The 230,686-nt window shown below is 47.1% G+C and carries 230 protein-coding genes, 2 tRNA genes and 4 pseudogenes (1 of these 236 cut by a window edge); 137 read left to right on the top strand and 99 right to left on the bottom strand.

Features of this window, described 5'->3' with window-relative positions:
• The 5 genes from BMW65_RS05150 to BMW65_RS05130 all read right to left on the bottom strand — a co-directional run.
• Positions 1–840 carry the 5' portion of a hypothetical protein gene (locus BMW65_RS05150; RefSeq protein ID WP_177181007.1) on the bottom strand. 657 nt of this gene lie to the left of the window's left edge, so only the first 840 of its 1,497 coding nucleotides appear in the window; it begins with the start codon at positions 838–840; its stop codon lies off the left edge, out of view.
• Between the two features lie 277 nt (positions 841–1,117).
• The gene (locus tag BMW65_RS05145; protein ID WP_090603324.1) at positions 1,118–2,011 is read right to left on the bottom strand and encodes a glycosyltransferase family 8 protein; all 894 of its coding nucleotides are present in this window, start codon (positions 2,009–2,011) and stop codon (positions 1,118–1,120) included.
• 18 nt (positions 2,012–2,029) lie between these two features.
• Entirely contained in the window at positions 2,030–2,860 is an 831-nt protein-coding gene (locus BMW65_RS05140) for a glycosyltransferase family 2 protein (RefSeq protein WP_245747507.1), read from the bottom strand.
• A complete protein-coding gene (locus tag BMW65_RS05135; RefSeq protein ID WP_090603323.1) occupies positions 2,832–4,166 on the bottom strand; it encodes a glycosyltransferase family 87 protein in 1,335 nt (444 codons plus the stop codon). The genes BMW65_RS05140 and BMW65_RS05135 overlap by 29 nt, the downstream gene beginning before the upstream one ends.
• A 21-nt stretch (positions 4,167–4,187) precedes the next feature.
• Positions 4,188–5,552, bottom strand: coding sequence for a hypothetical protein (locus tag BMW65_RS05130; RefSeq protein ID WP_143053812.1), 1,365 nt, complete (start codon positions 5,550–5,552; stop codon positions 4,188–4,190).
• 326 nt (positions 5,553–5,878) lie between these two features.
• On the opposite strand from BMW65_RS05130, the gene BMW65_RS05125 reads away from it, so the two are divergent.
• Entirely contained in the window at positions 5,879–6,718 is an 840-nt protein-coding gene (locus BMW65_RS05125; RefSeq protein WP_090603320.1) for a beta-1,6-N-acetylglucosaminyltransferase, read from the top strand.
• Between the two features lie 8 nt (positions 6,719–6,726).
• On the opposite strand, the gene BMW65_RS05120 is transcribed toward BMW65_RS05125, so the two are convergent.
• Positions 6,727–7,593: a glycosyltransferase family 2 protein gene (locus tag BMW65_RS05120; RefSeq protein WP_143053811.1), complete on the bottom strand. Its 867-nt coding sequence runs from the start codon at positions 7,591–7,593 to the stop codon at positions 6,727–6,729.
• Positions 7,594–7,718: 125 nt separating this feature from the next.
• Between BMW65_RS05120 and BMW65_RS05115 the strand changes: the two genes are divergently transcribed.
• The gene (locus tag BMW65_RS05115; RefSeq protein ID WP_090603317.1) at positions 7,719–8,639 is read left to right on the top strand and encodes a glycosyltransferase family 2 protein; all 921 of its coding nucleotides are present in this window, start codon (positions 7,719–7,721) and stop codon (positions 8,637–8,639) included.
• Position 8,640: 1 nt separating this feature from the next.
• On the opposite strand, the gene dapA is transcribed toward BMW65_RS05115, so the two are convergent.
• The 5 genes from dapA to BMW65_RS05090 form a co-directional block, all read right to left on the bottom strand.
• Entirely contained in the window at positions 8,641–9,525 is an 885-nt protein-coding gene (gene dapA, locus BMW65_RS05110; protein ID WP_090603316.1) for a 4-hydroxy-tetrahydrodipicolinate synthase, read from the bottom strand.
• 55 nt (positions 9,526–9,580) lie between these two features.
• Positions 9,581–11,599 (bottom strand): NAD-dependent DNA ligase LigA, encoded by a 2,019-nt coding sequence (gene ligA / locus BMW65_RS05105; RefSeq protein ID WP_090603315.1) that lies wholly within the window; start codon positions 11,597–11,599, stop codon positions 9,581–9,583.
• 39 nt (positions 11,600–11,638) lie between these two features.
• Positions 11,639–12,370 carry a hypothetical protein gene (locus BMW65_RS05100; protein ID WP_090603314.1) on the bottom strand — a complete coding sequence of 244 codons (732 nt, stop codon included), beginning with the start codon at positions 12,368–12,370 and terminating at the stop codon, positions 11,639–11,641.
• Between the two features lie 82 nt (positions 12,371–12,452).
• Positions 12,453–13,505, bottom strand: coding sequence for a glycosyltransferase family 2 protein (locus BMW65_RS05095; protein WP_245747505.1), 1,053 nt, complete (start codon positions 13,503–13,505; stop codon positions 12,453–12,455).
• Positions 13,481–14,347, bottom strand: a complete 867-nt coding sequence (locus tag BMW65_RS05090; RefSeq protein ID WP_090604242.1) for a lysophospholipid acyltransferase family protein — start codon at positions 14,345–14,347, stop codon at positions 13,481–13,483. Before BMW65_RS05090 ends, BMW65_RS05095 begins: the two co-directional genes overlap by 25 nt.
• An 82-nt stretch (positions 14,348–14,429) precedes the next feature.
• Here BMW65_RS05090 and BMW65_RS05085 point away from each other — a divergent pair, with 82 nt between their 5' ends.
• On the top strand, positions 14,430–15,041 hold the full coding sequence (locus tag BMW65_RS05085; protein WP_090603313.1) for a WbqC family protein: 612 nt from the start codon (positions 14,430–14,432) through the stop codon (positions 15,039–15,041).
• 63 nt (positions 15,042–15,104) lie between these two features.
• Positions 15,105–15,755: a hypothetical protein gene (locus tag BMW65_RS05080; RefSeq protein ID WP_090603311.1), complete on the top strand. Its 651-nt coding sequence runs from the start codon at positions 15,105–15,107 to the stop codon at positions 15,753–15,755.
• Between the two features lie 26 nt (positions 15,756–15,781).
• Here the strand turns inward: BMW65_RS05080 and BMW65_RS05075 are convergent, their stop codons facing one another.
• Both BMW65_RS05075 and BMW65_RS05070 read right to left on the bottom strand, forming a co-directional pair.
• Complete coding sequence (locus BMW65_RS05075; protein ID WP_090603309.1) at positions 15,782–16,432, bottom strand: hypothetical protein; 651 nt, start codon at positions 16,430–16,432, stop codon at positions 15,782–15,784.
• A gap of 66 nt (positions 16,433–16,498) precedes the next feature.
• Positions 16,499–19,123, bottom strand: a complete 2,625-nt coding sequence (locus BMW65_RS05070) for a valine--tRNA ligase (protein WP_090603308.1) — start codon at positions 19,121–19,123, stop codon at positions 16,499–16,501.
• 139 nt (positions 19,124–19,262) lie between these two features.
• Here BMW65_RS05070 and BMW65_RS05065 point away from each other — a divergent pair, with 139 nt between their 5' ends.
• Positions 19,263–20,126 (top strand): transporter, encoded by an 864-nt coding sequence (locus tag BMW65_RS05065; RefSeq protein ID WP_090603306.1) that lies wholly within the window; start codon positions 19,263–19,265, stop codon positions 20,124–20,126.
• On the top strand, positions 20,123–20,740 hold the full coding sequence (locus BMW65_RS05060) for an IMPACT family protein (protein WP_090603304.1): 618 nt from the start codon (positions 20,123–20,125) through the stop codon (positions 20,738–20,740). The genes BMW65_RS05065 and BMW65_RS05060 overlap by 4 nt, the downstream gene beginning before the upstream one ends.
• Before the next feature lie 6 nt (positions 20,741–20,746).
• On the opposite strand, the gene BMW65_RS05055 is transcribed toward BMW65_RS05060, so the two are convergent.
• On the bottom strand, positions 20,747–23,047 hold the full coding sequence (locus tag BMW65_RS05055) for a GH92 family glycosyl hydrolase (RefSeq protein WP_090603303.1): 2,301 nt from the start codon (positions 23,045–23,047) through the stop codon (positions 20,747–20,749).
• Between the two features lie 178 nt (positions 23,048–23,225).
• Between BMW65_RS05055 and BMW65_RS05050 the strand changes: the two genes are divergently transcribed.
• The 3 genes from BMW65_RS05050 to BMW65_RS05040 are packed head-to-tail and all read left to right on the top strand — an operon-like array spanning position 23,226 to position 25,954.
• Entirely contained in the window at positions 23,226–24,164 is a 939-nt protein-coding gene (locus BMW65_RS05050) for a carbon-nitrogen hydrolase family protein (protein ID WP_090604241.1), read from the top strand.
• Positions 24,164–24,946, top strand: a complete 783-nt coding sequence (locus BMW65_RS05045) for a metallophosphoesterase family protein (protein WP_245747504.1) — start codon at positions 24,164–24,166, stop codon at positions 24,944–24,946. Before BMW65_RS05050 ends, BMW65_RS05045 begins: the two co-directional genes overlap by 1 nt.
• Before the next feature lie 12 nt (positions 24,947–24,958).
• Positions 24,959–25,954, top strand: a complete 996-nt coding sequence (locus tag BMW65_RS05040) for a hypothetical protein (protein ID WP_218145348.1) — start codon at positions 24,959–24,961, stop codon at positions 25,952–25,954.
• A 108-nt stretch (positions 25,955–26,062) separates the two neighbouring features.
• Here BMW65_RS05040 and BMW65_RS05035 read toward each other — a convergent pair whose 3' ends face one another.
• Positions 26,063–27,040 carry a GlxA family transcriptional regulator gene (locus BMW65_RS05035; RefSeq protein WP_090603301.1) on the bottom strand — a complete coding sequence of 326 codons (978 nt, stop codon included), beginning with the start codon at positions 27,038–27,040 and terminating at the stop codon, positions 26,063–26,065.
• Positions 27,041–27,176: 136 nt separating this feature from the next.
• On the opposite strand from BMW65_RS05035, the gene BMW65_RS05030 reads away from it, so the two are divergent.
• Genes BMW65_RS05030 through BMW65_RS05010 form a run of 5 tightly spaced genes read left to right on the top strand, consistent with a single transcriptional unit; the run spans position 27,177 to position 29,053 of the window.
• Entirely contained in the window at positions 27,177–27,386 is a 210-nt protein-coding gene (locus BMW65_RS05030; RefSeq protein WP_245747503.1) for an SRPBCC domain-containing protein, read from the top strand.
• Between the two features lie 27 nt (positions 27,387–27,413).
• A complete protein-coding gene (locus BMW65_RS05025) occupies positions 27,414–27,788 on the top strand; it encodes a DoxX family protein (protein ID WP_090603299.1) in 375 nt (124 codons plus the stop codon).
• Entirely contained in the window at positions 27,781–28,161 is a 381-nt protein-coding gene (locus BMW65_RS05020) for an iron chaperone (protein WP_090603298.1), read from the top strand. Before BMW65_RS05025 ends, BMW65_RS05020 begins: the two co-directional genes overlap by 8 nt.
• Before the next feature lie 30 nt (positions 28,162–28,191).
• The gene (locus tag BMW65_RS05015; RefSeq protein ID WP_090603296.1) at positions 28,192–28,641 is read left to right on the top strand and encodes an SRPBCC family protein; all 450 of its coding nucleotides are present in this window, start codon (positions 28,192–28,194) and stop codon (positions 28,639–28,641) included.
• Complete coding sequence (locus BMW65_RS05010; protein WP_090603294.1) at positions 28,634–29,053, top strand: VOC family protein; 420 nt, start codon at positions 28,634–28,636, stop codon at positions 29,051–29,053. The genes BMW65_RS05015 and BMW65_RS05010 overlap by 8 nt, the downstream gene beginning before the upstream one ends.
• 82 nt (positions 29,054–29,135) lie before the next feature.
• Here BMW65_RS05010 and BMW65_RS05005 read toward each other — a convergent pair whose 3' ends face one another.
• The 6 genes from BMW65_RS05005 to BMW65_RS04980 form a co-directional block, all read right to left on the bottom strand.
• Positions 29,136–30,005: an SDR family NAD(P)-dependent oxidoreductase gene (locus BMW65_RS05005; RefSeq protein ID WP_090603293.1), complete on the bottom strand. Its 870-nt coding sequence runs from the start codon at positions 30,003–30,005 to the stop codon at positions 29,136–29,138.
• A 59-nt stretch (positions 30,006–30,064) separates the two neighbouring features.
• Positions 30,065–30,817: an SDR family oxidoreductase gene (locus BMW65_RS05000; RefSeq protein WP_090603291.1), complete on the bottom strand. Its 753-nt coding sequence runs from the start codon at positions 30,815–30,817 to the stop codon at positions 30,065–30,067.
• Between the two features lie 145 nt (positions 30,818–30,962).
• Positions 30,963–31,541 carry a TetR/AcrR family transcriptional regulator gene (locus tag BMW65_RS04995; protein ID WP_090603289.1) on the bottom strand — a complete coding sequence of 193 codons (579 nt, stop codon included), beginning with the start codon at positions 31,539–31,541 and terminating at the stop codon, positions 30,963–30,965.
• Positions 31,542–31,605: 64 nt separating this feature from the next.
• A complete protein-coding gene (locus BMW65_RS04990; RefSeq protein ID WP_090603288.1) occupies positions 31,606–31,818 on the bottom strand; it encodes a DUF3526 domain-containing protein in 213 nt (70 codons plus the stop codon).
• Positions 31,819–31,904: 86 nt separating this feature from the next.
• Positions 31,905–34,241 (bottom strand): 5-methyltetrahydropteroyltriglutamate--homocysteine S-methyltransferase, encoded by a 2,337-nt coding sequence (gene metE / locus BMW65_RS04985; protein WP_090603286.1) that lies wholly within the window; start codon positions 34,239–34,241, stop codon positions 31,905–31,907.
• Positions 34,242–34,252: 11 nt separating this feature from the next.
• Positions 34,253–34,768, bottom strand: a complete 516-nt coding sequence (locus tag BMW65_RS04980; RefSeq protein WP_177181005.1) for a hypothetical protein — start codon at positions 34,766–34,768, stop codon at positions 34,253–34,255.
• Positions 34,769–34,894: 126 nt separating this feature from the next.
• Here BMW65_RS04980 and BMW65_RS04975 point away from each other — a divergent pair, with 126 nt between their 5' ends.
• The 9 genes from BMW65_RS04975 (at position 34,895) to BMW65_RS04935 (ending at position 42,686) form a co-directional block, all read left to right on the top strand.
• On the top strand, positions 34,895–35,104 hold the full coding sequence (locus tag BMW65_RS04975) for a hypothetical protein (RefSeq protein ID WP_090603283.1): 210 nt from the start codon (positions 34,895–34,897) through the stop codon (positions 35,102–35,104).
• Between the two features lie 56 nt (positions 35,105–35,160).
• Complete coding sequence (locus tag BMW65_RS04970) at positions 35,161–36,360, top strand: GTP-binding protein (RefSeq protein ID WP_090603281.1); 1,200 nt, start codon at positions 35,161–35,163, stop codon at positions 36,358–36,360.
• Between the two features lie 36 nt (positions 36,361–36,396).
• Positions 36,397–37,806: an alkaline phosphatase gene (locus BMW65_RS04965; protein ID WP_090603279.1), complete on the top strand. Its 1,410-nt coding sequence runs from the start codon at positions 36,397–36,399 to the stop codon at positions 37,804–37,806.
• Positions 37,807–37,810: 4 nt separating this feature from the next.
• The gene (yidD, locus tag BMW65_RS04960) at positions 37,811–38,452 is read left to right on the top strand and encodes a membrane protein insertion efficiency factor YidD (RefSeq protein WP_218145347.1); all 642 of its coding nucleotides are present in this window, start codon (positions 37,811–37,813) and stop codon (positions 38,450–38,452) included.
• A 20-nt stretch (positions 38,453–38,472) separates the two neighbouring features.
• A complete protein-coding gene (folE, locus tag BMW65_RS04955) occupies positions 38,473–39,132 on the top strand; it encodes a GTP cyclohydrolase I FolE (protein ID WP_090604234.1) in 660 nt (219 codons plus the stop codon).
• Positions 39,133–39,143: 11 nt separating this feature from the next.
• Positions 39,144–39,575: a Fur family transcriptional regulator gene (locus BMW65_RS04950; protein WP_090603278.1), complete on the top strand. Its 432-nt coding sequence runs from the start codon at positions 39,144–39,146 to the stop codon at positions 39,573–39,575.
• A gap of 108 nt (positions 39,576–39,683) precedes the next feature.
• Positions 39,684–41,207, top strand: a complete 1,524-nt coding sequence (gene cysS / locus BMW65_RS04945; protein WP_090603276.1) for a cysteine--tRNA ligase — start codon at positions 39,684–39,686, stop codon at positions 41,205–41,207.
• Positions 41,200–42,273 carry a CobW family GTP-binding protein gene (locus BMW65_RS04940; RefSeq protein WP_090603274.1) on the top strand — a complete coding sequence of 358 codons (1,074 nt, stop codon included), beginning with the start codon at positions 41,200–41,202 and terminating at the stop codon, positions 42,271–42,273. Before cysS ends, BMW65_RS04940 begins: the two co-directional genes overlap by 8 nt.
• Positions 42,270–42,686: a 6-pyruvoyl trahydropterin synthase family protein gene (locus tag BMW65_RS04935; RefSeq protein WP_090603273.1), complete on the top strand. Its 417-nt coding sequence runs from the start codon at positions 42,270–42,272 to the stop codon at positions 42,684–42,686. Before BMW65_RS04940 ends, BMW65_RS04935 begins: the two co-directional genes overlap by 4 nt.
• A 110-nt stretch (positions 42,687–42,796) precedes the next feature.
• Here BMW65_RS04935 and BMW65_RS04930 read toward each other — a convergent pair whose 3' ends face one another.
• From BMW65_RS04930 to BMW65_RS04920, 3 genes are all read right to left on the bottom strand, one after another.
• Positions 42,797–43,741 (bottom strand): arsenic resistance protein, encoded by a 945-nt coding sequence (locus tag BMW65_RS04930; protein WP_090603271.1) that lies wholly within the window; start codon positions 43,739–43,741, stop codon positions 42,797–42,799.
• Between the two features lie 74 nt (positions 43,742–43,815).
• Positions 43,816–44,181: a hypothetical protein gene (locus tag BMW65_RS04925; RefSeq protein WP_090603270.1), complete on the bottom strand. Its 366-nt coding sequence runs from the start codon at positions 44,179–44,181 to the stop codon at positions 43,816–43,818.
• Between the two features lie 12 nt (positions 44,182–44,193).
• Positions 44,194–45,339, bottom strand: a complete 1,146-nt coding sequence (locus tag BMW65_RS04920) for an NAD(P)/FAD-dependent oxidoreductase (RefSeq protein ID WP_090603268.1) — start codon at positions 45,337–45,339, stop codon at positions 44,194–44,196.
• A 218-nt stretch (positions 45,340–45,557) separates the two neighbouring features.
• Here BMW65_RS04920 and BMW65_RS04915 point away from each other — a divergent pair, with 218 nt between their 5' ends.
• From BMW65_RS04915 to BMW65_RS04885, 5 genes are all read left to right on the top strand, one after another.
• Positions 45,558–45,920 (top strand): hypothetical protein, encoded by a 363-nt coding sequence (locus tag BMW65_RS04915; protein WP_090603267.1) that lies wholly within the window; start codon positions 45,558–45,560, stop codon positions 45,918–45,920.
• Positions 45,921–46,754: 834 nt separating this feature from the next.
• Positions 46,755–47,480 (top strand): RteC domain-containing protein, encoded by a 726-nt coding sequence (locus tag BMW65_RS04905; protein WP_449406341.1) that lies wholly within the window; start codon positions 46,755–46,757, stop codon positions 47,478–47,480.
• A gap of 263 nt (positions 47,481–47,743) precedes the next feature.
• Positions 47,744–48,052 carry a helix-turn-helix domain-containing protein gene (locus BMW65_RS04895; RefSeq protein WP_090603262.1) on the top strand — a complete coding sequence of 103 codons (309 nt, stop codon included), beginning with the start codon at positions 47,744–47,746 and terminating at the stop codon, positions 48,050–48,052.
• Between the two features lie 87 nt (positions 48,053–48,139).
• The gene (locus BMW65_RS04890; protein WP_090603261.1) at positions 48,140–49,582 is read left to right on the top strand and encodes a DUF3945 domain-containing protein; all 1,443 of its coding nucleotides are present in this window, start codon (positions 48,140–48,142) and stop codon (positions 49,580–49,582) included.
• Positions 49,583–49,686: 104 nt separating this feature from the next.
• Positions 49,687–51,771, top strand: a complete 2,085-nt coding sequence (locus BMW65_RS04885; protein ID WP_090603259.1) for a type IA DNA topoisomerase — start codon at positions 49,687–49,689, stop codon at positions 51,769–51,771.
• A 160-nt stretch (positions 51,772–51,931) separates the two neighbouring features.
• Here the strand turns inward: BMW65_RS04885 and BMW65_RS04880 are convergent, their stop codons facing one another.
• The 13 genes and pseudogenes from BMW65_RS04880 to BMW65_RS23835 form a co-directional block, all read right to left on the bottom strand.
• Complete coding sequence (locus BMW65_RS04880; protein WP_090603258.1) at positions 51,932–52,759, bottom strand: RteC domain-containing protein; 828 nt, start codon at positions 52,757–52,759, stop codon at positions 51,932–51,934.
• 137 nt (positions 52,760–52,896) lie between these two features.
• Positions 52,897–54,144 carry a metallophosphoesterase gene (locus BMW65_RS04875; protein WP_079718345.1) on the bottom strand — a complete coding sequence of 416 codons (1,248 nt, stop codon included), beginning with the start codon at positions 54,142–54,144 and terminating at the stop codon, positions 52,897–52,899.
• A 9-nt stretch (positions 54,145–54,153) separates the two neighbouring features.
• Complete coding sequence (locus tag BMW65_RS04870; protein WP_013407623.1) at positions 54,154–55,125, bottom strand: aldo/keto reductase; 972 nt, start codon at positions 55,123–55,125, stop codon at positions 54,154–54,156.
• Between the two features lie 80 nt (positions 55,126–55,205).
• Positions 55,206–55,775, bottom strand: a complete 570-nt coding sequence (locus tag BMW65_RS04865; RefSeq protein ID WP_079718344.1) for a Crp/Fnr family transcriptional regulator — start codon at positions 55,773–55,775, stop codon at positions 55,206–55,208.
• Positions 55,776–55,885: 110 nt separating this feature from the next.
• A pseudogene (locus tag BMW65_RS24820) lies at positions 55,886–56,077 on the bottom strand (hypothetical protein); the annotation flags it as partial.
• Between the two features lie 11 nt (positions 56,078–56,088).
• Entirely contained in the window at positions 56,089–56,916 is an 828-nt protein-coding gene (locus BMW65_RS04860) for an RteC domain-containing protein (protein WP_090604232.1), read from the bottom strand.
• 299 nt (positions 56,917–57,215) lie between these two features.
• Positions 57,216–57,668, bottom strand: coding sequence for a carboxymuconolactone decarboxylase family protein (locus tag BMW65_RS04855; protein WP_090603256.1), 453 nt, complete (start codon positions 57,666–57,668; stop codon positions 57,216–57,218).
• Positions 57,669–57,736: 68 nt separating this feature from the next.
• Entirely contained in the window at positions 57,737–58,312 is a 576-nt protein-coding gene (locus BMW65_RS04850) for a Crp/Fnr family transcriptional regulator (RefSeq protein WP_090603254.1), read from the bottom strand.
• 223 nt (positions 58,313–58,535) lie between these two features.
• Entirely contained in the window at positions 58,536–58,844 is a 309-nt protein-coding gene (locus BMW65_RS04845) for an ArsR/SmtB family transcription factor (protein WP_143053808.1), read from the bottom strand.
• A gap of 76 nt (positions 58,845–58,920) precedes the next feature.
• Complete coding sequence (gene mobC, locus BMW65_RS04840; protein WP_090603253.1) at positions 58,921–60,918, bottom strand: conjugal transfer protein MobC; 1,998 nt, start codon at positions 60,916–60,918, stop codon at positions 58,921–58,923.
• A gap of 151 nt (positions 60,919–61,069) precedes the next feature.
• A complete protein-coding gene (gene mobB, locus BMW65_RS04835) occupies positions 61,070–62,356 on the bottom strand; it encodes a conjugal transfer protein MobB (RefSeq protein ID WP_090603251.1) in 1,287 nt (428 codons plus the stop codon).
• Between the two features lies 1 nt (position 62,357).
• Complete coding sequence (gene mobA, locus BMW65_RS04830) at positions 62,358–62,795, bottom strand: conjugal transfer protein MobA (RefSeq protein WP_090604231.1); 438 nt, start codon at positions 62,793–62,795, stop codon at positions 62,358–62,360.
• 44 nt (positions 62,796–62,839) lie between these two features.
• Positions 62,840–63,061: a hypothetical protein gene (locus BMW65_RS23835; protein WP_143053807.1), complete on the bottom strand. Its 222-nt coding sequence runs from the start codon at positions 63,059–63,061 to the stop codon at positions 62,840–62,842.
• 86 nt (positions 63,062–63,147) lie between these two features.
• Here BMW65_RS23835 and BMW65_RS23830 point away from each other — a divergent pair, with 86 nt between their 5' ends.
• The 5 genes from BMW65_RS23830 to BMW65_RS04810 all read left to right on the top strand — a co-directional run bounded on the left by BMW65_RS23830 (position 63,148) and on the right by BMW65_RS04810 (position 65,682).
• Positions 63,148–63,390 carry a hypothetical protein gene (locus BMW65_RS23830; protein ID WP_143053806.1) on the top strand — a complete coding sequence of 81 codons (243 nt, stop codon included), beginning with the start codon at positions 63,148–63,150 and terminating at the stop codon, positions 63,388–63,390.
• Between the two features lie 156 nt (positions 63,391–63,546).
• Positions 63,547–64,314 carry a ParA family protein gene (locus BMW65_RS04825; protein WP_090603249.1) on the top strand — a complete coding sequence of 256 codons (768 nt, stop codon included), beginning with the start codon at positions 63,547–63,549 and terminating at the stop codon, positions 64,312–64,314.
• Between the two features lie 5 nt (positions 64,315–64,319).
• Positions 64,320–64,754 carry a DUF3408 domain-containing protein gene (locus BMW65_RS04820; protein ID WP_090603248.1) on the top strand — a complete coding sequence of 145 codons (435 nt, stop codon included), beginning with the start codon at positions 64,320–64,322 and terminating at the stop codon, positions 64,752–64,754.
• 11 nt (positions 64,755–64,765) lie between these two features.
• On the top strand, positions 64,766–65,041 hold the full coding sequence (locus BMW65_RS04815; protein WP_045756031.1) for a DUF3408 domain-containing protein: 276 nt from the start codon (positions 64,766–64,768) through the stop codon (positions 65,039–65,041).
• 2 nt (positions 65,042–65,043) lie between these two features.
• Positions 65,044–65,682, top strand: coding sequence for a conjugal transfer protein TraD (locus BMW65_RS04810; protein ID WP_090603246.1), 639 nt, complete (start codon positions 65,044–65,046; stop codon positions 65,680–65,682).
• A 35-nt stretch (positions 65,683–65,717) separates the two neighbouring features.
• Here BMW65_RS04810 and BMW65_RS04805 read toward each other — a convergent pair whose 3' ends face one another.
• Entirely contained in the window at positions 65,718–68,876 is a 3,159-nt protein-coding gene (locus BMW65_RS04805) for an SIR2 family protein (RefSeq protein ID WP_090603244.1), read from the bottom strand.
• A gap of 286 nt (positions 68,877–69,162) precedes the next feature.
• Between BMW65_RS04805 and BMW65_RS04800 the strand changes: the two genes are divergently transcribed.
• The 13 genes from BMW65_RS04800 to BMW65_RS04740 all read left to right on the top strand — a co-directional run bounded on the left by BMW65_RS04800 (position 69,163) and on the right by BMW65_RS04740 (position 79,453).
• On the top strand, positions 69,163–69,468 hold the full coding sequence (locus tag BMW65_RS04800) for a DUF4134 domain-containing protein (protein ID WP_045756338.1): 306 nt from the start codon (positions 69,163–69,165) through the stop codon (positions 69,466–69,468).
• 11 nt (positions 69,469–69,479) lie between these two features.
• Positions 69,480–69,812 (top strand): DUF4133 domain-containing protein, encoded by a 333-nt coding sequence (locus BMW65_RS04795; RefSeq protein WP_090603242.1) that lies wholly within the window; start codon positions 69,480–69,482, stop codon positions 69,810–69,812.
• Entirely contained in the window at positions 69,809–72,316 is a 2,508-nt protein-coding gene (locus BMW65_RS04790; protein WP_090603240.1) for a TraG family conjugative transposon ATPase, read from the top strand. Before BMW65_RS04795 ends, BMW65_RS04790 begins: the two co-directional genes overlap by 4 nt.
• 22 nt (positions 72,317–72,338) lie before the next feature.
• Positions 72,339–72,971, top strand: coding sequence for a DUF4141 domain-containing protein (locus tag BMW65_RS04785; RefSeq protein WP_090603239.1), 633 nt, complete (start codon positions 72,339–72,341; stop codon positions 72,969–72,971).
• A gap of 3 nt (positions 72,972–72,974) precedes the next feature.
• Positions 72,975–73,970, top strand: a complete 996-nt coding sequence (traJ, locus tag BMW65_RS04780) for a conjugative transposon protein TraJ (RefSeq protein WP_090603238.1) — start codon at positions 72,975–72,977, stop codon at positions 73,968–73,970.
• Between the two features lie 13 nt (positions 73,971–73,983).
• Positions 73,984–74,607, top strand: a complete 624-nt coding sequence (gene traK / locus BMW65_RS04775) for a conjugative transposon protein TraK (protein WP_090603237.1) — start codon at positions 73,984–73,986, stop codon at positions 74,605–74,607.
• Between the two features lie 10 nt (positions 74,608–74,617).
• Positions 74,618–75,037 carry a hypothetical protein gene (locus BMW65_RS04770; RefSeq protein ID WP_090603235.1) on the top strand — a complete coding sequence of 140 codons (420 nt, stop codon included), beginning with the start codon at positions 74,618–74,620 and terminating at the stop codon, positions 75,035–75,037.
• Between the two features lie 13 nt (positions 75,038–75,050).
• A complete protein-coding gene (locus tag BMW65_RS04765; protein WP_090603233.1) occupies positions 75,051–75,338 on the top strand; it encodes a nitrogen regulatory IIA protein in 288 nt (95 codons plus the stop codon).
• Positions 75,325–76,650: a conjugative transposon protein TraM gene (traM, locus tag BMW65_RS04760; RefSeq protein WP_090603232.1), complete on the top strand. Its 1,326-nt coding sequence runs from the start codon at positions 75,325–75,327 to the stop codon at positions 76,648–76,650. The genes BMW65_RS04765 and traM overlap by 14 nt, the downstream gene beginning before the upstream one ends.
• A gap of 101 nt (positions 76,651–76,751) precedes the next feature.
• A complete protein-coding gene (gene traN, locus BMW65_RS04755; RefSeq protein WP_177181004.1) occupies positions 76,752–77,654 on the top strand; it encodes a conjugative transposon protein TraN in 903 nt (300 codons plus the stop codon).
• A gap of 17 nt (positions 77,655–77,671) precedes the next feature.
• Positions 77,672–78,229, top strand: coding sequence for a conjugal transfer protein TraO (locus tag BMW65_RS04750; protein ID WP_090603230.1), 558 nt, complete (start codon positions 77,672–77,674; stop codon positions 78,227–78,229).
• Between the two features lie 54 nt (positions 78,230–78,283).
• A complete protein-coding gene (locus BMW65_RS04745; protein ID WP_394332208.1) occupies positions 78,284–78,688 on the top strand; it encodes a DUF3872 domain-containing protein in 405 nt (134 codons plus the stop codon).
• 333 nt (positions 78,689–79,021) lie between these two features.
• The gene (locus BMW65_RS04740; protein ID WP_090603226.1) at positions 79,022–79,453 is read left to right on the top strand and encodes a response regulator; all 432 of its coding nucleotides are present in this window, start codon (positions 79,022–79,024) and stop codon (positions 79,451–79,453) included.
• 27 nt (positions 79,454–79,480) lie between these two features.
• Here BMW65_RS04740 and BMW65_RS04735 read toward each other — a convergent pair whose 3' ends face one another.
• The 3 genes from BMW65_RS04735 to BMW65_RS04725 form a co-directional block, all read right to left on the bottom strand.
• Complete coding sequence (locus tag BMW65_RS04735; RefSeq protein ID WP_090603225.1) at positions 79,481–80,725, bottom strand: Shedu immune nuclease family protein; 1,245 nt, start codon at positions 80,723–80,725, stop codon at positions 79,481–79,483.
• A gap of 27 nt (positions 80,726–80,752) precedes the next feature.
• On the bottom strand, positions 80,753–82,186 hold the full coding sequence (gene drt2, locus BMW65_RS04730; protein ID WP_090603223.1) for an antiviral reverse transcriptase Drt2: 1,434 nt from the start codon (positions 82,184–82,186) through the stop codon (positions 80,753–80,755).
• Positions 82,187–82,777: 591 nt separating this feature from the next.
• A complete protein-coding gene (locus BMW65_RS04725) occupies positions 82,778–83,311 on the bottom strand; it encodes an antirestriction protein ArdA (RefSeq protein ID WP_177181003.1) in 534 nt (177 codons plus the stop codon).
• A 662-nt stretch (positions 83,312–83,973) separates the two neighbouring features.
• Here BMW65_RS04725 and BMW65_RS24085 point away from each other — a divergent pair.
• Positions 83,974–84,135, top strand: coding sequence for a hypothetical protein (locus BMW65_RS24085; RefSeq protein ID WP_177181002.1), 162 nt, complete (start codon positions 83,974–83,976; stop codon positions 84,133–84,135).
• Between the two features lie 26 nt (positions 84,136–84,161).
• Positions 84,162–85,727, top strand: a complete 1,566-nt coding sequence (locus BMW65_RS04720; RefSeq protein ID WP_090604227.1) for a recombinase family protein — start codon at positions 84,162–84,164, stop codon at positions 85,725–85,727.
• Here BMW65_RS04720 and BMW65_RS04715 read toward each other — a convergent pair.
• Together BMW65_RS04715 and BMW65_RS04710 are read right to left on the bottom strand one after the other, a co-directional pair.
• Positions 85,693–85,765: transfer RNA gene (locus tag BMW65_RS04715), tRNA-Lys, on the bottom strand. The two genes, BMW65_RS04720 and BMW65_RS04715, sit on opposite strands and share 35 nt — an antisense overlap.
• A gap of 96 nt (positions 85,766–85,861) precedes the next feature.
• Positions 85,862–86,242 carry a winged helix-turn-helix transcriptional regulator gene (locus BMW65_RS04710; protein ID WP_090603219.1) on the bottom strand — a complete coding sequence of 127 codons (381 nt, stop codon included), beginning with the start codon at positions 86,240–86,242 and terminating at the stop codon, positions 85,862–85,864.
• A 143-nt stretch (positions 86,243–86,385) separates the two neighbouring features.
• Here BMW65_RS04710 and BMW65_RS04705 point away from each other — a divergent pair, with 143 nt between their 5' ends.
• Positions 86,386–86,766, top strand: coding sequence for a DoxX family protein (locus tag BMW65_RS04705; RefSeq protein WP_090603218.1), 381 nt, complete (start codon positions 86,386–86,388; stop codon positions 86,764–86,766).
• A gap of 135 nt (positions 86,767–86,901) precedes the next feature.
• A tRNA-Ser gene (locus tag BMW65_RS04700) sits at positions 86,902–86,991 on the top strand.
• Between the two features lie 107 nt (positions 86,992–87,098).
• On the opposite strand, the gene BMW65_RS04695 is transcribed toward BMW65_RS04700, so the two are convergent.
• Positions 87,099–88,745, bottom strand: a complete 1,647-nt coding sequence (locus BMW65_RS04695) for an ArnT family glycosyltransferase (protein WP_090603216.1) — start codon at positions 88,743–88,745, stop codon at positions 87,099–87,101.
• Between the two features lie 82 nt (positions 88,746–88,827).
• On the bottom strand, positions 88,828–90,900 hold the full coding sequence (locus tag BMW65_RS04690; RefSeq protein WP_177181043.1) for an HD family phosphohydrolase: 2,073 nt from the start codon (positions 90,898–90,900) through the stop codon (positions 88,828–88,830).
• 364 nt (positions 90,901–91,264) lie between these two features.
• Here BMW65_RS04690 and BMW65_RS04685 point away from each other — a divergent pair, with 364 nt between their 5' ends.
• The 3 genes from BMW65_RS04685 (at position 91,265) to BMW65_RS04675 (ending at position 94,663) form a co-directional block, all read left to right on the top strand.
• Positions 91,265–91,474, top strand: a complete 210-nt coding sequence (locus tag BMW65_RS04685) for a hypothetical protein (protein ID WP_143053805.1) — start codon at positions 91,265–91,267, stop codon at positions 91,472–91,474.
• 58 nt (positions 91,475–91,532) lie between these two features.
• Positions 91,533–92,213 carry a ribulose-phosphate 3-epimerase gene (rpe, locus tag BMW65_RS04680; RefSeq protein ID WP_090603211.1) on the top strand — a complete coding sequence of 227 codons (681 nt, stop codon included), beginning with the start codon at positions 91,533–91,535 and terminating at the stop codon, positions 92,211–92,213.
• Positions 92,214–92,392: 179 nt separating this feature from the next.
• A complete protein-coding gene (locus BMW65_RS04675; RefSeq protein ID WP_090603209.1) occupies positions 92,393–94,663 on the top strand; it encodes an aconitate hydratase in 2,271 nt (756 codons plus the stop codon).
• Between the two features lie 63 nt (positions 94,664–94,726).
• Here the strand turns inward: BMW65_RS04675 and BMW65_RS04670 are convergent, their stop codons facing one another.
• Entirely contained in the window at positions 94,727–95,569 is an 843-nt protein-coding gene (locus BMW65_RS04670) for an MBL fold metallo-hydrolase (RefSeq protein WP_090603207.1), read from the bottom strand.
• Positions 95,570–95,846: 277 nt separating this feature from the next.
• Between BMW65_RS04670 and pckA the strand changes: the two genes are divergently transcribed.
• From pckA to BMW65_RS04625, 9 genes are all read left to right on the top strand, one after another.
• Entirely contained in the window at positions 95,847–97,463 is a 1,617-nt protein-coding gene (gene pckA / locus BMW65_RS04665) for a phosphoenolpyruvate carboxykinase (ATP) (RefSeq protein ID WP_090603206.1), read from the top strand.
• A gap of 167 nt (positions 97,464–97,630) precedes the next feature.
• Positions 97,631–98,755, top strand: coding sequence for a phosphotransferase enzyme family protein (locus tag BMW65_RS04660; protein WP_090603204.1), 1,125 nt, complete (start codon positions 97,631–97,633; stop codon positions 98,753–98,755).
• The gene (locus BMW65_RS04655; protein ID WP_090603202.1) at positions 98,752–99,396 is read left to right on the top strand and encodes a carbohydrate-binding family 9-like protein; all 645 of its coding nucleotides are present in this window, start codon (positions 98,752–98,754) and stop codon (positions 99,394–99,396) included. The genes BMW65_RS04660 and BMW65_RS04655 overlap by 4 nt, the downstream gene beginning before the upstream one ends.
• A 72-nt stretch (positions 99,397–99,468) precedes the next feature.
• On the top strand, positions 99,469–99,717 hold the full coding sequence (locus BMW65_RS04650; RefSeq protein WP_090603201.1) for a type B 50S ribosomal protein L31: 249 nt from the start codon (positions 99,469–99,471) through the stop codon (positions 99,715–99,717).
• A gap of 79 nt (positions 99,718–99,796) precedes the next feature.
• A complete protein-coding gene (locus BMW65_RS04645; protein WP_090603199.1) occupies positions 99,797–100,987 on the top strand; it encodes a putative sugar nucleotidyl transferase in 1,191 nt (396 codons plus the stop codon).
• Between the two features lie 42 nt (positions 100,988–101,029).
• Entirely contained in the window at positions 101,030–101,797 is a 768-nt protein-coding gene (gene tpiA, locus BMW65_RS04640; RefSeq protein ID WP_090603198.1) for a triose-phosphate isomerase, read from the top strand.
• A gap of 20 nt (positions 101,798–101,817) precedes the next feature.
• Positions 101,818–102,660, top strand: a complete 843-nt coding sequence (gene prmA / locus BMW65_RS04635; protein WP_090603196.1) for a 50S ribosomal protein L11 methyltransferase — start codon at positions 101,818–101,820, stop codon at positions 102,658–102,660.
• A 2-nt stretch (positions 102,661–102,662) separates the two neighbouring features.
• Complete coding sequence (locus BMW65_RS04630) at positions 102,663–104,021, top strand: UDP-N-acetylmuramate--L-alanine ligase (protein WP_090603195.1); 1,359 nt, start codon at positions 102,663–102,665, stop codon at positions 104,019–104,021.
• Positions 104,022–104,097: 76 nt separating this feature from the next.
• Positions 104,098–104,436: a helix-turn-helix domain-containing protein gene (locus BMW65_RS04625; protein WP_090603193.1), complete on the top strand. Its 339-nt coding sequence runs from the start codon at positions 104,098–104,100 to the stop codon at positions 104,434–104,436.
• Positions 104,437–104,635: 199 nt separating this feature from the next.
• Here BMW65_RS04625 and BMW65_RS04620 read toward each other — a convergent pair whose 3' ends face one another.
• From BMW65_RS04620 to BMW65_RS04605, 4 genes are all read right to left on the bottom strand, one after another.
• Positions 104,636–104,824, bottom strand: coding sequence for a hypothetical protein (locus BMW65_RS04620; RefSeq protein WP_143053804.1), 189 nt, complete (start codon positions 104,822–104,824; stop codon positions 104,636–104,638).
• A 112-nt stretch (positions 104,825–104,936) separates the two neighbouring features.
• Positions 104,937–105,485, bottom strand: coding sequence for an SMC-Scp complex subunit ScpB (gene scpB / locus BMW65_RS04615; protein WP_317040405.1), 549 nt, complete (start codon positions 105,483–105,485; stop codon positions 104,937–104,939).
• Positions 105,486–105,509: 24 nt separating this feature from the next.
• Positions 105,510–106,634 (bottom strand): cyclic dehypoxanthinyl futalosine synthase, encoded by a 1,125-nt coding sequence (gene mqnC, locus BMW65_RS04610; RefSeq protein WP_090603188.1) that lies wholly within the window; start codon positions 106,632–106,634, stop codon positions 105,510–105,512.
• A gap of 58 nt (positions 106,635–106,692) precedes the next feature.
• Positions 106,693–107,841, bottom strand: coding sequence for a PQQ-dependent sugar dehydrogenase (locus BMW65_RS04605; RefSeq protein WP_177181001.1), 1,149 nt, complete (start codon positions 107,839–107,841; stop codon positions 106,693–106,695).
• A 188-nt stretch (positions 107,842–108,029) separates the two neighbouring features.
• Between BMW65_RS04605 and BMW65_RS04600 the strand changes: the two genes are divergently transcribed.
• From BMW65_RS04600 to BMW65_RS04565, 8 genes are all read left to right on the top strand, one after another.
• Positions 108,030–108,614: an RNA polymerase sigma factor gene (locus tag BMW65_RS04600; protein ID WP_177181000.1), complete on the top strand. Its 585-nt coding sequence runs from the start codon at positions 108,030–108,032 to the stop codon at positions 108,612–108,614.
• A 67-nt stretch (positions 108,615–108,681) separates the two neighbouring features.
• Positions 108,682–109,722 (top strand): FecR family protein, encoded by a 1,041-nt coding sequence (locus BMW65_RS04595; protein ID WP_090603183.1) that lies wholly within the window; start codon positions 108,682–108,684, stop codon positions 109,720–109,722.
• A 419-nt stretch (positions 109,723–110,141) separates the two neighbouring features.
• Positions 110,142–113,642 (top strand): SusC/RagA family TonB-linked outer membrane protein, encoded by a 3,501-nt coding sequence (locus BMW65_RS04590; RefSeq protein WP_245747502.1) that lies wholly within the window; start codon positions 110,142–110,144, stop codon positions 113,640–113,642.
• A 19-nt stretch (positions 113,643–113,661) separates the two neighbouring features.
• Positions 113,662–115,377 (top strand): RagB/SusD family nutrient uptake outer membrane protein, encoded by a 1,716-nt coding sequence (locus tag BMW65_RS04585; protein ID WP_090604226.1) that lies wholly within the window; start codon positions 113,662–113,664, stop codon positions 115,375–115,377.
• A 9-nt stretch (positions 115,378–115,386) separates the two neighbouring features.
• Positions 115,387–116,376 (top strand): sugar phosphate isomerase/epimerase family protein, encoded by a 990-nt coding sequence (locus BMW65_RS04580; protein ID WP_090603180.1) that lies wholly within the window; start codon positions 115,387–115,389, stop codon positions 116,374–116,376.
• Between the two features lie 137 nt (positions 116,377–116,513).
• Positions 116,514–117,824, top strand: a complete 1,311-nt coding sequence (locus tag BMW65_RS04575) for an MFS transporter (protein WP_090603178.1) — start codon at positions 116,514–116,516, stop codon at positions 117,822–117,824.
• Entirely contained in the window at positions 117,814–118,542 is a 729-nt protein-coding gene (locus tag BMW65_RS04570) for a (Fe-S)-binding protein (RefSeq protein WP_090603176.1), read from the top strand. Before BMW65_RS04575 ends, BMW65_RS04570 begins: the two co-directional genes overlap by 11 nt.
• 42 nt (positions 118,543–118,584) lie before the next feature.
• Positions 118,585–119,487, top strand: a complete 903-nt coding sequence (locus tag BMW65_RS04565) for a sugar phosphate isomerase/epimerase family protein (protein ID WP_090603175.1) — start codon at positions 118,585–118,587, stop codon at positions 119,485–119,487.
• Here the strand turns inward: BMW65_RS04565 and gldG are convergent.
• The 7 genes from gldG to BMW65_RS04530 all read right to left on the bottom strand — a co-directional run bounded on the left by gldG (position 119,479) and on the right by BMW65_RS04530 (position 126,679).
• Entirely contained in the window at positions 119,479–121,893 is a 2,415-nt protein-coding gene (gene gldG, locus BMW65_RS04560) for a gliding motility-associated ABC transporter substrate-binding protein GldG (protein ID WP_090604224.1), read from the bottom strand. The genes BMW65_RS04565 and gldG overlap by 9 nt on opposite strands.
• A gap of 105 nt (positions 121,894–121,998) precedes the next feature.
• A complete protein-coding gene (locus BMW65_RS04555; protein ID WP_090604222.1) occupies positions 121,999–122,574 on the bottom strand; it encodes a hypothetical protein in 576 nt (191 codons plus the stop codon).
• Between the two features lie 91 nt (positions 122,575–122,665).
• Positions 122,666–123,379 (bottom strand): ATP-binding cassette domain-containing protein, encoded by a 714-nt coding sequence (locus BMW65_RS04550; RefSeq protein WP_090603173.1) that lies wholly within the window; start codon positions 123,377–123,379, stop codon positions 122,666–122,668.
• Positions 123,380–123,386: 7 nt separating this feature from the next.
• Positions 123,387–124,331, bottom strand: coding sequence for a glycerophosphodiester phosphodiesterase family protein (locus BMW65_RS04545; RefSeq protein ID WP_090603171.1), 945 nt, complete (start codon positions 124,329–124,331; stop codon positions 123,387–123,389).
• Positions 124,332–124,390: 59 nt separating this feature from the next.
• Positions 124,391–124,903: a shikimate kinase gene (locus tag BMW65_RS04540; RefSeq protein WP_090604221.1), complete on the bottom strand. Its 513-nt coding sequence runs from the start codon at positions 124,901–124,903 to the stop codon at positions 124,391–124,393.
• A 30-nt stretch (positions 124,904–124,933) separates the two neighbouring features.
• Positions 124,934–126,118: a BT_3928 family protein gene (locus BMW65_RS04535; protein WP_090603170.1), complete on the bottom strand. Its 1,185-nt coding sequence runs from the start codon at positions 126,116–126,118 to the stop codon at positions 124,934–124,936.
• Positions 126,119–126,130: 12 nt separating this feature from the next.
• Entirely contained in the window at positions 126,131–126,679 is a 549-nt protein-coding gene (locus BMW65_RS04530; protein ID WP_090603168.1) for a DUF1599 domain-containing protein, read from the bottom strand.
• A gap of 102 nt (positions 126,680–126,781) precedes the next feature.
• Here BMW65_RS04530 and BMW65_RS04525 point away from each other — a divergent pair, with 102 nt between their 5' ends.
• Positions 126,782–127,576 carry a HipA family kinase gene (locus tag BMW65_RS04525; protein WP_177180999.1) on the top strand — a complete coding sequence of 265 codons (795 nt, stop codon included), beginning with the start codon at positions 126,782–126,784 and terminating at the stop codon, positions 127,574–127,576.
• The gene (locus BMW65_RS04520) at positions 127,554–127,937 is read left to right on the top strand and encodes a DUF3037 domain-containing protein (protein WP_090603167.1); all 384 of its coding nucleotides are present in this window, start codon (positions 127,554–127,556) and stop codon (positions 127,935–127,937) included. The genes BMW65_RS04525 and BMW65_RS04520 overlap by 23 nt, the downstream gene beginning before the upstream one ends.
• A gap of 9 nt (positions 127,938–127,946) precedes the next feature.
• Here BMW65_RS04520 and BMW65_RS04515 read toward each other — a convergent pair whose 3' ends face one another.
• From BMW65_RS04515 to BMW65_RS04500, 4 genes are all read right to left on the bottom strand, one after another.
• Entirely contained in the window at positions 127,947–128,375 is a 429-nt protein-coding gene (locus tag BMW65_RS04515; protein WP_090603165.1) for a c-type cytochrome, read from the bottom strand.
• A complete protein-coding gene (locus tag BMW65_RS04510; RefSeq protein ID WP_218145346.1) occupies positions 128,372–129,010 on the bottom strand; it encodes an SCO family protein in 639 nt (212 codons plus the stop codon). The genes BMW65_RS04515 and BMW65_RS04510 overlap by 4 nt, the downstream gene beginning before the upstream one ends.
• 9 nt (positions 129,011–129,019) lie before the next feature.
• On the bottom strand, positions 129,020–129,463 hold the full coding sequence (locus tag BMW65_RS04505) for a transposase (protein ID WP_143053803.1): 444 nt from the start codon (positions 129,461–129,463) through the stop codon (positions 129,020–129,022).
• Positions 129,464–129,528: 65 nt separating this feature from the next.
• Complete coding sequence (locus BMW65_RS04500) at positions 129,529–130,152, bottom strand: AlbA family DNA-binding domain-containing protein (protein ID WP_090603162.1); 624 nt, start codon at positions 130,150–130,152, stop codon at positions 129,529–129,531.
• A gap of 342 nt (positions 130,153–130,494) precedes the next feature.
• Between BMW65_RS04500 and BMW65_RS04495 the strand changes: the two genes are divergently transcribed.
• The 4 genes from BMW65_RS04495 (at position 130,495) to BMW65_RS04485 (ending at position 133,230) form a co-directional block, all read left to right on the top strand.
• On the top strand, positions 130,495–131,133 hold the full coding sequence (locus BMW65_RS04495) for a BON domain-containing protein (protein WP_262497307.1): 639 nt from the start codon (positions 130,495–130,497) through the stop codon (positions 131,131–131,133).
• 182 nt (positions 131,134–131,315) lie between these two features.
• On the top strand, positions 131,316–131,450 hold the full coding sequence (locus BMW65_RS23825; protein WP_143053802.1) for a YtxH domain-containing protein: 135 nt from the start codon (positions 131,316–131,318) through the stop codon (positions 131,448–131,450).
• Between the two features lie 3 nt (positions 131,451–131,453).
• On the top strand, positions 131,454–132,290 hold the full coding sequence (locus tag BMW65_RS04490) for a universal stress protein (protein ID WP_090603159.1): 837 nt from the start codon (positions 131,454–131,456) through the stop codon (positions 132,288–132,290).
• Between the two features lie 94 nt (positions 132,291–132,384).
• Positions 132,385–133,230: a universal stress protein gene (locus BMW65_RS04485; RefSeq protein ID WP_090603158.1), complete on the top strand. Its 846-nt coding sequence runs from the start codon at positions 132,385–132,387 to the stop codon at positions 133,228–133,230.
• A 12-nt stretch (positions 133,231–133,242) separates the two neighbouring features.
• Here BMW65_RS04485 and BMW65_RS04480 read toward each other — a convergent pair whose 3' ends face one another.
• The gene (locus BMW65_RS04480; RefSeq protein WP_143053801.1) at positions 133,243–133,659 is read right to left on the bottom strand and encodes a TerB family tellurite resistance protein; all 417 of its coding nucleotides are present in this window, start codon (positions 133,657–133,659) and stop codon (positions 133,243–133,245) included.
• Between the two features lie 187 nt (positions 133,660–133,846).
• On the opposite strand from BMW65_RS04480, the gene BMW65_RS04475 reads away from it, so the two are divergent.
• The 3 genes from BMW65_RS04475 (at position 133,847) to BMW65_RS04465 (ending at position 136,793) form a co-directional block, all read left to right on the top strand.
• Positions 133,847–135,085 carry an MFS transporter gene (locus BMW65_RS04475; RefSeq protein WP_090604215.1) on the top strand — a complete coding sequence of 413 codons (1,239 nt, stop codon included), beginning with the start codon at positions 133,847–133,849 and terminating at the stop codon, positions 135,083–135,085.
• Between the two features lie 321 nt (positions 135,086–135,406).
• A complete protein-coding gene (locus BMW65_RS04470; RefSeq protein WP_090603155.1) occupies positions 135,407–136,144 on the top strand; it encodes a CoA transferase subunit A in 738 nt (245 codons plus the stop codon).
• Positions 136,134–136,793, top strand: a complete 660-nt coding sequence (locus tag BMW65_RS04465; protein ID WP_090603154.1) for a 3-oxoacid CoA-transferase subunit B — start codon at positions 136,134–136,136, stop codon at positions 136,791–136,793. The genes BMW65_RS04470 and BMW65_RS04465 overlap by 11 nt, the downstream gene beginning before the upstream one ends.
• Here BMW65_RS04465 and BMW65_RS04460 read toward each other — a convergent pair.
• From BMW65_RS04460 to BMW65_RS04450, 3 genes are read right to left on the bottom strand one after another with little or no spacing between them, the layout of a single operon-like run.
• Positions 136,790–137,431 carry a uridine kinase family protein gene (locus tag BMW65_RS04460; RefSeq protein WP_090603152.1) on the bottom strand — a complete coding sequence of 214 codons (642 nt, stop codon included), beginning with the start codon at positions 137,429–137,431 and terminating at the stop codon, positions 136,790–136,792. The two genes, BMW65_RS04465 and BMW65_RS04460, sit on opposite strands and share 4 nt — an antisense overlap.
• A complete protein-coding gene (locus tag BMW65_RS04455; protein WP_090603151.1) occupies positions 137,415–138,347 on the bottom strand; it encodes a DPBB and LysM peptidoglycan-binding domain-containing protein in 933 nt (310 codons plus the stop codon). The genes BMW65_RS04460 and BMW65_RS04455 overlap by 17 nt, the downstream gene beginning before the upstream one ends.
• 18 nt (positions 138,348–138,365) lie before the next feature.
• Positions 138,366–139,118 carry a DUF4905 domain-containing protein gene (locus BMW65_RS04450; RefSeq protein ID WP_177180998.1) on the bottom strand — a complete coding sequence of 251 codons (753 nt, stop codon included), beginning with the start codon at positions 139,116–139,118 and terminating at the stop codon, positions 138,366–138,368.
• Positions 139,119–139,167: 49 nt separating this feature from the next.
• Here BMW65_RS04450 and BMW65_RS04445 point away from each other — a divergent pair, with 49 nt between their 5' ends.
• Positions 139,168–140,514, top strand: coding sequence for an NfeD family protein (locus BMW65_RS04445; RefSeq protein ID WP_090604213.1), 1,347 nt, complete (start codon positions 139,168–139,170; stop codon positions 140,512–140,514).
• Positions 140,515–140,573: 59 nt separating this feature from the next.
• Positions 140,574–141,053, top strand: a complete 480-nt coding sequence (locus BMW65_RS04440) for a Dps family protein (RefSeq protein WP_090603147.1) — start codon at positions 140,574–140,576, stop codon at positions 141,051–141,053.
• Between the two features lie 60 nt (positions 141,054–141,113).
• Here the strand turns inward: BMW65_RS04440 and BMW65_RS04435 are convergent, their stop codons facing one another.
• Both BMW65_RS04435 and BMW65_RS04430 read right to left on the bottom strand, forming a co-directional pair.
• A complete protein-coding gene (locus tag BMW65_RS04435) occupies positions 141,114–142,655 on the bottom strand; it encodes an OmpP1/FadL family transporter (RefSeq protein ID WP_090603146.1) in 1,542 nt (513 codons plus the stop codon).
• Between the two features lie 111 nt (positions 142,656–142,766).
• Complete coding sequence (locus BMW65_RS04430) at positions 142,767–143,927, bottom strand: hypothetical protein (RefSeq protein ID WP_143053800.1); 1,161 nt, start codon at positions 143,925–143,927, stop codon at positions 142,767–142,769.
• A gap of 183 nt (positions 143,928–144,110) precedes the next feature.
• Here BMW65_RS04430 and proS point away from each other — a divergent pair, with 183 nt between their 5' ends.
• Genes proS through BMW65_RS04405 form a run of 5 tightly spaced genes read left to right on the top strand, consistent with a single transcriptional unit; the run spans position 144,111 to position 149,074 of the window.
• The gene (proS, locus tag BMW65_RS04425) at positions 144,111–145,583 is read left to right on the top strand and encodes a proline--tRNA ligase (RefSeq protein WP_090603142.1); all 1,473 of its coding nucleotides are present in this window, start codon (positions 144,111–144,113) and stop codon (positions 145,581–145,583) included.
• A gap of 17 nt (positions 145,584–145,600) precedes the next feature.
• Positions 145,601–146,389 (top strand): Rossmann-fold NAD(P)-binding domain-containing protein, encoded by a 789-nt coding sequence (locus tag BMW65_RS04420; protein ID WP_090603141.1) that lies wholly within the window; start codon positions 145,601–145,603, stop codon positions 146,387–146,389.
• A 23-nt stretch (positions 146,390–146,412) separates the two neighbouring features.
• The gene (locus BMW65_RS04415; RefSeq protein WP_090603139.1) at positions 146,413–147,558 is read left to right on the top strand and encodes a cystathionine gamma-synthase; all 1,146 of its coding nucleotides are present in this window, start codon (positions 146,413–146,415) and stop codon (positions 147,556–147,558) included.
• The gene (locus tag BMW65_RS04410; RefSeq protein ID WP_090603138.1) at positions 147,558–148,424 is read left to right on the top strand and encodes a TIGR02757 family protein; all 867 of its coding nucleotides are present in this window, start codon (positions 147,558–147,560) and stop codon (positions 148,422–148,424) included. The genes BMW65_RS04415 and BMW65_RS04410 overlap by 1 nt, the downstream gene beginning before the upstream one ends.
• 50 nt (positions 148,425–148,474) lie before the next feature.
• Complete coding sequence (locus tag BMW65_RS04405) at positions 148,475–149,074, top strand: TlpA family protein disulfide reductase (protein ID WP_090603136.1); 600 nt, start codon at positions 148,475–148,477, stop codon at positions 149,072–149,074.
• Positions 149,075–149,095: 21 nt separating this feature from the next.
• On the opposite strand, the gene BMW65_RS04400 is transcribed toward BMW65_RS04405, so the two are convergent.
• The gene (locus BMW65_RS04400) at positions 149,096–150,073 is read right to left on the bottom strand and encodes a 2-hydroxyacid dehydrogenase (protein WP_245747499.1); all 978 of its coding nucleotides are present in this window, start codon (positions 150,071–150,073) and stop codon (positions 149,096–149,098) included.
• 81 nt (positions 150,074–150,154) lie between these two features.
• On the opposite strand from BMW65_RS04400, the gene pyrF reads away from it, so the two are divergent.
• On the top strand, positions 150,155–150,988 hold the full coding sequence (gene pyrF / locus BMW65_RS04395) for an orotidine-5'-phosphate decarboxylase (RefSeq protein ID WP_090603133.1): 834 nt from the start codon (positions 150,155–150,157) through the stop codon (positions 150,986–150,988).
• A 16-nt stretch (positions 150,989–151,004) separates the two neighbouring features.
• On the opposite strand, the gene BMW65_RS04390 is transcribed toward pyrF, so the two are convergent.
• Genes BMW65_RS04390 through lon form a run of 3 tightly spaced genes read right to left on the bottom strand, consistent with a single transcriptional unit; the run spans position 151,005 to position 155,420 of the window.
• Complete coding sequence (locus BMW65_RS04390) at positions 151,005–151,562, bottom strand: NADPH-dependent FMN reductase (RefSeq protein WP_218145344.1); 558 nt, start codon at positions 151,560–151,562, stop codon at positions 151,005–151,007.
• Positions 151,563–151,616: 54 nt separating this feature from the next.
• Complete coding sequence (locus BMW65_RS04385; RefSeq protein WP_090603131.1) at positions 151,617–152,906, bottom strand: hemolysin family protein; 1,290 nt, start codon at positions 152,904–152,906, stop codon at positions 151,617–151,619.
• A gap of 54 nt (positions 152,907–152,960) precedes the next feature.
• Complete coding sequence (gene lon, locus BMW65_RS04380; protein WP_090603130.1) at positions 152,961–155,420, bottom strand: endopeptidase La; 2,460 nt, start codon at positions 155,418–155,420, stop codon at positions 152,961–152,963.
• A gap of 430 nt (positions 155,421–155,850) precedes the next feature.
• Between lon and BMW65_RS04375 the strand changes: the two genes are divergently transcribed.
• Positions 155,851–156,513 carry a tetratricopeptide repeat protein gene (locus BMW65_RS04375; protein ID WP_143053799.1) on the top strand — a complete coding sequence of 221 codons (663 nt, stop codon included), beginning with the start codon at positions 155,851–155,853 and terminating at the stop codon, positions 156,511–156,513.
• A gap of 65 nt (positions 156,514–156,578) precedes the next feature.
• Here the strand turns inward: BMW65_RS04375 and BMW65_RS04370 are convergent, their stop codons facing one another.
• Together BMW65_RS04370 and gpmI are read right to left on the bottom strand one after the other, a co-directional pair.
• Positions 156,579–157,091 (bottom strand): hypothetical protein, encoded by a 513-nt coding sequence (locus BMW65_RS04370; protein WP_090603126.1) that lies wholly within the window; start codon positions 157,089–157,091, stop codon positions 156,579–156,581.
• Between the two features lie 46 nt (positions 157,092–157,137).
• Positions 157,138–158,664, bottom strand: a complete 1,527-nt coding sequence (gene gpmI, locus BMW65_RS04365; RefSeq protein WP_143053798.1) for a 2,3-bisphosphoglycerate-independent phosphoglycerate mutase — start codon at positions 158,662–158,664, stop codon at positions 157,138–157,140.
• Positions 158,665–158,956: 292 nt separating this feature from the next.
• Between gpmI and BMW65_RS04360 the strand changes: the two genes are divergently transcribed.
• The 7 genes from BMW65_RS04360 (at position 158,957) to BMW65_RS04330 (ending at position 164,376) form a co-directional block, all read left to right on the top strand.
• Positions 158,957–159,310: a DUF4783 domain-containing protein gene (locus tag BMW65_RS04360; RefSeq protein ID WP_090603123.1), complete on the top strand. Its 354-nt coding sequence runs from the start codon at positions 158,957–158,959 to the stop codon at positions 159,308–159,310.
• A 144-nt stretch (positions 159,311–159,454) separates the two neighbouring features.
• Entirely contained in the window at positions 159,455–160,315 is an 861-nt protein-coding gene (gene nadC / locus BMW65_RS04355; protein WP_090603122.1) for a carboxylating nicotinate-nucleotide diphosphorylase, read from the top strand.
• Between the two features lie 46 nt (positions 160,316–160,361).
• The gene (gene plsY / locus BMW65_RS04350; RefSeq protein ID WP_090603120.1) at positions 160,362–161,006 is read left to right on the top strand and encodes a glycerol-3-phosphate 1-O-acyltransferase PlsY; all 645 of its coding nucleotides are present in this window, start codon (positions 160,362–160,364) and stop codon (positions 161,004–161,006) included.
• Positions 161,007–161,087: 81 nt separating this feature from the next.
• Positions 161,088–161,900 carry a M48 family metallopeptidase gene (locus BMW65_RS04345; protein ID WP_090603118.1) on the top strand — a complete coding sequence of 271 codons (813 nt, stop codon included), beginning with the start codon at positions 161,088–161,090 and terminating at the stop codon, positions 161,898–161,900.
• 50 nt (positions 161,901–161,950) lie between these two features.
• Complete coding sequence (pdxH, locus tag BMW65_RS04340; protein WP_090603117.1) at positions 161,951–162,604, top strand: pyridoxamine 5'-phosphate oxidase; 654 nt, start codon at positions 161,951–161,953, stop codon at positions 162,602–162,604.
• Positions 162,605–162,616: 12 nt separating this feature from the next.
• On the top strand, positions 162,617–163,117 hold the full coding sequence (locus BMW65_RS04335) for an NADH-quinone oxidoreductase subunit C (protein ID WP_090603115.1): 501 nt from the start codon (positions 162,617–162,619) through the stop codon (positions 163,115–163,117).
• A gap of 47 nt (positions 163,118–163,164) precedes the next feature.
• Complete coding sequence (locus BMW65_RS04330; protein WP_090603113.1) at positions 163,165–164,376, top strand: NADH-quinone oxidoreductase subunit D; 1,212 nt, start codon at positions 163,165–163,167, stop codon at positions 164,374–164,376.
• A 279-nt stretch (positions 164,377–164,655) separates the two neighbouring features.
• On the opposite strand, the gene BMW65_RS04325 is transcribed toward BMW65_RS04330, so the two are convergent.
• The 6 genes from BMW65_RS04325 to BMW65_RS04300 all read right to left on the bottom strand — a co-directional run bounded on the left by BMW65_RS04325 (position 164,656) and on the right by BMW65_RS04300 (position 169,446).
• The gene (locus BMW65_RS04325) at positions 164,656–165,252 is read right to left on the bottom strand and encodes an outer membrane beta-barrel protein (protein ID WP_090603112.1); all 597 of its coding nucleotides are present in this window, start codon (positions 165,250–165,252) and stop codon (positions 164,656–164,658) included.
• Between the two features lie 400 nt (positions 165,253–165,652).
• A complete protein-coding gene (dnaJ, locus tag BMW65_RS04320) occupies positions 165,653–166,798 on the bottom strand; it encodes a molecular chaperone DnaJ (protein WP_090603110.1) in 1,146 nt (381 codons plus the stop codon).
• A 13-nt stretch (positions 166,799–166,811) separates the two neighbouring features.
• Positions 166,812–167,402, bottom strand: a complete 591-nt coding sequence (locus BMW65_RS04315) for a nucleotide exchange factor GrpE (RefSeq protein ID WP_090603108.1) — start codon at positions 167,400–167,402, stop codon at positions 166,812–166,814.
• Positions 167,403–167,498: 96 nt separating this feature from the next.
• The gene (locus BMW65_RS04310; RefSeq protein ID WP_090603107.1) at positions 167,499–168,179 is read right to left on the bottom strand and encodes a cell division ATP-binding protein FtsE; all 681 of its coding nucleotides are present in this window, start codon (positions 168,177–168,179) and stop codon (positions 167,499–167,501) included.
• A 4-nt stretch (positions 168,180–168,183) separates the two neighbouring features.
• Positions 168,184–168,387: a fructose-6-phosphate aldolase gene (locus BMW65_RS04305; protein ID WP_079715721.1), complete on the bottom strand. Its 204-nt coding sequence runs from the start codon at positions 168,385–168,387 to the stop codon at positions 168,184–168,186.
• 42 nt (positions 168,388–168,429) lie between these two features.
• Positions 168,430–169,446, bottom strand: a complete 1,017-nt coding sequence (locus BMW65_RS04300) for an aldehyde dehydrogenase family protein (RefSeq protein ID WP_090604209.1) — start codon at positions 169,444–169,446, stop codon at positions 168,430–168,432.
• A gap of 170 nt (positions 169,447–169,616) precedes the next feature.
• Between BMW65_RS04300 and BMW65_RS04295 the strand changes: the two genes are divergently transcribed.
• Positions 169,617–169,967: a 4Fe-4S dicluster domain-containing protein gene (locus tag BMW65_RS04295; protein WP_090603105.1), complete on the top strand. Its 351-nt coding sequence runs from the start codon at positions 169,617–169,619 to the stop codon at positions 169,965–169,967.
• 88 nt (positions 169,968–170,055) lie between these two features.
• On the opposite strand, the gene BMW65_RS04290 is transcribed toward BMW65_RS04295, so the two are convergent.
• Both BMW65_RS04290 and BMW65_RS04285 read right to left on the bottom strand, forming a co-directional pair.
• Entirely contained in the window at positions 170,056–170,526 is a 471-nt protein-coding gene (locus tag BMW65_RS04290) for a universal stress protein (protein ID WP_090603104.1), read from the bottom strand.
• Between the two features lie 93 nt (positions 170,527–170,619).
• Positions 170,620–171,267: a YceH family protein gene (locus tag BMW65_RS04285; RefSeq protein WP_090603103.1), complete on the bottom strand. Its 648-nt coding sequence runs from the start codon at positions 171,265–171,267 to the stop codon at positions 170,620–170,622.
• A gap of 74 nt (positions 171,268–171,341) precedes the next feature.
• Between BMW65_RS04285 and BMW65_RS04280 the strand changes: the two genes are divergently transcribed.
• The 4 genes from BMW65_RS04280 (at position 171,342) to BMW65_RS04265 (ending at position 174,917) form a co-directional block, all read left to right on the top strand.
• Entirely contained in the window at positions 171,342–172,292 is a 951-nt protein-coding gene (locus BMW65_RS04280; RefSeq protein ID WP_245747497.1) for a histone deacetylase family protein, read from the top strand.
• A gap of 30 nt (positions 172,293–172,322) precedes the next feature.
• Entirely contained in the window at positions 172,323–173,378 is a 1,056-nt protein-coding gene (locus tag BMW65_RS04275) for a nucleoid-associated protein (protein WP_090603101.1), read from the top strand.
• Between the two features lie 77 nt (positions 173,379–173,455).
• Positions 173,456–174,190: a carboxy-S-adenosyl-L-methionine synthase CmoA gene (gene cmoA, locus BMW65_RS04270; RefSeq protein ID WP_090603099.1), complete on the top strand. Its 735-nt coding sequence runs from the start codon at positions 173,456–173,458 to the stop codon at positions 174,188–174,190.
• Positions 174,191–174,194: 4 nt separating this feature from the next.
• A complete protein-coding gene (locus tag BMW65_RS04265) occupies positions 174,195–174,917 on the top strand; it encodes a methyltransferase family protein (RefSeq protein WP_090603098.1) in 723 nt (240 codons plus the stop codon).
• On the opposite strand, the gene BMW65_RS04260 is transcribed toward BMW65_RS04265, so the two are convergent.
• The 10 genes from BMW65_RS04260 to BMW65_RS04215 form a co-directional block, all read right to left on the bottom strand.
• Complete coding sequence (locus tag BMW65_RS04260; protein ID WP_090603096.1) at positions 174,914–176,491, bottom strand: DHA2 family efflux MFS transporter permease subunit; 1,578 nt, start codon at positions 176,489–176,491, stop codon at positions 174,914–174,916. The genes BMW65_RS04265 and BMW65_RS04260 overlap by 4 nt on opposite strands.
• A gap of 2 nt (positions 176,492–176,493) precedes the next feature.
• Positions 176,494–177,576, bottom strand: coding sequence for an HlyD family secretion protein (locus tag BMW65_RS04255; RefSeq protein ID WP_245747495.1), 1,083 nt, complete (start codon positions 177,574–177,576; stop codon positions 176,494–176,496).
• 48 nt (positions 177,577–177,624) lie between these two features.
• Positions 177,625–179,010 (bottom strand): TolC family protein, encoded by a 1,386-nt coding sequence (locus tag BMW65_RS04250; protein WP_090603093.1) that lies wholly within the window; start codon positions 179,008–179,010, stop codon positions 177,625–177,627.
• Between the two features lie 38 nt (positions 179,011–179,048).
• The gene (locus tag BMW65_RS04245; protein WP_090603091.1) at positions 179,049–179,696 is read right to left on the bottom strand and encodes a TetR/AcrR family transcriptional regulator; all 648 of its coding nucleotides are present in this window, start codon (positions 179,694–179,696) and stop codon (positions 179,049–179,051) included.
• 147 nt (positions 179,697–179,843) lie between these two features.
• The gene (locus BMW65_RS04240) at positions 179,844–180,962 is read right to left on the bottom strand and encodes a Gfo/Idh/MocA family protein (RefSeq protein ID WP_090603090.1); all 1,119 of its coding nucleotides are present in this window, start codon (positions 180,960–180,962) and stop codon (positions 179,844–179,846) included.
• A 280-nt stretch (positions 180,963–181,242) separates the two neighbouring features.
• The gene (locus tag BMW65_RS04235) at positions 181,243–181,638 is read right to left on the bottom strand and encodes a group III truncated hemoglobin (RefSeq protein ID WP_090603088.1); all 396 of its coding nucleotides are present in this window, start codon (positions 181,636–181,638) and stop codon (positions 181,243–181,245) included.
• A 193-nt stretch (positions 181,639–181,831) separates the two neighbouring features.
• Positions 181,832–182,995, bottom strand: coding sequence for a type II secretion system F family protein (locus BMW65_RS04230; RefSeq protein ID WP_090603087.1), 1,164 nt, complete (start codon positions 182,993–182,995; stop codon positions 181,832–181,834).
• On the bottom strand, positions 182,992–183,489 hold the full coding sequence (locus BMW65_RS04225) for a PulJ/GspJ family protein (protein ID WP_090603085.1): 498 nt from the start codon (positions 183,487–183,489) through the stop codon (positions 182,992–182,994). Before BMW65_RS04225 ends, BMW65_RS04230 begins: the two co-directional genes overlap by 4 nt.
• A complete protein-coding gene (locus BMW65_RS04220) occupies positions 183,486–183,845 on the bottom strand; it encodes a type II secretion system protein (protein WP_090603083.1) in 360 nt (119 codons plus the stop codon). The genes BMW65_RS04225 and BMW65_RS04220 overlap by 4 nt, the downstream gene beginning before the upstream one ends.
• Before the next feature lie 15 nt (positions 183,846–183,860).
• Positions 183,861–185,177, bottom strand: coding sequence for a hypothetical protein (locus tag BMW65_RS04215; RefSeq protein ID WP_090603082.1), 1,317 nt, complete (start codon positions 185,175–185,177; stop codon positions 183,861–183,863).
• A 273-nt stretch (positions 185,178–185,450) separates the two neighbouring features.
• Here BMW65_RS04215 and BMW65_RS04210 point away from each other — a divergent pair, with 273 nt between their 5' ends.
• From BMW65_RS04210 to BMW65_RS04170, 9 genes are all read left to right on the top strand, one after another.
• Positions 185,451–185,873, top strand: a complete 423-nt coding sequence (locus BMW65_RS04210) for a prepilin-type N-terminal cleavage/methylation domain-containing protein (RefSeq protein WP_090604206.1) — start codon at positions 185,451–185,453, stop codon at positions 185,871–185,873.
• 4 nt (positions 185,874–185,877) lie between these two features.
• Entirely contained in the window at positions 185,878–186,384 is a 507-nt protein-coding gene (locus tag BMW65_RS04205; RefSeq protein WP_143053797.1) for a hypothetical protein, read from the top strand.
• A gap of 11 nt (positions 186,385–186,395) precedes the next feature.
• Entirely contained in the window at positions 186,396–187,817 is a 1,422-nt protein-coding gene (locus BMW65_RS04200) for a GspE/PulE family protein (protein WP_090603079.1), read from the top strand.
• 281 nt (positions 187,818–188,098) lie between these two features.
• Positions 188,099–188,503 carry a helix-turn-helix domain-containing protein gene (locus tag BMW65_RS04195; RefSeq protein WP_090603077.1) on the top strand — a complete coding sequence of 135 codons (405 nt, stop codon included), beginning with the start codon at positions 188,099–188,101 and terminating at the stop codon, positions 188,501–188,503.
• 144 nt (positions 188,504–188,647) lie between these two features.
• On the top strand, positions 188,648–191,761 hold the full coding sequence (locus BMW65_RS04190) for an RHS repeat domain-containing protein (protein ID WP_177180997.1): 3,114 nt from the start codon (positions 188,648–188,650) through the stop codon (positions 191,759–191,761).
• A gap of 11 nt (positions 191,762–191,772) precedes the next feature.
• On the top strand, positions 191,773–195,297 hold the full coding sequence (locus BMW65_RS24530) for a DUF6443 domain-containing protein (protein WP_177180996.1): 3,525 nt from the start codon (positions 191,773–191,775) through the stop codon (positions 195,295–195,297).
• Between the two features lie 10 nt (positions 195,298–195,307).
• Positions 195,308–195,673: a hypothetical protein gene (locus tag BMW65_RS04180; RefSeq protein ID WP_090603072.1), complete on the top strand. Its 366-nt coding sequence runs from the start codon at positions 195,308–195,310 to the stop codon at positions 195,671–195,673.
• Between the two features lie 56 nt (positions 195,674–195,729).
• Positions 195,730–196,428: a hypothetical protein gene (locus BMW65_RS04175; protein ID WP_143053795.1), complete on the top strand. Its 699-nt coding sequence runs from the start codon at positions 195,730–195,732 to the stop codon at positions 196,426–196,428.
• Position 196,429: 1 nt separating this feature from the next.
• The gene (locus BMW65_RS04170; protein ID WP_090603069.1) at positions 196,430–196,960 is read left to right on the top strand and encodes a PH domain-containing protein; all 531 of its coding nucleotides are present in this window, start codon (positions 196,430–196,432) and stop codon (positions 196,958–196,960) included.
• A 245-nt stretch (positions 196,961–197,205) separates the two neighbouring features.
• Here BMW65_RS04170 and BMW65_RS04165 read toward each other — a convergent pair whose 3' ends face one another.
• Positions 197,206–197,442, bottom strand: coding sequence for a DUF433 domain-containing protein (locus BMW65_RS04165; protein WP_090603067.1), 237 nt, complete (start codon positions 197,440–197,442; stop codon positions 197,206–197,208).
• Positions 197,443–197,669: 227 nt separating this feature from the next.
• Here BMW65_RS04165 and BMW65_RS04160 point away from each other — a divergent pair, with 227 nt between their 5' ends.
• The 6 genes from BMW65_RS04160 to BMW65_RS04135 all read left to right on the top strand — a co-directional run bounded on the left by BMW65_RS04160 (position 197,670) and on the right by BMW65_RS04135 (position 201,859).
• On the top strand, positions 197,670–198,644 hold the full coding sequence (locus BMW65_RS04160; protein WP_143053794.1) for a hypothetical protein: 975 nt from the start codon (positions 197,670–197,672) through the stop codon (positions 198,642–198,644).
• Positions 198,645–198,699: 55 nt separating this feature from the next.
• Positions 198,700–199,551: a hypothetical protein gene (locus BMW65_RS04155; protein WP_143053793.1), complete on the top strand. Its 852-nt coding sequence runs from the start codon at positions 198,700–198,702 to the stop codon at positions 199,549–199,551.
• Between the two features lie 236 nt (positions 199,552–199,787).
• A complete protein-coding gene (locus tag BMW65_RS24080; protein WP_177180995.1) occupies positions 199,788–199,985 on the top strand; it encodes a hypothetical protein in 198 nt (65 codons plus the stop codon).
• 141 nt (positions 199,986–200,126) lie between these two features.
• Positions 200,127–200,345, top strand: a complete 219-nt coding sequence (locus tag BMW65_RS04145; protein ID WP_090603061.1) for a hypothetical protein — start codon at positions 200,127–200,129, stop codon at positions 200,343–200,345.
• Positions 200,339–200,713: a type II toxin-antitoxin system VapC family toxin gene (locus BMW65_RS04140; RefSeq protein WP_090603059.1), complete on the top strand. Its 375-nt coding sequence runs from the start codon at positions 200,339–200,341 to the stop codon at positions 200,711–200,713. Before BMW65_RS04145 ends, BMW65_RS04140 begins: the two co-directional genes overlap by 7 nt.
• Positions 200,714–200,761: 48 nt before the next feature.
• Positions 200,762–201,859: a hypothetical protein gene (locus tag BMW65_RS04135; protein WP_090603058.1), complete on the top strand. Its 1,098-nt coding sequence runs from the start codon at positions 200,762–200,764 to the stop codon at positions 201,857–201,859.
• A 66-nt stretch (positions 201,860–201,925) separates the two neighbouring features.
• Here the strand turns inward: BMW65_RS04135 and BMW65_RS04130 are convergent, their stop codons facing one another.
• Together BMW65_RS04130 and BMW65_RS04125 are read right to left on the bottom strand one after the other, a co-directional pair.
• Positions 201,926–202,981 carry a hypothetical protein gene (locus BMW65_RS04130; protein ID WP_090603056.1) on the bottom strand — a complete coding sequence of 352 codons (1,056 nt, stop codon included), beginning with the start codon at positions 202,979–202,981 and terminating at the stop codon, positions 201,926–201,928.
• A gap of 396 nt (positions 202,982–203,377) precedes the next feature.
• A complete protein-coding gene (locus BMW65_RS04125; RefSeq protein ID WP_090603054.1) occupies positions 203,378–204,019 on the bottom strand; it encodes a hypothetical protein in 642 nt (213 codons plus the stop codon).
• A 348-nt stretch (positions 204,020–204,367) separates the two neighbouring features.
• Between BMW65_RS04125 and BMW65_RS04120 the strand changes: the two genes are divergently transcribed.
• Complete coding sequence (locus tag BMW65_RS04120) at positions 204,368–205,261, top strand: Rpn family recombination-promoting nuclease/putative transposase (protein ID WP_090603053.1); 894 nt, start codon at positions 204,368–204,370, stop codon at positions 205,259–205,261.
• Between the two features lie 102 nt (positions 205,262–205,363).
• Here BMW65_RS04120 and BMW65_RS04115 read toward each other — a convergent pair whose 3' ends face one another.
• Complete coding sequence (locus tag BMW65_RS04115) at positions 205,364–205,636, bottom strand: helix-turn-helix domain-containing protein (protein ID WP_090603051.1); 273 nt, start codon at positions 205,634–205,636, stop codon at positions 205,364–205,366.
• Between the two features lie 603 nt (positions 205,637–206,239).
• Between BMW65_RS04115 and BMW65_RS04110 the strand changes: the two genes are divergently transcribed.
• The 3 genes from BMW65_RS04110 to BMW65_RS04100 are packed head-to-tail and all read left to right on the top strand — an operon-like array spanning position 206,240 to position 212,286.
• Positions 206,240–207,667 carry a TlpA family protein disulfide reductase gene (locus BMW65_RS04110; protein WP_090603049.1) on the top strand — a complete coding sequence of 476 codons (1,428 nt, stop codon included), beginning with the start codon at positions 206,240–206,242 and terminating at the stop codon, positions 207,665–207,667.
• Positions 207,668–207,700: 33 nt separating this feature from the next.
• The gene (locus tag BMW65_RS04105; protein WP_090603048.1) at positions 207,701–210,910 is read left to right on the top strand and encodes a SusC/RagA family TonB-linked outer membrane protein; all 3,210 of its coding nucleotides are present in this window, start codon (positions 207,701–207,703) and stop codon (positions 210,908–210,910) included.
• 23 nt (positions 210,911–210,933) lie between these two features.
• A complete protein-coding gene (locus tag BMW65_RS04100; RefSeq protein ID WP_090603046.1) occupies positions 210,934–212,286 on the top strand; it encodes a RagB/SusD family nutrient uptake outer membrane protein in 1,353 nt (450 codons plus the stop codon).
• Between the two features lie 55 nt (positions 212,287–212,341).
• Here the strand turns inward: BMW65_RS04100 and BMW65_RS04095 are convergent, their stop codons facing one another.
• The 3 genes from BMW65_RS04095 to BMW65_RS24075 all read right to left on the bottom strand — a co-directional run bounded on the left by BMW65_RS04095 (position 212,342) and on the right by BMW65_RS24075 (position 213,578).
• A complete protein-coding gene (locus BMW65_RS04095) occupies positions 212,342–212,713 on the bottom strand; it encodes a hypothetical protein (RefSeq protein ID WP_090603045.1) in 372 nt (123 codons plus the stop codon).
• 94 nt (positions 212,714–212,807) lie between these two features.
• Complete coding sequence (locus BMW65_RS04090) at positions 212,808–213,380, bottom strand: Crp/Fnr family transcriptional regulator (protein ID WP_090603043.1); 573 nt, start codon at positions 213,378–213,380, stop codon at positions 212,808–212,810.
• Between the two features lie 24 nt (positions 213,381–213,404).
• Complete coding sequence (locus tag BMW65_RS24075) at positions 213,405–213,578, bottom strand: hypothetical protein (RefSeq protein ID WP_177180994.1); 174 nt, start codon at positions 213,576–213,578, stop codon at positions 213,405–213,407.
• A 164-nt stretch (positions 213,579–213,742) separates the two neighbouring features.
• Between BMW65_RS24075 and BMW65_RS24070 the strand changes: the two genes are divergently transcribed.
• The 6 genes from BMW65_RS24070 to BMW65_RS04065 all read left to right on the top strand — a co-directional run bounded on the left by BMW65_RS24070 (position 213,743) and on the right by BMW65_RS04065 (position 217,818).
• Positions 213,743–213,883 carry a hypothetical protein gene (locus tag BMW65_RS24070; protein WP_177180993.1) on the top strand — a complete coding sequence of 47 codons (141 nt, stop codon included), beginning with the start codon at positions 213,743–213,745 and terminating at the stop codon, positions 213,881–213,883.
• A gap of 10 nt (positions 213,884–213,893) precedes the next feature.
• Positions 213,894–214,970, top strand: a complete 1,077-nt coding sequence (locus BMW65_RS04085) for a lysophospholipid acyltransferase family protein (protein WP_090603041.1) — start codon at positions 213,894–213,896, stop codon at positions 214,968–214,970.
• Positions 214,971–215,025: 55 nt separating this feature from the next.
• Positions 215,026–216,102 carry a sensor histidine kinase gene (locus BMW65_RS04080; protein ID WP_090603039.1) on the top strand — a complete coding sequence of 359 codons (1,077 nt, stop codon included), beginning with the start codon at positions 215,026–215,028 and terminating at the stop codon, positions 216,100–216,102.
• Positions 216,103–216,105: 3 nt separating this feature from the next.
• Positions 216,106–216,858: a LytR/AlgR family response regulator transcription factor gene (locus BMW65_RS04075; protein ID WP_090603037.1), complete on the top strand. Its 753-nt coding sequence runs from the start codon at positions 216,106–216,108 to the stop codon at positions 216,856–216,858.
• The gene (locus BMW65_RS04070; protein ID WP_090603036.1) at positions 216,851–217,447 is read left to right on the top strand and encodes a hypothetical protein; all 597 of its coding nucleotides are present in this window, start codon (positions 216,851–216,853) and stop codon (positions 217,445–217,447) included. Before BMW65_RS04075 ends, BMW65_RS04070 begins: the two co-directional genes overlap by 8 nt.
• Before the next feature lie 68 nt (positions 217,448–217,515).
• A complete protein-coding gene (locus tag BMW65_RS04065) occupies positions 217,516–217,818 on the top strand; it encodes a helix-turn-helix domain-containing protein (RefSeq protein ID WP_090603034.1) in 303 nt (100 codons plus the stop codon).
• A 180-nt stretch (positions 217,819–217,998) separates the two neighbouring features.
• On the opposite strand, the gene BMW65_RS04060 is transcribed toward BMW65_RS04065, so the two are convergent.
• Entirely contained in the window at positions 217,999–218,256 is a 258-nt protein-coding gene (locus tag BMW65_RS04060; protein ID WP_090603033.1) for a hypothetical protein, read from the bottom strand.
• Between BMW65_RS04060 and BMW65_RS04055 the strand changes: the two genes are divergently transcribed.
• From BMW65_RS04055 to BMW65_RS04010, 12 genes and pseudogenes are all read left to right on the top strand, one after another.
• Positions 218,255–218,965: a DUF6266 family protein gene (locus BMW65_RS04055; protein WP_090603031.1), complete on the top strand. Its 711-nt coding sequence runs from the start codon at positions 218,255–218,257 to the stop codon at positions 218,963–218,965. The two genes, BMW65_RS04060 and BMW65_RS04055, sit on opposite strands and share 2 nt — an antisense overlap.
• 109 nt (positions 218,966–219,074) lie before the next feature.
• Positions 219,075–219,551: a DUF5675 family protein gene (locus BMW65_RS04050; RefSeq protein ID WP_090603029.1), complete on the top strand. Its 477-nt coding sequence runs from the start codon at positions 219,075–219,077 to the stop codon at positions 219,549–219,551.
• Positions 219,552–219,658: 107 nt separating this feature from the next.
• Complete coding sequence (locus tag BMW65_RS04045) at positions 219,659–219,895, top strand: hypothetical protein (RefSeq protein WP_143053792.1); 237 nt, start codon at positions 219,659–219,661, stop codon at positions 219,893–219,895.
• A complete protein-coding gene (locus BMW65_RS24065; RefSeq protein ID WP_177180992.1) occupies positions 219,879–220,055 on the top strand; it encodes a hypothetical protein in 177 nt (58 codons plus the stop codon). The genes BMW65_RS04045 and BMW65_RS24065 overlap by 17 nt, the downstream gene beginning before the upstream one ends.
• A gap of 201 nt (positions 220,056–220,256) precedes the next feature.
• Entirely contained in the window at positions 220,257–220,925 is a 669-nt protein-coding gene (locus BMW65_RS04040; protein ID WP_143053791.1) for a hypothetical protein, read from the top strand.
• Positions 220,926–220,930: 5 nt separating this feature from the next.
• Positions 220,931–221,899, top strand: a complete 969-nt coding sequence (locus BMW65_RS04035) for a hypothetical protein (protein ID WP_143053790.1) — start codon at positions 220,931–220,933, stop codon at positions 221,897–221,899.
• 11 nt (positions 221,900–221,910) lie between these two features.
• Positions 221,911–225,276: an RHS repeat domain-containing protein gene (locus BMW65_RS04030; protein WP_090603023.1), complete on the top strand. Its 3,366-nt coding sequence runs from the start codon at positions 221,911–221,913 to the stop codon at positions 225,274–225,276.
• A 12-nt stretch (positions 225,277–225,288) separates the two neighbouring features.
• A pseudogene (locus tag BMW65_RS24815) lies at positions 225,289–225,975 on the top strand (DUF6443 domain-containing protein); the annotation flags it as partial.
• A gap of 297 nt (positions 225,976–226,272) precedes the next feature.
• Complete coding sequence (locus BMW65_RS04025; RefSeq protein WP_143053789.1) at positions 226,273–228,819, top strand: RHS repeat-associated core domain-containing protein; 2,547 nt, start codon at positions 226,273–226,275, stop codon at positions 228,817–228,819.
• A gap of 2 nt (positions 228,820–228,821) precedes the next feature.
• Positions 228,822–229,286, top strand: coding sequence for a hypothetical protein (locus tag BMW65_RS04020; protein ID WP_090603019.1), 465 nt, complete (start codon positions 228,822–228,824; stop codon positions 229,284–229,286).
• A gap of 142 nt (positions 229,287–229,428) precedes the next feature.
• A pseudogene (locus BMW65_RS24810) lies at positions 229,429–229,683 on the top strand (DUF5958 family protein); the annotation flags it as partial.
• Between the two features lie 323 nt (positions 229,684–230,006).
• Positions 230,007–230,686, top strand: a pseudogene (locus BMW65_RS04010) (hypothetical protein); the annotation flags it as partial.

Raw genomic sequence — 230,686 nt, 5'->3', positions numbered from 1 at the left:
TGGAATGCCTTTTTCTTCCGACGAAGGGAAGAGGTTATTTGTATGCGCAAAAGTCGATAGCAAGAAACGTTCAAGCCCCGACTTACCATTAAACCCGGCGGGCGTATTTAGATCTTTCATGATGTCTACGCGGGCGCTGCCCATTAAGGGATGCAGCGGATGGTGGTATTTTATCGAATTGGTAACGTATGGATTATACCCCACGACAATTGCGGCAAAACCAGCAATAACAGACACCAGTAATAACTTCTTTAGAGCAGGAAAAGATTTTTTGACAAGCAGCCAAAGTAAAAAACCGCCCAGTGATAGGCACACATATAATATCCCCGTGAATTTGATATTTATCAATAGGATGATGATCAATGACAACAAAAGCAAATGAAAAGTAGTTGCTTTTTTGATGATATAAACACATAATACCGACAGTATCAATAACGAAGATGCCAGTGCGCCGTCTACATAATAGGTGAGCAATTGATTCAGCACGGTTGGGCTGCTTGCCAGCAATCCACTGATCAATATTCCTTTTTTTAACCCGATAGACTCGATTTGAGAAAGGAAAGACAAGGTCAGGAAAAAACTCCCTATCCAAAGCACCATGTTCGTCGCCTTTCCCACTTCGATGTCATGAAACGTGCAATAGATTGCCGCTTGGATGGTTTCCATGCCTTTGGCGTAATGATTTACCCATATCGCCTGGTTGACACTGTCCGGCAAATATTGCCAGTAAGGATTCCAGCCTTGCTTTAGTTGAATGAGCGCTTCCTGGTGATAGGCTTGGCCATCGACGGAAACGTCGTAAAAATAGCTCGAGATAAGGAGGGCCAGTATTAAGGGCAAAAGCAGGAGAAGAACATAAAACAAAACACTGCGGAGTGTAGCTGTTCCAATATAGTTGACAAAAAAACCATAACTTAAACCCAATGAGATTAGGACAGCAAGCGGGAATAACCAACCGTTTATCGTTCCCCCGAGGAAAAAGGTGATTGAAGCACCTAAAAGTGTAATGACCAAGGAGCTAACTAAAAAAAAGCCGATTGAAAAGAAGAATAACGGGAGCTTGGGCATGTACATCATATTGAATTTAGCAGGGTGAAATTTCTGAAGACACAAGTGATTACTTACGCGGAATTAAATTGCGGGCTTTCTGCAAGATATTCGTGAATTTTTTAAGGTATCTCCTGGTTTCGCCAATGGGCTTGTAGGTAGTCCAAGCCGTTTGACGTAAGTATGATAAGAATATCTCCCGATAGTCTTCGCTGAAATTGTACGTTTCGTAGATGGGTTTTCTGCCGGTAAAGTGTATAAGGTAAGGGTTTTTATCTTCAGAATATGCAAAACGGTTCCATAATGGATCAAGCTCCAGCCAATGGTGGCCCAGTATAGCGTTTAAGCCGTATTGATCTTGGAACTGGGCATGCTCTTTATTTTCTGCCAGGCATTTAAGCACCTTATTCGAAATATCGTTTGCCTGCCATTTTTTTATGTCCATAAGCATTAAACCCGCATTGAAATATTTGCTATCCTTCGTGTAGCCGAATTGCTCATAATTGCTTATTCCCCCCCAGCGGCTGACGATTTGTATAAACTGGTCTTGGACCGCTCCCACAATATTTGTTTGCAGATCGGTATACCACAATTTGCTGATGTCTTCGAGCATGATCATGTCTACGTCCAAAAAAATGACCCTTTCGGTTCCGGGCGAAACAAAAAATGGGATGAAAAGCCGAACATAGATATTGAGCGGTGAACTGCTCTTGTCGGTAGGCAACACCGTGCCTTTAGGAATGCAGTCGCGCATTGGTTTCCAGTGAATGGTCGTTGTATCTGCATTAATGGAGGCCGATAGTTTTAGCCGGTTTTTCTTCGAGATATTATCATCAACGATATAAAATTCAAGTTTTTCCGGAGTATGGTGGTTTGCTTCAATGGATTTAATCAAAGCGGCTAACAGCATCGCATAATGATTATCGCATACACAGACAATGGTAATGGTAGCTGATTGATTCATGGGTGTTTTATTAAAGGCTCATTTTCTGAGCGTGATAAGCTGAATATTAAGTTTTATGAATTTGAAACAAAGATAGGCTCTTCTCAATAGCAGGATTGCCGGTGTCTGGCTTTGTTTCCAATCTTTTCTGAAATCGGCGGTACTGGGTTCTACGGTGGTATTCTTTTGTTCAAGCAATGCGTTTAGCTGATCATAAAGCAACGCCCTGCCGTTATGTTTAATGAACGAAAGGGCCATGGACATTTCGGCATTGTCGCCATTGCCGCCTTCCTGGTACCGCCCGAATTTTTCGAGGAAGGAGCTTCTGCGCAGATGGGGGTGATCACCGTAGACATAAAACTTCAATAGGTTGGTATACCAAGGTTGGGGCCTGAATTTTTTCTCCGAGAACCCCATTTTATAGGGCACCAGATAAGGGTAGGGGATGTACGAATAGAACGTAACCAAATCCCACTGCTCCTCATCGTGCATGATTTGAAGCGCATCTTTGAAACTGGCTATAAAAGCCGGTTTTGGAATAAAGTCTTCCTGGATATACAGCGTGTAAGCTGTTTTGACGGCGTCCTGGCCTTTATTGATATTATTTCCCAATCCTTTGTTTGATGCCGTGGTGATGAGCGAGAAATTATATGTTGCCCTCAACTTATTGATGTAGCTGAGGTGATCGCTGCTACTCCCGTCATCTGATACGACGATTTCCTGGAATGAACAGTTTAGTGCAACGAAAGCGCTTAGCAGCCTTTCCAGGGATTGGCTCCGGTTATAATGGGTTATAAGGAGCGTCACCTCATCAAAATGATGAACCAGCATAGCAATATCCTTAGTATGTCTCAATATGTTGTAATCCATTCGTTTTCAATTTCTTTGATATCACCAATGAATACATCAGTATAATTAGCGCCGCGAAAAAAAGATAAGACTGAAGGATGTTAAAGCGGGTATCGGCCAGCTTCTTGGCAATTTCAAGGTATTGTGATGCAATGACAAACGCCAGGGAAAACAACAGCAGTTTCCATTTCTTTTGGCGATAGAAATGACACGCAAATGGTGTCAATAAAATAAAAATTGGCAGCAGAATACCGTAGTGATGTTCCCAAGCAATGGGCGATGCGATGGTTGTACAGAGCATCATGATAGCCAAATCAATCGCATCCGGTTCGCTTTTCTTACGATTCCACAACAACCCTAAAAACGTGAGGATAAGCGTGGAAATCATCGTGGATATATAAACAACTGGCGAATACGGTGGAAATTCGTTTTCCTGAAAGAATACATTTTCGCCGTTGAAGAGCAAACGGTGAACCAATCCATTAACCGATTGGTTTGCATATTGCGCCTCGCCGTGCCTGGATAAAAAGGATAGTGCTGATAAATAATCCAGGTGATTATGAAATCCATACAGCGCAATGGATACCGCAAGCACAGCGACGACCGTGATGCCACCAGCGATGATCATGGTCCATTGCCGGCGAATGAGTGCCCACACGAATAGCAATCCAAGCTGCGGTTTTACAAGGCACACCAACCCGATAAAAAGCCCACTTAAGCCCTTTTTATTCGCCAGCCAAAAATAGATTGACATCGTCGCAAAAAGCGTCAATAGGGTTTGTATTTGCCCAAGTTGGTATGACCGTATCAGCGGGTAAAACAATACGGTAATGGCAAGTACGAGGATATATTGTTGAAAAGCGTTAGCCGTGGAGGATATATTAAGTTCGCTGAACCTATACGTTGCCAGTGTGAGGGATAAAATCTTCGACGCAAAAAACGCTATTAGAAATACGGAAAAAAAGGAAAGGACATCCCATAGACGGGCAATCTCCGTATAATCCAATCCCGTGATCCTTTGCGGTATATCAAACAGCAATAAGCTGCTTGGTGGATATTGGAATTTGATGCCCTTTTCCATCAATAAGGTTTGATAGGCATTGGAATCAGGGAATTGCTTCATGTACATCAATGCATTGGTCATTGCTTTCCAGGAGTCATTTTGATAGGGTTTGCTATAGAACAACCATTTTACTTGACTGAACGCATTGGGTTTGCTATGGATAAGGGTCAATACAAAAGCATACAGGAGATTAAGCGAGATGATAAATAAAAATAGACGTGCAACTTTTCCGGTTTGTTTGAAATCGTGTGTTAAAGAACGCATGATAGTTAGATTAGTTTGCAGCTATTCTACAGCACCCACAGATGGTGTGCCGGCGCGTTTGTGGCCATAAAAATCTTCAGTTACCGGAGCTGGCCTGCCCGCCTGTTTGGCTTTTGAATCGGCAGACAATTTAAATTCCTTTTCATCGACAATGCCCGCTTCCTGGGGCGTATTGAAATACAAATTATGCGAAGCCGTGGGAATGAGATCAGCTTGTTGATTCCAAACATCTTCGGCGTTTACCAGTTCAAAAGCGAGGTTATTGTAGACATCGCAGCTTCCGCCTTGTAAGCTGTATACGTCTACGACAGCGCCAACCCAGTCTTGGCTGGTATTCATTTTGCCGCACGTGTTATTAAAGACCTGGGCATTTGCGTAGGTGGTCTTCCCGGGGTGGATATAATAGTCAAATGATTGCACTTCAAAGGCCGAATATTTGAACGAATTGTAGACGATGTTATTGTAAATCTGGATATCCTTGGGGGTCGATCCTACGGTGTAGCCCCATGCCCTTAATACATTGCCTTGGTGATTCGTGACCATGTTGTTGTGGAATTTTCCATTGCCCATTAGTACAAAAATGCCATTGTGGAGCTTGCTTGATGAATTTACGTCGGTAATCGTATTGTGGTGCACATTGTAATCCTCCAGATTGGACATCCAGACGATCGAACCTACATAAGGCGAATTGCGGTAGTCTACATAAGCAATTTCCAGGTTCTTAATCATCCCCATCACCTTGCCGCCATCTACACCTGCATCGCCATTCAAAAGGACACCGACCCGATCACAGGTTATATGGGAAAACGTCACCTTGTTGGAATACGAGCCTTCCCGCCCATTGTATTCCTCCTCGTGTTCGCAGATGATGGCTTTGCCATCTAACATATCTTTAAATGAAAAGTACGATAACTTGAAATCGTTGAGCACGCCGTATAGCTGGACGGCGGCTTGTCGTGTCTTCCCGAAAATAAATCCCTTGTCTATCGTCGGTACACCATTTCCGGTAACTACGACGTGGCTTAGGTCCATCATGCGCATTGCCTTGTCGCCTCCAGTCATATCGACCAAACCCTCGTTTTCAATGATTATGGGACATCCTTCGCGTCCTTCTAAATTTAGGATGTCTATCATGGCGTAAGTACCCCCCTTAATTTTGATAAGCGTGTCGCACGAGAAGTGCCGTTCTGCACCATCGATGACCAAATGCTCGCCTTCTCCCGTTCCCAATACGATAAATTTCCCGGCTTCTTCTTTATCTGCGGCTAGTTCACTGTCCGAGCGGTGTTCATTTATCGAATCGGATCCAGTGGATTGCTGCTGGATGTCCCCGTCTCCCGTACATGTGGCCAGCGTAGCCAGTATGCTTATTAAAATTGAAGTCATTTTTGAATGATTAATAATAAACTTGATCATGTTTATGCTGACTAAACGAATGAAGCGATGAAAAAACAATGAAAATTAAGACATTACTTTTACAAGGAACAGCTATCAGGAGTTGATGAATTTTTTCAATCAAAATTTTTCATATTTCCACCGCAATAATAGAAATATCTTCGGACACTTAACTGGCGATCAAGGCATTTTGGCCGGAAATAAAGGATTCTGTAGTTATTGTACTACAGCAAGGCATTATCAATCATATCGCTAAGGGAATACGCAAAAAATTGACCTACTTTTGAAGCGTTAGGAAAGGCAATTTTTACGGATATATGCGGACAGCACATCTTATACTTACCCATGCAAATCCCGGGCAAACCGAGCGGCTCATCAAGCGGATGTCACATCCCGATTTTGATTTTTATATCCACTTGGATAAAAAAACGGACATGGCTACTCACCGCCACTTGGGTAGATTGCCTAATGTTTTTTTTGTCAAGAAACGTGAGGATGTAAAATGGGCGGGTTACAGCATCGTAAAAGCCACCTTCAACGGCATCCGTGAAATCTGTGAAAGTAAGACGGATTATAACTTTATCAATTTCCTCAGTGGACAGGATTACGCGTTGAAACCGGCGCCGGTGCTGGCCGATTTTTTTAAAAAAAATTCAGGCAAGGAATTCATGTCCTATCTCGATATTGAAAGCGAATGGCAGGAAGGGCGGCTAAGGTACCAAAAGTACTATTTGGCTGATTATACGTTCAAGGGGCGCTACTTATTGGAACGCATCATTAATAGCCTGACACCTATGCGGAGGCTTCCGTATGGTTTCCATCCTTATGGCGGCTCCATGTTTTGGATGCTTAGTCCAGCAGCCGCTTTATACGTAGCGGATAAGGTGGAGCTGGATCCGAAGCTACGCCGTTTCTTTTTCCTTTCTTGGGCAAGTGACGAGTTTGTATTTCAAACGATATTGATGAATTCGCCTTATCGGGAGCAGCTTGTCAATGACAACCACCGTTACATCGATTGGTCCGGGGGTGGTCCGCATCCTAAATTGCTTCGTGCAGAAGATTTTGACGATATAAAGCGCAGCGGAATGCTGTTTGGCAGAAAATTCGATCTGGCGAAGGATGCCCGTATTTTCGATTTAATAGACGCTGAAGGGTAAAACCAGCGTTAAAAAATATTGACATCGTCCACTTTTCCTTTTTTCACCAACTTAGATAAATATCCCGGGAAATAAATCCGGAGGAACAGTTTTATCCACAATCTTTTGCTTCGTTTCATAAACAAGACCAAGTGGTTATTGAGGTGATCCCGGCTCAGGTAGGTCCGGTGTTTCTGGTGGATATAATCCTGCATTTGTTTGTATTTGCTTCCGGTGAAGCTTCGCACCATGGAGTTGGGGCTGATTCGGTAAGCAAATAATGATTTTTTGAGGTAATAGAATTTTCCCCCTGTAAATGCAATGGACAACCATAAATCCCAATCTTCAAAACCCAACCGATTGAGGTTCATGTCGTAGCCCCCTACTTTCTGCCAAGCTTCACGACGGAATACGGCACTGACATGCATGTAATTCCAAAGCATCAGCCGCTGCAAATTAAATTCACCAATGATCCATGGCCCCGTCTTGGCATTGAAATATTCCCCGTCGCAATAAACTACCGTATATTCCGGTTGGTTTTCCAAGATTTCAATCGCTTCGTAGATGTACTGAATGGACACCTTGTCATCGCTATCCAACGGAAGGATGTATTTGCCGGCAGAGGCGTTTATGCCGTTATTCCTTGCGCTGCACAACCCTTGGTTTTGCTGATGGATGACGCGGTATCCCTGCCGTGCCAGCTCCTGTAAGGTCTCCAGCGTGTGGGTTTCAGTGGAGCCATCATTGATAATGACTATTTCATATTTTTCTTGGTGCCAATAGTCCGGAAAACAATTGATTGCTTCCATCAAATATTGGCCATGGTTGTAGCACGGAATAATAATCGATAGCAGTACATTGCCCATGCAGCAGGTATTGGTATAGTAATTAGACAATTATTTAAGCGTCCAAATATATAATATTTTTGTTTAGTGCCGTTTTCTTTTTAGTTTGTACGCTTTTCTTTTTATATAAATCGTATTGTGTTATTTTTGGAGGCATGGGAGCACCGTCACACGCAATGAAATTGACATCCATCATTACTGTCAACTATAACCAGCCGCAGCTTACTTGCCTTTTTTTACGTTCGATATTGGATCATGACCCTTTGGAGACTATTGAGGTCATTGTCGTAGACAACGGTAGCCGCGAAGACCATGGATTGATGTTCAAAGCGGTATACCCGCAGCTGATTTATATCCGATCCGAGAAGAATCTTGGGTTTGCCGGTGGAAATAATCTTGGAATTGGCCACGCACGGGGGGAGTACCTCTTGTTCCTCAATAATGATACTGAAATCACCCAGAATTTTGTGAGAGCACTGCGCGATGAATTAGATCACCATGCGGAAATCGGTTTGATTTCGCCACTCATCCTATTCTTTGAGGATAAGCATAAAATCCAATATGCGGGTTATACGCCAATGAATTACTTGACGGGACGGAATAAAAGCATCGGGGCATTGGAGGATGACCACGGGCAATACGATGCGATGACCACGGTGACCGGCTATTGCCATGGGGCGGCCATGATGTGCCGTAAGGCGGACTTAGCCAGGGTAGGGCTGATGGCGGAGCATTTTTTCCTGTATTATGAAGAATTGGATTGGTGTGAAAAATTTAAACGTGCGGGATTTAGCATGGGATTCACCGGAAAAGCCAAAATTTACCACAAGGAATCGATGAGTGTGGGCAAAGCAAGCGCTTTAAAGACTTATTTCATGGCCCGTAACCGGTGGTTATTCATCCGGCGCAATGCGCCGTGGCCAGCTACGCTCTTCTTCGCTTGTTATTACCTGCTTATCCCTATGCCTTACCTAATCATCAAGCACCTGGCCCGCGGGAGGTTTGATTTGGCAAAAGCCGTTTTAAGGGGGATGGTATGGAACACCACGCATTCCACCACGAGTGGCGATTTGGGGATTGAACTTCCTGCGAACTAAACTACAAGGTGCCGGTTTTTGCCAGCTCTGCACGAATGGCCTCTTTCAGCCGATCACTGGCACCTACCAGTGGCAGCCTCACCGCAGCACCGCAGATACCCAGCTCTTCGAGGATAGCTTTCACCCCTGCAGGATTCCCTTCGGCAAAACAAAGCTCGGTGATGCGAATCAATTGGTTGTGTATTTTCCGCGCTTCGGCATATTGGTTTTCAAGGCATAGCTTGGCAAGCCTCGCTACCGCGGCGGGGAATGCATTGCCGATCACGGAAATGATCCCGGCTGCGCCCAGCGCTATCATGGGCAATGTCACCGGATCATCGCCCGAAATCAACAAGAAGCCATCAGGCTTGTCGCGCATGATTTTGCTGAATTGATCGAAACTGCCCGAAGCCTCCTTCGTACCCACGATGCGTCCGAATTCGTTGGCCAGCCGTACGGTGGTTTCCGGGCTTATTTGGCTGCCTGTGCGCCCGGGTACATTGTACAAGATGAGTGGTAGGGGAGAAGCGGCCACTATCGCTTTATAGTGCTGGTAAATGCCTTCCTGCGTGGGCTTATTGTAGTAGGGGCTCACGGACAGGATGGCTGTATATCCTTCATGATCGAAGGTTTCCAGCTGACGTGCAACTTCGGCGGTGTTATTGCCGCCTATGCCTGCTACGAGCGGTATACGTCCGGCTGCTTTTGTTGCGGTAAATTTCCATACGGCCTTTCGTTCATCGGCAGTGAGGGTAGCTGCTTCACCGGTAGTGCCCAATGAAACCAGGTAATCCATGCCACCGCTGATTTGGTGCTCAATGAGCTTTTCCAAACCCGGGTAATCAATTGTTCCGTCCGAATGAAATGGGGTAACCAATGCCACCCCAGCGCCGTAAAGCTCGTCCATGTTGTTACGTTTTATAAGCGGCCAAAATTAAGGTAAATAAATGATTTTACGATAATCAATTAATCATGCCAAGCAGCTCTTGCTCAGAAATGATGGGGACTTTTAGTTTTTCGGCCTTGGCAAGCTTCGATGGGCCCATCTTGTCGCCGGCAACCAGGTAATCCAGTTTTCCGGATATGCTGCTCAGCAGCTTGCCACCGTGGCTTTCGATAAGGGCGGTCAGTTCTTCCCTGCTGAAATGCGCAAACACGCCGGAAATAACGAACGTTTTGCCTGATAAGGCATCGCCGAGCCGTTCATGCTCTTTTTCTACGGTAGCCAGTTGCAGCCCATGCTGCTTTAGCCGTTCGATTTGTTCCCTGTGGATTTCCTTGGCAAAATACTCGGTCACGCTTTCGGCGATCCGTTCGCCAATTTCGTAGACCGACTCAATCTCTTCCTTCGAAGCAGCGGCCAGGGCATCAATGGTCTTGAAGTGAGCAGCAAGTTTTTTGGCTATCGTTTCGCCCACATAGCGGATACCGAGGGCAAAGAGCACCTTTTCAAATGGTTTCTCCTTGGATTTCTCAATGCCTGCCAGCATGTTTTCAATGGACTTCTGGCCAAAGCGATCCAGTTGTATGAGGCCTTCTTGCTTTTCATTAAGCGTATAGATATCCGTGATGTTGTGGAGTAGGCCCTGCTTGAAAAAGGTCTCGATGGTCTCATCGCCCATGCCCTCGATGTCCATGGCCTTGCGGCCGATGAAGTGCTGCATGCGTCCCACGATCTGCGGTGGGCAGCCTTCTTCATTCGGACAGTAATGCACCGCCTCTCCCGCTTTGCGTACCAGCGGCGTCCCACATTCCGGGCAGGTAAAAGGATATACGATGGGCTGGGATTCGCGCATCCGTTTCTGGAGGTTTACGGCCACGATTTTGGGGATGATTTCGCCGCCTTTCTCGACGAATACCATATCGCCTTCCCGCAAATCCAGCCGGGCAATCTCATTGGCATTATGCAGGCTTGCCCGTTTTACTGTCGTTCCAGCCAACAATACGGGACTGAGGTTGGCTACTGGCGTTACTGCCCCTGTACGGCCGACCTGGTAGCTTACGGAAAGGAATTTGGTCTCGGCTTGCTCGGCTTTATATTTGTAGGAGATGGCCCAGCGGGGTGATTTGGCAGTGAATCCCAGTTCTTCTTGCTGCCCATAATCGTTTACCTTGATCACGATGCCATCAATATCATAGCTCAGGTCGTAGCGCCCCTGCTCCCATTTGGCAATAAAAGCAAGCACATCATCGATCGATGTGCACAGTGCCATCTGCTCAGAGACATGGAATCCCCATGATTTCACGGCTTGGAGGCTGTCCCAATGGTTGTTGAACAACCGATTGCGGTCGTCGCTGTACAAGAAATAAAGGAAGCAGTCCAGTGGGCGGCGGGCCACCTCTGCGGAGTCTTGCAGCTTGATGGTACCTGCGGCGAAGTTGCGCGGATTGGCATATGCCATCTCCCCGTTTTCGATGCGTTCATTGTTGAGCCGTAGGAATGCCGCCCGGTGCATGAAGATTTCACCCCGGATTTCGAATAGGTCAGGATATCCATTCGGTTTCAGCTTGTTGGGGATGGATTTGATGGTGCGCACATTCGTGGTCACATCGTCGCCCTGTACGCCGTCTCCACGGGTCACGGCACGTTTCAGCACGCCATGCTCATACGTGATACTGATGGATAGGCCGTCGAATTTTAGTTCGCATACATATCCAAAATCATCGCCGATGGCTTTGCGTACCCGATTGTCAAAATCGCGCAGCTCCTGCTCACTATAGGTATTGCTAAGCGAAAGCATGGGCCACCGATGCTGCACGGTGTCAAAGCGCTGTGTAATATCGCCCCCCACTTTTTGGGTAGGCGAGTCGGGATCGAGGAGCTGCGGGAATTGTTGCTCCAAGGCATCCAATTCTTTGAGTTTCTGGTCAAAGTCGTAATCCGAAATCGTCGGATTGGCCAATACGTAATATTGGTAATTGTACTCATTAAGCTCCCGGGTTAGCTCCTCAATCCGGATAGCTGCTTCTGCTGGTGACATGGCAGCGAAAATACAAATTTTATGGTTTTCGGCAATCGGTTATTCCTTCAGCCTGCTCCACACTTCATGCATCGGGTCTCCTGCGGAGCTTTTCCCAGTATGGTGCCATTGGCCGTCAATGATTTGGTCATCAAATGGAAGGGACATGCCCACACGATCACCGCCCCTGGAGAAAAAATCGATGTTTTCCGTGTATTTGCCATTTCCAAAGGTATAGGTGCCGCCACCAGTGCCCGAGAACTGGCCCGTCTTGATGTTGATGGCTACCCACTGGAAGCGTTTCCCCGACAAGATTTTAAGCGTCCGCCGATCTTGAAGCGTCCGCTGGGCGATCTCATCCCCTTGCATGCGTCCGGACATGTACCACACCCCCGCCATGGGCCCTTCATTGCCGTCAATACGTTGCCAGGCAGCATTGGAGCCTGACAAATCGGTGGTCAGGGTGGTGCCCGCTTGGTATGCAAATGTGCTGGACTGACCCAACCACGTATTGATGGGCGTCTCATTGGCAGCCTTTTCCGTGTCATACTGCCAAGTGATCGTGAGTTTGCCGCCCGTAGCTGAATAGGTGCCGCCTCTTGTGGCGACGAATGTTTTGTTTTTGACATCATACGTACTGTGTGATACGTATCCATCTACGAACACAGCCGTTTGCTCAATGTCGCCTTGTTGGGTGTGCCAAGCTCCGGCCAGTGCATCCGCCTGATAAGCTTGGATACGCAGGCTTGTTGCACAAATGGTGAGTAATGAAAGAATCAGATATCTTTTCATGATTTTGTTGTTTGTTGTTTTTGGCTTACAAAGTCCTAAAATAACAAGCTATCGGATAAAAAGTTGTCGTGTAGCTGGTATTTTACAAAAAATTTCTTGGGTTGAGCTGACTGAAATAGGCCTTTCCATGCACATAGAAAGCCCAGATGAAGCTCCCGTGATAGATGCCCTTGGTGCCAAATTTTTGATTGTGCCGCTTTCTTTTCTTTGCGGTTTTAAAAAAATCAAGAAAGAAACGCTGGTGTGACCGGCTGATGGCCCAGGCATCCTTCGGTTTTCCGGCGATGAGGAAATGGGCAAGTGCGATGAAATCTATCCACATGCGCGCAAATATCACCCATACGGCCTGTAGGAAGGGCAAATTCTTTTGCATCATAAACAGGCTATTGCGGAAATTAAGGTACGTTTTCTTTGGGTTGCTGGCAGCCAATGTGCCGCCGCCTACATGGTATACCACGGATTGCGGGCAATACCCGATACGGTAGCCCGCGAGCTTGAGGCGCCAGCACAAGTCTACCTCCTCCATGTGTGCAAAAAAGTCGGCATCAAACCCGCCCGACAATTCCCAGCAGTGGCGTTTGATGAAAAACGCGGCCCCACTAGCCCAGAATACCTCACAAGCGTCATCGTACTGCCCATTGTCCTTTTCGATGACATGCAGCATCCGCCCGCGGCAAAACGGGAAACCATAGTGGTCAATGAACCCGCCCGCCGCACCGGCGTGCTCAAAATGATCACGCTGGTAATAGGAGCGGATCTTGGGCTGGGCAGCAGCCATGTCCGGATGGTTTTCCAATAATTCGATGACCGGAGCTATCCAATTTGGCGTCACCTCCACGTCTGAGTTGAGCAATACATAGTAGTCCGCATCCACCGCTTTCAGCACCTCATTATACCCCCCTGCAAAACCAAGGTTGCTCGTATTTCGGACGATGCGGACTGTGGGGAAATGTGTGGTGACAAATTGAATGGAATCATCCGAGGAAGCATTGTCGCCCACCACAAATTCCACATTCGGATAATTACTGTTATACACAGCGGGGAGGAATTTCTCTAAAAAAAACCTTCCGTTCCAATTCAAGATGACAACGGCTACTCTCGGATACTGCTTCATGGTTTGGGCTTTCTTTTCCATCGCCGATGGGACCACAGCCACCATTCAGGCTTTCGGCGGATGATATCTTCCGTAAATTTATTGTGAATATCCGTAATGCCGTGCCCTGGCACTTCCGCAGGGTTTTCTACCAATGTTGTAAACGTACACGAATAGTAGCCACGTTTGATACGGTCGATGTGGCAAAATACCACCGGAAAGTTAGTCATTTTAGCAATCTTCTCGGCCCCTGTATATACCAGGGTATCTTGGTTGAGGAAGGGGATAAAATAGTCGGAATCCCTGTACATCGGTGTTTGGTCGGCCACAAAGATGCTGATATGCGGTTGCTGCCGATGGGCAATAATCTGGCGCAAGGTTTGTTTCATGGGCACCATGGTGGCACCGAAACGGCTCCTTATCGCATTGTAAATGAAGTTCACCGTCTGGTTATGCAGGGGTTTGTAGATGATAAGCACCGGATTTTTCGTGAGCAAGCTCAATCGATGGATACCCAATTCCCAATTGGCATAATGTGCAGTGACGCCTATCACGCCTTTGCCTGCCTTAAAGTGGCGTTCCACTTCTTCTAATTGATGGATGACTATACGCTTTTCAACCTCGTCAGCCGCGATACTACGCATTTTGATGGCTTCCACGATCAAATCAGGTAGAAAGCGGTAGAATTTTCGGGCAATTTGCTTGTGTTCTTCGTTGGTTTTTTCCGGAAATGCATTCCGTAGATTTTCATACACCACAGCTTTTCGGTAGCCAATAAGGTGATACAGCAAGAGATACAGCAGATCAGAAAGCACATAAAGCGCCCAAAAAGGCAGCAGGGAAATCAGGTAAACAAAGAAAGATACGATGGAAGATTTTCGCATTACGGCCATTCAAGTGCGTAAAGCTGCAAATATCCTTAATTTAAGTTATTTTTACAGCACAAACTTATATTTCTTGTAATACATGGACAATCAGCTCATCTTACCTGCGTTTTACTTACCTCCGGTTTCCTATTTCAGTGTGATCCAGGTTTCGTCGCTGCCGATTTTGCTGGAGCAATACGAGCATTACCCCAAGCAGACTTACCGCACGCGGGCGTCGGTCTACTCGGCCAATGGAAAATTGGATCTGATTGTACCGGTACAACGGGGAAACCATGGCCACACGCAGATGAAAGACGTACGGATCAGCTATGAATCGGATTGGCAGCGGCTGCATTGGATGAGTCTACAGACGGCCTACCGCAGTTCGGCTTATTTCGAATATTATGAAGATGATTTCGCTCCTTTTTACCAGCAGCGGCATGAGTGGCTATTTGATTATAATGAGCTTCAGCTACAACTGTTGCTTCGCCTGCTGAAAATAACGCGGACGGTTGGGCGTACCGAAAGCTACCGCGAAGACTATGTGCCTGCCCTGGATTTCAGGGAAACCATCCATCCTAAGATGGACTATGCAGGGGACGACCCCAAACCCTACTACCAGGTATTCGAAAATAAACATGGTTTTATCCCCGGTCTTAGCATCGTGGATCTCCTGTTTAACCATGGACCCCAAAGCCGGATGTATCTCTGACGCTTGAAAACTTTTTGGGCCAATCCCTGTTTTAGTGTCATTACCTATTAATTAAAGGAAATTATGCTGAAACAATATTTGCTCATTTCGTCCCTCATCGCAGTGATAGATGCGACGGCGCAGTCCAATACGGATACAACACAACGGAAGGTGTTTGTCACCAGCGGCATGGGATGGGGATTCGCGATGGGTGAAACCAAAGATGTTTTGCAGGCAAAATTTTCCAACAGCCTGGGCTTGGACATTTCACTGGCCAACAACCGGTATTTTGTTTACCCATCGCTTGATTTTCTCACGTTTAGGTATGACCAGCAAGTGCCCGATCCGGATTACCCTTATAACCTGGAAAAGGGGAGGAGCAATTTCTATATCCTTAACCTTGCCGGGGGAATGCGGAAGCGATTTGGTAAGCTAAATACACATGCATACGCCGGCCCGGGAGCTGGTGTAGTAATACAACCACGGGCAATGGTTTCTTCCAGTGAAGATAAGGTCACAATTGAAAGCGCTTCGCATATCACGCCTACGTTAAGGGCGGGGGTGGGAGCCGACTACCGAATCGGTGGTTTTTTCCTATTTGTAGAAGCGGGATGGCTGCACAATTTCCGGCAGATACAGCAGCGATCGGTCAATGTGATATCGTTATATGGCGGATTGAAGACGGACGTGACCAAGCTGAAAGACAACGTAGCACGTGTGATAGGGATAGAGTAGGGGCATGCCGCCCCTACGCTGTATCTTTATTTCGCTGAAATACTCAGTTCTACCACCTCCACATCAATGGAGTTGAATAGTTTATGGGAGGATTGCAGCTCGTTTTCAGGCTTTATTTCATCCAAGGTGCGGACATCCACGCCACGTTGTTTCGTGATATCGAGTTTGCCGCCCAGGCAGGGATACTTCACTTCAATGTCACCGCCATTGAACCCCAAAATGGTAGCAAATCCATCCAAGCTGTTGTAGAAGTTGGTCATGGTGACGGGCATGAAATTGTTGTATTGTTTGATTTCATTCAGCGTGGAGCCCACGCGGAGCCCTTCCGCGGTTTGGTATGGCCCAAAGTTATTGGCTATGGTGATCTTCGTGATGGTGGTATAAGGCTCTTGGCTTTCCGCCCAGTATACGGTGATTTCTTCTGCTTCATTGGGGAATACCTTGGTGATGTGTACAGTGCTGCCCCCTTCCTCTACCGTTCCGTTTTCCAGCTTATCGGCGCCGACGGCGCTATCCAGTGCCGCGTAAGAATACGTAAGTTTGACGGGCCCGATGCCTTCGCAGGTGATGGCGTTCGGATCTGCGGCAGGCGTTGTTTCTTCTTGTTGCTGTTGTCCTTGTTGGCAGGCTGACGCCACCAAACCGATCAATGCAATACGGTGCAATTTATTCATCATCGTTTATGTTTTTCAATTTACGCTCGCTAAAATAAAAAAACCTGCCCGGTTTCAAAACCCGTTGGCCTAAAGATTCGCGAGATGCTCTTCCAATCGTTTTATTTTTGCCTCAGCATCCGCTTTCTTGTTCCGTTCGTTGGCTACAATTTCCGGCTTGGCGTTCTGCACAAAGCGTTCGTTGGCGAGCTTGGCATTCACAGCTTTCAGGAACCCATTAAGGTAGTCAATTTCTTTGGTAATACGTTCCCGTTCGGCATCGGCATCGATGCTTTGGGCGAGGCTTACATAAAATTCGTCTTTGCCCACCAAAAAGCTGGTGGATCCGGCCTGCTTGCCATCGGCAAAACTAACGGCTGACACGTTTGCCATTTTCTGGATGCTTTCGGCATAGCGCTTGAAATCGATACCGGATGAAGCATGGATCGCCAGCGGCAAGGGGGTTTTTGGCGAGATTTGTTTCGCATTGCGGAGGTTGCGGATTTCGGATATAACCTGTTGCAATACCGCGAAGTCGCTTAACGTTGGCTCGTCAAAAACGCCTGCTGTGGGATATTCCGCTATCATGCAGCAGTCTTGTTCGGAGCGTTCGCCAAAAAGTTCGTCGTGCCACAATTCTTCGCTGATGAATGGCATGAACGGATGGATAAGCTTCAGCACAGCTTCAAAGAATCCTTTGGTCGCCTCGAAGGTTTCCTTGGCGATGGGCTGCTGGTATGCCGGTTTCACCAATTCGAGGTACCACGAGCAGAAATCATCCCATACGAACTTATAGGTGGCCATGAGCGCATCGGATATGCGATAGCTGGTAAAGTGGTCTTCAATTTCGGCGATAGCTTGGTTGAAGCGGTGACCAAACCAACTGGCCGCTTCGTGCTGCGCAGAAGAAGCGGGGATGGCTGCGACTTCCCAACCTTTTACCAACCGGAATGCATTCCAGATTTTGTTAGCAAAGTTACGGCCCTGCTCGCAATACGCCACGTCAAACATCAGGTCATTACCCGCAGGAGAGGAGAGCAGCATGCCCACGCGTACCCCATCGGTACCATATTGGGCCATTAACTCGATGGGATCCGGCGAATTGCCCAGCGACTTGGACATTTTGCGGCCCAGCTTATCGCGGACAATACCTGTAAGGTATACATTTTTAAAAGGCGGCTGACCCCTATATTCATGGCCAAAGATGATCATGCGGGCCACCCAGAAAAACAGGATTTCGGGAGCCGTCACCAAGTCGCTGGTCGGGTAGTAATAGCGGATGTCTGCATTGTCCGGATGGCGTGTGCCATCGAATACCGACATTGGCCAGAGGCCTGAAGAAAACCACGTATCCAGCACATCTTCTTCCTGCCGGATACCTTCGGTAGATTTGCCTTCTGCCTCGAAAAGCGCCCGGGCTTCTGCCTCGGTCTTGGCTACGACCCACTCGTTCTGGGTGTTGTACCATGCCGGAATGCGTTGGCCCCACCACAGCTGGCGGCTGATGGTCCAGTCCTTGATGTTTTCCATCCAGTGGCGGTAGGTGCTGATGAATTTGTCGGGGATGAGCTTCACTTCGCCATTAACCACGTAGTCAAGCGCCGGTTTGGCCAGTTCCTGCATCCGGCAAAACCACTGCATCGAAAGCTTCGGCTCAATGGCTGCATCGGTGCGCTCGGAAAAGCCTACTTGCGACTTATAAGGTTCTGTCTTTTCGAGCTGCCCGGCTTCTTCCAGCAACTTGGCCACCGATTTGCGGGCTTTGAAGCGATCTTCGCCCACCAGCAGTTGTGCTTTATCGTTGAGTGTGCCATCGTCATTCAGGATGTCGATGACCTCCAGGTTGTGCTTCTGGCCAAGTTCGTAATCATTCAAATCATGGGCTGGCGTTACTTTGAGGCAACCGGTACCAAACTCCATGTCTACATACTCATCTTCGATGATGGGTATTTCGCGGTTGATGAGTGGCACCAATGCCGTCTTGCCTTTGAGATGGGCATACCTTGGGTCGTTGGGATTGATGCATACGGCGGTGTCGGCCATGATGGTTTCCGGACGCGTGGTAGCAATGGTGAGGTAAGAGGGGGTATCCCCGGTGCCCTTCACGGCATAGCGCACGTAGTAAAGCGTTTGGTTGACCTCCTTTCGGATGACCTCCTCATCGGAGAGTGCAGTGCGCCCCTGTGGATCCCAGTTGACCATCCGCACACCCCGGTAGATGTAGCCCTTCCGGTATAGCCGGATAAACGTGTCAATGACGGCATCTGACAGATCGGGTTCCATGGTGAATTTCGTGCGCTCCCAATCACATGATGCGCCGAGTTTTTCCAATTGCTTGAGGATGATGCCACCGTATTTTTCCTTCCACTCCCAAGCATGTTCAAGGAATTGTTCGCGGGTAAGGTCTTTCTTGTTGATACCTTGTTCTTTAAGCATGGCCACGACCTTGGCTTCCGTGGCGATAGAAGCATGGTCCGTACCCGGTACCCAGCACGCGTTTTTGCCCTGCATGCGAGCACGCCGGATGAGCACATCCTGTATGGTATTGTTGAGCATATGCCCCATATGGAGCACGCCGGTGACATTAGGAGGGGGCATCACGATGGTGTACGGCTCGCGATCGTCCGGGATGGAGCGGAAAAAACCTTTTTCCATCCAATAGGTATACCATTTATCTTCGGCTTCCTTCGGGTTGTATGTCTTCGATATGCTCATGGAATCGTCTGCATTTTTAAGGGACGCAAACTTAGCCAAAGTTAAGGTTTAAAGCAAATACTATGATTGCGGGCTTGCCCTTTTTGGTTGGCCGTTATACGAGAAGTATTATTAATTTTGCCACGCAAAATATCAATAGATGGGATACGTATTGCTTAGCGTCATTTGCAGTGTCACGGTTTCTGTCATCCTAAAGCTGGCGAGGCGTTACCAGGTGGATACGGTTCAGATCATTGTTTGGAATTATCCCGTTGCCGTGTTGTGTGCCTGGTTTTTTCTCCGGCCGGAGTGGTCGCTTGCCCTGCTTGCCGACGCCCCTTTTGTGTTGTATGGCACATTGGCTGTATTGCTGCCGGGGATTTTCGTTGCCTTGGGTGCTTCCATTCGCTATGCAGGCATTGTGCGTACCGAAATAGCCCAGCGCCTTTCCTTATTCATCGCATTAATGGCCGCTTTTCTGCTGTTTGGCGAGCGCACGCAGCCTACAAAGCTCATCGGCGTGGCCATCGGTATCGGGGGAATATTATGCAGCATCGGGTGGCATAAGGGCAGAAACCAATTTGGGCTCAATCACCGGGTATGGCTATATCCCGTACTTGTATTCTTAGGTTATGGGGTTGTTGATATTTTATTCAAGCAGGTTGCCCAGCATGCTGAAGTGCCTTATACGGCATCCATGCTCCTTGTTTTTACGCTTGCGATGGTGGTGGCACTTGTATACCTGGCCTATCACATCTTGGGCAAAAGAAAACCGTTTTCCGCCCATGCCGTGTTTTGGGGGATGGTGCTGGGCGGGTTCAACTTTGCGAATATCTTGTTTTACATGAAAGCACATCGGGCATTGCCCGAGAATCCGTCCATCGTGTTTACGGGCATGAATGTGGGAGTCATCGCCCTGGGTGCACTCATCGGTATTTTCCTTTTCAATGAAAAATTATCATTTATTAATAAAATTGGGATAATTTTGGCCGTTATATCCGTTTTTATCATTGCCTATTCGTGAATCTGTTTGACGATACGTACAAGACCATTGCCAATCCGGCGGAGGGGATGTTCAAAGACAAGGGCAGCAAGTTTATCGCTTATGCCTACCCGTTGCGCAGCGAGGCTTCGGTGAAGGAGTTGGTTGCTTCCCTGAAATCCCAGCATCCCAAGGCACGTCACCACTGTTGGGCTTATCGCCTCACACCTGATCGTTCGGTATACCGCATTAACGATGATGGTGAGCCGTCAGGTACCGCTGGCCGTCCCATGCTCAATACGCTGCTCTCTTATGACGTGACCAACGTCCTTGTGGTGGTGGTGCGCTATTTTGGCGGTACGCTGCTCGGTGTGCCGGGATTGATAAACGCGTATAAGACCGCTACGCAGGTAGCCTTGGATGCCGCTGCAATCGTGGAGCAGATGGTTAAGGACATCTACCGCGTATCGTTTGGCTATGAGCAGATGAACGAGGTGATGCGCATCGTGAAGGAAGAAGATATCGGCGTGTTACGGCAGGACTTCGACAACCGTTGCACGATGGAACTAGAAATTCGGCAACGGCTGGTGGAAAAGGTACTGGGCCGGCTGGAAAAGATAGACCATGCAACTGCCGTATACCTTGCAACGGTGTAAATGCCATTAACGCATTCCCCAACGGGTATTCGGCTCACTACCCATCACCAATTCCAGCTGGCCACCTGCAATGATATCCTGGTGTGAGATCCAGCATCTTTCATATGGAAGGCCATTGAGCTTGGCCGATTGGATGTACCGGTTGGCGGGAGAATTGCCTTGCGCGATGATCTCAAATTTCCGGGGATTGGCACTATCACCCACAGTAAAAGAAACCCGGTCAAATAATGGCGCGGTGATCTCGTAGCGATTATCCCCTGGACATACCATGTGGATGCCACTAGATGCCAGCACATACCAGGCAGACATCTGGCCGACGTCTTCGTTGCCCACCAGGCCTTCCACCGAATTGCGGTAGGCGTTTTCACAAATAATGCGCGACCATTGTTGGGTCAGCCACGGTGCTCCCAGCCGGTTGAATAGGAAAGGTACCTGATGTACGGGCTCATTGGCGTGGTTGTAATAATCATTCCAGCCGAAGTCCTGCGGCGTACGCTCAAAAAAGTCGACCAAATCGGCGACCACCTTGTCCCGTCCGCCCAAAAGTTGCACCAGGCCATCGATATCATGTGGGACAAACCATCCCTGTTGGTAGGAATTGCCCTCTACGGTGGGTTGCGCGATGCGGCCACCGTCGGGCCAATCTTGCCAGCTGCCATCTTCGGTTCTGTTCCTGAACCATCCCATATCTGGATCAAAGTTATTCCGGTAGCTTTGGGCCCGCCGTGCGTAGCGATCGGCATCATCCGGATGCCCCAGGCTATTGGCCAGTTGGGCGAGGCACCATTCGGAATATGCATGCTCTAATGTATAGGAGATGCCACCCGAGTGGCCACGCTCACCGTTTCCGAATTTTTCTACCGTATTGCGGGCGTAGCGATATGCACGCTGCACATCAAAATCCCTTATTCCCTTGTTGTACGCGTCTACCACTACAGACACGGCAGGGTTCCCGAGCATGCATCCGCTGTAGGCATTCAAAAATTCCCAGCGTTCCAGGTATTCGCTGCCATTTTCGTCAGCGAGCGTAACAAGCGAATTAATCATGTCGCTGACTACCTTAGGATTGATGATGCTCTGGAGCGGAAATTGGCTTCGGAATACATCCCAGCCACTGAAAATCGTCCGTTTGGTAAAATGGTTGTTCTGGTGGATATTCCCGTCTCCTCCGGGATAAGCCCCGTCTACGTCAGCCATTTCCCTTGGATCGATCAACGTATGGTAGAGCGCGGTATAAAAAACCGTGCGCTGCTCTTCCGTACCTCCCGTGATGTGTACCTTGCTCAACGCAGCATTCCAAAGGCGTAGGGCATTTTGCCTGGTGCGGTCGAAATCCCAATCCGGTATTTCCTGCTGTAGGTTTTGCTTTGCACCATCCATGCTTACAAACGAAATGCCTACTTTCATCAGCACCGACTCCCGATCTTCCGTTTCAAATTCAGTATAGAAGCCCAGGTGCTTACCCTGTATTTCATTCCGATATGGCAACCGTTCGGCTTGGAGAATCAAGCTGTCGTAGGCGGCACGTTCAATATCCTGCAGTTTTCTCCTGCGGTCTTCCGGTATTGGAGCACTCCATACGCCATATTGACGCAACGGCTTGCTGAACTGCGCGTAGAAGTAGACGGTATAGTCGGCTTTTCCATCCCCGTTGCCCCATCCGCCACCGTCGGGCGTGCATTTCATCCATCCCGTGATGCTATGCCCGTCCACTACGCGGACATACTGGGACGTCGCAGTACCACCTACGCGGCGGGCCAGATCAATCTGTATGCGTGACGTATCCTGTTTGGGGAAGGTGAAGCGTAGGATACCGCTATGGGCGGCGGCGGTGGCCTCTACCCGGGTGTCGTAGTCGGTGAGCGTTGCTGCGTAGTAGCCTGCCTCAGCTTTTTCAGTGGCCTTGTCATAGCGTGATCGGTAGCCGCTGCCAAGCTTGGGGTGCCGCCCGGCGACAATGTGCAGCGGTCCGGTAGTGGGCGTCACCAGGAAATTACCCAAATCGCCATACCAGCCCACCCCGCTCATCTGCGTAAATGCAAATCCTTCGATGAAGGAATGTTCATCACTGTAGCCGCTGCCATTGTCGCCGCCGGTGATGGTATTGGGGCTGAGCTGTACCAAGCCGAATGGCGTAGTAGCTCCGGGGAATGTTTTTCCCAACCCGTGGTATATGCCGGCCGCATCAGCACTGGTGCTTGCCCCGATAAAAGGATTGACATAAGCTGCAGGCGATTTCTGCCCGTAGCTAATCGGCAAGGGAAATCCCAATAACCAACAGATGACAAATCGGAAAATGCGATGCATGGGTATATATTTGATTTTTTGACCTGGACAAGGTAGGTAATATTTATATTGACACCAAATGGAAGCATGCAGAAGAAGCATAGTTGAAATTTGTAAAGCGTGTGTTCATTCGATACCTTTGAAAACGGATAGCCTGATATACCGATGCGGGCTGTTCGGAAATATAAAGTATGTAAGCATGTTCACAAGAAGCGCCAAAGTCGGTGTCGTTCAAGCCACCCCCATATTATTCAATATTGAGCAAAGCGTATCGTTGGTGGTCCAATGGATTGAATCTGCAAAAAAAGAAGGCTGTGAGCTACTGCTGTTCCCCGAATCGTTCATACCCGCTTATCCCCGGGGCATTTCCTATGATGCGGTTGTAGGCAGGCGTACAGAAAGAGGCCGGGCACTTTGGTTGGACTATTGGAAAAATAGTATGGAGGGCTCGTCCGACTATGTAAAGCAAATCGGCGAAGCAGCAAAAGCTGCAGCGATGTTTGTCGCTTTGGGTGTCACCGAAAGGGAATCGATTGGGGGAAGCCTCTATTGCAGCCTATTTTATTTTGGCCCTGATGGAACTTTTTTGGGCAAGCACCGCAAGCTCAAGCCCACGGGGCTGGAACGTTTTGTGTGGGCGGAGGGAGACGGCACCACATTGGCAACGTATGACACGGGAATTGGTCGCGTTGGGGGATTGATATGCTGGGAGAACTACATGCCTTTGGCACGGATGGCTATGTATAGCAAAGGAGTGGATATATACCTGGCACCAACAGCGGATGCCAGGCCATCCTGGCAATCTACGCTTCAGCATATCGCTTTAGAAGGCCGCTGTTTTGTGCTGGCCAGCAACCAATATGTGAGAAAATCGGACTATCCGGATCGATACCAGGAATTCTTGGCTGATGAGCCGGAAATTATGAGCGCTGGCGGAAGTGTAATCATAGCGCCTTCAGGAGAAATACTCAATGGACCATTGTGGAATGCAGAAGGATTGCTGACAGCTGATCTCGATTTCGATTTACTGGCCAAAATGAAATTGGATTTTGATGTCGTGGGCCATTATGCAAGAAATGACGTGTTTTCATTTGGAGCGACGGGACAGCCGGATACGAAGAATATTAAAGCCTTATAATGGATAATACGGCTTTCGAGAAAAATAGGCAATGTAAGGCAGAACGGATGCAAACAATTGAAATAGCGATAATAAGTGATATTCACGCAAATATTATAGCACTTGAGGAAGCCTTTGATGACATTCGTAAAAAAGGAATCACACAGGTTTACTGTTTGGGTGATTTGGTCGATTTTGCACCGTGGGGCAATGAGGTCATTGCACGTATTCGGGATCGGGGAATACCTTGCATCCTCGGTAACCATGATGAACGTATCGCATATGATCAGCCTATCATTCCGCTTGCGCATCACGATTCCATAGAAACTGCGCATCGGGAGCTTGCTATTAGATTTTCCAAAAACACGATTACCGACGACAATAAAAAATGGCTGGCGGAACTTCCTTTTCAACTCGAATTGACATTTAAGTTGGGGGAACAGCTGAAGCGTATTTTGCTGGTACACGCGAGCCCAAGGAGTAATGACGAATATGTTTTTGAATCGGATCCGAAAGAGGGTCTGCTGGATATGTTGGGTGGTAACAAGGTAGACGCCATTGTGATGGGGCATACGCATTTTTCCTATGTCCAGCATTATGCAGGAGTGCTTTTTGTAAATTGTGGCTCTGTTGGCCGAAGTAAAGAAAAGGACCGTAAAGCAGCATACGCCATGCTTACCATATCGGCTGATGGCATAAGCGCTGAAATCTGCAAGGTGGATTATCCAATTACTGAGGTTGCCAATGCCATTTACGAAAGTAACATTCCAGACTTCTATGGAGACTTTTTATTGCTGAAATGAATTTGGCGCGTTTTGAACAACGTTGCAAATATGTACTATGCCTTAATTTGGCTGGTGATAAAAGCTGAAGGAACAGGCAACAAGAAAAACATTTATATGGCTACTAAATCCTTATTGATCGTACTCCTCGCTGCCTTCTTTTCAACCAGCATACTAGCACAAGAAGCGGGCGATATACCAAATGGTGTGCTTGCAAATCGGGTTTCAATTGCTCCGAGGAATGTTTTAAGCATGTTTCGCCAAGCTGGAATGGATCCCGTAAACCATGAACTCACGGAAAGCGAAAAAGAAAAAGTTGAAAAAGCCTTTGCTACCTTACCCCCCTTGCATCAAAAAATCCTAAAAGAGCATTTGCTGAGCATCAGTTTTATGGATAACATGCCCAATACAGCACTTACTTCCCCAGTAGCAACTACAAGCGCGACAAAAATGTTTAACATTACTTTTCGCGCCGGAATTCTTAGTGAGACCATTTCGGAATGGGCTACCTGGAAAGAAAATACTTGTTTTGAACGTTCTACAGATCCTGAATTTGAAATTAGCATAGACGCGGGTGAATTAGACGCTATTCAATATGTCCTGCTTCATGAGGCTACACACGTAGTGGATGCTGTTTTAACGATTACGCCGCATCCCAATGATAGTGAGGAACTGGTTGACCCTACTCCGTTTACCAAAAATATTTGGTATACGATGAATGTGCCGACTGAAGCGTTCATTAATCCGTTATTGGAAAAAACACGCTTCCGCAGTGGCAACACGGTCGCTATATCGTCAGCACCGGAAATATATGGCGCGCTCCAAGAAACACCCTTTGTCTCACTGTACGGAATGGCATCTTGGTTTGAAGATATTGCCGAACTGGTGACAATCTACCACCTCACGGATAAATTGGACCAGCCCTTCCGCATTTCGGTTAGAAAGCATAATAGGGAAGTGGCAAGTTTTGAGCCGATGAAAAATAAACTGGTAAAGAAAAGGCTAAAACAAATCAAAACCTTTTATTAGGTGAAAATGTCCGAATCGGGCAAGTGACTGCTCGTTTCCGAACAGTAACGAAAGCCGGATGGATTGGAGATAATATGCAATCATTTGTTTCATGCGTAAGACAAGATATCACACCTCATTTGCCACCTTTGCAAACTTATTCCTGTACTCGATTGGTGTAAGCCCTGTAATCTTTTTGAAGGTATCCCGAAAGGCTTTCGTATCCGTATAACCTACATCAAACATGATTTCCGTTACATTCCTTCTTGATGCTTCAAAAAATTTTTTGGCGGCTTCTATCCGTACCCGTTGTATATATTCTATGGGGGTATTGTTGGTCGCCTCTTTGAATTTCCGTTCAAAAGTTCTACGGCCTGTATTAATCAACGTGGCTAACGTTTCTATGGATAGTTTATCACCATAGTGTTCTTCAATGTAGTCCTGTACTTTTTGAATATCATCATCACCATGATTCCGTTGACCTTTGAATATCGCGAACTGGGATTGGCTGTCTCTCCCGATATCCAATGCAAAGTATTTTGAAATCATTACAGCTGTTTCTCTATCCGCAAACTTTTCGACCAGGTATAATATTAAATTCCACAAACTGCTTGCCCCACCGCTGCTGTAGATATTATCGTGTTCGGTTATTATCGCTCCATCTTCCACTTCCACATCCGGGTATCTTTCTCTAAACTCATTGATGTGCGCCCAATGTGTCGAGCATTTTTTGCCATTGAGCAAACCCGTTTCAGCTAAAAGAAAAGCGCCGACACACAAGCTGGCAAGACTTGAACCTTTTTCGTGCAATTTTTTAAAATAAGGTATCGCTTCGGCATTGGCCTGAATCCCTTTGGCCGTATCGCCAAACGTAGGCGGTATGATCAGTAAGTCCGTTTCAGTAACATCTTTGAGCAACCTATCGGTCTTTATGATATACTCGCCATTGTTAGCGGGTACATAGGCTTGCAGGCCCACATACTCAACCTTGAAAATGGGCTTTTTACCAAATGTGGTTAAAAACTCGTTGGCGGTATGAAAGGTTCTGAATGGCGGTGTAACGGCCTCAATGACACCATACTCAGGTACAAAGACAGAAATCTGCATATCAATTATTGGTTATTAGACCGCAAGGTAAAAATAGTTTGTCATAATTTACCCCTAAGATTGTCATTTTCACAACCGCCGTAAGCCGGTACCTCATCGTAATTTTGAATTGTAAAATTCATAGACAGCACGAACAATGGCACAAGTAACAAGAATTACGGTAGAAGCAACGGTGAATGCGCCCGTGACAAACGTTTGGAAGGCTTGGAATACACCAAGCGATATTATTCATTGGAACACGCCTGATCCCAGCTGGCACACCCCAAGCAGTGCAAACGATCTGCGCATAGGCGGTAAGTTTAAGAACAGGATGGAAGCCAAAGATGGCAGTTTCGGAATCAACTAATTCATAAACCATTTAACAATTAATAACATGAAGAAGAATAAAATTATCTTTTGGGTGGCAACAACCATCATTATCCTTTGGGAAGGTGTCATGCCGCTTAGCACCCTATTGTTTTCGCCAGCGTATGCGACTGTAGGTACAGAACCGTTGGGCTATCCCGATTACTTTGCTTATGCGCTTATTATCGCTAAAGTGCTCGGCGTAATAGCGATATCCATTCCAAAAATATCAACTAAGCTAACCGAATGGGCATATGCAGGGCTCACCTTTAGTTTAATCTTTGCATTCATCAGTCATGCCTGTGTAGATCAAAACATCGGGTATATGCTGCTGCCACTGGTGGTGTTGGGCATTCTGGCCGTTTCTTACGTGTATAACCGTAAAATCCAGACAAATGGCTAAGACGGATTATCAAAGCATTGATCAGTATCACCAGGCATTTAGCGGTGAATCGTTAGCGCGGATGCAAATCATCCGAAAAATCATTCACGAAGTGGTACCGGATGCCGAGGAAAGCATCAGCTATCAGATCCCTTGCTTTAAGTACAAAGGCTATTTGATATACTACTGCGCATTTCCGAGGCACATCTCCTTGTCGCATCCCTATAGCGATGCATTTTGGGAACACTTCAAAGCTGATTTAGCGGGATATAAAACCAGCAAATCGGTTATCCAGGTTCCAACCGACGAACCGCTGCCGGAAGGGCTCATTAAAAAAATCATCACCTTCAGGAAAAAGGAGAATGAGGAAAAGGCTAACAGTAGCAGAAAATAAACGAATTAATCACAAGTAAATTTTAATCTCATGGAAAGTAATTCAGTTTCATTGCACCGGGTGATCAAAGCAAGTCCGGAAAAGGTATTCCGGGCATTTGCGGATCCTTTAGCCCAATCAACCTGGCTGCCGCCTTACGGCTTTATCTGCACCGTCCAGCAAATGGATTTTAAGGTAGGGGGTAAGTACCACATGAAGTTTATTAATTTCAGTACCGGTAATGGGCATTCTTTTGGTGGATCGTACCTGGATATAAAACCCAATGAATTGATCACATACACCGATACGTTTGACGATCCTAATTTACCCGGGGAAATGACAACAACCATCCGGTTGAAGGGGGTTTCATGCGGCACCGAACTTACCGTGGTACAGGAGGGGATTCCTGTAGTAATACCGGCAGAAATGTGTTATTTAGGCTGGCAGGAGTCGCTGGAGAAGTTGATAAAGCTGGTAGAGCCTGAAATTCCTGATGCGTAATTTAGCTGCGATGAATGATCCTGGTCGTGGTAAATTTGTGAGTGCGATCTTCATTACATTTCCCGGCAATTGCAGGAAAGCACTCACCTATTACCAAACCTGCTTTGGCGGTACATTGCACTTTGAAACGTTTGAAAAGGAATTAGCAGGTTATACGGAAACGCCTGTTGTCAGTGGGTCGCTTGTTTCCGATAGCATAACTATCCACGGTTCGGATCTCGTACACGACGAAGGGAGAACACTTGGGAATTACCTGGCTATTTTTCTTCATTGTAAAAATACGGATGATCGGCAAACGCTTATTAAAAAACTGGGACTTAATAAACAGCATCTTTTTGTCAAGCATGGCGATGACCAAAAACTGGTTGAGTTGACCGATGCTTTTGATGTGAGGTGGGTGTTGGGTGTTTAGCAACAGTTGCTGGTCAACGAACCATTTGCTGGCCGTTGAATTAAACGACAAGGGCCCCGACGCAAGTCAGGGCCTTTGTCGCTCACTTTGGGTTTTTAACACCATAATGGGTTAGCCATTTAGCTTTTATTTCTGCACGGGCATTGATGAATTCCAGGTCTGTGCCCCCTGCAATTGCATCAAGCGGATAACGCAACGGACGTGTTCCATCAGGCATTTGTATCAGTTTCAAAATACCGTCTGCTATGGTTTGCGGATTCATGTTAAATTCCTGCATTTTTGCGAGCAAACCACCGCCAAATTGCGCGTTAAGCTGTTCGGAAGCTATTGGGTCATAGGCTTTGATGATTTCTTCTTTGTCAGCGTGAAGCCCGGGTTTACTTCCATCACTCATTTCTGTGGGGTAAACTCCCGGCTGAATGGACACGTTTTCAATACTGAATTGTTTTAATTCATCTTGTAAGCCTTCAGTAATGCTTTCAACGCTAAATTTTGTTGCCAAGTAGGGAATCATAAAAGGAAGCGTGTGCCCGCTTGCGCCTGACGTTACATTGATAACCAAACCGCTTTTTTGCTGCCGCATACTTGGTAAAACGGCTTGATAGGTGCGCAATACACTATAGAAATTGACTTCAAATAACTGACGGATGCGGTCAATGGAAAATGCTTCCAATAATCCGAAGCCTATTACGCCTGCATTATTGACAAGTACATCTATTTTACCATGTTTTTTAAGCGCCTGTTCAATTGCAGTAGAAACCGAAACATCATCGGCTACATCCATATCAACAACTTCTACATGAGGCAATGCGGCCAATTCTTTTGCAACTTTTTCGTTTGTGCCTTTCGTGTTGCGCATACCCGCTATTACAGTATATCCTGCTTTGGATAAAGTGATAGCTGTTAATTTCCCAAATCCGGTACTTGTTCCGGTAATAAAAACTACTTTCATCTTCTTTTAATTTATTATTTTGAACCAATCAGTTCATTTTTGTTTAAAATTTTTTGCCATTACCACGGAAGCACTTCATCTTTAAAATAAAATCCTCCCGTTGGACCGTCATCACCTAATAGTGCGTATTGAATACTTGTTTCGCTACCTTGCTGTAAATCTAAGTTCGCATTTGCGCCACCCATATCACTTCTTACCCAGCCAGGGTGTATAGAATTGACCTTGACCTGCGTATCTCTTAACGCGTATGCCAAATGGGTTGTGAACATATTTAAGGCCGCCTTGCTGCTGTCATAAGCCAATACTTTCCCATCATACACCGCATTGCCGGGCGTTGCGTTGAGTGAAAGAGAACCCCTAACGCTCGACACATTAACAATCCGGCCAGCAGGAGATTTTTTTACAAGCGGAAGCAAGGTTTGGGTTAGCGAAACCGTGCCAAAAAAATTAATAGCAAACGTATCTTTAAGAATTTTTGCATCAAGTGATGCGACATTGTTGCTCACTGATGAGGAAGAACTCGTGCTTTCTAACCATACTGCGGCATTATTGATCAGCATATCGAGTTTGCCAAACTTTTGCAAGATGTAATGATATGCCTTTTGGTGGTCTTCGGTTTTAGATAAATCAAATACCAACAAATCAGCAGAAATACCCTCGCTTCGGAGTATATCCAGAGCGGTTTTGCCTTGCGATTGTTTCCGTACGCCAAGAACTACGTGAACTCCCTTTTTCCCCAATCCTTTGGCTGTTTCCAATCCTATTCCTTTTCCTGCCCCTGTAATAAAGGCGACTTTTTGTGTGGTTGTCATCGTCAAAAAATTTTATTGTTTATATTTCTGCTTTTATCAATTTCTTGGCAATGAGTTCGCCATTTTTTCCTGTTTCAATTCTTGCTGTCTGCATATTCGTTATTTATTTTTATGAACCGATTGGTTCAATTTTAATTAAAAAAATTTACTGCCTCAAAAAACCCTTCAATTCATTCGCCAAACCTTTAACCAATTTCTTGTTACCATAGATAATATAAGATTGACGAAAACCCGGAAAGGAATTAAATATAAAATGGGACATTGTTTCCGCATCTCTTTCCTTTCTGATTTGTCCCAATGTTTGTGCTTCTATAATTAATGATTTTATCAGGCCTATTGTTTTACTATTGCCCGCTTTAATAACAGCATGTGCCTCTTTGTCCTGTGCTGCCACTTCAAAAGTAGTTTTTATACCTAAACAAGAATTTTCTCGTTCTATGCTTACCATTGCTATCTTGTCAATAATACTGTCTATTTTTTCAAGCGGGGTATCTTTTTTATTTAAAGCTGAGGCATAATCGTTTTCTACAATTTTGCCATAGGCTTTGAGCGATGCTATAAAAAGAGAATGTTTGTCTTTGAAGCTATTATATAGGCTGCTTTTATTGAGTTTCATAGCTTCCGTTAAATCAGATAAGGAAGCGCCGGTATAGCCCTTATTCCAAAACACATTCATTGCTTTGGTGACTTTTTCTTCTGGTATGAATTCAATGTTTCTTGCCATACTATTTGCAAAGATAAGGATATTCTGAACTTTTCGGTTCAATTTTTTTTATAATCAAAAATAATCACATTGATACCTTGAATAAACTATCAAAATGCACTTTTAAAGAATGCAGATGGGCGAATGGCAAATGATGATTCCAGACCAGCAATCCTTCGTGGCGGAAATGCAGGTGGTGCAGAAAGTCTGTGCCTGCAAAAGCCATTGACAATTGCTTAATGCTCACCGAAGGATCAAGGAAGCCGAAGATATCTTGCAATTGGATCTCACCATCCAACGAGCAAACCAGTAAAAAGTGAAACTAAGTAGTTTTCTAAAGTATCCTATGCGGGTAGAATGGGCCCGCCCGCATAGGGTACTGATTTATGACGCTTCAACGGTATCTTTTTCTTTTACAGAGCGCAGGATCCGGGCAGCTTCCACCATATTTTCAAGAGCCGCTGTGGCTTCTCCCCAGGTTCGTGTCTTCAACCCGCAGTCAGGGTTCACCCATAGCTGTTCCGCGGGGATGACCGCCTTCGCCTTTTCCAGCAGGAAAAGGATTTCCTCCACCGGGGGTATCCTGGGCGAATGGATGTCGTACACACCGGGGCCGATGTCGTTGGGGTATTTGAAGTCCGCGAAGACATCAAGCAATTCCATCTGGGAGCGGGACGTCTCGATGGTGATGACGTCTGCGTCCATCCGGGCAATGTCCCCGATGATATCATTGAACTCGGAGTAGCACATGTGGGTATGGATCTGCGTCTCGTCCCGCACGCCGCTCGACGATAGTTTGAAAGCCTGCACCGCACGGTCGAGGTACAGCTGCTGGTCCGCTTTGCGCAGCGGCAATCCCTCACGGAAAGCGGGCTCGTCGATCTGGATGATTTTTATCCCTGCCCGCTCCAGCGCCACCACTTCATCGCGTATGGCCAGCGCAATCTGGAAAAGCGTGTCATGCCGGGGCTGGTCGTTGCGGACGAACGACCATTGCAGCATGGTGACCGGCCCGGTGAGCATGCCCTTGACGGGCCGGGGGGTGAGCGACTGTGAATAGGACGACCAATAGACGGACATATCCTCCGGCCGGCTTACGTCGCCATACAGGATAGGCGGTTTGACGCAGCGCGACCCGTAGCTCTGCACCCATCCGTATCCAGTGAATGCATAGCCCCTTAGCTGCTCACCGAAATACTCCACCATGTCGTTGCGCTCGAATTCTCCGTGTACAGGCACGTCGATTCCCGTCTGTTCCTGCCACCGGATGGTTTTTTCGATCTCCTGTTTGATAAGCGTATCGTATTCCGCCCCGCTGAGTTCCCCTTTTTTTAGCCGTGCCCGCCAGCTGCGCACTTCCCCGGTCTGCGGAAAAGAGCCGATGGTCGTGGTCGGGAAGTCGGGCAGGCCAAGGTTGACCTGCTGTTTCGGTTTCCGCCCGGTGAATGGAGTCGGGCGCGTGCTGTCCGCCTCGGTGATCCCCTGTACGCGCTGCTTGACCGCATGGCGGTGGATGAGCCGGGAACCTGCCCGTGCCTGCTGCGAACGCCGGTTGGCAGCTAGCCGGGCATCTATGTCCGTATCCCCACTTCCGTCGGCCAGCTTGCCCAAGTCGGATACTTCCGCCAGTTTCTGCTTGGCAAACGCCAGCCAATCCTTGATTCCGGGCGGAAGGGTTTTTTCGTCCGTTTCCAGATCGAGATCGCACGGCACATGCAGCAGCGAGCAGGAGGGGGCTATCCATACGCGGTCTTTCCCAAGGACATTAAGGGCATCCCGGATGATCAGCAGCGATTTTTCATAGTCATTTTTCCAGATGTTGCGGCCATCCACCACGCCTAATGACAGGATGAGGTCGTGCGGTACCTTGGGCAGTAGTTGGTACAGCTCGCCTTCGCCCCTCACCAGGTCGATGTGCAGCGCTTGCACCGGCAGGTTGAGCGCGGTATTGGCGTTGTCGCCAAGCCCTTCGAAATAGGTGGCCACGATGAGTTTCAGTCCAGCCGCCTGTTCGGCCAGCGCGCGGTAAGCCTTGCGGTAAGCCTGTCTGGAGCGCTTATCGAGATCCAGCGCCAGGCACGGCTCGTCCAACTGCACGTATTCCGCTCCCAGCTTCTTCAGCCGCTGCAGTACCTCACCGTATACGGGGAGTAGGCTGTCAAGCAGGTCGAGCCGGTGGAACCCGCCTTCCTTCTCCTTGCCCAGCAGCAGGAAACTGAGCGGTCCCAGCAGTACGGGTTTGGTCTGGATGCCCAGTTGCTTCGCCTCGTAAAACTCGTCCATCACCTTTTCGGAAAACAGGCCGAACTGCTGGCCTTTGGTGAACTCCGGAACAAGGTAGTGGTAGTTGGTGTCAAACCATTTGGTCATCTCCATAGCAGTGATGTCCTTGCCATCCCGTTGGTATCCGCGGGCCATGGCAAAATACAGGTCGAGTTCCCGTTCCGGCCCCTTGCCCTCCACTAACTGATGGTAGCGAGGCGGGATTGCCCCGACCATCAGCGAAGTATCCAGCACCTGATCATAAAACGAAAAATCGCCGGATGGGATCAGGTCAATGCCGGCATCCCGTTGCAGGAGCCAGTTTTCCCTCCTGATTCCCTTCCCCGCCGCGATTAATTCCTCCCGGCTGATTTTTCCGGCCCAGTAGGCTTCGTTGCTCTTCTTGAGCTGTCTCAGGTTCCCGATGCGCGGGTAACCCAGGTTGTTTGTACGCAACATATCCGATATATTTAATTGTCATTTGTCTCCTGCAGTTTTATGGCCCCGTGTAATTGTATTTCCGCGCGGTTTTCATCTTTGCCGTTCAGGAAGACGGTTCCCTTTATGGTAATCGGCTCCTCGCCGAACGTGAGTTTTGTGTTATCGGCCATGGTGATTTCAGCCATCGGGGGGATGCCATTCTGTCCGCAGAACATGCACTGGTAAACAGGCAATACGGATAGCAGGAAGACATTGTGGCGGCGCCTCGGTTCGATGGGCACCATATAACCCTTTAACGTAACGGTCTTTCCGTCGAGCCGCTTCAGCGACTCGGGAAAATGCGGTGTATAGATGGTCTGGCCATCTTTGTGTGTTACCTTATACATCAATTCATCAAATGTTTCCCATACCGCATTCATCAAAGGTTTATGGTCGACCAGATGGTTCGGATCCGCCTCCTGCGCGCGGACGGTCAATGATGACAGTATCACGACGCACGCCGGAAACAGCATATTACGGAATCTATACACAAAACTTAAAACCATCTGATCTGATTTTCCTCATTCAACCTGAATGCAATACGGCAAAGGTAATGCATAGTTTTTTCAATTGCAACTTTGTTGCTTTTGTTATTTTATATGTATAACTTTGACTGACTAAAACGTGATGATATGATACCACAGGATTTTGAAAGCTGGAAAGATTGCATCGAGCGGCATTGCCGGATACCGCTGACCGCCGCTTTCGCGCGGCAACGGCTGGCGGTTTACAATAACTGCGAGCTGCCCGAAACACGTGAATTCGTCAGGCTCTACGGAGAGGAACACCGCTCGCGCATGGTCGATTGGTTCAGCCGGATTGCCCTCGAACGGATACGCTGAACAATTAGGATGCACGGAAATTAAATAACGAAACAACTGTAAAAACAAGAAAATCTATGGGAGCAAAAAAACTGCCTGTAACCGTATTGAGTGGGTTCCTCGGAGCAGGGAAGACCACACTTTTAAACCATGTACTGCACAATAAGGAAAACCTCAAGGTCGCCGTCATCGTCAACGACATGAGCGAGGTGAACATCGACGCGCAGCTGGTGGAACGGGAGAACACGCTGTCGCGCACGGACGAAAAGCTGGTAGAAATGAGCAACGGCTGCATCTGCTGTACGCTGCGGGAAGACCTCATGGTAGAGGTGGAGCGGCTGGCAAAGGAAGGCCGATTTGATTACCTGTTGATCGAAAGCACGGGGATCTCCGAACCGGTACCCGTGGCGCAGACCTTCAGTTACATCGATGAAAATAACGGTATCGACTTGTCGCGTTTCAGTTACATCGACACGATGGTGACCGTTGTGGACTGCTACAATTTCTTCCGGGATTTCGGCACGGACGAGACGCTGGTAGATCGGTCGCTTACGGACGATGAGTACGATACCCGTACGATCGTGAACCTGCTGACCGACCAGATTGAGTTCGCCAATGTGATTGTGCTGAACAAGACGGATCTGGTATCTGATGAGACGGCGGGCACGCTGGAAGCGACCATCCGGAAACTGAACCCCGATGCAAAAATCATCCGTTCCCATTTCGGGAAGGTGGATACGAAAGCGATCATGGGTACAGAACTTTTCGATTTCGAAAAGGCGTCATCTTCCGCCGGTTGGATCAGGGAACTGGAGAACGAACACACGCCTGAGACTGAGGAATACGGCATATCATCGTTTGTATTCCGTACACAGCGACCCTTCCATCCGCAGCGTTGGTACCGGTATCTCAACGAGTATTACCCAATCGGGGTGATACGCGCTAAGGGTTTATTTTGGATGGCGTCCAGGCCGACTATGGCAATCAGTTTCAGCCAGGCGGGAGGTAGCCTGCGCATCGAGAGCGCGGGGGCATGGTGGTGCAGCATCCCCGAAGCGGAGCGTTTCCGCTATGCCGACTACCTCGAACACCGGGATTCCATCGAAAGCCGTTGGCATCCGCAGTGGGCCGACCGGAAGACGGAACTGGTCTTTATTGGCCAGAACCTCGACAAGGAAAAACACCTGCGCGATTTGGAAAAATGCCTACTGACGGAAGAAGAGGCGGAGGACTGGCGCTATACGCTGTGGAAGGATGAGTTCCCGGAAAACATATAATTACGATATCATATAAAATAGGAAACACAGGAAAATATGAAACGCAGGGATTTTTTCAGGAATTCAGCTTTGGCGGCGGGCACGGCGCTGGCCGGCCCCATGGATCTGTTCGGTAAACCGATCGTCGGCCCAAGACAGGCAGATAGGGCCAAAAACATTATCTTCATGGTCAGCGACGGAATGAGCCTCGGGACGCTGACGATGGCGGACGAATTAAGGTTCCGTAAAGAGGGGTTCCAAAGCCACTGGATGTCCCTGTACAGGGGCGGGTTGGCAAAACGGGCGGTGATGGAAACAGCCTCGGCCAGCTCGCTGGTCACCGATTCGGCGGCGGCGAGCTCCTCCTGGGGTGGGGGGCGGCGTGTAGCCAACGGGTCGCTCAACGTCAATGCCGACGGTTCGTTCAACAAACCCATCTGGCAGAAATTCAAGGCTGCAGGTAAAGCTGTCGGCTGCGTGACCACCGTACCGATTACCCATGCGACGCCGGCCGGGTTCTGCGTGAACAGCAACAGCCGCGATGACCAGCCCCGGATCGCAGAAACGTACCTCGACCTGCGGTTCGACGTGATGATGGGCGGCGGAACGGAATTCTTCGATGGAGGCCAGCGCAAGGATAAAACCGACCTTTTTGGGAAGTTCATCGAGCGTGGTTTCGATGTGGTGCGTGACCGGGATGGGCTGCTTTCGGCCGACCCGGCCGGGATTGCACCGCTGCTGGGCGTTTTCCACGGGGATGGGTTACCTTTTGCCCTTGACCGGGACAGCGACCCGGAACTGCGGCGGCGCATACCCTCCCTTGCGGAGATGACATCCACCGCGCTGAAAAGGTTATCCGCAAACAGCGAGGGGTTTGCGCTGCAGGTGGAGGGGGGCAAGGTAGACTGGGCGGCCCATGCAAACGATGCCCCGGCCCTGCTTTACGATCAGCTCGCCTTTGACGATGCCGTCGCCGCTGCTATCGATTTTGCAGACCGGGACGGGAATACCCTGATCATCATCACCACGGATCATGGGAACGCCAATCCCGGATTGTTTTATGGCAGTAAAGCGGATGCGAACTTTGACCGCCTGCAGACCGCGAGGCATACCAATCACTGGGTGCTTAACGGGATCACGCCGCGGTCTACGGTGGCCCAGGTCATTGAGCGCATCGAGGCGGCGTGCGGTGTGGCCATCCAGCCGGAAGACGCAGGCGAGCTGCTCAAACACTACCGGGGAGCGGATGAAGCGGGCCTTTACAATCCGAGGAACCTTCCGTTCAGGGCATTGGCGGGCATGCTGGAACGCCATCTCTCCGTGGGCTGGGGCAGCATGGACCACTCCGGGGATTTCGTCGAACTGGCGATGTACGGTTCCGGCAGCGGGGAACTGATGCCATTCGTAAGAAACTTTGAACTGCACGATTACATGCTCCGGGCAACCGGAGTATTGACAACCGTTTAGGAATATGGCTACAACACAATCACTGACAAGGAAACTGGCCATCCTGCCCATCCGGGCATACCAGCTCATGGTTTCCCCGCTGTTCCCGCCGTCATGCCGCCATATTCCCACCTGCTCGCAGTACATGGTGGAAGCCATCGCCGAATGGGGCGCACTCAAAGGTGTATCGATAGGGATGAAAAGGCTTGCCCATTGTCACCCCTGGGGAACATCGGGCTACGACCCAGTACCCCGGAAACTCCTGGTGCCGGAAACCCTGGAAGAGACGGACGGACTGGACCTCCAGTTTGAAAAAAGGGGCGGGCTGATCCCGGTAGCCATCCAGGAGTTCTCCACCGGCCAGATACTCATGCAGGCGTATACCAATCGGGAGGCATTTGATTACACGCTTGCCCACGGGAAAGCGGCCTTCTGGAGCACCTCCCGCAATGAGCTATGGATAAAAGGTGCCACCTCGGGAAATACGCTATCGGTGGACCGCATCCTCGTAGACTGCGATCAGGATGCCCTGGTGTACCAGGTTACCCTCCGGGGGGAGGGCGTCTGTCATACCATCGGCAGGGACGGCAGGAACCGAAAGGCCTGCTTTTACAGGGATTATGACAGCGATACGGGAAAATGGAGATTCATCAGGGGCATGGAATAACGCCCCAAAAACTAAAAGAGATGCAAGAAGAAACCGAACAACTGCTGGTGGACGAGATGGGGGATGCCCATATCATGACCTCCATTGATACACCCCTGCGGCCCGATGCATTTGACAAGCCGGACGAGGAGAAAATAGCGAACATCGCCCGCCATTTTGCGGCCATCATGGAGGAACTTGGCCTTGACCTGACGGACGATAGCCTAAGGGGTACGCCCCACCGCGTGGCGAAGATGTACGTGAGGGAACTTTTCCGGGGACTGGATCCTGCGAACAGGCCGAACTTGTCGGTGTTCGAAAACAAATACGGATACGGCAGGATGCTCGTCGAGAAGGACATCGACGTGTCATCCGCCTGCGAACACCATTTCCTGCCGATTATCGGGCGGGCACATGTGGGCTACATTGCGGGCGAAAAAGTCATCGGCCTGTCCAAGATCAACCGCATTGTGGAGTACTATTCCCGCCGGCCGCAGGTACAGGAGCGGCTGACGCTCCAGGTATTCAATGAACTAAAACGGGCACTCTCCACCGAAAACGTGATAGTCGTGGTGGAAGCCGAGCACCTGTGCGTTTCCGCGCGCGGCATACGCGATCCGCACAGCAGGACGACGACACTGGAATACGGTGGGTTATTTGCGGACCAGAAATTACGGGATGAATTCCTAAGGATGGTTTAAAAAAAAGCGCCATGGAAGATTTAGCGAAATTGCTCAGGGATCATGGGCTGAAGGCGACCCGGCTCCGGCTTATGATACTTAAAATTCTCATGGGTTCGCGGAAATCCTTTTCCGTTCCCGAATTGGGATCACGGTTCCGTTATCAGGAGGATCGGGTGACCATCTACCGCGTACTGGGTGATTTCCATTCGCATGGCCTGATCGAAAGGTTCGTGGACATCGACGGCATAGGACGTTACATATACCATCCAGAATGTTCGGCATTGCATCCTCATTTCCGGTGCCGGAATTGCGGGACGGTGCAGGGTTTGCCCGAGTTGCCGGAATCCTACATGGCAACCATGCGGGATTGCCTTGTCGAGGATGCGGTTCTGTTGTTTTCAGGAACCTGCAATGACTGTCTGCGGCGCGCTTCCGATAAGGCTATCAACCGTGTGCCATAAAAACCTGAACGGATGGAAGAAATTGAAAAATACGTCAAAGCCGAATACCCGGGAGAGGAATCGCATTCCATCCTGCACACCGAAGCATTTAGAAACCTTTGATACACCATGCACACGATATCCGATAAATACCCCATTCATATACACAATTCACTGACGAGGAAAAAGGAACCGTTCGTTCCCCTGCATTCCGGCAGGGTGGGCATGTACGTGTGCGGTCCCACGGTCTATGGGGAGCCGCACCTCGGCCATGGCCGCTCGGCCATCGCCTTTGATACCATCTTCCGGTATTTCACCTTCCTGGGCTACAACGTGCGCTATGTTCGGAACATCACCGATGTGGGGCACCTTGAGGATGAGGTGAACGAGCGCGGGGAAGACAAGATCGCCCGCCGCGCACGGATCGAGCAACTGGAACCGATGGAGGTGGCGCAGCATTATACCAACGTGTACCGGGATACCATGCGTCAGCTGGGTGTACGGCCCCCGTCCATCGAACCGCAGGCATCCGGGCATATCCCGGACCAGATTTCCATAATTTCCCGGATAATCGACCGGGGGTTCGCCTATGTGAGCGATGGATCCGTTTATTTCGATGTGCACCGCTATGCGGCGGAATACCCCTACGGTGAACTTTCGGGGCGGTCGCTTGGCGGGCAGATCTCCGGGACGAGGGATCTGGAAGGGGGCGACGGAAAGAAGAACGCGGAGGACTTTGCCCTGTGGAAGAGCGCGGAGCCTTCCCACATCATGCAATGGGATTCTCCCTGGGGTCGCGGTTTCCCGGGCTGGCACATCGAGTGCACGGCCATGAGCATCAAGTACCTCGGCCTGCCGTTTGATATCCACGGCGGGGGCATGGATCTCCGGTTCCCGCACCACGAGGCGGAAATCGCGCAGGCGAAAGCCGCCTATGGCAAGGCTCCAGTACGTTACTGGATACACAATAACATGGTCACCCTGGAGGGACAGAAAATGGCAAAATCCAAAGGCAATTTCATTTCCCTTGGTCAGCTGTTCTCCGGTGACCACCCACTGCTGGAAAAAGCTTACAGACCCCTGGCGGTGCGGATGTTCATGCTCCAGGCCCATTACGGCAATGAGCTTGATTTCTCGAACAAAGGCCTTGGGGCTGCAGAATCGGGACTGGAAAGGCTCAACGGATACCTGCGTATGCTCGATGAAATGGAGCAGCTCCCGTTGGGTAAGCCGGACATGTCGCTGGACATGCAGGTCGATTTCCAGTGCGATGCATGTTATGCGGCCATGGGAGACGATTTCAATACGGCCAAGGCGATAGCCGTGCTTTTCACGCTTGGCAAGGCAATCCAATGGATCCGGGCAAACTTTGTGGCAATTCCGCTGAATGCCGGAACGTGGCAGAAAGCGTTGCTGACCTTCCGGGGTTTCATGGATGAGGTACTTGGTATAGTGGATAGACAGGAATCAGCGGAAACCGACAGAACAGGGGAGCTGCTTGGTCTGTTAGGAGAACTCAGGTCGAGGGCGAGGGAGGAACGGAATTACTCACTTTCCGATTATATCCGTGACAGGCTCATCAAACTCGGCATTACGGTGAATGATCCGGCACCGGATAAGACTACCATAAAAATGGAGGACAGCCATGGATAAGCACAATAAGAACCCGACTGGAAGCGATACCCGGCCGGTAACCATCCTCACCGGGTATCTCGGCGCAGGAAAAACAACGTTTCTAAATAGTTTGATGGCGGCGAACCCGGACACACGTTACGCGATCATAGAAAACGAGATCGGCGAAACGGGCATCGATGGGCAGCTGATTACCCGCCGGCCCGACGACTTCATCGAGCTGGAGAACGGTTGCCTGTGCTGCTCACTCAACGGCAGCCTTTATGATGCCATCGAACAGATGCATAGGCAGCGGGACGGGTTCGACGAACTCATCATCGAATGCACCGGACTGGCCATGCCGGGAGCCGTAGCGGAACCATTCATTTCGCATCCGGTCATCAAGTCCGTTTTCCCGCTGAAACGGATGGTCTGTCTGGTGGACGCCGAAATCATTGAGGACCAGTTGGAGGACAGGGACGAAGCCATGCGGCAGGTCACGGCGAGCGATGTGATCGTCATCAACAAAACCGACCTGGTACATGCCGGTCATGTAGAATCGTTGGAACAACGGCTGGCACGCCTCAATCCCTTTGCTCAAGTATTTGTCGGGCAGGCCGGGAGTTTTCCGATGGACCGGATCGGGCAGGTATTCTACAAACCGGCGCCTATGGTCTTCCACGTAAGCCCCAACCCGGGTAAGGGTGATACGGACAGGACACTCGGCCGGCATACCGGTCACCATCGGCACGGCGATGTTTCTTCCCAATCGTTTGAAATTACAGAAGAACTGGATATCGTCAAGCTGTTCCTCACCCTGTATTCGTTTTTCATGGTGCATGGGGATACCGTCTACCGGATGAAGGGGGTGCTTTACGAGCGGATTCCGGGCAAAACCAAGCGCACGTTCGTCCAATCCGTCGGCGGGCGGCTGGGTATCGAGGACGGCCCGCCGTGGGGGAGAGAAGAGGTACCCTCCAACCGCCTTGTGTTTATAGGCAAGGGCCTTGATGACCTGGACATCGAAACGATGCTGCATGCTTGCCTGCCGCAGCAGGACAAAACGGCATCCAGCCTGCAAAAAAAGGAAACGGAGGCCGGCATATGATCTACGTGACCCGGCGCGAACGGTTCAGCGCTGCCCATTTCATGTACAATAAAGCGCTTTCAAGGGAAGAGAACATGCGGCTGTACGGTAAATGTGCAGGCATCCATGGACACAATTATGAACTGTTTGTCACGGTCTCGGGGGAAATAAACCCGGAGACGGGCTACCTAATCGATCTTGGCATCCTGGGCCATATTATAAGGGAACACGTGGTGGACCTGCTGGACCATCGCAACCTCAATGAAAACGTGGCATTTCTGGAAGGGCTGCCGACCTCGACGGAAGTACTGGCGGGGGAGATCTTCCACCAACTGGAGGCCTTGGTAGCGGCTGCAGGGATAAGCCTGCACAAGGTTAAGTTGGTGGAGACCAAAAACAACTATACGGAGTATGGGGGTGATACATGGCAATGATCATTCCGATGCAGGATGCAGCGGATGGAGTGCATGCGTTTCAATCAGGATTTGCTCCGCTACGTAATAACCACATAGCGGATTCGAAATCAGGCACCATCGGAAATATCCTATTTCCGGAGTAGATGGGTAAGCGCGGTAAGGTGGGGGAACTCAACCAACATGCCTATGATGATCGCGGCATAGATAAGCGGTTGCCCGGGGAGGGTTACCACGGTCACGCCGAGCATGAGGGGTGCATTACGGGCGGCGGTGGTCATGGCTAGCAGGACACGTTCCGGGCGGGAGAACCCGAAGAGGTTCGATAATCCTTCACCGATAAAATAAGTGGTCACAAAAAACAGGAAGACAGCGAGCAGGATGATGGCAAAAGTGCCCGCGTGATCAAGGATGATACCGACATTGGCGGAAAAGATCAGCGTGACCAGCAGGGCGATGACGTATGGTGTGGAAGCACCCGCCAGCGCCACGGACCGGTCGAACAGCTTTGCGGGCAAAAGGATTTTAAGGATCATTCTCAGGATAACCGCACCCGCAAACGGCATCAGGAACCAGTGTATAACCGTATCCAACAGGGATACCGGCAGCTCAACCTGTTTGGCGGCAAACAGCCAGAGGTAGACCGGATAGAGGAAAAGCTGCGTTACCATATTGACGGGAATCAGGATGGCACCGAGCGTCACATTGCCATTGGCAAGCTTGGTAAAACCAAGCATCCAGTCGGTGCAGGGCGCCATGAAGTAAATCAGCAAGCCGGTAAAAAAGAGCGGCTGCCCTGAAAGGAAGAGGGAGGCAACCAGAAAGCCGAGGGTTGAGATGATAATGAAATTGGCCACCCACGCTACGGTAAGGAATAGCAGGTATCTGCGTGCCCGTGCCAGGATTTCAAATCTGACCTCAAAGAATAAAAGACCCACCAGTGTGAGCACAACGTGGTCAACATAGTTCCCGAGCAGTTCGCCTGTAGCCGGAGCGATGGATCCGATTGCGGAACCGGCAAGGATACCGGCAACGATAAGCGCGGTGGTGTAAAAGCTGGTGGGGTTATCGTTCATGTCTTGATAAAGCTTCGGGTATCTTTGAGGGAATGTGTGGATACCATGGTTTTGCGGGGTCGGCATAGAACCTATCAATCAATCGCGGGTGGAACATACAGCAGCTCCCCGAGCTTATAGGTGTCGATATCCTTTCCATCGGAGATGGACACGGTCGTGGTTTCCGTGTCCCAGCCGTCGGTGTCCGTATCCCAATAAAAAACATGGATGGTTTCCACCGGGTCGTCGTTTTCCTCTGGACCGATGGAATACGGTGTGCCCTTTCCGGTGTAGAGCACGATCTTGTCTCCCGGTACGTCCCGGCGGTCGCCAAAGCCGAAGCTGTGCCCAAGACTGTCGGAAACCGTGAAACTTCTGAGGTCCACGGTTGCATGGATATGCAGCTGCAGCCTTTCACCTGCCTTTCCGGGTGCGATATAGTGAACTATCGTGATATCCATATCAAATTCCGGTTAACATTTGCAATCCTCTTGGCAGCAGGAAAGGTCATCGAGGAACATGTTGTGGCGGCGGTACAGTTTGACAGCCGCATCAGTATCCATACCGAGCTGGGTGGCTATCCGGTGAGCCACGATGCCAAATCGCTGCCGGAATTTGTAGATGAAGCAGAAAATTACGTTCTGGTGCATCACGTGCGGGCCGGCAAGGTAGAGGTTGGGTGTCCTCGTGGATTCATCCCATTCATTAAGCTGCGGGCGGCCACCAGTGTTGTAGAATAAATCGTGGATCTGCTCCTCGCCTCCCTTGAATCCCGTCGCAAGTATGGGCGGGGTAGGCGACTCATAATAGCCGCTGCCGGTATGTATGCGGAAGGCACCATTGCCACCGTGGGTCACCTTCTTTACTTCCGTTCGCTCCTCCAGTCGGATACCGTCCGCGGCCGTGGTTTCATCGAGCCGCTGTTTGGTATAAAACGAGAGGGTAACGCTCGGATCCTGGCTTTTGCTGTCCATAACCGTTCCCCGTTCAAGGATTGCGGTTTCCCTGCCCAGCATGGCAAGATTCAGCGCGGCATCGACACCGCTTTCGTACCCGCCGATGATGGTGAAATCATCGCCCAGGAGATCTCGGTAGGAGCCAATGCGCGAGTTGTGGATGCACAGTTCCGCACCCGGAAAAGGGCGGTCGTTGGGAAACTGGAACTCCCCCGTGGACCAGATAAGGTATTCCGCCACATAGTAGGCATCAACGGTTTCCAGCACAAAGTCCCTGTCGCGTTTCACGACGGTCATCACCTCCCGCTCTTCGTGGACGGGCAGCTGGAACTCGTAGACCACTCGGTTCAGGTAGTGGACATATTCCGGTCCGCTCAGGTGCTCCTTTCCCGAGCTGTAGGCTGGCGAGGTATTGATGGCCACGGCATTGAGGTCGAGCAGGCCGAACTGTGTGCTTTGGAATGATGGGGTCAGGAAACGCGTTTCCGTTGTCCATTTCAGGAACGTAGAGCCGATAAGCCCCTTTTCGAGGATGACGAAGTCATAGACGCCGAAATCCTTCAGTGCCACGCCCATCCCGATACCCGCGGGTCCCGCGCCAACGATCACGGTGCGGTACGTTTTCAGTGTTTTCTGCTGCTTGCTACTTTTTTTTGTATCCATTTCCGAATGAATCGCTATATGGCGGATTCCGGCGGCACCTATCTTCTCTTAGTTAGTCCCCCCTGGTCGGGGAAAATGATGTATACCCGGGCGAATGCCGTTTCCAAACCGGGACAAATATAAGTGGTTTGGGTGTACGGAAAAAAAATAAAGCAACATTGTTGCTTTATTTTACAGTGTCTGTAGATTTGCATATCCAGTAGAAGCCGGATTAGGCAATGAAAGCACGTTTATGTCCATTGATCGCAATTTTCCAGCTGGCGCTGCTCCTGGGCATGCTGACAAGCAACATGCTATTCATGCACAGCCATGTGGCTAATGGCCGGATCATCATCCACGTGCACCCCTATCCGCTGGATGACGATGGGCGTGTAAAGCAGCACCCGCACAACGGGGATGAGCTTTACCGCCTTGACATCCTCTTTGCCGCGACGTTCCTCGGCGGGGAGACCCTGGATGGGATCGATGCACTGCTATTCGGGCATGCAGTTTGCCATGTGGCATTCCCGTTGCCGCAGTCTATCCAATCCCCGGTACCTGAAATATTTTATCTTCGCGGCCCCCCAAAAGGCAATGCGTAGTCGTTTTTCCGGTACCGGATACGGCTTTCTCTCCTGCACCGGTTGTAGTCAATAATCCAGGTCATTATGGGATAGGGCTTGGTACCGTCGGTGCCTTCCCTTGGTTCGGTCGTTCATGTTTCAGTGCGGCCGGAAACTGAATTCAATAAAACATGAACATGAAGAACTTTCTGATACTTTTCTCGCGACAGGTAAGAAAAAGATGCAGAAACCTCAAAGAGAAATCGAACTTTACAAAAAACAGTGTAACGATGGCTTTAAGCAAGTTTTTTTAGAGAATCTTACACTACAATCTAAAGATTTAATCGTAAAAATCGAACGATAATTGACTAGGCTATTACAATTTGGGTCACAGGTTTTTATTGGTATAAAAAAAGGAGACAACCATTACTTGGTGTCTCCTTAAGTGAACCCGCTGGTACAGAACTCGAACTCTTTTTTGGAAGATTTAAGGCGATTAAATCAACTTAAAGACAGTCCGTACCAATCTGATATATTCGTGGAAAAGGTAAATCAACCTAAACCTAAACAGCTTCAAATTTCGACAAAGGTAAACAAATTGAAAAAATGACAATGCGTTTCCTCGGAAAATTTTCATGCTTCCTGCAAAAAAATCTTTCCCTACTTCGACCTGTATTCTGTATCAAACTCATTGCTAAGAGCAATATTTGTGTTTAGATAGTGATAGTGTACAATTTAAAAACCCTTAGCTATGAGACATCCTTTGAACAATATTGTGGCTGAAATACAGAAGCAAGAGAGAAAGCTGTCAGCCGAAACATCCAGTTTCATTGACGAGGCATATAAGATGACGATTTACCTCCAAGAATTATTATGTGCCGTCAAAGAGGATGTGATAACGAGGGCTTTTCCGACAAGAACGAGGAAATCCATTTCTTTAAACAGATAAAGCCGAACATACTCGGAAAACTTATCTATTACAATAAGGTGTACCGGATTGAGACGGCTTGCCCCGTGGATAACGGCAACATGAACCAAAACTATTATGCCTTACAGCTTCGTGAATTGACACAGGAATACAGAGAGCATGTTTGCAATTCGGCTTTTTACAGGTACCACCGTTCCGGTAGAACCGATAAGGACGGAGAATATTTCACGTTGGGAAATATCAATTACCATGACGGGCTGAACAGCTTTGTATTTGAAATCGACCCCAAATTTTCAACCTATTTTGATTACAAAGTGGCGAAAATCATAGCCAACGAATTAATCTATAATTACCTAACTAGTAAGCTAAGCCCCGAACAAAATCCCGATGTCCTGCTACAGCATGAGGAAACCAAAGATGTTTTTTGGACACAATCGAAAAATGCCCTTATCGAATTGATTTATGCACTCTACGCCTGCGATGCCATTTCACATGGGAAAATAGGCATCCGCAAAATCAGCATGGTTTTCCAAATCCTGTTCCGTGTATCACTGAACGACATCCATAACAGCTTCCACCGGATGAAAACCCGTGCAGGCTCACGGACGTTGTTTTTAGACCAACTCAAATACAGCTTAGAGGAATATATGGACAGGGAAGACGACCTATAATTTTTGTATTCTCTTTCCATCAAAAAGGACAGCATCAATCGGTGCTGTCTTTTTTTGCCCGTTTGCCTATATGTGTCTATCGGCAAACCCATTGATTTGGATGCCGACCGATTGACCAAAAGTGCAAAAATCCCCCAAAAACAGCACTTTGCATGAATTGTAAAAAAATGAAAAAAGTGCCTTTTTGATAGACACGTATCGGAAGACAGCCTGCGCCAATCGCTCCAATTTTGTGGTGTTAGAAATCATTAAAAAGTATTGTTATGAACATCGACAGAATGGAATTTATCGCATGGATGGAACGTATAATGGAGCGTTTCGATATTTTGAAAGAGTACGTCCTAAACATCAAGAAAGAACGGCACAGCATAGACGGCGAGGAATTACTGGACAACCAAGACCTGCTCCTTATGCTGAAAATCAGCCACCGCTCCCTACAACGATACCGCTCCACGGGCAAGCTACCGTATTACACCATTAGTGGAAAACTGTACTACAAACTATCGGATGTACACCAGTTCATTAGGGAAAGTTTTAAAGCCCCCTTACGGCGCACAAAAGAAAACCGATGACAAACCCTACCACGAAAAGACGAGTACGGCTATGCCGTACCTGCTTCGCCTACTTTCGGACAATGTAAACTTTAAAAAATCAATATCATGAGCGAACAGACAAATGAAAATCCACAGCAATATCCCGAACAGCTTTCGGATGTGCTGTTGGTGATGGACAAGGAAAAAAAGAAAATCCAAGCCGTCACGGGTGTTGACGAAAACGGCAATCTGAAAACCGTTGATGCCACCAAGAAAAACCAAAGCCAATTTATGCGAGTGGACAGAGCCGGAGATTTATTTACAAATTTCTTCTCCAACTTTTGGCGACAGCTTAAAGACCCGACCCATTTTTCATTCTTCAAAGTGCCTGCAAAGGAAGCGGTCGAAACCGCTAATGAAATGCAGAAACAGGTCGATGCCCCCACCAAAGAGGGCGAGGCTGTTATGGCAAAGCATGAGGTCAAAGAGCCAAAGGAGCAACAACAGGAAACCAAAAAGGATGTGGAAGCACCACAGGCGACACCGGAAGCTCCGCAAGCACAGGAAAAAAGCGAATACCGCTATAAGGCGGAAGATGTGGACTGGAATTATTTAGCGCAATTTGGGATAAACAAAGAGAGGCTTGAAAAAGACGGGCAATTGGATTTACTGTTAAAGGGCTATAAGACCAATAAGGTATATCCCACAAGTGTCAATTTCGGTGCGGTTATCATGCGCTCGGATGCAAGGCTCGGTTTCCAAGACGGTGAAGACGGAAAACCTGTACTTATGATGTATGGTGTACGCCATGAACCCAACCTTAAAGCCCCTTTCTTTGGTCACGAGTTTACCAAAGAGGACAGGGAAAACCTGCTCAAAACCGGAAACATGGGGCGTGTGGTGGAATTGACCAACCGCAAGACAGGAGAAAAGATACCGTCCATTATCAGTATTGACCACCTAACGAACGAGGTTATCGCATTCCGGCAGGACAGGATAAAAGTACCCGATGAGATTAAGGGCGTAAAGTTGACCGAAGACCAAAAACGGGATTTAAAAGATGGGAAAGCCATTTATTTAGAGGGGTTGGATTTTAAGAACAGTACGAACAAAAATGCCCATGTGCAGTTCAACGCCGACAAAAAATATCCAGAGTACCTTTTTGGCGATAAAGCCCCCAAACAGACACAGGAAAACGACCCGAAAATATTCCGCAACAAAGTGTTTTCGGATGAACAGTACAAGCAACTCACCGAGGGCAAGACGATTTATGTTTCGGATTTCAAGGACGGAAAAGGAAACCCGTATAAAGGCTACGTTACGCTGAACAAAGAAACAGGGGGTTATAATTTCAGCTTTAAAAACCCCAATGCGCTGAAAAATAAGGTACAGCCTGCCGAAGCGCACAAAACACAGGTTGCCGTAAACTCCAACGGAAAAACCAACGAAGCGACCAAACACGTCAACGAGCCTCTGAAACCGGAACAACAAACGCCGAAAAATAAAACTCAACAGCAACGGCAAAATGACCCCAACCGTCCGGCTAAATCCAGAGGGGTAAGAAGATAATACCATCAAAAAACATTTTTCTTTGGAAATCCCCTTTCACAGAATACGAATGGGGTTCTCAAAGAGAAATGTCCATCATATAATCCATTAAAAGAGATAGTATCATGAAAGCAATCATTGCAGAAAAGCCAAGTGTGGCGAGGGAAATAGCTACCCTGTTGGGAGCGACCGAAAAACGGGATGGCTACCTAATAGGGAACGGCTATGAAGTTACGTGGGCATTGGGGCATCTGGTCGGACTGGCGATGCCCGAAGATTACGGGGTATCGGGCTTCCAAAGGGAAGCCCTGCCCATATTGCCCAACCCTTTTTTACTGACGGTACGAAAGATTAAAAAGGACAAAAGCTATGTTCCCGATAACGGGGCATTAAAACAGTTAAATATTATCGAACAGGTCATCGGCAGATGCGATAGTATTATCGTGGCTACCGATGCCGGACGTGAGGGGGAACTCATCTTTAGGTATATCTATGAATACCTAAAGTGCCGGAAACCTTTCGAACGTTTATGGATAAGCTCGCTCACGGAAAAGGCGATTAAACAGGGTTTTGACAACCTAAAAGCCGGAAGCGATTTTGACGGGCTATACAGAGCCGGACAAGGACGGAGCAAAGCCGATTGGCTTGTGGGCATCAATGCCTCGCAGGCGTTGAGCATTTCGGCAGGGCGTGGCGTTTACTCGCTTGGCAGGGTACAAACGCCTACGCTTGCCCTTATCTGCAAGCGGTATTTGGAAAACAAAGACTTTGCCGTCAAGAAATACTTTCAAATCCAGTTGGAACACCGCAAAGAATTTACGGACTTTAAGAGCCTTTCCAAAACCAAATGGGATGACAGGAAACTTGCTGACGATACGCTAAAATCCATTCAGCGTAACGGAACAGCGACCGTTACGGCAATGGAAACCAAAACAGTTACGGAGCAACCGCCTTTACTGTTCGACCTTACGGGGTTGCAGAAAGAAGCCAATAAAAGAGCATCCTATACTGCCGAGGAAACATTGAACATTGCCCAAAGCCTGTATGAAAAGAAGTTTATCACCTATCCACGTACAGGGAGTAAATATATTCCCGAAGATATGTGGTCGGAAATCCCTGCACTGGTAAGGAATTTGGAAGCCCGTGCTTCCTGCAAAAAAGCGGTCGGAAAAGTGAAATGGGGGCGTTTCAATAAACGCATAGTGAACGATGTAAAAGTAACAGACCACCACGGTCTGTTGATTACCGAGAAAATCCCATCCGAATTAACAGCGCATGAAAATGTTATCTATGATATGATTGCGCACCGCCTACTGGAAGCCCTTTCGTCTGCCTGTACCAAAGAAATAACCGACATCGGATTGCAGGCTTTTCACTATGATTTTACACTGAAAGGGTGTAAAATCATAGAAGCCGGCTGGCGTGGCATCAAGGGAAAATTCACGGATGAGGACAGCGACCCTGTGCAGGAACTGCCGGAATTAAAGGTGGGCGATGAGCTGAAAATCAAAGTGGCATCCGTACTTGAAAAGAAAACCAAACCGCCTGTGCTTTATACCGAGGCAGGTCTGTTGTCCGCAATGGAAAATGCCGGAAAAGAGATTGACAACGAGGACGAACGGAAAGCCCTAAAAGACATCGGTATCGGTACACCTGCCACAAGAGCCTCCATTATAGAAACGCTTTTTAAGAGGGATTACATTCGGCGTGAAAAGAAATCCCTTATCCCTACCCATAAGGGATTGCAGGTTTACGGGGCGGTTAAGGACAAAAAGATTGCGGATGTAGCCATGACCGCCGAATGGGAAATGGCTTTGCAGAAAATCGAGAACAACGATGCAAATGCAGATGCTTTTCACCGTGATATGGAAACCTATGCCACTTTCATTACACGGGAACTTTTGGACACGGGCATTGCCCATGAAAAGCAACCCGAACTGACCTGCCCCAAATGCAAGAGCCGTCAGCTATTGGTTTGGAACAAGGTTGTAAAATGCCCCGATGAGGCTTGCAACTGGCTTCAATTCCGTACCGTGTGCGGAGTGCCGTTGAGCGTTGCCGATATAGAAAACCTCGTGACCAAAGGAAAGACCAACCTTATCAAAGGCATGAAAAGCAATTCGGGCAATAAATTCAATGCCTATATCGTGATGAACGATAAAGCCGAAACCTCCTTTGAGTTTGAGAACAGGAAACCAAAAAGGAAATAAATGTTTTGTTTTTTGGACGGCATACAGCGTGAGGGATAGAAGCGACATCCTTTTGCGGTCCTCGCAGATCCGCAAAAGATACAGCGGATAGCCCGACCCGTCTGCATTTTTCGATAGCCTGGGCATGGGGATAAAATGCAGACGGTGGCACGCCCAAATCCTACTTTTCGTCCTGCCCGTCCATTTTCTTGATAAGTTCCTCCCGAAGCGCATCAAGGAATTTGGTACGGTTCATCTTCCGGTTTCTCAACTCCAAATAAGTCTGATAAAAATTGCCCAAATCAATATCAAATGTGCTTTCAAAGATTTGGGCTACTTCCCTTATATCGTTGTTCCCGTTGTCAAATACATTTTGATAGTGCAGGGCATAAATCAGTTCTATCAAGGCTACTTTGCTACCTGTCCATTTCAGCTTCTTTTGGGTTTTCGATTTATCTTTTTGGAATTTGTTATACAACTGGTCTTCGATGTAAACCTGTATCAAATCATTGGCTATTATCTTGGCGACCTTGTAATCATGTGAGGTGGAAAAGGACTGGTCAGACTGGAAATAATAAGTGTCCAACCATAGCTTAATATCGTGGTTGCCCCGTAAAAACATTTTCTCGTCAAGGAACGAGTTATTGCTACGGTAGTACTTGTAAAAATCGAGGTTGTTGTCAAAGAACCTCTTTAGCTTTTTCAGTTCTTTTTTGAGGTATTTCCTTATGGGCTTTGCTCTGTAGGGCTTCTTTGTCTCGATTTTATAAATGGCGTTGTAGTAAATGAGTTTTGCTAAAATAGCAGGTTTCTGATATTTGAAAAAACGGATTTCTTCATTCACATTCTTAAACCCTCTTTTCAAGACATATTCCTTTACTTCGGACAAGCATTGTACAATTACGTGTATAACAGCCTCTATTCGTTGTACAGAGCAATCAGCATCTATTCCAGTTTCGGTGATTGAGGTTTCCAGTTTAGAAAGTGTTTCATTGTAAAATTTATCCATCCAATTATTTTAATTGCTATTTTATTAGAAATGCCTAAATCTGTTGTGTTTAGGCATTATCCAATTCCTCGTTTATAATTTTAGAGAGATGACAGGGCTACCCATCATCTACACGCTATTTTTTTAATAAAGAATAGCTAAACACTGCCTTTCTGCAATTCAAAGATGGTGATTTCTGGAAGTATACCCACACGACCGGGATATCCAAGAAATCCAAAACCAGCATTAACATATAGCTGCTTGTTTCCCTCCGAATAAAGCCCTGCCCATTCTTTGTAAATGTATTGCACAGGACTCCATTGGAAGTGTTCGCTCCGCACACCAAACTGCATTCCATGTGTATGTCCGGCAAACATTGCATCAACATCCGTATCTAATACCTGTTCACGCCAATGCGATGGGTCGTGTGACAGGAGTAGTTTTACTGCTTCTTCCTCGGTTCCGAGCAATGCCTTTTGAATATTCCCTCTATTCGAAAAGTTCCTCGTACCCCAGTTTTCTACTCCCACGATGGAAATAGTTTCGTTATCCACTTTGACCTTGCGGTTCTCGTTGCGAAGCAAATCCCATCCCATGACCTTATGTGTGCCAACGAGGTTTTTGAGGTTTCGGTGCTTTTCGGGAGAATCCCCGTAACCGAAATGGTAATCGCCATAGTCATGGTTTCCGAGTACCGAGAATACCCCTAAATCGGCTTTCAACTTGGAAAACAAATCTTGATAGTCCCACATCTCCGAAGCAAGGTGATTGACCAAGTCGCCCGTAAAAAAAATCATATCCGGTTTTTCCCCCATCAATAACTCTATCCCACCTGATACCGCTTTTTTATTGTAAAACGAACCCGAATGCACATCCGAAATCTGTGCAATGGTCATACCATGAAAGGTTTGTGGAAGATTAGGCAGGTACAGCTTTTGCCGACGAATCCTATAATCGTATGCACCCGAAATTACACCCCACGATAGCCCAAAGAACGGCAACGAAGCCACGACCAATCCCGACTTGAGCAAAAAATCGGAACGTGTGATTACATGCCTCTGCTTGTCTCCGATAAGTTGGGGAGAGGGAGTTTCTTTTTCTTTTTTTGGAAAGAGAAAACGGGAAATCCACACGCCTCCACGCCTAATGTCGTCAGTAACCAAGACCAGTCCATAGCTAAATTTACACATGGTCGTAATGATAAATGTAATCACAATACCGGAACGGTAAGCAAACGGAAAATCGGAGCGAAGCGCTGTGAATAACCCGATTAGGAGCATGATGCTATACCCCCACCACAGCCATCCAAACCATATTTTCTTCGCAAAGGGGATGCTCGACCCACGCAATGCGAAGAAAACATAAAAGTCCAAAGCGACAATAAGTATGGCATAGAAAAGAAGCATACGGTATATTTATTTGCCTAATTTTTGTTGAACCTGTGCAGGGTAGCGTTCGCCTACAATTTTAATTGTCGCCAATGCTGCATTTATTTTGCTCAACTCGTCATTGGTTAATGAAACATTTGTCGCACCAATGTTTTCTTGTAAGCGGTGTAATTTCGATGTTCCCGGAATTGGAACGATGAAAAGTTTTTGAGCCAATAACCAACCTAATGCAATTTGTGCAGGTGTAGCGTTTTTGTCTTTCGCAATGGAAACAACCAAATCAACTAATGCTTGGTTGGCTTCCCTATTTTCTTTGCTGAAACGTGGCGACATATTTCTTGCATCGGTTTTATCCAATTCCACATCTGCGTTTATTGTTCCTGTCAAAAATCCTTTGCCCAATGGACTAAAAGGCACAAAACCAATACCTAATTCTTCCAATGTCGGAATAATTTTATCTTCGGGCTCACGATAAAACATTGAGTATTCGCTTTGCAAAGCGGTTACAGGCAAAACGGCGTTTGCTTTGCGAATGGTTTCTGCATTTACTTCACACAAACCAAAATGTTTTACTTTTCCCTCTTTTATCAGGTCTTTTACAGCACCTGCAACGTCTTCAATAGGAACATTCGGGTCGAACCTGTGCTGATAAAACAAATCAATTACGTCTGTCCGCAACCTTTTCAAAGACGCTTCGGCAACGGCTTTTATGTTTTCGGGACTACTGTCTAATCCCAATCTCCCATCCCCGTCTTTGAAACCGAATTTTGTAGCAATCACAACTTCATTACGCAATGGTTCAAGTGCTTCGCCTACCAAGAGTTCGTTTTCTCCATAACCTTGCGCCGTGTCAAAGAAAGTGACTCCGTGTTCAACTGCCGAACGTATTAACTTTATGCTGTCTTCCTTTGTAGGTGCATTCGGAAAACTTAATCCCATACACCCAAAACCCAATACAGATACTTCCAATCCGCTGTTTCCTAATTTTCTTTTGTTCATCTTTTTTGATTTTAAAATTTGTTAGTACAAAATTGGCTCAATAAAAAATGAAACCATTTGCCATTTGGCAAAAAGTGATTTTAGCGGATATTCTTTCTTATTCTGCTTAAAGATGATTGCGTAATGCCCAAATAGGAAGCGATGTATGACAAAGGCACACGATTTACCAATGTTGGAAACTTCTCGATAAAGTCAAGGTAGCGTTCTGTTCCGTCCTGCGAAACCAATTCGCTTCTTCTTGCAATTTTTTCGCCGTGATGTTTAGTGATTATTTTTTGAATAATGCTATCCCAACCAATAATCGTTGCGGAAAGGTCTTTCCAATTTTGTTTTGAAAAAACAACCAATTTGCAATCGGTAATGGCAGACAGATATTCGGAAGGCGTAAAAACTTCATCAACTGTGTTTCCCGATAAAATCAAATGGTTTTCCTCAATAAAATAGCGTGTAATTTCTTCACCTTTGTTGTTGTAATAAAAAACACGAATAACACCGTCCGTAAGAAACCCAACCTGTCTAACTGTTTTTCCCGCTTCCCAATAATATTCGTCTTTTTTGAGTTCTATTTCTGTCGCCTTGCTTGTAATCAAGTCTATCTGCTGTTTGTTCAAATTACCGAACTGCAACAGGTAATTTATAAATTCTTCCATAGTACAAAATTATTAAATGGTTTGGTATGACGATTTGCCAAATGACAAAATGCAATATTATTTCTGTGTTTCCTAAGGTAACTATCGTTTAGTCACTTATTCTTATACCCTTACTCCTGCTGTATCAAATGCTGTAAATCGGGGTCGTTCTTAATCCGCTCCATTTCGCTTTCGACAATCTGCATAACGTCCGTTTTAACCTGCCTGTAATTGGCTTCAATGACCTGCTTCATATTGTCGTTGCCGTGTTCATTGGTAAAGGATAATATCTTTGGTATCTTTTTGTAGGCTTTGGTTTCGGCAATGAAGTTATTTACTTTTCATCCCGCTCATCCATTCTCCGTATTAGTTCCTCCCGAAGTGTATCAAGGAATTTAGTACGGTTCATCTTCCGGTTTCTCAATTCCAAATAGGTCTGGTAGAAATTGCCCAAATCAATGCCAAAGGCACTTTCAAAATATTGGGCTACTTCCCTTATATCGTTGTTCCCGTTGTCAAACACATTTTGATAATGCAGGGCATAAATCAATTCTATCAATGCCACTTTGCTACCTGTCCATTTCAGATTTTTCGGTGCTTTCGATTTGTCTTTTTGGAATTTGTTATACAACTGGTCTTCGATGTAAACCTGTATCAAATCGTTGGCTATTATCTTGGCGACCTTGTAATCATGTGACGTGGAAAAGGACTGGTCAGACTGGAAATAATAGGTGTCCAACCATAGCTTTATATCGTGGTTGCCACGAACAAAAAAACTTTCGTCAAGGAACGAATTATTGCTACGATAATACTTATAAAAATCGAGGTTGTTGTCAAAGAACCTTTTTAGCTTTTTCAGTTCTTTGTTGAGGTACTTCCTTATGGGCTTTGCTCCGTAGGGTTTCTTCGTTTCGATTTTGTAAATGGCATTGTAGTAAATGAGTTTTGCTACAATGGCAGGTTTCTGATATTTGAAAAAACGGATTTCTTCGTCAGTATTCTTAAACCCTCTTTTTAGAACACGTTCCTTTAATTCGGACAGGTTTTCAACAATGAGGTGTATAACAGCCTCTATCCGTTGTACGGAGCAGTCAGTTTCAATCTCCAGTTCTTGGATTGCAGTTTCAAGTTTAAGGTATGTTTCATTATAGAAATTGTCCATCCGCTTCATTTGAGATTTCTAATATTTGGGGTTAGTCTTAATGCTAACAGTGCCTAAATTTGTTTTATTTAGGCACTGTTAGCATTTTTTTGTGTAATCAACAAATTTGTTTAATTTGAAATAACTACGTCATAGCTGTCTAAATTCTTCATTATAGGATACCGGGATGCAGGCTGTTAATAGAAAAATTCTTTATATGAAAATACTGAACACGCCAATACCACAGAAGTATTAATGTAGGCTCTTACCAAATGGGAAATCACAGGCTCTTAAACCTGTGATTTTTATTTGTAATACTTTTATGCAAGAGTTTCGCCTATCATTAGGTGGGTGCTAAGTATAACCCTATTCCAGAGATTGATTGTAATGATTGCCGTTATTATATCTGCAATTTGGGTTTCGCTAAAAAATTGTAAGGCGTTTGCATAGGTTTCATCCGACAACCCATTTTGATGGATTAAAGTTATCTCTTCCGTTATAGCCAGCACTACTTTTTCCTCGTCTGTAAAAATATTTTCAGTTTCTTTCCACACACTCAGTAAAAATATACGCTGATTGGTTTCTCCATTTTTAACTGCGTCTTGAGTGTGAATATTGACACAAAATGCACATCCGTTTATTTGCGAAGCCCGAATTTTTATTAATTCTTTGGTTGTTTTAGATATAGAACACTGTGCTAAATAGGTTTCTAAACCAATCATTGCCTTTAGAGCATTGGGAGCTACTGTTTTGATGTTAAATCTTTTTTGCATTGTATTATTGTTTAAAAGTTTGACAACACAAAATTGAAAAATACGGAGGCAAAAAAACTTAAACTGGTTTAAGAAAGAAGCCTTTTGCGGATTTCGCTTAAATATTCAGGGGTGAATCCCAAATATGAAGCGATTAAATATTGGGGGACACGCTGGATAAATTCTGGGTGATTTTTAACTGCCTGCAAATAAAATTCTTCTTTCGAAAATGAAAAAAGAAATTTGAAACGCTTTTGTGCCGCTGCATAGGCACGTTGGTATACAAAACGGAAATAACGTTCCATTACCGGAAATTTCTCTAATAACTTTTCCTGCTTCTCTTGAGTGATATAAAGTACTATAGATTTTTCTACAGCCTGAATATAAAATTCCGTAGGGACTTGGTGTTCGTAGGCGAAGTTATCGGTCATCCACCAAGTTTCTATGGCAAATTCGGTGGTTTGTTCAACACCTTTTTCGTTGATGTAAAATTTTCGCAATAAGCCTTTCAAAACAAAATAATGATGTTTGCAAATCTGTCCTTCCTCTAATAGGTTTTCTTTTTTGGCTATTTGGCTTATGGTAAAGAACTTCAGGATTTCATTAAATTCTTCATCAGAAATTTTCAGAAATTTTTCTATATGTTTTTTAAATATATCAGACATTTTATATCGATTAATTATTTATTGTTATTAGATGGGTCTTTAACAAAGTTAGTTAAGATTTATTTGATTTTTGATAGTTTCATCACATATCGTTTTATTATGTTGGTGTTCTGTTATTTCTCTATAATTTGATTGTAAAACTGGTCTTTCATTAAGCTACATATAGCAATATAACGATATTGAAAGTGATAAAAAAAATGCCTTAAATCGCATTGATTTCCTTTTACATCTTAATTGAAAAAGTATCAAATTCTTTCTTTATTGTTTTCCAAATCTTTTTATCTAAGCAGTAACGAACTGATTTTCCTTCAATAGGACCTTGTATGACACCTATATTTTTCAATTCTTTTAAGTGCTGCGAAATAGTTGCCTGTGCTAAGCCTAATTCATCTACTAAATTACTACAAATACAAGCTTTCTGATTGATTATATGTTGAAGTATCGTTACTCTTGCATGATGTCCAAAAACTTTAATTAACGAAGCTAATCTATTTTGTTCGTTTGAAAATATATCTGATTTAGTAAGTCCCATTGCTCTATTTTACATATCATAATATTACTATAACAATTCAGAGGGAAAAAGAAATTTTAGATTTCTATTTTTAAGTTTATTCCTGTTGCACCAAATGTTGTAAATTCGGGTCATTCTTGATACGTTCCATTTCGCTTTCTACAATATGTACAACGTCCGCTTTGACCTGTCTGTAATTGGCTTCGATGACCTGCTTCATATTATCGTTGCCGTGTTCATCGGCAAAGGATAATATCTGCGGTATCTTCTTATAGGCTTTGGTTTCGGCAGAAACCTTTTCGTTGTCCACCACGATTTCAGCATGAAAGATTTTCTGCTCGATACGCTCATCAAAATTATCTGAAACAGACCCAACGAACATTCCCTGTGTCAAGGTGGATATTTTAGATGCAGGTATAAGCGTGTCTAATTGGGTGGATATAGACGTGGATTTATCATTGCGGTTAATGGTGATGCTTTGACGTTTCTGCAAGACCTTTCCAAAGCGTTCAGAAAGTGATTTTGCTGTCTCCCCAACGACCTGTCCACTAAAGATATTACCGACCAAGTTTTGTATAACCTTACTTTCTTTATCGCCGTAATCCCTCGTTAACTGCGAATAGTCTTGGATGCCGAAAAGTGACGAAATCCGATTTGAACGTGCCGTACTGATAAAATCCAAACCCCTAAAATAAATGGTGGGCAACTCATCTATGACAATGGAACTTTGAAGCTGTCCTTTCTTATTGATGAGTTTTACAATCCTCGAATTGTACAATCCCAAAGCGGACGAATAGATATTTTGACGGTCGGGATTATTACCCACGCACAGGATTTTCGGCTCTTGTGGGTTGTTGATGTCCAGTGAAAAATCATCCCCCGTCATCACCCAATAAAGCTGTGGCGAAATCATCCGTGACAATGGAATTTTTGCCGATGCTATCTGCCCCTGCAATTGGTCTTGCGCTCCGCCCTGCCACGCATCCATGAAAGCCGAAAGATAGTTTTCCAGTTCGGGATATGAGGTGAGTATCGTAAAAACGTCTGCATATTTTTTATTCAGCAATTCAATAGCATGGGGAAACGTGCAATACTTTCCGTCTTCATAGATTTTCAGAAACCAAATGATTGAAGCAAGCAATATAATTGGGCTTTCCACGAAAAAATCCCCTTGCTTCAAAATCCACGACCTGTTGAGGTTGAGCATGATGGTATATGAGGCTTCGTAAGCATCGGAAATGTCTGTCATAAAGGCAGGGCTTAGGGGATTGCATCGGTGGCTTCGGCGTGGGTCGTCAAAGTTGATAACATAAAACTTGGGCTTTACCTTATACTTATCGGAATGTTTCAGCAAATGGTTGTAGGCAATCGTGGAAAGGTCGTCAAACTTGAAGTCGTAGATATACATCGCAAAGCCCTTTTCGATGTGTTGCTTGATGTAGTTGTTTACGATGGCGTAGGATTTTCCCGAACCGGGAGTACCAAGTACAATCGAGGCTCGAAAAGGGTTGACGATATTAATCCATCCATTGTTCCACTTGCCTTTGTAAAAAAACTTTGTAGGAAGATTGACCGAGTATTCATTTTCTATCAGACGGGTTTCCTGTTTGAAACTCTCGTTTTCATTATTGAAAACATCGTCCATCAGATTGTTGCGGAGTAGTCGGCTCATCCATACCCCTGCCATGAGCAAGGCTATATATCCCAGACTTGTTGTAAGGATGTAAAGGAATGTGGCAACCCCTGCCGACAGGTTTAACAATGGCGTGTTCAGAAAGAACAGCACAAAGCCGATAACTAAGGCGGTGTAAATCTTAGTCCATGTTATCTTTTCATTCTTTACACCTTTAGTGCCGAGACAGCTTAACGCCAACAACAGCAATGCAAAAATCTTGGTGTAAAGGGTGTGGGCAAACAGTCCTGCGGTACGGTTGAAATTGGTCAGTATCTTGCCGATAATTTCCAGTGTCCATCCACGTTCGGCAAAGAACCCGTAACAGAACCAATAAAAGTGCATCAGTATCAAAAGAATACTTACCGCACGCATAAAAGCCATGATTTTGGCTAATCCTCTCAAATCGTCTTCTCCCTGCATAACAAAAAATTTTAGTGATGCAGGAAATTTAGAGGGTATTTAAAAGGGCATATCCAAAGCGGTTTAGGATGGCTTTTGGTGGCTTTGTTTGACAGTATTTAAAAACCACGATGACCAAGATGTTAATCCTGGTCATTGATGGTCAAAAAAGCTATTGTTGTCTTCCCCGTTTTCTGTGTTTCTTCTTTTTCTTCATGCGGTTGGCAAATGCCTGTTCCTCGTAGTCTTCGCCCTGTGCTTCCGGCAATAGCCCTCCCAATCCGTCTATCAACAAATCATTGGTCTGCTGTTCTTTATTAAGGAAGTTAAAAAGTGCATGGGCTTCCTCTTTCTCTGCGGTCGATGGCGGATTTTGTGAGGTTGCTTTTTCAGCTTCTTGGCGTTGCCCGACCGCCTGCCCGTTCCACCAATCATTAAAGACATTAGCCGATAGGTTTTTGCCCAAAGCTGAACCGTTCCAAACGGTACGGCTTTCATGGTCGATAAAAGTCATACCATATATACGCCCCTCATCGTTTCGCCGTACCACGGCATTGATGCCCTGCTCCAACAGTTGCTTTTTAAAATCGGCTTCATTAGTGGCGGTGTCCATCGCCACTTCAATGGTGCTTTTGAGTACGGCTCTTACAGGGTCGGCTTTCATTTTCTGCTTAGCCTTTGCAAATTGGTTTTGCAGTTCGTCCAGTCCTGCCTGTTTGCCAAAAAGGGATGCTTTAAATGGATTGCTCGCTTTTTCTCCCTGTTCGTTCAATGCAAAATAGACAAGCCCGTTTTTAGGCTGTCCGTGCAATTCCCCTTTGACTTCCTCTGCCGTAATATTGAAAAGTGAAAGCAAGGCGTTGTATGCTCCGAGGCTTGCGTACCCGTAATACTTCGGCAGGTGTCGCACCACCGAAGCGATTTGGCTCTTAACGTCTCCGGCTCTGTAATCCACCGGACGGAATACCTGCTCGTTTCCGGTGCGCTGTTTTTCCGTGGCAGGTATAAGATTGTACGTTTGTTCCAAATCCCGACAGATTGCCATCGAACGTGGATGGTCGTAACTGTCCGGTAGCTTCTTGCCGTCCAAACCCACACAGATCGTTACGATATGGATATGGGTGCGTTCAATATCGGTATGCTTAAAAACGATATAAGGTTGGTTGCCATAACCCATACCCTCCATGTACTCCTGCGCCATTTTTACGAACTGCCCATCGCTGACCCTGTCCGCAGGATCAGGGTTCAGCGATATGTGGCGCACTGGCTTTTCTGTTTTGATATTTGCGGACAGATACGGCTCAAAACACTGGTGCAGGTAAGCGGTCGAATAGGTATTATCCAACGTTTCGGGCATTCTGTTCAACAACAGAACCTGTCCGTTTTCGCTGTCAATCTTCTTTTGGTTATAGGAAATAGCACCGTACAAATTCTCACCCTTTCCAATCTTTGCTATCATCTTATCTGTGTTTTTGCAGGTGTTCTTTTTCAAATTCCTGTGTTAGTTCAATCACTTTCCGGCATAAGTCCGCCATTTCTGCCGTCTGCTTTTCCAGTTTAAAGAGATAAGCCGATGCCTTTTTCTCCGAGAAATTGCGGTAAAGTATCTTCACGATTTGGTTGTAATTCACGCCAACCGCTCTGAACTGGCTGTAAAAATTGGTGAGCCTCGTATGAAAATCGACTGCATCCATGTCAATTTTTACGGTTTTGACTGGCTTCTGAAAGATACAGGCTGTAATAAAATGCGCCATTACTTTCATTCCCGATTGCTCGAACAACGTAAGGAACTGTGCATTTTCCATGTCGTTGAGACTAATCGAATAACGGTGGATGGCAGGGTCTTTCTTAGGCTTGCGACCAACTTTGTTTGTTCGGTTTCTTCTGTTGTCTTCCATATCTAAATCCATTAATAACCGAGCTTCAGCGAGCTCAACTTTAGTTAATTACTATAAACTGCGACTTCGGAGCGGTTTTCAGCCCCCTGCAAGGGCAAGTGGTTTTGAGGTGCGGAATTTATTTCGAGCATCTCAAAACATAACTTGCTCTGTTCGGGTGAACAGAAAATCCGTCCGCCTATCGGCGGATGCGGATTGGGTAAAGCGGAAAAAAACGGCTTTGCGCCGTTCCGCCCATAACTTCCATTCTCCAATGATTTTTCCATTCACCCTTTGCATTTAAGCCCTTACAAAGTAAGGGTAGCTTTTTCAAAGCATTGACCTATCCGCCACGACCAAACATTGCCAAAAAATGCCGTGGATTACCGCTTTAAATCAATGGAACGGAATAACCTGCTTCTTTGCGCTATCAGTCACGCAAGCCTGTTTGCAGGCATCCGCTCCCGATGGCAGTTGTGAAAGACGGAGCGCAGGAATGCCGGAACACATGACGGCGTTCCGCTCGGCAGGCACGAATACCGGACGGCATGAAAACTATCCAGTAGCCGTTCCAACAGGCAGGACGATAGGCAAGCCATCGGTCTTGCCTGTATGAAAGCCGGAATGACGGCATGGCTGACTGAACGAATGAGGGCAAGTCCGACAGACGGAATTGTATCAAGACTGACGGACAGTGTGCAGGGATGAAAGCCCTGCTCCATGCAGGACGGCAGGTAGTCCACGGAAACAGAAACTTAAAAATAGAATAGAAATGGAAGCAACAAACAGGACAAAATTCATTGCTTTTTCAAGCCAAAAAGGGGGCGTTGGAAAAAGTACGTTTACAACGGTTACGGCAAGCATACTCCATTACCAAATGGGTTATAATGTAGCCGTCTTTGACTGTGACTATCCACAGCACAGCATCTGCCAAATGAGGGAACGGGATTTGAAAGCGGTCATGCAGAACGAGGTGCTGAAAAAACTGGCACACCGCCAATTTTCCACCATCAACAAGAAAGCCTATCCGGTACTGCAAAGCAAGGCTGACAATGCCCTAACGGATGCGGAAGCATTCATACAGTCCTCGACCATTCCCGTGGATGTGGTTTTCTTTGATTTGACCGGAACGGTGAACACTTCGGGCTTGCTGAACACACTGGCAGGAATGCACCACATCTTTTCGCCCATTACGGCAGACCGTGTGGTCATGGAAAGCACATTGAGCTTTACCGATGTGCTGACCAATGTCCTTATGAAACACGGGCAGACCTCCATCGAAACCATACGGCTGTTTTGGAACATGGTCGATGGCAGGGAAAAATCGCAACTGTACGAAATCTACGGCAATGTCATTAACGAGGTCGGACTGCAAGCAATGGAAACACGCATTGCCGATAGCAAACGCTTCCGCAAGGAAAGCGAGGCAACGGCAAAGACCGTCTTCCGCTCCACACTATTGCCCCCCGACAAAAGATTGATGAAAGCCTCCGGCTTGGACTTGTTCATCAGTGAATTTCTAAGAACCGTCAAACTGTAACCGCTATGGAGAATGAAAACAAGAAAAAGCCGAATGCTCCGATTGACGAGGCATATCTCATGTCCATCATGGCGGGCGAAACAAAGAAGCCCCAACAGGCGGTAGCACCGCAAGAGCCGAACGCAGAGCCGACAAAGGAAATGCCAACGGAAAAGCCAACGGAAAAGCCCGTAGCCAAAGAACGTACCCGACAAAAGAGGGCTTCCGATACGGGCTATGGCGAGCGTTTCCTCAACAGCCATACCATGACACGCCGTGGTGATAAGAGCATCTACATCCGGCAGGAATACCACGAACGGCTTTCCCGTATCGTGCAGGTTATAGGGGAAGATAAGATACCCCTATATGCCTATTTGGACAATATTCTCGAACATCATTTTGAACAGTTCGAGAAAGCCATCACCGATGATTTCAACAATAAGTTTAAACCCATTTTTTAAAGTATTCGATTATGAACAAGACACAGCAAAAACAACCGGAAAAGGTATTGCGCAAAGCGCATTACAAATCGGCATTTTTAAGACCGACAGGGGTCGTGGCAAGGTGCGGAAAATCGGTCTATATAAGCCCCGATTTTCATAAGAAATTATCCCGTATTGTCTTTCTGCTCGGAGAGGGAGAAATTACGCTTACCGATTACCTGCACAGTGTACTGAAACACCACTTTGAGGAGTTCGGAGACGAAATAAAGATTATCTACGCCGACAAGCAAAAGCCAATATTATAGCTATGGAAACATTGATTGTAATATGCCTTATTATCGTCATCATCCTTTTGCTGAAAGATAAGGTGGTCATCCATAAGAACGTCCACAGGAAAATAAAGCCGGAAAAGAAAAGTTCAGACCTGCCGGATATTATGGGGCTTCCGAAGCCTGTGGAACGCCACACCTTGCCACCGAATGCCACAAAGAGACAATCGGGCGAACGTGACTGGATAGCGGATAATTTTGGTACAGAAACCTACGGGATAGGTGTTGGATTGGAAAATCCGCAGATTGAGGGAGAGCCGGATGAAGATTTCGGGAATATGTCCGATTTTGAAAATGAGGCAGACGAATGGGATGAATACGGGTTTGAGGACAGCGACAATGAGTTTGCCACAGGGGTTACCTTTGATGAACTGACGACCGTGGGGGCATGGTTGGAGCAAGATACACTTGAACCTGCCCAGCAACAGAAAGCGGTGGATATAGTTCAGCGATTACAGGGAACTGAATTGTTAAGTCTGCTCGAAAACTCAATGGATGGGGCTTCACGGAAGATTGCAGAGTTGTTGGACAAGAGCCTCTCCGCCGGAACGGATTTCAGTTCTCCCGATTTGCGGAAAAGTGATTTAGAGGATTTCGACATTGGGGAGTTTGTGTGAGCAAGCTCCCTTATTATTTGGTCTTGATTAAGAAGTTATATAAAAAGTCTATAATCATACGATTTTCCCTCAAATCTTGAAAGCAGTTTACCAATTCGAGCAATCTGATTTGATGAATCAATTGTCGCAGGAAGTTTAGAATATAAATCAAGAGAGTTCCAATTCATCTTAGTTAATCCTAATATTTCTCTCGCAATAATATCTATATTCGATTCACCATAATGCTTAATTATTTTTATCGGTGCAGGGATACTCCGACCCCCTAAATAAAATTTATAGTTAGGTTGTCGTACAGAAGGTACTATACCATGTGTCCATAACAGAGCTGTATGTTTATTTGTTACAATGCAAGTACCTCTTGAGATTGGGAATTTGTCAATTTGTAAATTATTCTGATACACACTCATTGCTAAGAACCGTGCATCTGCTTCGTAGTTTATTTCTATAAGGTCAATCTTTTTTATTCCAGCTTTATTAAGACTTGCTTTTATACCGTTAATTTCATCCTCCGTAAACTTGGTTCTTTTGTGTATCACCACTCTTTCAGGTACTTTGTCCATCGACTGATAAAATAGTTCATGGATTGATACCCCAAATTGAAAAGCTTCCTTAAAAGACAGATAAGGGTTATTTTGATTATCTAAAAAATAATTATCAATTTTTGAAAGCCTATATTTTAACCCTTGACCATTAGAATCGTAAATATGACTACAACCGATAACAATTTCAGATTTATCTCCCCTATGTGAAATACTATACCCAATTCCTGCATAAGCTGTGTTTTTCTCTTGACCATATAACAGCCAAGGTGTTCTAAGTGATTTAACGTAAAAGGATAGTGAAAGCCACCAATAAATTTGACACTTCAATTTATCATCTAATGTCTCCTCTCTTATTAATTGTGTAGTAACGCCTTTGGAAGCAGAAAATGCCTTGACGTAATCATGTAAGTCAAAAGTTTCACCTTGATTAGTGTAATTCTCAAATGGTTGCCATTCATTGGGAATAAATATCACGACAGGTCCCACACTTTGAGTATTCGCTAATTGTTCTATTCTCGATGTTATCAATCTTGCTAATTTCAAAGCATTTGTATGATTTTCCTCCACACTATCCGCTTTAAAATTAATATCTACCCATTTTTCGCTATTATCAGCATTCGGTATATTTATGGGTAAATTGTATGTAGATAAAAAACCAGGATATTCGATTAAATAGTCAGAATTGTTGTTTTCTGGCGCATGCTTTGAATTTAATTCTGAAAGGAAATCAAATAGTTTGTCAGCATAATTTCTACCGCATATGACGGTGAGATTTACCTCCGTCGAATAGACTAATCCATTTAAATTGACATCAAAAGGCCTATTATTGACTAAACCTCTCATCGGGTGATAATCTTTGAATTCGATATCTGATGCAACATTTCGGAACATCAACTGTGGTTCTAAAAACTGAACACCTCTAAATTGGGTTTGCCTTTTGTTATAATTATTCGGATTATATGTCCGAAAATTTGGGTCTAAAACATTAATTTCACCAAATGCAGTATTGGAAGATATTTGAAACTCAAATCCAGTTCCCGACTTTTCGGGATATTCGAATTTTAAATTCCTTTCTGGAAATATAATTCCATTCCAAAAACTCAATAATTCATCATATTTATTGTTGTATAATTTTTCTAATTGCCCTTTACTTATCGATTGTTTATGCTGTTTTGAAATCTCGTTATTAGAAGTAAGATGAACGGCAGGAACGAAAGATAAATATGCAAATTTGCTGTTTTTATCGAAGTAAAACGAAAGAAACAATGCCTTGTGTATGTTAATCTCATCGTATTTACCAACGATAGATTTTAACCAAATTTTACCCTTGAAATTCGTGTCTATTTCATACTTGTTGACAATATATTTCAAGACTGCTTTTAACATTAAAGACTGAAAGGCAGAAACATTTTCTACATCATATTTTGAAATAGGCTCTCTTTTTATTTCCGTTTTTAGGTGTGCTTTGAAAACTTTATCTATGTCTGTTAACGTTCCGATAGCATAGACCTTACCTTTAAAAGGTACTGCACATATACTTGTTTCCTTTGTTATTTCCTTTAAAAAACTCCACGGTCTTTCATCTTTATAATCTATCTCAAACTGAAAAACTTCTTTTGGAAATGTAACAGCATGAAGGTTGCTTTTTATGTATTTATCCGTTTTCTTAATATTTAGGCTAAACTCTGTTTTAAAATATTCTTCATCTTTTGAGGACTCCAGAGCTTTTTGGATTTGTTGCTCAATTTCAGAATTTCCCTCAAATGCCGATTTTGATAAATGTATTAAGGTCTTATCGAAACCATCAGTTGATATGTAATATGCTTCTCGTCCCGACTTCCTGATTTTTGAAATCAAATCAGATACTTCTTTATTTATTTGGTCACCAAATCCACACCAATATAATCTACCAGAGCCTTTTTTGGAGAACGCCATAAAAATTGCGTCCATAAGAGACTTATCTCTGCCACTATAGCCTAACACTATTAGATTTTTATCAATGTGATAATTAGAAAAATGCTCTATAAAAGTATCATTTTGATTGTCTAACTCCTTTTCCGTATTCTTCAGAGTAGAGAATTTGTAATCACCATGTAAGGCGATAGTTAGCAACTCTTTACTACTTTGATTTCTATAAATTCTATCAGCGTTATCTAATGTTACCTCTATTGGTGTCAGTTTATTCTGATGTGCTGAACGAACAATTAACCCATCAAAATTTGTCGTCCAAACGGATTTGACAATGTTATGTTCAGCTAACGTGCAAAGTAATTTATATCCGATATAGGGTTCTTTATTTTCAATGAGACTGAAAAAATATTTCCGTCTATCATCGGCAATAGGATAAGCTTTTTCGGCATAAAAAGAATATTCATTAGGAGAATCTATAGGAGGATATTCTCCTTGATTGTCTAACCAGTTTTGAATGCTCTTTCGGACAGATTCATTTTTGTAGTTTTTATAAAACTCTGCGGAATTTATATTTTTCGAAAGATAGATATCCTTCTTCCATTCCCAAATACAATCGTATGCAGATTGAATTCCAGAACTAATTGAAGCTCCTGCACCTAATAAAAATGAATGTGGAACATCCACATTTCTTTTAAATGACCTTAAAAAGGCATCATATTCAAGTTGTATATTTTCCGTCATAAAGTAATAATTCCAAGTTATTCAGGAACATAAAAGTCCTATAATTTCTACCATGAAAAATGAGCGATTAACAATAAGTAAAGTTCAAATCAGTTTTGAAACACTTAAAAGTTTTGCTTGATTCAATTATTTGCTAAAATACTAATTTTTGAGTGTCTAATCGCCACTCACTGCCAACTAATTCCGCTGAATTCCACTTTCCCATAACGCTTCGATTTCCATAAGACTTTTGTTGCGAAAGCCCACACGAGGTGGGCAAGTAGTAACAATTTAATTCAGTTAAATCATGGTAAAACAAAGCAAAAAAGTGTTGCTGACAGGCGTTGCGTTCCTGTCGGCATTCGGTGTGTTTGCACAGGGCAACGGCTCGGCAGGTATCACTGAAGCCACGCAGATGGTGACATCCTATTTCGACCCTGCGACCCAATTAATTTATGCGATTGGGGCTGTGGTCGGGTTAATCGGTGGCGTAAAGGTGTACAATAAATTTAGTAGCGGTGACCCCGATACAAGCAAGACTGCGGCGTCGTGGTTTGGGGCTTGTATCTTCCTCATCGTAGCGGCGACCATTCTCCGCTCATTCTTCCTTTAAGCTGGCGTATTATGAGCAATTACAATATCAATAAAGGTATCGGCAGGACGGTCGAGTTCAAAGGACTGAAAGCACAGTACCTGTTCATCTTCGCAGGTGGTCTGCTCGGCGTGCTTATCCTCGTCATGGTCATGTACATGGCAGGTGTAAACTCCTACGTGTGCCTGCTTGTCGGGGCAGGCGGTGCATCGCTCATCGTTTGGCAAACATTCGCATTGAACGGCAAATACGGCGAATACGGATTGATGAAAGTCGGGGCAAAGAAAAGGCATCCGAAATACATCATCTGTCGCAGAGCCGTACACCGCTATTTAAAATTCACTTCTAAATCCAGTCATTTATGAGAAATACAGGAAAAGCCACAACGTTGGAAAGCAAGTTTCCATTACTGGCTGTGGAACACAACTGTATCATTTCAAAAGATGCGGACATCACAGCTTGCTTTCGGGTACACCTGCCGGAACTGTTCACGGTAGCATCGGCAGAGTACGATGCTATTCATTCGGCTTGGCACAAGGCTATCAAGACCTTGCCGGACTATACCATTGTCCATAAACAGGACTGGTACATCAAGGAAAGTTATGCACCGGATATTGCACGGGAAGACCAAAGTTTCCTTGCGAAATCCTATCAGCAACATTTCAACGAACGTCCTTTTTTAAACCATTACTGCTATCTCTTTTTGACCAAGACGACCAAAGAGCGGATGCGGATGCAGAGCAACTTTAGTTCGCTTTGCAGAGGTGTGCTTATCCCGAAAGAAATTAGGGATAAAGAAACCGTCCGCCGTTTCATGGAGACGGTTGCACAGTTTGAGCGGATTATCAATGATAGCGGTTTTGTGAAACTGGAACGCTTGACCGAGGATGACATCATCGGAACAGACGACACACAGGGATTGCTCGAACAGTACCTTACCCTGTCGAGGAAAGCCGGAACACCTATGCAGGATATAGCTTTGGGAAGTGAGGATGTGCGTATCGGCAACAAAAGGCTGTGCCTGCACACCCTGTCCGATACGGACGATTTGCCGGGCACGGTATCGGCAAATACGAGGTATGAAAAGCTGTCCACGGACAGGAGCGATTGCCTATTGTCCTTTGCCTCTCCCGTGGGCTTGCTCCTTAGCTGTAACCATATCTATAACCAGTACCTGTTTTTGGATAACAGCGATGAGAACCTGCGCAAGTTTGAAAAGTCAGCCCGTAATATGCACTCACTGGCAAGGTACAGCCGTGCCAACCAGATTAATAAAGAGTGGATTGAAAGGTATCTGAACGAAGCGCACAGCTTCGGGCTATCCTCCATCCGTGCGCACTTCAATGTGATGGCGTGGTCGGATGACCCGAACGAGCTAAAACAGCTAAAGAACGATACGGGCAGTGCATTGGCATTGATGGAATGCAGACCGAGGCATAACACGGTGGATGTCGCTACGCTGTATTGGGCAGGCATGGCAGGCAATGCAGGCGACTTTCCGGCAGAGGAAAGTTTCTATACGTTCATCGAACCTGCACTGTGCTTCTTCACCGAGGAAACCAATTACCAAAGTTCGCCATCGCCTTTCGGTATCAAGATGGCGGACAGGCTCACGGGCAAGCCTATCCATTTGGACATTTCCGACCTGCCTATGAAAAAAGGCATTATCACGAATCGGAACAAGTTCATACTTGGTCCGTCAGGTTCGGGTAAGTCTTTTTTCACCAATCACATGGTACGGCAATACTACGAACAGGGCGCACACGTCCTGCTCGTAGATACCGGAAATTCCTATCAAGGATTGTGCGAGTTGATTAAGGGCAAGACCAAAGGTGAGGACGGGGTTTACTTCACTTACACAGAAGACAACCCGATTGCGTTCAATCCTTTCTACACGGGCGATGGTGTTTTCGACATCGAGAAAAGGGAAAGTATCAAGACTTTGATACTGACCTTATGGAAGCGTGATGACGAACCGCCGACCCGTTCGGAGGAAGTGGCGTTGTCCAACGCCGTGAGCGGTTATATCGACCGTATCAAGCAAAGCGGTGAATATCCATCTTTCAATGGATTTTACGAGTACGTGAAAGGTGACTACAAAAAGATACTGGAAGAAAAACAGGTAAGGGAAAAAGACTTTGACGTTGCAGGTTTCCTGAATGTATTAGAGCCTTACTACCGTGGGGGTGAGTACGATTACCTGCTCAATTCAGACAAGCAACTTGACCTGCTTTCCAAACGCTTTATCGTGTTTGAAATTGATGCGATTAAAGACCACAAAATCCTCTTTCCCATAGTGACCATCATCATTATGGAAGTCTTCATCAATAAGATGCGCAGGCTCAAAGGTGTGCGTAAACTGATACTGATTGAGGAAGCGTGGAAAGCCATCGCAAAAGAGGGAATGGCGGAGTATATCAAGTACCTTTTTAAGACCGTCCGCAAATTTTTTGGTGAAGCCATCGTGGTCACGCAGGAAGTGGACGACATCATCCAGTCACCCGTGGTCAAGGAAAGTATCATCAACAATTCCGACTGTAAAATCCTGCTTGACCAACGCAAGTACATGAACAAATTCGATGCGATACAGGAAATGTTGGGGCTTACAGAAAAGGAAAAATCCCAAATCCTTTCCATCAATCAGAACAATGACCCGTCAAGGCTTTACAAAGAGGTATGGATTGGGCTTGGCGGTACGCACTCCGCCGTGTATGCCACAGAGGTTTCGCTCGAAGAATACCTCGCCTACACCACCGAGGAAACCGAAAAAATGGAAGTCATGCAACTGGCATCCGAACTGGACGGTAATGTGGAACTGGCGATAAAACGCATTGCCGGGCAGAGACGGGAAAAAGGAAATAGTTATTAATCATTTAAAAAAATCAGAGACAATGAAGAAAACAATGTTACTGGTGTGTACGGCATTTATGCTTGCCGTTGCACCGTCCGCAAAAGCACAATTTGTTGTTACAGACCCTGCAAACCTTGCATCGGGTATCATCAACAGTGCAAATGAAATCATACAGACTTCTTCCACCGTTTCAAACGTGGTAAAGAATTTCAACGAGGTAAAAAAAGTGTATGAACAGGGCAAGGAATACTACGACAAATTGAAAGCCGTAAACAACTTGGTGAAAGATGCCCGTAAGGTGCAACAGACCGTGTTGCTCGTGGGCGATGTGTCCGAAATGTACGTGAACAATTTCGGCAAAATGATGAACGACCCGAATTTCAGTGAGCAGGAACTGACGGCAATCGCCAACGGATATTCCACGCTCCTAAACGAAAGTACGGAACTGCTCAAAGAACTGAAACAGATTGTAAGCTCGACCGGACTTTCCCTAAATGACAAGGAACGTATGGACATCATAGACAGGGTTTACAAAGAGGTCAAGGATTACCACAGTCTTGTAAGGTATTTCACCAACAAGAATATTTCCGTAAGCATTTTGAGGGCAAAAAAACAGAACAACACCCAAAGGGTGCTTGAACTGTACGGAACTGCTGAACAAAAATACTGGTAAGCTATGGAATGGAACAATCTTCACGAACTCCTGCGCTCGCTTTACGATGAGATGCTCCCACTGTCCGCCGATATGGCGACAGTGGCTAAGGGCATCGCCGGATTGGGCGCACTGTTCTACGTGGCACTGAAAGTGTGGCAGGCATTGAGCCGTGCAGAACCGATAGACGTGTTTCCGCTCCTGCGACCGTTCGCCATCGGGCTTTGCATTATGTTCTTCCCGACCATCGTATTAGGAACTATCAATGCGGTATTAAGTCCGGTCGTAAAAGGCACAAACGCCATGCTCGAAAACCAAGTGCTTGACCTCAATAAATTGCAGGAACAAAAAGACCTTTTAGAGAGAGAGGCGATGCTCCGCAATCCCGAAACCGCTTATCTCGTAAGCGATGAGGAATTTGATAAGAAACTGGACGAATTGGGATGGTCGCCGTCCGATTTGGTTGCCATATCCGGTATGTACATGGAGCGTGGAATGTACGATTTAAAGAAAAGCATCCGTGACTGGTTTCGGGAACTACTGGAAGTCCTTTTCCAAGCATCCGCTTTGGTCATAGACACCATACGGACATTCTTTCTTATCGTGCTGTCCATACTCGGGCCGATAGCCTTTGCGATAAGTGTATGGGATGGTTTTCAATCCACACTTACGCAATGGCTGACCCGATATATCAGCGTGTACCTGTGGTTGCCCATCGCCGATATGTTCAGCTCCATGCTCGCCAAGATACAATCCCTCATCATCGAACGGGATATTGATATGCTTGCCGACCCGACCTACATCCCCGACACATCCAACACCGTGTATATCATCTTCATGATAATTGGCATCGTGGGCTACTTCACCGTTCCAACGGTGGCAGGTTGGGTGATACAGGCAGGGGGCGCAGGGAACTTCATGCGCAACGTAAACTCTACGGCATCGAAAACCGGAAACATCGCCGGAGCAGGAACGGGTGCAGTTGCAGGCAATATCGGTGGCAGGTTAATGAACAAATAAAAATCAAGAAGCAATGGAATTTAAGACACTAAGAAATATCGAAAACAGCTTTAGGCAAATACGGCTGTACGCCATTGTATTTGCCGTACTCTGCATCGCTGTGGTAGGTTATGCCGTATGGCAGTCCTACCAGTTTGCCGAGGCACAACGCCAAAAAATATATGTAATGGACAAAGGCAAATCCTTGATGTTGGCACTTTCACAGGATGCAAGCATCAACAGACCTGTTGAGGCAAGAGAACACGTTAAGCGTTTCCATGAACTGTTCTTTACGCTCGCACCCGATAAGAACGCTATCGAAAGCAACATGAAAAGGGCTTTTAACCTTGCCGACAAATCTGCTTTTGATTATTACAAAGACCTCTCGGAAAAAGGGTACTACAACCGTATCATTTCGGGCAACGTGCAACAGCGTATCGAGGTGGACAGCGTGGTATGCAACTTCGACACTTATCCCTATGCCGTTAGGACGTATGCGAAACAGTATATCATCCGTCCAAGCAACGTGACCAAACGGAATTTGGTCACTTCATGCCTATTGTTGAACTCGGTCAAGTCTGACAACAACCCACAGGGCTTCAATATCGAAAAGTTTGCCGTGTTGGAAAACAGGGATATAGAAGTCGTAGACCGTTAAAGCCAAGATTATGGAAGCAATATCAGATTTAAACACGTTCGCCAAAATCCTTACCGCAAAAGGGTATGACGGCTATTTCCATACGCAGGGTGCGTATGCCGGAAAACTGAAAGCAAGCATCAGCGAATATCTCGCCAACAGCCCCAAAGGTGTGGTTAAACAGGAGTTGTTGCTGACCTGCTTTCTGCAATGGGCAGGCGAAGACCTGCCCAGGGTAGAATGCCTTATGAGGGTGAAGTACCTAAACGGCAAATTCTTCCTTAACAGCATGGAAGTTGCGAAAAAAGACCGTTACGGGCAAGTGCTGAAACAATCGGAACTGACCGACCTGTCGGTCGTGACCGCTCCCAAAGCAAAGGAAGCAATCGCTATGGTCAGCGATGTACCTGCACAAAAGGCTACTTCCCAAAACAGGCGTTTCAAGCACTAAACATGGTCAAGGCATGAAAAATCTAAGAACAACAATCAATAATTGGTTTGACAGGCTCGATGGACAGTGGCGAGCGATGCCCGTTAAAAAACAGCACCGCTATACGCTACTGCTCTTTTTGGGCTATGCGCTATTGTCCGTTGCCGTACTGTTGAAAGTGTGCTACGATGTAGCACATTCCGATAATACCATCACGATAGAGCATATCGAAAACCCGATTAACGGGCAAAACAAATCCTCGGTTTCTCCGCAGGACAGTATTAACACAATCTTAAAACGCAAAATGTATGAAAGACAGTGAAAACAAAAGGGTAAGTTTTTTGGTCGAAGATGACGACCCAAAAAACGGAATGGATGCACCGCAGGACGGTGCGCAGAACAAAGCCGAAAAGCTGAAAAAGCCCATCATTTTTGCCCTCATGGGCGTGGTGTTCCTCGGCTGTATGTACCTCATCTTCAAACCATCCTCCGATAAGAAAACGGTTGAGGATATTGGTCTGAACGATGCCGTACCACAGGCTACCGATGCAGGGCTTCAATCCGATAAGCAAAAGGCTTATGAACAGGAAATGCTCGAACAGAAAATGCAGGAAAAGCGGAATGCACTCCTGTCACTGTCCGACTATTGGAGCGAGGACAGTACCGCCGATCCGGAAGCGGAGCAACCGGATGAGGGCAACGAAGACGGCTACGCTTACGGCGGTGGTACACGCAGGAACAGCAACCCTGCTCTGAACAGTTACCGAAGTGCGCAAAGTACGCTGACCTCGTTCTACGACAACAACGATTACGAAACGCAGGAACTCCGCAGACAGGTTGAGGAACTGAAAGAGCAACTGGCGGAAAAGGACGTACCGCCTGTAACAACCGTAGAAGATCAACTGGCTTTGATGGAAAAGTCATACGAAATGGCATCCCGTTACCTGCCGTCAAATCCGGCACAGACGGGCAATGCGGACACAACGGTTTCAGCAAAGAGTGCCTCGCAAAAAGAGCATTTCGTGGCATTCACACCCGTAAGGAAAAATACGGTGTCCGCATTGTACCGTGAGCCGACCGACAGTGCATTTTTGGCAAACTGGAACGAAACCCGAAACCGTGGCTTTTATACGGCAGGCGTTTCGGAACAGGTCATACAACCGAAAAACAGCATTAGGGCTGTGGTGCAGGAAACGCAGACCGTGACGGGCGAAAGCGGTGTACGGTTGCGACTGTTGGAAACGGCGCAAACTCCCGTCCGTTCCATTCCGGCAGGAACGGTACTGACGGCTAATGCCAAGTTTCAAAGTGGCAGGTTGCAGTTAAAGGTAACATCCATCGAATTTGAGGGCAACATTATTCCGGTCGATATAACCGTGTATGACGTGGACGGACAACAAGGGCTATATGTGCCTTACTCTCCCGAAATGAATGCCCTTACCGAGATAGCCTCCAACATGAGCCAAACGGGGGGAACAAGTATCATGATGACACGTTCGGCAGGGCAACAGATGGCAGGCGACCTTTCCCGTGGTGTGGTACAGGGCGTATCGGGTTACTTCTCCAAGAAATTGAGGCCACCGAAAGTAACCGTCAAAGCCGGTCATCAGCTATTCCTCGTTTCAAAAAATTAATGTTTAACTAAAATCAGAAAGAAAATGAAATGTTCATGTTTCTAAAAAAACAAACACACATGGACATTCCATATCTCCATTAAAAAATAAACAATAACGATATGAACGCAATATTTAAAAGCCTCATGGCAATGGTCTGTTTAACGGTCTTTATCAAAGGTGCGAATGCACAGCAAATGGCATCCAGTACAACAAAATTGAGCATGGGCAAGGTTGAGCCTTACGAAATGCAGGTGACGTACAGCAAGACCTCGCACCTCATATTCCCCTCGGCAATCCGCTATGTGGATTTGGGCAGTGAATACCTTATCGCAGGCAAAGCCGAAGATGCGGAAAACGTACTGCGTATTAAGGCAAGCGTAAGGGATTTTGACGAGGAAACCAATTTTTCGGTCATCACGGACGATGGTCGGTTTTACAATTTCAATGTCTTTTACAGTCCTTATCCTGCAACACTGAATTATGATTTGCTGACCATGCAAAAAGCATCCGACAGGGAAAACGGCAACGATGTTCTGTTTGAGGAATTGGGGGGTAATTCGCCGTCACTGGCTGGCTTGCTCATGGAAACGATTTACAAAAAGAATAAAAGGATTGTAAAGCACATCGGGGCAAAAAGCTACGGCATTCAGTTCCTGCTAAAAGGTATCTACGTCCATTACGGAAAATTCTATTTCCATACGGAACTGCGCAACAAAAGCAATGTGCCGTTCAACATTGATTTTGTGAATTTCAAGGTCGTGGACAAGAAAGTCGCCAAGCGTACCGTGGTGCAGGAAAAGGCAATGAACCCATTGCGTACGTACAAAACGCTCGGCGAAATAACAGGCAATACCACCGACCAAAACGTGTTCCTGCTTGACCAGTTTACCGTTACGGATGACGAGGTTCTGATTATCGAAATTTTTGAAAAGAACGGGGGCAGACAACAGGTATTGCAGGTGGAAAATTCAGACCTCGTACACGCCAAGCTGATAAGCGATATGCACCTAAAGATTAATTAACCCAAAAAGAACGAACAATGATACGATACATTTTTGCCGTGGTGCTTGCCATGCTAAGCATGACGGCGGTACAGGCACAGCGGATGCTCCCCAAACAAAAGGGATTGGAAATAAACGCAGGTATGCTGTCCAGAGAAATAAGCGACAATTACTATCTGAATTTGACATTGACCGTGAACGGAAAGAACGGCAATTACTGGATATGGGGTGCGGAGTACACCCATCAATTTTTCGGTTACAGGGATGTACAGATACCGCTCGAAACCTATACGGGCGAGGTGGGTTACAGTCTTCAGCAATTGGGGGATGCAAGAAAGACCGTTACGCTGAATGCAGGGCTTACAGCCGTGGCAGGTTACGAAACCATCAACCGGAGCGAAGCCATGCTACCGGACGGTTCGACCATCCTCGACAAAGACAATTTCGTTTATGGCACAGGCGGACGGCTCACGCTCGAAACGTACCTGTCCGACCGCTTTGTCTTGCTTCTGCAAGGGCGTACCAAAGTGCTTTGGGGTACGGATTTGAAACAGTTCCGTCCATCGGCAGGGATTGGACTAAGGTTTAACTTTTAAAATTGATTTGGGATGAAAACATTAATCAGAAAATACGGGCTAAATGTACAGGCGATGTTTATGCTCTTGGCGATGTTGGTCTGCGCCGTGGTGCTGACCTCGTGCGAAAAAGACGAACTCGACATCAGGCAGAATTACCCTTTTGAGGTACAGGTGATGCCTGTACCCAAAGAGGTAACGAACGGGCAGACCGTTGAAATACGGATTACCGTTCAACGGTCGGGCAATTTTAATGATGCGAAATACTTTATCCGCTATTTCCAATTTGACGGACAGGGAGTATTGCGCTATTACAGTGAACCGCCGTATATGCCCAATGACGTGTACGTGTTGCCACAGACACAATTTAGGCTGTATTACACCTCGCAGTCCACCGTATCACAGTCGTTTGATATTTGGATTTCGGACAACTTCGGGAATGAGAAGCAAATAAGTTTCCAGTTTAACAGCCGTAATTAAAGACAGAAAAATCCTGCCCGATGTGGCGGGATTTTTAATGGGCTTAATACATAAGATGTTTTGTACTTAAAGGGTAGGATTATAATATTGTGTATAATAAATCGCTTCGTTATCTTTGCTAATAGAAAATATTAAAATACTTAAAGTGTTTTTGCTTTAAGTCTCGATACTAAAAACTGGTAATTTTTAAACCCCGAGACAATAAGTAAGGACGCTCACGTTATGGCGTGGGCGCTCGCTTATTCGGGGTTCGGCGTACCAGTGCCTTAGTATCGGTAAGTGTAGTTGCCTGCGCTTTTTTTATTGCAGGTCGCTACTTTAAAAACAGATATTATGAATACTGGAAAAGACAACAAAAACAATGTCTATGTAGCGGTCATAGATGACAACCCAAAGCTTCGGGATATGTCTGTAAAGCAACTTGAAAATTCAGGCTATACGGTATTGTTCCAATCGGGGTATGGGCAGGATGCCCTACAAAAAATAAAAGAGGGTGGCAAGTTGCCGGATGTCTGTCTCATTGAGGATGACTTTACTACGGCTAAACTTATACTCGAAAAGCATCCCGATTTGAAAGTCCTAATTTCAAGTACGGAAGATGACACGGAGAGCGTAACGGATATGCTGAAAATAGGCGTATCGGGCTATATACTGAAATACGCTGACCCCGATGAAATGCTAACCGCCGTTAAGGTATTGAGCGAAAACAGAAAATATTTCAGTGTTGGGATTAGCGGAATAGCATCGGAATATTTTAAAAAGTAATTATAATCTCATAGGTTTCACAATCTCTTATACCGTTTTCTTTTTAAACAGGTCAAGCAGATTTACTATTTTATCGAGAAGTTCGTTAAAAGGAATAATCAACACATCTTTGTTACTCCACCTGAATAATTCAAAGGAGGCATCTTGACCTTTCTTTCCAAATTTGGAGGTATCTCCAGCAACAACGACACAAACCGAGTTCAATGATTCTGCTTCAGTTCCGACTATAGAGTGGTAATTCTTCAACAGATTGTTCTTTTGGTCAAGCACCTGAACTATTGCGCCAGTTAGTTGATTACTGATGGGGTATAAGTCGTTTCGATATTCAGAATTTGATACTATTGGTGTCAAATGAGTTTTTATTTCAATAAAAGCTATGTTTTTATTAATCTTATTTCTGTATAGAAAATCTACAATTTTGTCTTTACTTCCACCTATATTATGTCCGCCAACATTTACTTTATCATCAAGAAAGACCGCAGGAAAGGAAAATATTTGAGAAAATATCCAAGTGTGCTTTTTGAAAAACTGATGCCAACGTTCCTCTAATGACGAGGTATCGGTTGTTTGTTTTAAGATTCCTTTATATTCTTCAATAATATCTTCAATGTAAATAATGTCGATGTCTGTTTTTGCCGAAATCAGCGTTTCCTGTGGCAGACCAGAGTTAATCAAAAGATTGGTTAAATCTTTAGTTTCTTCATCTGAAAAGTTAACATTGTTGTATTGTTCAATAAATAGTTTTAGAGAACCTTTGACATATTCCGGTTTGTTTGGAGGGTCAATTTCCGAAGGAATCACTTTGTGCAGTATCAACTGATATAGATTCTGGCTCTCATTTTTTTTGTTCTCAACAAAATTACCTGTCTGTTCCTCTAATCGTACGAAATCATCAAAATTCAAAATAAACTTATTGCCATCAATTTTTGAGGTAGCTGTTTTTGATATCACTAACTCATTTACGTTAGGAAACTTGTCTTGAAAATAATAAAACAAATTAGAAACTCCTTTGGGGTTGGTGAAACCAAAGCCCTTACTTTCAGTAAAAGAAACACCTGATTTTAAGAGTACACCCTTATCGATTGTTATACAATGGATAGATTTGTATTTCTTTTCAATTTTCCCATCTTTCTCGTAGAAAGGATAATACTTAGTTGTGCCGTTATTAAATACTTCCTTGCCTATAAAATTGGTTTTGGTTCTCTCAAATTCTACAACGAAGGTAGTTTTGGTTGCCAGTTTTTTTTCTTGTATAAGTTTAATTCCTTTCATCTGATTAGTTTAGGGTTAGGGTAGTTTTTATTTTTTCTTATTCATTATTTTGCCTTTTCGCTTTAGCTTTTTTAAATGTTTTTCCGTTTTTTCCTCAATATTTGCGTTTAGGTGGTCAAAATGCTTGGACACCTGCTTCTTAATAGTTTCAGAATCATCCATTATCTGGGATGCACGATAAGCATAGGTTAAGAAGTTCTGTCCTCCCAAATGTGTGAACCTATTATATAGCTTTTTCTTTAGAAGTGCCTTTCCTTTTGCGTTTTTGCCGTACGCACGCTTAATCGTTTCTCTTACGCCCGCTTTCATTCTTCTGTGAAATCTTGAAAGGCTTGAGGAACGTATATATGAATTTTGTCCATTAAATTCAAAGCCTAAATACTGCAAATTTTTAAAGTTTTTTCCGTTATAATCATCATATCCTCTTAAACCTTTCTTGGGGTCGCTAATGAAATAAACTATTTCCTCTTTTTCAGGCTGAATTTCTAAATCGAGCTTTTCAATTTCTTGGTATAGTTTGTTTTTTAAAAATTGTAAGTCGTTAATATCACATACAATAACGATATCATCACAATATCTACGGTAGATAAAGTCATAATCCTTTTTTAAAGACATAATTGATTTGTCATACTCTATCATATAGACATTTGATAGGACAGCGCTCATTGGCGAACCTTGGGGAATTCCTTTTTCAGTATTTACTTGGAGGGGAGAGGTAGATGCTAACTTTACTTTATTTCTGAAATGCTGAATGTCGCAAAACCTTGTTAACCTATTCTTTTGAATATCTTTTTCTTTTAATTCTAATACACTGAGCAGATTCTTCTTTTCGATAAAAGCAAATTTCGTCAACGAATTAAACAGCTTGAATTGGTCTTTAGGTAGCTTGTCAAAAGTCTCATTTTCATTGGTGTTAATAACTTTTAGCCAATTCGCTTTTAAAGTGTCGTGATTTAAATTGTCAAAAAAGCCCTTAATATCTAAAGCTACTGCTACACATTTACCCTTTGATTTGATATAATCAAAAACTTCTTTTGCAAAATCAATATTACATGATTCAAGAGAACGATAAGCCAATACTGATTCGCCAATACTGCTCTCTGTAACAAATTCTTCATATTTTTCTGATAAATATGTTGAATAGAACGAGTAAATCAATGCATCAAAGTGAGCGGCGTAGCAGATAGGTCTTTCCTTAATCCTAATCTGTCTTTTATTTTTTCTTTGATTGTAACCCTTTCGTCTTTTAATTTCGAGAATGACTTTCAAGAATGGAAAGAAAGAGTGAGATGCAACACTATTGGGGTTAGTTATAAACCTTTTAAATTTTATCTGAAATTCAGGAAACCAAATGCGATTGTCAAAATGTAAATACCCTTTTTTTAGGTATTTTCTATTTGCAGTATCATAAAATGTAAGTTCTTTATTTATAAATGAACTCCAATATTTCTCATAAGCCATTCTCAAATAATTTCATTACGAATTGCCTGAACCGAGGTTATTCAAAGGTGGCAATTCGTGCAAGCCTTTCGGACAAGCGAAGTTAGAGTTACCCCCAACCATTCAACCATCACTGCTGATGGCAAACCCTCGTTTGTGAACAATATGAATGTAACAGTAATGACTATTATTATCAAGCAAGTGTTATACAGCTTACTCCCTAACGGTTTGGAAGTGTGGGCAGAAATAACTATCTTTGCAGTAATAACGCCAAATATTAACATTCTTCCCTTACTCTACTTTTCAGTAAGTTCGGCATTTAGTTAATATCAAATTTTATTCCGTGCTGATTTTTCGGACATTTTGTCTGTTTGATATCGTTTTCTGTCATGGATTTGTGACAATATCATCTACTATCTGACTTATAGTCTGTATAAATACTTCCTCAACTAATCTTAAAAATACAATCTAAGAAATAGTGAAACAGTCGTATTTTATAGTGATTGTGCCATTTTTCGCAAAAAGACTGTTCCGACCTGGGGAGGATCTGTCTTTTTTGCCCGAGCAAATTTAATAAAGATGGGAACGGCTCACCGTTCCCGAAAATTGTATCTACGAATTATAGAATACATGACCGTCCTCGCTCCAATAATCACCGCAAAACAGGTCACGGGCATAAGCCTCATAATCGAAGTACGTTTTTGCAAATTCGGGTAAATCCATTTGCTCCACCTGTTCAAAGGCAAAATCTTCCTCGTCCTCGTATTCGCCTATATAGTCATTGTCAAAGTCGCTTATTAGGTCGTTTATATCCCCCTCGGATAGCTTACGATGTCCGTTGTCGCACCATATTAGAAATGCCTCTTTTCGGGTTTCGTCCATGTCTTCCAAAGCTTCCAAAACCTCAAATATTTTATCACTTATCCAACATTCATCGATTAAGCCGTTCGGAATGTTCTCATAATCTTGAAACATAAATTCGGGGTCTTCCTCGTCATCGTGCAGCTCCCTGCAAGCCGTGTAAAATTCTTCCTTGTCCGCATAATCGGATAGTTTTAGCCACTTTCCGAAGATTGAACCGTCATTATATTTTGCGTATGTGCCAACATATACGCTTGCTTCTGATGTGTTTATTTGATGTGTCATTTCTTTACTGTTTTGAATTGTTTTTTTTGATTTATTCGGCAATGAGAGGAGGTGCTGTTGTTTTGTTTCAATACCATTTCTAATGCTTATTTTCCTCATGCTTGACATTTTTTTTATTCGTGTAAAGAGCTGGAGTATACTGTGTTTCGTTTCGGGAGCATAAAAGGTTAGTGTTTAGTAGGCACAAGGTTTTGGATAAAAAATACACCCAACGGGCTGGAGATTTTTTTCCAAACTTGTCTTGACCTTTTGCCTCCGTTAAGAACACGGAAATACCTTTGCTCCATGAAACGTGAATAACAGGCATACTCGCTTTTTAGATAAAAGCAACTGTGGAAATAATGAGGATAGCGTTGGTAAATGGTGCAATAAGAATTTAAAGCCAATCATTATGACAACAGGTGATTGAAGTATGGAGTGCAACAGCCTAATCTGTGGAACGACATCTTCAATCTCCTGTTCCCAATCATAGCCGTAAGCTCTTTTGCGGTCAGTAGCGGAGCGAATACCGTAAATGTGCTTCGGCTATATTAATGCATTGAGCCATTCTAAGCCAAGTAATTCAGTCAAAAGACATAACCCGATATTCATTCCATCATCTCTATAAGTTTGTTTGTGATGCGGATTATTCCGCTTGGTTAACAAGCAAAATAGAGTTGAAGATGGAGAAAGAAAAAGCGAACGATTTAACTCCCGAAAGAGTTGTACAAATCTTGAAAAAGAAAGGAACGGAGGTCGATTTAGAGGAAGCAGAAGCCATTTTGGAGTTTGTCAAGAAAATAGCTCACATTGCCGTTAACCAGTATCTAAGAGGAAAACTTTAACCCAATGAACAAGGAAAATTGTTGTGATGAGAAAGGCAGATTTATACATACGTGTATCGACAGATGAGCAAGCGGACAAGGGATATTCGCAACGTGACCAAGAAGACCGATTAAGAAGATATTGTGAGATAAAAGGCATTCCGGTAAGGGATGTTTACATAGAAGACCATTCGGCAAAATCTTTCAAACGCCCAGAGTGGCAGAAGTATTTATCCAACCTACGTAAATCAAAGAATAACAAATCGGGGTCAATAATATTATTTACTAAATGGGATAGGTTCAGTAGGAACGCAGGGGATGCCTATCAAATGATTAACCAGTTACGGTCGCACGGTGTTGAGCCTGTGGCAATAGAACAGCCCTTAGACCTTACCATTCCCGAAAATAAAATCATGCTTGCATTCTATCTTGCATCGCCGGAAGTTGAAAACGACAGGCGTGCATTAAATGTTTTTCACGGAATGCGCAGGGCGAAAAAAGAAGGGCGGTATATGGGAACTGCTCCATTGGGGTATGCGAACAAGATAACAGAAGGCAAAAAGAAATACATTGCACCCCACGAGTTTGAAGCACCCCTTTTGAAATGGGCGTTTGAACAAATCGTTTCCAATAATTTCAATACAGAACAGATTTGGAAAATGGTTCGGGAGAAAGCCGAAGGAAAAGGTCGGTTTAGCAAAAATAATTTTTGGGTAGCTGTCCGAAATCCCTTGTACTGTGGTAAAATATTCATTCCTCCCTATAAAGAGGAAAAGGGATATTTTGTCAAAGGGCAGCATGAGCCAATAATCAGCGAAAAGACGTTTGCCGATGTACAGGATATTCTCGATGGGAGAAAGAGGATTGTAAAGCCTAAAATCGTGGCTATGGACAATTTACCGCTAAGAGGCTTTCTCAAATGTCCTAAATGCGAGCGTATGCTGACTGGAAGTGCTTCAAAGGGAAAGATGGGAAACTACTATTATTACTATCATTGTAGTTCCCCCTGCGGAACACGGTTCAAAGCAGACACGGCTAACGAGGCTTTCTTAAAACAACTGCGGTATATGTCGCCAAAAGAGGGTATGGTTGATGTTTTTATTGAAGCCTTTATAAAAGACTTTAATAACAAAACCAAAGCCCAAAACACCGAACGCACAAATATCATAGGTGAGATTGATGCGTTGAATAAACGCTATCAAAATGCACTATTAAAGAATGCCGATGGGGAAATGGCAGACGATGATTTCCAAGAAGTAAAGAAATTGACCAAAGGGAAGATTGAGGTTTTGGAAAGAAGATTAAACGACTTGGCAGTAGTAGGAACGGAAATTAAAGATTTGGTAGCTTCTACCTTAAAAAAGGTCGCAAACATTGATAGACGCTATGAAAACGGCGATATTGAGGAAAAAAGGCTTATAGTGAGTTCGATGTTCCCCGAATTTTTGGAATTTGACGGAACAAGACATCGAACTCCGAGACTAAATTCTGCGATTGCTCTTATCTATCAGAATAACAACAAGTTACAAGGCCAAAAAAATGGGACAAGTCTTTCTTTTTTAGACTTGTCCCAAGAGGTGACCCCGCTGAGATTCGAACTCAGGACCCAATGATTAAGAGTCATTTGCTCTACCAGCTGAGCTACGGAGTCAAAATTCTTGGCAAAAGTACATTTTTCCTTCCAGTTGGCAATGTTCTGTGAAAAAAAAATCCGATCCCACACTTGGAAGAATTGTTTTACAGGAGATTATTTTTCATCACTGGAATCCTGCTTCCATCCGTTTGCCAGACGATGGCGGTGTGTTGCCCCCCATGCGCCTAAAGCATCGATGATGGGCTTTAAGGTTTTACCATAATCGGTAAGGATGTATTCTACGACTACCGGATAAGAGTCGTGGATAATACGTTTTACAAGACCGTTTATTTCTAAATCCCGCAGTTCTTTGGATAACATGCGATCAGTGATACCATTTACTTCTTTGGATATCTCCGAAAATCGCTTATTGCCAAGCCAAAGGGAAAGAATGATCGGAAGCTTCCATTTACCGCTTAGAAATGCTAAGGCGTCCTTTACTGGCCGAATACGATTTTGGCATTCCGAGTGATCTAATTTGTGTAATTCTTCCATGATAAAACGAGGTGAACACACCTTCTCACAAAGGTACGCCTTTTTTTATATTATTAATACATACTATACATTAGTATAGTAATATATGATATATAGTTAATATATCATAATTTTGCAGCGGTTATTATTAAAAAATATAGAACATGAAACAGAACGTAATTTATTGGATAGCTACGGGATTAATATCATTAATGATGTTATTTTCGGGGTATGCTTATTTCACTGACCCGAATGTAAGCCAGGGTTTTACTCATTTGGGTTTTCCAAGTTATTTTAGAATACAGTTGGGCGTAGCCAAAATTATCGGCGTATTGTTCCTCTTATTGCCCTTTGTGCCCATCTGGTTGAAAGAATGGACCTACGTAGGTTTTGGCATTACCTTTATTTCGGCATTTATTGCGCACGTAGCCAGCGGTGATCCGACTTCTGTAGTAATCGGCCCTGTGGTGGCTTTTATTGTATTACTGGTGTCGTATGTGTATTTGAGAAAGCAAAAGTTTGCGAAAAGTAGCGTTGGTGCTTAGCAGTACAAGATACCTTTTGTATGGTCGTTGAACGCGAGAAGTTGTCCGTTGGAAAATTAGCTTCTTTTACCTTATTTTTTCGTGAACAAGTTTTTCAAATTCGATTTTTTGTAGTACGTTTGCACTCGCAAAAACGGTGAGGTGCCTGAGTGGCCGAAAGGAACAGTTTGCTAAACTGTCGTACTGGAAACGGTACCGCGGGTTCGAATCCCGCCCTCACCGCCAACGCAACTAAAGCCCGACGTAGTCGGGTTTTTCTGTTATAGCGCTTTTGTGAGCTCGCTCAACCAAAACCGCTATAACGGAAAAAAGATGAGCGAAGCGAGGTAATCCTATTCGGCCTTGAAAATGGATGCTTCATAACCAGAAGGAATCTTGGCACAAAAGATAACGGTGGTGGGCGTTTCAAAAAGATCGTTTTCCGAGGCGATTACTTTAATGGGGATGCCAGCAAGTCCAGCCAGCTCATTTTCCCTTGAAATGATTTTGGCATTTGGAGACCTTGCTAACAGTTCCTGTAATGATTTTTTATCACTTAACACAATAATGGGGTTATCCAAATAGAAGTTATAAGCTGAATTATAGCGTTTATAGGCATAAACCTGTTCCCCCGGTTGAAAAAGATGGACTGTTTTTGCCACCGGATTCTGCTGGTAAAGCGCGGGATAAGCCAATGACAGCGCAACGAGATTAAATAGTGCATATCCGCCGCTAATGACTACAAGCGCAGGCCCTATTCCCTTTTTGCGCTGCTGGCGCAAGGCGATTGCCGTGGCGATGATGGGGATTAGGAAAATCAATGGCCACATCATCATGTTTTTGAGTGCCTTTTCGAAGGATAGCGCAACGAATCCTCCGACAAATAAGCCGCAGGAGAGGAAGAGCAGTACCCACAGCGCGTCCCTGCCCCCAGCAGGGTGATATGCCGTCAGACGTGCCAAACAACAGCCTACCAGTATGGCCACAAATGGATAACAAGACATGGGATAGTTGGGAAGCTTGGTTCCCGAAATACTGAAAAACAGGATGGTAATGACGGCTACGTACAACGACAATTGCCACAATGCATTACCTTGAAAATGAGACTTGGATTTGAAAATATTCACGGCGAAGACTGACAAGGGCAACAAACCAGTAAAAACAATTACAGGTATCAGTGCTATATTGCCGCCATGGTCTTCCATCGGTTTTTTAAACCTTCCAACATTGTGTGTGAAAAAGAACTCCCGGGAGAATGCCCCATCAGTAGCAATGTGTACGGCAACATACCAAGGGGCTGCAACGGCCAGGATCGTTAAAAAATAAAGAATCATCCGAAATGAAAGCAACGCGGGAAATCTTTTGGTCATTAGCGTCCAGCAAATCACAGATAGTCCGGGCAAGGCCAGCGCTACAGGGCCTTTGGCCAGTATAGCCAGTGCGATGGCGATAGCAGACAACATCAGCCACTTCATCCGATTTTCCATGACGTAAGCGTGGAAACAAAGCGTGCCGGCGGTAACGAAGAAAATAAGGTATGGATCTGGAACTGCGAGCCGGAATTCAAACAAAAAATGTGTTGATAACAGTAACGTGACGGCCGCCCAGGATGCTTCTTGTTTTCCAATGAATTTTTTTACAAAATACCACGTTATCCACACGGTAAGCCATCCCATGATTGCCGAAAAAAAACGTGCTCCAAATGCATTGACGCCAAAAAAGGTATAAGATAGCTGCATGAAATAGTAATGCAATGGCGGTTTATGCGACCTTAATGTCCCATTGAAAGTGGGAACAATCCATTCTTTTTGCTCCAGCATTTCCCGTGCGGTTTGGGCGTTTTTTGCTTCGTCAAGGATGTAAACAGGTGCCGCCCCCAAACCGAGTAAGAGCAACAATGCGGCAGATATGAAGATGAGTTGGGGCGTGAAGGTGTTTAAAGGCGTCAAAACGGAAGTAAATAGCCAGCTGGTTTTTTGTTTAATGGATGGCGAACGCATGATAGGCCAATTTTAAGTATTGGATACTATCATACCATTATGGTAATGCTATTTTTCAATTAAGAAAAAGAAGTGGAAACAATCAGTCGGTATGCTGGGGTGTTTCGATATCCACCTTTTGCATGGTATTACTTTTTTTGCCGCTGGTATCGTAGTCAATGCGCACATGGTAAATGCTTTTCAGCATGTCTTTGAATATTTCACTGACCATGGTAATGTCCTTCAAGGTGATGTTGCTGTTTATCAATTGCTTTTGGCTTAGCTTGGACTCGATAATTTTGTCGACCAGGTCATTCAAGCTTTGCGCACTCGGTTCTTTTAGACTTCTCGATGCGGCTTCTACCGAATCGGCCATCATTAATACTGCCGTTTCGCGCGAGAAGGGGATAGGGCCGGGATAATGAAATACATCTTCATCCACAAACTTTTCCGGGAAGGATTTGATATAAGATTGATAAAAATAATCCACCCTCGTGGTGCCATGGTGAGTACGGATAAAGTCAATGATGACTTCGGGTAATTGGTTCTTTCTTGCAAGCTCTACGCCCTTGACTACGTGCGAAATGATGATTTGAGCGCTTTGTTCGAAAGAAAGACCATCGTGGGGATTATATCCTTTGGTTTGGTTTTCAATAAAATATTGTGGGTTCGACATCTTGCCGATGTCGTGGTACAGCGCGCCGGCCCTTACCAATAGCGTGTTGCCGCCGATCTTATAGATGGCTGCCTCCGCAAGATTGGCTACTTGCATGGAGTGCTGAAACGTGCCGGGAGCTTTATAAGACAACTCGCGGAGCAACTTGGAGTTGCTGTTGGTGAGCTCCATTAATGTGACGTCTGAGATGATGCCAAATAAGCGCTCAAAGGCATAAATTAACGGATAGGCCAGCAAAGTAAGCAACACGCTGAACACGAAAGGTGCGATATCCGACCAATAGAGGTTGGTCAATGAACCATCGCGCATGAGTCCCATCCCGATATAAGCTACTAAATAAGTGCCCAAAATGACGGCCGACGAAATCAGGAATTGCTCCCGCTTTACGAGGGTCTTGATGCTGTATATGGCCACCATCCCCGTTGAGAATTGCAGGAAGACAAATTCAAAACTGTTTGGCACAAAGAAAGCAGCCAACAAAACCATCAGCAGGTGGATATTTAAGGCCAGACGCGTGTCGAAAAGAATCCGTATAATCACCGGCACAATGCAATATGGGATGTAATAGAGGCTCGGAAGCTTGATTTTAATGGCCCAAGACAGTACAAGCAGCATGCCGGTAATGACAATAAGAATGAGGGATATTAATCGGTTGTTGTGATAGATGTCTTTGCGGAAGAGGTAAACGAACACAAAAAGCAACGAAACCACCAACGCAACAATGAAAAATTGGCCCAGCGTCACCAACGTGCTATTGCCGCCGATGCGGGCTTCTTCTTCATAGGCTTTCCGTAAGGATTCGATTTTTTGATAAATTTCATTGTTTACGGTAGTGCCGTTTGCCACAATAAGCTCACCCCGTTGCACCATGCCTCTGGTGGTAGAAATGCTAGCCAAGGCATCCTCTTCCAGTCTTGCAGTAAGTGACTCATTAAACACGTAATTCACGGAAATATAGCTGCCTATAGCGTCAATAAACCATTCCTTTTGCTTGATGGCAGATCGGTTGCTGGCGGCCTTGGTGATGTACTCCAGAGCTGTCTCTGTAGTAAATACAGCCGCAGTATTCATTTGTTTGGCTATATGGTCGGTCAGCAATGTGAAGTTATACTGGGTACGATCGCCTTGGAATTTATTATTCAACGCGATAACGCCTCGCTTGTAAATCTCCGCCAGTAACTGTTTGCCAACCTGCTCGTATGTGGATAGCTGTTCGTTCAACGTGTCTAGCCCTGCGGCTTGCCATTTTTCCGGCAAATCCGCTTCATATTGCGTGAGTTGCTGCTCACCAACCTGCGTATTGTGGTCGTAGATGGGATAGACCGATTTCAATACACCTTCCCGTTCTTTTTCGAGCTCTGCCTGGGTTTTCAAAACGGCAAAGTTATAAGGCGAGATCAGATCTTCATGCATCCAGACCTTACCCTTCTCAAATTCATACCTGAAGCGGGGTTGTTTGGGCAAAAATATGGTAATCAAGATAATACTGGACAGTATCATCCCGTATTTGAGGAAATAGGCATAGCGTCCGCCACTATTGACTGCTTGATATTTGATTTTTAACCGTGCCACGTCGCCGTATATTTTTACCCAAATTTATTAAAAAAATCCGTTATACGGAAGGAATGGTGTACCTAACCGCGGCAAATGTAACAAAACCTTTCATACCATGCTTGGCCATCCAGTTTTTAACAGTATGATAAATCATGATTAATGATAGCTTATCATTTGCGTTGTAACTTTTGCCCATGAAACCTGTCATGTCAGTGACTTTGACAAAAGACGATGAAAACACAGGTTTCCTGCCGCAGGCAGGAGGTTATTGAAAAGTAATTAGTTACGAATGAAAACAAAAAGTCGTATCATGACAAAATCTAGTATTGAAATCACGGACAATGCGTACCTCATCACCCTGGATAAATCCGAATTTGAATATCCGTTGGTGCGTAAACTGCTGAATAGGTTGCTCAGTGGTGGCTTGCATTATGAAAAGGGGCTTGTAAATGATGAGGACTTAGTCAATAAATACCCAGCTGAGCTGGGCGAACGTTTTGACTTTTTAGCCGACAAGTAATATCGGCTTTGCTTTGGCTGACAATAATAGCAATTCATTATCTTTGCCAAAAAAAGTCATGTCCAAGCGTAAACATCTTGTCGCTCCTTCCGTGCTATCCGCAGATTTCGCACATTTGTATGACGATATTGCAATGGTCAATCAAAGCGAAGCTGATTGGTTCCATATTGATATCATGGATGGGGTTTTTGTGCCCAACATTTCATTCGGATTTCCGGTGTTGGCTTCAATAGCACATTATGCGAGGAAGCCACTGGACGTACATTTAATGATTACCGATCCGGATAAATACATCAAGCAATTCAAAGCGGCCGGGGCAGATAACATCACTGTGCATTTGGAAGCCTGTACACATCTTAACCGTACCGTGCATGCCATTAAAGAGTTGGGATGTACCGCTGGCGTGGCCATCAATCCAAGCACACCAGTTGCCCTGCTTCATGAGATCGTTGAAGATGTAGACGTTGTGCTCATCATGTCGGTCAACCCCGGCTTTGGAGGGCAAAAATTCATTGAAACTACTTACCGGAAAATACGGGAATTGAGGGACTTGGCCGCAGGAAGGAATGATGGTTTGCTCATCGAAATTGACGGCGGGATAAGCAATCATAACGCACTGGCCTTGTTAAAAGCAGGTGCGGACGTGCTGGTGGCCGGTAATTTTATATTTGCGGCTAAAAATCCTGTACATGCCATTGCCGAACTTAAACGCATAACACCGGATTTAATTTCGATGTAATCGATTCCCATGAATTGATAAGGTTTACATTGTTTAGAATATTTCCAAATTAAAGGAGCGGATTACCAAAGCTCATTGTGACCTGTTTTTTTCGTAAATTCGCAACAATTTAAATATCAACGATACGTTATCGATCGTTGTTTTATTTCTTTTCTTTATCATCACTAATTACTTAATAGATGGCATTTGATATCGATATGATTAAAAAGGTCTACGCCCAATATGGGGAGCGGATTGCCGCTGCCCGTAAGGTGGTAAACCGGCCTTTGACGCTTACTGAGAAGATCTTATACACGCATTTGTGGGATGGCAACGCAACGCAGGGGTATGAACGTGGTGCTTCTTATGTGGATTTTGCGCCCGACCGCGTGGCGATGCAGGATGCTACCGCTCAGATGGCGTTATTGCAATTTATGCAGGCGGGCAGATCGCGGGTGGCTGTCCCATCGACAGTGCATTGTGACCACCTTATCCGGGCAAAAGAAGGGGCGGAAAAGGACTTAGCAGTGGCGACTACTGAAAGTAAAGAAGTGTTTGATTTCCTGGCATCTGTATCCAATAAATATGGTATCGGCTTCTGGAAGCCTGGCGCAGGTATTATCCATCAGGTGGTGCTGGAAAATTATGCATTCCCCGGTGGTATGATGATAGGTACGGATTCGCATACGGTCAATGCGGGTGGATTGGGAATGTTGGCTATTGGGGTCGGAGGGGCTGATGCCTGCGATGTGATGGCTGGCCTGCCATGGGAACTTAAATTTCCGAAATTAATCGGTGTTAAACTAACAGGTAAGCTTAATGGATGGACAGCGCCCAAGGATGTGATACTGAAGGTGGCCGGTATCCTCACCGTGAAAGGTGGTACGGGTTGTATTGTCGAGTATTTTGGTGAGGGGGCACAGTCGATGTCTTGTACCGGCAAAGGTACCATCTGCAACATGGGAGCAGAGATAGGAGCTACGACGTCTACCTTTGGTTATGACGAGTCCATGGAGCGTTACCTGCGTGCTACAAACCGTGCCGATGTAGCGGATGCTGCAAATGCGGTCAAAGAACACCTTACTGCCGACCCGGAAGTGTATGCCGATCCTGAAAGCTATTTTGATCAGGTCGTGGAAATCAATCTTTCCGAGCTTGAGCCACACTTGAATGGCCCCTTTACGCCGGATTTGGCCACACCTGTTTCTAAAATGAAAGAGGAGGCGGCAAAGAATGGCTGGCCGTTGAAGGTTGAGTGGGGATTGATAGGATCTTGTACCAACTCTTCCTACGAGGATTTGTCCCGTGCAGCATCTGTAGCTAAACAGGCCATAGAAAAAGGACTGGTAACCAAAGCTGAGTTTGGTATCAATCCCGGTTCTGAACAGGTGCGTTACACCGCAGAGCGGGATGGTTTGCTGGATACGTTCACGGATTTGGATGCAACGATTTTCACCAACGCTTGTGGCCCTTGTATCGGTATGTGGGCACGTGTCGGTGCTGAGAAAGCCGAAAAAAATACCATCGTCCATTCGTTTAACCGCAATTTCGCGAAACGGGCGGACGGTAATCCAAATACCTATGCGTTTGTGGCTTCTCCGGAGCTCGTAGCGGCCATTGCGATTTCGGGTGACTTGTCGTTCAACCCAATTACGGATACCTTGGTCAACAATAAAGGTGAAGCTGTAAAATTGGATCCACCCTCAGGGGATGAATTGCCCCAAAAGGGGTTTGATGTGGAAGATCCGGGCTATCAAGCACCGGCGGAGGATGGCAGCAATGTCGTGGTGGCCGTGTCGCCAACTTCTGATCGGCTGCAATTGCTTGATCCGTTTCCTGCATGGGAGGGAACCGATGTTACGGGCTTGAAGTTGCTCATCAAAGCAAAAGGCAAATGTACGACCGACCATATCTCCATGGCGGGGCCTTGGCTGAAATATCGTGGTCACTTGGATAATATTTCCAATAACTTGCTTATCGGTGCCGTCAATTTCTTCAATGAACAAACAGATTCCGTGAAAAACCAGCTGACCAACGAGTATGGCCCAGTACCCGCTACACAACGTGACTATAAAGCGGCTGGAATAGGTTCTATTGTTGTAGGAGATGAAAACTATGGCGAGGGATCATCTCGCGAGCATGCGGCGATGGAACCGCGCCACCTGGGCGTTCGTGCGGTATTGGTCAAGTCATTTGCCCGTATCCACGAGACCAATTTGAAAAAGCAAGGGATGCTGGCATTGACGTTTGTCGATAAGGATGACTATAACAAAATATTGGAAGATGACACCTTTGATATCGTAGGGCTTACGGAGTTTGCACCCAATAAACCCCTTACATTGGTCATCCATCATGCAGATGGCTCAGTAGACGAAATCCAGGTGAACCACAGCTATAATGAGCAGCAAATAGGCTGGTTCAGGGCTGGTGGTGCCTTGAATATCATTCGTCAAAGCCAAGCTTCTGCTTAGCGTAAAACTTACTAACTAAACTACACGTAAGCCGTCCCGATGTACATTGGGACGGCTTTTTTCTTACAGCCAGTCGTTCAATGCAAACGTGTCCTTTAGTCGATATCCTTTTTCAGTAAGTTGTATTGTGCAACATTCGTTTAGGGGGTCGTGTTCTAAAAATAAGGCGTAATCGTTGTCCACGGCTTCCTGCCAGTAGTTTTTGCGCTCTTCCATGGTGGTAAGCGGTCTCACGTCATAGCTCATCACATAGGGTAGCGGGATATGGCCTGCCGATGGAAGGAGATCAGCCATATAGAGCAGTGTCTTGCCATGATAATCGATTTGTGGCAGCATCATGGCATCGGTATGGCCGTAAGCAAACCGGATAGTGATATGTTCACTGAATCTAATGCCGTCTTCGACGTCAATGAAACGAAGCTGGCCACTTTCATAGATGGGAATAATGTTTTCCTGTAAAAAGGAAGGCTTTTCCCGGTGATTAGGAAACAAAGCCCAATCCCAGTGCTGCTCATTACTCCAGTACGTCGCATTTTTAAAGGCGGGAACGAGGTTTCCTTGTTCGCGTGTAATGGCGCCTCCGACGTGGTCAAAATGAAGATGGGTGATGAAGACATCGGTAATATCATCTCGGTGGAAACCGTGGGCGGCGAGTGAGCTATCCAACGTGGCATCGCCATGGCGGTAATAGTGGCTGAAAAATTTGTCGCCTTGCTTGTTGCCTATTCCCGTGTCCACCAAAATCAGCCTTGCTCCGTCTTCGATGAGCAGTAATCGTGTCGCCCACGTGCACATGTTCCGGTCGTCTGCAGGGTTGGTTCGCTGCCATATCGATTTAGGCACTACGCCGAACATTGCTCCTCCGTCGAGCTTGAAAAATCCGGTATCAATAGTATACAGTCTCATCGTTTTTAGTCTTTAATTATATAGTGTACTTGGCCAATTGCTAAAGATAGCAAAAGCGTATAAAAGTTAAAAATGCCCGTGTATTATGTGACACATTTGCTTAGGTGATTCATTTTTTTTGAAATTGGCTAAAACGATAAACGGTATTGTATGCCAGCCTATTGACTTAGTGTAGTATTTACAATAATCTGATTTACAGTATGTTTTGTTTGATTTTATGATTTTTTAATCTGTAAATTTACTGCGTCAATGAAAATATAATCTGTAAATAATAGCTATGAATGCCGAAAAAACGTCAATTCCTGACCTAAGCTACCTTTTTATTCAAAATGCAAGGAATGTACACTATCAGAAAAAAACAGCGGAATTGGTGGAGCATGCCGTGATCAAAAGTGAAGGGTTGCTCGCCGATTCCGGCGCATTATGTGTCGACACCGGGTATTTTACCGGGCGTACACCGTACGATAGATTTATTGTCCGCGATGCGTGTACCGAAAATACGGTGTGGTGGGGAAACATCAACCAACCACTGGCCGAGGAGTCGTTTGAATACCTGTTTGCGCAGGTGGGGACATATTTCCACGACAGGGACATTTTCGTGCGCGATGCCATCGTAGGAGCCGACCCTAGCCATCGTATAGGTGTGCGGGTAGTAACGGAAACCGCATATCAAAGTATTTTTGCAAATAACTTATTTATTCGGCCAGTTTCGCCAGACTCCAATGCGCGTCCCGAATGGTCCATACTGGCTGCGCCGGGATATACCTGCGCGCATCCTGAAAAGCATGGCCTGCACAATACGAATTTCGTGGTCATCAACTTTACGCGCAAGGTGGTGCTGATTGCTGGTACGGGTTATACCGGAGAAATAAAGAAAAGCATGTTTTCAATAATGAATTATGTGCTACCACTTGACAAACAGATACTTTCCATGCATTGTTCGGCCAACACGGATGACCATGGGCACACTGCGCTCTTTTTTGGCCTCTCAGGTACAGGGAAAACCACGCTTTCGGCAGATAAGGGGCGGCGGTTAATAGGGGATGATGAGCATGGTTGGGACGAAAAGGGGATTTTTAACCTGGAAGGAGGGTGTTATGCCAAATGCATCGGGCTGACTGAAAATGACGAACCCGAAATTTACCATGCGGTGCGTTTCGGGGCGCTGGTTGAAAATGTTAATTTTTTTCCGGGCACACGCACACCGGATTATCGGGATGGGTCGAAAACGGAAAATACCCGGGTTGCTTATCCTATTCACCACATCGTGGGCAGTGTGGCGTCTGGTATGGCTGCTGCGCCGAAGAATGTCTTTTTCCTTACAGCTGATGCTTTTGGTGTCATCCCCCCGGTATCGTTATTGTCTACCACGCAAGCCATGTATCATTTTATCTCGGGTTATACAGCAAAAGTCAGCGGTACCGAGGTGGGTATCACCGAGCCGAAGGCCGTATTCTCGGCATGTTTCGGCGAAGCTTTTTTGCCCCTGCACCCTTCAAATTATGCGGAATTGCTGCGGAACAAGTTGGCAGACGGAACAATCAATGTCTGGTTGCTAAATACGGGCTGGATTGCGGGGCCATTTGGTATTGGCCGCCGGATAAAATTGGAATATACCCGGGCGATAGTAAGTGCGGTATTGAGTGGTGCACTTAAGGAATCCATATTCCAAACCCACCCGGTGTTTGGACTGCGGTACCCTGTCAATTGTCCCGGAGTGCCTGATGCCGTGCTGGATCCTGTACGGCTATGGCCGGATGAAAATGCCTATTATGGCCAAGCCAACCAACTGGCAAAGCTTTTCATAGCGAATTTCAAGAAATTCGAAGACGGTGTGAGCAAGGATGTATTGGACGCCGCCCCCCTTGTACTGGCAGCTGATCCATCCGCCTAATCGGGCCGGTGACCAACCCTCTTTAGCGGCCGTAATGGCGAAAATGCGCGTATGCTTTTCCCTAAAAATCACGCAAACGATTGTTTGAGTATAGGATATGGTTTTTATTCGGCGAATTTGCATATTGCATGCCATTTTGGAGTGCATGGAGCTGATCCGGGTATTTTATGAGCAATTTTAATCCACAGCAGCTAACCGCGTTAGCGAATAAATTTGTCATTCAGGGCGATGTGATTGACGTGATACCCTTCGGTTCGGGGCATATCAACGATACATACCGCGTACGGACCGCACAGCAACAGGCAAGAGACTATCTGCTCCAGCGGATAAATCATCGCGTCTTTGGGGATGTGCCATCGCTGATGCAGAACATAGCGATCGTCACGCAACAACTGAAACGAAAATATGAAGCTATCGGTGGCAATGGCCGCTCTCTTGCGGATCGGGTATTGACGTTGATACCTACCCACACCGGGTTGGCTTATCATCAGGATTCGGAGGGCAACTTTTGGCGGATGTTTATCTTGCTTGCCGATACACGGAGCTACGATATCGTGGAGACACCGCAGCAGGCGAGGGAGGGGGGGCGTGCATTCGGGCAATTTCAGCGGCTTCTGGCTGATTTGGATGTCACGCTTATCCATGAAGTATTACCCGACTTCCACCACATTGGCAGGCGGTTGGCTAAATTACACCAGGCAATCGCTGCGGATCCAGTAAACCGGGTGCGTCGCGTAGAAGAGGAATTGATGTTTGTGAAGGCACGGGAAAAGCGCATGCATACCATTTTGCAGCGGGCGGCTGAAGGCCAATTGCCTTTGCGCATCATCCATAATGATACGAAATTCAACAACGTACTGTTGGATGTGCATGATCGTGCGCAATGCGTGATCGATTTGGATACCGTAATGCCTGGATATGTGGCCTATGATTTTGGCGATGCCATCCGAACCATCATCAACAGTGCTGCTGAAGACGAAGCTGATTTGAGCAGCATAACGTTGAACATCCCCCTCTTTGAAGCGTATACAGCGGGGTATTTCGAAGAGGCACATGCTTTTCTGGTGCGGGAAGAAATCAACTCATTGATGGAAGGGGTGCTGTTGTTGCCTTATATGCAGGCTGTTCGGTTTCTCACGGATTTTCTGGAGGGCGACCATTATTATAAGGTTCACCATGCCGACCACAATTTGCAGCGGGCAAGGGCTCAAATCAAATTGGTGGAACTGTTGGAAATACATGAACCTGAACTTCGTAACAGCATAGACCAATTAGCGAAGCATACAATATGAAACGATTGGTCATCCCCTTTTCTGCACAAATAAATTATCATTCAGGCATGGATGACGTCTGGGCAGCATTGGACGCCTTGGATGCAACCAAATTGGATGAGGTGGCTTGGGCTGATTATCCGTATAAGCCGTCGGTACACATGAAAATTGCACACACCCCGGATAGCTTGGTACTGGCATATTTGGTCAAAGAAAAGCATGTCAGGGCTAAATACCGCAATACGAATGACCCAGTTTATAGGGATAGCTGTGTGGAGTTTTTTGTGTCTTTTGACGGCGAGCGTTATTACAACTTGGAATTCAATTGCTTGGGAACAGGATTGATTGGCTACGGGACGGAAGACAAAAGTGGACGCAGGTTGCTGCCAAAACATACGGTGGAAGACATAAAGACGTATAGCCATATTAAAGCCCAAAACAGCAATAGGGGAGACACGGAATGGCAATTGTTGTTGAATATACCGTTTAGCGTATTTGACGTCCACCGTATTCATTCATTAGCGGGCATGGAATGTATGGGGAATTTTTACAAATGTGGTGACGAGTTGCCCATGCCACATTTTGTTTCCTGGAATAGGATTGATTCTCCCGTCCCTAATTTCCATTTGCCGCAGTATTTCGGTGAATTGTTTTTCCAATAAAATATTGGAAGTTTAATTCATATTAGCTATCTTTGCACGCTTAATAAAGCATATTAGTAACTCATAGATAAAATGAAAAAAGACTTGCATCCATCGAATTACAGGTTAGTGGTTTTCAAGGACATGTCAAATGATTATGCCTTCCTTACACAATCATGCATTGATACCCGGGAAACCATAAAATGGGAAGATGGCAATGAATATCCATTGGTGAAACTCGAAATCTCGCATACTTCCCACCCCTATTATACCGGAAAAATGAAGTTGGTTGATACCGCGGGGCGTATCGATAAATTCCGTAGCCGCTATAATAAGAAATAAGACAGTCATTAGATAAATGAATATTAGTCCCGATATTTTATCGGGACTTTTTTATTTTAGCCGTTCTAAATGGTGACCTATGCATGTCGTTCTATTTGACAAAGCGGATTGGCGGGCGGGGCTTTATCCATTGGCGTTGACACGTCCCGTAGCCGATTTGCGTGTTGGTATTTTGACCATCGCCGAAAAATGGGGAAAATGGCTGAACGCCCCATTTTCGTTCCTAAGTGAAAATTATTTGGCTGAAAAATTTCCCTTGGGATCATTGGCCGGGGATGTCCTGCTGGTTAAGGGAAATTGCTGCCCGGATGATCGGTTGGTGGATGCCATCGCGGCATTGCGCGTAGGGCAGGCGTTGATGGCTGGCGATCAATGCATTGCTGTGTGTACTGATGCTGAGTCACTTCCGCAGCTGAACCCCCTATCTTTGTCAGGCTATTTGCCGGTAGCTTATCGCTATGATTTTGTGCAAATCAACTATCCCGAAGATCTATTTATGAACAACGGCCAGCAAATTCATATCGATTTCCAGCTCATTACAAAGGGACGGTCTTCAGCGGTATTGGCAGACAGTAATCGCTTTCTTGGAGATAATTTCTTTGCAGAAGAGGGTGCTAAAGCAGAATTTGCTACCTTTAACAGTACAAAAGGCCCTATCTATCTGGGTAAAAACAGCGAAGTATGGGAAGGTAGCCTCATCAGGGGTGCATTTGCGTTGGGCGAAGGGTCGCAGATTAAAATGGGGGCCAAAATATACAGCAACGTGACCGTAGGGCCGTATTCTCGTGTCGGCGGAGAATTGAACACCTGTGTGATATGGGGACGTTCTTCTAAAGGCCATGATGGCTATCTCGGTAGTGCAGTGATGGGGGAATGGTGTAATTGGGGGGCGGATACCAACAATTCGAATTTAAAGAATAATTATAAATCCGTACGTTTATACGATTACGGGAAATCGGAATATCGTGATACCGGATTGCAATTTTGTGGTACCATCATGGCAGACCACGCAAAGTGCGCAATTAATACGGCATTTAATACAGGTACCGTGGTGGGAGTAGGCGCAAGTATTTTTGGTGCGGGTGTACCGCCTACATTTATCCCTGATTTTTCGTGGGGCGGATCCGAGGGGTTCGCTACTTATCAATTGGACAAACTTTTCGAAACCGCTGCTTTGGTATATCAGCGCCGGGATTGTACATTTGACGAAATAGAAAAAAGACTGCTAAACTCGGTGTTTGAATTGACCAAAAATCACCGTAATTTCTAATAATGTCATTTATTTAATTATTTATATAGTATATCAAACATCATGCGAAAGAAAATTGTAGCCGGAAATTGGAAAATGAACCTTGACTTCCAACAAGGGATAAGTCTTTTTTCTGAGATTGTAAACATGGCCAAGGATGAAGTATTGGGCCAGCAACAGGTGGTTGTTTGTAGTCCATTTATTCATCTGCATGGTATTGCCCAATTGGCGAAAGGTGTTTCCCGTGTTGCAATAGGGGCCCAGAATATTTACTTTGAGGAAAAAGGCGCATATACCGGAGAAATATCGGCCGTTCAGGTAAAATCCGCAGGGGCTGAATATGTGATTTTGGGCCATTCGGAACGTCGCGCATACTTCAACGAAAGTGATGACATGCTCAGCAAAAAAGTGGACGCTGCCTTGAAACATGGATTGATTCCTGTTTTTTGCATCGGTGAGACACGGGAAGAACGTGAAGCCGATCGGTATTTTGACGTCATTGGTGGCCAGTTGGAACAAGGTGTTTTCCACCTTTCGAACGAAGCATTCAGCAACGTGGTATTGGCATATGAGCCGGTATGGGCTATCGGCACGGGGCTTACCGCATCTCCGGAACAGGCACAGGAAGTCCATGCGTTTATCCGCGACAAAGCGGCCGAACAGTACAATCAGGATACCGCAGACCAGCTAACGATACTGTACGGAGGGAGCTGCAATCCGCAAAATGCACCCGAACTATTTGCACAGCCGGATATCGATGGGGGACTTATCGGTGGGGCATCATTGAAGTCGCGTGATTTTATTGATATCGCCAAGGTATTCAATAATTGAAAAGATAGACTAAACACTCCATGAGATATAGCGAGGTTATTTTCACTTGCAAAGGCGGCGAAGATTGGCACCAAGACCTATTGATTGACAGCTTGGCGGATATGGGGTTTGATACTTTCGAACCGAGGGATAATGGATTTGCGGCCTATATTGCTTCGGAACAGCTCGATATGCAATCGTTGGAGGCGTTATTGATACATCAACCCGTTGGTTTCCAAGTAGCCTATGAGGTCAATGAAATTCCATCGCAAAACTGGAATGCAGTATGGGAACGCAATTTTGAGCCGGTGGTGGTGGCAGACCAGTGTTATGTACGTGCCACGTTCCACCCTCCCCAGGCCGGATATCCTTATGAAATCGTCATTGATCCGAAGATGGCTTTTGGCACAGGCCATCACCAGACAACCTCGTTGATGATGCATTACATGCTGGAAACTGCCTTTGAAGGGAAGCGTATCTTGGATATGGGCTGCGGGACAGGTATATTGGCAATATTGGCGGCAAAGCTTGGTGCATCAGCTCTATTGGCAATTGATAATGATCCTGTTTGCATTGCCAGCGTAGAAGAAAACAAGGCCTTGAATCACGAGCCAAATATCGTGGCCAAATGCGGATCTGTTGATTTGATTGTGGATGAACAATTTGATGTGATATTAGCAAATATCAACCGAAACATCCTACTAAGTCAGCTGGAACAGTATGCCCGGTCGTTAGAAACGGGAGGAATATTGTATATGAGTGGGTTTTATGACGGAGAAGATTTGGCCTTGCTGAAAGCCGCGGGTGCCCAGCATATGCTGTTTTATGAAAGCCACAAGCAGTTAGCTAATTGGGTGGCTACACGGTTTATTAAAAAAGCATAGTTATGCGCGTACACTTCATTGCCATTGGCGGCAGCATTATGCACAACCTGGCTATTGCATTGGCCAAGAAAGGGTATATGGTGAGTGGTTCGGATGACCACATTTACGAACCATCGCGCACGAATCTCGCTAAGGAGGGATTACTTCCCAAGCCTGGGTGGGATCAGGCCCATATCACGGCGGATATCGATGCCGTGGTATTGGGGATGCATGCCAAGGCAGATAATCCCGAATTGTTGAAAGCACAGGAGATGGGTATCCGGATTTATTCCTATCCGGAATTCATTTACGAGCAAACCCGGGATAAGATGCGGGTTGTAATAGGGGGGAGCCATGGCAAAACCACGATTACCAGCATCATCATGCACGTGTTGAAATCCATCGGACGGGATTTCGATTATTTGGTAGGGGCGAAGCTTGACGAATTTGAGTACATGGTAAGGCTTACGAAAGATGCCCCGCTTATGATTATCGAAGGGGATGAATATCTGGCTTCACCGATCGATCAACGGCCGAAGTTTCATTTATATCGGCCCCATATCGCCCTGATTAGCGGTATTGCATGGGATCATGTAAACGTTTTCCCTACGTTTGAAAATTATGTGACTCAGTTCAGGCTATTCATTAAGAGTATCGAGCCCAAAGGTACGTTGGTGTATAATAAAGAAGACAAAAAACTTCAGGAGTTGGTTTTCGATGACCAATCCAAAATAAATAAACACGGCTACCGTACGCCTGAATATACCATCAACAAAGGAGTTACTTATATGCATACCTATATGGGCGATGTTCCATTGCAGGTGTTTGGCAGGCATAATTTGTCTAATATTGCAGCGGCATTCACGGTCTGTGAATGGCTGGGTGTTGAGCGCGAAGCATTTTACCAAGCAATTAAGCAATTCAAAGGAGCGTCAAGGCGTTTGGAGTACGTCGCCAGCAATAATGATAGTGTTGTTTATCAGGATTTTGCTCATACACCTACAAAATTAAAAGCAAGCATCCACGCGCTTAAAGAACAATTTCCGACAAAGGCGCTGGTTGCCATCATTGAATTACATACATATAGCAGCCTCAACAAAGCGTACTTGAATGAGTATAAAGATACGATGCGCGAAGCGGAGTATCCAGCGGTCTTCATCAACCAGGACGCTTTGAAACAAAAAAATGCGGAAGCTATTTCAGAAGATACGCTTAAAAAGGCGTTTAACCAGCCCGATCTGGTCTATTTCAGCAGTATCGAAAGCATGAAACAATACCTCCAGGAAACGGAATCGGACGGAAAGAATTTATTGTTTATGAGTTCAGGAAATTACGGCGGTGTGAATCTTGTTAATTTTGCCGATAAATTTTTGTATAAATGAAAAACTTAAGTATATTAGATTCCCAAATAGAAAAACAGCATTAAACAATTATTAAATTTCAACAATCATCTTACCAATGAATGCATTAGGAAAAAAAATCAGATTATTAAGGCACCAAAAGGGGTGGAGCCAAGAAGATGTAGCCAAACGATTGGATATATCTATACCGGCTTTTTCCAAAATTGAAACCGGAATAACGGATGTCAACTTATCCCGACTGGATCAAATATCCCGGCTGTTTGGACTGTCTATCGTACAATTGCTGGCCACAAATGATTCGGAAGAAGAGAAAAAATACATCTCTGAACTGGCTGTTGCTAATAAAAGGCTCCAAGAGCGGGATACCGAAGTGATTGAGTTACAAAAGAAGGTGATAGAGCTTTACGAGTTGTTGCATAAAAAAGCAACGGACTAATCCTTTTATTATACGTTAGCATAAACACATCTACTATGTACGGCTTGCGCGATCATAGTAGATGTGATAAGATTCTTATGGATTCGAAATAATTATAATTTACGCTAATTCGAATAAACGAAGGGGCGTACGAATCCTACATTTTGTGATGGTAGGTAAGAGTTTACTTTCAATATGAGTTCAATATGAGGGTGTCTTATCAGAAATCATCGTCGTCATCGAAATCATCAAACTCATCCAACGAGTCTAATTCATCCAACTCAAAATTATCCTCATCCTCGAAAAGATCGTCCGAATCGTCGTCATCATCAGGCCCACTGTCAAAAGAGACCAAAACGTCATCCTCCAGAATCGCTAAATCATTGTCTTGCATCATTGGCGTTTTCATAATCATTGTTAAATAGCGTATTGTTGTTTTATTTTAGGATAAAAATAGCAAGTTTTTATTTGTAAAACATTTTTTTTGAAAAAAATATCTCCCTCATCTATCTCCCTCATCGTCATTCGCTTATCTCGCCTATCGTGTTGTCTTCTTGGACGATTTCTTTAAGTTTTGGTAAACCTGCTGTGTTGGCTATGCCAAAGTGATCCATGAATAAATCGCTTGTAGCATAGAGTATGGGCTTCCCCAGCGAATCAGCTTTGCCGGCGATCTTAATGAGCTCTTTTTCCAGCAATCGCTGTATGGAGTAATCGCAGTTGACACCGCGGATTTGCTCGACTTCCAATTTGGTAATGGGTTGCCGGTATGCGATAATAGCCAGGGTCTCCAATGCGGCCTGGCTAAGTTTCTTTTTCGAACGGTGTGTCTGGAGCTGGTTGATCGTAGGATAATAGTGTTGTTTGGTCAAAAATTGGTAGCCATTGTTGATGGCTTTCAATTCCATTACATATTCGTCATGAAGGTAGCGGGCTTGAATCGCTTCCAATGCGGTTTCAATCGCATGCTCTTCTACGTCAATGCCTGTAATTTCAAGTACCTGTTTGATTTCCGATACACCGATGCCGTATTCAGAAGCATAGATAAGGGCTTCAATTTGTCGACTCAAGTTTTCCAAAATCCTCCGTAGTGATTAGTAATCGATAACTTGTTCTTCCATTGTCCTGGGCAATTCCCTGAATTCGTATTTCTGCGTGCGCAGCTGGGGTTCGAATCCTGCTTCGCGGATAGCATCCTGGATGGATTTGGATGTAAATCGATGGGGGGCACCGGCAGCTGATACCACATTTTCTTCTATCATGATGGATCCGAAATCATTGGCACCCGCATGCAGGCATAGCTGTGCCACGCGCTTTCCAACAGTAAGCCAGGAAGCTTGAATGTTCTTAATGTTGGGCAGCATGATACGGCTTAGTGCAATCATACGGATATATTCTTCGCCGGTGACATCATTGCTGATTCCGCGAAGACGCTTCAGCAATGTGCCATCATCCTGGAATGGCCATGGAATGAAAGCAATAAAACCGTAGGCATCTGCCGGTCGCTCCGCTTGCACTTGCCTTATCCATACCAAGTGCTCAAAACGTTCGGCAAGTGTCTCAACGTGCCCAAACATCATGGTTGCCGAAGTGGGTAAATTGATTTGGTGGGCTGCCCGCATCACATCCAGCCATTCTTTGCCACCGCACTTGCCTTTCGATATGAGCCGCCTTACCCGGTCATTCAGTATCTCGGCACCAGCACCAGGCAGTGAGTCAAGCCCGGCATCTTTCAACGCGCGGAGCACATCGATGTGGCTCATGCCTTCCAACTTGGCGATATGTGCCACTTCAGGCGGGCCAAGTGAATGCAACTTCAGCGTTGGGTACAATGATTTTAATTCCCGGAAGAGGTCAGTATAAAACGCCAGCCCCAAATCCGGGTGATGCCCACCCTGCAACAACAATTGGTCGCCGCCGTACCGGAATGTTTCTTCGATTTTCCGTTTGTAGGTCTCGATGTCCGTAATGTAGCTGTCTTCATGCCCCGGTCTCCGGAAAAAATTACAGAATTTGCAATTGGCGATGCAGACGTTGGTCGTATTGACATTGCGATCGATTTGCCAGGTCACTTTGCCGTGGGGAACTTGTATCTTGCGAAGTTCATTTGCCACATAGGATAAGTCCGCTATTGCGGCATTGCTGTACAAATAGATTCCTTCTTCAATGGAGAGAAACTCGAAATCCAGCGCCCGGCTAAGCAATGTATCCACGTTCATAGTGGCAAAGATACGCAGTTTTTGATAAACGCAATAGCTTTTTGAAACTCGCTGAATTTTATTCAGCTGGAACTAATTTTAGCAACATACCCGGCCCCTCGGTCAGCACCCAAATGAAACCATCCGGATCTTGCGCCACCTGGCGCACGCGTCCGATACCAGAAAGCAGCTTTTCTTCATGCCTGTATTTGCCGTTTGACAGCTCGATACGCGCAACGTGGGTCAGTGCCAGGGCCCCGGAGAATAGGTTGCCCCGCCAATTGGTATAACGATCGCCTGTGTAATACAGTAATCCGCAGGTGGCAATGGACGGTGTCCAATAGTGGATGGGTTGTTCCATGCCTTCTTTTTCCGTTAATTCTGAAATGATTGCGCCGCTATAGTCGATGCCGTAGGTGATTATGGGCCAGCCATAATTTTTTCCTTTTTCTATGATGTTTAACTCATCGCCGCCACGGGGGCCGTGTTCGGTAGCGTAGAGGATACGATTTTCCCGGTCATACGCCATGCCTTGCACATTGCGGTGTCCATATGACCAAATGCTGGGTTTTGCAGCTGGATTATCCAAAAATGGATTATCGCTGGGCACTCGGCCATCATCGTGTAGCCGGTGTATTTTGCCCATGTCATTGGTGAGATCCTGGGCGTTTGCCTTGGTGCCCCGTTCACCGGTACTGAAGTACAGGTAGCCAGCTTCGTCAAATACAATGCGGCTTCCAAAATGTACACCAGATGTAGACAACGGCATGGTTTGGTACAATATTTCCATGTCGCTGATTTGGTGGTCCGATAATCGGAATCGGACCAGTGTAGTGCTGCCGCCCTCTTTTCCGGGCTTAGCATAAGTGGCATAGATCCAGCCATTTTCGCTATAATGGGGGTGGACCTGGATATCCAGCAATCCTCCCTGTCCACGTTCGTAGACTTCGGGAAAACCACTTAGTTTCTCGCCGTTATGATGCCCCTTTTCGAACACCAATATTTCGCCTTTCCGTTCGGTCACGAGCATGCGGCCATCAGGCAACCAGGTGATCCCCCATGGATTCTCAAGTCCGGTATGGAGGGTATCCATGTGGAAGTTTAGGTCTTCAGCTGTTATTGGATTCCCGGTACTGATTGCATCGGTGCCATGATGCCCATTGCCCGTACAGGACATGCCCAGTAGGCATGAAACAATTGTATATCGTAATTGCGAAAGTATTTTCATGGCTGCTTGTGTTTATGATGGCTGCTTGCGTTATGCGGTTGTTCAATAATCAAAGATATGGAATATATTGTTGTGGCTTAGTTGTCATTGCCATTAAATTTTCCGCTTAGTTGTCGGGAATGTTAAATGTGCCCTTGCATATTCGTAATCAAAATGTTAAGTTTGTAATAACCAATTACAAAAGAGCCTTGTTGAACAAACCACACATTGAAACAGATGCTGAATTGCTCGAACGGATAAGCAAGGATGACCAAACGGCTTTTAAGGCGCTTTATAAGCGCTATTGGAGACGATGTTATTCCTTGGTCTTACGACGCTCAGGGGATACGACACTGGCTGAGGATTTGACGCAAAGTGTTTTTATCTCGCTTTGGGAAAAGCGTAGGTCAGCGGCTATCAAGCATGTAGGCGCTTACTTATCTGCCGCAGTACGTTTTCAGTTCATCACGTACCTGAAATCCCAATTGAATGAAGATGCCTATATATCTCATTCGTTACAAGAGCAAAACGATTCGCAGAATCCGGTGGAAGCATCCATGCGGATAAAAGAACTGAATGAAGCTATTGACAAAGGGGTTGATATGATGCCTCCTAAAACCAAAGCCATCTATACCCTCAGCCGAACAGAACATTATTCCGTAAAAGAGATAGCGCATAAACTCAACCTGTCTGAAAAAGCGGTGGAATACCATATCACGCAGTCCCTCAAGACGATGCGATTGGCGTTGAAAGACTTTCTCCCCCTTGCGTTGATTTTCCAAGATTTTTTTTGAAAAAATTTAGGGATTACATCGCTTTAATAGACTTACCTATATAGCTAGCGTTTATAAACATTTATGAATGAGTAGGGAGAATTTTCACCGTTTATTGCAGCGGTACCTGGCCGGGCAATGTACACCTGCCGAAGAGCAGTTGGTACACCACTGGTATGATATGTTGGAGGGGCGGCATGAAATCAACCCCGAAAACCTGGACACCATCGAAAATGCCATCTGGGATAAAATACACGAAGGCATCAATATTAGCCATCCGGAACGCAGTTTCGTGCACTCCTCCCGTTTCTCACCAACGTACTTACGTTTTTGGCTGGTCGCTGCTGCGGTAGCCATATTCCTCATAGGATCAGGTACCTTTATATATTTCAGGGTTATCTGCTATCCTGTTAGTCCGTCGTTTGTATCGGAGCCCATGTCCGACGGCCAGGTAATAACGATAACGAATGATACGGATCACCACATGAATATCATTCTTTCCGATGAGTCTTTGGTTGAACTTTATCCCGGGGCGGTGCTCGAATATCCAAAGCGCTTCAAAGCAAAAAACAGGGAAGTCCGTTTGTCTGGCGACGCTTTTTTTGCGGTTGCAGCCAATTTGGAGAATCCGTTTTGGGTCTTCCACGAAGGGATGATCACCAAGGTACTGGGGACAAAGTTTAAGATAAAATCCCCGAAGGGTAATGCCAAAGGCGAAGTAATTGTTTATTCGGGCAAAGTGGATGTGTTTTACAATGTCGGCAACCGGAATTTTGTAAAACGGCTCCTCGCTGTCCCCGAGAAAGCATCCATTACAACCAACCAGAAAGCCGTATTACAGCCGGAAACTATTGAAGAGACGGTTATGGAAAACCCATTGCCAATTAGCACACAAGTAGATGCCATCCGCCATGAAACGTTTAAAGATGTTCCCATGACAACATTGGCGAAAACACTTAGCGACCTTTATGCGTTGGATGTGGTAGCAGATAGCAGCCTCGCGGGGACTATGTTTACGGGCGATCTCAGTGGCATCGGATTATTCAAGCAATTGGATATCATTTGTACAGTAACCAACACGCAATATGAAATCTTGGGCAAGACTGTTTTTTTGCGTAACAAACAATGACCACAACACACACAAATTTTTATACCAAACACACTAATGTTATACTGGATTATGAAAGACGATAAAACTTAACCTGTTAATCAGTTATTAGCAATCGAAAAGTATTGCTGCCCGCCGTATTGAAATCATCGCATAGTAAGGGCACCTCGATGTCACGGAGGTGTTGAGTGATGTCTTTTGATCAGCCGACTGAAACGTGGTAGCCAATTAGAACAAATGATGCTAACTAAATGAACGTGATTATGGAAAAACCAAAGACTTAAGGCCACAAAAAAACCGGCAATATGGGGGTATTGCCGGCCATCTTCCGGCACCGATGCGTTCCGGAAAAATTTACAGTTCAAGAAAATCTGTTTAACGAACCATAATTTTTCAAAAATATGAAAAAAGAACGAATTATTGCTTTAACCAAAACAGCGATGAGACTAACCTTTTTATATGCCCTTATCACATTGACTGTCGCATTTGCTACCCATGCTAAGGAAGCGGATGCACAAGGTGTTTTGGATAAAAAGATTGCGTTTTCTGCCAAGCGTATCACCATAAAAGAGATGATAGAGGTCCTGGAAAGCCAATCGGAGGTTCATTTTATATATAGCTCATCGGCGATTAAAGCCAACAGGAAAATCAAGATCGCAGCCATTCACGGCGAATTGTCGAATGTGCTTGAGGGCGTATTTAAACCCATTGGAATTACCTATAAGGTTGAGCATGACAAAATATTGCTTTTCAGCATGTCCCAGGATTTTACCATCACGGGCACGGTTGTCAATGGCCAGGATAACACACCCATTTCCGGTGCGGCCGTGAAGGTCAGGGGGACGACAAGGGGCACCAGTACCAATGATAATGGTCAGTTTTCGCTGATTGTAAATCCCAACGAAGTGGTGGAGGTAAGTTATATCGGTTTTGCCACACAGGAATTTAGGGTAGATAGCGTGAAGCATGTGTACAGCATCGCGTTGCACGCATCGCTCAGTACGCTGGACGAGGTCGTGGTGACAGGGTATTCCGCGCAACGTGTGAAAGATTTGACCGGCTCTGTGGCCGTGGTTGATGTAAACCAACTCAAAGCACAACCCGTTGCCAGCCCCGTCGAATCCTTGCAGGGGAAGGCCACCGGTGTTCAGGTCATCAGTGATGGCGCTCCGGGAGCTACGCCGCAGATCCGTATCCGGGGCTTCAGTACCATCAATAACAACGATCCGCTGTATGTCATCGATGGGGTGCCCTTCGAAGGCAAGCTGAGTTGGCTCAATCAAAACGATATTGAAAGTATGCAGGTGCTGAAGGATGCCTCCGCAGCTTCCATTTATGGCGCACGTGCAAATAACGGGGTAGTGATCATCACGACGAGAAAAGGCATCAGGGGTGCACCGCAGATTTCATTGGATATGTACTATGGTACGCAAAATCCCCGGCGGGAAGCATTTCCTGAAATGATGAACCCGACGCAGTATGCCAATTACCTATGGCAGTCTTTTGAAAACAACCCCAGTTTCACGCCCGGTACTTCAGAGACCACGGGCAGCAACTATCGCATGGAAAATGGCGTCATCCAGTTGCCTGAATATTTATTGGCGGGATCAGCCACGGGCCATAATGTAACGGCCGCTGATGCAGACTTGGCCAATTACAACTATAGTCGTGATGCGGGGACTTTCTATCAGATCACACGGGCCAATCAGGCCGGAACCCAATGGTTTGAAGAAATGACGCACAATGCACCGATTCAAAACTATCAGTTGAATGTGAGCGGTGGTGGTGAAGCCGCGACGTATTCGATATCCGGTGGGTATATGGAGCAGCAGGGTATCGTCAGGCACACCGGTTTTGAGCGGTTCAATGTACGTTCGAATACAACGTTCTCCGCATTGAATGAGCGGCTACGTTTTGGGGAAAACATGCAATACAGCTACGAGGAATTTTTCGGCGTGGGCGTGAATCCCAACGTGTCCGGGGATTACCAGGGAGAAGGCAGTGCGCTGGGTTTCGCTTACCGCATCCCGACCATTATACCCGTTTATGACGAGATGGGCAACTTCGCGGGTAGCCGGGGAGATAAGCTTGGCAATGCGCAGAATCCCGTGGCCATGTTGTACCGTGCCAAAGACAACAAACGCAGGCGCAATTTCTTCTTTGGTAATGTATTCACCGAAGTGGATATCGTGACTGGTCTTACCGCCCGAACCAGCTTCGGCTTGCGGTATGAGAATTATAATGGCATGAATATCGGCTATCCCAACCTGGAATTTTCAGAAGGGAGCAATGCCAATAACCTGGATGAATGGCAGGGATTTACCATGGATTGGACATGGACGAACACGCTGACCTATAAACGGACGCTGGGCGGACTGCATGACTTGACGGTCATGGCCGGTACGGAGGCCATCCGGACGAATGCGCGTGAATTGGGGGGTGCTCGGAACGACTTCTTTTTGTTGGGCAATTTAGATTTCTATTACCTATCCCGGGGTGCCACCAACATCAGCAACCGGAGTTCGGGTAGTATTTGGTCCATGTTTTCCATCTTCGGGCGGGCTGATTATTCGTTTAACAACCGCTATTTGCTCAGTGCTACGGTTAGGCGGGACGGCTCGTCCAATTTCGGACCCGAAAATAAGTATGGCGTATTTCCGGCTGCCAGTGCAGCATGGCGGCTTTCGGAAGAGGCGTTCCTGGATGACGCGGCATGGCTGACAGACTTGAAGATCCGAGCAGGCTATGGCGTTACTGGCAATCAGCGCATTCCGGGATTCCAATATCTGCGCCGCTACGAAGTATCCATCCCTTCGGCATCTTATCCCACAGAAGGTGCTGGGCTCACGACTGGCGTTTGGCAGAATGCCTATGACAATCCTTCGGTAAAATGGGAGCAGGTCAATTCATTGAATTTGGGATTGGATTTTACGCTCCTTGATGGTCGGTTTGACGGTGCGTTTGACTGGTATACCCGCAAAACGACGGATATGTTGTACCCTGTTCCGCTTCCTGCCGCAGCAAGGGGAGAAGGTAATTCGCCATTCATCAACATCGGTGACATGGAAAATCGTGGAATTGAGTTGTCGTTGAATTATCATCATGGACAACAAGACAACCGTCCGTTCCAATTTGACGTTGGTGCCAATTTCACGAAGTACACCAATAAAGTGATATCCCTTGCACCTTCGGTAACTGAACAGCTTTATGGTACTTTCCGTAGCCTGCAAACCACTATCCTGCGGCCGGGGGAACCCTTCGGGTCGTTCTTTGGCTACCAGGTGGCCGGTATTTACCAAAGTGCTGAAGATATTACCAACAGCCCATCTTACGACGGTGCCCGGTTAGGTGGTCCCAAATATGCGGATATTTCCGGACCGGATGGCACACCCGATGGTGTCATCAATCCCTTTGACCGGACGATTATTGGCAATCCCCACCCAGACTTTCTGTATTCGCTGAGCCTTGGTGCCCGCTACAAAAATTTCGACATCAGTATGTTTTTCAATGGGTCACAAGGCAACGACTTGTATGAGGCTACCCGGTATTTCACGGACTTCAGCACGTTTGACGGCTCGGCCAGCGTACGCATGCTGGACACGTGGAGCCCATCGAATCCCTCAGGTACAATCCATTCGCCCTATCGCGGCGCATCCGACTTTGAGTTGGCTTCATCGAGCTATTATGTGCAGGACGGGAGTTTCTTCCGGATGAAAAACCTGCAAATAGGCTATACATTCCCTGCCGGGAAATTGTTCCAGGGCAAAATCAGGAACTTACGGCTTTATGTAAGCGGTACCAACCTGTTTACCATTACGGATTATACGGGGCTGGATCCCGAGGTGAGCCAAACAAACAGTACCTTCTCGGCACTTGGTGTGGATTTCGGGGTATATCCCGTTGGTAGGCAATATCTATTAGGTCTTAGTGTAGGGTTTTAATATGTTAAGGAGCGAACAAATGAAAAAGTTGAAAAATATCATCTGTCTTACATTAGTTGGTGTATTTGCCGCTTGCAGCAGCGATTTTTTGGATCGGGTGCCGCAGGGTGAATTGATTACCGCCCAATTGGAAAATCCAGATGGGGTGGAGGCGACGCTGGTGGGGGCTTATGCATTGTTGAATGGCAATGTGAACGGAACGTGGGGGAGCTATTCTTCTGCACCGAGCCAATGGTTGTTTGGCGAAGTAGCGGCGGATAATGCCCATAAGGGCAGTAATAATGGCGACCAACCAAATATGAACCAAATCGAATCGCACCAAGCCGTCAGTACCAATGACAACCTGGCAATTATGTGGAGCCGGTACTATGAGGGTATCGCCCGGTGCAATAATACATTGCGCCTGCTGAATGCGGTGCAGTCCGGTTCCGGCGAAAAACTTAGTGATGCCCGGGCTACCGAGGTTACCGCCGAGGTACGAATGCTGAGAGCGCATTATTATTTTTTCCTGAAGCGGGTGTTTCGCGATATCCCTTATGTAGATGAAAATACGGAAACGGCGGATGCAATCACCATTCCCAACAATACGGATGTGTATCCCCAAATCGAGGCTGACCTCCGCTTTGCTGTAGACAACCTGTCTCCGGACAAGCCCCTTGGAGAGGCTGGCCGTGTCGACCGGATAGCCGCACAGGCTTATTTGGGAAAAGTACTGCTGTACCTCGGCCGCCATGCTGAGGCCCTGCCGCTATTTGAGGCGGTGATGGATGCCAGGCCTGACATCACTACGTTGCCCTTTACGGACAATTTTGATGTCACCCGCGAAAACGGGCCGGAATCGATATTTGCCGTGCAGCATGCGGTCAATCCCGATGGTAGCGGCGACAACGCGAACGTGGGCGATATGCTTGGTGGCTTGTACGGCAATGCCCCGGTCAATTGCTGTGGGTTTTTCCAGCCCACATTTGATTTGGTCAATGCCTTCCGGGTAACTGCTTCCGGCCTTCCAATGTTGGATGGAAGCTACCGTACAAATGCGTATACTTCGGATTTCGGGCTGACGGGTAGTGCCAAAACCAATTATGCCGTAAACCAAACGCTGGCTTTCGACCCCCGATTGGATTATACCGTTGGCCGCCGAGGTGTGCCGTATCGGGATTGGGGTACGATGCCGGGGGATAGCTGGATCAGGGATCCTGCCTATGCAGGCCCATTCGTAGGCGTCAAACACATGATTGAACAGTCTCAATTCTCTACACAGGCGGTGCAAGGAACGTTGCAAATTACGGGTCTGAACATTAATCTCATTCGCCTGGCAGACGTGTATTTGATGGCTGCTGAATGCTACGTGGAAGGCGGGGATCTCGGCTCGGCGTTGGATATGGTGAATGCCATCCGTGAGCGGGCAGCCCAGCTGCCGGGCAAACAAGTGAATGGTTCAGCGGCAGCAGCATACAACGTGCAGCCTTATCCCTCGTTTCCCAATGCGGACTACGCACGTAATGCCATACGTTTTGAACGTCGATTGGAACTGGCGCTGGAAGGCCATCGCTTCTACGATTTGGTTCGTTGGGGCATCGCAAAGGAAGTACTGGAAAGCTATGCTACATTTGAAGGGGAGTTGTTGTCGGCCTACCGCGATTTGGTTTTCCAGCCAAGGAACGCGTATTTCCCGATCCCCCAGGAGCAGATAGACCGAAGCCAGGGGGCATTGGTACAACATGAAGAATATTGATGGCTTATTATGATATCACGAAAGAGGTTTATTCATGAAATGGGGACCGGGATTGCTGCTATAGTGGCATCCCCGGCCATATTACCGTTGTTTTCCTGCGATGGGCAGCAGACCAAAGCGGACGATGGCAAAGATGAGTTGTTCTTTAAGATTTCGTTGGCCGAGTGGTCATTGAATCGGGCGATTTTCAGTGGCCAGCTCGACCATTTGGATTTTCCGAGGTATGCCAAGGAGAAATTCGGAATAAATGCGGTGGAATATGTCAATCAGTTTTTTAAAGACAAGGCCGAAGACCAAGCGTATCTTAAGGAAATGAAAAGCCGATGCGACGATCAAGGTATGACCAGTGTGCTCATCATGTGCGATTTAGAAGGAGATTTGGGGGATGCTGATGTGATTGGTCGCAAACAGGCAGTGGAAAACCACTACAAATGGGTAGAGGCAGCTCAATTTTTGGGGTGCCATGCCATCCGTGTAAACGCCGCAGGGCAAGGGACGGCCGACGACGTGGCTCAACGTGCCACGGAGAGCCTGCGGGAGTTGGCTTCGTTTGCGCAGGATTATGGTATTTCCGTAGTCGTGGAAAACCACGGCGGGTATTCTTCCAATGGTGCATGGCTGAGTAAGGTGATGCGGGATGTGGGAGTGCCCAATTGTGGAACCTTGCCAGACATCGGCAATTTCTGTGTCCGGCGGAGTGAGCCATTGGAACAAACCATAGAGGCCTATTTAGCCACCGAATGTCTTGAGGAATATGATCGTTATAAAGGTACGGAAGAATTATTGCCGTTTGCCAAAGGGGTGAGCGCAAAGACGTATGATTTTGATGAGCAAGGCAATGAAAGCAGTATTGACTATGGCCGCATATTGAACTTGGTAAAAGATGCTGGATTCACCGGCTATTTAGGCATTGAGTATGAAGGACATAATCTTCCGGCAGATGAAGGCATTGCCAAGACCAAGGCGATGCTTGAGCGGCTGGGGCGGGAGATGACCTAATCAATTAAGAGTAACCTGTTAATACAAACACGCAGATGGGGGCGTTTGGAGAGCGACAGCTTTCCAGATTCCCCCTTTTTATTGTTGAGTTTTTTGCAATCCAACAATTTCCTATCTTAGCCCTTTCAAAGCTATAGATGTCTACAATTAAAAACCACAAGCCCACTATACGCGCATGGGCGATGTTTGACTGGGCTAACTCAGCGTATAACTTGGTCATCACCTCCACGATCTTCCCGGCATATTACACGGCTATCACTTATACAGAGGCCGATGGCGATCGGGTGGATTTTTTTGGTTTTAACGTGGTCAATACCGCCCTGTCGAATTTTGCGCTTTCTTTTGCCTACCTGCTCATGGCCATTGCATTGCCAATATTGTCATCGGTAGCTGATTTCAAGGGCAATAAAAAGGCCTTCATGATGGCATTCACCTATCTCGGCGGATTTGCTTGCATGGGCTTGTTTTTCTTCAGGCTCGAAACCCTTGAATGGGGAATCATTTGCTTTACGTTGGCTGCTATGGGGTACGTAGGCGGCGTATTGTTCAACAACTCGTACCTCCCCCAGATCGCTACCGTAGATCAGCAAGATCGGGTAAGTGCGCAGGGATTTGCATATGGATATGTAGGATGTGTCACCATACAGATCATCTGTTTTGTATTTGTGCTTAAGCCCGAGTGGTTTGGTATCACGGACCCGAGTCTGCCGCCGCGCCTTTCTTTTTTTCTCGTGGGGCTGTGGTGGATAGGTTTTGCCCAGATCCCATTCCGTAAATTACCTCAAAACACACGCAACGGCCAGCGCGTCACGAAGCATGTCCTGCGTAAGGGGTTTGCCGAATTGCAGGACGTATGGCACAGATTAAAAGATATCGCGGAGATCAAGCGATTTTTGCCGGCCTTTTTCTTTTATGCCATGGGTGTACAAACGGTTATGATCGTGGCGGCTGCCTTTGGCGAGAAAGTACTCCACCTCGGTGCACCCAAGCTGATCGGAACCATTTTAATCATCCAGTTGGTAGCCATAGGGGGCGCATACTTAATGTCATTGTTGGCCCGTTTTATCGGCAATGTGCCAGTACTCATGCTGGTGGTTTGCATTTGGATAGTGATATGCGTTGCAGCTTTCTACATCAACCACGAGGTGCATTTTTATATACTGGCTGCTTTGGTTGGATTGGTGATGGGCGGTATCCAGTCGCTATCTCGTTCTACTTATTCCAAGTTATTGCCGGTGGGAGAGGAAGACACCGCTTCGTTTTTCAGCTTTTATGATGTGACGGAAAAAGTGGCCATCGTCATTGGGTTGTTTTCGTTTGCGCTCATCGAGCAGGTGACAAACAACATCCGTTATTCGGCACTGTGTTTGGGCCTGTTTTTTGTAATGGGGTTGATATTGTTGTATAGGATGCTGTTACTAAAAAAGCCCTTGGAAAATGACCGTTGAATTGTTTGTCCCTTGTTTTATTGATCAATTATTTCCCGAGACGGCATTCAATACGGTGAAAGTGCTGGAGAAAGCGGGGTGTGAGGTTGTGTACAATCCCGAACAAACCTGCTGCGGGCAACCGGCTTACAACGCGGGTTTCTGGGATGAAGCCAAGCGGATCGGCCAAAAGTTTTTGCATGATTTTTCAACGGATCGGGTCATCGTGTCGCCATCAGCTTCCTGTACGGGGATGATAAAAAATGCCTACAATGATTTGTTCACAAATACGATGGTGCACAACCGCTGCCGGGCAATTCAGGGGAATATCCACGAGCTTTCTGATTTTCTTGTAAATATACTTAAAAAGGACTACTTTGGAGCCGAATTGGAGGGGCGTGCTGTGTACCACGATTCTTGTTCGGCACTGCGGGAGTGCCGTATCCGGGAAGAACCACGCCGATTGCTGTACAGGGTTGAGGGCTTGGAAATGGTCGAGATGAAAGACACCGATACGTGTTGTGGTTTTGGCGGTACATTTGCGGTAAAGTTTGAAGCCATATCCAGCGCCATGGCTGAGCAGAAAGTACACCATGCATTGGAAATGGAAGCAGATTTTATCATTTCCACGGATGCTTCTTGTTTGTTGCACCTTCAAGGGTATATCGACAGGCACGGACTCCCCATCAAAACCATGCACTTAGTGGACGTGTTAGCCCATGGCTGGGGAAATATTTGAGGACGTAATTTTTGCTGCAGAACCTAATTTTAGCTAAATAATATGACTAACAGAAGAGCATTTTTAAAACACTTGGGTATCGGCGCGCTGAGCGTTTCGGTACTGCCGTCCATGGCGCTGCCCATGGATTTTACCGGGAACAAAAAGTTGTTTTTTGACATTTCATTGGCCGAATGGTCATTGCACCGCACACTTTTTGCCAAGCAATTGGACAACCTTGATTTTCCGGAGACAGCAGCAAAAAAGTTTGGCATTCATGCCGTGGAGTATGTCAATCAGTTTTTCAAGGATAAGGCCAAGGATAAGGCATACCTGGGCGAGCTATTGCAACGTGCAACCGATCAGGGTGTCAAAAATATCTTGATTATGGTAGATGGTGAAGGGGCGTTGGGAGCGTTAGACGAAAAAGAACGGTCACAGGCTGTGGAAAACCACTACAAATGGGTAGAAGCGGCTAAGTTTTTGGGATGCCACGCCATCCGTGTCAATGCAGCGGGGAAAGGTACGCCGGAGGAAGTACAAGCTGCTGCTATCGACGGGTTGGGCCGGTTGAGTGAATTTGCGGCCCCGCATGGTATTAGCGTCATTGTGGAAAACCACGGTGGTGTATCTTCCCATGGCGATTGGTTGAGTGCCGTGTTGCAAGGTGTCGGCAAGGCGAATTGTGGAAGTTTGCCTGATTTCGGAAATTTTTATGAGTACGATCGCTATCAGGGTGTGACCGAGATGATGCGCTTTGCCAAGGGGGTGAGTGCGAAGACACTTGGCTTTAATGAGCAGGGGGACGAAGCTAAGATTGACTACCGGAGAATGCTCCAGATCGTAAAGGATGCAGGCTATCGGGGATATGTCGGTATTGAATACGAAGGCAAAGAATTGAGTGAAGAAGAAGGAATAAAGGCAACCAAACGTCTATTGGAACGTGTAGGCGAAGAGTTAAGTTAATCGGTCGGGGCGGCTGTACTTCCGCTTCCGAAGATAGTGTTGGAGGAAACCAAGCAAAAGCAAGAGCGCAGGAGGCAGGGCGACATTAAATAATTGCCAAGCAGCAGACTGCGCCTTGATTTTTATTGGATCGAGCAAGCGGAGCTTGACTTCCTTTTCCCGCAAGGTAATAATACCCGTATCGTCAGTAAGGTAGTCTATCGCATTCAGCAGGAACGATTTATTACCATACTGTTGTTCGGTATACCTGTCCCATCCCAGGGGGTAAGGCGATCCATCAGTAGGATTTACCTGTCCTTTGAATACATCACCATCAGCAATGGCCACCATCTTTGTTTTTTTCCCGCTTTCGGATACAGCAATAGCCGGATCAATCCCGGCAGGGATCGGGCGATGGGCAAATACCGAGGGGAATTCTCCTTCCAGCAGGGCGGCTACCGGATAGGGTTTGTTTTTGAATTCAGCTGGGTCGGGTGTTTCCTCTACTAATTGCAAGGAGATCGTTGCTGGGATATCGACCAACCGTGAGAATGGTGATGATTGCAAGATAACCGTTTTGTGGACGCCCTGCACGGCAATCGTATCCAATGTGCCAGCAAATTCGCTACGTATACCGTTTAGATTTTTTAGCATGGGATGGCTGGTTGTCGGTACAAAGATGGGATAAAATAGCCAAGGAGCTAATTCAACCTGGGCTTGGCTACCTACCTGACCCACGGTCACCGGGATCTGTGCAGCATTCATATCGGCAATAAGATCATAGTTGAATCGTATGCCATAGGAGAATAAGAGGTCATCCAAATTGAGGGATCGGGCTATCACTGTTTGCTCACCAGTGGCACGCAGGCTGTCCAGATCGGCATCCAACTGGTCAATGGCCCACAGTGCCCGGCCACCGTTCATAATGAAATGGTTGATTTTGAATTTTTCCGTTTCGGTAAATCCCTGAGTTGGTTTAGCGACAATAAGCACCTTTAGCTGGCTGAGCCCTTGGACTGTAATGCTATCAAGATTCACAAAACCCACTTCGTAACCTTCCATGAGGCTCTGGATGGCATCATGAAGCTGCAGGTTGTCCAGTTCGCCATGGCCTTCAGTAAATCCAATCAAAGGTTTGCCGCCTGAGGTGACTTTACGGAGTGCAGATACAAAAGCATATTCCAGGTTTTGCACGGAATTGTTCAGCACCTCCTCAGGGGAGGCTCCGGCACGGCTTTGCAGTAAGGGTACCGATATTTCGTTTTCACCATAGGTAATCAACGCGGCAGGGAATATCAATTGTTGGCTAAATCCGGTTTCCGTTCGCACGTTGAGGTTGGTGGGTGTTATCCCTCTATCGGCGAGTGCCTCCATATTTTTTTGCTGCTGCTCCATGTTGCCATCCATGGGATTAATAAAACGGAATGTCAATTTGCCAGCGGAATAAGCAGTCAAGTCTCGTAGCAAATCCGCGGTGGCCGTTTGCAACCGTACAAAACTTGCGGGCAATTTGCCATCAAGGAATACGGTGATGTGTGCTTCCTGATGAAGGGCATTTACGGTTTGCTTTGCCAGGGGTGAAAGCGTAAAGCGCTTATCGGCGGTGAAATCTACGCGGCTGAAATAAAAAGAGGCAAGGAAGTTTGCCAACGCCAAGCCCCCTATCAGCAAAAGGCCCTGCCGTAATGCTTTCTGCCTGGATCGGCTACCCGCAGCGAGTAGCCCCCGTGTAAACCATAAAAAGAGCAGTGGGACGCTCAGGAAATAAATCAGATCGCGGCTATCCAAGACGCCGCGGCTGATGGCTTCATAATGGGATTGGATGCCAAAAAACGATAAAATATTCGCATGGCCTGAAAAAAAAACCAGGCTGCTCAGGGCATCAAAAGCATAGTATATTAAAAAGCAAAAGCATACGGCTGTCAGAAACGCGATAATAACATTATTGTTTAATGCGGATGAGAAAATGCCAATGGCTGTAAAAATGGCACCTAAGAATAACAGGCCAATATACGACCCAATAATGGCGCCGATATCCACATTGCCGATAGGCATGGCCAGTTGGTATATGGAGTAGCCGTAGACAAGGGTAGGTAACAACGCCAATACGACAATGGTAAGGCTTCCCAGGTATTTGCCGAGTAAAATGCTCCATAGGCGGATTGGGCGGGTGGTCAGGAGATCCCATGTGCCGTCGGCTTTTTCCCCCGCAATACTTCTCATGGTAATGGCAGGAATAAGAAACATGAAGAGGTAGGGACTGATCCCGAAAAACCCGTCAAGCGAAGCGTAACCGAAGGTAAGTGTGCTTGTATCCGGAAAAACCCAAAGCAACAAGCCTGTAGCCAATAAATACAACCCTATCGCCAAATAGCCGATCAGCGAATTGAAATAAGTGGCAATTTCCTTTTTGTAGATACTCCGCAATGGTGATGTTTTTGAAGCCTCGAAAATAGGAAAACAGACACTGTAAAACAAGAAAGCACGAACAAATGGTTGTCCGTGCTTTCCCAATCATATTGTCAGATCTTGTTAGCGTTGGCCAGGCAAATAAACCTGGAAGCCCAATGCTACACCCAAGCCACTTTGCCCGGTTGACCCCGAAACTGTGGCCTTGCTGTAATTATAACCTGCCGTGACCTCAAGCGCCACACTGCTGGTGATGAAATGCGCATAGCCTACATTAGCACCTAATGCTAATGAAGCGCCCGAACCCGGCGAGCTGCCTGAAATACCGACATCGCCCTGTGCGAAGAACCGGCCCGTTGAGCTGGATCCCTCCGGAAAGTAATACCGGATAAACGGAGCTACGCCGTAGCCCCACACGTCATCTTCATCGGGCACCGTTGCCAGGCTACCCACCAACCCCAAACCAATAGCGATGCCATCAGAGATGAAATAGCCGGCTCGCGGATTTAAACTAATATTAAAATTCTCACCCTCAAAGCTATAACCCAAACTACCTAAACTTCCACCAACGATCCAGTTACCTTGCTGCACAGGCGCCATCCCAACATTGGCCGAAGTTTGCGGTTTATTGATGTCTTGAGCAGAGGCTGCAAAGACACCTGCTAAAAACAATGCTGAAAATAGGAGTACACGTTTCATGGTTTTTCGTTTAATGTTCAATTAATTATAATGTTTACCTAAGTAAACACAAAACGTGCTATATTGTTTAAAAGTAAAAAAAGAGATATCGCTAACCAGTGGTTGTCAGCCGGATAAACAATGCTTCCAGGTTTGCATCTGTATATCGCATGGGCAGTTCGCTGAGCGGAAAATCAGCAATGATTTGACCTTGGTGGATGATGACGACATCGTCGCATATGGCTTCTACTTCTTGCATGATATGGGTAGACAGCAGTACAGTTTTCGCTTTGCCGAGCTGTTTGATTAATGCACGGATACCTTGCAATTGGTTGGGATCTAGTCCGGATGTAGGCTCATCAAGAATAAGTACTTCGGGATCATGGAGGATCGCTTGCGCCAAGCCTACGCGCTGGCGGTATCCTTTGGATAGCTGGCTGATTTTTTTGTGCTGTTCTGGAATGAGACCGGTCATTCCAATCACTTCGGAGATCCGGGCCTGCTTATGTGGAATGTGATGCATTTCTGCCGCGAAAGCCAGTGCTTCCTGTACATACATGTCCAGGTAAAGCGGGTTGTTTTCCGGCAAGTAACCCAAGTGGCGGCGTGCTTCGAGGGCATTTTGCAGGATGTCAATACCATATACCGATGCGGTGCCCGTGGTAAGGGCGATGCTTCCGGAAAGGATTTTCATGGTGGTAGATTTTCCTGCGCCATTGGGCCCAAGAAACCCCAAAATCCTGCCGGGCTTGGCCGTAAACGAAATGCCCTTTAGCGCGGGATGCGTGTTGTAAGATTTATAGAGGTTGGATACGTGAATGGACATTGGCCTGTTAATTGACAAAGGGTGATAATAATTTGTGCGTATTACGGTATCCGTGTAATGCCTTGCCAGCCTCAAGGGGCCTGTCGGTTGATAAGATATCAGCTCCACGTTCGATTAATCCCGTATATACCGTATCACCCCGTGTAGCGGCCCGTTGATCCAAATTGCCCATGGTGCCCACAATACAAAGGATGCCGTGGCCGTGGAGCAAGTCATATACATTTTTAGGGGCCTCGCTCGTGCCTACAAAAGCAACAAGCCTGTTGTCTGGAATATTGCGGTCACTGAGCCTCAGCAAATCCGCGGATGAATGGATAGAAGCAGCGATCATTAAATCAGGCGCTAGCTGGTGTACGGCAGCGGCCTGATCTGCATTATAAGTGATGACGATGCTATACGCTTCGGCCTTGTTGCGCCGTATGGCTTCAATGACGGAAGCATAGGGCACGTCACGCTTGACATCGATGGTAAAGATGACTTTGCCTGCACCCCATTGAAGTGCCTCATCAAGCGTAGGTATCTGGTATGCGGTTACTTTGCCGTCGGTATCTTTCAATCGCAATTTTCGCAGTTCGGCGAAAGTGAGTTCATGCAGGTTTCCGGTACCGGAAGTCGTACGATCAAGGGTCTCATCATGCATGAGTACCAATACCGAATCTTTGGTCAGGCGGGCATCACATTCAATAATGATCGGCTGGTGGCGATAACTATTTTCAAAGGTTTCTATTGCATTCTCCGGGAATTTGGAAGCAGGGCCACCCCGATGGGCACTGATTAGTGGGTAGCGTTTTTCATTGTACGTAAGAAATCGGTATAAATCATCGATATTGGTGAGTTTGATGTTGTTGGCGGTATAGCGAAAATCCCCACTGCCAAGGTTGGAGGGAAGACAGGAGGCAATAAAAAGCGAAACAACAGCAACCAGTAGTAGCGAGGTAGAACGCCGGATCATAAAAAGGAATTTGACAACACGGTAAAACCGGCATAAAGATACATAATTCCCGTGTGAAATCAGCTTACCAGCCTTACCAATTCTTCCAGTTGCAAAGACAGCTGATTTGCGACATGTGCAGCCTGCAGGTAATAGGATTCTCTTTCAGCCAGTTTGGATTGGATATACGTCAATAGCTCCTCACCGGACAGCCCGTTTAGTGCCGGCCGCGAGGCAATGTCTGTCTGCATCAGCCTATCCCACAGTGCCTTGGGCGGCAGGTAAAGGTAGATGGTCAGACCGACCTCGTTCATCCAGGTCATGTTGTCAAAATAGCAAGGAGCACCACCGCCGGTAGCGATGATGGTGGGCTGATCCAATGGCAGGCTCTTCAGGATACGGCTTTCCAATTCCCTGAAAGACGCCTCGCCATGTGCCGCGAAATAATCGGCGATGGAAGTGCCGAGCTCGTTGACGATGGTTTCATCCAAATCGATGAATGCACGTCCGGTCTTGTTGGCCAGTTTACGACCCCATGTGGTTTTGCCACTTCCCATAAAACCGATGAGAAAAACCGCTTTTGTATCCGTCATGTTGTTATTTTCGTCAGGCATCCAGTGTTGTCAATAGGCTTTACTGAAATAAGCCTTATCCAGGACCTCGAAGTCCGGTAAGGTGTTGTGGTGCCATTTATCGATGACGATACCATTTTGCATGAGTAAAACACCGGGGTTTGCCCTTACCATGCTCTTCAGCGGTACCGCGTCGGCATAGAATATTTCCATGAGCAAATCAAGCTCATCGCTTATCCGCTCGGCATCTTGGGTGCTGCTGGCGGTAAGCAATATGGATCGGATATTATAGTGCTCTGCTGCATTCATGACCAACGCATTGATGGTGCGCAGCGCGTCGAGATCCGTTGCGTTCAAATCCCAGGCTACCACGATGATGTTGTAGTAAGGATTTTCAACGAGCTGCTGGGTAAAGTCTTCGCCATTGGCATCCGTAATCAGCAAATCGGGTATAGGCACTTGATAGCCCTTTTTGACCAATCTGCTCTCGGGATCACCGATAATTTCCCAATTTTCATCTTTCCAAAGTTCTTCAGCAAGATAAACCTTGTCTGACACGGTTTTTTGTTCACCCGAAATTTTGTGCTTTAATGTATAGATCACTTCATATTGGTCGCCTTCTTCGCCTTCAGGAAGTGTCATCAAGGCCGGAATATTATTGCCTTTTTTATAAGGCAGGAAATCAATGAATGGTAAAAAATTTATTGTATAGATTCCGATGCCCAACGATACAACGACCAATGCCACCGTGATGATTGATTGGGTGTATCCGTCTGGGATGATGGGGCGAAGCTGCTTCCTGTTGACAAAGACAACGAGGATCAACACGAAGAGCACAAGGTCTTTGCTAAATGACTGCCACGGAGTAAGCGGTATGGCATCGCCGAAGCATCCACACGATGTGACCACTTCAAAGAATGCGGAATAAAACGTAAGGAACGTAAAAAACAGGATCAGCAGTAGTAGTCCCCAGGCCACCGTGCGGCCCCAAAAGCCGAGCAATAGCAGGGCACCGAGCAGGATTTCGAAGCCGCAGATCACAACGGCGATAGCTACCGCATAGTCGTTAAGAAAATGAGTGCCGAAGACATGGAAATATTCTTCCAGCTTGTATCCGAACCCGGTCGGATCGTTGGCCTTGATGAGTCCTGAAAAAATAAATAACAGCCCGGTGACTATTCTGGAAAATCCCAATAAGTAATTGGTACGTGTTCGGTGGTTATTGGATGTCTGCATTTGGGGTGTGCTTTAGGGTTTGTGGTTTGCAAATCCGAGTTTAATCAGTGCAAAGACAGCATAGTTAAGCATGTCTTGGTAGTTGGCTTTTATCCCTTCGGATACGAGGGTTTGCCCTTGGTTGTCTTCAATTTGTTTCACCCGGTAAATCTTCATCAGTATCAGGTCTGTAAGCGATGTCAATCGCATATCCCGCCACGCCTCACCATAATCATGGTTTTTAGCAAACATGAGCTCCTTGGTTTCTGCTACAGCGTCGGAGTATTTTTTTTCGACAGTATCCAGCGATAGGTGCTCCTCGCCGCTCATCCCCAGTTCCGATTGCATCATGGCAATCACACAATAGTTGACGATGCCGATGTATTCGTCCGCGATGCCATCGCCTACTTTGGTGACTTTCTTCTCCTCCAATGTGCGTATACGCTGGGCTTTGATGTAAAGCTGGTCGGTGATGGAGGGCAGGCGCATGATGCGCCAAGCAGTGCCGTAGTCGGCCGTTTTTTTGATAAATAGTTGTTGGCAGTGTTCAATGACGTGATCGTATTGTGCTGATGTATCCATGTTAGGAGCAAAGATAAGGATAAGATGCGAGACGTGGTAGCTGAAACAACACGGGGGAGTCTGGGAAATTCAGGCTGCTTATTATCAAAATTATATAGATATTTGGGCGTGGATACATCAACAATACGGACTGTGCAGGTGACGCGTTACGTGACGCCCCTGCGCGAAGGCGGTTCGCTGCCGGCTATTGCAGAAGCCGACGACGGCTTTCTGTATGCACTCAAATTCCGGGGCGCTGGTCAGGGAAGCAAAGCCCTGGTTGCCGAACTATTGGGCGGCGAAATCGCCCGTGCATTGGGTTTCCGTGTGCCGGAGATCGTGTTTGCCCAGCTTGATGAAGCTTTTGGCCGGACAGAACCGGACGAAGAGATACAGGATTTGCTGCAAGCTAGCACGGGGCTCAACCTCGCCCTACATTTTTTGTCCGGGGCAATCACGTTTGATCCGGTGGTGACCAAACTGGATCCGGTGCTGGCTTCGCGCATCGTATGGCTGGATTGCCTGCTGACCAATGTAGACCGTACAGCTAAAAACACCAACATGTTGATGTGGCATAAGGAGCTGTGGCTCATTGACCACGGGGCGGCGTTATATTTTCACCACACCTGGGACAATTGGAAAGAACAGGCCAGCAAACCTTTTATACAAGTAAAGGACCACGTATTGCTTCGCCAGGCATCGCAATTGGAAGAAGCCGATGCCGAATTGAAGCCGCTGCTCACGGCGACGCTCATCCAGCACATCGTGCGGTTGGTACCCGATGAATGGCTGGAAGACCATGGTGTGCAATCGCCGGAAGAAGCCAGGGCGGTTTATCGGCAATTCATAGGAGCCCGGGTGGCAGCATCGGAGATTTTTGTTAAAGAGGCGCAAGATGCAAGGAAACGGATTATTTGAGTATGCGGTAATCCGCTGGGTCCCCAGGGCGGAGCGTGAGGAGTTTCTCAATATCGGTGTGGTATTGTATTGCCGTGGGCAACGTTTTTTGGATATGCGATATACCCTGAATGCCGATAGGTTGCATGCCTTTTGCCCTGCGGCTGATGCAGCAGAATTGGACAATTATCTACAAGCCTTCCAGCTGATCTGCCGGGGAGGGCAAGCCGGAGGGTTGATTGCCACGTTGCCAGCCGCTGAGCGTTTTCGCTGGCTTACGGCCAAACGGAGCACGATCATCCAGACATCGCCTGTACATCCGGGATTGTGTGTGGATGCAAAGGATACGCTCGAACGGCTGTATCAGGAACTCGTGTTGTAGCCTATTGGGTTATTTACACGCTTTCAGTGCTTGTTCGATCTCCTCAAGCGTGAAGATTCCCATTTCATTGCCAAACGAATTGCCCACATACGTGAGCACATAAGCAATTTCTATCGGGGCGAGCCGGGGATTGGGCGGCATTTCAGCATCAAAGAACTGGCCATGGATGCTGATGGTATCCGAAAGCCCATTTTTTACGATACAGGCCAGTTGGTCACGGTGCCCCAGCAGGAATAAGCTGTCCGTTAGCGGTGGATACAATTTTCCCAGGCCTTCGCCCTTGGCACCATGGCAGTTCTGACATTGCGCTGCGTATAACTTCTGGCCATTTACGGCATATTGCGCGGTACGGATGGCCTGCTCACTTTGGCAGGCATGAACGGACAGGTATATCGCTGCCAGCGCTGCACCAGCATACAAATAGCTATTCCGCGTCATTCATACTCCTTCAAAAGCATGGCCAGCTCATCAAACAAGAGCTGTACCTGGTCATCGTTTGTGCCGTCATACACGCCCCGGATATGCTTGTCTTCATCGACCAACAAGAAATATCCGGAATGGTCGTAGCCACCGGGGACGCCGCTGTCTTCTTTCGTATAAACCATATAACTGTCTGCAAGACCATAGATTTCGGCCTTGCTGCCCGTCACAAACTGCCATTGGTCATTGGTGACGCCCAATTTTTCCGCATATCGTTTCAATACCGACGGTGAGTCATAACGAAAATCGATGCTGTGGGAGAGAAACCGTACCCGCTCGTCGCCCTTATATTGTTCGTATACCTTCAGGAGATTACGTTGCATAATCGGGCAGATACTGGGGCAATGTGTAAAGAAGAAGTTGGCAATGTATACCCCATTGTCAAACGTGTGATTGGTAATGAGGATACTATCCTGATTGAGCAGCTGAAATTCGGGAATACTGTGGTACACCGTGTCGGTGATGGTTTTGCCGTCAACTACCTTGGTTACGGGCTCGCGCGCACCCAATATGGGGAGCGTCCGGGTTTCCGGATTGCAACCGGCCATGATGCTGACCAGGCAACCGCTGATTAAAAAGAAAAAGATACGCATGGGGCCGAATTAGAATTGGGCTAATTTGTCGGTACTTTCCTTCGCTACTTCGTCAAACAGCTGTTGTAAGCCTTTTACTTTTTCCACTTCCTTCTCATAGTACGACTTGATTTCGGTGTTGGATTTATCCTGGGGGTCTACATCGAAATTCGTCATCCACGCCATCATGGAGTCGGTGGCCTGTTCGAGGCGGCCTTTCAAGGCAGCCAACTCCGTGCGTGTTTGTGTGGTGTCTAAGTCGGGATAGGCAGCCTGAAGCTGCGGTAGACTCGCCAGCAGGGAATCAATTTTTACCGTGTTGCGGTCAAAAGCACTGATTTGGGGCATGATTTCATCGTGTACGGTGATGGCTTCGTTGCGCAATTGTTCAATTTCATTGGCTTCTTTGTCGCCGCCATTACATGCCAGCATTGACAGTGCTGCCACACCAAGCTGTAATACTATCTTCTTCATGATATCCATCTATTTGGTCAATTGGCAAAGATAGGGAAAACTGCAGGTTACTCGGGTAACTAACCCTACTTTTCCGTATAATACTCCTCACGGTCTCCACTATGCACATCAATGACACCCGCGACGATCAGATTTACAAGGATACGTTGTGTTTTCCGCTTGGAAAGCTGGAGGTGCTTGCACAGTTCGGGCAGCTGCGATTTGGTATGCGTATGGACATATTCCAACAGTTCTTTTTCTTTGTCCGTATAATTAATGAACACCCCATTGGGCTCATTGCTTCGGCGCAATACATCCACAACCACTTTGCCCGCTAAGACGCTCTTATCCTTTACCCTTACGTACACCCACCACCGCTGGTCTTCATTAAGCGCATAATGCGGTTTAGTATCACTTTCGGCCACTTGGGCCAGCAGTACTACTTTGTCATCCACATAGATTTCATCGAAATGGAGGTCAATGGCCGGGCGGCAATACAAGTGGCCAGCCCGTTGAAGCATGTATTTTTCTTCATCCTCATTTTTTACGCCTTTGATATAGCCGTTGTCATCGACACCCACCAATAGCTTGCCACCTTTGTTATTAGCAAAAGCAACCAATGTCTTGGCAATTTTCTCACAACTGCTGATTTTATTCTTAAAATCGAGCTGTTCGCCCTCTCCCTGCTGTATCAATGTCTTGATGGTCACGCTCGTATACTGGTTAACAGTTTACCATTTATTTTGCTGTATGGTATCGTACGTCTTTTGAATCCTTGACACTGGAAGAGCGGGTCAGACATCAATGCATAGAAGGGATTGGCATTTTCCGATAGTCGCATACGACTACTAAGGTAGCCACAAATTTTGAAAGATGAAAAAATTGGTGCAGATAACCGTGGTGGCAGTGGCCGCTCAGACCTTCCTGCTGGATAAGAAAAATCGCCATTTGATATGACGATTATCATCGGCCTTCCAACCGGACATGGCTTAACTTAGCCAGTAAGTATTTTTTAATTATTAAATGTAAATACAATAAAAACCAATGAACAATTGCAACGCGATGTCATGGACGAACTGAACTGGGATCCAATGGTTGCTGCTTCGGAAATCGGTGTTTCCGCGAAGGATGGAGTCATTACGTTAAGTGGGTATGTAGATAGCTATTCCAAGAAATATGCGGCGGAGAAAGCGGCCAAGCGTGTAAATGGCGTGCTGGCGGTCGCTGAAGACATCGAGGTCAAATTCAGCGAAGCTGGCAGGCGCGACGATACAGCTATTGCGGAGGCCATCTTGAATGCATTTAAGTGGAATACGCTTGTACCCGAATCGAAGCTGAAAGTGAAGGTCGACGAAGGCTGGGTGACGCTTGAAGGTACTGTAGACTGGCAATTCCAGAAAAATACCGCCTACAAAGCGGTACGAGACATTGCGGGCGTAAAGGGCGTTTCGAACCTGATTGCCTTGAAACCCCGCTTGGAAAAGATCGATATTGAAAAGACAATCAGGCAGGCACTCCATCGTAGGGCCAGCGTAAATGCTGAAAACATCAGGGTTCGCACCGAAGGCGGCAAGGTGATCTTGAATGGGAAAGCTAGTACATGGAACGAACGACGGGAAGTTGAAAAGGCCGTATGGTCCTCTCCAGGTGTCACCGAAGTGGAGGACAATATTGCCGTTACTGCATTGTGAGCAAAACCATCAGTCGATTAAAAAGCCGTACTAGTTTAATTGGCACGGCTTTTTACCCGCATCGGATGATCAATGCACAGGACACCACTCTTGCGCAAAATCATAACATTTCATGACCAATGTCAGTACAAAAGCTTAAAAGAGGTACGATATTGTAACCGGTTTAATTAAATAGCGTAGCCATGAAACGATCAGAAACAATACTAATGGGTATCGCCGGTATTTTTGCCGCTGGGGCACTTGTCGGGATTTTATTTGCGCCAAACAAAGGGAAAAGAACAAGTTTCGAACGAAGTTATACACCTCAAAACGGATAAAAAATGAAAACACTGCTTGTGCCCACGGATTTTTCGCAACATGCCTTCAATGCTTGCTTGTACGCGGCTGGCATGGCTGTCGGACATGATTGGAAACTGCATTTGCTGCACGTATATGACACCTATTATGCCGTATCGGCCTATCCGGCCATGACTGGCGCTGCGTGGGCGGAGATCAGGGATGCGGCTGACGAGCAGATGGCTGGTCTTATCACAAAACTGCAAGAACAGTTCCCATCCATTGCAATTTCCGGAGAAAACCGGGAAGGCACCGTCGGCGATGCCGTCGCGAAATCCGCGCGGGAGAAAGCGGTAGACCTGGTAGTCATGGGAACCCACGGGGCTACCGGCCTGAAATATGCCACGCTCGGAAGCAACACGTTTGCCGTCATCCAGAAATCGCCCGTTCCGGTGGCAGCCATACCTGCCGGGGTTTCGACATTCCGTATGGATCGGGTGGGGTTTGCCGTTAATTACCATGTCTCGGAAATCACCGCGCTGGAAAGTTTCACTGAATTGATCAACCGGCCGGTGGATATCATACTCTTCCACCTCTACGGCAAGGGAAAACAGGAGGAAACCCAAAAACTACAGAAATGGGAGAAACGCTTTGAAAAGATAACCAGCGGATCCAGATCGCGATTGCACTTCAAGCTGGCCATTTCCCGTAACCTTCCCGTGGGGATCAACCGCATGGTGTTCAGGGAAGGTCTGAACGCATTGGTCATGACGCCCGTGGACAAACCGTTCTTTGACCGGCTGTTTTCAAAACAGTTGGTCAAGGTGATCGCTCATAAACCGGTCGTGCCCGTTTTTTTCATGAAGGGTGCTGGAAAATAGGGTAGCTAATGACGACAATCATTCTTTTACCTCGCTTTAGTCATCCCTTGCCAGCCCCATTAAGGCGATATTTGATTAACCAATAGGAGGTGTTATGAAACGAATATTATGTCCTTTTGATTTTTCGGACGTTGCGGAAAATGCCGTGAAATATGCTTGCCATCTTGCAAAAGATCTGAATATGGCTGTGTCGTTGTTGTACATTGAGCAGATTCCCACATGGCAGGGATCTTTTCCGGTCGATGGTGGGTTTCTCCCTTATATTGACGACCAGGCAGGGAATGCGGAAGATCGGCTTAGATCGTTTGCGGCGGATGTGCAGCAGCGGTTTGGTGTATCTTGTACCTATGAAGTGAAAATAGATGCCCACACGCTTGCCGATGCGCTGGGAAAGGAGATAGCGGCTGGGGATTTCGAGTTTGTGGTCATGGGAACCCACGGTGCAGCAGACGCTTTTGACAAATTACTGGGCACCAATACCTATCAGGCTATCCGTAAAACCAATAAGCCGTTTCTGCTGGTGCCGAAGTATGCCGCATTCAAACCGCTCTCGCGAATTTTGTATGCCACGGATTATTGCCCGGAAGACCACCGCAATGTGAAACACTTATTGGCACTGGCGGCACCATACAAACCGCAGCTTACCGTCTTTCATATCAGCAAGAAGGGAACCGTGGTCAGTGATGAACTATTCCGGTGCTTCCGGGATGTCCTGGAAGATGAATTGGGCAATAAAAGGCCCATTGAATTTAAACGCATGGTGGGCGATGATGTACCGCAATTGCTTCAGGAAGCCATGGAAAGCGAAGACTTATTGGTACTGCTCACTAAACATTACAACATCCTCGAAAGGGTGGTTCATCGCAGTACCATTCGCAAACTCAGCTTTTTGGCCGACTTCCCGATATTGATCTATCCGTATACGATGGACATCGCATAATGTTTATCGCAATTATACAGATTTCTTGCTGCCATTGAGCAGCTGCTCCAATTGGTAAAGTAAGGTTAATTCTTTCTTGTTGTTGCCGTGGAATGCAAAAGCGATTCGATTGGCAGAAAGCAAGATCCGTTCCTTGAGGGAACTGGCAATAAAATCTGGGTTTTCCTTGACAAAGGCTTCAAATTCGTTAAAAGCGCTATCGGGTGCATAATCGGCGTCGTCTAACCAATCGAAGATGGCCTCCATCTGGAAAGCAGCATCGCTGCCAAAGGGATCTGCGGTATCCTCCAAATCCAACCAATTGGTTTGAATCTCTTTTTTGAGCGTGGTGCGCTCCGCAGGGGCAACATGCCTGTCGACGGCTGCTATACTATACAGTAGGAAGCCAAGTTTGCGGTAAAATTCCAACCATTTTCTTCTTGAGTACATGATGTTATGATTTTTGATATACACGAAAATCTGGTAATAAATAATACGTACGCATGACATCGCTTATTGTATAAGGTGATTGATATCATACCTGAAAATCAACAGTCTAAGAGCCATCGGAATTTTGATGAAGAAATATGCTGGATTTCAATTTAAGTTTTATTTTAGCGCGGTAATTTTATTTCAAATGACCAAGGATAAAAACCTAAAGGTATCCAATGCCAAAAACGTATGGATGTTGGTTATCGTGGCTGCGCTCGGCTACTTCGTCGATATTTATGATCTCGTAATTTTCTCTATCGTGCGGGTGCAAAGCTTCCGGGATATCGGTATTCCAGAAGCGGAAATGCGCATGGATGGCGAATATGTGCTCAATATGCAAATGGGCGGGCTGCTGCTCGGTGGCTTACTCTGGGGGATATTGGGAGATAAATTTGGTCGCGTCAAGGTGCTGTTTGGCTCCATCTTGTTATATTCCGCTGCCAATATGGCCAATGGATTCGTGCAGGATATCCATACATATGCGGTCATTCGCTTTGTTGCGGGCATTGGTTTGGCAGGTGAGCTGGGTGCGGGTATTACATTGGTTAGCGAAAGCATGAGTAAAGGCAAGCGCGGATATGGCACGATGATCGTGGCGTCGGTTGGTGTATTGGGGGCGGTGGCCGCGTATTACGTTTCGGCGCTTTTTGATTGGCGGAATGCATATTTTGTTGGGGGAGGAATGGGGTTGGTGCTACTTATTCTCCGCGTGGGCACATTCGAGTCGGGTATGTTCAAAGAGGTGACCGCCCGGCCCATAGAAAGGGGCAAGCTGAGCATGCTCTTCACCAACGCCGAGCGCTTCAAACGGTATTTGTATTGTGTGCTGATTGGATTACCCTTATGGTTTGTGGTGGGTATTTTAATAACGCAGGCCCCGGAATTCGGCAAGGCGTTGGACGCACCCGTTACATTGAGTGCGGGCCGGGGTATTCTCTTTGGTTATATCGGCATTGCAATAGGCGATGTGTTTGCGGGGCTGTTTGCGCAGCTGACCAAGTCAAGGCGGCTTGTTGTCTTCCTTTTTCAGCTTTCTACGATTGGAACGGCCATCTGGTATTTGAGCAGTGAAGGGCTTTCGGAAGCGCGCTTTCATTGGATAGCATTCTGTATGGGCACTGCGGTAGGCTATTGGGCGACGTTTGTCACCATTGCTTCAGAACAATTCGGTACCAACCTCCGGGCTACGGTCACAACCACGGTGCCGAATTTCGTACGGGGAGCGCTGATACCATCTACGTTGTTATTTGAGTTTTTTGTAGGCCATTTTGGCATCATTACAGCTGCCTATGTCATGATTTTCCTGCTCACGGCAATAGCGATGTTTGCCCTCAGCCAGCTAAAGGAAAGTTTCAGTAAAGATTTGGATTTTGTGGAAGATTAGCCTTTGGGGCATTTCTTGCATCGTTTGCCGCGTTTATATTTCTTGCAGCATTTTTTGAACTCGCATCCGGCAAGATAAGGATTCATCCCTTTGAAAGTCTGTGGGTCTGTCGCACAGGACAGCGGACATTCAGTGGTTGCCAATACGAAAAATGGGCGCTCATCATACATCACGCCACAAAGTTAACGCTTTATTTAGATAAATTCCAATTAGAAGCACGGGAATTTTTAATGCGCAGCGTGGTTGCATTTGGACGATTACTGCATCTTTTGTAACTTGTGGACATTCCCGGCTAAGGGAATGTCCAATGTATAAACGGTTATGATTAATAAAGTAGTAAATGACGTTCAGGAGGCTATCGCGGGCATCACCGACGGTATGACTCTGATGTTGGGTGGCTTTGGTTTGTGCGGTATACCTGAAAACTGCATCAAGGAAATTGTCAGGCAAGGGATTTCCGGGCTTACCTGCATTTCAAACAATGCAGGGGTGGATGATTTCGGCATTGGGCTAATGCTTCAGAAACACCAAGTCAAGAAAATGATAGCCTCCTATGTAGGTGAAAATGCCGAGTTTGAACGCCAGCTGCTCAGCGGTGAGCTGGAGGTGGAACTGATTCCGCAGGGTACATTGGCTACGCGGTGCCTTGCCGCAGGCTACGGCATGCCTGCTATTTTCACACCTGCTGGTGTGGGCACGGAAGTGGCGGACGGGAAGGAGGTACGCAATTTCGGGGGCAGGGACTATGTGATGGAAATGGCTTTTGAGGCTGATTTTGCTATTGTGAAAGCGTGGAAAGGCGATACTGCTGGCAACCTCATCTATCGGAAGACGGCACGCAATTTCAATCCAGTCATGGCTATGGCGGGTAAGATGACCATAGCGGAGGTAGAAGAATTGGTAGTCGTGGGGGAGCTGGATCCGGATCATATCCATACACCCGGTATTTATGTACACCGCATTTTCCAAGGGCAAGGCTACGAAAAGCGCATCGAGCAACGTACGATAAGAAAGCGTGAAGGGATAAACTTGGCTAAAGCTGTGGATTATGCTGGATAAAAATGGAATAGCTAAACGCATTGCCCAGGAAATTAAAGATGGGTATTATGTGAATTTAGGTATAGGTATCCCTACGCTGGTAGCCAATTTTATACCTGATGGTATCCAGGTGGTGCTCCAGTCCGAAAATGGCCTGCTGGGCATGGGACCATTCCCTTACGAAGGGGAGGAAGATGCCGATCTTATCAATGCAGGCAAGCAGACCATCACAATGGCGCCGGGTGCGGCAGTATTCGACTCGGCGATGAGTTTTGGGATGATCAGGGCGCAGAAGGTAGACCTGACCATTTTAGGGGCGATGGAAGTATCGGAATATGGCGATATTGCTAATTGGAAAATACCGGGAAAGCTGGTCAAGGGCATGGGTGGAGCCATGGATCTGGTCGCTTCGGCCAAAAATATCGTCGTGGCCATGCAGCAGGTCAATAAAGCAGGGGAGAGCAAGCTGCTGCCCCGATGTACGCTGCCGCTTACCGGTGTACGGTGCATCCGGAAAGTGGTGACCGAAATGGCGGTGTTTGAAGTGGATAGTGAAAATGGTGGTTTCCGGTTGCTGGAGCGTGCGCCCGGAGTGAGCGTTGAGGAAATACGGAAAGCAACAGCTGGCAGGTTCATTGCATCGGGAGATATCCCTGAAATGCGGCTTTAAAGGGCTTTAGTGCGCAATTCGGCAGAAATCTCATCCGTGATAGCGACAATGGGGGCCGGATCATCCGTATTATTAATAATAATGCGATCACATTGATCCCGGAAAGGCAAGAGGTATTGCCGGTAGGCAGGCATCACATGGTTTACCCATTTATATCGCACGTCTTCTTCATTATAGCCGCGTTCTATCAGATCCCGTCTCAAGCGCCTTTGCAAAGCAATGTCTTCTTCGGCATGCAGGAAAATACGGTGATTGAGCAGGGCATTCACTTCCTCATAATAAAAAATAAACAACCCTTCAATGATCAAAACGGGCGCGGGCTTGGTCTCTAGCAGCTTTGGTTTCAGTGCTTGGTTATTGAATGTATACTCTTCCCGGTAAATGGTCTGGCCGCTGAATAAGGCGGCAATGTTTTTGGAAAATGCTGGCCTGTCAATCGCTGTGGGCAGATCAAAGTTGTACAGCTTGTTTTCCTCCTGCGTCTTGGTATGGGCAGGGATGTAATAGTCGTCTTGTGAGATAAGCGCTATTTCATGCGGAGCAAAATGATTGAGGAAACAATTCAGGAAGAATGTTTTACCCGATCCGCTGCTCCCCGCGATGCCGATGACATAAGGCGCGTTAGTTGTTGGTGTCATTCGGGGTACCGTAGGAAAGTTCCACTTGGAAGCGTCTGTCTAATACGCCGATGAGCGATGCTGCTGATTTTGAAACAACAATAATGGCGTCTTTCGTCTCTGCGGTTTCTGCAAATTTGCCTACTACCTTGATTAGTGCCGTGCGATTCGTCATCGGATTGGTGATTTTGACCACGGTACCTATGGGTGCGGTTTTGTGCAACGCCAACATGCTGCCTGCCCCTTGGTTGAGATCTTCTATCCATACACCGATTCCCTTTTCGGTCATCTCGCGGATGCCGTATCTGTTTTCGGGTATGACCATTTGGTCAGCTGAGGCTGCCGTAGCCGAAGAATCCCCGACGGCAATAAGTTGGCTTACTGTGGGGGCCGGAGGAGGAAGTTCCTTATTCGGTATTTTAAGGACTGTGCCTGCTTTCACCGTGTCATTGGTGAGCCCATTTGCCCGTTTGATGCTTTCAATAGAAATAATAAACCGTTTGGAAATGGTGAAGAGTGTTTCACCATTGCCGACCTTATAGGCGGTATACTCGTCTTGTGACAATACCGGCGGGGGTGTTGGCTGAGTGGTAGCTTCAGCAGCGATTTCTTTACTGCTGGTCGCTGCCACATTATCGGTAGTTACACTACTGGGCATGTCGGTAGGAATACGCAGCGTGTCACCGACTTTCAGTGGTTTATTGCCATTTGCTGCAATAATTTGCTTAACCGGTATACCATATTGCCTGCTCAATCCATAGTATGTTTCCTTGGCTTCCAATTGATGGATAATGATTTTTTTGCCATTTTCATGTGTGACACGTATGGAATCCGTCTTTTCCGACGCGGCCTTTAGTGAGAAGCTGCAGCAGCCCAAGAATACAACCACAAAAAATGATGCACGATATAGATAGGTTGCCTGATATGTAATGTCCATATTAAAAATTCGTTGCAATTATACTAAATACGAAACAATTTCTTGTTTATTATCGCCAATTATGAAAAGCAACTGGTCGATCATAAAGAATAATTCCGGTATCATCTTAGCTAAATTTGTTAAAATTATCGTATCAGCCAAAATAGTTAACCCATTGGATACAACTAATCTGACACGGAATGTCTGGCGATCTTTTTCGTGGAACGCCCAAACGTGCTTTGCCCCGGTTTGGCAATAAAAAATGTCGCCATAGGCAGCGTAATCTAACAACATAGGAATTTCACCCGTGTATGTTTGGGGTATGACGATATCGGGGCCGATAGGTTTATTGGCGGAAATGTTAAATTGTGTTAAATTTCCATTGGCCAGGTCGAGGTATTGCTCATAGCCGCCGGCGAAGTTGCGATGCCGGACGGTAAGTTGCCGGTTGCCGATGTTTACCAGCGTATAATTGAACTGCTCCCACCGTAGCTTGCCTGTAAATGCATCCACGCACGCAATGCCGGGACTATCCGGACTATCCGGGGCAAAAGCCCGCAAGATCAGCTTGCCGTCGGTAATTCCGGCCAAGGTCCAATGCCGATCGCCGTAAGGCATTTCGTGTAGCAGGGATTGGCCTGTCGTGTAGTCAAGGGCGGAAAATGCAGGATTACCGTTATCCTGGTTGCGCGACTCCACGGCGAATATGCTGTTGGCTGCATCGACTTCGATGCGCCAGATGAGGCCCAAAAAACTTTTTCGGAATGCAGTTTTTAATGTATATTTATCCATGATTACGACCATTCAAAATTATGAGGTTTTAAATGATATGTGCAAAAAAATGCCGATAAAGAAATTATTCGGTTTGACATCACTCATCGCATGGTTGATAGGTGTTGCTTTTGCTGTGCATGCACAGCAGGTCTATCAGTTTGACTTAAAGGAGGATATAGGGCCTAACGCTTGGCGGACAGTCAAGAATGCATTTACAAAAGCCGAAGCAGCCAAGGCGGACATGGTGCTGATAGAGATGAATACCTTCGGCGGCATGGTCAACTTTGCTGACTCGATCCGTGTGCGGATATTGGATTCACCCCTTGAAACAGCGGTTTTCATCAACCACAATGCCGCATCTGCCGGAGCGTTGATCGCATTAGCCACTGATCGCATATATATGAGCAAGGGCTCAAGCATCGGAGCAGCCAGCGTGGTTGACCAATCGGGACAGGTATTGCCCGAGAAGCACCAATCTTATATGCGGGGCCTGATGCGGGCAACAGCCGAAGCCACGGGGCGTGATCCAAAAGTAGCTGAAGCGTTTGTGGATCCCGACGTGGATGTGCCCAATGTCAAACCTGCAGGCAAAGTGCTTACACTGACATCATCCGAAGCGGTAAATATCGGATTGGCGGAAGCCGAAGTGGCATCGGTGGATGCTGTACTGGCTGCCGAAGGAATAAACGCGCCGCAGATCACCGTACATCAGGTCACAGCTACTGACCGGATTATCGCTTTTCTCATCAATCCGGCAGTCAGTGGCATATTGATGCTGCTTATCATCGGGGGGATTTACTTTGAAATGCAAACACCAGGTGTTGGGTTTGCATTGGTGGTTGCTGTTATCGCTGCGGTACTTTTCTTTGCGCCGTTATATATTCAGGGACTGGCCGACAACTGGGAAATCGCTTTGTTCATTGGGGGGGTGGTGTTGATATTGCTGGAATTGTTTGTCATCCCCGGCTTCGGGGTGGCGGGGATATTAGGCATTATCTGTTTGGTATGTGGATTAGCGTTCAGCATGGTCGCTAATGATTATTTTAATTTTTCAATCAGCGAACCGGGTATGTTGTTCAATTCGTTTTTGTTGGTCATCGCTTCTATGGTGATAGCTACTGTGGCAATGGTTATTTTTGGTAAGAGTTTGTTGAAAACCAGGGCCTTCCAGCGGTTGGTGTTGCAGGACGAACAACGTTCGCAGGAGGGCTACACATCATCGCGAACGAATACAGCATTGGTCAATAAGGAAGGGAAAGCCAAGACCGTACTCCGCCCATCCGGCAAAGTGGAGATAGATGGCAAATGGTACGATGCTGTGGCACTGGATGGTTTTATTGACATTGGTGAAGAGGTCTATGTAGAGAAGCATGAAAACTATAATCTTTTTGTCAGAAAGAAGCGTGCGTTATGATGCCCTCGTAAACTTTTTGTAGCTTTCGCTGTTTTAGAGACGTATAAATTTTTAACATCATGAACCCAAAAGCAATTAGTTTAGAAGAGAAGAAACTGAGACCCGTCGTTGATCATTTGAATGATCTGTTGGCCAATTACCATATTCATTACCAGAAGTTGCGGGGATGCCATTGGAATGTCCGTGGTAGCCATTTTTTTACCCTGCATGCTAAATTTGAAGAACTATATACGAATGCTTTGACGACTATTGACGAATTGGCTGAGCGTATCCTCACGTTGGGCAAATCGCCGTTCAGCACGTTCAAGGACTACGTAAGCAATGCGGAGATCAAGGAAGTGGATACAATAGGCATGAAAGATGTCGATATGGTGAAGGCCATTATTGGCGATTTGGAGGCGCTTATCGCCATGCAGCGCGATTTGCTTGAAATTACCTCTGAAGCGGAAGATGAAGGCACGAATGATATGGTCAATGCCTTTATGCAATTCAATGAGAAACAAAATTGGATGCTCACAGCTTTCGTGAATAAGGCTTGATGTAAGGTAAGGGTAAGAAAGGCCTGTTTGGAAATGAAATCCAGACAGGCCTTTTTTGCGTTAAAACTTTAATCCTATGGACAACAATACGTTGTGCCGTTGATTTTTCACTTCAGCGACAGGGCTGTATAGGCCCGCTGCGTCATCCAATACGTAGGGACTCATGTTGTAACTCCGTTGGAAATTTTGGTAGGTCAGATCCACATAAACATTGTTGATACGGTAGCCCAAGCCTCCAGAAACTGTTTGTCCGGTGTAATCGATGCTTTCATCGCTATAAGGACTGCCGGTATATCCGTATCCGGCCCTGACCATTAGCTGTGGTGCAATCAAGTATTCACCGCCAATTCTGAAGTTGACTGCACTGGAATACGTGTTTGCTATCCCATCGTTAAATTCGCTATCATAAGATGCATCAGAAGATGACATGGACATGCTGGCATAGTCGACATAATCAATGTCTGCACTCAGAAGCCCATCGCCAAAGATATAAGCCAAGCCACCGCTTAGTTTGTATGGCGTACGTAGGTTATAGTCGTAATACACCGGTTCGCTGGGGTTTTCATCAAAGCTATCCGTACCGTCTGTAAGGTAATTGGTGATGCCAAAATAATCTTCGTAGTCATTGGTGAGGCTATACCAGGTGGGCGTGGTCGCTGAAAGGCCGATTTGCACTTGCGGAATGGGTTTGAAAATCACGCCAAGCTTGGCGTTGAAACCATTTCCGCTGGTATTGGACCAGTATTCATCATCGAACGCATATTCAGATTCTAGTAGCGGGTTGTACAATTCATAATCGCTGTTGCTGGGATTGACAAAGCGCGAGTTGGGATTTTGGCTATAGATATAACCATAATCCATGATTGCTCCGTCTTCCATAAACAGCCTGTTCATGCGGTTGTTGATGCGGGTGAAGCCGACGCTTGCACCGATATAAAGTTGATTTGAATAGTTGGCTCCAAAGGAAAGGTTAGTTTCGGATTGGTGGCCTTTTTCACGGTAATATGCTGTTTGCACGTCGTCTAAGGTGGTCATTGGAATGAGCTGGCCACTGGCATTTTCATCAACCATGCCGAATTGCCACCCGATATCGCCGAGGAGGAAGCCATCCTCAAGCGCCATGAAGTCGCCGTAGCTGCTTTCATTGTTTACTCCTGTAAATCCCAGTGTGGAGTGGAAGTTGTTCGTCTGGTGATAACCGACACCGATATTGAAATTTAACCAGCCTGTTGAAAGGTTGCTGCCCCTGGCCTTTCGGGTAGGGATGTGGAAGACAGCCGCGGCTTGGTTGATGGCAAACTTGTCGGCATTATTGCTGCTATTGGTGCCGAAGTAAAGCGCCTTATTGACATCGCTGCTAAAGTCAAAAGACAAACCGATGTCTGACTGTCCAAAAAATCCAAGGCCGGCAGGGTTTCCCGAAACAGAGCTGAGATCACCACCAAGCGCAGTTTGGGCATTTCCCAACGCTTTGAAACGTGCCGACGCACCCTGTTCGGGTTGTGAAAACCGCAGGAATTCATCTAACGATTGCGCGTGGGCCGGGATAAAAGCACATCCCAATAATGAAGCTAAAATCAATATATTTTTTGGCTTTATCATATGCTAATATTGCTAAAGGATTTATAATGAAGGCCAGCCAATCTACTGGTGATAGATTGTAGCTGACCTCTATGTTGTATTTATTGTTTTGTTTTTCCGGATTTTAAAGGACTATCCTCTGCCTCTTCCACCACTACGGCTGCTGCCACCGCCGCTGCTTCTTCCGCTACTGCTAGCACCAGAAGAACGTGAGGGAGGCGATACCGAAGATCCCCTGCTGCCGCCAGACGAGCGTGGCGGTGTTACGCTGGTGGGGCGTGTGGTCGAAGCTGGCCGTGCTGGGCGCGCGCTGCTGCCGGTCGGCCGGGTAGTCGAAGCTGGTCTTGCGCTCTGTCCTGCGGGCCTCCGCGTGGTTGTTCCCACGGGGCGCGTCGTTTGGCCGGCAGGGCGGGTAGTGCCACTTCTTATGCCTGTATTGCTTGTGCCACGAACGGTACTGCTTGGCCGCGTACTGCCTCTCACAGCTGATGTAGCACTTCCACGCGTCCCGGAAGCACGGGTCGCTCCATCACCAGCACTGCGTGTAGCCACCGTGCGGGTAGAGATACGGCCATTAGCATCCCGGCTGATGGCTGTTCGGCTTGCCGTTCTGGATGATCCGGCGACGCTGCTTGAACGGCCTGTCCGGACATCCATACGCGAACGCGAAGCGGTGCGGGTACCTCTGGTTCGATTATCAATGATGATTGCTCCGGGGTAATAGCTACCCCATCCGCCCCAGCCCCAACCGCTGTAAGCGTATGGTCCTCCGAATCCCCTGCCGTAGTAAGGTGATCCCCAGCCCCAATATCCGCCATAATAGGGATTATACCAACTGCTGCCCCAACCGAGGCCCCATCCGCCCCATCCGAAACCGAGGCTCCAGGCGCTACTCCAGCCCAAACCCCAACCGGGTCCGTACCAAGAATTGAATCCGTACCAGGGATCAAACCAGGGATCGTAATAGCTCATACCGGGGGAGTAGTAATGGAATCGGTTTATCCGATTGGCATACTCGCTATCACTATATTCATCGGCATAGTAATCGTTGTAATAATCACTATCCGCGTACTCATCTTCGTAATAACCATCCGCTGCAACGGCTTGCTGTTCATCCTGCACCGTTCCTTCATCATAATAATAGTCCGGACTTTGGTAGCTTTCTTCCACCGCTCGGGCATTATTATTATAGACGTCGTCATGGAATGCAACCTGCCGCGAAGTGCTACATGCACCCAAAAACAGGATGCTTGCTAAGGTTATCATGCTGACTACTAATCTATTGGTTCTCATGTTAATTATCCTTTCGTTTGGTTAAAGCCCACGCTTTTATCTAATAGACAATATTCCATGGGATTGGTTTAATCCCGTGCTGTTTTTTTGTTCGGTAAATTTGCCAAAAGGGGCTACCTTTGCTTGGCAGAATTTAACGTGTATTCATCCACAAAAATTATACTAATTTTATAGAAAGTCAATATGAGCAAAGGAATTACTAGTCGCGAAACAGATTATTCCCAATGGTACAATGAGCTTGTCGTAAAGGCCGACTTGGCAGAGCATTCCGCTGTGCGGGGATGCATGGTCATTAAACCCTATGGTTATGCCATTTGGGAAAAGATGCAGGCGGCGCTAGACAAGATGTTTAAAGACACGGGCCACAGCAATGCTTATTTTCCTTTGTTCATTCCGAAATCTTTCTTTTCCAAGGAAGCTTCCCATGTAGAAGGCTTTGCCACAGAGTGCGCAGTGGTGACCCACTATCGATTAAAGAATGATGGATCGGGCAACATCGTGGTAGACGAAGAAGCCAAACTGGAAGAGGAACTTATCGTACGGCCCACCTCGGAAACCATCATTTGGAATACGTATAAGGGTTGGATAGAGTCTTACCGGGATTTGCCACTTTTGATCAACCAATGGGCCAATGTGGTGCGGTGGGAAATGCGTACACGGCTATTCCTCCGTACTGCCGAGTTTCTGTGGCAGGAAGGGCATACCGCGCATGCTACACAGGAAGAGGCTGTAGCCGAAGCGGAGCAGATGCTTGGCGTATATGCGGATTTTGCTGAAAACTGGATGGCATTGCCCGTAGTGCGGGGACGAAAAACCGAAAATGAACGGTTTGCGGGCGCGTTAGATACGTTGTGTATTGAGGCATTGATGCAGGATGGCAAGGCCCTGCAAGCTGGTACTTCACATTTCCTCGGACAGAATTTTGCCAAAGCGTTTGACGTGAAGTTCACCGCCAAAGATGGGAAGCTTGATTATGTATGGGCCACCTCATGGGGCGTATCTACCCGCTTGATGGGTGCATTGATCATGGCACATTCGGATGATCAGGGCTTGGTATTGCCCCCTAAGCTGGCACCCATCCAGGTGGTCATTGTGCCCATATACAAAACCGAAGCGGAGCGGCAAGTGATAGGCGGACTCGCGGATACGCTGATTGCCGAGTTGAAGGCGAAAGCCATTTCCGTCAAATATGACGACCGGGATACGCATCGGCCGGGATTCAAATTTGCCGAATGGGAACTGAAAGGGGTACCCGTACGTATTGCCGTGGGTACAAGAGACATGCAAAACGGTACGGTAGAAATCGCACGCCGCGATACCCAAGCCAAGGAAACAGTGCCACAAACTGGATTGGCCGACAGGGTGGAGCAACTGCTGGAAGATATCCAGCGCGATATCTATGACAGGGCAGCGGCATTCCGTGAGGCCAATACAGTGGAAGTGGATACATACGAAGCGTTCAAGCAGGTGCTGGATGAAAAAGGGGGCTTTGTGGCTGCCCATTGGGATGGGACGGTGGAGACTGAAAAACTTATCAAGGAAGAAACCAAGGCGACGATCCGCTGCATCCCGTTGAATAGTAAAATGGAGGAAGGTACGTGCATACGTACGGGTAGACCATCGACACAACGGGTGCTGTTTGCAAGGGCGTATTAGTGGATGAATAGCAATCGATGAACGTACTTATCGTAGGATGTGGATGGGTAGGCACGCACGTGGCCACCAACCTGGTAGCGGACGGCCATCGGGTATGGGCGACATGCACATCGGCGGGCAAGGCCCTGCAGTTGGAACAGTTGGGGTTGGTTTCGCAAGTAGCTGATTTTGACAAGGAATACTGCACTGCCGATTTCGACGGCGAGGCGTTTGATTTGGCTATCATCAGTGTTCCCATCACACATCGGGATACGTTGGACGTGGTGGCCGATCGATTTTCCAGGCTGTCCGCTTTTATGCAAAAGTTATCGTTCAAGCAATCGGTGTTTTTCGGTTCAGTAGGTATCTATCCTCAGGTAAGCGCAGAGATTGCCGAGGATACATTTGCGGATGAGGAATTGGATGCCAGATTATTGCTTGGAGAGTCAACACTACGCTCGGCATTCCCCGGTTTGAACATCCTGCGATTGGGCGGGTTGTTTGGCTTTGAGCGGGTCATGGCCAAACATTTTGTCGGCAAGGTTTGTCAAATTGGTTATCAGACGGCAAATTTTGTGCACGTCACGGATATCGATGGGATTATCCGCGCGATGGTTGCAAAGCATGCTCAGGGAAAAACATACAACGTAGTTTGCCCTGAACATCCGCTGAAAAAGGATGTCATCGAAGTATCGGCAATAAAATATGGCTATGGACTTCCCGAGGCTTTTTCAGACACAGACACGACGGCGAAAATTGTGTCGCCAGATCGGTTGATGACTGAGCTTGACTATCAGTTTGTATACAGCTCGCCGCTTCAATTCTAACAGGTATTTAAATAGTTTTTGCCATGAGATATAAATTCGCAACGAAAGCCATACACGCCGGGCAGCATGCCGATCCCACTACGGGCGCAGTGATGACACCTATCTACCAGACGTCTACTTACCGCCAAGCAGCGCCGGGTGATCACCAGGGATTCGAGTATTCCCGAGGTACCAACCCCACGCGTAAGGCATTGGAGGATTGCCTTGCCGCACTGGAAAACGGAAACCATGGATTGGCTTTTTCCAGCGGGATGGCTGCTACGGAGACCGTATTGAAGTTGTTGAAACCTGGGGATGAAGTGATCACGGGCGACGACCTTTATGGCGGCTCATACCGTATGTTTACGAAAGTGTATGCACATTATGGTATCAAATTTTATTTTGTAGATACGTCCAAGCCCGAGCAGATTGAGGAAAAAATGACAGTCAATACCCGCCTGATATGGATTGAAACACCTACCAATCCCACGCTGAAGCTGGCGGATATTGCCGCCATCGGAAAATTGGCCAAAAGGGCAGGGGCGCTGTTGGCTGTAGACAACACCTTTGCTTCACCCTATCTGCAAAATCCGTTGGATCTGGGGGCGGACATCGTGATGCATTCCGTAACGAAGTATATCGGCGGGCATTCGGACGTCGTGATGGGTGCCTTGGTGATGAATGACAAGGGACTATACGACAAGCTGTTCTTTTATTACAATGCCTGTGGCGGCACGCCCGGACCTCAAGATAGTTTCTTGGTACTGCGTGGTATCAAGACACTGCACCTGCGTATGCGCGCTCACTGTGAGAATGGCCGCAAGGTGGCCGAATACCTTAAAACACATCCCCGGATCGAAAAAATCTATTGGCCGGGGTTTGAAGACCATCCCGGCCATGGCATTGCGAAACAACAAATGCGCGATTTCGGTGGCATGGTATCCATCGTGCTGAAAGATGCATCACTTACGGATACATTTAAAGTGGCTTCTTCCTTCAAGGTATTTACACTGGCCGAATCGCTGGGCGGTGTGGAGTCGCTCATCAACCATCCGGCCACAATGACCCACGGATCCATACCCAGGGAAATCCGTGAACGTGTGGGGGTGGTAGACAACCTCATCCGTATCAGTGTAGGGATTGAGGATATTGACGATTTGTTGGAAGATTTGGCGCAGGCATTGGGATAATGGCATTCGATATCAAATATTTTCTTGACCGTAAAGTGGATGAATACAATCGCCCGGCATTTATCAGCGACGACCCGATTTGTATCCCGCATCGGTTTGCGCGTGCCCAAGATGTAGAAATCATGGGATTCTTGGCAGCCGTCCTGGCTTGGGGGCAGCGCAAGACCATCATCAACAAGTGTACAGAACTCATTGCCCGCATGGATGGCGCGCCTTTTGATTTCGTGCGGCACCATCAGGCAGCTGATCTGAAACAGTTGCTCGGCTTTAAGCACCGTACATTCAACGACACGGATCTGCTGTATTTCATCAATTTTTTCCGCACGCATTATGCGCAGTATGATTCGTTGGAAGATGCATTCATCCCGTATGTTGCCGATGGTGAGTTCAGGGCAGCGTATATGGAGGCGCATTCTTCCGTTGATGGCGATACGCCCCTCGCGTCTTCGGTTTGTTATTTGAATAAACTGAAAGCACCTCCGTTCAGTGTGGAGCAGGCATTAAACCATTTCCGCACCCATTTTTTCGGGTTGCCCGAGTATCCGCTACGCACGCGGAAGCATATCAGTTCGCCCTTGCAAAACTCGGCATGCAAGCGGCTGAATATGTTTCTACGTTGGATGGTGCGCCAGGATGATAATGGGGTAGATTTTGGCCTATGGAAGCGGATATCGCCTGCGCAGCTGGTTTGTCCCTGCGATGTGCATGTCGAACGGGTGGCTCGTAAACTTGGGCTTATCCATCGTAAACAATCCGATTGGAAAACGGCCATGGAGCTGACGGGCAACCTGCGGTTATTGGATGCCAATGACCCGGTAAAATATGATTTTGCCTTATTTGGTTTAGGTGTTGAGGGTGCCATGTAAGCGGGATACGCTTTTTTTGACTACTTTTGCCTTTATATGGTCGATATGACATGAAAAAGATTCGTTTTTCTACCGTTATTACGTTAGTGCTGGGCGTATTCGTCATTGTACTTTTACTGAGCCCGGACGCAAAGGCATGGGTAAGTCGCGGTTTGATGGCAATCGGCCTATACAAACCAGATTTGGCTACTGACAAAGCGGACAAACTTGAACAACCATCTCCAACGGAGGCAGTGGGGAAGCCGTCTGTTTTCTTTACGGATGGCGACGGCGATCGCATTGATGCAGCCAACCAGCAAGGTAAAGTGGTGTTCATCAATTTTTGGGCTACCTGGTGCCCGCCTTGCATTGCCGAGTTGCCGTCTATTGATAAGCTTTATCAGCAGTTTAAAGACAACGAAGAGATTGTTTTTGTGATGGTTGATGTAGACAGCCGCTATGAGCAGTCCAAACAGTTTATGGCTGACAAAAAACTGACCCTGCCCGTGCATGTTCCTTCAGGAAATATTCCGGGCCATTGGCTCGGCAGTGCCATTCCTACCACCATCATCCTCGATAAGCAGGGACAGCTGGCGGCGCGCCATGAAGGGATGGCCGATTACAGTCGGCCTGAAGTGGTTGAATTTATCCAGAAACTAATTGCCGAATAATTTCCTAGGGGTTTTAAGTTGCTACTCGTAAACTTTTGGATTGACACAGTACGGCAGGGGGTCGCCGCGAAGTCCCGCAAGCAGGTTTTCCACCGTCAGTTGCATCATCTTCATGCGGGTTTCAATGGTAGCCGAGCCGATATGCGGCAAAATGGCAACATTCGGCATTTCGAGCAGCGGATTATCAGGCGCCATCGGTTCCGGATTGGTTACATCGAGGCCGGCACCCCATATCATTCCCTTTTCAAGGGCATCCCGGAGATCTGCTTCATGGTGCATCAAACCCCTGGCTGTATTAATAAAAATGGCGGAGGCCTTCATTTTCGAAAAAGTATCACGGTTGAACATCCCGCGGGTCTGGTCGCTAAGGTTGGCGTGCACGCTCAGCACATCGCTTTGCTCCAGCAACTCGTCAAATGAAACCCTGCGGGCACCCAGTTCTTTTTCGGCCTCTTCATGGTGCCCCCTGTTGTGATAGATGATGGGCATGTCAAAGGCATATCGGCAGCTTTTGGCCATTTCATAGCCGATGCGACCCAATCCATAGATGCCAAGGGTCTTGCCTTGCAGATCAACTCCCAAATCAGCCGTGGGGTCAAAAAATCCCCAATTGCCCCGTAGGATTTCTTTATGTTTGTGGATTGCTTTACGTGCTACGCTTTGCATCAATAAAAAAGCGGTATCGGCGGTCGCCTTGCTCAGCACACCGGGCGTATTGCCAATGGGGATACCCAATTGAGTGGCTGCTGCCACATCCACATGGTCGTACCCTACACTGCATAGCGCAATGACGCGGAGGTGGCTGCATGTCGTTAAAAATTGCTTATCGATAGCATGCCCGCCGACACTGAATAATGCGTCATTGGCTTTTGCATACCGGATAAGCTCATCGGGAGTCAAATCACGCTTTTCCGTCCATTCGGAAAGCTTATGGCCCTGATCAGTCAATGACTGTTTGATGGTTGCTGGGACTTGTCGGGTTATAAAGATGTTCATCATGATATCCGACGATAAATATAAGGTTTTTATTTTTTAACAGCGATTTTTGTCTTAGGTTTGCGCGAATCAAAGCGCAGCAGCATGACCCGTTCCGAACTTATCCAACAAATCAAGGCCAAGCGTTCTTTTCTTTGCATTGGTCTCGATACGGATATTGACCAATTGCCACCGCACCTGCTTGATAGCGAAGATCCGGTTTTTGAATTTAACCGGCAGATCATCGCAGCGACAGCCGACTTGTGTGTGGCCTATAAACCCAATGTGGCCTTTTATGAAAGCAGGGGCATAGCTGGCTGGAAAAGCTTGCAGAAAACGTGGGAAGCGTTGCCAAAAGATTGTTTGCGTATCGCTGACGCCAAACGGGGTGATATCGGCAATACAGCCAAACGATATGCGCAGGCATTTTTTGACCAAGAAACCTCAGGACTGGGTTTTGATGCCATTACCATTGCTCCTTATATGGGTCATGATTCCGTGCAGCCTTTTCTGGAGTTTGAGGGCAAGTGGGGGATTGTGCTTGCACTTACATCCAATGCCGGGGGGCTGGATTTTCAGACTATCCCCAATGGGGATGGTGTGCAGCTTTTCGAACAGATCATCCAAAAAACCAATACATGGGGCAGTATCGGCAATCTCATGTACGTCGTTGGGGCCACGCGGGGCGAAGCCTTTGCTACCATCCGCAAACATGCGCCAGATCATTTTCTGCTCGTGCCGGGAGTGGGCGCGCAGGGGGGGAGCTTGAGCGACGTATGCAAATATGGCATGAATGCCGACTGTGGACTGCTCGTGAACGCCACACGTTCCATCATCTATGCATCCAAAGGAAAAGACTTTGCCGAGAAAGCAAGGCAGGAAGCATTGGCCTTGCAGCAAGAAATGGAAGGTGAGCTGTTGGCCAGCGGTATCCTATAGGACTGTTGGCTCAAGTTTATTGCCCGTTAAGACGAGCCACCCAATTGGCAAACGCATCCATGAAATCACGCAGGAATTTCTCGGTAGACTCCTTGATTAGGCTTCCATCATCTGCAAAAAGTTCGTTTGCATGGCCGATATATGCTTCGGGCTGGGCCATCGTCGGTATATTGAGATAAGCCAATGCCTGCCGGAGGTGATGATTCGCGCCGAAGGCACCGATGGCGCTAGGCGACACGCTTACCACGGCGGCAGGTTTGCCATCCCAGGAGCTTTCGCCATAAGGGCGTGAACCTACGTCCAATGCGTTTTTCAGTACACCCGGAATGGTCCGGTTGTATTCCGGCGTTACAAACAGTAAACCATCGCAATCTTTCAAATGCTTGCGGAAAAGTACCCATTCCTCCGGGGGAGACTCATCAAGATCCTCGTTATAAAACGACAACCTGCTGATATCCATCAATTCTAATTGGAGTGAATCGGGTGCAAGCGTTATCAGTGCCTTTGCGGTCTTCCGACTAAAGGAAGCCTGTCTGAGGCTTCCCACATAAACTGCAATTTTATAAGCCATCATATAGCTATAAGCGTTTATGTGCCGAAAATGTTTGCTGTTTTTGTATTTACAAGGTTATAAGGCAGTCACTAAGACTTTGTCGATGCGGTTGCCATCCATGTCCATCACTTCAAACTCATAATTTTTCCATTGCATCCGCTCACCTGCCGTCGGCATGTGGCCCAATTTGAGCAGGACGAGGCCGGCGATGGTGTTAATATTGTCAAGGCCCTCGTCTTCGTCGTCAGTGACATTGATGTTTAATACGGCAAACAAACCGTCTAATTGATATTGCCCATCGACGAGCATACTACCGTCTTCCCGGGTAACGATCTCAGGCCTTTCGGCGGTATCACCGTCTGAGATATCGCCCACGAGGCTGCTTAAGATATCGTTGATGGTGACGATGCCTTGCAATGACCCATACTCGTCCAGTACGACGGCCTGGTGTATTTTAGAGGTTTTAAATTTGTTGAGAATGCTATAAGCCGAGCTATTTTCATGAACGTAATTGACGGGCTGCGTCAATTGCATCAGGTTGATGGGTTGGTCAATTAGGTACTGTTTAAGTAGGTATTTGATGTGCACCACACCGATGATATTGTCCAAGCCATCTTTGCACACCGGGTAGACCGTATGCCCACTTTCAAGGATGGTTCGTTTATGCTCCCCGTATTCATCATCGATGTCCAGCCAGACGATGTTGCTTCGGTGGGTCATCAGGTTTACCGCCCGTTTGTCGCCCAAGCTGAATACACGATCTACAATCTCATGTTCGATATGTTCGATGGCCCCGATGTCGGCCCCCTCGTCTACCAATGCCTTGATTTCTTCTTCGGTGACGGCATTTTGGGAGGTTTTGATATTAAGCAGTCTCACAAGGCCTTCAGTCGTCGCGCTGAGCAGCCATACAAATGGTGCCACTACCTTGCTGAGGATATCCATTGGGAAGGCCACAATCATGGCATATCGCTCGGGAATGGCCAAGCCTATTCGTTTTGGCACCAACTCGCCAAGTACCAAGGTGAGGAAGGTGATTGCGATGACAACGATGAGCACTGAAACCTCCGCACTGTATCCATCAAGCCATGCGACTTCGGATAGGTGGACATCAATACGCTGGGCGATCGTGGAGCCGCCAAAAAGACCAGTGAGGATGCCAATGAGCGTGATGCCAATTTGTACTGTGGAAAGAAATTGGTTTGGTGAATCCTTAAGCTTCAATACTTGCTTGGCAGCGGCATTTTTTTTGTCGACCAACACCTGCAAACGTGCTTTACGGCTTGATACGATGGCAATTTCGGAAGCCGAAAAAACGCCGTTTAATAGAATCAACGCTAAGATAATCAGCGACTCAATAAGCATGAAGCTAAAATAACAATTAATTTATACAAACAAAAACCCGGAAGCATAGCAGCGCTATGCTTCCGTTATGATTAGTTTCTTTGGTTTCTTTACCTGTTGCTTCAAAAGCGCAATGTTTACCACTTCATGCATCTCGTTGACGTAGTGGAATGTCAGATCCTTGATGTAATTTTCCTTGATCTCAAGCACGTCCTTTTTATTGGCTTTCGAAAGAATCACCTCTTTGATGTTGGCCCGCTTGGCGGCGAGTATTTTCTCCTTTATTCCACCTACGGGAAGCACTTTGCCACGGAGCGTAATCTCGCCCGTCATGGCCAGCTTTTCCTTCACCTTGCGTTGAGTAAAACTCGATGCCAATGCGGTGAGCATGGTGATCCCGGCAGATGGCCCGTCTTTTGGTGTGGCGCCTGCTGGCACATGGATGTGTACGTCCCACTTGTCAAATACACCATAGTCAATGCCAAATTCATCGGCATTTGACCGGAGGTATGCCATTGCTATACTCGCTGATTCCTTCATCACATCGCCCAGGTTGCCCGTCAAGGTCAATTTGCCTTTTCCCGGGCTTAAGCTCGATTCAATATAAAGGATGTCGCCACCCACTTGGGTCCACGCCAATCCAGTCACCACCCCTGCAACTTCATTGCTTTCATAAAATTCTTTATCAAATATCGGTGCGCCGAGAATTTGCTCTACGGCCGCAGTATCGATTTGTTTCTGGAGCGGATCCTCCATCACGATATGGGTGGCAATTCCCCGCACAATGGAACCAATCTTCTTTTCCAAGCCCCGTACCCCAGATTCCCGGGTATATTCGTCAATGATTTTCTCGATTATCTTGGGCCGGATGGATACGTCTTTGGATTGCAGGCCATGCAGTTCCCGTTGCTTGGGAATCAAATGTTTTTTTGCGATTTCGATCTTTTCCTCAATGGTATATCCGTTGACCTCGATGATTTCCATCCGGTCGAGCAGCGCAGGCTGTATGTTGCTCAATGAATTGGCCGTAGCGATAAACATCACATTGGACAAATCATAATCCAATTCCACGTAATGGTCGTAGAAGGCGTTGTTTTGCTCCGGATCAAGCACTTCCAGCAAGGCGGATGAGGGGTCGCCGCGGAAGTCGCTACCCACCTTGTCGATCTCATCCAGCACGAATACAGGGTTGGAGGCTCCTGCTTTTTTGAGGGATTGGATGATGCGCCCCGGCATCGCTCCGATATACGTTTTACGGTGTCCTCTGATTTCAGCTTCATCGCGGATGCCACCGAGCGCTATGCGTGTATATTTTCGTCCCAATGCCTTGGCAATGGATTTACCCAGCGATGTTTTGCCCACACCCGGGGGGCCGACGAGGCAGAGAATAGGGGCCTTCATGTTGCGTTTCAACTTCAACACGGCCAAGTATTCGATAATCCGCTGCTTTACTTTATCCAAGCCATAATGATCGCGATCCAGGATACGCCTTGCCCGGTGCAAATCAAAATTGTCTTTCGTGAAGTCATTCCATGGAAGTTCCAAGAGTAATTCGAGGTAGTTGACCTGCACGGAGTAATCCGCTGCGGCAGGATTGATGCGGGCCAGTTTATCCAGTTCTTTGCCAAAATGTTCACCTATTTCCTTGGCCCATTTTTTTGCCTTGGCGCGTTTCCGCAGGTCTTCCATTTCCAAATCCGGGGTGTTGCCCCCCAGTTCCTCTTGGATGGTTTTCAATTGCTGGTTGAGGAAGTAATCCCGTTGTTGTTTGTCTAAATCACCCCTTACCTTGTTTTGTATCTGTGTTTTAAGTTCCAGCAACTGGAGTTCGACGTTCAGTTGCTCCAGCACCTGGGATGCCCGTTCTTCCAAATCTGCGGTTTCCAGTAGTTGTTGTTTGAATTGCAGATCGGTATTGAGGTTGGAGGAAATAAAATTAATCAAGAAGGCTGGGCTTTCAATATTTTTGATGGCGATGCCTGCCTCACTGGGTATATGGGGAGACAATTGGATAATTTGCAAAGCCATCTCTTTGATGGAAGAAAGCAATGCATTGAATTCCCTGGTTGACTTGTGCTTTTTCTCTTCAAAACGTTCGATATAGGCTTTGATATACGGATCGCTTTGAATCATATCACGCAATCTGAAACGCTGCTTGCCCTGGATGATCACCGTGGTATTGCCATCAGGCATTTGCAGTATCTTGATGATCATGGCTACGGTACCCACTTTATTCAGCTGTTCGAATGTCGGATCCTCGATGGCCATGTTTTGTTGGGAGACTACGCCAATGATGCGATCACCCTTATACGCTTCTTTTACCAACTTGATGGATTTATCCCTGCCCACCGTAATGGGAATGACCACGCCTGGGAATAATACGGTGTTGCGCAATGGAAGGATAGAAAGTGATTCAGGGAGGTCGGCATTGCTCATCTCATCTTCGTCTTGCTGACTTAACAACGGGAAGAATTCAGTATCTTCATTTATGATAGGTATTGCCTGATTAAAGTCAAATGGATCAAAATTACTCATGAATATGTTTTGTCTTTATATGAGGCGCCATATTGGCAGCCATTGTTCATTTGTGCTAATGCCATATACCTTTTGTATAGGCTCCATACTTATGCGCAATGCCTATGCCAATAGCAAACTTTTTCGATATTTCACTGTTAAGTTGTATCATCAAGGCACCCTTGCTGAAAAAAAGTCAGGAACGGGATGGCTTGGTTGTTTACGTCATCTATCTGCTAATATAGAAAAACTATTTTTGATAATACTAAAATAATCTTTTTGGAGTTTTAAGTTTTGGATTTCGTTTATGAAGCTACAAGACATGAATTGTATTTGCGTGTAATAATAATTATGTTTGTAGCACGGAATTTGTAGCATGGAGCAATTGAGAGTCGTTTTAGTAAAAGAACACAGCAAAAAGGTGGAAAGGATTTTGTATAATTTAAAAGTGATGAAAAGAAACAAAATGAACATGTTTAATCGGGTTGTTACAGGAGCAACATTATGTTTTGCAGTGTTGGTAGCGCAAGCGCAAACTACAGAAACGGCTCCTAGCAATCCCAACGTCCGTCTAGGACAAAAAGCCCTAATAGATGGGGATTTTAAGGCTGCCGCCACTCATTTGCAAAAGGCGCTTCCCGCCGAGTCGGGCGATCCGGATGTCATGTACATGCTTGGCTACTCGCAGTATCAGATCGGTGAGTATAAGAAGGCGCTGGAATCTTTTGGTAAAGTAGTCCAACTGCTTCCCGAGCACGAATCGGCCTATTATTATCGCGGAAAAGCAGCTAATATACTGGCCGTGCAGACCGATATGAAAGTCAGTTCCAGCAACAGGGAGAAAATGCTGAATGCCGCTATTTTGGATTATACAAAAGCCATTGAATTGAATGCTACTGACTCAAAATACTATCAGAATAGGGGGATTGCCTATCGGGATTTGGGTATTTTGCGGGGTACTTCCGGTACAGCCAACTACGACAAGGTTATCGCGACCGAAGCTTATGATAAAAGTATTGCCGATTTTGAGCAAGTACTAGCTATGACGCCGGGCAAGAAAGATATCCAAACGGAAATCAAGAAGGCGAAAGTGTATCGGGACAATCTGAAGTAAGAGTGCGGTAGGTTTTGGCAATTTGTCCAATAAAAAATGGCTTTGCGATATCGCAAAGCCATTTTTTATTGGATAATCCCGTTTACAGTGTAACTGCTCGCGCCGATAATCCGTACCTGCTGTTTCCTGATTATTCGATATAGTGAATCCGGATAATAATCGAGCTGCTCATTCGTTTGATACAGCATGTTATTTACCCGGTTGACGATATGGATACGGTTGATGTCATCATTCGCATCCTTTTCTATTCTAATCTGTTCGGTGCGCAATGCTGGATCCAGGCTGGTATAAGTCAATGAAGTGGCCGTACTGTCTATTCGGTAACTGTGCTGCCAAGCCGGTTTGTTGATGTCAGAATCAATAAATAATTCCAGCTCATTTTTCCAATTGCCAATCCGGGTGTCACGACTTTCCGTCTCCCCATTTTTTGATACCGTTTTGGCAATATCGGGCGCACGCTGCTGCAAGCGGTCGGCTTCCTGGGTAAAATAATCCCCCAAGCTGAAATATACATTTTGGGAGCTAATTGATTGGCTGCCGTCGGGATTACTGCAAGACGCATTTGCTGCCAGAAGCACACAAAAAAACCAAGCCTTAACTATAAAATTACGCTGAAACATATCCCTATTGAACCAAGATATTTCCGGTCATTTCAGCCGGAATAGCCACTCCCATGATCGTTAATATCGTTGGGGCGATGTCGCCAAGTTTGCCATCTGAAATGGATTTGTAGTCCTTATCAATGAGAATACAGGGGACGAGGTTTGTCGTATGGGCGGTATTGACCGAGCCATCATCATTGATCATGAATTCAGCATTGCCATGGTCCGCAATAATGATGAAAGAATAGCCTTCTTTAACGCCGCATTCGATCACCTGTTTTGCACATCGGTCTACCGTTTCCACGGCCGTTACCACAGCATCAAATACCCCGGTATGGCCTACCATATCGGGGTTGGCAAAATTCAGGCAGATAAAATCCGGTTTATGAGAGGTCATGTCCTCGCATATTGCATCTGCCACGCCCTGTGCGCTCATCTCGGGCTGCAAATCATACGTTGCTACTTTGGGCGAAGGGATAAGTATGCGGTTTTCTCCGTTGAACACTTGTTCGCGGCCACCGGAAAAGAAGAAGGTCACGTGGGGGTATTTCTCGGTTTCAGCGATGCGTGTCTGTGTCTTTTGGTTGGTTTCGAGTACTTCGCCCAAGGTGTTGGCCAGGTTGTCTTTGAGAAACAGCGCCTGTACATCCTTAAAGGTTTCGTCATAGGTGGTCATGGTAAGGTAGTGCAGCGCCAAGGGATGCATACCTTGATCCGGGAATGCCCGTTGGGTAAGTGCGAGGGTAATTTCACGCCCGCGATCGGTACGGAAGTTGAAACAAACGACCACGTCGCCATTTTTTATCGTGGCAAGCGGCGCACCGTAAGCATCGGTCTTGACGATGGGTTTGACAAATTCATCGGTGACGCCCGCATCGTATGATTGTTGTACAGCTGCAACCAAATTTTGTGTAGATGTTCCCACACCATGCACCAGCAAGTCGTAAGCCTGTTTTACGCGTTCCCAACGATTGTCCCTGTCCATTGCATAATACCGGCCGATAGCCGATGCAAGCTGCCCGGTACTTGTAGTAAGGAACTGCTCTACATCCGTTAGATAACCGATTCCAGAATGGGGGTCCGTATCCCGCCCATCCAGAAATGCGTGGATGAATACCTGTTCGCTAGCCAGTCCGGCATTTTTTGCTGCATTGCATAAACCTTTGAGGTGCAAGGTATGGGCATGCACCCCACCATCAGACAACAACCCGATGAAATGCATTTGTTTGTCCTTATTTTTTGCGTAGGCGAACGCTTCTTGCAGCAGTTGATTGCTGTCAAATTCACCATCCCTGACCGCTTTGTGTATCCTTCCGAGTTCTTGATAGACTATTCTGCCGGCACCTAAGTTCATGTGCCCAACTTCTGAGTTGCCCATTTGGCCTTCGGGAAGGCCTACAGCTTCACCGGAAGCTTCCAGTTTGGAATGTGGATAGTTGGCCAACAGGTCGTCCAAAAAAGGCGTATTCGCCGCTAATACGGCATTTGATTGATCGTCTTTGCCATAACCCAAGCCATCTAAGATTATGAGCGCTACTTTTTTAGTCATATTCACAGCTACAAATATACGCCTTTTTTTGGGTAAAATGGGGCTGAAAGATGTATTGCTGCAAACGGTTGCGTAGAAAAAAATGGCATGTTTTTGGCTGTAATCTGTCGTGAATAAGTGTACGATGTTGAAAAGCATGGTTTGTAGAAAAAAAGCTACACTTTTTCACTCGATAAAACGCTAATATTGTCGAATACCAAACAAAGTGACATTTGAATAAACAATTACTGTGGAAGTAAAGGGAATCAGACTGATTAAAAAAGCTGCGATTACAGGAATAACATGCTTGTTTATGGCGACGGGCCTTGCCAACATGAATGATGTGATAGACGATATTTCGTCTTGCATCAGAAGTGCCAACACCAAGGAACTTTCCAAATACTTTTCTTCCACGGTAAGTATGACACTATTGAATGACGAGGGCATTTATTCACGCGTGCAGGCTGAGATTATCCTACGAGATTTTTTTGGCAAAAATACGCCCACAGACGTGAAAATTGCGCACAGACTGGATTCCAATCCCAGCTTCAGGTACGTTGTGCTCAATCTTGAAACATCCAAAGATACCTATCGGGTTTCGTATAAGCTGACCAACAACGACAATTCCTTTCAAGTGACGGAATTCCGTGTAGAATCCGTGTATTAGCCAGCGGCCTAATTTTACTTTTATTCGCTCTATTTTATTTTAAATAGCCATCTTAGCAGCGTTTTTAAACAAAATGCTGGAAATGTATATGCCTGCGTGGGGTTCGCCTTTGATAGGTATATCTGTTTTTGTATGCTACAACAAATGACACAGGAAGAAAAAGACAAGTTAGACATTTTTATTGCGGCAGCACTTGCCGAGGATGTAGGGGAAGGCGATCATACCACATTATCAATCATTTCCGCCGGGAAAATAGGAGAAGCGCAGTTAATCATCAAAGAACCAGGCGTATTGGCGGGGGTGGAAGAAGCGTTGGCCGTGTTTGATCAGGTGGACGAAACACTGGATGTAGAAGTCTTCATCGAAGATGGGCAGCTTGTACGGGCCGGGGATATCGTCATGCGTGTACATGGAAATATCCATGGCATACTGATAGCGGAGCGACTGGTGCTCAATATCATGCAACGCATGAGCGGTATTGCGACGACCACCCATCGGATCGCCGCGGCTTTGGCCGATACGCACACAAAGGTGTTGGATACGCGCAAGACCACACCCTTATTGCGTTTTTTAGAAAAGAAGGCAGTAGCTATCGGAGGTGGGGTAAACCACCGGTTCGGTTTATATGACATGATCCTTATCAAAGATAATCACGTAGACTATGCGGGCGGCATAAAACCCGCTATTGAAAAGGCAAACCAGTACCGGGAGCACCTGGATAAACCCATAGCCATAGAAGTGGAAGTTCGGAATCTCAACGAACTGGATGAGGTACTGGAAGTAGGGCAAGTCGATAGGATTATGTTAGACAATTTCGGCCCGGATCAACTGCGTGAAGCGGTGATACGCATCGGTGGCCGGTTTGTGACGGAAGCCTCGGGCGGCATCACTGCCGAAACGGTTCGCCAGTACGCCGATGCGGGCGTAGATTTTATTTCTATAGGAGCGCTTACGCATTCCGTGAAAAGCTTGGATATGAGTCTGAAAGCTAAACTTGTCGATTAAATAAGCAGATGTTGTTTTTTGCTTCTTTTTCATTAACTTGCGATTCATGATATCGATCTATTTAGTCGGAGCAGTCGTGTTAGCCTATCTATTCGGCTCTATTCCTACAGCGGTGTGGCTTGGCCAGTCGTTCTACGGGGTAGATGTGCGGGAGTACGGGAGTGGCAACGCAGGGGCGACTAATACGTTCCGGGTATTGGGCACGAAAGCTGGTGCTGCCGTGATGTTTATCGATATCCTAAAAGGCTGGACGGCGACAAACCTGGCCTATTTTATCGGTCCATCCGTGACGGGCCCCCAAGCTGCAGCCCAGTTTATCAATTATCAACTGGCCTTAGGAGTCATTGCGGTGCTTGGGCACTTATTCCCTGTGTTTGCCGGTTTCAGGGGCGGCAAGGGGGTAGCCACCTTGTTTGGAATGATATTAGCCGTGCATTTCCAAGCAGCATTGATTTGTGTTTCCGTTTTTATTATCATGTTGTTGCTCACCCATTATGTGTCGCTCAGCTCCATTGCGGCGGGATTTGCCTTTCCTTTTAGCATCGTCTTCCTCTTTCATACGTCGGTGAAATCGGTTTTGCTTTATGGCATGTGCATCTGTGTATTGATTTTGATTACCCATCAAAAAAATATCGAACGGCTACTGAAAGGCAAAGAATCGAAAGTTTATTTATTCCGGAAGCGTACATAAGCCATCCTTCAGGCAATTCGGCATATATATTGCTTGTGGCATAGCATGGGCTGTCAAGTCCTTCGCTAATACTGAAACGTCATGAAACTAATTGTTAAAGGTCTTTTTTTGCTATGGATTTCCACAATGGTTGTTTCCTGCGCGACCGTGCCATTGACCGGTCGGCGGCAATTAAGCCTGGTCAATGAAGCCGAAATCCAGCAACAGGCATCCCTGGCATACCGGGATTTTTTGGGTGACTCGAAAACCAAAATAGTCAAAAGTACCGCGCAGGCACAATTGGTGCAGCGGGTAGGAAAAAACATTGCATCAGCAGTGACCCGCTTCCTGCAAGAAAACGGGTACGGCAATCAATATAGTTTCGAATGGGAGTTTAACCTGATTCAGGAAGATCAGATAAATGCGTGGTGTATGCCGGGCGGCAAGGTGGCTGTATATACGGGTATTCTCCCTGTCACCCAGAATGAAGCCGGGCTGGCTACCGTGATGGGACACGAGATTGCGCACGCCATTGCCAAACACTCGGCCGAGCGCATGTCGCAAACCATTATTGCACAGGCTGGGGGTGTAGCGGTGGATGCCGCGACGGCGGAAAAATCCAATACTACCCGGGCAGTGCTCAATACGGCTTACGGGCTGGGGGGGCAACTGGCATTGTTGAATTATTCGCGCAACCAAGAAAGTGAGGCCGACCGCCTGGGGCTGGTCTTCATGGCCATGGCCGGCTATGACCCGAATGAAGCTGTGGGATTTTGGCAGCGTATGGCGCAGGCCAAACAGGGACAAGGGGGCGGTGCCCCACCGGAATTCCTGAGCACCCACCCAAGTGACGCACGCCGTATCAACGATATCCAGCGATTGATACCCGAAGCCATGGCATATTACAAGAAGTAGCAGTTTTCGGATGGTTTTCGTATGTTTGCATCCTTAACAATACATGCGAAATGACATTGAAACAAACGGATATGGCTGCAATCCGGGTGGAATATGAGATGGGGCAGTTAAACGAGGATGGCATATTACCCGATGCCATTGCACAATTCCGAAAATGGTTTGATGAAGCCATCGAGCGGCAGGTTATGGAGCCCAATGCCATGACATTGTCCACCGTGTCTACGACAGGCAGACCATCATCAAGAATCGTATTACTTAAACAGCTGGACGACTCGGGTTTCGGCTTTTTCACCAACTACCAAAGCCAAAAAGGAATGGAATTAGCGACGAATCCTTATGCTGCGCTGCTGTTTTTCTGGCCAGAGTTGCAGCGCCAGGTGCGCGTCGCTGGCCGTGTGGAGAAAATGTCCGCAGCGCTATCAGAGACGTATTTCCAATCGCGGCCCAAGGGAAACAAATTGGGATCCGTAGCCTCGCCCCAGAGCCAGGAAATTGCTGGACGGGACGTATTAGACGCCCACCTTGCCCAATTGGAAGCACAGTACCAAGACACGGAGTATATTCCCCGCCCGACACATTGGGGCGGATATTGGCTGGTGCCGGATTCGCTGGAGTTTTGGCAGGGGGGGAGGAGCAGGCTCCACGATCGGTTGGTCTATGAGAAACAGGGGGAGCACTGGACTATCAAGCGACTTGCACCCTAAGCACCATTTAGCATGGAAGTTTTGACACGCATTAAATCCCTGCTGGTCGCCCAATTCGGAGATGCAGCAGGGATAGCCGAAGAGCAATCCGGGTTGCAGCCAGCCCTTATCATATCCAGTGCATGGTTGCCGAAGGTGTGCTTGTTCCTTCGTGATCATGAAGAGACTTATTTTGATTTCCTCTCGTGCATTAGTGCGGTGGACGATGGGGTGGCTGCTGGCACCTTTACCATGGTCTACCATTTGGCGTCCATTCCCCTGAAGCATCAGCTGACGCTCAAAGTCATCGTACCAAACGATCGGCGGTTGGACAATCTTCCCGTTGTGCCCAGTGTGAATAGCGTGTGGCGCACCGCTGATTGGCACGAACGTGAAGCGTTCGATCTCATGGGTATTTATTTTGACACACACCCGGATTTGAGGCGGATATTGATGCCGGATGACTGGGAGGGGTATCCGCTGCGCAAGGATTATGCAGAAGCCGAAACCTATCACGGCATAGCCATTAAGTGAACTGCAACGTTGAAATAGGAGCAGAAGTATGCGATTAACAAGATCAAATGGAACCATCACCGGCAATAGATAGACCCTACCAAGAAGCCTTACGCGCTTATGAAGCTCGGCTTGCGGCTATTGGAGCCCAGGAGATGGTTATCAATATGGGGCCGCAGCACCCCTCAACACATGGCGTATTGCGTTTGCAACTGGTGACTGATGGTGAGCTGGTCAAAGAAGTTATCCCGCATGTTGGTTATTTGCACCGTTGCTTCGAGAAACACGCCGAGTCCATGAATTATGGGAAAACCATTCCGTTTACGGATCGGATGGACTACTTGGCTTCGATGAATAATAGCCATGCTTTTGTAATGGGTGTAGAGCGTATGCTTGGTATTGAAAAGCAGATCCCGAAACGGGTTGAATACATCCGTGTTTTGGTCTGCGAGCTCAATCGTATTGCTTCCCACCTGATTGCCATCGGCACCTATGGTATTGACATCGGTGCGTTTACACCTTTTATGTGGTGTTTCCGCGATCGCGAACACATCATGAATATGTTGGAATGGGCATCCGGTTCGCGGATGTTGTACAATTATATTTGGGTGGGCGGGTTGTTTTACGATCTGCCCGTAGGCTTCGAAGCGCGCTGTGCCGAATTTATCCAGTATTTTAAACCCAAGTTGGCTGAGTTGGATGAACTGCTGACCACCAACCAGATTTTTGTGTCGCGTACAGCGAAAATCGGCGTGTTGCCGGCCGACGTGGCCATTAATTATGGTTGTTCGGGGCCCATGTTGCGTGCCTCCGGTGTGAAATGGGATCTGAGGAGGGTAGATGATTATTCCGTCTACCCCGAAATCGAGTTTGACATTCCCATTGGTAGCGGAGCGATGGGTAGCCTGGGCGATTGCTGGGATCGGTTTAAGGTGCGTGTGGAAGAGATAAAGCAATCGGTAGGGATTATTGAGCAATGTGTCGCGCGCCTTACCAAAGAACTGAAACGTACGGCAGATTTCGATCCCCGGGCGCTGGTGCCCAAAAAAGTGAATTTGAAAGCCCAAGATTATTACGTAAGGGCTGAGAATCCCAAGGGAGAATTAGGGTTTTATTTTGTTACACAAGAAAAAACAGACATTCCCAAGCGGGTTAAAGCCCGTGGGCCGAGTTTTAACAACCTTTCTGTACTCCCTGAATTGGCTAAGGGCGTACTTATCGCCGATTTAGTTGCCATACTGGGGTCGATTGACATTGTTTTGGGAGAAGTAGATCGATAAATCCCCGCTTGGGGCAAGATATTGCGGCTATAGTGGCTGGCAGATGTTGTTTTGAAGGGTGGTTTCAAAAATATTTTAAAATAATTTTGCAAGGTGTGAAACAAACACTATCTTTGCATCATCATAATTTAGGTTTATAATTGGTTAGTAAAGGTTTCCATTCTCCCCGTTTGGAAACCTTTCGTTTTTTATAAAAAGCGATACCACCGATTATTCAAAAAAAGAAACCGCCCCATAATCACTTATGAGACGGCTTCTTCTTATGAAATGCTTAGCGTATTAGAAATAAAATTGTACGCCAAGTTTCGGGGCAAAGGAATCTGCATTCAAGCCGAAAGAATTGCTCGTGACGTTGCTTCCCTCTTCCGGTTTAATACTGGCATTTTGGTAATACAAGCCTCTTACGGAAAGTTCGATCCCGATTTTGCTCGTTGGGAAATAGGCAAAGCCGGGAGCAAGTTCAACACCGTAGGTTTCAATGTTCCCCAATTTGGTGTCGTCGGCCTTGGCTGTTCCCCAAGCCATAGGAACCGAAAGCTGGCCGAAGAATTTGAAATTGCCGTCACCTTTGTACAACCGCGCAAATGGCGCTACGCTAAATGCGTGTACGGTATTGCTGCTTCCGAAAATGTCCGCATCAACGGTGTTTTTTTCATAAGAGTAACCCAATCCCGTTCCCACAGCAAGATTGTCACTGACAAAATATCCAGCGGAAGGGACGATGCTTAGCGAATGGCCTTCTGTATCCAGGTCCTTGATTTTTGAATAGTCATACGAAACGTTTCCGCCCAAGATGATTTTTCCTTTTTCCGTCTGTGCGTTAGCTGCGAAGGTCACCGCGATGGCGGCAGATAAGGTTAAAAATAATTTTTTCATGATGTTAAAAATTTTAGTTAAATGTCAGTCATTTCGTCTTTGAACAATTTGACTGTATAGGTCAATAAACAATAGCAGTGCCAAAATCTATTATTGGATTGTATAATATGTCACAGTTAAGTCTCTTTTTGGGGTAGGTAATTTTAAGCGAATTAATTGTCTTAAATAAGTAAAAAACCGTTTTTTTACTTTGTTGAAAACAAATTACGCACTGGTTTATGAAGATGAATTTGCCGTGTTACTTTTCTGTTCTTATAGTGCTGACTTTTTGAGTTTTATAGTCAGTTTAGGCTAAGTTGTCATTGTCGTGTTGATTGTCAACAACGGTTTTTATGACAAAAGCCAAAACAATAATCTGTTTTGGCTTTTGTTAGTAAAAGTCCAGTAAGCTTGTTATGCGTTATTCAAAGTACTCTTTAATCCGTTCAAAAAAGGTTTTTTCATTCTTTCCCGGTTGCGGTTTGAAATTTGGCGAATTGCGCAGACGTTCAAGAAGTTCTTTCTCTTCAGGAGATACCACTTTGGGTGTCCAGACATTGACGTAAACCAACTGATCGCCTTTATGATAAGAATTTACCTCGGGGACGCCTTTGCCCTTGAGCCGCAATATCTTTCCGCCCTGGGTACCGGGTTCAATTTTGATTTTTGCCTTGCCATCTATTGTGGGAATTTCCGCGTTGGTTCCCAAGGCCGCATCCACGAAGTTGATATATAAATCATAAATGACATTGGTGCCGTCTCTTTTAAGGGTCTCGTGCGGTATTTCCTCGATGAGAATGATCAAGTCGCCCGGTACGCCTCCGCGTGGGGCTGCATTTCCTTTTCCGCTCATGGAGAGTTGCATGCCTTCACTTACGCCGGCCGGGATATTTATGCTAATGGTTTCCTCGCCGCGTACCAGCCCATCCCCATGGCATACAGCACATTTTGCTGATATTTCTACACCTTCGCCATTGCAGGTAGGGCAGGTGCTGGTAGTCTGCATCTGGCCAAGGATGGTATTGGTGACCCTCCTTATCGTCCCCGTACCGCCGCATGTGCGGCAGGTGTGGAAAGATGATTTATCTTTTGCGCCACTTCCGTCACACGTAGAACAGATGACCTGCTTGTTTACTTTTATTTTCTTTTCGGCTCCTTTTGCAATCTCCTGGAGGTTGAGTTTCACCTTGATGCGCAAGTTCGAGCCCTTGGATACACGTCGGCCACCACGTTGCCCACCGCTGAAAAAACTCTCAAACGGACTGCCACCACCGCCGAAGATATCGCCAAATTGGCTGAATATATCCTCCATATTCATGCCGCCGCCACCGTAGCCGCCTGGAGTGCCTCCGGTGTGGCCAAAGCGGTCGTAACGTTGTCTTTTTTCGGGATTGCTGAGCACTTCATACGCTTCAGCAGCTTCCTTGAATTTCTCTTCAGCTTCCTTATTATCTGGATTTTTATCGGGATGGTACTTAATGGCCAGTTTTCGGTAAGCTGACTTTATTTCCGCTTGATCCGCATTTCGTGAAACCCCTAATACATCGTAATAATCTTGTTTTGCCATGCTTGCCTATTTGTTAACTGCCAACAACCACCTTGGCATGCCGCAATACCTTGCCATGCAAAAAGTAGCCCTTTTCGATTTCGTCAATTACTTTACCTTTCAAGTCGTCACTTGGGGCAGGTATATTGGTGATTGCTTCCTGCAATTCGGCATCAAAGGGTTTTCCAATAGACTCCATTTCTTTTAATCCCTGATGGGTTAAAATATGCTTTAACTTTTGGCCTACCAGCGTTATTCCCTCTTTTACCGGAGCAACTTCTGTCGCTATTTCGACAGCCTTCAGTGCCCGCTCGAAATCGTCTACTACCGTCAATAGATTGGCAATGATTTCTTTACCGGCGGTCTGCATGAGCTCGATGCGTTCCTTAGCCACACGGCGTTTGTAGTTGTCAAACTCGGCATATAAACGAAGGTACTTGTCGTTTAACGAAGCCAATTCAGCAGCCAATTGCTCTTCGGCTGTCGGTTGATCCGTGGCAGATTCTTCCGCCGCAGCGTCTGCTCCATTTTCGTTTGGGATATCGGTTGACTGCGTTTCGTCCACAGCAGATTCTTTTTCTATCATTATTTCGTTATCCTGGTCTTTTTTATTGTTTTTTGCCATAATTAGCCATCCTTACTGTTGTCCACTATTTAATTCCAGCCTCAATTTTATTGCCAATAGCGAAATATCGGTCACCCTGTCAGTTTTGCAATCCTGTTATATCGACACATTGTCGTGCAACGCGCCATTACCCGTTTTAATAATGCGCGAAGGCATATTGCGGATAATCTGGTAATCGTGCGTGGCCATCAGGATAGCTGTGCCCGCACGGCTGATTTCTTTTAGCAGCAAGACAATCTCTTCGGATGTTTCCGGATCAAGATTGCCCGTTGGTTCGTCCGCCAAGATGATTTCTGGATTATTCAGCAACGCTCGGGCAATGACCACCCGCTGTTGTTCGCCGCCTGACAGTTCATGCGGCATTTTTTTCAGCTTTGAGCGAAGCCCCACCTTCTCCAGCACATCGAGCATGCGGGCATTGATAAGCGCCTTGTCTTTCCAGCCTGTGGCCCTGAGTGCAAATTCCAGGTTCTTTTCTACGGTGCGATCGGTAAGCAGGTGGAAATCTTGAAAGACAATCCCCAATTTCCTGCGCAAGAAGGGTACTTCGCGCTCGCTGAGCTTCTTCATGTCAAATCCCGCTACCATTCCTTCGCCGCTTGCAATGTGTAAGTCGCCGTAAATAATTTTCAGCAGGCTACTTTTGCCGCTGCCAGTCTGCCCGATAAGGAAGACGAATTCGCCCTTGTCGATTTTAAGATTTACGTTAGCGAGCACCAAGTGTTTGGGTTGGTAGATATCTACGCTTTTGAGTGTGATTACCGTATCGCCCATCATAAGCTTACAATTCTAGTTTTTTAATTTGCCCAAAAGGCATTTTCTGGACAATTTCCATGATATATTCCGCTTTGTCAGCCAATCCCAATTTTTCCAGTGATTTATCCGGACGATCTACCCTGAAATAGGCGAGCAGTGTGAATGCATCATCACGCAATTGGACATAATCCGGTATCTTAGCTACGCCCTTGACCTTAATGACATACATGTTGCGGCAAAGTTAGCATTAATTAGGTGAAAGATAAAGGTCTCATCGATGTTCTGCCAAAAAATCAAGCGTATTCACACCGTCTGCATAGTCATCAAGTGCAGGCTGCTGGCTTTGTCCAAAGCGTACGGAAGGCACCGGGCTTTCCAGCGGTTCAAGGCTGACCACGCATTGCAATTGGGAAGCTGTTGCAGCAAGTTTTGCACTAAGCATGTCTTCATTGTCGTATTCCTCCATGTACAGGGTTGCCAATGGAGAAGCCGTCCGTTCATCCGGTTTCACCAGCAGGAAGCCATTGTCATAGTGCGGATCGCCATTGATAAGGTAAATGGATTTGTTATAGTCGTAGTTGTTGGTGTATTTATAGTGGTCTGCTATATCGGCAAAGGGCGCGATTCCCGCATAGAAAGCCGAGATGTCATATCCTTTAGGCACAAACAGCTTGGAGACACTGCGGCAGCCGAGGCCGAAGTAATCAAAGATATCCGAGCCCAATTGCACGAGCGCATCCGGGGTTTCCTTTCCTGTCAAGATGGCGACACTGTTGCGGTTTTTCCGTATGATGTGGGGTTTTTTGCCAAAGTAGTACGTGAAATACCGTGCCGTATTGTCACTTCCGGTAGCTATTACCAAATCAAAGCCCGCCAGGCGATCAGTGATGGTAATTTTATTGGCCAAGCGAGGTTCAATTTCCTGTAGCTTATCGAGCACATGCGTGGTCAGCTTCAAATCGGCTGTCGATGGTTTTAGTTGGACATTGAAACCGGCACAAAGTACGCATAAGATATCGTGAAAACCTACCAATGGAATGTTGCCTGCCAATACCAGCCCAACGGTTTGGTCAGTTTCCCCATCAAAAGGATACGGATCCAGCCACTTGCCCAATTGCGGTGCTGATAGATTCAGGGCCGTATTTTTCAACGCTTTATAAACGTTTGGCAGGGTAAACCACGCATTATAATATCCAGCAGATTCCACGGCATCATGGAGTTCCTGGCTGTCGGAAAGTAAGTAAGATCCCAATAAGGCGAATGCGTCAATGCGTTGTTTCTTTGTCAAAATGTTAATCTTAAACCCTTCTTTGCACAATATTTGTATTACCTTTGCAGAAATTTGGCGTCACTAAAAAAGACGACCGATTGGGTAGTGAAGGCGCTTAGCCAAAAACAAGGCGCATTCAAAACGGATACAAAAATAAGGTTTTATTTTATCATAATAGTAAGCATTAGATGGCAATCAAGATAACAGACGAATGCATCAATTGCGGGGCTTGCGAACCGGAATGCCCGAATAATGCAATTTACGATGCAGGGGTGAGTTGGCGTTTTTCAGAAGGCACGGAACTTAATGGAATTATTGATTTTGGCGATGGGACCACATTGGATGCGGATGAAGAGCAATCCGCGTTGTCCGATGAAGTCTATTACATCGTTTCCGATAAATGTACCGAATGTGTCGGTTTTCATGACGAACCGCAGTGTGCAGCGGTATGTCCGGTTGACTGTTGTGTAGACGATGAGGATGTCCGCGAGACCGAAGATGAACTACTGGCCAAAAAAGCTTGGTTACATGGCGAGTAACGATGGCGTAAGGCTTTAAGAAGATCTACCACATACACACAAAAGAGCCCTCCGCCGAACCAGCGGAGGGCTCTTGCTTTCCATCGGATTAGCATTTGCCGGGTATGACCAATACCGGGCACGATGCACGCCTGATCACACTTTCCGAGACGCTGCCGGATATAAAGTGGTCAAATCCCGTGCGGCCATGCGTGCCCATGATAATGAGATCTGCCGCCCATTCACTGGCAACGGTCAGTATCTCTTGTTTCGGGCTGCCGATACGGCTAAATGTAAATACTTCCTTTACATCCTGGAATTGCTTGCTGATTTCATCCAATAACGTTTTTGAATTTTCTTCCTGTATTTCCGTGGTTTCCGGAATGATGATCGGTTGCTGCCCCATTAAGGGATCAGCACCGTAGTTGGTGGGGGCTGTCGGCTCGATGACATGTATCAATGCCACGGAAGATTCCATCATTTTAGCCAAGTTGTGGCCGTGCCGTAGCGCTTTTTTCGAGCAATCGCTATCATCCGTTGCGATGAGTATGCGGCTGTAATTTGCTGGTTTTGCATCCATAACTAAGGGGGTTGATAGGGTTAAACTTTTGTAAAGATAACAATATTTGATGGACTTTGGTTTTTCAGCGCATACGAAATGTGGGCTACAGGGCTAAGACAGTTCCTGCATCAATTTATCAAATTCGGCACGCAAAGTGGCCAGTTCGGCTTCTACCTTGGCCAAGCGAGCAGCCAGCTCGGTGGAAGACCCGACGTCGTTGGTTTCCAATTCACTATCATCCGGAAGCTCGTCCCCACCCAGCAGGTGCATATAGCGCGCTTCCTTTTGTCCCGGCCGTTTGGGCAACTGCCTGATATATGGCTGTTCGGCTCCGGCGAGGTTGTCCAGCAGGGCTTGTACCTCGTCCAGCGATTCAAATTCATGCATCCTGCCCGAATTGGTGTTCAGCTCGCCCGGCGTCAGCGGACCCCGTAGCAGCAGGAGGCAAATGATGGTCACTTCAGCGGGTATGATGGGATATACCACCGCAAAATTGTGTTTGTATTTGGTCACCCTGCTGGATCCCCCGGTGACCGTCGATACCAGCCCTTTTTTCCGCAGTGCATCCAATGTAGCGATCACCGTATTATCGTCATAATTGACAACCGGCTTCCGCGATGTCTTTTGGTTGCACGCGGCCACCAGGGCGTTCAGCGTAAGTGGATAGTATTCTGGTGTCACTTTGGACTTTTCCATCAGCGATCCCAGCACGCGTTGTTCTTCAGCGGACAGGACGGGAAGGGTGGGTGTTATATCCATAGTATGGTTTATTATCTTATTGTTAGCTTCCAAAAATGATGTTTTTATCGCAAATAAACAACTTTGTATAAAATATGGTAGCTTCATTTGCTATCTTCGCCGTCAGTTATATCACGGTTTCCTTGCTTAAGATTGCCTACCATCCCAGCTATATGCACCCGTTGCCGGAAGGACATCGGTTTCCGATGATCAAATACGAACTGATCCCCGCGCAGCTGTTATATAGTGGCCTCATCCAAGCGGATAGCTTATTCGAGCCGGATGTAGCCAGCTTCCAGACCATCGTCCAGGCGCATGCTGCGGATTATTGCCACCAATTGATTGACGTGGCGCTTCCCCCGGCGATGGTCAGGCGCATCGGTTTTCCACTGTCTGAGGCGCTGGTGGCGCGCGAACTGCGGATTGTGCAGGGCACCATTGACGGATGTTTTTTTGCCATGCAGCACGGCGTAGCCCTCAACGTGGCGGGCGGTACCCATCATGCTGGGCACGATTGGGGCGAAGGGTTTTGTTTGCTCAACGATCAAGCCGTCGCCGCCGCCCACCTTGTAAACAACGGGATTTGCCGCCGGGTAGTAATTATCGATTTGGATGTGCACCAGGGCAACGGCACTGCCCAGATTTTTGGGAGCGATAGCCGCGTATTTACGTTTTCCATGCATGGTGCACGCAATTTTCCTTTCCGCAAGGAACGGTCTGACCGCGATGTAGGCCTGCCTGACGGGACGGGCGACGAAGTATACCTCGAACTGCTCGCTCACCATCTGGACTGGATTTTCGAAGAAGTGCAGCCCGACTTTGTGTTTTACCAGGCAGGGGTAGATGTACTTGAAACCGACCGGCTGGGCAAGCTCGCGCTTACGAAAGCCGGATGCTTCAGCCGTGATGAGCTTGTATTCCGCTCCTGCAAATCGGCCGACGTGCCTGTGCAGGTGAGCATGGGCGGGGGATATTCTCCCCATATCCGTGATATTGTGGATGCACATTGCCGTACATTTGAGGCAGCTATTCGCTGCTATGATTGATTGTTTTACGATAAATAAATTAAGGAAACGATGTTTTACCACACCGACGCCATCATCGAACAATTGGCTATCCACCGCGTAGGCAACAAATTGCAGGATGAATTTTACGCGCTCAGCGACCATCCCATCCCGCTGGAAGATGAGTTGCTGGGGCAGCTGCTGATGCATTATTTCCTCAGCCCGTTTGCCAAGGTCAATGAAGTCTATCGGCTGTTTCATGCCAGTGGTACCCTGGCACTCAATGAAGTATACCATTTTTCTGGGACCTTTTTCCAAGGCGAGCTGGGATTCCTTGAGCTGAGCCAGCAGCTTTGCAAACACCTGTTTGAGGCATCCAGCCACCCGAATATCAAGGGGGGCGAGCTTTACGTCGTGCACCTGCGTGGCGTACAATTAGAAGGGGAGCTTCACGAAGCCATCGGCATATTCAAGTCGGAGCACAAAGAAACCTACCTTAAGGTATCCCCCCGGCAAGGTGCATTCGATGTAGATTATGAGCAGGAGGCCATCAATATCAACAAGCTGGACAAAGGATGCCTGATTATCAATACCGAAAGCGACGAAGGCTATAAAGTGCTGGTCATCGACCAGACCAACCGCCAGCAGGAAGCGCTTTATTGGAAAGACGATTTCCTCAGCTTGCGCATACGCAACGATGCATTCAACCAGACCGGCAATTTTCTGAAGGTATATAAAAAATTCGTCAATGAGGGATTGGATGAAGCATTCGAGTTGGAGCGTACAGATAAAATCGACCTGCTCAACCGTTCAATGGATTACTTCAAAGATAAGGAAACCTTTAAGCAGGAGGAATTTGAGGAAGAAGTATTAGGCAATCCCAAGGCCATCAGCTTATTTAACGATTATCGGCAACAGTTCGAAGAAGCGTATGAATCACCCTTTGGTGATCAATTCGGCATTTCCAGTCAAGCCGTAAAAAAAGTCCAGGCTACCTACAAGAGCGTGCTGAAATTGGACAAGAATTTCCACATTTATGTGCACGGCAAGCGGGAGTATATCGAAAAAGGGTATGATGAAGAGAAGGAAATGAATTATTATAAACTATATTTCAAAGAAGAGCACTGATTTTTCCCGATTCTTTCCAGATTTTGCAGCTACTTTGGTCGCCATTCATTCAATCCATGTAAGCTGGAAAAGACTTTATGAACCATACCAAAGATAGTGTATTCAGCGAGGTTATCAAGAAACCTTCAGATTTTAAGTTCGGTGCCACGGTGGCCAATGCCTTCGACGACATGGTGGAGCGTTCGGTGCCTTTCTACAACGAAATACAGCGGATGATCATTGAGCAGGCAAGTGATTTCGCCAAGCCGGGTACCAACGTCTATGATTTGGGCTGCTCCACCGGTACGACGTTGCTCCACTTAGATCCGCTTGTAAGCAGTGAAGTCCGCTTTGTGGGGGTGGATGATTCGCAAGACATGCTGGCCAAATGCGCGGAAAAGCTTGAACAAGCAAACCTTACCCGGAAGTATGAGCTACAGCATGCCGACCTGCACCGGGACTTCCGGGTCGAAAACGCTTCGGTCGTCATCCTGTGCCTTACCTTGCAGTTTGTGCGGCCGATATACCGCAAAAAATTGCTTCGCAAAATTTATGAAGGGCTCACCCCCGGCGGTGTATTGCTGATCGCCGAGAAGATATTGGCCGAAGACAGCCTGTTCAACCGCAATTTCATCACCTACTATTACGACTATAAGCGCCGCAACCAATATAGCGAACTGGAGATTTCCCAGAAAAGAGAAGCGCTGGAAAATGTGCTGGTACCCTACAAGCTCAGTGAAAATATCAAGATGCTGCGGAAAGTCGGTTTTGGCCATACGGAGGTATTTTTCAAGTGGTATAATTTCTCGGGATTCATCGCCATTAAAAATTAGTGCTATGATCCGTATCGGTAATTTTTTCTTCAGGTACCGCAATTACCTCTTTATTTTCCTTTACCTGGCGCTATTCATTCCCTCACCGCCCATTTTCAACGAAAGAGGCTTTGGCCCCAGCTTCTATTTATATCCCTTGATTAGTGGGCTGGCTATTACCGTTATGGGGCAGCTTATCCGGGGCATCACGATTTCCCTGGCCTACATCGTCAGGGGGGGCAAGGACAAAAAAGTATACGCCGACCAGCTGGTCACCGATGGCATTTTCGCCCACTGCCGCAATCCACTGTATGTGGGTAATATCCTGATGTTGCTGGGCGTTGGTATTCTCGTCAATTCCCTGTTATACCTCGCCGTTTTCATTCCACTCTTTTTGTTTATCTATCAAGCCATTGTCTTGGCCGAAGAAAATTTTTTGCGCAATAAATTCGGACACCAGTTCGATGCTTATACCCAACGGGTGCACCGCTGGCTGATCAACCCGGTGGGCTTGGCAAAGACCATTTCCGGCATGCATTTCCTATGGCGGCGGTGGCTCATCAAAGAATACAATACCCAAGTGATTTGGCTCGTGGGCATTGCATTGATCCTTTTCTTCAAGTATACCCACTGGCCGTGGGACAGCGCCACCCGCAACGCTTGGTTCGTTGTGGTGTTGCTCATGCTGGCCACCTATTACCTCACCGTGCGGTACCTCAAAAAATCCGGCAAATGGACGGTTGCTTAGTGCGATGCCGATACATCCACCTTGCCCTGGCTGGTATTATTCTTCAGCATCAGGATGAAAGGCACGCAGATGAGAAATAGTAAACCAATGTAAAGGAATACGTCCATGTATGACAATACAGCCGCCTGTCCCATGATCGATCCATCCATGGCGCTCAGTGCAGCGGCCTGTGCCTGATTGGGTGCCATGCCGTGGTGCATGAAGTTGGCCACCATTCCCTGGTAGTTTTGCTGGAATGCCAGGTTATCGGGGCTGATGTGGTTGATGAGGTCACCGCGGTGCAAAGCGTTGCGGCGGGTCATAAACGTCGTGATGAGCGCAATACCGAATGAACCACCGAGCTGCCGCATCATGCCTGTAAAAGCGGCACCCTGTCCAATTTGTTTTCCCCGCAATGTGGAGAGCGATAGCGTAGAGACCGGTATGAACAGCATGCTCATGGCAAATCCCCGCAGCATCAGCATCCAGAAGAATGCGTCGCTGCCCGTATCGGGCGTGAGGATATGATAGCCCCAAAAGCAAAAGATAAAAAAGAGAAACATGCCCATAGCAGCCAAGTATTTCTGCTTGACACCCCGTTGTATCGCCTGCCCAATCATGGGCATCATGAATGCCGTCATCAGCGACGAGGGCACCATGAGCAATCCCGCTTGGTAGGCCGTCCACCCCAGTGAATTCTGCGTGTACAGCGGAATAATGAAGGTAGAACCGTACAAGCCGAAGCCCAGGATGAAGGAAAGGACGGTGCCCACGCGGAGGTTGCTGTTTTTCAGCACGCGCAGTTCCACAATGGGATTCTTGTAGGTGAGCTCTCGCCAGAAGAAAAGGTAGACGCAGAGTGCACATAGCACGGCAAAGAAAAGGATCATGCCGCTGCTGAACCAATCTTCTTCCTGTCCCCGTTCCAGCACCAGTTGCAGCGAGCCTACCGCACCGGCAAGGAAGGCGATGCCCCACCAGTCGATTTGGCTGGCCGCTTGCCGCTCGCCATATTTAGGACTTTTGATGAATCGCAGGGTCAGCATGGCAGCGATGATACCTACAGGGATATTAATGTAGAAGATATAGGGCCAGCTGTAGTTTTCCACGATATAGCCGCCGAGCGGTGGGCCAAGCGTGGGGCCTACGATGACACCCAATCCATAAATAGCCTGGGCCATCCCCCTTTTTTCAATGGGATAGACTTCCGTGATGATGGTCTGCGAGGTGACCAGTAAGGCCCCGCCGCCCACGCCCTGGAGGAAGCGGAATAAGATAAGCTCCCACATGGCTGTGGCATTGCCGCACAAAAACGAACAGACGGTAAAGAGGATGATTGACCCCGCAAAATAATGCGTACGGCCAAACTGCTGGGAGAGGAAGCTCGTCAGCGGTACGACGATGACATTACCAATGGCATACGCGGTGATGACCCATCCGATTTCGCTCAAGGTGGCACCCATGCTGCCGCGCATTTCATTGAGAGCTACGTTGATGATGGTGGTATCCACGATTTCCAGCAGCGCACAGCAGACGGCAGTCACCGTGATGATCGTGCGGCGGAAACCATATTCTACCAATGAATCTTGTTGCATGTTTAATTTAAATGTACGTCTACCAATACGTTCATACCCGTCCGCATCCTTTCAATGAAGGCCAGTTGATGTGCCGTATCGAAATCAATGCGTACCGGCACCCGCTGTACCACCTTTACAAAATTGCCGGAAGCATTATCTGGCGGCAGCAGCGATTGTATCGCACCTGTAGCCGGAGAAAAAGAGGTCACCGTGCCTTCCAGCGCCGAGTCCGGGAAAGCATCCACCTTGATGGATACCTTTTGTCCCACTTGCATCTTGGTCAGCTGCGTTTCCTTGAAATTGGCCACTACCCATTTATCGTGCGTAGGCACGATGTTGAACAGCGCTTGCCCCGCATTGAGAAATTGGCCTGCCTGGAGGTTTACCTTGCCCACCTGGCCATCAATTGCCGCGGTAATCACCGTATACGAAAGGTCCAGGCGTGCCGCCTCCACTTCGGCTTCCCGCTGTTTGATGGTGGCGGCAGCTACCAGGGCCTGCCCGCTGCTCACCGATTTTTGGCGGCTCACGGCATTTACCTGGCGTATAGCCGATTGCTTTTGCGATTCCAGTACAGCCAAGTGCTGCTCAGCCACCTGCTTGGTTGCCATTGCCTGCTCATATTGCTGCTGCGTGATGCTGTGGTCGGCTATCAGGTTTTGATAGCGTTCAAAGTCCGCCGAAGCGCGCCACAGATCCACCTTGGCCGATTCGATTTGCGCATCTACCGTGCCGATGCTGGTTTGCGAAGCGTCGATATTCGCCTGCGCCACCGCCACGCCAGCGCCAGCCACGTCTACGTTGCTTTGTGCGGAGGCCAGGGCAGCCTCGGCTTGTGCAAGCTGCACCTGGAAATCACGGTTGTCCAAGATCACCAAGGTGTCGCCCCGATGCACCAGCTGATTATCGCTTACACGCACATCCTGTATGTAGCCCGCCACGCGCGGGATGACCGGACTGATGGTCGATACGATTTGTGCATCGTCGGTTTCTTCATGCCGTTGGGCATGCCTGTATTTAATGACACCATACGTGCCACCGATGAGGATGAGTGCACCAAAGACGATCGCAAAGCCTTTGTTGCCTGATTTTTTTTCCTTCATTGCTGTTGAGTCCTGATTATTGGGTTGCATCGCTGATTGTTGAAATGATTATTTACTGTGTTCGAATACGTGATTTTGCGCCGTGAAAGTTTCCACGTCTATTCCGGCACTCTCATAAAGTTGATGGTAGGCCACGGCGGCATCCGCTTTGGCATACGCATAGTCAATGCCCGCCTGTAGCCGGGCCACGTCGGCATCCAGCAAGTCGGTAGTGGTCGCCAAGCTGTTGTCGTACTTGTTTTTCGTGATGCGGTAGTTCTCGTCGGCCTGCTCCATTGCTTTGCGGTATACATCGATCTTTTTCAAGCTTTGGGAGTAGTTGAGGTACGCTTGGTGTACCTCCCGTTTGATGCCTTCATTTAGCTGCTGGCGGTTCCAAAGGAGTTCTTCCTCTTGGGCTTTCGCCTGTTTTACCTTCGCACCAGCCTTATAAAGTGCACCCAGGTTGTAGCTCACACCCAGGCCCGCATTAAGTGCATTGGTGATGGTCAGCGCTTTCGGAATATTAGCCCCCATGTAGCCCGCGCTGAAGGCTATAGCAGGGTAGTAGCTGCCTTTCGCGATTTTCACGTTGGCATGTGCCGCCTGTTCCCGGCTGGAAAGCGCCTGGTAATCTGCCCGGCTATCCAGTGCTTTGGATTCCCAGTCTTCCAACGCATCTGGAAGGGGGGCGTCGGTCAGTGCCGCGCTGTCCAATACCAGCCGCGTTTGTTCGTCGAGCCCAAGCATCAAGTTGAAGTTATAGTTGGCGATTGCCGCATTATTTTCCGCGTTGAGCAAGGCCAGCTCCAGGTTGCTTTCCTGCAATTGCACCTTCAGCAAGTCGTTGCGTGCCACCAGCCCATTTGCTTCCATGTTGCTGAAATCCTTCACGCGCTGTTGGGACGATTTGAGGTTTTCCTTCACCAGCGCTACGGCAGCTTGGGCCTTGTAGAGGTTGTAATAAGCCGCTACCGTGTTCTGCACGATGCGTTGGCGGTCGCGTTGCGCATCCAGCCGTGTAGCCGCTTCGAGGAACTTTGCCGAGGCGATGCCGTTGCTGATTTGGCCTCCGGTGAATAGGGGGAGGGAGGCCGTGGCCATCCCCACCATCGCTTGGTTTACCGCAGGGAATGATCCGCCCCCGTTGTCGCCGTCATCCGTTGCGCCGCCATCGCCTGTATCGAATTTCAGGTCGATGTGTGGCTGGTTGACCCGCAGGTACTGGCCGGAGACGTCGATGTCCGGCAGCCGGTTGTTTTTCGCCTCTTGTACCGAGGCAATGGCCGCATTTACCTTGCTGTTGTCTATTTTGAGCTCATTGCTATGCGCCAGGCTCGCGGACACCGCCTGTTCCAGGGAGAGCGATTGTTGTTGCTGTGCAGCCGCAGCACCGGCACTAACCAGGCACAATGCCAATAATCCCGTTTTTATCAAACTTATCGATTTGTTCATGTTACTATTAAAAATTCTTGGATTCATCCGGCAATCGTTCAATGGTTGCCAGCGTCAGTGAGGTATGCAATAAACATTTGTTTGAGGTGTCGGCGTAGCGTCTCTGTGCGTGCCCGCATCGCGGCCTCCTTTTGCTCGTCGGTCATATTCGAGTGTTCCAGTTCGTACCGCGTATTGGCCATGTTCTGGTTTACGCTGCCAATCAGCACGGACGACATGAAAAACACATCCACATCATGGCGAAAGACGCCCAGTCGCTGGCCGTTTCGCACCGCTTTTTCCACCAGCCGCCTGTTGACGGTCTTCATCTCCTTGATCATATCAAAAAGTGGCCCCTGTTTGAGGATGCCCGACTCCCGTATCATCAAGCGGTGGAAGAGTTGGCGGCTGGCCAGCATATCGATAAAGACGTCGATGATTTGGCTCACCTTGTCCGTAGCCGAATTATCGCGCTGGTTGATGATGGTGCGCAGGATTGATCGTATCGAGTTGAAGTGGTTGATGAAGACTGCCTCCAATAGCTTTTCCTTGGAGCCGAAATAATAGGATACCATGGCTACATTCACTTCTGCTTTGCGAGCAATATCGCGGATGGAGGTTTTATCATATCCATGCTCGGCGAAAAGGCGGAGTGCCACCTCCATGATCTGTAGCTGTTTCTCGTTGTATTGTATCGTCTCAGACATAACGGCACAAAATTAAACAAACGTTTAATTAAAACACTTGTTTAATACTATACCGTGAAATAAAAAAGGGCTGGAAATCCATAAGTTACTGTAGTAAAACAATTTATGGATTGTCAGCCCAACGTAAATACTTTTGGGAAACGTTTTTTAAGTATTGAGATCCTGTCGTTGGCCGCTTGCGCACGCCGCATAGATGGCATCAATGATTTTCAGATCCCTTACACCTTCCAGCCCATCTACGGGCACTACAGGTTTATTGCCATCGAGAATAATACCTGCCATTTCATCCATTTGCCGGGTTTGATGTGTCTCATGCGGTTGGGTGAGTTCGCCCTTATTGGTGCGGCCTTTGATGGGCCCATACCCGGTAGACGGCTGCAACTCCGCAAACCCCTTTTCGCCGTTGAGGAAGAAGCGGTCGAGGTAGTTCATGTTGTAGGTAGATAAGCAAGACGCCACCGCCCCGCTTGGGAAGCCCAGTTGGAACTGGATGGTCTCGTCCACACCTTCCTTGAATTTGATGGTATCCGTCTTGGTTTCCTGTGCGGTCACCCACACGGGTTCTTCGCCCACCATATAGCGGGCGCCATTTATTGCATAGATGCCAATATCCATCATTGAGCCACCTCCAGCCAGTGCTTTGTTGAGCCGCCACTGGCTGGGATCGCCGATACGGAAACCGCATTGTCCCTGGAAAAACAGGATTTTCCCCAGCTCGCCCGCTTGCCGCATCCGTATCACTTCAAGCGTCTTGGGCTCGAAATGCATGCGGTAGCCCACCAGGAGTTTCACCCCGGCGCTTGCGCACGCATCTACCATCTCCTGTCCTTCCTTGGCATTGAGGGCCATCGGTTTTTCGCTGATGGCATGTTTGCCCGCCTTGGCTACACGGATTACCTGATCGTGGTGGAGCGCGTTTGGCGTGATCACATATACCGCATCGATATCGGGATTATCTTTGATGTTGTCGAAGTTTTCGTAATTATAACGGTTTTTTTCAGGAACATTATACTTGGCTCCCCATTCCTGCAATTTGGCCGGTGTGCCGCTGATGAGGCCGGTTATTTTTGCCCGCTTGCAGGATTGCATCGCCTCGGCTACCCGTGAAGCATACCCGCCAAGCCCCATGATGGCCACCCGCAATACCGGGCCCTGGTTATCGGATAGATGGAAATCAGTGTTGCCAAGCGCATCATACGCTGATAGGAAAGGCATAGCGATGGCTGAGGCAGCCAGTTTTTGCAGGAAGTCCCGACGTGAGTTCATGGTACAATTAGTTTAATGGTTTTATAATAATACAGGTAACAATGCGGTAATCAGTTAGTTTGTCTTTAAGCTATTTAACAAATATAGGCAAATTGCCTTTAATACGCAAGCGGCTGGGTGCACGACAAATTTCCGGTTTCTGAAATCAACCTTGTTTTCTGCTTGTTGTTTTTCGGCTATAACGCTCACTTCGCTCACGCCATTAGGCCTGCAAAATAACAAGCAGAAAATATAAGCGGAAATTTGTCGTGCACCCCAAGCGGCTGTGGCATTGCTGGAATTAGATCAATGGTCTTCGCGGATGGCTTCGGTAGTACTCGATTTTGGACAAAAACATCGTTGCCATCTTTTCCGCGCGCCACTTGGCCTCCTCCGCTTTTTCACCCGTGAAAAGGCCGTCTACGGTATCGCGCCACAAACCAAGCCAGGCGTTGAAATGCGCTTTCCCAATAGGTAGGGAAGCGTGAGGCGGAAAAGGAGCACCCTGGTACGTATATTCACCAAGCAGGACCGTCTGCCAGAAGCGGTACATCTTTTCAAGGTGTTCGGGCCAGCGCCCTTGGATGACACTATCGAACACGGGGCCGATAAGCGGGTTGAGCCGCACATTGCCGTAGAACGTATCCACGAGCAATTGGATGTCTGCTATCGTCTCAATATCGCTTTTCGTTTCCATTCGCCTTTACAAAGATACGGCATCTTTGCAATAAGCACGAATTGTCTTTCCAAAGGTGACTTCCACCATCGGCGGGACGCCATTCTGGCGGTGCAGTAATGTCCATGTATGCGTAGCTGCTGACCGACCAAATCGAGTTTGCCAATGTCATCGTGCTCAACCCATTTCACCGAATCAGAGGCAGCCGATTGATTTATCCAAACGTATCGCCCATCTGAAACATCGGCAAGTACATGGCGATGAGGATGAGGCCCACAAACAATCCCAGGAAGACAATGATCAAAGGCTCCAGCAGTGCCGCTATTGTGGCCGACTGGTATTCCACCTCGTCGTTGTACTGGTCGGCCACCTTACCGAAGAAATCGGCCAGTTGGTTTACCTCTTCGCCCACCTTCACGAGAGACACCAGTTTGGTGTCATATATCGGGAAAGCTGCGAGGCTGCTGTGGAGCGGATGGCCATGCATCACGCGATCCTCCACCGCAATGAGCGAGTGCTCAATGGGGTAGAAGCCCACCATCTGGCGGCAAAGCTGTAGCGCACGAATCAGCGGAATCTTCGAGCCGGTGAGCAATGCCATCGAATTGCAGAAGCGAGCCACGTATACCTTCCGGATCATTCCTCCGAATACTGGCAGGCGAATCATCAGCCAGGCCGTCCAGCGGCGGTTCCAAGCGTTGTTGCGCCGGAGGTACAGCCACATGCTAAGCGCCGCCAGCGCAAGGATTATCAGCGGTGCATAATTGCGCGAAACTTCCGATACGGATACGATAAGCTGGGTGATGGGCGGCAATGCATTGCCCGAGCGCTGGAAGATATCAGCAAACATCGGCACGATGAAGTTCATCATAAAAAAGATGGCACCGAATGACGTGAGCATCACGATGAAGGGGTAGGTGAGGGCGCTGGTGATCTGGCGCTTCTGTTTAAGGCGTTTGCGGAAAAACCGGGCAAGGTCTTGCAGCACGGCCGCGATTTTGCCCGTTTCCTCCCCAATCTGCACGCTGTGGTATTCATACGGGGTGAAAGGCTTGTGCTGCTGCATAGCTGCCGAAAGCGAGCTGCCCTGCACTACCGCGGACTGCACTTCGGTGAGCATCGCCGCATTTTTCTTATTTTGCTGCTGGCTGATGAGCATATCAAAAGCGGCCTTCAGGTCTATGCCAGCCTGTAGCAAGATGCCCAGTTCATGGTAAAGCGACTCCTTTTGCTTGTCGCCAAAAGGCGAGAATAGCGTATAGTCCTTGGTTAGCCATGCCGCAAGTTTCGGCGTGTTGCGCTGTCCGGCAGATGTGGTGGTCGCTGCCGCAGGTGTCGCTGCCACCTTGATTTTCTTGATATCGATCCCGTTGCTCATTCCGTGGGTTGTGTGAGTTGAATTAATGTAGCCGCATCATACCATTTGCTTACCGTGATGGTCAGCGGCCTATCGGCGATAGCCACCGAAAGCACCCCTTGGTCGGCCAACTGCCCGGCAGTTTCCAGCCTTTGGCCAGCAAACCAGCAGCCAACGCTATCCACCCGGATGCGAAATGTATCCGCTACGATGCCTTCGTGCCGAATGCATAGCGAATCCGATACGAGGTATTGGATAGCCCGATGGTCCCTGTAAAAATCGATGCCATCGGCATTGTATCGGATTTCATCAGCGTCGTCAGCATCCGCCTGCAATGCCCCATGCAGCCTATTGAATTCCCCGTAGCGATCCAATTGGCCCGAGAGCGTATCGCGCTGCCGCTGGACGTAGCGTATCGCCGCGTATACAAAGGAGATAGCCAGTGCGGTAAGCACCAGTGCCACCATGGTTTCCACGATGGTGAATGCCCGAAGCCTATGTTTGCAAGTCGTCATTGGTCTTTGATGATGATTTCGCGGTATACCGCCACTTCCCCGGTTCCTTGTTTATAAGCTTTCAGTTCCAGCAACAGCAGCAGCGTGTCGGTTTGGTATGGTGTTACCTCCTTGTCGATGCGCACACCATTGTCCAGCTGGTAGTGTCCAGCATCATAGCGCCTATTGCGCTTAGCCTCCGCGGCGATAGCTTTCAGCTCCAGCTGCAAGTTTACCAAGTTATCCGGCCTATTGAGCCCCATCTTCGCATACAGCGTGGCAGCGATGGCCATTACCAAGGTGATGATCACCAATGCTACCAGCACCTCCACCAATGTGGATGCCTTCAGGCGATGAGCTATAAGCGGAGCAGCCATTGGCGTGTTGTGTCCTTAGTTTGTTTCATTTCGTTTTTTATCCAGCCATTCCAGCACCTTGCCCTGCCTTCCGGTATTCAGCAGCGGGCTGCCCGCATAATGGGGCGATAGGCGGGTATAATCCATCACCCCACCCAGCACAAAATTTTCATACAAGCTGGAAGGTGTTTGCAGGGTAAATCTCCGGCACAGCGTGATGCCCTTTACGGTGCCCCGCAATTCCAGCAAGCCATCCGCGTATACCTGCCCGTTTACGGTGGTCTCCTTAGCCAGCTTGATGTTGGCCAGGAGCTGTTCGCTGCCCGGAAAGTGTGAAAACACCAATCCGTTGACCACGCTGGCGCTATCGATGGTTATCATCGGCTGGAATTCATGGATCAAGCTATCCTTCGGGATGTTTACGAGCCCCAGCACCGAAGGGTATGCGAAGGCACATCCGCGTCCCACGACGAGCGAATCACGTGCGAACGCCTGCAAGCGTCCGCTGAATCCATCTGCAAACCGGATATGCGGTGCAAATAATAGCACGTTGTCCAGCACCGCATCTGCCGATACGGATATCAAGCTATCAGCCACCAGCAGTACCTGGCCGGTGATTGGCATTCCGCGGATGGTGATGCTATCCCGGCTATAAAGCAGCCGTGGCGTATTTGCAAAAAGCTGAGCCAACGAATCGCTGGCATCCATGCCATACCAATCTTCAGCGGCACGTTTCCATTCCGTTGTATCATCATGTTGCAGGTACGGAGCCAGCCGGCCGAGTATGGCGCTGTTCAGCGCAGGCAGTTCGGTGGTGCTATGCCGGATAGCTCCGTCGTAGATTACCTCTTCGCTGGCATAGGCCTGGTTTTCGATGTAGGCCTTGCGGATACCCGCTTCGGGCAGGAAAGCATCCCCGTGGATGCGGGTCTTGCCCGATATCGATAGCGGCCGGTATTCATCCGCGAGAAAAAGCGCATACCGTTCGGTGGCGGTAAGTATGCGTCCCATCAGGAATGCGTTAGCCAGCGTGTCCCGCGTATCGTAAGCGTAGGCGAGGCCCACGTCGAATACCCCCCAAGGTCTACGGACGAGCGCTACGGTATCCCGCCCATCGTCAAAAAGGCTCCTGATCACGGTATCTCCGCCTTCCACAGGTTCGCTGGTGAGCAGCAGGTTTGTTGCCGAGGCCAGGTGCCGCTGCAGCCGTTCTTGCCGGAGGGTATGCGCCGCATACTGGCGATGGTACTGGAGGAGCAAGAGCAAACCGGCCGTCATCACCCCGATGATGACGGCTATCAAAAGTGCAAAGAGCAAAGCTCCGGCCCGGAGGTATGTAGGTTGTTTTTGCATCCGTTTGATTACATCGGTGAAAGTATGTAAATCGAACGGAAAAACATAGCCGCGAGGCACGACCTGTTAAATTTATAGCCTATGCCTATCAAATTTATAGCCAAAACGAATCATAGGCAATCGATTCCCTGCTTAATTTTGCCAAGGCAGTAAACGCTACGGAATGATTTCCAAAGTGTGGAAACTGCAAAAATACACCAAAATGGGTATTGCTATTTATTGGCCGTACCGATATGTTTGCTTTAATTATCTTATAAAATCTACATGAACTTTATGAACAAACCGAAGCCTATTTGGATGCGCAGAAAACTCCGGGCTTTCTCGCTTACCGAAGTGTTGGTGGTGCTGGTCATCATCGGTATCATCATTCTATTGGCACTGCCCAATCTTATGCCGCTCATCACCAAGGCCAAAAGCACGGAGGCCAAAGGCCAGCTGCAGCATGTATATACACTGCAGAAAAACCAGTTTTACGAACGTTCAACCTACAGTGCCAACCTTGAAGATATCGGATTCGAGCAGGAGAAGCTCGTCAGCGACGGCGGGCAGGCCAATTACCGTGTGGAGATGGTACACGCCGGCACGGGTGATTTCGTGGCCCGTGCTACGGCTGTGGTAGATTTCAATGGCAATGGGGTATACAATGTGTGGGAGATTGATCAGGATAAGAATCTCCGCGAGGTGACAAAAGATTGAGGTGATGGTACTTTGGGCAATGGTCATTGGCATATTAGCCTTGGTCGTGTGGCAGGATTTCACACACCGAGCGGTATACGTTTGGATATTCCCGCTGCTTGCGGTATTGGCCATTGCCCATTCAATCATGCTTCAGGTGTTTTCCCTGGCGTTCATCCTCACCAATTTAATCATTGTCGTCATTCAGCTTTGTGTGCTGAACATCTTGCTGTATGGAAAGCGCAAAAAATGGCTGATGCACGGCGAGCAGTGGCTGGGTTGGGGTGATGTGGCCTTTTTCGCGGTATTGACGTGCTGCTTTTCCACGGTCAATTTCATCCTGTTTTACGTGGTGAGCCTCATCATTGTACTGCTGGCCACGTTGCTGGCCATTGCGGTGGGGTGCCGGATGAAAAATATCCCCTTGGCGGGCGGGCAGGCTGCGTTGTTGGCCATGGTGTTATTGGCAGATTATGTCCATTGGGGCAGGCAGTTGTACATCGATATCGATGTCTTACATGTTATTCAATAGTTACATAGCCAATGGAAGAACTCGACCTAAACCTTGCCGATCTGAAATTAATAAATGCCCAGCAAGCTTGGCATTACCGCATCATCCCCCAGCAGCTGGATGGTTACCTGCTGTGTTATACCGATCGTGATACGGATCTGCGGCAAGTGAGTGAAGAATTGGAGCTGCTCACCGGCATAGGGATAACCATGGAGACGCTTCCGCAGGGCATTATCACCAAGTACCTCAATAAATATTACCTGCGGGAGGACGCGGAGCCGTCCGCCAATGCCGGAGCACATTTAGGCGAGTCGGCAGATTTCCTTGGCGATTTGATTGCCGAAGCGCGCCGCCTCAAAAGCAGCGATATCCACCTGGAGATTTATGAAGAGCGCTGCCGGGTGCGTATCCGTATCGATGGGCAGATGATCGAGCGGTACCGGCTGGAAAAAACCGCCTATCCCGCTGTCATCAATAAAATCAAAATCCTGTCGGGCCTGGACATCGCCGAGAAGCGGCTGCCCCAGGATGGGCGTATCAATTTTGACAATGGGCAGTACAAGTTTGATATCCGGGTGTCCATACTTCCCACGTTGCACGGGGAGAAGGTGGTACTCCGCCTGCTGAACAACGACGCCACGAATATTTCGTTGGATACGCTGGGCTTTTCGCCGCAGGATTTACGGCATTACCTCGAAGGGGTGCAGCGGCCCAATGGCATGGTACTCATCAGTGGCCCCACCGGATCGGGTAAGACGACCACGCTATACGCCACGCTGAAGCTGCTGAATAAAGAGACGCGGAATATCCTCACCATCGAAGACCCGATTGAATACACATTGGAGGGCATCAATCAAGTGCAGCTCAAGGAAAGTATTGGACTTACGTTCGCTTCGGCTTTGCGCACGTTTTTGCGGCAGGATCCAGACGTCATCATGGTGGGTGAGATACGCGATGTAGATACCGCTGCCATGGCCATCAGGGCATCCCTTACGGGCCACCTGGTGCTCTCCACTATCCATACCAATTCGGCCTGGGGCACCGTATCGAGGCTCATCGATATGGGTATCCCTCCGTTTCTGCTGGCCAATACGCTCAATACTACCGTCGCGCAGCGGTTGGTGCGGCTGCTTTGCCCGGCATGCAAGCAAGAGGAGGCTTTCGACGAGGCGCTGTATCCCCGCAATTTTATCCCGTATAAGGCCGTTAGTAGCCATCACCTACCAAAGGGGTGCGATCAGTGCCACCATACCGGGTACCGCGGGCGTGCCGCCGTGTACGAAATTATCCCGATAGACCGCGCCTTGGCCGAGAAGATCAAGCGCAATGAATACGATATCCAGCAAAACCTCGCCGAGATGAATATTAAGACACTGGCAGAAAACGCATTTTCGCTGTTTGCAGCAGGGCATACCTCCATTGAGGAGATTTATCCATTGCTATTCAGCTTTTAGGATTACCATTCACAAAAGTGCAAAATACACCAAAATGGGTATTGCGTTTGTTCATGCGGAGCGATAAGTTTGTTTTTAAAAAAAAGCGTTATCTATGAATACTTCAACCCTGATCTTTAATCGTGCTAAACCCATTTAATCATCATCACAGAAGCCGTCAATGGATGAATCTACCAACATTAAAAACCATTGGCATAGCGGCAGTTTCTAATTGAAAAACATAAACAAAGCATAGCCTGAGCCTGAAAAACCTTAATCGTAGTCAATCAAATTTACATACTATGCCTAAACGGATTGATGCAATCATTCGGACAAACCTTATCAAATTCAGGGCTGCAAAGCGGTATCCCCAACGTCATATAGCGCTGGTATTATCCATCACGCAACCTTCCTACAACCAGATGGAAACGGGGCATACCCGAATCTCGGCAAGCCAGTTGTATGTATTGGCCAAATTTTATGACGTTGCGGTGCAGCTTTTCTATGTAGAAGACGCCAAGCTGAATGATGATTACGAACGGTTGAGTGAAGCGAACAAGGCGCTACAGGAGCAAATTCTGAATTACCAAACGATTACAGACTTCTACATCAAGCGCATCAAGGAGCTGGAATCGAAGGGGATGAGAAAGAGAAAAAAACGCAGGCTACCAATGGGTGGGCGGCCGCCAGCGAATGGCCAGCGATAGGCGTAGCTTATCAAATTTATAGCCTATGCCTATCAAATTTATAGCCAAAACGAATCATAGGCAATCGATTCGCTGCTTAGCTTTACGACATGAAATAGGTAGCATAATATAAACAAACCAATAATGCCTTTAAAACGAACCAAAATGAGAACATTACTTTCTATGATCTGTCTGTTGTATGTCACTTTCATTTCTGCACAGACCAGCCCACCCAAGCTGATCGAGGTGACCCCACCATCGCCCAACGCCGCGGCGCTGACCAAGTTTGGGGATATGCCCGTGAGTCTGGCCACAGGATTACCCCGTGTCGGTATTCCTATCTATACTTATAAGGCCCAGAGCGGGGGGCTTTCAGTAGCTGTCTCGCTGGATTACCACGCTGGCGGGATACGGGTCAAGGAGCGGGCTTCAAATGTCGGGCTGGGCTGGGCGCTCAATGCAGGCGGAGCGGTGACACGCACCGTGAGGGGCATCGCTGATGAAACACCCGCAAATGGCTATTGGGCGGTCGCTATGCCCACAAATGAGTTTGACGGCAATTCACCAGCAAACGTCGCGTTTCGACCGTTCAACAACATAGCGGCCGGAGTACGCGATGGTCAACTGGATTTGTTTTCCTTCAACTTTGGTGGCCGTACAGGCCAGTTTCACTTCGGTAAAAACAACGACACGCTGATGAACGTCACCGAGCGGCTTCGGATAAGCAAACAGGTAGGCACGGTAAACGGCCAGACGGCCATCAACAGGATTACCATTGTAGATGAATCTGGCTTTACGTATGTATTTGCCGCTCCGGAGATGGCTACGGTGTTGGGAGCAGTATGGACCGGTAGCAAGCATTTTACCACCGCTTGGTACATCTCCGAAATCATTGCGCCCAATGGTGCGGACAAAGTCGTGTTTGAGTATGACAATACCGGTATCAACAATTACATCACCAGCTCAGGCTACACCCGGTATCAACGAACCTCTATGCAGTTTGGCGAAATCAGCGGCTCAGGATCCAGTGCTCAGGCGATAAGTGGCAAGCGGTTAAAAAAAGTTACTTTTCCGGATGGAGTCTGGATAGACTTCGCTTACAGTACCACGCAGCGTACCGACCTGCCGGGGGATTATTTGCTCAACAAAATTACAATCAACGATGGCAACAACAGGCGCGGTTTTCGCCTTACCCAAGATTATTCACTTGGCCGGGCCACGCTGAAGCAGGTCGTGCCCTTCCAAGGTACGTCGGAGACCGCAGACAGGCCGTATGTACTCCAGTACTTTACCAGCGGTCAGCTGCCCCAGTATGAATCAGGGACGGACCATTGGGGATATTATGTCGGCCCCGGATTCATGGGCGACCAAATTCCCCGGGAGGTTTTCCCCAATGGGATGGGGCCGTATTTTGAGATGCCCGGTGTCAACCGCGATACGAATCCCACGTATGTGAAGGTCGGCTCATTGCAGCAGATAACTTATCCAACAGGCGGATACACCATATTCGAGATGGAGGCCAACCGGGCCAACCATTCCTGGATGAACAAACAGTTTACCGTAGGCGGCAATACCTACTCACACATCCAGCAATATGTAGGCGGGCTGCGAGTAAAAAAGATATCGGATTATGACGGGGTTTCCACTACTCCTGTACAAGTAAAGGAATATGAATACGTGATGCCCAATGGTACCACGTCTTCCGGCATGTTGGGCGTGTATCCCACGTATACGTACAAAGTCACCTACGATTACCGGCAGCAGGGATGGGAAGTGCCTACAAACGAACCCTATAATCCAGCGATTGAATATATCGTGCGGAGCAGTTCATCGGTCCATGAATTGGTCTATGGTGGTGGCAGTCCGGTAGTTTATGAGCGCGTGGTCGAGAAGCGCACGGCGAATGGTGTCGCCAATGGCTATACGGTGAGTACCTTCACGACCAACCAGCCGGTGATTGGCATCACCATGCCAATTACACCGCCCGATCAGAAGAACTGGAGCTCCGGGCTTCTTAAGCAAGAAGATGTTTACAACAGCAGCAATACCTTAGTCAAGCGTACGGTCAACGAATACCGCCAGGTGCTGCACAACTATACAGCCGATCCGGCACGCATGCAACGGTTCCGATCGATAGTCCTTATGCCCGTCAAATTCCTTATCCCATCCGGCCAAGTGGATTATGTATTTACGCCGTTGGCACCACCGCTCTATTTTTTTATGCGGGACTATTACCCCCCTGCCGGCAGGATGGAGCTCGTCCGTACAACCGAGACGCTATACGAACCGACTGGTTCATATCAGCGGATATTGGGACATAGCTACCACGCATCCCTATTTTACAGGAAGACCGACACGCTGACGGATAGCCGGGGCCTTAAGCAGATCACGCGCTATACCTATCCTCCCGATATGGTATCCGCAGGCCGTGATCCGAATGGTGTATATGCAGGTATGACCACTAAAAACATCATCGCCCCGGTAATTGAGCAGGTATCTCTACAAGGCACCACCCAGTTGGATTTGCTCCGTACGAACTATTACCAGCCCTTTTCCGGTATATATGCGCCGCAGACGGTGGTCACCAAGAAGCGCACGTTGGCAGAAGACACCCAGCTTCGGTACAGCGCTTACAACAATCGCGGTCGCGTCCTCACGGCTGCCGTCGAGAAGGCCGCGCCCACCAGCTATTTGTGGGGCTATAATGGCCAGTACGTGATAGCAGAAGGGCATAATGCCGGGGAATATGATATCGCTTATGTGGGATTCGAATTTAATGAATCCAACCTTTCATTGGTAAATGTGAGCACACCCGTTGACGCTTCGGCACCCACAGGCAGGCGTATCGGGACGCTCAGCAGCAGCCAGAGCTCCAAGATCACGAAGTACGGGTTAAGTACCGGCAAGGCTTATATTTTGTCATACTGGGTCAAAGACGGCTCACCAATGCCGTCCATTACCGGCGGTACGGTCACCGCGGCTGTGCAGGCCCGGACAAAGGGCGTATGGAAAAACTACCGCCACCGGGTTTCGGGCACGTCCACATTGGTCCTTGGTGTGACGTCGGGTACGGTGTCCATCGATGATATCCGCCTACACCCTGTTGATGCCGGACTTGATACCTACACTTATGACCCTTTGCTGGGGATGACCAGTCATACGGATGCCTCGGGCAACATATTTTACTATGCGTATGACGGCTTTGGCCGGCTCAGCATCGTGCGTGACCTTGCGGGTAAGGTCGTGGAGGATTACCAATACAAGTACCGGACAAACTAATGGAGGGCATCATGGCAAACAAATATATAAACCATACGATGAAACTAATTTCGTTCTGCATTGCACTGGTATCCAGTCTGCATGCGGGCTTATCATACGGCCAGGCGGCCAACCCGACGTACAGCAGCTATTCGGGGCAGACCGAGTTGAGCGGCACGCAAAGCGTGCGGCTATTACCGGGCTTCCACGCGCCTGTAGGAAGTACGCTGCGCGTATTTATCACGGGGACAACCTCACTGGGCAATGGGGCCAGTGCCAACCAAAACTACGTGCAGACCACACGCTATTTTTCACCCCTTGACGCACCTGTGGCATCACCTACTTCGGCACAGGCCATGCGGGACATCACGTATTATGATGGGCTCGGGCGTCCCTCGCAGGCCGTGGAGGTGAAGGCCTCGGGAGGCGACGGTTTTAAGGATTTGGTGACGCCCATTGCCTACGATGGCTATGGCAGGGAAGAATACCAATACCTGCCTTATGCAACGGAGACTGGCGCAGGAGGTGCCTTTAAAGCCAATGCAGTGACGCAGCAGAATAGCTATTATTCCAGTACGTCGACTGTCCCGCTGGGACAGACCGCCCATGCCTATGCCCGTAGCCGGACGGTGTTCGAGCCCTCGCCGCTAAATCGGGTCCGTGATCAAGGCTTCCCCGGTGCAGCCTATCAGCCGGGTACACGTACAGCCACCGCTGGCCGTGCTGTGCGTACCGAATATGCGGTAAATAATGATACCGTTTATTCCAACATCAGCCGTACCAAGCAGGTGGCGCGTTATGGGGTCACACTCAGTGCATCTTTAGTGCCCACCCTTACCATCAGTAACACATATGGCGCGGGACAATTGCATGTGACTATCACCAAAGACGAAAATTGGACATCCGCCGATGGGCGCAATGGCACAGTAGAAGAATACACCGACAAGCAGGGACGGATGGTACTCCGGCGTACGTTCGAGTCCAATAAGTTGTTGAGCACCTATTATGTGTATGATGACCATGGCAACATGACCTACGTGCTGCCCCCAAGTATCAATCCCGACCGTACAGGAAATACAGCACCCACAACTACCGAGTTGAACAATCATGCTTACCAATACGTATACGATATGCGCGGCCGTGTAGTGCAGAAGCGTATTCCCGCCCGTGGCTCCGAAAATTACGTATATAACCCTGCAGGATGGGTGATATTCCACCAGGATGCGCGGCAGCAGTCGGAGACCATTTCTGGCTTTACACCGGGGCAATACCATACCTTCCACAAGTACGATGGGCAGGGTCGGCTGGTCATCAAGGGCGTGGAGCGCAATCGCGTGCTGGATCGCGTATCCATCCAAGGGCTGGTAGATGCCCAGCCCCAGCAGTGGGAGGGGCGCTCGACGGCAAGCGGGCACTTCCATGGCTACACAAACCAAGTGATACCGCAGAACACGGGGGATATGGACGCGTTGGAGGTATACTATTACGATGACTATGCAGGCATCCCATCCCTGCCGCACAACCAGTCGGGGAGCTACAGCAAGCTGGTACATGGCCGACTGGTGGCGAGCAAGGTGAAGGTGCTGGGTGTGAGCCCTGCTGTTTATCTCTGGACGGTATACTATTACGATGACAAGGGCAACGTGGTGCGGGAGTGGAGGCAGCATTACCTTAATGGCGGTACCTCCTCCACGAAATTCGATGACATCACCAGGGAGTACACGTTCAGCGGCCAGGTGAAGAAGGAAACGAGGAAACACCACACCACCAATACCGGCACGCCGCAAATGACGATTACGACGGAATACGAATACGACCATCGGGAGCGGCTGGTGAATACGTGGAAGACGTTCAATACCGGTGCACGGACACTCGTCTCCAGAAACGGCTACAACGAGGTGGGGCAGCTGCGCACGAAAGGACTGCACAGCATAAACGGGGGCAGTACGTTCGGGCAGACGGTCACATACAGCTACCATCCACGGGGTTGGCTGCGCTATACCCATTCCGGGCATTTCAAACAATTGCTCCGGTACGAGGATACCACAGCCAACCGGCAGTTCAACGGGAATATCAGCAGGCAGGCTTGGCAGCACGGTACGTCCGGGACGCAGCATTACACGTATACGTATGACAAGGTGAACAGGCTGCTGGCGGGTTCTGGCAGCAACAACCGGAGTGAAGCGATCACCTACGACGTGATGGGCAATATCCAGGGGCTGACGCGGGATGGCGCAGCGATGGCCTACGAATACAGCCCCGTCGGTACCAGCCGGCTGAACCGGATTACCGGGGTAGGTACGACCTATCTGTATGACAGCAATGGCAACACGACACGCGACGGGCGTGCAAACCGCACGTTGGCGTACAACCACCTGAACCTTCCGGTGAGCATCTCCGGTGCGGGCAGCTACGTCTACGATGCCACGGGGCGGAAGCTGCAATCCACGCTTGGAGGCATCACCACGGACTACATCGACGGTATCGAATGGCAGGGCGGTTCGGCGAGCCTTATCCAAATGGAGGAGGGGCGCATCCTGCCCACTGGTGCCTATGAGTACCTGATACGCGACCACTTGGGCAATACGCGTTCGGGATTCCGGGCATCGGCCACGGGTACGGAGACGTTCGCCACGGACTACTACCCCTTTGGCTATTCGCATTCCGGTGGAGCGACGAGTTCGCCGAAGAATCGCTATCTTTACAACGGCAAGGAGCTTCAGGAGGTCTCAGGGTATTACGACTACGGCGCACGGTTCTATGACCCGGTCATTGGCAGGTGGGGAACGGTGGATCCGATGGCGGAGCAGATGCGTAGGCATTCGCCGTATAACTATGCGTTCAATAATCCGATGCGTTTTATCGACCCGGATGGGATGGCTCCCCGTTACAACTGGGATACAGGTCAATACGAGGAGGAAGACGGAAAAGAGGTATCATGGGAATATGTAGGCGACTTCCTGAAACACAATGATGGATTTGAAAGCAGCGTGTCGGCTGATGACCCTCCGGGGAAGAAATCTGGGTCTGGCTGGAAACAAGCGGGCAAAGATTTTGTGGATGGGATACCGGTTGTTGGTCCAGCGTTAAGGAGCGGCGATAAGCTCAACAATGGAGATTTAGTAGGAGCAACAGCAGATTTTGGGTATGGTTTGGCGGAGGCTTTTACATTCGGCTATGGAAGTCGGCTTGCTTCTACAGCTTCAAATTTCTTTGTTAAGTTTCTTAATAGGAATGCCGCAAATGGGGGAATACAGTTAGCCAAAAAAACTTTTGGGCATACATTTACTACTCACGGAGATGGTATGACAAATTTTTTGATTAACAGAGCAAAAGGTTCTGGTATGGCACAAGGTCAATTCTTGGATAATCAGAAAGCAGCTCAATTTATTTTAGACAATGTAGGTAAAACAGCAAATGGAGCTGTGAATATTCCTATTCCTAAAGGTTTTCCGGCAAGGATTATTATGCCAGACGGAACATTTAAAGCTGCTACTCATATACGACTTGTCCCAGGTGGTGGCGGAGTTAAAACAGCTTATCCATTAGTCCCTTAATTTTCACCTTATGATATTGAAAAAAGAAATAATTAAACAACTTAGTAAGGAATTATTACTACCTTTTACAGGTATAGAACAAGATTGGGATATTGAAATGGCTAATTCTAAGAGGATTGATGAATTTATTAAGTTCTATAAAGAAAGTCATTTGTGTGATGATAAGAAAGTAGCAGTAATGTCCCTTATTCTTTCTTCTTATGATGATTTACTAAATGAGAATAATTTGGAAATTGATGATAGATGGAACGAAATCAAATCAATATTAGAATCTGAAAGGATAATTTTTATTGACTTGATAGACTATTGGTCATTGAGTAATGAAGTAGAAGAGAATCTTTTTCGAATAACACCTCTTATGAGAAATATAAAATAGAATGAAGTTGTCTGTTAAAGAGGTACAGTCCGTATAACTATGCGTTCAATAATCCGATGCGTTTTATCGACCCGGACGGGATGGCTCCCCGTTACAACTGGGATACAGGTCAATACGAGGAAGAAGACGGAAAAGAGGTATCATGGGAATATGTAGGCGACTTCCTGAAACACAACGATGGATTTGAAAGTAGCGTGTCGGGTGATGATCGGCCTAGCAAGACAAAAGAATCAAATCAAGGATTAAGTATAGGGGATTATTTAGGTGAGGTAGGTGTTGGGTTAGGAATAATGGAGCTTGGTGCCAATTCTTGGGACAAGTATCTAAGTACTGACTTGTATAAGCAGGGATACCGTAGAGGTTTAAATGGTAACTATCTTTTAACGGGTCGTAATTTGTCGTTATTTGGACAACAAGGAATGACCTCGGCCTCGGCTCCAATGACTGCCATCGGTCAAATAGGGAAAGGTTTTGCCTTTGGAGGCACAGTAATGGGGATATTATCAGCGATTGATGATGGTATTGGAGTGTATAAAGGAGATTTAAGTGCATCTCGATTTGGATACCGGATAACGGGAGGAGGCATCTCGTTGGGAATGGGTTTCATAAGAGGGGCTGGCCCACTGGGTATTTTGGTTGGGACAGAAGCATATGTGTTTGAAAAAACATATGATATCGCTGCCCCCCAAATGCGTTCAAGTTTTAATCAGTTTTATAGATCCTTAATTAACGGATGGTTGAATTTAAAGCGATAAGATGACTTATACTTATAAGATTTTATTAACCAATCATATCAAGAATGCTTGGACTATTTTATTTGCATTGGTTGGTTTTTCCCTAATGCCTTTTTATTTAAGGTATAAATATGGCGAAGAGGACTTTAATTTGTATGTTTTGGTTTGTTTTTCTGCATTTCTTCTATTTTTTATTCCTCAAGTGACGATTCATTTGACGTATTATTGGCTAAATGAAGGACGGATATTTTATTATAACCCTTCGGAACGCCAGATAACAATCTGTATAAGAGGGGAGAGATACGGTTTTGCTTTTGACGATATTAAATTAGTAGAACGAAACAAATCATTTGCGCTTGCTGGCATTACTTATCAATGGATGCCTTGGGATAATTACAACTATTCGGTTATTCATTTGAAAAATGGGCAGCAGTTTGTGGTGACAAGCCTTTTGGTTCCCAATATGGATTTGCCTTTGGAGGAAAGTAAAATTAAATTACGAAAGCGGTTCTATTGTTATCCTTTTGGAACAAAAGAGATACTCGATGTTTAGCATAAAATAGTTAATATAACGTAGCTGGTGATGACCCGCCCAAGAAAAAACCTGAGAATAGAACCCTGCTTACCGGATTTATCACGGAGCATCAAACCGTTATTTTGGTCAATTGGCTCCCTACACGGGTTTTTGATATAGAAAGAAAAATAACATAAATACATCATTAATGGGCGAATTAGAATATCTCAGAGATAGAAGCTTGCTGATAATTGATTTTATTTTGAATAAGAATGTTGGCAATCCTAAGCTACGGCCTGTTTGATAACAAAACTATGTTCCATAAGCGCAGTTGCATACCGGAGACACGCCATGATATCCTCCGGTTCCAGCGAAGGGTAATGCTTTAAGATTTCCTCTGACGATTCACCCGCACTGAGGAATTCCATGACCGTTTGCACCGTAATCCGCTTGTCACGAATGATGGGTTTGCCCCCGCAGATTTCAGGGTCGATATAAATACGATCAAAAATTTGTTCCATCCTCAAATAATTTAACAAATTAAAGACATTACCAATTTGTCGGTCTACACGGAAACTGGGTGAAAAAACACTCGATATTTGATTTAGCATAAAAAAACAAGCAATAAAGCGAAGCTGCGCAGTTTTGTCTACTGATAGGCGCAGCTTATCAAATTTATAGCCTATGCCTATCAAATTTATAGCCAAAACGAATCATAGGCAATCGATTCGCTGCTTAGCTTTACGACATGAAAAGAACACTTATTTATGGCTTTGCCACAAAGATGGCATTAATATTTGCGTGGACGGCATGCGACGCGCAACAAACAGGCAGCATAACGGTTGGGGGCGATTTGGATACATTTTATCCGGTCTCCTGGTCAGACGGCGGGTGGAGTAGCAACCGGGAGACCGAATTGCACATCGGTAGGTCTTCCGCGCACATCAACAGCCAATGGCGGGGGGCTATGATGGCCGTATTCAACTTCCATACAACCAGTTGGGGTAATACGGCCAATTTCATCAATGCCCATATCGCGTCATTCAGGGGATCTACAAGCACTCCAGCGCGAAATTTTATCGCCGGCTGGCAGGATGTCACGGCTGGCAACAGTGATCGGAAAATCGTGATATGGCTCAGGGGCGGGGGGACGACCTACCATTATCAAGCCAGTTTTGCCGTTGATCCCGTGGTTTATGATGGTGTCCAACATGCGTTACCGTATACCACTTCGAATGGGAGTGCGTCTTATAATGTAAAGACCACGGAAGATGCTTACGTGAATCATGCGGGGATGACCCTTGGGCAAACATTGCGGGTGAGGGGTACGGGAAACAGCGTGATCATGGGGAATGTAGGCATCGGCACCGATAATCCGCAGGCCAAGCTGGCTGTGAACGGCAACATCCGGGCCACGGAGGTGAAGGTAAAGAATGATATCGCCGTGCCGGATTACGTATTCGAACCGGATTACGATCTGCCTGAGCTGTCCGAAATCGCGGCTTATATAAAGGAACATAAACACCTGCCGGAAATCCCTTCTGCCAAGGATATCGAAAAGGACGGGCTTGACCTTGCGGAGATGAACCTACTGCTACTGAAGAAGGTGGAGGAGCTGACGTTGCATTTGATTAAACTTGACGGAGAGAAAAAAGACCTTCAACATCAGGTCAACGAATTGAAAACGGTTGTTACACGAATTGAACGCTCATCCAATCCATAGTCATGAATCTCCAATACATCATTGGCATTTAATAAATCAACTAAATAACATTGTTATGAAAAGCACAACTCTTGTTTTACTTTTTTTCACATGCTCATGTTCATTGCTATGGGCGCAAAATGAATATCCGACAGCCAAGAATGAATACATAAAGATTGACGGTGGCGGGCTGAATTTAATGAGACCCGTCACCACAGGGGGATGGGCAAGGGGAATGCATTTTTATAATGGTAATCTTGATACCCATTATATGGGGATGGGATTGCACGGAAGCGGAGATAATCTCTATCGTTTCTATATAGCTTACGGTCAAAGTCCTTGGACGAGTAATTTGGGACTTTATATTTTGCCAAATGGCAATACAGGCATAGGTACTAATAATCCCGAAGCCAAGCTGGCTGTGAACGGCAACATCCTGGCCAAAGAGGTGAAAGTAAAGACGGATATCTCCGTGCCGGATTACGTATTCGAACCGGACTACGATTTGCCCGAACTATCCGAAATCGCGGCTTACGTAAAGGAACATAAACATCTGCCGGAAATCCCTTCTGCTAAGGATATCGAAAAGGGCGGGCTTGACCTTGCAGAGATGAACCTGTTGCTGCTGAAGAAGGTGGAGGAACTGACGTTGTATTTAATGGAAAAGGACAAAAAGGAAAAACATATGGAAGCGGATATACAGGAGCTGAAGACCGAATTGGCAGCTTATATCGAAGCTAATGGTCATTTACCCCGTATACCGCCAGCGATAGAGACAGAAAAGGAGAGAATAGAACTAGGCGATATGAGTGGTCGATTACTCGAAAAAATCGAGGAATTAACACGTTACATCATTGATCAGCATAAGCGGATTTCAGAAATGGATGAGCGGATTAAACAGTTGGAAAAAAGCGAACCTAAAAGCTGAACAAAGATTTACTTCTCGCTTTAATCTCATCAAAGGCTGGTGCTAATTTCAATCGCAATTCTTGGCTGTATTGGGCAAGCTGGGTGATAAGGAAGCCAGCTAAGCTAATAGAGGAGGTAATTTCCGCTATTGACAGACAACCTATTAATAATGTAGTTAAAATTAAATATTTCAAGCAATTGCGAGTGTTGGCACAATTGCGTAAATTTACAAAATCAAAGAAAGTGAGGGAAACGATGTTAACAACAGCTTCATTTTTTAAAGTAGAGAAGGATCCTTTTTATAAACAGGGCGTGGAGCAAAAGACCCATGAGATTGTAAGGAACTTGATCCAAAGTACAGAATTTGATGATGCCGAAATAGCATCATTGGCTATTGTACAACCATCCTTCGTCCGCAAAGTCCGCGCTGATCTGGCCAAGAAGAAGAAATAACGGTAGCCCGCCCTGCCGTTCATCGATACGCAGCCATATCTACCGGGTATGGCTTTTTGTTTTACTAACTCGGAATTTTGGAGGAGGTCACGTATAGAATATATCTTGACGGTTGTCGTAAAATATTCGTAAATTTGAATTATGGAAAAGTTGACCATCAATATCCCAGAGACAAAAAGCGCTTTGGTAAAGCAGCTTCTCAAAGAACTTGGGGTGGTATTCCAATCGCCTGGCAAAAAGGAGGATGTATCGGAGGTTAGGTCAAAATTAGCCAATGTATCGGTATGGTCGGATAAGGATCTTCAGGTTTTTGAAGATAGCAAGCAAGCATTTGACAACCTCACACCTCCCCAATGGTAGCCGATACCGGGATTTTTATCGAACACCTAAGGGCAAAGGACAAACTGTCAACCACCCTTTATAAAATAGCCGATGGCACCGAAATCTTTTTATCAGCCGTAACCCTGTACGAACTTCACATGGGCGCTACTACGCCGGAAAAAAAGAAAGATGTAACTGCCATCACTGAAAGTTTCATGATCCTGCCGTTTACCGATGATGTTGCTCGTACAGCAGCAGCAGTATACCATGTATTGCGTACGCGGAATCAGATGATTGAATTCCGGGATATCTTTATCGCAGCCACCTGCCTTGTACACGATCTTCCTATTATAACCCTGAATAAAAAGCACTTTAAACGAATCGATGACTTGAAAATACTACGATAGTACCGCTTGCACCACAAACGGCGATTCCAATACACCAATTTACAACCTATGTTCGATTTTTTCACAAGGAAGATTCCTAATCCAACAAACCTAATCGATTTCCTGAATTCCACCGAACTGGGTGGATGGAATTATAAGGATGCTCTTTCTTTAAATGATACAGAAATCGAAAAAGCAACCCTTGAACAACTTTTAAGCAATCCAAGCGATGTAGCAGACGGAGTGGTTCAGGTTGAAATGGTATTCAGCAACATATTTTTTGGAATATTTGATAACCTAGTGATAAAGTACCGTGACGATCAATCGGTACAACTCATGTTTTATACCACTACGGATGACCCTGAGTTGGTTCAATCGTTTTTCAAGCAACTAAAGCCTTGCCTCGGTGGAGGATATATCGCAGATCACAAATTTGCTTCGTTCAATGAACACGATCAAATAGCCAAACTTGCCCAAGGACAAGCTTTTTCGGAATCTGATGAGTTGTTCCATTCATGGCTAAAAGACAATTTCTCTTTTACGTTGAATTATAGAATTGACCCTAGGCAGCAATTGTTATTTATAGTAAAGTCCAAACCTGAAAAAGTTGTAGACTATTCAATTCGGACAAATGGAACACTGCTCAGTATTTTAACCCATGACTTAAACACCATCCTAAAACAGGAAGCATTAAATACCGAAATCAAATCAGAAAACGGACAGGTCAAATATGTGGACTACGCTTTCGAATTGTCACCTTCTGAATTAGGAATTTTTGACGTAGTAAAAATCAGAATCTTTGACAGTGTAAAATCCATCAACGAAAATATCCAAATCCATGTAATCTACTTTAGCAAATACGAAGCGGACACAGCAAAAGTAATCACATTGTGTGATAGGATAATCGATATATATGGTCCCGACAATTTCGGGGACACTGAACTCCAGCCTCATGAATGGGACATGATTGATAACAGCGAATTTTGGACAGGCAGAACCTGGTGGCTTAACAAAGCGCATGGGATATACGATGTCCAGAATAAAACTCAAACGATGTTATACGAAGTCCGACTTGGAATTGAGCATGATGAGGGATTCTCTCTTCATATCGTTGCCTTTCAAAACATGCTGTTTTACCATGGTCTTATGAATAGCAATTTGGATTAGTATAGAAATTTGGCCAGCATTTGGATCATCAGGACAAAATAACGCTAATAATATTTTAGGTTAAAACTAACTTAAGAAATCCTTAATTGTTGTTTTAATTGTATTTTCATATTCAGACTCGATTCCTATGCCAAGGATTCCATCGATGTCAATCGTCTGGAATATAATCTTTTCATTTTTAGGATTGACTATAAAAAAATCGTGAGTCTTACTGCTTCCATTGAATATTTGAACGCAGGATACCACTAAATTTGATTGCACTAGTAATGAATATATTTTGGAAGTATCAATAATTTTGTCGTTGAATTGTTTTATTACATATGTTTTGTGATCGTACTGGTCGAAATACCTTATTATGAGTTTTTTTTCATCATAAGAGTTATGAATGAAAGATTGCGGTCTGGTGTCTGTATTGGGTTTAGAAATGTCAAAACTGAAAAATGCGAAGACTACATTTTCAATCTTTTTGAAGTGACAACCATCATAATAGGCAACGTCAAAACCACCTCCCCATCCTTCAAGTAGATTTTCTGGACTAATTTTTTCTTGCCATAAAAAGTACGCACAAGTCAATAATACTTTGTTGAGACATTCGCCTAAAAATACTTTTTCACCTTGTTGGAGCAAATTTGATTGCTCATAGAATTTTTCATTCCATTCTTTAGCACCGCTTCCGCTTGAAATTACTTTCTCAAAGAACGGATGCTCTTTAGTTTCCCATTTGCCTATCGCTCTGCCTGTAACCGTGTTCTTTGATATTTCAGGGCGACCCAAGGTGAAACTAATGCTTAAGTCTTTATAATGTGAGAAGTGGTATTCTTTAAACAGGTTTTGTAAGGTTTCTACATTCACATATCGGTGTAAAAAGAAATCTTCAATATTAGCTTGAGCATCTTTAATATCGGCAACATTGCCAGCAAACGTGACACATAAGATATCTTGAATGATTAAAACTTTTAGACCATATGAATATATTTTCTTCCCAGATCCTAACTTGTTAAAATCTACCTCTCGATTTAAAGAAGGTACATATATTTCATCAGTCTTTTCCTCTGTTGATATCGCAATGTCGCTCACGATAACGGGTTGGCCATAATTCGTTATGACAGAAACTAAGCTCATTAGAAGACCACTTTATTGCTATGTTATTAATGCATCAACATTCAAGTTTATTTGACATAAAGAAAAGGAATTATCGGGAAATAAGAGCAAAGCTAAGGATTTTGAAAAGGATTATGTAGGTCACCTTGTATTTTCCGAGTACAGCGTCGGTTAAGGGGTCGGAATGCCAATAAGCTTTGGTTCCCGTATCCATGATAGACAATCTGTCCGAGTGGCCTGTTCCAGTGTCGAGGTTCCAGATATTGAACGCATTCAGAGGTTTGTCTGTTCCCCAATTGGTAGGCGCGTGTTCGAGATAAACCTCGGAAAAGTCAAGCGCAGGAGCGAACGGATCCAATTTTCATGGGCGTTTACAGTTTGTCTCATGTTTGGTTCATTTTGTAACTGATTTTCTGTTCAAACGATTTCAGGCAGATAAGGATTAATTTCAATTCCGAATCTGTCACAAATGCAAATAACGCGTTGTTTATATTTGTTTCCAGAAATATCTTCATAGTTTAATTCAAAAACAGTCCATTCAGATGCTGGAGATTTGCTGTCAATCAAAAAATGAAACAACAAGGGGTTATCTCCCTTTTTCAAATGATCACGTCGATCATCAAGGCTCATAGGTATAAATATCTGCTTAGACCTTTCATCTTGAGATAGAATTCTTGAAATTTTTAGTGCGATATTCTCAGTTTCATTTGTGACTTCTACGGTGAGTATTTTTTTATGCTTCTCACCTGGAATCATTTTGTCGGTTGATGCGGAATATTTTAGTAACGGTTTAATACTCTCTTTGAATCGGGTGCTCTCTATTTTGAACAACTCATTCTGGGTTTTTTGTACTTCCATCTGCGATCTCAGCGTTTTATACAAAAAAACAGCGGTAACCAACGTAAGCCCGTAAATCATCCAATCATTGATGTTTCCCCATATTTCCGAATTAAACTTTTGGCCTTCTGGTATAATATCGTTTGCAACGTATATGAGTGCACAAAGGCCAAGAGTTATCATTAATCCGGTAAGGATTAGCATTAAATTTTCATTTTTCATGATACCTCCCAATATGGGTTTACATTAAAGTACTTCAAATATTCTCCTCCCAAAATCAATTGTTTATCTTATCCAGTAGCGTTACGTCTCTTTGCTTATCGCGTAATGATATAAATCCTAATCATATTCCTATCGAGATGGCATCAACCGAATGCCCATTAACCAACACCGTATTAATAAGCACTATACACAAACTGAAACATCAGCTATTGGAAGTTCAAGTCTGATTGGTTTGCTTTAAAATTACAAAGTAATTCTTTTATGGCCATCTTCTATAAATTTTTTTGCCTTCAATTAATATATACTAAGAGTATTAGTTTTTAAGATTGAATTTTATTAGCTTTGCGTATGACCAAATCACAACAGTCTACCCTTAGAAAATTCATCGACCCGCTTACCGATTTTGGATTCAAGCGGATATTTGGCTCCGAACCCAACAAGGATTTGCTTATTGATCTGCTCAACGGTGTTTTTCGGGGGCGCAAGCACATCGTGGATTTGGTGTACAACAAAAACGAATACGCGGGCGATACCGATGAAATTGGTGCCGTGATTTTCGACCTTACCTGCACCGCTAGCAACGGGGAGCAGTTCATTATTGAGGTACAGCGCAGTGCACAAGTCAATCTCAAGCGACGCATGCTGTACTACGGCAGCAAGCTTATCTCCGATCAGGCTCCAAAAGGGAAACGCAAGGAATGGAACTACGCTATTAGTGAAGTTTATGTCATCGTATTGATGGACGGATTTGGCATGCCGGACGGTGTGGGAGATGGGCGATGCCTGCATGATATCTGCCTGTGCAACAGGGATACCGGAAAGGTTTTTTACGACGATTTGGGTTTTATATACTTGGAATTGATTAACTTTGTAAAAGAGGAATCCGAATTGGAGACGGATCTTGACGGTTGGCTCTTCGTGTTGAAGAACATGAGCAGGCTGGACAGAATACCGCTCTATCTTCGGAAACCCATATTTGAAAAGTTGTTTAATATTGCTGAATACAGCAAATTGACGAAGGAGGAAAAAGAGATGTATGATACTGGTTTGAAACGTAAATGGGACAGTAAAGCTATTTTAGACCATGCGGTAAAGGAAGGCGCAGAGCAAAAAAGCTATACTGTGGTAGCCAACCTGATGCAGCAATTGGGCTTGGACGATGAGACTGCGGCCGATGTAGCCGAAGTCTCCATAGATTTTGTACGCAAAGTCCGCGCCGATTTGAACAAGAAAAAACAATAATGGTAGCTTAGGCTATCGTTGTAATTATATCAAGCCTTCCGCCAAATACCGGAAGGCTTTTGTTGTAAGGGTATAATTCACCTCCATAGTGATCGAACCCGATTATCTTGTTTCTTTTTCCTCGGTTTTAATTTGGGCTGGTGACTTGCCTTCTTTTGGTTTAGTTTCGATGAGCAGAAGCTGCCTATTCACATTTAATACTTCCGCTATTTTCGGTAATCTGGAAGCTTCTGGGTAGCCTTTATGATTTATCCACTCTGATACAGTTCCACTGTTCACTCCTACAAGTCCAGCAAAAACTTCCTTTTTTACACCTTGTTCTGCCAAGATTGCTCCAATTCGATATATGGGTTCTTTCTTTTCTTTTTTAGCCATTTTCTCTCAAAATGACCCTAAAACTATGCTTCTTTAGAAACATATGCAAATCGCAAATAACTGTGAATGAGTATATTATTGTGATTAAACTATAATATTTTATGATTTAATCATAAAATATTATGTATTGGTCATAAATAAATATATCTTTGCTTGTGATATGTTTAACGATTAGATCAAGGTAATAACAAGAGTCTTGCGGCTACACATTCTCACGCCGTAACGCAAGGCAGCAGTTTAATACCCATGTCTATACTTGAATATGTATCTTTGCGTATCAAGATAGATGTGGGGCTGCTGTAAATCCGCGTTACGTAAGGCGTGAGAAACTTTAGTGTAGCCGCGGTGTGCAGCCCCACATTTATTGGATGCTCACCATATAAAGACTCGTTACTAACCATAACGAGTAGTGAAACTAAAAAAAAGAACCGTCGCATCTAAGCCCATCCAGCCTATCCAAGATAGGAGGGAGGATGGTTATTTGGTATCCAAAACGTGGGAGATTTCTACGTCTAATTTGTTTAAAAGTATAGCGAAAAACCCTGTCTGATTTTAGGTAGAAACCAGAATTAAGTCATTTTCATACACCTAAAATCAAACAAAATGAAGCAAAAATTACGCTTAGGGGATAGCTATGCCTTATTCCGAAAACACAAACGAAAGTCAGTCAAGAAACTATGTGTGCAGACCCATGCGCAGGCCTTCGCCCTCCCCGGGCGGGGCCGCGCAATTGGGATATTGGCGCTTTTGCTGCTGATAAGCGTCAGTTCAAACGCACATGGATACCAGTTTCAGGACGCGCCCGCAGATACGCTGTCTACAGAAATTACCCCCCTGCAAATCGGGGACACCATCCCCGAATCTCTCTGGCACCTGCCCCTGCATGTGGTGAACCATCCCGAAGGGAAGGAGACGATTACCCTTAGCGATTATAAGGATAAGCTGATTATCCTTGATTTCTGGGGTACCTTTTGCAGTACATGCATCAGCGCCATGCCGGAGGTACATCACGTGCAGCAGCAGTTTGCAGACTCCATGATCGTACTGCCCGTTTCATGGAGCAAGCCCGAGGCCACGGAGCAGGCGCTTAAAAATCACAAAACACTAAAGCCCCTCGGACTGCCGTCGATTGTCGAGGCGGAGCCGCTTATCGAAGCATTCCCCCATAACGTAGTGCCCCACTACGCATGGATAGACCCACAGGGCAGGGTAGTTGCTACCACGGCCGGCAATGACGTGACTGCCGGTAATGTGGCCAAAGTGCTGCGGAATGAGCAGCCGGACTATGCGCTTAAGACCTACATTGACCCCGATGAACCATTGGTTTCGGGCATTGATAAATTCCCGAAGTCGGCAAGCTTACGGAAGCTTTCCACGTTGGTACACGGCTATATACCCAGCCTTCCCTCGGGAAGCAGGCTTAGGAAACGGGGGAATACGGTCGTAGGTCGCTCGTCATTCAACGTGACGATAGGGGCGCTTTACTACGGCATCGCGGAGAAGATTTTAGGCTCCCGCTTCTCCGATCAGCAGGTCGTGATAGCTGCGGACACCGCAAAGTACCCAGAGATAGCCATAGTCAACCGTGGCCGTGTGGTGTCCGACCCGGCAAAACTGTGTTCGTATGAATTTGCCACCGCAATAGAAAATGCCGATTCGCTATATCACCGGATGCTTATCGATCTGAATACGTGCAGCGGTTTCCATGGCATCATTGAAATGCGCAAGGTAATTTGTTACGTACTCAAATCGATGACCCCCGATGCACCTCTTAAGCCCGTAGGCGCTGTAGGCGAAGAAAGACCCGTGTTGCAAAATCAATCCTTCGGGCTTCTGGCCCATATACTTGAAAAGGAGCCTTCATTGAATGGCCGAATCGTCTTGGATGAAACAGGCATCGATACGCCCGCGACCATCTGGCTAAAGCAAGGCGGTAGCCTTCAGGATTTGAAACACGCTTTGGAAGCTCATGGCTTATTCCTTGAAGTGGCCGAAAGGGAGCTTGAGTTCATGATACTTACCAAGGCATAACCACTTACTTACAACCTTTTACTAATCGACAAAATGAAACGAATCGCAATTGCAATATTAGCGATGTGCTTACTCCCAGTGTTTACTGTAGCCCAAACGGCTATTAAAGGCATCGTACAAAACGAAAATGGCGAGGGCATGCCCGATGTGATGATAATTGAGAAGAATAGGCGGAATGTAGTTTATACCGATACACTCGGGAATTTCAGTATGACGGTCGCCGACCGCGATGCTGCGTTGGTCGTGTCACTGATGGGGTACCATACTGAAGAAATCGACATCGGCAAACAGCCTTCCGGATTTTTGAATATCGTTTTAAAGACAAGCATGTACCTGTTGGATGAAGTACAGGTATCCACAGGGTATCAATCCCTTCCCAAAGAGCGCATCACGGGATCATTCAATATCATTGATAATAAAACGTTCAATGAGCAGATCAGCACGGATGTGCTCAGCCGGTTGGAGGCAGTCGCAAACGGATTGGATGTCTCGCGGACTACTACGTTGGGTGGCTCGGATATGGGTATACGCATCCGTGGCCTCAGCACGCTGTCCACCGGGGGATTAAGGGATCCACTGATTATCGTAGACAACTTTCCCTACGAAGGCGATATCGGCAATATCAACCCAAATGACGTCGAAAACATCACAGTGCTCAAAGACGCGGCGGCATCCTCCATATGGGGTGCCCGTGCTGGCAATGGTGTCATTGTGATTACGACCAAAAACGGACGGTTGGGAGAGCCGCTAGCCATTTCGTTTAACACCAACACCACGGTAAATAGTATACCAGACCTCGGCTACTACCCGTTGATGGATAGCCGGTCATACATTGAGGCCGAGCGCTTCCTTTTTTCCAACAGATATCGGTTTGCGGATACAGCTGCACTAAGCCGACCGGCTTTTTCACCGGCGTACGAGGTCATGTTCAGGAGGCTCAATGGCCAGCTTGATGAGTGGCAAGCGGATTTGCTCCTCGAAGATTTGGCACAGGGAAACATACGGGATGAATATCGGAAGTATATGTACCAAACTGGGATCAACCAACAATATGCCTTGTCAGTGACCGGGGGCACGGAACGTTGGTCCCATTACCTTTCTGCGGGGTATGATCGCAACAGGGATAATCTGGATGGCCGCTACCAACGGCTTAACTTCAATTTCCGAAACAGCTATTCTCCGGTGGACAAGCTCAGGCTAGATGCAGACATTCACTATACACAAAGCCGAACTGTCAGCGGCAATCGGCCCTATGCGCCCACTGGCCAGTTGCCTTATACTATGCTCGCAGACGAAGCCGGTAACGCCTTGCCAGCTATGAAGGACTTTAGGCAGCCCCTGTTGGATACCATTGGAGGCGGGAAACTATTGGATTGGAACTATTATCCATTGCTGGAGGATAGCTATTCCCGGTCAACGGCTAAAGTAAGTAGTGCAGTTATCAGCGCCGGAGCGAACTACGCACCTGCTGAATGGATTAACGTCGATCTGAAATACCAGTATCAGGCGCAGGACACCGATGGTGAGACGTTGTATGACGAGCAAAGCTACGTTGCACGCGACTTGGTAAACAGGTTCAGCCAAATTTCAGCGGTAACAGGCGAAGTGGCTTATCATATCCCTAAAGGGGCCATTATGGATTTGACACGTACTCGGCTCACGGTACACAATATACGGGGACAGATCAATGTCGATAAGAATTGGCGCCGCCATAATATTACTTCACTGGTAGGGACTGAATTGCGAAGTTCAGCTACCGTAGGAAACCGGGGTAGAACCTATGGTTACGATGTCGAAACGTTGAATTTCGGAAATGTGGATTATGTAAATCGTTTCCCGCACTTTATAACGGGAAGCAACTCCTTTATTCCTAACAATGAGCTCCATACCGGCCTGATGAACCGTTTTGTCTCCGTGTTTGCCAATGCGGTATATGCGTATGACCGCCGATATTTGCTTACCCTAAGCGGAAGGCGAGACGCATCCAATCTATTCGGGGTCGGTACCAACGATAAATGGAATGTCCTTTGGTCCGTTGGCGCGGGGTGGAACATTAGTAATGAGCCGTTCTACCGATCCGGCATACTTCCTGGCTTGAAGCTTAGGATGACTCATGGACTTAGCGGAAATGTAGATATGAGCAGAAGCGCGGTAACCACATTCAACTACCTGTCGCAGCAATCGCCGTATATACAGCGCGCGATAGCCTCCATATCCCAGCACGCCAATCCAGCGCTCCGGTGGGAGCAAGTAAGGATGACGAATATGGGGGTCGATTTCAACAGCCGCGGCAACCGTCTTACCGGCAGTATTGAGGTTTATTTAAAAAAAGGCATCGATCTTTTTGGCCCTGCTCCTATGGATGTAACGACCGGCACCGCCAGTACCATCACCAAAAATGTTGCCTCCCTGAAAGGAAAAGGTATGGATGTCGATTTGAACTCCGCAAATATAGCCGCTGAACATTTCAGCTGGCGCAGCAATCTAAGCCTTAGCTACTATAACGATGAAGTCCTTTCGTATTACCGCGCTTCGGCACCACAGGGAAGCGTCTTTGTGGGAGGATCTACGCCATCCATGATAAGGATTGAGGGCTATCCCATTTTCGCCATGTTTTCCTACAAGTGGGGCGGTCTTGATCCGGAAACGGGAGATCCTGTCGGCTTCGTGGGTGGAAACCCAAGCAAAGAATATAACTTGATTACCGGTGCAGGCACCCAATTGAGTGACATCGTTTATCATGGTTCTTCCGTCCCTACCGTTTTCGGCTCTTTGGGCAATTCGTTTTCATGGAAGAACCTTTCCTTATCCGTCAGGTTGATTTACAAAATGGGCTATTACTTCAAAAACGAAGGAATAAGCTACAGCGGCTTGTTCAACATGAGCCCCTACGGTTATCATGAAGAATTTGTGGACAGATGGCAAAAGCCGGGAGATGAACAGGTCACAGACGTCCCTTCGATGGTCTATCCCAATAATGGCTATCGCACCACATTCTACCTCAATTCAGAAATTAAAGTGGCAAGAGGCGACCACATCCGCTTGCAATATATCAACATTGCTTACGACTTTATGAAGAGCAGTCATCGATGGCTACCTGTCAAGCAAGCAAAGGCGTATTTGAATATGAACAATTTGGGTATTATATGGGCGGCCAATGACGACGGTGTCGACCCCGCTTATGGGCCATATGGTTTGCCACCTTCCTTTAATTGTGCGCTTGGCGTTCAGATTTCCTTTTAACCAAAACCATAAAGATAATTGCTATGAAAATAAAAAATTTGTTCCTGTGTTTGGCAGCATGCGCTCTGCTGTTTTGCCGCTGCAACTCCTATTTGGATGTGAAGCCGGATAAACAATTAGTAATTCCTGAGACGTTGGCAGATTTACAGGCACTCTTGGATAATTACAGTAATGTGCACTGGGATCCTTATATCGGTGAGGTGAGTTCGGACGATTATTACCTGGCGGACACTGATTGGTCCGCTTTGTCCGATGAACGGGATAGGCGGCGATACCTTTGGGAGAAAGAAGGGATATATCCTTCGCTTTCAAATGATTGGTTTTGGCCGTATCGCAATGTATATTACGCCAATGTCGTTTTGGAGACACTGGACCGGATAGGCAAAGGGCAGACCAATCCGCCAGATTGGGATCATATCCGGGGCCAAGCACTTTTCCTGAGAGCAAGGTCGTTTCTTTCGGTAGCACTCTTATTTTCCAAATCCTACGACAGCTCAACGGCAGCAACCGATCTCGGAATACCTATCAGGCTATCTTCTGATTTCAATATCCAATCCGAGCGAGCGTCTTTAAAAGACACTTATACACAGATAACCGAAGATTTAGTAGCGGCGACCGAGGTACTCCCTAATACGCCGTTACACGTTTACCGAGCATCAAAGCCTGCGGCAATGGCCTTACTGGCAAGAATGTATCTTTTTATGCGGGATTACGAGAAATGCTTGTATTACGCAGATGCTTGCTTAAAGCTGAAAAGCGACCTGATAGACTATAACACATTGGATAGCAACGCAAATTTCCCGATCCCCGAATTCAACGACGAAATTATCTATCAGTCCATCACGTACGCAACGCCGCTGGCAAATAATAGGGCAAAAATAGACAGTATATTGCTTGACAGCTATCAAGAAGGGGATCTACGGAAGCGTATTTTTTTTCGTGTCAATGTTGATGGTTCAAGCGGGTTCAAGGGAAGTTATTATTCGGCAAGCAACAATTTGTTTTCAGGTATCGCCGTAGATGAAGTATACCTTATGCGGGCAGAGTGCCATGCCAGGTTAGGTAATCTTGAGATGGCGCTTGCTGATTTGAACACGTTGCTTGCCAAACGGTGGAGTGATGAGAAGTTTATCCCTTTAATCGATGATAGCCAAGATACCATATTAGCCACCGTTTTAACAGAGCGGAGAAAGGAACTGCTAATGCGGGCAATCCGATGGCCTGATGTAAAGCGTTTGAATATGGAAGGATTCGATATCAGCTTTGAACGGCGAATTGGAGACGAGGTGTACACGCTCGCACCAAATGGGCCCCGATTTATTTTTCCGATTCCGGATGACGTAATCGAGTTAACAGGCATGCCCCAGAACCCATAAAATAAAAAACGCACCCACATGCTTATTAGTTGTGGGTGCGTATGATTTGAATTAGCTAATTTTTGGCCTCTACACCATCATGATTAAGAAACTGGTCAAGCTGATCGTCGGTAAAATTCGCAAGCATTGTCTCAATATCGGGATAACCGGCCTCCTCCAGATCTACTTGGCAGGGGATGGCTACTCCCCCGCAGGGATCGGAGGACTCTCCCGGTTGCCAATTAGCCGGATTTCGCCAATCTGACGCATCGTTTGGTGTAAAACGATAAATCGCCAGCCTCGCTTTTGTTGGGCTTGCTCTAGCCACTACAGCTTGCTCAGGCACTTTTACCTCGTGGGGCTTTTCAGCTACATTCCCTGAACTAAAAAGAGAGAAAAGTAAAGCGGCACCAATTTCAATGGGCCAGTTCAAAAATGTGGAAATCATTGTACGTGTACTTTAGTTTAAAAAATGAATGATTTGTACAGCAAATATGGAAGCTTTAAAAACTGTATAAAGTTCGATTTCGGACTGTTTTTTTCTACTGCTCCTTCCAAGCAGACTTGGCTGCAAAGAATTGGCTCCGGCTCATGCGTAAATAGGCAATTTGTTCCTTTTCGCTGAGCAGGGCGTACAAATGATGCATACCCTTACGGAATGTTGTGTAGCGGCGGTTAGTGTCCAGCAACAAAAGGAGCAACAATGCTTCTTGATGCAGAATACGTCGTTGTTTCAGCACATGCAATATCTCGCTGATGCCGGAAAAATGCTGCTGCGCAAACCGCATAGCCGGGGCAGGGATAAGGAGGAGCTGCGTATCCCGCAAGAATTGAATATTGGATGAGGGCGGCCGCTGAGTAAACAAGTGAATGGTTCCGGTGAAATAATCTCCCGGAAGTGCCAACCAGTTATAGCTATAACGATGGTTGCCAAGTCGTTCTAAACCTGCTACTAATCCGGAAAGTACAAAACACCAGAATGGGCGCGCTTCTCCTGCAAGGACGAAGTCGTTGCCCGCTGCATAGGAGCGGATCTGGCTATGCTGCGATAGGTATTCCCTTGTCTCCTGATTCAGGTTGATCCAATGGCTCCAATATGCAAAAAATCGCTCCATTTCGGTGTGCTGATGGTGGGAAAATTACACGTTGATTACATGCACGTCAAGAGACAGTGGATGACATACAAAGGCATGGCGTATACCGGGCACTTGATAGGCGGCAAAATCCCTGCTTCCGGTAGTCGATACACGGCAAAAACGAGTGACATGGGATGACACCCCACAGGAAAAAAGGATGAGAAAAGTCAATTTCATGGTTAGAAACGTGTCGTTCACGAAAAAAATCGTCGTGGATGGACTTTTTTACACAGGTTTACGGCACGATCGGCAATATCCTTTGGCCAAAGGAACAGGCAGAAACCGGGGCCTGCACAATAGACAAATCCGGCAATGTAGCATAGAAAAAATAAGAATCAACGATGGACTTAATTCAACTGTTAATCGAGTTTGCGCAGCTGCTTGTAGACAACATCCTGCCGTTTTTCAACCTGAATGAGCTGTTTAGCCTCACGGCTGAAGACCCTCTGCCAGTAGATAAGTGTGACATCTTTATCATTTAACGGATACGTCATGAATCCCCTCGATAAATACAAATACCTGGACTATCCGCAGGCTGTGGAGGCCATCACCAAGGATACCATGGCCTTCAATCCCTTTGCGCACGAACGCGGGGGTAGGCTTTTTGCATTCTTCACCACCAATCTGGCCAATTTTCTCCCTGATATTCCCTACGAGCGCCATGTGCCGCTATTGCGTGAGTGGGTATGCAACCAATGGCTCGGACGGCTGGAGCAGGAGTATTTTGCTGGCAAGCTGCCCATAGCGGTGGCAGGGTGGGATGAGGCGCTTGTAGCGCGGATACGGCACCAGCCGGGTATTGTATGCACGATGCATACGGGATCGTATCGGCTGCCCAGCTACCTGCTGGGGCATGCGCGGATACCATTTGCGCTGGTTGTATCGCGGCAGGTAGTCCGTACGCAGGGCGATGCCTTCCGCAGTTTGCACAAAAGCCTGCGGTTGCCGGGCAAGGCACGGATGCATATCGTGGAGGCCGACAGTCCGGGGGGCGTACGGGCCATGGCCAAGCTGCTCAAGCAGGGATATCAATTGCTCATCTACATCGATGGCGACATGGGGGCATCGCCTGTGGAGGTGGGCAACCTTACGCCGACGCCGTTTTTGGGGCGGCAATTGCTGGTGCGCAGGGGCGTACCGTTTCTCTCGGCGCGGCTGGGCGTTCCCATCCATCCGTTGCTCTGCTTCCGGCGGGGACAAAACGAATGCCTGGAGGTGATAGCGCCTTCACCCATAGTGGCGGGCGAAGGGCCAACGGAAGATTACATAGCCTCGGCGACTGCCGCCATCTATGGTACGCTGGCTGAGCAACTGCGGCACCGCCCTGCGCAGTGGGAGAATTGGCCTTACCTCCACCGTGTCACGGCTGCACCGGATGACGCACGGTTTGCGGAGCCGCCTGATGTGCAGACTGCGCTCAGCCTATTGACCCCCGTTCACTATGCCGTATTTGCAGCACAAGGAAAATACTACCTCATCCGGAAAATCGGTTACAAAACTGTTGCAATTGCTAAGACGCTGTATGACAATTTGGTGGAGCATTGGTATGGAATGCCCTTGGGTACCTGACTTGCTGGTTTAGCTTTCGTTTTGTACCTTACGTCAACCGAAGCTAAACTACCCTATGAATAAAAGACAGAAACTAATCGTTTGCCTATCCCAATTGGGTTATTGGATCAGCTATTTAATGGCTATGTTATTTTACAACAATGAATTTTACCCCCATCGGCGCATACGTGATGTCATAGCGGTGGTCTTGGTCATTATCCTATCGTTTTACCTGCTCGTCGCGTTGTTTTACCGATGGTCTCTGCTGAAAACCTTTCGTCCGTGGAAAGTCCTGCAATGGGGTGCGATAGCCGCGCTGACCATTGCATTGCTGCTGGCGGTCGGCTATAAATTTGCGCACCAATGGGCAGCGGAATGGCTGGATATTCAGTTTGTGAGGGATGGAATTGAGGCGGGTTTCAGGCATTTTGTGCTGGTCATGCTGCCTACTTATCACCATTGGCTGTTGCATGCCGTGCTTGTGGTCGTGATTATCCGGCTGCTGCAAAACAGTGAGCGGCACAAGCTGGCGCAGGAAGAAAAGCACCAAGCTGAAATCGCCCGGATGAAAGCCCAGCAGGAAAGTGAGCGCAATGAATACCGCTTCCTATCGGGGCATCTCAGCTCCCATACACTCTTCAACGTGTTGAACGGATTGTATGCAGATGCGCTGGGCTATTCTTCCCGGATGGCAGCGGCTATCCTTTGTGTTTCAAAGGTGCTGCATTACTCCGCAATGTGTGCGCGTAATCAGGTGAGGCGTGTACTCATGAACAGCGAATTGAAGGAGCTGGCTGCCTATATCCAACTACAGCAGTACCGGTTTCCGGATGTAGAGGCTGTAACATTGCGGATTGAGGGCTCGCCGGGTGGGCATGTGATATCACCGCTGGCTACCATCTCGCTGCTCGAAAATTCATTCAAGCATGGAAAACAAGGGGAAACCGTGCGGGTAAACGTCCAATATCATCCAGATAATGTATCGCTTACCTGCATAAACCAGCTGGGTGAGGGCAGCGATCCTGTCCCGTCATGGGGCACTGGCCTGGAACACCTCAGGCGGCGGCTCGAACTGGCCTTTCCCAACGCCCACCAACTTGAAACGCGGGTGGCCGATGGTTGTTTTTTTGCCACCATAACCATTATGCAATAACTCATGGAACGATTGAAATGCATGGTCGTAGACGATGAGCACAAGGCAATAGCGCTGATGCGTAAGTACATACGGGGACGGCCTGATTTGCTGCTCGTACATGCTACTGCGGATCCGAGGGGCATTGCGGCACTTGTGCGGCAATATGGCGTAGCGCTCCTCTTCCTGGATTTGGAGATGCCCGGCATCAACGGGCTGGAAATCCTCGCGCAGCTTGGCGAGCGTATACGTGTGGTGGTCTGCACGGCCCATGCCGACCGTGGGTCGGAATGTATTGATGCCGGTGCGGTGGATTTTCTGGTAAAACCGTTTGACAGGGCGCGCTTCGGCAGGGCGGTAGATCGCGCGAAGCAGAAAGGAAAAGAAGGGATGAGGCAGGTGCTGCTTGATGATGGGCGGCTGGTGTTACCTGGCATAGGGAAGGGAAAGTTCATCCAGCTGCTGCTTGACGATGTGGATTACATCGAAGCCGATGAGCATACCGTGGTCATACATACCATTGAAGCAACGCTCCAGGGCGGTATAGCTATCGGCGAATTGGAGAAATTATTGCCCCCGAATAAGTTTTTAAGGATACATAAGAGCTATATCGTAGCGCTCGACCGGATGAGACGTGTGGAGAGTGGTCGGCTGCACGGTATGCGGTTGCAGTCCGATATCGGCCTGCCGGTGGGTCTTACGTATAAGGCGGCCCTGCTTGACTACCTGAATAGGCGGATGCCGGGTGGCCCAAACGATGGGAGTACGGATGGCTAAGCCGACAGGAACAACGGCGGCGCTCGCCGATGGGGTCGAACGGCTGCTCAGCTTGCTGGACAGCTTGGACGAAGCACGTTCAATGCGGGAGACCGATCCCTGGCTATCATTCAATGCGCAGGTGCAGGCGTTGCTGGAGGATTTAGATGGCCAGCAGCAGCGTTGCCGGCAGCAGCTGATGGCAAGGGCGGCCTTGCACGATATGGTCGGCCAAGCCGCGTTTCCCAGTGTGGGCGCGGCGGGTATGTATCACGAAGACCAGCGGCAGTGGTACCGGCATTTTCTGGGCGACTTACAGCAGTATATCAGCGGTGGCGTCGAAGGACGTTGCTTACGGGTGTCCATCACGGTCGTGGAAGTACTTTTTCTGCTGAGGTTGTTCGTGGAAGAGGGCGTGATAGAAGTACGCCAGCTCAAGCCGGTATTCAAAACATTAAGCCGTTACATGGCTACGCCGCATCAGGAACGGCTTTCCTATGAAAGTATCCGAAAGAAATACAGCATCGCCCCCGGCGAAGCGCGGGTGAAAGTGCGTCGGCTGCTTGAGCGATTGCTGAACCGGGCAAAAGGGGATTTGCCCAACCACTGATAATAGCGAACCGGAACATTTACCAATCATACAGTAAAACATGTTCTTTTAACTAAAAGGAGGTCTTTATGGAAACAAATCCTTACTTATCCGCACCGTCTTCATTTGGAGGCGGGGTGGCGAATGCAATTTTACCGCTGCTCAACCTGCTGGCCGAGTTGCTGAAGAAGCTGCTTGCCGGCTTGGGCAATCCGGCGCACCGCCATGGGCTGCTGCTTCCTGAGGAAGTCTGCATGATGCTGCACATCAGCGATCGCACATTGAGACGGTATACCGAGCAGGGTGTATTGAAGTCCCTGCGTATCGGTGGCATGCGTTATTACCTGATGGATGACATCATCCAGTCTGGAAGGGGTAGTGGCGTTGCCTGACGCGTAGTCTCCCATTGCAACACCCCGCCGCTTGTCCGGTGGCGGCGGTGGTTGTTGCGCTTTACCTGCTGGCTACTGCTTGCTTACCTTTAGTTTACCGTTTGCTTACTTCTTCCTTACCCCTTGTTTACCCTTTCCATACCGGTTCCTTACCCTTTGTTTACCGATTCTTTACCTTTTCTATACCCTTTGCTTACCCAGGGGGTAACGGACGGGTATGGAAGGGTTAAGGGAGGTGTAGGGGGATAGCGGCCAATTCCTGTCTCTTGCGGCCACCGGCGGCCAATACCGGCCATGGTCTTCTGTCCGGTGGAATAGCCCGCTATGTTTGTCCATGGAAGCGGATAAGTACCGGTACGAAATGGAGTAAATCACGTCGGCAGAAGTGCCGTTTTCCGCTGCTGGCAGTTTTTTAACTATTAAATTTTTCTTAATCATGGGAAGTTTCAAAAAGGGGATCCAAGGCGGATTCTCCGGTAAAATCGGAAATGTGGTAGGCGCCCACTGGCGCGGTATTGATTACATGCGCAGCCTGCCAAGGGTATCCAAAGGCAGGGCCGTCACCGAGGAGCAGCTGTTGCATCGCGTACGGTTTGCCTGTGCGGTCAATTTTGCCAAGCCCATCAGCTTCGTGTTCAATGCGGGGTATGGTAAGCTGGCCAAGCAAAACCTGAGCGGGTACAACCTTGCCGTGCGCCAGATTTACAAAGACGCTATCGTTGGGGAATATCCTGACTTCGAGGTAGACCCAGCCTTGGTGCGCATCAGTGAAGGCGACCTTGTGCGGCCGCGTAATCCCGCGATGGCGGCCGTGTCCGGTCAGGTGCTGCGCCTCACGTGGGTAGATCATACCCGCCTCGGGATCAAGGCTGACCATAGCGACCGCGCCATCGTGGTCGTGTACAATCCCGCCAAGGCGGAATATCAGTATGATACCCAAGGTGCGGAGCGCCTTGATGAGGAACTGCTGCTGGAGCTGCCGGACTATTTTGCCGGTGATGAAGTGCATGTATACCTCGGCATGGTGAGCAAGACAGGCGGAAATGCCTGCAATAGTCTCTACTTGGGCACGGTGACGGTAGACGGAAGCGGGACTCCCGCGCCGGAACCTGATGATGAGCCTGAAGAGGAGGAAATCGAGCCTTAGTGGCTCTCCGGGCAATTAGCCCTTTGCAGCGGGGTGGGGAAGGCCCCGCTGCTTTTTTTCGCCGTGGAAGTACATTCCACCTTCGGCAAAACCAACAAATCAAGAACAAATGGAACCCATTAAAATCATCCGTGTGGCCCAGGGCAAAAACAGTACCCTCAGTCACCTCTACATCGGCGGCCTCTTTGCCTGCTACCTGCTGGAAGATGCCATCCGGCCGGAGAAGGTCCCCGGTATCACCTGTATCCCCGAGGGGGAGTATGGCTTATCGCTCAATTCCTGGGCGGGGATGAATGCCAAGTACGCTCCGAAGTACCCGAAGCTTCATCAGGGCATGATAGAAATCACCGAAATACCCAATTACCAATTGGTCTTCATCCACATTGGCAACTACCACACGCAAACAGCGGGTTGTCCGCTCACCGGGTCGTACTGGCAGTTGCTGGATGGCGACTATCAGGTACTTCACTCGGCTGCGGCATACAGGTATGTGTATCCGCTGTTGGTGGGGGAGATTGAGAGGGGGAATAATAGGGTTGAGGTTTTAAACCAGTGCTCCACGTCTGGATCTCCGTCGCTTCGCTAGGATCTCCTAGGTCGTGTCTGCACTGGTTGTAAAACCGGGGTGGATGGATGATGGGTAAGAGGGGGAATGGATGGGCCAAAGGTGAATTTTTTCATAAAACAAAAATCATGAAAACAGAAGTAGATAAAGTAAATAACAAGGCCGTCCAGCGGCCCGAAGCGGGCAAGCTGACGGTATACGATCGGATAAGGGAGGGCTTGGCGGTGGCCAGCCAATTGATCATCGCTTCGCCGCTGGGGCTTCCTGCTAAGGTGGTGGCTGTAGCCAAGTATGTGGCTCTTGCGCTGGGTGTGCTGGAGGCTGTAGGGCGTAGGGGGAAGGAGGAAAATGGTGATGCGGAATAGCCTGCAACTTAGCGTCGGTACGGGCAGCGGAACGATGCTAAGTATCATCGGACAGCTGGGTATGTACGACGTGATGAATACGGTCGCGCTTGCTGCTATTGGCGCAGTGGTGAGTTTCGTGGTGACGCTGCTTTTGCAACGTTGGTTGCGTAGTAAGTGATAGTGAAACAATTTGTTATGTGTGAGCCCCGCTGAGAAGCGGGGTTTTTTATTGCCAGATTTATAGGCATAGCCTATCAAATTTATAGCCTGTGCCTATCAAATTTATAGACGAAACGCATCATAGGCAATCGATTCTCTGCATAGCTTTACTCCCGCTATGATGTAAAGCAAATGACACTTAAACAATAAAATCAAAGTTATGGTAAAGACAATCGTTGTATTCTTGTTTTTTTTTGGTGCTGCTATATGCTGTTTGGCGCAGAGCAATACATTTCCTGAAGAGGGGAATGTGGGAATAGGGACAATGACTCCTGCAACAAAACTGGAAGTGAATGGAGATATCTCATTGGCTCGCACGAGGAAAATTAAATTTTTAGAGGTTGTGGGTGGAGCAGAGCGCGCTTATATACGATCCACTAATGGCGCTAATGGTGAAGATTATAATTCGCTGGTGTTTGCGGTAGGGGGAAGTTACGAGCGGATGATTATCCGGTCAAACGGCAACGTTGGTATCGGCATCACAAACCCCCAAGCCAAGTTGGCCGTAAATGGCAACATCCTTGCCAAAGAGGTGAAAGTGAAAACGGATATCGCCGTACCGGACTATGTGTTCGCGCCGGATTACGAACTGCCCACGCTTACTGCCATTGAAGCCTATGTACAAGAACACCGCCACCTGCCGGAAATCCCCCCTGCCAAGGATATTGAAAAGAATGGCCTTGACCTCGCAGAGATGAACCTCTTGCTGCTGAAAAAAGTGGAGGAACTGACGTTGCATGTCATCCGGTTGGATGCCGAGAATGTAGAACTACGTGGACAGATACACTCCGTCAACAATGAAATCAAACAGATTAAAACTAATAAATAATTAGGATGATGAGAAACACATTAAGGCATTTGCCTGTCCTGCTTCTGCTAATAGGTGGCGTGGGTGTAACCAATGCGCAAACTACCCTGCATGGTAATTACAAGGCGGTAACCATTGCCATGGATCGCAATGTAGCATACGCCAAAACGCTGATTCTGTTGCACGAAATGTACAACGGCTCCTTGCTTTCAACCAATTATGCAGTGGGGAGCATTATGGCAATCAGGGGTTCAACCAGTACTTATCAACGGCTCAATGTCGCCGATATTCGCTCGTCGTCTGCTTACAATACCACGAGTGCATCTTTATCGTCTTTTGACGGTGACGCGTATGGCAGCACAGCAGTCTGGGCGCTGAAGACATGCATGTACAACGGGAAGAAATACCTTGCCTTGCATGTGCCCTATCTTGCCGGTCAGCACATGCTTGGCTACCATTTCGTCGGCTGGATTAAGTCGACTGGGGAAACATTGAAAACGGTGACCTATGAGGTCGAAGGCGTTCCGCAAAATCAGGATGTGCTGACGGATATCGCGGATTACACACCGAACATGGCAGAAAACCACCTTGCCGGTAGATTGCTGGTGAGCGGCAATGTCGGTATCGGCACCACCGACCCCCAAGCAAAACTGGCCGTGGAGGGCAACATCCTGGCCAAAGAGGTGAAGGTGAAGACGGACATCGCCGTGCCAGACTATGTATTCGGGGAAGATTATCAATTGTCCACGCTTGCGGAGGTGGAAGCCTACGTAAAAGAACACAAACACCTACCGGAAATCCCCTCGGCGGCAGACATAAAGAAAGACGGCCTGAACTTGGCGGAGATGAACCTCCTGCTGCTGAAGAAGGTGGAGGAGCTGACGCTGCATTTACTGAAAGAACGCAGGGCACGGGAAGCGGTCGAAAACAGGCTGGACTCCATTGATACGGCGATACAGCTTTTTCGGATTCATGAAGTAATCGCCAACAAATAAAACCATTATCCATGAGAAAAAAAATGCGCTTTTTGCAACTGGTTATCTGCACAGCATCTCTTATCCATTCCTTTGCCTACCCGCAGGATGTTACGTTGCTCAAACAGCCAATCCCTAAAAGTCCGGACGTGACTAACCTGCTTAAGTTTATTGAGCATCCAGTTTCGGTTTCCTCAGGGCTTCCAGAAACCAGCGTGCCCATATACAGGATACAGACCAATTACATTGATTTGCCTATTTCGCTGAACTATCATTCCGGCGGGATAAAGGTAAAAGACGTGGCTTCCCATGTTGGCATGGGGTGGTCATTGGTTGCGGGCGGTATTATCGCCCAAAACATAAAAGGATTAAGTGATTTGGGATTGACTCAGGGCCGAGAGGGCCGCCTAAACAACCCGGTCACCCAAATTGATGACCCCAGTATATGCGACTTGAAAAAAATCGCAGACAATGAACTGGATGCAGATCTGGATATATTTGCTTTTACATTCTGCGGTTATACCGGGCAATTCTACATCAAAGATGACTACAGTATCGGCCTGACTTCTGATGTGGCATTGAAAATAGAAGCACTTCCGGGATACGTGGCGGGGCAGGGTTTCAACGTTTCATCCTGGCAGGTGACAGACGTAAACGGTACGAAGTATGTATTCGGGAAATCCGGTTCCGTTGATGTGCGGACAGTGGTCACGAAAAATAACCAAATACTAAATGGGAATGTAGAACAAGGCATACCCCAACGGACGCAAAAAAGCTTTTACCTTACTAAAATTATCCAGCAGAATAACGAGGAGATAATCTTCAATTATGATCAATATGCCATAAGGGACGTGGCTCATTTGTCGGACACGAAAAATGGTATAAATGACAATGTCACCCGAAATTATCAGGCCATAGTGACCACTGAACAGCGAATCCGGTCAATCACTTTCAAAGATGGTACCGTTGAATTTGTGCCAGGTCCCAATCGCTGCGATTTGTACGGGGATAAAATGCTTGATAGAATTATCGTATACGATAGCAAAGGACAAAAGATAAAAGAGGTGAAATTAAACTATCAATATTACGTGGGATCGCAGATTAGGAATGTCAACGAACTGACATTCAATTCGGCCAATGTGCCGTATTTTACAGGCGACAGCTATTCCGCAATACAGAATGATGTTTATAAAGATAAGAGGCTGTTTCTGAAGAGCGTGGAAGATATCAACGTTGCAAATAGCCAGGACGTGCAGCGATACGGTTTCGAGTATAAAAATTCATATGGATTGCCAGACAGGTTCTCGGCGCAACGCGATTGGTGGGGCTACTATAATGCAAATGGCAAAACTACCCTGCTTGACAACATATTTCAGGATCCTAGTTATCTGACACTTTCGCATATCTATACCACAGATCATAGAAACCCCAATGCTACTCGGACTTCCGAAGGCATACTAACTAAAATTACTTACCCCACGGGTGGCTACGCGGCGTACGAATTTGAGCCCAATTCAATTTCGGAGTTAAACAATAAACAGATTACTCATCAACCGGTTACGTATTATGTTAGGTATGGCAGCCCTGGAGCTTATTTGGGAAGCCTGGATATAAATGACAGGGCTAACGGAACGAAGCAAATCAAATTTGATGTGCAAACTTGCGTCAACGGTGGATTTATACAGGATATTCCATTTTCTATCAAACGACCCGACGGGAGCATGATTTCCTCGTCTTCTTATCCGTCGGAATCGCACAGTGGTTTCCGAACCTATACCATCGGCCTTACCAACGGTCACTATGAATTGTACGCCTCCAGCGTTAATGCGCCCTGCGATTACTATGTAAAGGTGCAGACTTGGTATGAAGATCCCGTGGGTACCTGGGTGCTTACGCCCGTTGGTGGCGTGCGGGTAAAGAAGAGCATCTTGTATGATCCTGTATCCAATAGCCAGCTGATTAAGCAATATGATTATACATGGATAGACAATGGGATTGTAAAATCGTCTGGTAAGGCCCCTGGATGGGCAAATTTACAAACCGGATACACCTACAAAGTAAGTGATGAGGTGCTTGCGACAGGCATAGAAGTAGCTAAGGAAATTTATTTGATGACCTCCTCCCCGGTTTATCCATTGGGTGATGTATTATACGATAAAATAACCGAGAGTAGGATAGACCAGAACGGCAATGACATCGGACGGACGGCCTATACCTATTTGAATAACCTGGACGGTATTAGTTCGGCAATTCTGTTTAAAAAGCTGCCTTCTAACCTCATGGTTATTGAGTCAAGCAAACGGGCACCGATGTATAGTATTGAAAATAATTCATGGAGAAGGGATAAGCTGTTAGTGAAGGAGGAGTTTGCCAACGTAGCCGGCCAATACCAAAGCGTCGTTAAAGAGCAATATTACTATAGCGCAGTTTTTACAGATACGCTGGCAGGCCTTTCAGCCAATTATTATTTTGAATCGGCCCATCCCTATAATGCCGAATGTTCGGTCGTACAGAACGATATATTCGGCTATTCAAAATATTACCAGTATTCAGCATACCTCAGGCTTGATTCGATTTCAAAGCAAGAAACATTTTCGACAACAGGAATTGTAAACAGCAGTAAAAAATATGAGTATAGCCTCTTGGTGAGACTTCCGAGTATAATTACGGAAACCAACTCATTGGGCAAGAAGATAATGAATACTTATAAATATGCAGGAGATTATTCAAATGTAACCAGCACGTCGGATGGTATCCTCGGGCTTAAGCAACGTTATGCTATTGGCGCAAAAGTCGAGGAAAGCAAATTTCAGGTTGACGCGCAGGGAAATAACAAGGTGCTTCTTTCATCCTCTTTTATTTCCTATAAAGCAGGAACGATACTTCCCAGCAAAATATATACAATAGAAATGTCCGCCCCCCTTACCAATTTTGCGCCATCATCTGTACAAGGCGGATCGATTGTTAAGGACAGTCGCTATCGGGAACAACTGCTTTTCAACCTCTATGACACTTATGGGAATATCCTTGAGCAGCAGGGAGCTACTGGAGTAAAAGAAACGTATCTATGGGGTTATCGGGGTAGCTATCCTGTGGCCAGAATAGTGGGAATAGATTATGCCACCGTAGATCTGGTGATAGATATGGCCCTGCTGAATAATCCAAGTACGACAGAGGCTCAACTGAAAGCAGAACTAAATAAGTTACGGACGGACAGCCGGACAAAGAATGGTATGGCCAATACCTATACTTATAAGCCACTCACTGGCATGGCGTCCATCACAACGCCAGCAGGCCAAACAACTTTCTATGAATATGATGGATTCGGGCGGTTGTGGCGGGTGAAGGACCACCACGGCAACATATTGGAGGAATACAGGTATTACTACAAACCCTAAAGCGATACGGAAATGAAAACAACGGGAAACAGCCATACCGTCCGGCACGTGGCCGGTGCGGTTTTATATGCCCTTGCAACGGTCCTTGTGCTTGCCTTGCTCACCGAAGCCACCTCTGCCCAGCTGGTGCTGAACAGGGCGGGGGCCACGGGGGAATACACGGCGCCGACCACGGTGACATTATCGCCGGGCTTTCAGAGTACGGGGAACTTCCGGGCGTCGATAGCTGCGGCGGCCCCAGCACTGGGGCTTGGCGGGAGCACGAACCAGAATTACGTGCAGCGTACGGTTTACCTTCGGGGCTTCGGTGATGCGCCTCCCGCGGCGGGTGCGCTGACGGTTGCCGACGCGCTGCGTGACATCACGTACCATGACGGGCTGGGCCGTCCGGTGCAGGAATTGGGGGTGAAGGCGGCGCCGAACCAGCGGGACGTGGCGGTACCCATCGTTTACGACAGCTACGGCCGCCAGCACCGGGATTACCTTCCGTACGCGACGGCTACGGGTGCCGGTGGCGCGTTCAAGGCCAATGCCGCCGCGCAGCAGGCCGCGTACTACAATTCGCCGCCCGCGGGGGTGGTGAAGATAGATGCGGTAACGGGCTACGGGACGCCGTCGTTCGGTGAGCGGCGTTACGAGGCCAGCCCGCTGGGCCGGGTGCTGGAGCAGGGCTTCCCGGGCGGGGCGTGGCAGCCCGGGAGCCGGACGGCCACGGGCGGGCGCACGGCGGTGGCGGAATACGCGGCCAACGACGCGGTGGCGGGCTTCGGGGCGAATAGCCGGCGCGTTGCGCGGTACGGGGTGACGCTGAGCGCGCAGGGCACGCCCACGCTGGCACTTGCCAGCAATGCCATCTACGGTGCGGGGGAGCTTTACGTGGCGGTCACGAAGGACGAGAACTGGGTGCCTGCGGACGGGCGTAGCGGCACGGGGGAGGAGTACACGGACAAGCAGGGGCGTGTGGTGCTGAAGCGCGCGTACAACGGCAGCGCGGTGGTGAGCACGTACTACGTGTACAACGACTTCGGGCAGCTGGCGTTCGTGCTTACGCCGGGTTCCTCGCCGGACCGAGGGAGCCTTCCGGCGGCGGGCACTGCGCGCAACGCGTGGCTTTCGGACCATGTGTACCAGTACAAATACGACCAGCGCGGGCGGCTTGTGGAGAAGAAGGTTCCGGGGAAGGGGCGCGAGTTCCTGGTGTACAACCGGCTGGACCAGGTGGTGGCCACTCAGGACAGCGTGCAGCGGGGGAAGTCGCCCCAGCAGTGGACGGCGGTCAAGTACGATGCGCACGGGCGGGTTGTGCGAAAGGTGCAATGGCGCCACCAGGGGAGCACGGCAAACGGTGACCGGCGCACGGCGGTGCAGGATTCGGCATACCTCATCACGGGCGCCAACCAGTGGGAGGAGCGGAACGCTGCTGGGACGGCCTACACGAACCGTTCGTGGCCGCGCGGGAACACGGCGGTGCTTACCGAGCAGTTCTACGACGACTACGACGTTGCGGGGCTTCCTGCCGCATACAAACGCACGGACTACAGCGCGATGACCAAGGGGCTGCCGACGGTGTCGCGGGTGCAGGTGCTGGGGACAACGCAGTACCTGTGGAGCGCGGTGTACTACGACGACCGGGGGAACGCCGTTCGTGAATACCGCCAGCACTACAAAGGCGGCGGCACGGCGGGTGCGAATAATTATGACGACGTGGCCACGGAATACAGCTTTACGCGGCAGGCGCTGGCCAGTACACGCAGGCATTATGCCTCGGGGAGCCTATCGGCCACGGTGAAGACGGAGCATGCCTACGACCACCGGGAGCGGCTGGCGGACACGTGGAAATCGGTTGACGGGGGCACGCGCACGCTGGTATCGCGGAACGTGTACAACGAGTTGGGGCAGCTTTACCGCAGGCAGCTGCACAGCACGAACGGCACGTCGTTTGCCGAGACGGTGACGTACGGCTACAATGCGCGCGGGTGGCTGCTGAAGGCGGTGTCGCCGAAGTTCCAGCAGACACTGCTATACGAGGATACGACGGCGGTTGCGATGCGGCAGTTCAACGGGAACATCAGCCGGCAGGGCTGGCGGCACGGCACGGGTACGGTTCAGGGGTACGCGTACACGTACGACAGGCTTGGCCGGCTGCTGTCGGGGGTTTCGGGGAGCCGTAACGAGACGGCCGTCTACGACGCGATGGGGAACATCAGGTCGCTGTCGCATGACGGTGCGGCGATGGCCTACGAGTACAGCCCCCTTGGCAGCAACCGGCTGGACCGGATAACGGGCGTGGGCACGGCCTACGCGTACGACGGCAACGGTAACATGACGCGTGACGGGCGCCAGAACCTCTCGGTTGCGTACAACGAGCTGAACCTGCCGGTGTCCGTGGGCACGTCTGCCGCCTACACGTACGACGCCACGGGCAGGAAGCTGCGCTCGGAGGTGTCGGGCACCGCGACGGATTACATCGACGGCATCGAGTGGGAGGGCGGCACGCTGAACCTCATCCGCATGGAGGAGGGGCGTATGGTGAAGAGCGGGGGCAACTACGTGTACGACTACATGCTGCGCGACCACCTGGGCAACACGCGGAGCGGGTTCTCGTCGGATGCCACGGGGGTGGCGAAATTCGTGACGGACTACTACCCGTTCGGCCGTTCGCATTCCGGTGGCGCTACGACTTCCCCGAAAAACCGTTACCTTTACAACGGCAAGGAACTGCAGGAGGTCTCGGGTTATTACGATTACGGTGCAAGGTTCTATGATCCGGTGATCGGGAGGTGGGGAAGCGTGGACCCGTTGGCGGAGAAACATTTTAACTTGACGCCGTATAATTATGTTCTAAACAATCCATTAATATATATCGATCCATTTGGATTAGATACTTTATTATACAATCAAGATACTGGTAAACTACTTGATCGGAAACTTGGAGAAGGGAAAAGTGCTATTTATACTGTTAGTGGTGATTATGATGAAGAAAATATATGGGGTAGTGCTTCTCCCTTAGTGTATCAGGTTGGACAAAGGTCGGGAGGTGTTTCGGGCAAATCATTTAGAAACAACCATCCATTGAAGGGGATCGGCACTCAAGTGGGAGGTCAAGTTTATTTGGAAGACTTGCTGGATATGACAAGTGAGTTCAATACGTTGATAGCTGATAAAATGGGGCTTTTCGAAAGTCTCAATGATTACAGTAGTAGTTGGGGATATATTAGCCCGAAATTCTTAGTTTTTAAAGATTGGGTAACGGACAATGGTCCTTTTGATTTAAAGTCTTTAAAAAGATCAAATGAAACATCCTATGCCGCAATTGTTATTGGTGAGTGGAGTATTCTCAATGGAGAGTTAAGGAGGTATGATGACTATGGAAACATGAGTTATGGGGCTTGGGGACGTTCAGCCGGCTTCACCACTAAAGATTTAATTAGAGGGTCAAATCTTAACCAAATATGGAAAGGGATGTTTGGAAAAACAAATATGGGGGGGGATGAGACCAGGGATGTTAATATGATATTAAGAGGTATTCGCGAATTTAGGTAATCATGAGACTTAGTTTATTTCTATTTATTTTGCTCTTATTTATTTCTTGTTCACCAAGATTAAACATTAAGGAAGCGGAGCGAGTAAACAATATGTTTTATTATAAAGGCAAGCCCTATTCGGGTGAGGTGTTTGACTTATTTAATAATAGTAACACTATATCATATACTGCAAAAGTAATAAAGGGTATTCCTAGTGGACGTTGGATAGCATATGGTTATAATGGAGAAGTAGTATCAGAAGGTAGATTTATTACTTTAGACACTGAAGGGGGGAATGATTTTTCAAGAATAACTTTGGAGAGGTCAAAAGAGAACGAAATCGAAATCAATAAAGTTTTTGTAGTTACTGATGATCCGGATACTATTAAGAACAAACCTAAAATTATTGAAAAGGTAAATTTACTGCTTGATAAACAAAATATATCTAAAGACATTGTAGTTGAGTTTGTGGAATATGAATTCTAATATTGTACAGAAAGCTGTCTAAAGCACCACGACTACGGCGCAAGGTTCTATGACCCGGTGATAGGGAGGTGGGGGAGCGTGGATCCGTGGAATTCTTTAGTTTTGGATGTAGCTAGCTAGGGGTAGATTACAGTTCGACTTAGGCGACAGAAATCAATTTTTAAATGACCTGCTCTTTTTGATCCTACAATCAAAACCCAACGATGACGATATTGACACTGCAATACGTGAAAGTGGGCTAAAACCAACATTTACGCCCTGCGTTCTTTTGCACAAGGGGGTCGCTTATCATAATTTGAAAAAGATTGCAGGGCTACCGATTGGGGAGCAGGGAAAGTCTACCGAATGCAGACAGGGAAATTCGATTTTGCATATCCTGAATTTGATTGAGACGTAAAAATTTAAGTAGAAGCCTCGGAGAGATCCGACGTGATGAGTATGGTTGCGCTTGCAACTATTGGCGCAGTGGTGAGTTTCGTGGTGACGCTGCTTTTGCAACGTTGGTTGCGTAGTAAGTGATAGTGAAACAATTTGTTATGTGTGAGCCCCGCTGAGAAGCGGGGTTTTTTATTGCCAGATTTATAGGCATAGCCTATCAAATTTATAGCCTGTGCCTATCAAATTTATAGACGAAACGCATCATAGGCAATCGATTCTCAGCATAGCTTTACTCCCGCTATGATGTAAAGCAAATGACACTTAAACAATAAAATCAAAGTTATGGTAAAGACAATCGTTGTGTTCTTGTTTTTTTTTGGTGCTGCTATATGCTGTTTGGCGCAGAGCAATACATTTCCTGAAGAGGGGAATGTGGGAATAGGGACGTCGAGCCCAGCAGCGATGTTGCATGTAAAAGGGGATGTCCGCTTTGAGCGGTTAACGGGTGGGAGTAATTTTCTGCGGATTCATTCGGATGAGAGCAGTAGTTACTTAACCAGCGATGATCCGGGAACAAACCATAAACACCTGACCCTGCAAGTGGTTTCTCCTAACAGCGAAAGCGGAGCCCGTCACCTGTATTTCAAAACCGGGGTGAAAGGAGGTTCCATGAGCACGCGCATGCTGATTCATCACAACGGCAATGTCGGCATCGGCACCACAAACCCCCAGGCCAAGCTGGCCGTAAATGGCAACATCCTTGCCAAAGAAGTGAAGGTGAAAACGGACATCGCCGTGCCGGATTATGTCTTTGAATCCGGTTATGAATTGCCTCCACTGGCCGATGTGGAAGCGTACGTGAAAGAGCACAAGCACCTACCGGAAATCCCCTCTGCCAAGGATATCGAGAAAGACGGCCTTGACCTCGCGGAGATGAACCTGCTGCTGCTGAAGAAGGTGGAGGAGCTGACATTGCATTTGATAGCGAAAGAGAAGGAAATACAGCGATTGAACGGGTTCGA

The sequence above is a fragment of the Parapedobacter koreensis genome, assembly GCF_900109365.1.
GTDB classification, from domain to species: Bacteria; Bacteroidota; Bacteroidia; order Sphingobacteriales; family Sphingobacteriaceae; genus Parapedobacter; species Parapedobacter koreensis.
This window is presented reverse-complemented; position numbering and strand designations above follow the sequence as displayed.

Bases quoted from the DNA above. Each gene is read 5' to 3' on its own strand.
- BMW65_RS05130 (WP_143053812.1), bottom strand. From the start codon at position 5,552: ATGACTTCAATTTTAATAAGCATACTGGCTACGCTGGCCACATGTACG.
- BMW65_RS04605 (WP_177181001.1), bottom strand. From the start codon at position 107,841: ATGAAAATACTTTCGCAATTACGATATACAATTGTTTCATGCCTACTG.
- BMW65_RS04465 (WP_090603154.1), top strand. From the start codon at position 136,134: ATGCTGGATAAAAATGGAATAGCTAAACGCATTGCCCAGGAAATTAAA.
- lon (WP_090603130.1), bottom strand. From the start codon at position 155,420: ATGAGTAATTTTGATCCATTTGACTTTAATCAGGCAATACCTATCATA.
- BMW65_RS04705 (WP_090603218.1), top strand. From the start codon at position 86,386: ATGAAACAGAACGTAATTTATTGGATAGCTACGGGATTAATATCATTA.
- BMW65_RS04235 (WP_090603088.1), bottom strand. From the start codon at position 181,638: ATGGAAACGAAAAGCGATATTGAGACGATAGCAGACATCCAATTGCTC.
- traN (WP_177181004.1), top strand. From the start codon at position 76,752: ATGAACGCAATATTTAAAAGCCTCATGGCAATGGTCTGTTTAACGGTC.
- BMW65_RS04075 (WP_090603037.1), top strand. From the start codon at position 216,106: ATGGAACGATTGAAATGCATGGTCGTAGACGATGAGCACAAGGCAATA.
- prmA (WP_090603196.1), top strand. From the start codon at position 101,818: ATGAGATATAGCGAGGTTATTTTCACTTGCAAAGGCGGCGAAGATTGG.
- BMW65_RS04570 (WP_090603176.1), top strand. From the start codon at position 117,814: ATGACCGTTGAATTGTTTGTCCCTTGTTTTATTGATCAATTATTTCCC.
- mobA (WP_090604231.1), bottom strand. From the start codon at position 62,795: ATGGAAGACAACAGAAGAAACCGAACAAACAAAGTTGGTCGCAAGCCT.
- BMW65_RS04865 (WP_079718344.1), bottom strand. From the start codon at position 55,775: ATGGAAGAATTTATAAATTACCTGTTGCAGTTCGGTAATTTGAACAAA.
- BMW65_RS04860 (WP_090604232.1), bottom strand. From the start codon at position 56,916: ATGGACAATTTCTATAATGAAACATACCTTAAACTTGAAACTGCAATC.
- BMW65_RS04310 (WP_090603107.1), bottom strand. From the start codon at position 168,179: ATGATGGGCGATACGGTAATCACACTCAAAAGCGTAGATATCTACCAA.
- pckA (WP_090603206.1), top strand. From the start codon at position 95,847: ATGAATGCCGAAAAAACGTCAATTCCTGACCTAAGCTACCTTTTTATT.
- BMW65_RS04980 (WP_177181005.1), bottom strand. From the start codon at position 34,768: ATGGTTTTAAGTTTTGTGTATAGATTCCGTAATATGCTGTTTCCGGCG.
- BMW65_RS05035 (WP_090603301.1), bottom strand. From the start codon at position 27,040: ATGCAGATTTCTGTCTTTGTACCTGAGTATGGTGTCATTGAGGCCGTT.
- BMW65_RS04725 (WP_177181003.1), bottom strand. From the start codon at position 83,311: ATGACACATCAAATAAACACATCAGAAGCAAGCGTATATGTTGGCACA.
- BMW65_RS04170 (WP_090603069.1), top strand. From the start codon at position 196,430: ATGACTTATACTTATAAGATTTTATTAACCAATCATATCAAGAATGCT.
- BMW65_RS04160 (WP_143053794.1), top strand. From the start codon at position 197,670: ATGAAAAGAACACTTATTTATGGCTTTGCCACAAAGATGGCATTAATA.
- BMW65_RS04385 (WP_090603131.1), bottom strand. From the start codon at position 152,906: ATGCTTATTGAGTCGCTGATTATCTTAGCGTTGATTCTATTAAACGGC.
- BMW65_RS04360 (WP_090603123.1), top strand. From the start codon at position 158,957: ATGGCGACGGGCCTTGCCAACATGAATGATGTGATAGACGATATTTCG.
- BMW65_RS04885 (WP_090603259.1), top strand. From the start codon at position 49,687: ATGAAAGCAATCATTGCAGAAAAGCCAAGTGTGGCGAGGGAAATAGCT.
- BMW65_RS04895 (WP_090603262.1), top strand. From the start codon at position 47,744: ATGAACATCGACAGAATGGAATTTATCGCATGGATGGAACGTATAATG.
- metE (WP_090603286.1), bottom strand. From the start codon at position 34,241: ATGTTGCGTACAAACAACCTGGGTTACCCGCGCATCGGGAACCTGAGA.
- mobC (WP_090603253.1), bottom strand. From the start codon at position 60,918: ATGCAGGGAGAAGACGATTTGAGAGGATTAGCCAAAATCATGGCTTTT.
- BMW65_RS05010 (WP_090603294.1), top strand. From the start codon at position 28,634: ATGCGTAATTTAGCTGCGATGAATGATCCTGGTCGTGGTAAATTTGTG.
- BMW65_RS04435 (WP_090603146.1), bottom strand. From the start codon at position 142,655: ATGATAAAGCCAAAAAATATATTGATTTTAGCTTCATTATTGGGATGT.
- BMW65_RS04295 (WP_090603105.1), top strand. From the start codon at position 169,617: ATGGCAATCAAGATAACAGACGAATGCATCAATTGCGGGGCTTGCGAA.
- BMW65_RS04620 (WP_143053804.1), bottom strand. From the start codon at position 104,824: ATGAAAACGCCAATGATGCAAGACAATGATTTAGCGATTCTGGAGGAT.
- BMW65_RS04275 (WP_090603101.1), top strand. From the start codon at position 172,323: ATGTTTTACCACACCGACGCCATCATCGAACAATTGGCTATCCACCGC.
- BMW65_RS04545 (WP_090603171.1), bottom strand. From the start codon at position 124,331: ATGATCCGGCGTTCTACCTCGCTACTACTGGTTGCTGTTGTTTCGCTT.
- BMW65_RS24075 (WP_177180994.1), bottom strand. From the start codon at position 213,578: ATGAAATTGACTTTTCTCATCCTTTTTTCCTGTGGGGTGTCATCCCAT.
- BMW65_RS24070 (WP_177180993.1), top strand. From the start codon at position 213,743: ATGGACTTAATTCAACTGTTAATCGAGTTTGCGCAGCTGCTTGTAGAC.
- BMW65_RS04060 (WP_090603033.1), bottom strand. From the start codon at position 218,256: ATGATTAAGAAAAATTTAATAGTTAAAAAACTGCCAGCAGCGGAAAAC.
- BMW65_RS04140 (WP_090603059.1), top strand. From the start codon at position 200,339: ATGGTAGCCGATACCGGGATTTTTATCGAACACCTAAGGGCAAAGGAC.
- BMW65_RS05045 (WP_245747504.1), top strand. From the start codon at position 24,164: ATGGATAATACGGCTTTCGAGAAAAATAGGCAATGTAAGGCAGAACGG.
- BMW65_RS24065 (WP_177180992.1), top strand. From the start codon at position 219,879: ATGGTGATGCGGAATAGCCTGCAACTTAGCGTCGGTACGGGCAGCGGA.
- BMW65_RS04795 (WP_090603242.1), top strand. From the start codon at position 69,480: ATGAGCAATTACAATATCAATAAAGGTATCGGCAGGACGGTCGAGTTC.
- BMW65_RS05080 (WP_090603311.1), top strand. From the start codon at position 15,105: ATGCTGAAACAATATTTGCTCATTTCGTCCCTCATCGCAGTGATAGAT.
- BMW65_RS04325 (WP_090603112.1), bottom strand. From the start codon at position 165,252: ATGAAAAAATTATTTTTAACCTTATCTGCCGCCATCGCGGTGACCTTC.
- plsY (WP_090603120.1), top strand. From the start codon at position 160,362: ATGATATCGATCTATTTAGTCGGAGCAGTCGTGTTAGCCTATCTATTC.
- BMW65_RS04475 (WP_090604215.1), top strand. From the start codon at position 133,847: ATGACCAAGGATAAAAACCTAAAGGTATCCAATGCCAAAAACGTATGG.
- yidD (WP_218145347.1), top strand. From the start codon at position 37,811: ATGGCTACAACACAATCACTGACAAGGAAACTGGCCATCCTGCCCATC.
- BMW65_RS04480 (WP_143053801.1), bottom strand. From the start codon at position 133,659: ATGTACTCAAGAAGAAAATGGTTGGAATTTTACCGCAAACTTGGCTTC.
- BMW65_RS05005 (WP_090603293.1), bottom strand. From the start codon at position 30,005: ATGAAAGTAGTTTTTATTACCGGAACAAGTACCGGATTTGGGAAATTA.
- BMW65_RS04810 (WP_090603246.1), top strand. From the start codon at position 65,044: ATGGAAACATTGATTGTAATATGCCTTATTATCGTCATCATCCTTTTG.
- BMW65_RS04845 (WP_143053808.1), bottom strand. From the start codon at position 58,844: ATGGGACTTACTAAATCAGATATATTTTCAAACGAACAAAATAGATTA.
- BMW65_RS04645 (WP_090603199.1), top strand. From the start codon at position 99,797: ATGCATGTCGTTCTATTTGACAAAGCGGATTGGCGGGCGGGGCTTTAT.
- BMW65_RS04535 (WP_090603170.1), bottom strand. From the start codon at position 126,118: ATGCAGACATCCAATAACCACCGAACACGTACCAATTACTTATTGGGA.
- BMW65_RS04045 (WP_143053792.1), top strand. From the start codon at position 219,659: ATGAAAACAGAAGTAGATAAAGTAAATAACAAGGCCGTCCAGCGGCCC.
- gpmI (WP_143053798.1), bottom strand. From the start codon at position 158,664: ATGACTAAAAAAGTAGCGCTCATAATCTTAGATGGCTTGGGTTATGGC.
- BMW65_RS04215 (WP_090603082.1), bottom strand. From the start codon at position 185,177: ATGCAAAAACAACCTACATACCTCCGGGCCGGAGCTTTGCTCTTTGCA.
- BMW65_RS04940 (WP_090603274.1), top strand. From the start codon at position 41,200: ATGGATAAGCACAATAAGAACCCGACTGGAAGCGATACCCGGCCGGTA.
- BMW65_RS04565 (WP_090603175.1), top strand. From the start codon at position 118,585: ATGACTAACAGAAGAGCATTTTTAAAACACTTGGGTATCGGCGCGCTG.
- BMW65_RS04050 (WP_090603029.1), top strand. From the start codon at position 219,075: ATGGAACCCATTAAAATCATCCGTGTGGCCCAGGGCAAAAACAGTACC.
- BMW65_RS04450 (WP_177180998.1), bottom strand. From the start codon at position 139,118: ATGGATAAATATACATTAAAAACTGCATTCCGAAAAAGTTTTTTGGGC.
- BMW65_RS04390 (WP_218145344.1), bottom strand. From the start codon at position 151,562: ATGATGGCTTATAAAATTGCAGTTTATGTGGGAAGCCTCAGACAGGCT.
- BMW65_RS04175 (WP_143053795.1), top strand. From the start codon at position 195,730: ATGCGTTTTATCGACCCGGACGGGATGGCTCCCCGTTACAACTGGGAT.
- BMW65_RS05100 (WP_090603314.1), bottom strand. From the start codon at position 12,370: ATGAAAAGATATCTGATTCTTTCATTACTCACCATTTGTGCAACAAGC.
- BMW65_RS04670 (WP_090603207.1), bottom strand. From the start codon at position 95,569: ATGAGACTGTATACTATTGATACCGGATTTTTCAAGCTCGACGGAGGA.
- dnaJ (WP_090603110.1), bottom strand. From the start codon at position 166,798: ATGGCAAAACAAGATTATTACGATGTATTAGGGGTTTCACGAAATGCG.
- BMW65_RS05085 (WP_090603313.1), top strand. From the start codon at position 14,430: ATGGACAATCAGCTCATCTTACCTGCGTTTTACTTACCTCCGGTTTCC.
- BMW65_RS04930 (WP_090603271.1), bottom strand. From the start codon at position 43,741: ATGAACGATAACCCCACCAGCTTTTACACCACCGCGCTTATCGTTGCC.
- BMW65_RS05020 (WP_090603298.1), top strand. From the start codon at position 27,781: ATGGCTAAGACGGATTATCAAAGCATTGATCAGTATCACCAGGCATTT.
- folE (WP_090604234.1), top strand. From the start codon at position 38,473: ATGCAAGAAGAAACCGAACAACTGCTGGTGGACGAGATGGGGGATGCC.
- BMW65_RS05075 (WP_090603309.1), bottom strand. From the start codon at position 16,432: ATGATGAATAAATTGCACCGTATTGCATTGATCGGTTTGGTGGCGTCA.
- BMW65_RS04555 (WP_090604222.1), bottom strand. From the start codon at position 122,574: ATGAAACGTGTACTCCTATTTTCAGCATTGTTTTTAGCAGGTGTCTTT.
- BMW65_RS04540 (WP_090604221.1), bottom strand. From the start codon at position 124,903: ATGACGGATACAAAAGCGGTTTTTCTCATCGGTTTTATGGGAAGTGGC.
- BMW65_RS04905 (WP_449406341.1), top strand. From the start codon at position 46,755: ATGTGCCGTCAAAGAGGATGTGATAACGAGGGCTTTTCCGACAAGAAC.
- BMW65_RS04510 (WP_218145346.1), bottom strand. From the start codon at position 129,010: ATGCGTATCTTTTTCTTTTTAATCAGCGGTTGCCTGGTCAGCATCATG.
- BMW65_RS04180 (WP_090603072.1), top strand. From the start codon at position 195,308: ATGATATTGAAAAAAGAAATAATTAAACAACTTAGTAAGGAATTATTA.
- BMW65_RS04230 (WP_090603087.1), bottom strand. From the start codon at position 182,995: ATGAGCAACGGGATCGATATCAAGAAAATCAAGGTGGCAGCGACACCT.
- BMW65_RS04245 (WP_090603091.1), bottom strand. From the start codon at position 179,696: ATGTCTGAGACGATACAATACAACGAGAAACAGCTACAGATCATGGAG.
- BMW65_RS04255 (WP_245747495.1), bottom strand. From the start codon at position 177,576: ATGAAGGAAAAAAAATCAGGCAACAAAGGCTTTGCGATCGTCTTTGGT.
- BMW65_RS04595 (WP_090603183.1), top strand. From the start codon at position 108,682: ATGAGTAGGGAGAATTTTCACCGTTTATTGCAGCGGTACCTGGCCGGG.
- BMW65_RS04410 (WP_090603138.1), top strand. From the start codon at position 147,558: ATGGCATTCGATATCAAATATTTTCTTGACCGTAAAGTGGATGAATAC.
- BMW65_RS04820 (WP_090603248.1), top strand. From the start codon at position 64,320: ATGGAGAATGAAAACAAGAAAAAGCCGAATGCTCCGATTGACGAGGCA.
- BMW65_RS04165 (WP_090603067.1), bottom strand. From the start codon at position 197,442: ATGGAACAAATTTTTGATCGTATTTATATCGACCCTGAAATCTGCGGG.
- BMW65_RS04975 (WP_090603283.1), top strand. From the start codon at position 34,895: ATGATACCACAGGATTTTGAAAGCTGGAAAGATTGCATCGAGCGGCAT.
- BMW65_RS04925 (WP_090603270.1), bottom strand. From the start codon at position 44,181: ATGGATATCACGATAGTTCACTATATCGCACCCGGAAAGGCAGGTGAA.
- BMW65_RS04190 (WP_177180997.1), top strand. From the start codon at position 188,648: ATGAGAACATTACTTTCTATGATCTGTCTGTTGTATGTCACTTTCATT.
- BMW65_RS04740 (WP_090603226.1), top strand. From the start codon at position 79,022: ATGAATACTGGAAAAGACAACAAAAACAATGTCTATGTAGCGGTCATA.
- BMW65_RS04825 (WP_090603249.1), top strand. From the start codon at position 63,547: ATGGAAGCAACAAACAGGACAAAATTCATTGCTTTTTCAAGCCAAAAA.
- tpiA (WP_090603198.1), top strand. From the start codon at position 101,030: ATGCGAAAGAAAATTGTAGCCGGAAATTGGAAAATGAACCTTGACTTC.
- BMW65_RS23830 (WP_143053806.1), top strand. From the start codon at position 63,148: ATGCCGTGGATTACCGCTTTAAATCAATGGAACGGAATAACCTGCTTC.
- traM (WP_090603232.1), top strand. From the start codon at position 75,325: ATGAAAGACAGTGAAAACAAAAGGGTAAGTTTTTTGGTCGAAGATGAC.
- BMW65_RS04690 (WP_177181043.1), bottom strand. From the start codon at position 90,900: ATGATACTGTCCAGTATTATCTTGATTACCATATTTTTGCCCAAACAA.
- pdxH (WP_090603117.1), top strand. From the start codon at position 161,951: ATGACATTGAAACAAACGGATATGGCTGCAATCCGGGTGGAATATGAG.
- BMW65_RS05055 (WP_090603303.1), bottom strand. From the start codon at position 23,047: ATGCATCGCATTTTCCGATTTGTCATCTGTTGGTTATTGGGATTTCCC.
- BMW65_RS04505 (WP_143053803.1), bottom strand. From the start codon at position 129,463: ATGAAGAAGATAGTATTACAGCTTGGTGTGGCAGCACTGTCAATGCTG.
- BMW65_RS04035 (WP_143053790.1), top strand. From the start codon at position 220,931: ATGATGAGAAACACATTAAGGCATTTGCCTGTCCTGCTTCTGCTAATA.
- BMW65_RS04430 (WP_143053800.1), bottom strand. From the start codon at position 143,927: ATGAGAACCAATAGATTAGTAGTCAGCATGATAACCTTAGCAAGCATC.
- BMW65_RS05145 (WP_090603324.1), bottom strand. From the start codon at position 2,011: ATGAATCAATCAGCTACCATTACCATTGTCTGTGTATGCGATAATCAT.
- BMW65_RS04110 (WP_090603049.1), top strand. From the start codon at position 206,240: ATGAAGCAAAAATTACGCTTAGGGGATAGCTATGCCTTATTCCGAAAA.
- BMW65_RS04020 (WP_090603019.1), top strand. From the start codon at position 228,822: ATGAGACTTAGTTTATTTCTATTTATTTTGCTCTTATTTATTTCTTGT.
- BMW65_RS04305 (WP_079715721.1), bottom strand. From the start codon at position 168,387: ATGTATGTCATTAAGGTCAAGGGCGTAGCTAAGATACCGGATTATGTC.
- BMW65_RS04290 (WP_090603104.1), bottom strand. From the start codon at position 170,526: ATGGATGCAAAACCAGCAAATTACAGCCGCATACTCATCGCAACGGAT.
- traJ (WP_090603238.1), top strand. From the start codon at position 72,975: ATGGAATGGAACAATCTTCACGAACTCCTGCGCTCGCTTTACGATGAG.
- BMW65_RS04095 (WP_090603045.1), bottom strand. From the start codon at position 212,713: ATGATTTCCACATTTTTGAACTGGCCCATTGAAATTGGTGCCGCTTTA.
- BMW65_RS05025 (WP_090603299.1), top strand. From the start codon at position 27,414: ATGAAGAAGAATAAAATTATCTTTTGGGTGGCAACAACCATCATTATC.
- proS (WP_090603142.1), top strand. From the start codon at position 144,111: ATGAGCAAAGGAATTACTAGTCGCGAAACAGATTATTCCCAATGGTAC.
- BMW65_RS23825 (WP_143053802.1), top strand. From the start codon at position 131,316: ATGAAACGATCAGAAACAATACTAATGGGTATCGCCGGTATTTTTGCC.
- BMW65_RS04220 (WP_090603083.1), bottom strand. From the start codon at position 183,845: ATGGCTGCTCCGCTTATAGCTCATCGCCTGAAGGCATCCACATTGGTG.
- BMW65_RS05000 (WP_090603291.1), bottom strand. From the start codon at position 30,817: ATGACAACCACACAAAAAGTCGCCTTTATTACAGGGGCAGGAAAAGGA.
- BMW65_RS04815 (WP_045756031.1), top strand. From the start codon at position 64,766: ATGAACAAGACACAGCAAAAACAACCGGAAAAGGTATTGCGCAAAGCG.
- BMW65_RS04090 (WP_090603043.1), bottom strand. From the start codon at position 213,380: ATGGAGCGATTTTTTGCATATTGGAGCCATTGGATCAACCTGAATCAG.
- BMW65_RS04630 (WP_090603195.1), top strand. From the start codon at position 102,663: ATGCGCGTACACTTCATTGCCATTGGCGGCAGCATTATGCACAACCTG.
- BMW65_RS04055 (WP_090603031.1), top strand. From the start codon at position 218,255: ATGGGAAGTTTCAAAAAGGGGATCCAAGGCGGATTCTCCGGTAAAATC.
- BMW65_RS04280 (WP_245747497.1), top strand. From the start codon at position 171,342: ATGGTAGCTTCATTTGCTATCTTCGCCGTCAGTTATATCACGGTTTCC.
- BMW65_RS04285 (WP_090603103.1), bottom strand. From the start codon at position 171,267: ATGGATATAACACCCACCCTTCCCGTCCTGTCCGCTGAAGAACAACGC.
- BMW65_RS04445 (WP_090604213.1), top strand. From the start codon at position 139,168: ATGCCGATAAAGAAATTATTCGGTTTGACATCACTCATCGCATGGTTG.
- drt2 (WP_090603223.1), bottom strand. From the start codon at position 82,186: ATGGCTTATGAGAAATATTGGAGTTCATTTATAAATAAAGAACTTACA.
- BMW65_RS05140 (WP_245747507.1), bottom strand. From the start codon at position 2,860: ATGGATTACAACATATTGAGACATACTAAGGATATTGCTATGCTGGTT.
- dapA (WP_090603316.1), bottom strand. From the start codon at position 9,525: ATGGACGAGCTTTACGGCGCTGGGGTGGCATTGGTTACCCCATTTCAT.
- BMW65_RS04520 (WP_090603167.1), top strand. From the start codon at position 127,554: ATGCAAGGAAACGGATTATTTGAGTATGCGGTAATCCGCTGGGTCCCC.
- BMW65_RS04855 (WP_090603256.1), bottom strand. From the start codon at position 57,668: ATGCAAAAAAGATTTAACATCAAAACAGTAGCTCCCAATGCTCTAAAG.
- BMW65_RS04440 (WP_090603147.1), top strand. From the start codon at position 140,574: ATGAACCCAAAAGCAATTAGTTTAGAAGAGAAGAAACTGAGACCCGTC.
- BMW65_RS04850 (WP_090603254.1), bottom strand. From the start codon at position 58,312: ATGTCTGATATATTTAAAAAACATATAGAAAAATTTCTGAAAATTTCT.
- BMW65_RS04880 (WP_090603258.1), bottom strand. From the start codon at position 52,759: ATGGATAAATTTTACAATGAAACACTTTCTAAACTGGAAACCTCAATC.
- BMW65_RS04785 (WP_090603239.1), top strand. From the start codon at position 72,339: ATGAAGAAAACAATGTTACTGGTGTGTACGGCATTTATGCTTGCCGTT.
- BMW65_RS05090 (WP_090604242.1), bottom strand. From the start codon at position 14,347: ATGCGAAAATCTTCCATCGTATCTTTCTTTGTTTACCTGATTTCCCTG.
- BMW65_RS04870 (WP_013407623.1), bottom strand. From the start codon at position 55,125: ATGAACAAAAGAAAATTAGGAAACAGCGGATTGGAAGTATCTGTATTG.
- BMW65_RS05125 (WP_090603320.1), top strand. From the start codon at position 5,879: ATGCGGACAGCACATCTTATACTTACCCATGCAAATCCCGGGCAAACC.
- BMW65_RS04240 (WP_090603090.1), bottom strand. From the start codon at position 180,962: ATGAACTCACGTCGGGACTTCCTGCAAAAACTGGCTGCCTCAGCCATC.
- BMW65_RS04695 (WP_090603216.1), bottom strand. From the start codon at position 88,745: ATGCGTTCGCCATCCATTAAACAAAAAACCAGCTGGCTATTTACTTCC.
- BMW65_RS04790 (WP_090603240.1), top strand. From the start codon at position 69,809: ATGAGAAATACAGGAAAAGCCACAACGTTGGAAAGCAAGTTTCCATTA.
- BMW65_RS04335 (WP_090603115.1), top strand. From the start codon at position 162,617: ATGGAAGTTTTGACACGCATTAAATCCCTGCTGGTCGCCCAATTCGGA.
- BMW65_RS04625 (WP_090603193.1), top strand. From the start codon at position 104,098: ATGAATGCATTAGGAAAAAAAATCAGATTATTAAGGCACCAAAAGGGG.
- pyrF (WP_090603133.1), top strand. From the start codon at position 150,155: ATGACCCGTTCCGAACTTATCCAACAAATCAAGGCCAAGCGTTCTTTT.
- BMW65_RS04710 (WP_090603219.1), bottom strand. From the start codon at position 86,242: ATGGAAGAATTACACAAATTAGATCACTCGGAATGCCAAAATCGTATT.
- BMW65_RS23835 (WP_143053807.1), bottom strand. From the start codon at position 63,061: ATGGAAAAATCATTGGAGAATGGAAGTTATGGGCGGAACGGCGCAAAG.
- BMW65_RS04950 (WP_090603278.1), top strand. From the start codon at position 39,144: ATGGAAGATTTAGCGAAATTGCTCAGGGATCATGGGCTGAAGGCGACC.
- BMW65_RS04225 (WP_090603085.1), bottom strand. From the start codon at position 183,489: ATGACGACTTGCAAACATAGGCTTCGGGCATTCACCATCGTGGAAACC.
- nadC (WP_090603122.1), top strand. From the start codon at position 159,455: ATGACACAGGAAGAAAAAGACAAGTTAGACATTTTTATTGCGGCAGCA.
- BMW65_RS04875 (WP_079718345.1), bottom strand. From the start codon at position 54,144: ATGCTTCTTTTCTATGCCATACTTATTGTCGCTTTGGACTTTTATGTT.
- BMW65_RS04080 (WP_090603039.1), top strand. From the start codon at position 215,026: ATGAATAAAAGACAGAAACTAATCGTTTGCCTATCCCAATTGGGTTAT.
- BMW65_RS04210 (WP_090604206.1), top strand. From the start codon at position 185,451: ATGAACAAACCGAAGCCTATTTGGATGCGCAGAAAACTCCGGGCTTTC.
- BMW65_RS04260 (WP_090603096.1), bottom strand. From the start codon at position 176,491: ATGCAACAAGATTCATTGGTAGAATATGGTTTCCGCCGCACGATCATC.
- BMW65_RS04135 (WP_090603058.1), top strand. From the start codon at position 200,762: ATGTTCGATTTTTTCACAAGGAAGATTCCTAATCCAACAAACCTAATC.
- BMW65_RS04745 (WP_394332208.1), top strand. From the start codon at position 78,284: ATGTTTATGCTCTTGGCGATGTTGGTCTGCGCCGTGGTGCTGACCTCG.
- cysS (WP_090603276.1), top strand. From the start codon at position 39,684: ATGCACACGATATCCGATAAATACCCCATTCATATACACAATTCACTG.
- BMW65_RS04455 (WP_090603151.1), bottom strand. From the start codon at position 138,347: ATGGACATTACATATCAGGCAACCTATCTATATCGTGCATCATTTTTT.
- BMW65_RS04115 (WP_090603051.1), bottom strand. From the start codon at position 205,636: ATGGCTAAAAAAGAAAAGAAAGAACCCATATATCGAATTGGAGCAATC.
- BMW65_RS04550 (WP_090603173.1), bottom strand. From the start codon at position 123,379: ATGTCCATTCACGTATCCAACCTCTATAAATCTTACAACACGCATCCC.
- BMW65_RS04920 (WP_090603268.1), bottom strand. From the start codon at position 45,339: ATGGATACAAAAAAAAGTAGCAAGCAGCAGAAAACACTGAAAACGTAC.
- mobB (WP_090603251.1), bottom strand. From the start codon at position 62,356: ATGATAGCAAAGATTGGAAAGGGTGAGAATTTGTACGGTGCTATTTCC.
- ligA (WP_090603315.1), bottom strand. From the start codon at position 11,599: ATGTCACCAGCAGAAGCAGCTATCCGGATTGAGGAGCTAACCCGGGAG.
- BMW65_RS04915 (WP_090603267.1), top strand. From the start codon at position 45,558: ATGAAAGCACGTTTATGTCCATTGATCGCAATTTTCCAGCTGGCGCTG.
- mqnC (WP_090603188.1), bottom strand. From the start codon at position 106,634: ATGAACGTGGATACATTGCTTAGCCGGGCGCTGGATTTCGAGTTTCTC.
- BMW65_RS05065 (WP_090603306.1), top strand. From the start codon at position 19,263: ATGGGATACGTATTGCTTAGCGTCATTTGCAGTGTCACGGTTTCTGTC.
- BMW65_RS04800 (WP_045756338.1), top strand. From the start codon at position 69,163: ATGGTAAAACAAAGCAAAAAAGTGTTGCTGACAGGCGTTGCGTTCCTG.
- BMW65_RS04030 (WP_090603023.1), top strand. From the start codon at position 221,911: ATGAGAAAAAAAATGCGCTTTTTGCAACTGGTTATCTGCACAGCATCT.
- BMW65_RS04675 (WP_090603209.1), top strand. From the start codon at position 92,393: ATGGCATTTGATATCGATATGATTAAAAAGGTCTACGCCCAATATGGG.
- BMW65_RS04130 (WP_090603056.1), bottom strand. From the start codon at position 202,981: ATGAGCTTAGTTTCTGTCATAACGAATTATGGCCAACCCGTTATCGTG.
- BMW65_RS04655 (WP_090603202.1), top strand. From the start codon at position 98,752: ATGAAACGATTGGTCATCCCCTTTTCTGCACAAATAAATTATCATTCA.
- BMW65_RS04890 (WP_090603261.1), top strand. From the start codon at position 48,140: ATGAGCGAACAGACAAATGAAAATCCACAGCAATATCCCGAACAGCTT.
- BMW65_RS04375 (WP_143053799.1), top strand. From the start codon at position 155,851: ATGAAAAGAAACAAAATGAACATGTTTAATCGGGTTGTTACAGGAGCA.
- BMW65_RS04650 (WP_090603201.1), top strand. From the start codon at position 99,469: ATGAAAAAAGACTTGCATCCATCGAATTACAGGTTAGTGGTTTTCAAG.
- BMW65_RS04770 (WP_090603235.1), top strand. From the start codon at position 74,618: ATGGAAGCAATATCAGATTTAAACACGTTCGCCAAAATCCTTACCGCA.
- BMW65_RS05070 (WP_090603308.1), bottom strand. From the start codon at position 19,123: ATGAGCATATCGAAGACATACAACCCGAAGGAAGCCGAAGATAAATGG.
- BMW65_RS24530 (WP_177180996.1), top strand. From the start codon at position 191,773: ATGGCAAACAAATATATAAACCATACGATGAAACTAATTTCGTTCTGC.
- BMW65_RS05095 (WP_245747505.1), bottom strand. From the start codon at position 13,505: ATGGAAAAGAAAGCCCAAACCATGAAGCAGTATCCGAGAGTAGCCGTT.
- rpe (WP_090603211.1), top strand. From the start codon at position 91,533: ATGTCCAAGCGTAAACATCTTGTCGCTCCTTCCGTGCTATCCGCAGAT.
- BMW65_RS04685 (WP_143053805.1), top strand. From the start codon at position 91,265: ATGACAAAATCTAGTATTGAAATCACGGACAATGCGTACCTCATCACC.
- BMW65_RS04750 (WP_090603230.1), top strand. From the start codon at position 77,672: ATGATACGATACATTTTTGCCGTGGTGCTTGCCATGCTAAGCATGACG.
- BMW65_RS04485 (WP_090603158.1), top strand. From the start codon at position 132,385: ATGAAACGAATATTATGTCCTTTTGATTTTTCGGACGTTGCGGAAAAT.
- BMW65_RS04205 (WP_143053797.1), top strand. From the start codon at position 185,878: ATGGTACTTTGGGCAATGGTCATTGGCATATTAGCCTTGGTCGTGTGG.
- BMW65_RS04935 (WP_090603273.1), top strand. From the start codon at position 42,270: ATGATCTACGTGACCCGGCGCGAACGGTTCAGCGCTGCCCATTTCATG.
- BMW65_RS04470 (WP_090603155.1), top strand. From the start codon at position 135,407: ATGATTAATAAAGTAGTAAATGACGTTCAGGAGGCTATCGCGGGCATC.
- BMW65_RS04580 (WP_090603180.1), top strand. From the start codon at position 115,387: ATGATATCACGAAAGAGGTTTATTCATGAAATGGGGACCGGGATTGCT.
- BMW65_RS04515 (WP_090603165.1), bottom strand. From the start codon at position 128,375: ATGACGCGGAATAGCTATTTGTATGCTGGTGCAGCGCTGGCAGCGATA.
- cmoA (WP_090603099.1), top strand. From the start codon at position 173,456: ATGAACCATACCAAAGATAGTGTATTCAGCGAGGTTATCAAGAAACCT.
- BMW65_RS05135 (WP_090603323.1), bottom strand. From the start codon at position 4,166: ATGCGTTCTTTAACACACGATTTCAAACAAACCGGAAAAGTTGCACGT.
- BMW65_RS24085 (WP_177181002.1), top strand. From the start codon at position 83,974: ATGGAGAAAGAAAAAGCGAACGATTTAACTCCCGAAAGAGTTGTACAA.
- BMW65_RS04405 (WP_090603136.1), top strand. From the start codon at position 148,475: ATGAAAAAGATTCGTTTTTCTACCGTTATTACGTTAGTGCTGGGCGTA.
- BMW65_RS05030 (WP_245747503.1), top strand. From the start codon at position 27,177: ATGGCACAAGTAACAAGAATTACGGTAGAAGCAACGGTGAATGCGCCC.
- BMW65_RS24080 (WP_177180995.1), top strand. From the start codon at position 199,788: ATGTTAACAACAGCTTCATTTTTTAAAGTAGAGAAGGATCCTTTTTAT.
- BMW65_RS05115 (WP_090603317.1), top strand. From the start codon at position 7,719: ATGAAATTGACATCCATCATTACTGTCAACTATAACCAGCCGCAGCTT.
- traK (WP_090603237.1), top strand. From the start codon at position 73,984: ATGGAATTTAAGACACTAAGAAATATCGAAAACAGCTTTAGGCAAATA.
- BMW65_RS04585 (WP_090604226.1), top strand. From the start codon at position 113,662: ATGAAAAAGTTGAAAAATATCATCTGTCTTACATTAGTTGGTGTATTT.
- BMW65_RS05015 (WP_090603296.1), top strand. From the start codon at position 28,192: ATGGAAAGTAATTCAGTTTCATTGCACCGGGTGATCAAAGCAAGTCCG.
- BMW65_RS04735 (WP_090603225.1), bottom strand. From the start codon at position 80,725: ATGAAAGGAATTAAACTTATACAAGAAAAAAAACTGGCAACCAAAACT.
- BMW65_RS04265 (WP_090603098.1), top strand. From the start codon at position 174,195: ATGATCCGTATCGGTAATTTTTTCTTCAGGTACCGCAATTACCTCTTT.
- BMW65_RS04720 (WP_090604227.1), top strand. From the start codon at position 84,162: ATGAGAAAGGCAGATTTATACATACGTGTATCGACAGATGAGCAAGCG.
- BMW65_RS04315 (WP_090603108.1), bottom strand. From the start codon at position 167,402: ATGGCAAAAAACAATAAAAAAGACCAGGATAACGAAATAATGATAGAA.
- BMW65_RS05050 (WP_090604241.1), top strand. From the start codon at position 23,226: ATGTTCACAAGAAGCGCCAAAGTCGGTGTCGTTCAAGCCACCCCCATA.
- BMW65_RS04415 (WP_090603139.1), top strand. From the start codon at position 146,413: ATGAGATATAAATTCGCAACGAAAGCCATACACGCCGGGCAGCATGCC.
- BMW65_RS04490 (WP_090603159.1), top strand. From the start codon at position 131,454: ATGAAAACACTGCTTGTGCCCACGGATTTTTCGCAACATGCCTTCAAT.
- BMW65_RS04660 (WP_090603204.1), top strand. From the start codon at position 97,631: ATGAGCAATTTTAATCCACAGCAGCTAACCGCGTTAGCGAATAAATTT.
- BMW65_RS04125 (WP_090603054.1), bottom strand. From the start codon at position 204,019: ATGAAAAATGAAAATTTAATGCTAATCCTTACCGGATTAATGATAACT.
- BMW65_RS04100 (WP_090603046.1), top strand. From the start codon at position 210,934: ATGAAAATAAAAAATTTGTTCCTGTGTTTGGCAGCATGCGCTCTGCTG.
- BMW65_RS04250 (WP_090603093.1), bottom strand. From the start codon at position 179,010: ATGAACAAATCGATAAGTTTGATAAAAACGGGATTATTGGCATTGTGC.
- BMW65_RS04085 (WP_090603041.1), top strand. From the start codon at position 213,894: ATGAATCCCCTCGATAAATACAAATACCTGGACTATCCGCAGGCTGTG.
- BMW65_RS04575 (WP_090603178.1), top strand. From the start codon at position 116,514: ATGTCTACAATTAAAAACCACAAGCCCACTATACGCGCATGGGCGATG.
- BMW65_RS04460 (WP_090603152.1), bottom strand. From the start codon at position 137,431: ATGACACCAACAACTAACGCGCCTTATGTCATCGGCATCGCGGGGAGC.
- BMW65_RS04105 (WP_090603048.1), top strand. From the start codon at position 207,701: ATGAAACGAATCGCAATTGCAATATTAGCGATGTGCTTACTCCCAGTG.
- BMW65_RS04995 (WP_090603289.1), bottom strand. From the start codon at position 31,541: ATGGCAAGAAACATTGAATTCATACCAGAAGAAAAAGTCACCAAAGCA.
- BMW65_RS04345 (WP_090603118.1), top strand. From the start codon at position 161,088: ATGAAACTAATTGTTAAAGGTCTTTTTTTGCTATGGATTTCCACAATG.
- BMW65_RS04120 (WP_090603053.1), top strand. From the start codon at position 204,368: ATGACCAAATCACAACAGTCTACCCTTAGAAAATTCATCGACCCGCTT.
- BMW65_RS04155 (WP_143053793.1), top strand. From the start codon at position 198,700: ATGAAAAGCACAACTCTTGTTTTACTTTTTTTCACATGCTCATGTTCA.
- BMW65_RS04065 (WP_090603034.1), top strand. From the start codon at position 217,516: ATGGAAACAAATCCTTACTTATCCGCACCGTCTTCATTTGGAGGCGGG.
- BMW65_RS04530 (WP_090603168.1), bottom strand. From the start codon at position 126,679: ATGGATACATCAGCACAATACGATCACGTCATTGAACACTGCCAACAA.
- BMW65_RS04070 (WP_090603036.1), top strand. From the start codon at position 216,851: ATGGCTAAGCCGACAGGAACAACGGCGGCGCTCGCCGATGGGGTCGAA.
- BMW65_RS04965 (WP_090603279.1), top strand. From the start codon at position 36,397: ATGAAACGCAGGGATTTTTTCAGGAATTCAGCTTTGGCGGCGGGCACG.
- BMW65_RS04765 (WP_090603233.1), top strand. From the start codon at position 75,051: ATGAAAAATCTAAGAACAACAATCAATAATTGGTTTGACAGGCTCGAT.
- BMW65_RS04330 (WP_090603113.1), top strand. From the start codon at position 163,165: ATGGAACCATCACCGGCAATAGATAGACCCTACCAAGAAGCCTTACGC.
- BMW65_RS04805 (WP_090603244.1), bottom strand. From the start codon at position 68,876: ATGACGGAAAATATACAACTTGAATATGATGCCTTTTTAAGGTCATTT.
- BMW65_RS04200 (WP_090603079.1), top strand. From the start codon at position 186,396: ATGGAAGAACTCGACCTAAACCTTGCCGATCTGAAATTAATAAATGCC.
- BMW65_RS04970 (WP_090603281.1), top strand. From the start codon at position 35,161: ATGGGAGCAAAAAAACTGCCTGTAACCGTATTGAGTGGGTTCCTCGGA.
- BMW65_RS04195 (WP_090603077.1), top strand. From the start codon at position 188,099: ATGCCTAAACGGATTGATGCAATCATTCGGACAAACCTTATCAAATTC.
- BMW65_RS04145 (WP_090603061.1), top strand. From the start codon at position 200,127: ATGGAAAAGTTGACCATCAATATCCCAGAGACAAAAAGCGCTTTGGTA.
- BMW65_RS04420 (WP_090603141.1), top strand. From the start codon at position 145,601: ATGAACGTACTTATCGTAGGATGTGGATGGGTAGGCACGCACGTGGCC.
- BMW65_RS04040 (WP_143053791.1), top strand. From the start codon at position 220,257: ATGGTAAAGACAATCGTTGTATTCTTGTTTTTTTTTGGTGCTGCTATA.
- BMW65_RS04590 (WP_245747502.1), top strand. From the start codon at position 110,142: ATGAGACTAACCTTTTTATATGCCCTTATCACATTGACTGTCGCATTT.
- BMW65_RS04400 (WP_245747499.1), bottom strand. From the start codon at position 150,073: ATGATGAACATCTTTATAACCCGACAAGTCCCAGCAACCATCAAACAG.